Raw genomic sequence first — 223,649 nt, forward strand, 5'->3', positions numbered from 1 at the left:
AAGTACGGCTTGAACGGGACCATGCCCGCGTTGACCAGCAGCAGAGTCGGGTCGTCCGCGATGAGCGACGCCGAAGGGACAACGGCATGACCGCGCTCCTCGAAGAAGCTCAGCCAGCGGCGGCGGATTTCAGCCGACTCCATCAGTGGTCCTCATTCCGGTTGTACGAAAAATTCGGGTGGGTGGTCTTGTGGTTCTGGATGGCCCGCATCCGCCGCGGCCCGGGGAGGGCGGTGACGTTGTCGGGCCGATCGGGATCCTGGTGCAATCCCAGTGCGTCGTTCAGCTCGTCCTCGCGCTGCGACATTCCCGCCTTCACGTCGAGGGCGAAGTCCTTGAGGCGGTGACCGGCCTCCACGGCCTTGTCGGCGGCCTGGGCGGCGAGGCTCTCCGGTGTCAGCTTCTTGAGCTGGCGGTTGACCTTGGTGGTGGCCCACACGCCGGCGGCTGCGCCTGCGGTGAACCAGAAGGCTCGGCGGAACATCGGAGGTTTCAGCCCTTCTGCTTCCGGCGCCGGGCGGCCGGCACCGTACGGCCAACGATCACGCTGCGCCGGGACGCCTTCCGCGGCGCCTCTTCCGTGTTCTTGCCCAGCGCCTTGCGGACGCCGTAGCCGAAGGCGGCGACCTTGACCAGCGGCCCGCCGAAGGTGGAGGCCACGGTGGAGGACAGGGCGGAGGCGTTCGAGGTGACTTCCTGGACGTCGCTCGCGATGGCGTCGACCCGGTCGAGCTGGGTGCGTGCGGAGCGGACGGTGGTGGAGGCGTCCGCGAGCAGCGGGACGGCCTGGTCGGTCACGTCGGCCACCAGCTTGGTGGTCGCCTTGAGCACCTGGGCCAGCCTCACCAGTACCACGGCGAGGAAGGAGACCAGGATGGCCCAGAAGACGGCCACGAGGATCCCGGCCACCTCTCCACCGGACACGTTGCACCGCTCTCTGCCTGTTGATCACTACGTGGAAAAGTCGTTCTCCGACCCTATCGCGCCGGAGATCCACCGCAGTACCGCAATTCACGGCCCAGCGGATCCGCCTTGTACGCAGCGCATCCGGACCAGTACCCTCCGTGTCCCATGCGACAGAGGCCCGTTCGACAAAGGACCTGCGGCAATCTTCCCGCGGAGCTGAGCAGCTTCGTCGGGCGAGGTGCGGAACTCGCCGAGGTGGGGAGGCTGCTGGAGGCCTCGCGACTGGTCACCGTGACCGGCGTGGGCGGGGTGGGCAAGTCCCGGCTGGCCCTGGCGGCGGCCCGGGAGGCCGCCGAGGCAGCGTCCGGGGCGGTGTCCGGGGCGACCTCCGGGCCGGCTTCGGAGACGGGCGATACGGCGCAGGAACGCTACTGCGACGGCGTCTGGCTGGCCGAGCTGTCCTGCGTACGCGATCCGGCACTGCTCGAACTCACGCTGGCGGAGTCGCTCGGGCTCACCGACCACACCACGCGACCGCCGCGGACCGTCCTGACCGAGCACCTCGCCGAGCGGCGGCTGCTGCTGGTCCTCGACGGGTTCGAGCAGCTCGTCGAGGAGACCGCCGAGCTGGTGCGGGAGCTGCTGCGCCGCTCCCCCGGCCTGCGAGTGCTGGCTGCCGGGCGGCGGCCGCTGGACCTCCGGGGGGAACGGACCTTCCCGCTGGCCCCGCCGGTCCCCGAGGAGGCCCTGGAGCTGCTGGCCGAGCGGGCGGCGGCCGCCGATCCGGGCTTCGCCGTGACCGGCGCCAACCGGCCCGCACTGGTGGAGCTGTGCGCCCGGCTCGACGGGATCCCGCTGGCGCTGGAGCTGGCGGCGGGACGGCTGCGGGCGCTGTCGCCGGAGCAGGTGCTGACGCGGTTGGAGGACCGTTTCGCGCTGCTGACGGGCTCGGCGCGCGGGGTCCTGCCCCGGCACCGGGCGCTGCGTACGGCGATCGGCTGGAGCCACGAGCTGTGCACGGCGCGGGAGCGGTTGCTGTGGGCCCGGCTGTCGGTGTTCGCCGGGCACTTCGACCTCGATGCCGCCGAGTACGTGTGCGCGGGGCCGGACCTGCCGGTGGAGTCCGTGCTGGACGTGCTCGGGGAGCTCCTCGCCCAGTCGCTGCTGGCCCGGGAGGAGACGGCGGCCGGGGTGCGCTACCGGATGCTGGAGACCGTGCGGGTGTACGGGGCGGGGTGGCTGGAGTCCCTCGGCGACGCCACACGGCTGCGGCGGCGCCACCGGGACTGGTACACGGGGCTGGCCACCTGGTGCGAGCTGGACTGGTTCGGTCCGCGCCAGCAGGAGGTGGCGGCGCTGGTGGAGGCGGAGCTGCCGAATCTGCGGCTGGCGCTGGAGTGCTGCCTGGAGGAGCCGGACGAGCTCCACCTGGGGCAGTACCTGGCCGGGACGCTGTGGTTCTACTGGGCCGGGTGCGGCCGGCTCACCGAGGGCCGGTACTGGCTGGACCGGATGCTGGAGCCCGGCCCGGCCGCGTCGGAACACGTGGGGTCGCGGCTGAAGGCGCTGTGGGTGCTCGGCTACGTGGCGGCCCTCCAGGGCGATGCGGTGGCCTCGATGAGCGCCCTGTACGAGTGCCGGGACGGGGCGGCGCGGACCGGGAACGCGGTGGCGGCGGCGTACGCGGTGCACCGGCTGGGCTGCTTGGCGCTGGTCTCCGACGACATGCCGCGGGCCGGTGAGCTGCTGGGCTCGGCGCTGGAGCAGTACCGGGAGGCCGGGGAGCTGAACAGCAACGTGCTGATGTGCCAGGTGGAGCTGGCGATGGCGCTGGCCTTCCAGGGGGATCTGGCGGGTGCGCTGTCGCTGTGCCGGGAGGTCCGGGACATCTGCGAGGAGCGCGGGGAGCGCTGGACGAAGGCGTACGCCCTCTACGTCCTCGCGTACGCGGCCCTGGACGCGGCGGACACGGCCGGGGCGCGGCTCCTGCTGACCGAGTGCGTGACGATCAACCACGCCTTCCGCGACCTGGTCGGGCTGGCGCTCGCGGTGGAGCTGCTGGCCCTGGTCACGGCGGCCGAGGACCGTCCGGCCGAGGCGGCGGTGCTCCAGGGTGCGGCCGAGCCGATGTGGGACGGGGTGGGCCTGCAGCTGTTCGGCTCGGGGTACTTCAACGCCCCGCGGCTGATGTGCCGCGAGCGGGCGGGTGAGGTGCTGGGCGCGGACCGGTACGCAGCGTGCGCGCGGCACGGCCGGAGCCTGTCGCTCGACGAGCTGGTCGAGCGGGCACTGCGGATGCCCGAGCCGGTGCCGGCGGCGCCGGAACGGCTGCCGCGGCCGCGGTCCGGGGAGACGGGCAGGGCGGCGGGCGCGGTGGGCCGCCCGGACAACAGGAAGCCCGCCGGCTCCCCCAAGGGGGAACCGGCGGGCTGACCAGCCTGTGAGGCTACGTCCGCTGGATCAGCGGGCGTAGTACTCGACGACGAGCTGCTCGTCGCAGATGACCGGGATTTCCTTGCGGTTCGGGTCACGGTCCAGGCGGAAGGCCAGGGCCTTCAGGTTGACCTGCAGGTAGCGCGGGGTCTCGCCCTCGCCTGCGTAGCCACCCTCACGGGCAACCTGGAACGGAACCTTCTCGCGGCTGCGCTCGCGCACGGTGATGACGTCGTCCGGGCGGACACGGAACGACGGCTTGTCGACCTTGCCACCGTTGACCTCGATGTGGCCGTGAACGACCATCTGGCGGGCCTGGTAGATGGTGCGGGCGATGCCCGAACGCAGGACCAGGGCGTCGAGGCGACGCTCAAGCTCGACGACCAGCGCCTCGCCCGTCTTGCCCTCGGCCTTCTTGGCGCGGTCGTACGCGCGGGCCATCTGACGCTCAGAGATGTCGTACTGAGCGCGCAGACGCTGCTTCTCCAGCAGACGGACCTTGTAGTCCGAGTTCTGCTTGCGGCCACGGCCGTGCTCGCCCGGCGGGTAGGGGCGGGCCTCGAAGTACTTGACGGCCTTCGGGGTCAGTGCAATGCCGAGGGCACGCGACTTCTTGACCTTGGGTCGCTTCTGGTTCACGGGGAACCTACCTCCATGTAAGTTAGGTGAGGCTTACCTTATCGAGGAGGACGTAATGTCTCGACCACATGGGATCCCCCTGCCCAGTGCGCAACGCAGTTCGGATTCAGACGAAACAGAATCCGCTTGCGCCGACGATAAGCAAGGTCAGCCGCGTCCCAGGGAAGGCGTTCGGCAGCTCACCGGAGCCGAACGCGTACGAACCCTCGTAGAGTCCAACGCCTCAGTATCCCTTACGCTGCCGGGTGCTCTCGACCAGCTGAGGTCTCTTGAGCAGCCCGAGCTCGGGACAGGGATGCAGGTCGCACGGACCGTCACCCCGGACGGGGACGTGATTCTCCTGGTGTCAGGGGAATCTGCGGCTGCCAGAGCGGCCGCTCACGCCCAGGACGACGACCTCACGGCCGTGATCGAGATCACGGATGTGGCGCCGGTGTCCGTGCCCCATCGTATCCGAGGCCGAGCGTGGCTCGCCGGCTGGCTGACCCAGGTGCGCGGGGACGACCGCGCGGCCTGCGCGGCGCTGCTGGCCGAGCGCCGGCCGGTGGGCGAACTCCTCGGGCTGCACGGGCGCCCCTCCCACGTGATGCTGCGCCTGGAGGTCGGCGAGATCTCGGTGGACGACCTGTGGGGCGCCGAGCACGTGGACCCGGACGACCTGGCCGCGGTGGCGCCGGACCCGATCGTCGACCACGAGACGGAACTCCTCCAGCACCTGGCCGCCGCGCACCGCGACCGGATCGCCGACCTGTGCGCGCTGCTGGGCCCGCGGGAGAGCGCCGCCGTGACCGCGGTCCCACTGGCCCTGGACCGCCTGGGACTGCGGGTCCGCTTCACGCGCGACGGCTCCTCCTTCGACGCCCGCTTCGACTTCCCGACGCCGGTCCGCGACGTGTGCGACCTGCGCCGGGCGATGCAGACCCTGTTCGCGGCAGCCGGCAGCCGGGGCCCCCGCACGCCGTGACCGCCGGCCCGGTGCCTCATGCACCGGACGGGCCTGAACCGCCTCCTCGCAGGCGTTCGCGGACCTTTTCCACCACGTCCGCGTAGCGGGCCTCCGCGCCGTACCGCGTCGGCTCGTAGTACCGCTTGCCGTGCACCGCGTCCGGCGCGTACTGCTGTGCCGCGATCGCGCCCGGTACGTCGTGCGGGTACACGTACCCCACGGCGTGGCCCAGCTTCGCCGCCCCCTTGTAGTGCCCGTCCCGCAGGTGTGTCGGCACCTGGCCCGCCAGGCCCGCCCGGACGTCCGCGAGCGCCGCGCCGATCGCGGTCGTCGCGGTGTTCGACTTCGGGGCCAGGGCGAGGGCGATCGTGGCGTGCGACAGCGTCAGCGCGGCCTCGGGGAAGCCGATCATCGCCACCGCCTGCGCCGCGGCGACCGCGAGCGGCAGGGCCGTCGGGTCCGCCAGGCCGATGTCCTCGCTGGCCGAGATCATCAGGCGACGGGCGATGAACCGCGGATCCTCCCCCGCCTCGATCATGCGCGCCAGGTAGTGCAGCGCGGCGTCCACGTCCGAGCCGCGGATCGACTTGATCAGGGCGCTCGCCACGTCGTAGTGCTGGTCGCCGTCCCGGTCGTACTTCACCGCCGCCCGGTCGACCGCCTCCTCCACCGTCTGGAGGCTGATCTCGGACTCCCCCTTGGCGATCGCAGAACCGGCACCGGCCTCCAGCGCCGTCAGCGCCCGCCGGGCGTCGCCGCCCGCGATCCGCAGCAGGTGCGCCTCCGCGTCCGCCGGCAGGGAGACCGCCCCGCCCAGCCCGCGCTCCTCCGTCAGCGCCCGCCGCATCAACGCGCTCAGGTCCTCGTCGGTCAGCGGTTCCAGGGTGAGCAACAGCGACCGCGACAGCAGGGGGGAGATGATCGAGAAGTAGGGGTTCTCCGTGGTCGCGGCGATCAGCGTCACCCAGCGGTTCTCGACGGCCGGGAGCAGCGAGTCCTGCTGCGCCTTGCTGAAGCGGTGGATCTCGTCGAGGAAGAGGACCGTCTCCTTGCCGTACCCGCCGGCCGCCCGCTTGGCGCCCTCGATGACGGCCCGTACTTCCTTCACGCCCGCAGTGATCGCCGACAGCTCCACGAACCGCTTCTGCGTCGCCTGGCTCACCACGTACGCGAGGGTGGTCTTGCCGATGCCCGGGGGGCCCCACAGGATCACCGACGAGGCTCCGGCCGGCCCGCCCGCCCCGTCCCCGACCAGCCGCCGCAGCGGTGACCCGGGCTTCAGCAGGTGCTGCTGGCCGACGACCTCGTCCAGGGTGCGCGGGCGCATGCGGACGGCGAGCGGAGAACTTCGAGGGTCCTTCTCCCGGCGGTCTTCGGCAGCGGCGGTGAACAGGTCTGGTTCCACACGGGAAGCCTATGCGAGCCCACCGACAGCGGGCCGCGGACCCGGAAGGCCCACCGCACTCAGGAGGTCCAGAAGTCCCACCAGCGGGTCAGGATCAGCATGCCGATGATCCCGACGTGCAGCACGGGCAGCACCCAGGTGAACTCGTCCAGGAAGGAGCGCAGCCAGCCCGGTGCGGGCAGCAGGCCCTCACGCACGTTGTGGGCGGTGACGTACCAGAACATGAAGATCGTGGCGACCCATGCCAGGCAGCACCACAGGCACAGCGAGTTGATGTTGTACAGCGACTGGTACATGAGCCAGGTGCAGAAGCCGACGCCGAACAGCATGCCGGCGTTGAAGGTGAGCCAGTACCAGGGCCGGAACCGGGCCCCGGCCAGCACGCTCATGCCGACGCAGATCACTATGCCGTAGGCGACCAGGCCCAGCATCGGGTTCGGGAAACCGAACACGGACGCCTGCTCGCTCTTCATGATGTTGCCGCAGGAGACGATCGGGTTCAGGCTGCAGCCCGGCGTGAAGTTCGGGTCTTCCAGCAGCTTGAACTTGTCGATCGTGATCACCCAGGCCGCGAGGAGCCCCGCCGCGCCCGTGATCACCAACAGCAGCGCCAGTGCCCGGCTCGCACCGACCGTCCGCGGGGCGGTGTCTGCGTCCGTACCTCGTGTCGTCATACCGCCGCTCCAGATCTGCAAGGTCAACAAGCACCGGCCATTGTGCCGTACGGAGCTGTGTGTCCACCGTTCGGTGGACATAAGGACGTACGCACGGGGGGACCGGTGGCGCGGGTTCCGCCACACCATTTGAGACATGACACAGAACGCGGTGGAGGTACGGGGGCTTCGCAAGCAGTACGGCGAGGTCACCGCGGTGGACGGACTGGATCTGACGATCCGACAGGGCGAGGTCTTCGGACTCCTCGGGCCCAACGGAGCCGGCAAGAGCACGACGGTGGAGATCCTGCAGGGCCACCGGGAACGGGACGGAGGCGAAGTCAGCGTGCTCGGAGCGGACCCGGCCACCGGCGGCCGGGCCTGGCGCTCGCGCGTCGGGATCGTCTGGCAGGACGAGTCGGCGCCCGCCGAACTGACGGTGCGGGAGACGGTCGAGCACTTCGCCCGCTACTACTCGGCCCCGCGCGACCCGGCCGAGGTCATCGCCCTGGTCGGCCTGGAGCAGAAGCGGGACCAGCGCGTGAAGGGGCTCTCGGGCGGCCAGCGGCGCCGGCTCGACGTGGCGCTCGGCGTCATCGGCGACCCCGAGCTGCTGCTCCTCGACGAGCCGACCACGGGCTTCGACCCGGCGGCCCGCCGCCAGTTCTGGGACCTGATCCGGCTGCTCGCCGGCGAGGGCACCACCATCGTGCTCACCACGCACTACCTGGAGGAGGCAGAGGCCCTCGCCGACCGGCTCGCGGTCATCGCGAGCGGCAGGGTCGTCGCCGAGGGCGAACCGGCCGCACTCCGCTCCCGGTTCGGCACCGGCGCCACCGTCGAGTGGACCGGGGCCGACGGCACCCCGCAGAGCATCGCCACCGAGACGCCCACCCGTACCGTCGCCGAGCTCATGACCCGCTTCGAAGGCGAGATCCCGGGGCTGAAGATCGGCCGTCCCACCCTGGAGGACGTGTACCTGCGCCTCACGGGCCAGCTCGTACCCACGCCCGCACAGCAGTCGGAGGACGCACGATGAGCACGACCGCCACCACCGCCGCCACCGGCCGGGCCGCCTCGGCCGCCGAGGCCCTGCCCGGCGCCTGGACCCTGGGCTTGAGCCGCGGGGCCCTGGAGATCAAGCAGTTCGTCCGCCAGCGCGACGCGATGATCTTCACCTTCGCCTTCCCCATCGTCTTCCTCGCCCTGTTCGCCTCGATCTTCAGCGACAGCGTGGAGAACACCGGGGTCACCGCCTCCCAGCTGTACGCGGCGGGCATGGTCGCCGCGGGCATCATGTCCACCAGCTTCCAGTCGCTCGGGATCTCGATCGCCGTCGAACGCGACGAGAAGGTGCTGCGCCGGCTGCGCGGCACCCCGATGCCGCCGGCCGCGTACTTCCTCGGCAAGGTCTGGATGGTCCTGGCGACCGGACTCGCCGAGACCGCGATCCTGTTGCTCGTCGGCTCCACCCTGTTCGACCTCGACCTGCCGGCGTCCGCCACCAAGTGGCTCACCTTCGGCTGGATCTTCGCCCTCGGCCTGACCGGCTGCGCCCTGCTCGGCATCGCGATCAGCAGCCTGCCCAAGTCCGGCAAGAGCGCCAGCTCGGTGGTCGTCCTGCCGTTCCTGATCCTCCAGTTCATCTCCGGCGTCTTCATCCCGGTGAACGCGATCCCGGACTGGCTGCTGAACATCGGCGCGCTGTTCCCGCTCAAGTGGATGTGCCAGGGTCTGCGCGGAGTGTTCCTGCCACAGTCCGCCGCGGTCCTGGAGCAGGCCGGCAGCTGGGAGTACGGAAAGGTCGCCCTGGTCCTGGGTGCCTGGGTCGTCGGAGGATTGGTCCTGTGTCTGCTGACCTTCAAGTGGAAGAACCGCCGCGACGGCTGAACGGGTTCACCAGGGCGGCCGGAGCGCGCGAGTCCCACGTCTGGGACCGCGCGTTCGGGCCGTGGGACCTCTACTTCGGCCTCGTGTGGGTCGCGACCGTGGCCTTCGTCCTGGGCGCGGACTTCCCCTCGCTGTCGTACCGGGTCCCCGCCGCCGCGCTGCTCACGCTGCTGGTCCCGTGGTACGCGTGGACCGGCCGGCCCCTGCTCCTGAAGGATCCCGGGGCCGAACCGGGACTGTCCCTGCGCTACCTGGGCGTGATGCTGGCCCTGTTCCTGCCCGCCGCCTTCCTGGTGGGCGAGACCCGGCTGATCACCTTCGCGCTCGCCCCGCACTGCTTCATGCTGCTGCCGCTGCGCCGGGCGATCGGCACGATGGCGGTGGTGGCGCTGCTGCCGGTGGCCGGGTGGGCGCTGCTGTGGCGGCCGGCCGGACACGTCGTCTTCGTCAACGCGGTCGGCTCGTTCGTCACGTTCGCCTTCTCCTCCTTCTTCGGCGCCTGGATCATCCGGATCATCGAGCAGAGCCAGGAGCGGGCCTCGCTGATCGCCGAACTCGACGCCAGCCGGGAGGAGGTGGCCCGGCTCTCCGCCGCGCAGGGCGCCCATGCCGAAAGGGAACGCATGTCACGCGAGATCCACGACACCCTCGCCCAGGGGTTCACGAGTCTGCTGATGCTGGTCCAAGCCGTGCAGTCCGAGCTGGACACGGATCCCGCGCAGGCCCACCGGCACCTGGAGCTGATGGCCGCGACCGCCCGGCAGAACCTGGCCGAGGCCCGGGCCCTGGTCGCCGGCGGCGCCCCCGCCGACCTCGACGCGGGTTCGCTGCCGGACGCCGTACGCCGCCTCGCCGCCCGGCAGCATCCGCCGGCAGCGGTGTCGGTGACCGGGGAGGTCCGGCCGTTGGCCGCGGCGCTGGAGGTGGTGGCGCTGCGGTCCTGCCAGGAATCCCTGTCGAACGCGGCGAAGCACGCCGGGGCCGGGGCACAGTGCTCGGTCTCGCTGGCCTACGGTGACTGCGAACTGACCGTCACGGTCCGGGACACCGGGCAGGGCTTCGACCCGGCGTCCCCCGCGACCGGCTACGGCCTGCGGGGACTGCGCGCCCGCGCGGCGGAGGCCGGCGGCACGGCGGCCGTCGAAAGCACCGCGGGGTCGGGCACCTCCGCCGGCACCACCGTCACCGTGACACTCCCGATCCGCTGAGGAGCCGTACGACATGATCCGCATCCTGCTGGCCGACGACCACCCCGTGGTACGGGAAGGCCTGCGCGGCATGCTCAGTGCGGAGCCGGACCTGGAGGTCGTCGCGGAGGCCGCGAACGGCCCGCAGGCCGAGGCACTGGCCGCGGAGCTGCTCCCCGGCGGCCTGGACCTGATCCTGATGGACCTGCGGATGCCGGGCGGCGACGGCGTCGAGTCCATCGCCCGGATCAGCGCGGCCGGGCTGCCGGTGCGGGTCGTCGTCCTGACGACGTACGAGAACGACCGGGACATCCTGCGGGCGGTGGAAGCGGGGGCCGCCGGCTACTTGTTGAAGGACATGGCACGGGCCGAACTGGCCGAGGCCGTCCGTGCGGCGGTGCGTGGCGAGACGGTCCTGGCCCCGTCGGTGGCGGGCCGCCTGGTCGACCGCCTCCGCACCCGCCCCGAGCGTCCGCGCCTGTCCGACCGCGAGGTCGCGGTCCTGCGCCTCGTCGCGGAGGGCGCGACGAACGCGGAGATCGGCCGGCGCCTGTTCGTGGCGGAGTCCACGGTCAAGACGCACCTGCTGCGCATCTTCGGAAAACTGGAGGTCACGGACCGCACGGCGGCGGTGACCACGGCCATGCGCCACGACCTCCTCTGACGGACCCGCTGCGCGAAGCCTGCCGCTCCCCGCACCGCACCGTTTCCGGGCCCCGGTCAACGGGATTAGGGCGGGGCGGGGAGCAGCTCCGCACAGCGGAACAGCCCCGGCCCCGCCCCAGGTGCGGCTTCCGTCAGGCCAGCTTGGTCCGCAGGACCTCGACCACGTCCGCCAGGGCGACCGGGGACTGCTCCCCGGACTCCATGTCCTTCAGCTGGACCACGCCCTCGGCGAGATCGCGGTCGCCGGCGACGATCGCGAAGCGCGCACCGCTGCGGTTCGCGTCCTTCATGGAGCCCTTGAGGCCCTTGCCGCCGTACGACATGTCCGCCGCGACGCCCGCCTTGCGCAGCTGCGTCACCAGCCCGAACACGGTCGGCTTCGCCTCGCCCAGCGCCACCGCGAACACCGATGTCGTCGGCGGGATGTCCAGCTCGACGCCCTCGGCCTGGAGCGCGAGCACCGTACGGTCCACGCCCAGCGCCCAGCCCACCGACGGCAGTGCCGGTCCGCCGATCATCTCGGACAGGCCGTCGTAGCGGCCGCCGCCGCCGACCGCGGACTGCGAGCCCAGGCCGTCGTGCACGAACTCGAAGGTCGTGCGGGTGTAGTAGTCGAGCCCGCGCACCAGCTTCTCGTCGTCCTCGAAGGCGACGCCCGCCGCCGTGATCAGTGCGCGCACCTCCTCGTGGTACGCCTTGCACGCGTCGCACAGGTAGTCGCGCAGCACCGGAGCGCCGACGAGCTGCTTCTGCACCTCGGCCCGCTTGTCGTCGAGGACGCGCAGCGGGTTGATCTCGGCCCGGCGCACGGTTTCCTCGTCGAGGTCGAGACCGCTCAGGAAGGACTGCAGTGTCTCCCGGTACACCGGGCGGCATTCCTTGTCGCCCAGCGAGTTCAGCAGGATGCGGAAGTTGCGCAGGCCCAGCGAGCGGTACGCCTGGTCGGCCAGGATGATCAGCTCGGCGTCCAGCGCCGGGTCCTCCGCGCCGATGGCCTCGGCACCGACCTGCGAGAAGTGGCGGTAGCGGCCCGCCTGCGGCTTCTCGTAGCGGTAGTACGAGCCCGAATACCAGAGCTTGACCGGCAGGTTGCCCTTCTTGTGCAGGCTCGCCTCCAGCGCCGCGCGCAGGACCGAGGCGGTGCCCTCCGGGCGGAGTGCCAGCTGGTCGCCGCCCTTGGTCTCGAAGGCGTACATCTCCTTGGAGACGATGTCGGTGGACTCGCCCACGCCTCGGGCGAAGAGGCCCACGTCTTCGAAGCCGGGAGTTTCGATGTAGCCGTATCCGGAGTTGCGGAGCGGGGCCGCGATGGCCTCGCGCACCGCCAGGTACTTCACGGAGACCGGCGGGATCAGGTCGTACGTGCCCTTGGGGGCCTGGAAAGTAGCCACGAAACTCTCGTCACATTCCTCGTCGTGGGGCGGCGGTAGGGTCCGCCCCCAGGCCGGCGGCGACTTCCCGCAGGTACGGGTTGGTCGCGCGCTCGCGGCCGATGGTGGTCTGGGGACCGTGGCCGGACAGCACCACGGTCGAGTCGTCGAGCGGCAGGCACACGCGGGCCAGCGATTCGAGCATCTCGGCGTGGGAGCCGCCGGGCAGGTCGGTGCGTCCGATGGAGCCGGCGAAGAGCAGGTCGCCCGAGAAGAAGACCGGCGGTACGTCGGCCAGCTCGGGCATCCGGAAGGTCACCGACCCCTTGGTATGCCCGGGCGCGTGCGCCACCGAGAAGTCCATGCCGGCCAGCTTCAGCCCGGCACCGTCCACCAGCTCGCGGACGTCGTCGGGCTCACCCACGGTGAGCTCGCCCATGAGCGGCATCCCGATGGACCGGCCCAACGCCTTCTCCGGGTCGCTCATCATGTAGCGGTCCTCGGGGTGGATCCAGGCGGGAACGTCGTGCGCTCCGCACACCGGGACCACCGAGGCCACGTGGTCGATGTGGCCGTGGGTGAGGACGACCGCCACGGGCTTGAGCCGATGCTTCTTCAGCGTCTCCTCGACGCCCTGGGCCGCCTGGTGGCCCGGGTCGATGATGACGCACTCCTCACCGGCGGCGGGGGCGACCACGTAACAGTTGGTCCCCCAGGCCCCGGCGGGGAACCCGGCAATCAGCACGTTCGTCCTCAATCGTCGTCCAGCGGAAGCTTGGGCAGCGGCCGAGTGTCGGAATGCTGCTGCTCAGAGCCTACCGGCGCCGCTCGTCACACAGCGAACCCATATACGGTACGGCCTAACCGAGCCCGGACAGCGGTGCCAGACACGTACAAGGAGACGACCCGGTGGTCACGAGCGATCAGCGGCGGCGACAGCTCGCCAGGGAGAAGTACGAGCGCCAGCAGATGCGCCGGGCCGAGGCCCGGCGCAAGTCGCGACAGCGGGCGGCGGTGATCGGGGCCGCGGTGGCCGTGGTGGTCGCCACGCTGGTGGGCCTCGTCGTGGGCGGCGTGTTCGACAAGGACAAGAAGGACAAGGCGTCGGATCCGGCGGCGAACCCGTCGGCCGCGCCCTCGCCGAAGCAGTCGCCCTCGCCGGCGATGGCGATCGACAAGAACGCGAAGTACACGTTCGACCTGAAGACCAGCGCGGGTGAGATCAAGTTCGAGATGGACGCGGCGAAGACGCCGGAAACCGTCAACTCGTTCAAGTCACTGGCGGACAAGGGCTTCTTCGACAACACCAAGTGCCACCGCCTGACCACTTCGGGGATCTACGTGCTCCAGTGCGGTGACCCGGAGGGCTCGGGCACGGGTGGCCCCGGCTACACCATCGCGGACGAGAACCTCGATTCGCTGGGCAAGCCGAACGAGCAGGGTCAGGTGATCTACCCGGCGGGCACGGTCGCGATGGCCAATACCGGCCAGCCGCACAGCGGCGGCAGCCAGTTCTTCCTGGTCTACAAGGACAGCCCGCTGGCTCCGTCGTACACGCCGTTCGGCAAGATCGACGCGGCGGGCCTGAAGGCGCTTGAGGACGTGGCCAAGGCCGGTACGGCCGATGGCGGCCAGGACGGGGCCCCGAAGACCCCGGTGACCATCCAGAAGGGCGCCGTCACGCAGAACTGACGGGGTTCCGGCGGCCCCGGGCCGGGCCGGCGTCCTGCCCGTACGGCGATATTCCGTCGTGCGGGATGCGGACAGCCGGCCCGGCGGTCGCCTATGTTGGCGTTGTGCAGGGTGGGCGCTGCCCACCCCAGGAAACTGTGGACGATGCCCAGGGGGTGAACCCCTCGCAGGCATCAGGTGGAGGAGGCGCTGTGAGCAGCGACCCGTGGGGCCGTGTCGACGAGACGGGCACCGTGTACGTGCGTACTGCCGAGGGCGAGAAGGTCGTCGGCTCGTGGCAGGCGGGCACCCCTGAGGAGGCCCTGGCCTACTTCGAGCGCAAGTACGAGGGCCTGGTGGTCGAGATCGGCCTCCTCGAACGACGGGTGCGGACCACCGATCTGTCCGCCAAGGACGCGCAGACGGCCATCGACCACCTGCGCACGCAGGTGGAGGAGCACCACGCCGTCGGTGACCTCGGTGCGTTGCGCGTCCGGCTGGACAAGCTGGTCGCGACCGTGGACTCGCGGCGCGAGGAGCGCAAGGTCCAGAAGGCCAAGCAGACGGACGAGGCCCGTGCGGCCAAGGACGCGCTGGTGGCCGAGGCCGAGCAGCTGGCGCAGAGCGACCAGTGGCGCAGTGCGGGTGAACGGCTTCGTGCCCTGGTGGACACGTGGAAGGGTCTGCCGCGGCTGGACCGCAAGTCGGACGACGAGCTGTGGCACCGCTTCTCGCACGCCCGGTCCGCCTTCTCCAAGCGCCGCAAGGCGCACTTCGCCTCGCTCGACGCGCAGCGCGAGGACGCCCGCAAGGTCAAGGAGAGGCTGGTCGCGGAGGCCGAGTCGCTGTCGAAGTCGACGGACTGGGGTCCGACGGCCGCCCGCTACCGCGAGCTGATGGCGGACTGGAAGGCTGCGGGTCGGGCGCAGCGCGAGTCCGAGGACGACCTGTGGAACCGTTTCCGCGGTGCGCAGGACGTGTTCTTCGCGGCGCGTGGCGAGGTGTTCGCGGAGCGTGACGCCGAGCAGGTCGAGAACCTGAAGCTGAAGGAAGAGCTGGCCGACGAGGCCGAGAAGCTCGTCCCGATCACGGACCTGAAGGCGGCCCGGGCCGCGTTCCGCTCCCTCAACGAGCGCTGGGAGGGCGTCGGCCACGTGCCGCGCGACGCCCGGCCGAAGGTCGAGGGCCGGATGCACGCGGTGGAGCGGGCCATCCAGGAGGCCGAGGAGGGCGAGTGGCGTCGTACGAACCCGGAGGCGCGGGCCCGTGCGGCCGGCCTGACGGGTCAGCTCCAGGCGGCGGTGGACAAGCTGCGTGAGCAGATCGACGCGGCCCGTGCTGCGGGCAACAACGCGAAGGCCGACAAGCTGGCCCGTGAGCTGGAGGGCCGCCAGGCCCTGCTGGACCAGGCCCTGAAGGGCCTGGAGGAGTTCGGCGGCTAGTTCCCGCGGCTGGTCCGGCCGCGCGACCCGGGACGGCCCCCGGGCGCCGCCGAGGTACGTACGAGGGCCCCGGTACGGAAACTCCGTACCGGGGCCCTCGTACGTGTCAGGGCCGGTTCCGCGTGTCGTCCTGGATCAGGTCGAGCGCGTGGTCCAGTACCTCGCAGGCGTGGAGGTGGTTCCCGGATTCCTGCAACAGCCCCGCCAGCCGCCGGCACACCAGGACGGCCTCGGGACGGTAGAAGCGGTGCACGCGTACGAACGCCTCCTCCAGGACGGCGATGGCCTCGCCGAGCTGCCCGGTCTCGGCCAACATGTCGGCCAGTTCGAACTGGACGGCCAGGAGGTCGCCCTCGCCCGCCCCCGACCGCTCGCGCAGGGCCAGCCGCAGGACCGGCAGCGCGTCCCGGGTCCGCCCCGCCGAGCGCAGGGTGCGGGCCAGCGCCAGTCCCGTTCCCACCATGGCCGTCTGGAGATCGCCGCGGAGCACGGGCCCGGCCGGCACGCCGCGCGGCGCGCGGGCCCGGTTGCGGACGATCTTCAGTCGTCCGACGCCGTTCTCCTGGGCGTGCTGCGGCAGCGGGCGGTTCTTGCTGCGCAGCCGGAACTCCAGGGTGCGGAACAGGGTGTCGAGGTCGATCACCTCGGGCCCGTCCGGGATCCCCTCGCGCAGCACCTTGATCAGCTCCCCGGAGAAGGCGGTGTGCCGTTCCCCGTCCGGCGCCAGGGCCACCCGGTCCCCCGGTGAAGCGCTCAGGAGGTAGGCGCCTTCGACAGCGGTCTCCGCGGCGACCCCGTCCCCAGCGGTGAGGATGCGTGCTGCGCGCCCGCTGAAGCAGCAGTCGAGTACCACCACCTTGCGGGCGGCGCGGGAGGCGCGCACGGCCTCACGCAGGTGTTGGTAGGCGACGGCCGTGTAGCCGACGTTCTCCCGCGAGCCGTACAGGGCCAGGAACAGGTCGGCCGAGTCGGCGTCCCGCATGCCGTGGCCCGCGAAGTAGACGAGCAGGGTGTCGGTGGCTTCCTCGCCGGCCTGGTGGACGGGGTCCAGCAGGTCGGAGGGGTACGAGGGGTTGCGCACGAGCGTCAGGTGCCGCTCGGGCAGTCCCCAGACGGTGGCGTCCGCGAGCTCGGCGGCCAGGTCCTCGATGTTCGCTTCGACCGCCGGCAGCCCGGGCAGGTCGCGGTATCCGGCGCTGCCGATGAGCACGGCTCGGGAGCCCGCCGGGTCAGGAACTCCCGTCATCGTCCCCGTCCAGTGCGGCCACGATGCGACGCACCGACTCGGGGTCGGCGGCCTGCGGGCCGTCGATCCGCACCTCGTACGGGCCCCTGCGGAGGGTGAGGCCGGGCGGGCGGCGGCGGGCCAGCCGCCACTGCAGGACCGTGAAGACCAGGGAGACGGTGGACAGCCCGCTCTCGACGGCGAGTTGCAGCACGTCGAAGCCGCCGGCGTTCATATGGCCGTCCTGCGGTCGCACCAGGTCGGATCCGCCGCCGTCCGGGTCGCCGTTGCCGGCGGGCAGTTCGCCACGGATCCGGCCGCGCACGGCGCGGCCGACGGTCTCGTCCTCGCTCAGCCAGGCCAGCAGCGAGCGCAGCTCCGCCTCGGGGTCGCCGTCGCGTCCGACCCTTAACTCGAACTCATTCATCCGTGTCGTTCCTTCCTGCTCCGATGCGCGTACTGACCCGCGCGAAGAGTTCCAGGGCCGAGGCCGATGCCCCCAGCCGGACCAGGCAGACGGCCTTCCAGTACTGGCAGGCCAAGGTGGTGGGGTGGTCCGCGCCGAGCGTTTCCCGGCAGTACGGGAAGATCCCGTCGAGGATGTCGGCCGCCTCCTGAACGTCGCCGCGCAGGAGCAGCCCGACGGCTTCGCGCTGCCGGGCCACGGCTGAGGGCTCCGTCATGCGGCTGCGGACCAAGCGGCGGATGTCGATGCTCAGGGTGACCGGCTCGGGCTCGTGGGAGGAGGTGTTCCAGTGCCCCGGCGCCTCGGCGGGGCCGACGTGCCGTGGGACACGGGGTGCCTCCGGCACGGTGCCGGGCTCCGCGGCCCAGGGCGAGAGGAGCCGGATGGCCTCGGCGGTGTCCGCGGGCCGGTTCGCGGGGTGCTTGGCGCAGAGGCTGTCCACGACCTCCGCGAAGCCGTCCGGCACCTGGGCCACCACCTCGCGCAGGGGAGGCAGTCCTCGGAGGATCCGGTACACGACGGGGGCGTGACTGTCCTCCGCCGCCCCCGCCGGGGGCTTTCCGGTGAGCATGAAACGCAGGCAGACGCCGACTCCGTACAGGTCCGATGCCGGCGTGGCCCTGGTTCCGTCGAAGCGCTCCGGGGCGAGGTAGCCGACCGTACCCACCACGACGCCGCCCGCGGTGTCGTCGTCCTCCACCAGCTTCGCGATGCCGAAGTCGTACAGCACCACCCCGCGGCTGGTGAGCCGGACGTTCTGCGGCTTCACGTCCCGGTGGAGCACTCCGCTGGCGTGTGCCGCGGCCAGCCCGGAGAGCATGTCCACGGCCACCCGGCAGGCCCGGTCCACGGGCAGCGGCTGTCCGAGCCCGGCGACCAGCTCGGACAGGTCCTCACCGTCGAGCAGCTCCATCAGCAGGTACGGGACGCCCTCGTCCACGCCGGTGTCGTAGACGTGGACCACACCGGGGTGGCTGATCCGGGCGAGGGCGACCCCCTCGTCCCGGAACCGCTGGGCGTCGCCCTCACGAAAGCCGCCGTGGAGGCACTTGATGGCCACCCGCCGTTCGAGCCGGAGGTCCTCCGCCTCGAAGACCACGCCCATGCCGCCCCGGCCGATGACCCGGACGGGCTCGTAGCGTCGGCTGAGGCCGCGCGGAAACATGTCGTACGTGCCCACGCGCGCCCCCCGGTGCGGCTTCAGACGGTGCTCACGGCCTCCTTGCAGAAGTCACACGGTAGACGTCGTAGACGCCTTCCACACCCCGTACGGCCTTCAGGACGTGACCCAGGTGCTTCGGGTCGCCCATCTCGAAGGTGAAGCGGGAGGTGGCCACGCGGTCGCGGGAGGTCTGGACGGCGGCCGAGAGGATGTTCACGTGCTGGTCCGACAGGACCCGGGTGACGTCCGACAGCAGGCGGGACCGGTCCAGGGCCTCGACCTGGATGGCGACGAGGAAGACCGAGGACTGGGTCGGCGCCCATTCGACTTCCAGCATCCGCTCGGGCTGCTGGGAGAGGGAGTCGACGTTAACGCAGTCCGCACGGTGAACCGATACGCCGCTGCCACGGGTGACGAAGCCGATGATCGGGTCGCCGGGGACCGGGGTGCAGCAGCGGGCCAGCTTGACCCAGACGTCCTCGACGCCCTTGACGACGACACCGGGGTCGGCGTTGCCGCGCCGCTTGCCGCGGGCGCGGGACGGCGGGACGCTCTCCTCGATGTCCTCGTTGGCGGCTTCCTCGCCGCCGAGGGCCTGCACCAGCTTCTGGACGACGCCCTGCGCGGCCACGTGGCCCTCGCCGATCGCCGCGTACAGGGAGGAGATGTCGGGGTAGCGCATCTCGTGCGCGAGGGTGACGAGCGAGTCACCGGTGAGGATGCGCTGGATCGGCAGGTTCTGCTTGCGCATGGCCCGCGCGATGGCGTCCTTGCCGTGCTCGATGGCCTCCTCGCGGCGCTCCTTGGAGAACCAGGCGCGGATCTTGTTGCGGGCACGGGGGGACTTGACGAAGCCGAGCCAGTCGCGGGAGGGGCCCGCCCCTTCGGCCTTGGAGGTGAAGACCTCCACCAGGTCGCCGTTGTCGAGGGTCGATTCGAGCGGGACGAGGCGGCCGTTGACGCGAGCCCCTATGGTCCGGTGGCCGACCTCGGTGTGGACGGCGTACGCGAAGTCCACGGGGGTGGCGCCGGCGGGCAGCGCGATGACGTCGCCCTTGGGCGTGAAGACGAAGACCTCGTTGCGGGAGAGGTCGAAGCGCAGCGAGTCGAGGAACTCGCCCGGGTCCTCGGTCTCCTTCTGCCAGTCGAGCAGCTGGCGCAGCCAGGCCATGTCGTTGACGGTGTCCTGGCCGGCGCTGCCCTTGGCGGCCTGCGGGACGTCGGTGCGGACCTTGGAGGTGCCGGCGACGGTCTGCTGCTTGTACTTCCAGTGCGCGGCGATGCCGTACTCGGCGCGGCGGTGCATGTCGAAGGTGCGGATCTGGAGTTCGACGGGCTTGCCGCTGGGTCCGATGACCGTCGTGTGGAGCGACTGGTACATGTTGAACTTGGGCATCGCGATGTAGTCCTTGAACCGGCCGGGGACCGGGTTCCAGCGCGCGTGCACCGTGCCGAGGGCCGCGTAGCAGTCCCGTACGGTGTCGACGAGGACGCGGATGCCCACCAGGTCGTAGATCTCCGCGAAGTCACGGCCGCGGACGATCATCTTCTGGTAGACGCTGTAGTAGTGCTTGGGGCGGCCGGTGACGGTGGCCTTGATGCGGGCGGCCCGCAGGTCGGTCTGGACCTCGTCGGTGACGATCGTGAGGTACTCGTCGCGCTTGGGCGCCCGCTCGGCGACGAGGCGGACGATCTCGTCGTACATCTTCGGGTAGAGGATGGCGAAGGCGAGGTCTTCGAGCTCCCACTTGATCGTGTTCATGCCCAGCCGGTGGGCCAGCGGGGCGTAGATCTCCAGGGTCTCGCGGGCCTTCTTCTCCTGCTTCTCCCGCTTGAGGTAGCGCATGGTGCGCATGTTGTGCAGGCGGTCGGCGAGCTTGATCACCAGGACGCGCGGGTCCTTGGCCATGGCGACGACCATCTTGCGGACGGTCTCGGCCTGCGCGGCCTCGCCGAACTTGACGCGGTCGAGCTTGGTGACGCCGTCGACGAGCAGGGCCACGGCGTCGCCGAAGTCGCGGCGCAGGTCCTCCAGCCCGTACTCGGTGTCCTCGACGGTGTCGTGCAGCAGGCCCGCCATCAGGGTGGCCGGGTCCATGCCGAGCTCGGCGAGGATGGTGGTCACCGCGAGGGGGTGGGTGATGTACGGGTCGCCGCTCTTGCGCTTCTGGCCGCGGTGCCAGCGCTCGGCGACCTGGTACGCCTGCTCGATCTGGCGCAGCGTCGCCGTCTCGATCTTCGGGTCGTTGCTGCGGACTATACGGAGCAGGGGTTCCAGAACCGGGTTGTACGGGTTGGAACGCTGGACGCCGAGGCGGGCGAGCCGGGCGCGCACGCGGTTGGAGGAGCCGGCCGACTTCCCGGGCGCCGGCTTCGCGGGCGCGGGCTTCACGGGCGGAGCCGGCGGGGGCGTGGCGGGGGGCGTCGCGGCCCGCTCGGCCTGCGGGTCGGGCTGCGCGGCGGAGATTGGCTGGACCTCGTCTGGCAAGAGCGCTCCTCTGGGGGTCCCCCGGACGGAGTCCGGGGGAGGATCCGGTGCCCCGGTCAGGTCCGGACAACCAATGGTAGCGATGGTTCCGTCGCCCCGTTCCCCGCGCCCACCCCACGGACGGGGCCCCGGCCCCGCACATGCGCAAGCGGCGGCCACCCGGGAGTCCCGGGTGGCCGCCGCTCCGCGGAGGGCTTCGTCAGACGATGATCAGCGCGTCGAGCGGGGCCCCCGCAAGGGCGCCGGCCAGCCGCTCGCGGCCCGGCAGGAACGACAGCTCCATCAGGACCGCCACACCGGCGACCTCCGCGCCGGCCCGCCGGATCAGCGAGAGCGAGGCGTCGGCGGTACCGCCGGTGGCCAGCACGTCATCGATGACCATGACCCGGTCGCCGGGCGCCAGGTCCTCGGCGTGGACCTCGATCTCCGCGGTGCCGTACTCCAGCTCGTACGACTGCGCGAGCGTGGCGCCCGGCAGCTTTCCGGCCTTGCGCACGGGCACGAAGCCGATGCCCGCCTGGACGGCCACCGGCGCCGCGAGGATGAACCCGCGCGCCTCCAGCCCGACGATCTTCGTCGCACCGTACTGCCCGGCCAGCTCCACCAACGTGTCCGTCAGGGCCGCGAAGGCCTTCGGGTCGGCCAGCAGCGGGGTGATGTCCTTGAACATCACGCCCGGCTTCGGGTAGTCCGGTACGTCCTTGATCCGGCTGAGCAGCAGCTCACGCGCCACGGGGGACAGCGGGCTCACCGGCGCCGTCCCGCCCGGCCCTGGGACACGACCTGCGGGGTGGTCTCGTCCTCGTACCCCTCGTCCTCCGGGGACTCGCCCTTGGCCGCCGCGGCCGCCCGCTTGGCGAGCACCCGCTTCTTCAGCGCCTTCATCGCCGGCTCGCGCTCCTTGAGGTCCACGACCAGCGGGGTCGCGATGAAGATCGAGGAGTACGCACCGGCCGCGAGGCCGACGAACAGCGACAGCGAGATGTCGTTCAGCATGCCTGCGCCCAGGAAGCCGCCGCCGATGAAGAGCAGGGCCCCGACCGGGAGCAGCGCCACGACGGTGGTGTTGATCGAGCGGACCAGGGTGCCGTTGATGCTGCGGTTGGCGATCTCGCTGAACGTGTAGCGGGTCTGCTTGGTGATGTCCTTCGAGCCCTCCTTCAGACCGTCGAAGACGACGACGGTGTCGTAGAGGGAGTAACCGAGGATCGTCAGCAGACCGATCACGGTGCCCGGCGTGACCTCGAAGCCGACCAGCGCGTACACGCCGACGGTGATGGTGAGGTCGTGGATCAGCGCGATCAGCGCGGCGACCGCCATCCGCCACTCGAAGGCGATGGCGAGGTAGATCACCACGAGGACCATGAAGATGCCGAGGCCGGTCCATGCCTTGTTCGCGATCTGGTCGCCCCAGCTGGGGCCGACCAGGTCCGCGTTGATGTCGGCCTCGCCGACCTTGAGGTCGGTGGCGAGCTGCTTCTTGACGCCCGCCGCGTCGTTCGTGTCCAGACCCGAGATCTGGATGCGCAGGCCCCCGGTGCCGAGCTCCTGGACGATCGCGTCGTGGCCCGAGGCCTTCTGCGCGACCTCGGTCGCCTTGGCGACGGAGACGGCCGTCTTCGGGGTGGTGAAGACGGCACCGCCCTTGAACTCGATGCCCATGTTGAGGCCCTGAACGGCCAGGGCCACGATCGCCGTGATGGTGATCAGGATGGAAACGCCGTACCAGATGAAGCGCTTGCCGACGAAGTCGTAGCCGACCTCACCGCGGTACAGCTTGGCGCCGAGATCTCCCAGCTTCGACATCTCTCACGCCTCCTTTACGTCGACGGGAGCGGTGGCGGAACCGGAACCGGTGCCGCGGCGGGACCGGCGCAGCGGCGGCTTGACACCGAGCCGCTTCGGGTCCAGTCCGGACCAGGGGTGACCGCTGGAGAAGAACTTCGTGCGGGCCATCAGCGTCATGATCGGCTTGGTGAAGAGGAACACCACGACCACGTCGAGCACGGTCGTCAGACCCAGGGTGAAGGCGAAGCCCTGCACCTTGCCGACGGTGACGATGAACAGCACCGCAGCGGCCAGGAACGACACGAAGTCGGAGACCAGGATGGTGCGCCGGGCGCGCGGCCAGGCCCGCTCCACGGCGGGGCGCAGGGTGCGGCCCTCGCGGATCTCGTCGCGGATGCGCTCGAAGTACACGATGAACGAGTCCGCCGTGATGCCGATGGCGACGATCGCACCGCAGACGGCGGGCAGGTTCAGCGCGAAGCCGATGCCCTTTCCGAGCAGCGCCATGATCGTGTACGTGAGGATCGCGGACACCAGGAGGCTGACGATGGCGATGAAGGCCAGGCCCCGGTAGTACACGAGCAGGTAGATCACCACGAGGATGAGGCCGATGGCGCCGGCGATCAGGCCGGCCTTCAGCTGCTCGCCGCCGAGCGCGGCGGTGACGGTGGTGACGCTGTCCTCGCTGAAGGAGAGCGGCAGGGCGCCGTACGAGAGCATGTTGCCCAGGTCCTGCGCGGACTGCTGGGTGAAGCCGCCGGAGATCTCGGCGTTGCCGCCGGTCAGCGCCTGGCTGACGGACGGGTCGGAGACGACCTCGCCGTCGAGCACGATCGCGAACTGGTTCTGCGGCATCTGCTTGGTGGCGAGCTCACCGGTGATCTTGGCGAACTTGTCGGCGCCCTTGTCGGTGAACTGCATCGTGACGATCCACTGGCCGCGCTGGGAGTCGATGACGCCCTTGGCGTCCTTGACGTCCGTACCGGCGACACCGGCGGGGCCGAGGATCCACTTGCCCCAGGTGTCGCCGCGCTTGCCACAGGCCAGCGTCGCGTCCTCGGGCTTGACGCCCTTGCCCACGGCGGCGCGCTGCGCCTCGTTGGTGCAGTCCAGCGCGGCGAACTTCGCCTGCAGGTCGGCGGCGGCCGCCTCGATGCCCGACGGGGTCGGGGTGGGAGCCGGGGCCTTGTCGTCTGCCTTCTTCGACTCGCTCGCCGAGGGCGAGGGAGTGGGGGTGCCCGGGGCCTTGAGGGCCTCGCTGAGCACACGGCCCTGGGAAGTGGCGCTGGACGACGGGGTGGCCTGGGCACTGGGCTTGGTGCCACCCTCGGCCTTCGGGGCGCCGGAGCTGCTCGCGGAGGGGCTCGGCGTGGCCGCGGGGGCTGCCGGGGCGCCGTCGGCGAAGGCCAGGACCGGGCGGAAGTACAGCTGGGCGGTGGTACCGACCTGCTCGCGCGCCTGCTTCTCGTTCGTCCCCTTGGGGATGTTCACGATGATGTGGTCGCGGCCCTGCGTCTGGACCTCGGCCTCCGACACGCCGAGACCGTTGACGCGGCGCTCGATGATGCCGACCGCCGTGTTCATGTTGGTCTCGTTGATCGCGTCCGGCTTGCCGGGCTCGCTCTTGGCCTTGAGCGTGATGCTCGTGCCGCCCGCGAGGTCGATGCCGAGCCGGGGAGTCGTCTGCTTCGTGAGGAACATCCCCGCGGTGAGCGCCACCATCGCGATCAGGATGATCGCCAGGGCGCGCCCCGGCCTCCCCTGAGCCCCCGTGGGCCGCCGGCCCTTCTTCGGTGCTGCCACCTTGTCGTATCTCCCTGTCCAACCGCCCTGCGCCGGGTCAGCGCGCGGACGGCCACGAAATGTGTGGTGGGGACCCCTGCCCCCCGCAGAAGTGTCACTGACGGGGACCGCGGCGGCCGCCGGTCAGGCGCCTGCACGGTCCCCGGCCGCGCGCTACTTCGCGCCGGCCTCGCCGTCGCCCTTGCCGTCCTTGGGCTCGGAGTCGTCCGCGTCGTCGGCCTTGGCCTCGCCCGCCTTCGGCTCCTCGGCCTCGGGCTCGTCCTTCTTGCCCAGGTCGAGCTTCGGGGCGTCGGCCTCGTCCGCGCCCTTGTCCAGGGTCAGCGAAGACGCGTCGTCCGGAACGACCGGCGTGTCGATCGTCAGATCATCACTGGCGCCGTGGACGATGCGGTTGTACTCCGCGTCATCCAGGACGGCACCGATGGAGTTCTTCGCGTAGATCGCGTGGACACCGGGTGCCACCTCAAGGGTGACGGTGTCCTCGCCGATCTCCTTCACCGTGGCGTACATGCCGCCGATGGTGCGGACACCCGTGCCGGGCGTCATGTGGTCACGCATCTGCGCGGCCGCCTGCTGCTTCTTCTTCGCGGAACGGGTCATCAGGAACATCGCCCCGATGAGCACGATGAACGGGAGGAGTGTCACGAGATTCACGGGACGGAGATCCTTCGCACGACCGCACGGGATACGGCCTTTTCTACGGGGGTGGGCATGCCGACCTGAAGGGTCGGCATCGGCGGAGTCTAGGCGAGTCCGCACCGATGGAACAACGCCCAGCATGGCACCGCAGTTCCTGACCGGGCGAACCTCCGCGCCGTCAGGCCCCGAACAAGCCCTGTTGTCCGCTTGATCCACTCCCGGCGTGCTGCGGCGGGACGAGTCCCAGGTGAGCCCATGCGGCGGGGGTCGCGACCCGGCCCCTGGGCGTACGGGCCAGCAGCCCCTCCCGTACCAGGAACGGCTCGGCCACCTCCTCCACGGTCTCCCGCTCCTCGCCGACGGCGACGGCGAGGGTGGACAGCCCGACGGGACCGCCGCCGAACAGCTTGAGCAGGGCTTCGAGCACGGCCCGGTCCAGCCGGTCGAGCCCGCGCGCGTCCACTTCGTAGACCTGGAGGGCGGTTCCGGCCACCTCGCGGGTGATCACCCCGTCGACCTTGACCTGGGCGTAGTCGCGGACGCGGCGCAGCAACCGGTTGGCGATGCGCGGGGTGCCGCGGGAGCGGCCGGCGATCTCGGCGGCGCCGGCCGTGTCGATCTCCACGTCGAGGAGGCGGGCGGAGCGGTGGATGACGCGTTCCAGCTCTTCGGGGGCGTAGAACTCCATGTGCCCGGTGAAGCCGAAGCGGTCGCGCAGCGGCGGCGGCAGCAGTCCGGCCCGGGTCGTCGCCCCGACGAGGGTGAACGGCGGCAGTTCCAGCGGGATCGCGGTGGCCCCGGGCCCCTTGCCGACGATCACGTCGACCCGGAAGTCCTCCATGGCCATGTACAGCATCTCCTCGGCGGGCCGGGACATGCGGTGGATCTCGTCGAGGAAGAGGACTTCGCCCTCCTGGAGGGAGGAGAGGATCGCGGCCAGGTCACCGGCGTGCTGGATGGCGGGGCCGGAGGTGATCCGGATCGGCGCGCCCATCTCGGCGGCGATGATCATGGAGAGGGTGGTCTTGCCGAGGCCGGGCGCGCCGGAGAGCAGGACGTGGTCGGCGGTGGCCCCGCGCTGACGGGCCGCCTTGAGGACGAGGTCCAGCTGCTGGCGGACCTTCTCCTGGCCGACGAACTCGCCGAGGTCCTTGGGGCGTAGAGCCGCCTCGACGGCGGTGTCCTCGCCGTCCGCGGCCGCCGCCACGATCCGGTCGTCGCTCTCGTCATCCCAATTCACGCTGTCAGTCTGCCTTCTGCGTCGGTGCGGTGGTCGGTGCGGGTCCCCGGCGGGGAACGGCCGGGTCAGCGGGCCCGGTTCAGGGACTGGAGGGCGGCCCGGAGGAGCTGCGGGACGGGGGCGCTGCCGCCGGCGGCAATGGCGGCCTCGGCCTGCGGGGTCACCGCCGAGACGGCCTCGTCCGCCTCCCGGGGCGCGTAGCCGAGGCCGATCAGGGCCGCGGAGAGCTGCTCGGTCCAGGGGGCGGGCCCGGACGCGACGGCCCGCTGAGCGCCGACCAGGGCGCCGGTGCCCAGCGGGGCGCCGAGCTTGTCCTTCAGCTCCAGCAACAGCTTCTGGGCGCCCTTGGGCCCGATCCCCGGCACCGCCGTCAGGGCCTTCGCGTCCCCGGAGGCGAAGGCGACCCGCAGCGCGTCCGGGCTGTGCACGCCGAGCATCGCCTGCGCCACCCGCGGACCGACCCCGCTCGCGGTCTGGAGCAGTTCGAAGACCTGCCGCTCGTCGTCGTCGGCGAAGCCGTACAGCGTCAGCGAGTCCTCCCGTACCACCAGGGAGGTGGCCAGCCTCGCCGTCTCGCCCATCCGCAGGCCGGCGATGGTGGTGGGCGTGCACTGCACGGCCATGCCCACTCCCCCGACCTCGATCACGGCCAGGGTGGGGGCGAGCGCGGCGACCGGGCCGCTGACGAAGGCGATCATGAGGGGCGGCCTTTCGAGGCGTGCAGGGCGACCGCCTGCTGGAGACGGTTCTGGGCGGGGGCCCGCCAGATGTGGCAGATGGCGAGGGCGAGGGCGTCCGCGGCGTCGGCCGGCTTGGGCGGGGCGGAGAGCCGCAGCAGCCGGGTCACCATGGCGCCGACCTGAGCCTTGTCGGCCCGGCCCGAGCCGGTGACGGCGGCCTTGACCTCGCTGGGGGTGTGCAGGGCGACCGGTATCCCGCGCCGGGTGGCGCAGAGCATGGCAACTGCACTCGCCTGGGCGGTGCCCATCACCGTACTGACGTTGTGCTGGCTGAACACCCGCTCCACGGCGACGATTTCGGGCCGGTGTTCATCGAGCCACTGCTCGATGCCCGCCTCGATCGCGACGAGCCGGTGCCCCAACTCCGCGTCCGCGGGGGTGCGTACGACTCCCACGCCGATCATGGTGAGGGGCCGGCCGGCGACACCCTCGACCACGCCGACACCGCACCGGGTCAGCCCCGGGTCCACGCCGAGTACGCGCACCACGCCCCTCCCCTCTTCGCGGCCGAGCCGCCGCCGTTCTGACTACCGCAGAGGTGGTGGCTCGGCGTCGTGGCTGATCGATCGATGGTTGCGGTCGCCAGACTAACCGCTGCCTATGACAACGCGACGGGCCGACGGGGTGTGTCCCCGTCGGCCCGTCACCACACGATGAGCTGAGGCGAAGCCTTACGCGTCGACCTTCTCCATGACCTCGTCGGAGACGTCGAAGTTGGCGAAGACGTTCTGCACGTCGTCGCTGTCCTCCAGCGCGTCGATCAGCTTGAAGATCTTGCGCGCGCCCTCTTCGTCCAGCTCGACCTGCATGGTCGGGACGAAGTTGGAGTCGGCCGAGTCGTAGTCGATGCCGGCGTCCTGGAGCGCGGTGCGGACCGCGACCATGTCCGTGGCCTCGCTGATGATCTCGAAGGTGTCGCCGTTGTCGTTGACCTCTTCGGCACCGGCCTCCAGCACCGCTCCGAGGACGTCGTCCTCGGTCAGCTCGCCCTTCGGCAGGATGACGACGCCCTTGCGGTTGAACAGGTACGAGACGGAGCCCGGGTCGGCCATCGAGCCGCCGTTGCGGGTCATGGCGACGCGCACGTCGGACGCGGCACGGTTGCGGTTGTCGGTGAGGCACTCGATGAGCACCGCGACGCCGTTCGGGCCGTAGCCTTCGTACATGATCGTCTCGTAGTCCACGCCGCCGGCCTCAAGGCCGCCGCCGCGCTTGACCGCGGAGTCGATGTTCTTGTTCGGGACCGAGCTCTTCTTGGCCTTCTGGATGGCGTCGTAGAGGGTCGGGTTGCCGTCGATGTCGGCACCGCCCATACGGGCCGCGACCTCGATGTTCTTGATCAGCTTCGCGAAGAGCTTGCCGCGCTTGGCATCGATCACGGCCTTCTTGTGCTTCGTCGTAGCCCATTTAGAGTGGCCGGACATCCGCCTGTCTCCTTCGCGTAACCAACAGTGTTCATCTCAGATCCTACCGGGACCTGATTACAGCCCGGCGCGCACCATGTCGACGAAGTACGCGTGGACCCGGTCATCGCCGGTCAGCTCGGGGTGGAACGAGGTGGCGAGGACGTTGCCCTGGCGCACGGCCACGGTGTGGCCGTCGTACGAGGCGAGCACCTCGGCGGAGGCTCCGACCGACTCGACCCACGGGGCGCGGATGAAGACGCCCTCGACCGGGCCGCCGTCTATGCCGGCGAATTCGATCTTCGCTTCGAAGGACTCGTTCTGACGGCCGAAGGCGTTGCGGCGGACGATCATGTCGATGCCGCCCAGCGTCTCCTGGTCGTCACGGCCGTCGAGCAGCTTGTCGGCGAGCATGATCATGCCGGCGCAGGTGCCGTACACGGGCATGCCGGACTTCACGCGCTCGCGCAGCGGCTCCAGCATGCCGAACAGGACGGCGAGCTTCGACATGGTCGTGGACTCGCCGCCGGGGATCACCAGTGCGTCGACCTCGGCGAGCTCCTCGGGACGCCGGACCGGCCTGGCCACGGCGTCCGCCGCGGCCAGGGCGATCAGGTGCTCCCGTACATCGCCCTGGAGCGCCAGGACACCGATAACGGGGGTGGTCATGAGTGACTACCAGCCGCGGTTGGCGTAGCGCTCGGCCTCGGGCAGCGTGTCGCAGTTGATGCCGACCATGGCCTCGCCCAGGTTGCGGGAGGCGTCCGCGATGATCTTCGGGTCGTCGTAGAAGGTGGTGGCCTTCACGATGGCGGCAGCGCGCTTGGCCGGGTCGCCCGACTTGAAGATGCCGGAGCCGACGAAGACGCCCTCGGCACCGAGCTGGCGCATCAGCGCGGCGTCGGCCGGGGTGGCGACGCCACCGGCGGAGAACAGCACGACCGGGAGCTTGCCGAGCTCGGCGACCTCCTTGACGAGCTCGTACGGGGCGCGCAGCTCCTTGGCGGCGGCGAACAGCTCGTTGTTGTCGTAGCCGCGCAGGCGGGCGATCTCGTTCTTGATCTGGCGCAGGTGGCGGACGGCCTCGACGACGTTGCCGGTGCCGGCCTCGCCCTTGGAGCGGATCATGGCCGCGCCCTCGGCGATGCGGCGCAGGGCCTCGCCCAGGTTGGTGGCACCGCAGACGAAGGGGGTGGTGAACGCCCACTTGTCGGAGTGGTTGACCTCGTCGGCCGGGGTCAGGACCTCGGACTCGTCGATGTAGTCGACGCCGAGGGACTGCAGGACCTGGGCCTCGACGAAGTGGCCGATGCGGGACTTGGCCATGACCGGGATGGAGACGGCCTCGATGATCTCTTCGATCATGTTCGGGTCCGACATGCGCGCGACGCCGCCGTCCTTGCGGATGTCGGCGGGAACCCGCTCCAGGGCCATGACGGCCACGGCGCCGGCGTCCTCGGCGATCTTCGCCTGCTCGGCGTTGACCACGTCCATGATCACACCGCCCTTGAGCTGCTCGGCCATGCCGCGCTTGACGCGGGAGGTGCCGATCGCGGACTCGGCGGCCTGCGGGGTGGAGGGAAGCGTGCTCACGGATTGACCTCACTCGAAAGGAAGACGGGTGCTGCGGTGGTACTCCGCCGAGCAAACCGCCCCCGACCAGTCCACCGCAAGGGCCAATGAGGAGCCAGTGGCCCCTTTCGAATTGGCCTTTGGGTACAACTAGGGGCGGTCGGCAAGATCCACCGGAGGCTCATCGTCCATTTCGAAGGCGAGCGGGAACGGGGCGTGGCCGGCCAGCCGGAACCAACGGACCTTGCGGTGCCGGCGCAGCGCGCGGGCGGCCCGTACGGCGTCGTTGTGGAACCGGCGCGCCATGGGCACCCGGCGGACGGCCGCGGCCAGCTGCTCGGCGGCGGCCTCGCCGCCGGGCGCGGCCTTGAGCGCCTCGACCTGGTCGGCATCGGAGAACACGGCGCGCAGCGCCTGGCTGAGCTCGCTCTCGGCGACCTCGCGGTACTCCTCCTCGGCCTGGCGGGCGCCGTGGGCGGCCTCGTACAGGACGATCGAGGAGGCGGGGTCGAGCACTCCGGAGGTGGCCACTTCGAGCACCACCGAGGCACGCCGCACGAGCTGCGCGTCGAGGGCGGCGCGGGCGGCGTCCATCCGCGAGTGCAACCGGTCCAGCCGTCCGGCGGTCCAGCTGAGGTAGACCCCGATGACGCCGAGCGCCAGGGCGGTCCAGACAAGGGTTTCGATCACGGCCCGCGACAATACCCGCTGCCGCCCCACCCACCCCCTTCGGGCGACCGCAAGGCCTGCCGCCCCGGCGAACCCAACGAACCCGTCGGCCCTGCCGCGCGGGGACCCCGCCGGGCCCGGGGGGATGCCGGGCCCGGGGGCCTGCCGGGTCCGGGACGGGCAGGCTCTGCGGCCCCCGGGGGGACGCCAGGCCTGCGGCATCCCCCCGGGGGAACGCCAGGCCGGAGGAGGTCCCGGGGGCCAGGTCGACCGGGCCCCGGGGGCGGCAGGCCGACGGGTCGCGGGGGGGCGCAGGCCGACCCCGGGGGGCGTCAGGCCGACGGGGCGCGGGGGGGGTGCAGGCCGACCCCGGGGGGCATCACGCCGACGGGGCGCGGGGGCAGGCCGATGAGTCCCCCGGGGCGTCAGGCCGAGGGGTCGCGGGTGAGGCCCAGGCGGGTGCGCAGGCTGACGCGTTCGTCCGTGGCCACCGCCGCCGCGCCGTCCGTCACCGTTTCGTAGACCGCCAGGATGTCCGCCCCGACCGTCGACCAGTCGAAGCGGCGTACGTGGGCGGAGCCGCGGGCGCTGAGTTCCGCGCGCCGCTCCGGATCACCCAGCAGGGCCACCGCGCCGGCGGCCAGCGCGTCCGCGTCCTCGTTGGCGAACAGCTCGCCCGCCGCCCCCTGGTCCAGGACCTGCGCGAACGCGTCCAGGTCGGAGGCCAGCACCGCGGCCCCCGCCGACAGCGCCTCGACCAGGATGATGCCGAAGCTCTCGCCGCCCGTGTTCGGGGCCACGTACACGTCGACGCTGCGCAGCAGCCGCGCCTTGTCCTCGTCGGAGACCATGCCCAGGAACTCCACGCGGGCGCGCAGGTCGGCGGGCAGGGAGGCCACGGCCTCCTCCTCGTCGCCGCGGCCCGCCACGAGGAGCCGTACGTCCGGGCAGGCTTCCACGATCTTGGGGAACGCCGCCATCAGGACGGGCAGCCCCTTGCGGGGCTCGTCGATCCGGCCGATGAAGCCCAGGGTCTGGCCGGACCAGTCGGGGTTCGGGTCGGCCTTGGCGAAGAAGTCGACGTCGACGCCGTTGGGGATGACCACCGCGTCGCCGCCCAGGTGCTCGACGAGCGTGCGGCGCGCGTACTCGCTCACCGCGATCCGCGCGCTGATCTTTTCCAGCGCCGGCTGGAGGATCGGGTACGCGGCGATCATGGCCCGCGAGCGCGGGTTCGAGGTGTGGAAGGTGGCCACGATCGGCCCCTGGGCCGCCCAGCAGGAAAGCAGCCCCAGCGAGGGCGAGGCCGGCTCGTGGATGTGGATCACGTCGAAGACGCCGTCGTGCAGCCAGCGCCGCACCCGCGCCGCCGACAGGAAGCCGAAGTTCAGCCGGGCCACCGACCCGTTGTACGGCACCGGCACCGCCCGCCCCGCCGAGACCACGTACGGCGGCAGCGGCGTCTCGTCGTCCGCCGGGGCCAGCACCGACACCTCGTGGCCGAGGCGGATCAGGTGTTCCGCGAGGTCCCGGATGTGGAACTGGACGCCACCGGGCACGTCCCAGGAGTACGGGCAGACAATGCCGATCTTCACGCGGAGCGCTCCTCCAGGTCGTCCAGCCACAGCCGCTGCAGCATGTGCCAGTCCTCCGGGTGCTCGGCGATCCCCTGGGCGAAGGCGTCGGCCATCGCCTGGGTCATCGCGGCCGTCTTCTCGGTCCGGGAGCCGGTCCGCGGGACCGGGATCTCGGGGTGGATCCGCCCGCGCAGCTGCGGGCTTTCGCCGTAGTACAGCGTGACGGGCAGCAGCGCCGCGCCCGTCTGCTGCGCCAGCAGGGCCGGCCCGGCCGGCATGCGCGCCGCCGAGCCGAAGAAGTCCACGCCGACCCCGGAGGCCGACAGGTCCCGGTCGGCGACCAGGCAGATCAGCCCGCCGGAGCGGAGCCGGCGGGCGAGGGTCCCGAAGGAGGAGGGGCCGTTGTGCGGCAGCACCTCCATGCCGAGGCTCTCCCGGTAGACGACGAAGCGGTCGTACAGGGATTCGGGCTTGAGCCGCTCCGCGACCGTGGTGAACGGAAGGCCCAGGTGCCCGGTGACCCAGGCGCCGGCGAGGTCCCAGTTGGCCAGGTGCGGCAGCGCGGCGATCACACCGCGCCCGGAGGCCACGGCCTCGCGCAGGATGTGGTCGTCCTTGATCTCGACGTCCGTGCCGAAGCGCTTCGGGTCCATCGCCGGCAGCCGGAAGGACTCCATCCAGTAGCGCATGTACGAGCGCATGCCGGCCTGGGAGAGCTCCCGCAGCCGCTCCGGCCCGGCGTCGGGTACGACGCGGGCCAGGTTCGACTCCAGCCGCAGCACGCTCTTGCCGCGCTTCTTCCACACGAAGTCGGCTATCCGGCGGCCCAGGGCCACCGCGGCCGGCTCGGGGAGCTTCTTCACCCCGGCCCAGCCGAGCCCGTACAGGCCGTCGACCAGCTTGTCCTGCGCCGCGCCCATCAGGCCGCACCGCCCTCTGCCACGGCGGCGGCCGCGTCGGCCTCGGTCGCCTCACGGCGTACGGTGACCACCCGCTGGATCAGCGTGACCAGGGAGCCCACCGCGACGATCCACAGCGCGACCGGCAGCAGCACCTCGATCCACGAGGGCACCCCGAAGATCACCAGGCCGGACAGACCGGCCGCGACCAGCGAGATCACCAGCCGCTCGGCGCGCTCGATGAGCCCGTTGACGGCGACCGGCAGCCCGATCGACTCGCCGCGGGCCTTCGTGTACGAGACCACCTGGCCGCTGGCCAGGCAGAAGATGGCCACTGCGCACAGCACGTTGTCGTTGCCGGAGCCCGCGTACCAGAGCGCGAGGCCCCCGAAGATCGCCGCGTCAGCCACCCGGTCGAGCGTCGAGTCGAGGAAGGCGCCCCAGCGGCTGGAGACGCCCGCCTGGCGGGCCATGTTCCCGTCCACCAGGTCGGAGAACACGAACAGGGTGATCGTGATCGTGCCCCAGAAGAACTCACCGCGGGGGAAGAAGACCAGCGCTCCCGCCACCACTCCGGCCGTGCCGATCAGGGTGACCGCGTCCGGGCTCACCCCCCGCCGGAGGAGAAAAGCGGCGAATGGCGTGAGAACACGCGTGAAGAATGCACGCGCGTACTTGTTCAGCATGGCCTTCCCGGAGGGTCGGTGGGCCGCACGGCCCCATCGGCCACCGGCTGGCCCATCGTAGCCAGCGCCCCGGGCCCGTACTGCCGCGCACCCACCGGTTCGCGCCAGACAATGCGCGGTCCATGCCCGCGTCACGCTCCGGACGGCGCCGGGTACTACGTATGGACGCAGTGTGACGCCAGTGCAAAGCTCGAAGGACCCCGATCAACCTCCTCACCGTCACACCGGGAGGCACGAGCACCATGGGAGCCACATCACACCAAGCCGGAGCCGCCGGCAGGGCACCGACGGTCGACCGGCCGTCGTCCGTTCGGAACGTCGTGCTGGTCGGCCACACCGGAGCCGGCAAGACCACACTGGTCGAGGCCCTCGCCCTGACGGCCGGGGCCGTCAACCGCGCCGGCCGGGTCGAGGACGGAGGCACCGTCTCCGATTACGACGAGATCGAACACCGGCAGCAGCGGTCCGTACAGCTGTCCCTCGTCCCCGTCGAATGGGGCGGAATAAAGATCAACATCCTGGACACCCCCGGATACGCCGACTTCGTCGGCGAGCTCAGGGCCGGTCTGCGCGCCGCGGACGCGGCCCTTTTCGTCGTCTCCTCCTCCGACGGCATCGACGGCGCCACCCGCATGCTCTGGGACGAGTGCGCGGCCGTCGGCATGCCCCGCGCCATCGTCGTCACCCATCTGGAGGCCGCGCGCGCCGACTACGCACAGATGACCACCGTCTGCGGCGAGAGCTTCGGGGCCGAGGACCCCGACGCCGTCATCCCGCTCTACCTGCCCCTGTACGGGCCTCCCGGCCCGGACGGGCACAGCCCGGTCGCCGGCCTCCTCGGCCTGCTCTCCCGGCGCGTGTACGACTACACCTCCGGGGAGCGCGTGGAGCGCGACCCCGAGCCCGCCGAGCTCGCCCTCATCTCCGACGCCCGCTCCCGCCTCATCGAGGGGATCATCGCGGAGAGCGAGGACGAGAGCCTCATGGACCGCTACCTCGGCGGTGAAGACATCGACGTCAAGACGCTCGTCGACGACCTGGAGCGCGCCGTGGCCCGCGGCACCTTCCACCCCGTGCTGATGGCCGCCCCCGCCGCCGACGGCGCCCGCCAGGGCCTCGGCACCGTCGAGCTCCTGGAACTGGTCACCGGCGGCTTCCCCACCCCCCTGGAACGCGCCGCCGTCCCGGTCACCGCCCCGGACGGCGCCGATCGCCCGGCCGTCACCTGCGACCCCGACGGGCCCCTCGTCGCCGAGGTCGTCAAAACCTCCTCCGACCCCTACGTCGGGCGCGTCTCCCTCGTCCGCGTCTTCTCCGGCACCCTGCGCCCCGAGGAGACCGTGCACGTCAGCGGGCACGGCCTCGCCGACCGCGGACACGAGGACCACGACGTCGACGAACGGATCGGCGCCCTCACCTCCCCCTTCGGCAAACAGCAGCGCACCCTCACCCAGGTCATCGCCGGCGACCTCGCGTGCGTGGCCAAACTCACCCGCGCCGAGACGGGCGACACCCTCTCGGCCAAGGACCGGCCCCTGCTCATGGAGCCCTGGCCGATGCCCGACCCGCTGCTCCCCCTCGCCATCGAAGCCCACAGCAAGGCCGACGAGGACAAGTTGTCCCAGGGCCTGGCCCGGCTCGTCGCCGAGGACCCCACGATGCGGCTGGAGCAGAACCCGCACACCCACCAGGTCGTCCTGTGGTGCCTCGGCGAGGCCCACCAGGACGTCGCCCTCGAACGGCTGCGCACCCGCTACGGGGTCCAGGTCGACCCCGTCCCGCACAAGGTGAGCCTGCGCGAGACCTTCGGAGCCAAGGCCGCCGGCCGCGGCCGCCACGTCAAACAGTCCGGCGGCCACGGCCAGTTCGCCATCTGCGAGATCGAGGTCGAACCGCTCCCGCCCGGCAGCGGCATCGAGTTCGTCGACAAGGTGGTCGGCGGCGCGGTCCCCCGGCAGTTCATCCCGTCCGTCGAGAAGGGCGTGCGCACCCAGGCGGCCCGCGGGGTCGCCGCCGGCTATCCACTGGTCGACGTGCGCATCACCCTCCTCGACGGCAAGGCGCACTCGGTGGACTCCTCCGACGCCGCCTTCCAGACCGCCGGTGCGCTCGCCCTGCGCGAAGCCGCCGCCGAAGCCCGCATCCACCTCCTCGAACCGGTCGCCGAGCTCGCCGTCCTCGTCCCCGACGAGTACGTCGGCCCCGTCATGAGCGACCTGGCGGGCCGCCGCGGCCGCGTCGTCGGCACCGAACAGGCGGGCCCGGGCCGCACGCAGGTCCGCGCCGAGATCCCCGAAATCGAAATCGGCCGGTACGCCGTCGAACTGCGCTCGGTCTCGCACGGCACGGGCCGGTTCACCCGCGCCTACGCCCGACACGAGCCCATGCCGCCCCAGATCGCCGACAAGGTGCGGGAACAGGTCGAGAAGGGAACCTGATTGACATAGCGCCGGAAGCCGCCCACCCAACCTTCTTGCGGTGGGCGGCATTTCCCTGTCCCATGACCATGGGAAGAGATACGCCGATAGGCTCATCTGCGCGGCAAAAGAGCACGACGCACAGCGATGGGGGCAACGGTGGCGGACGACGGATTCGACTTCAGGCCCGGGGCACAGATCCCCCTCCAGGGGTCCGGCGGGCAGACCGCGGCGACCAACGCCCTCGCCTCGGCCGCGTACCGGGACGGCGGCAACGACACCAAGCTGTCCGAAATACTCAAGGCGGACAACGAGTACCACAAGTCCACAGTCAAGCCCCCGAAGATCTCGCTCTTCGAGCCCAACCTGGGCGAGGCGTTCTGCCGCGCCGTGGAGGCCCGCACCCTCGGCGCCGGCCGCAAACCGCTCATCCAGTCCTTCGGCGCCGACCCGCAGACCGTCGTCGAGCACTGTCTGGCCGCCTCCCGCATCCGCAAGGAACGCGACCGCAAGCTGCGCCTGATCATGCTGGTCGCCGGCGTGCTCTTCTTGCCCGGCCTGCTGCTGTGGCTGGGGCTCTTCCAGCTCCGCAAGACGCTTTCCAAGGGCGAGGGCAAGCGTTCCTGGATGGGCACCCTGCTCCTCGTCGGCGTCGCCGTCGTGGCGGCGGTCCTCATGTTTCGGCTGCCGTTCACCGGTTTCCTCGGCCTCTACCTGCGCGGCATGATCATCGCCCCGGCCGTGGGCTGGCTCCTCGCCCGCCGGATCTGCGAGTCCACCGCCGCCGACCTGCGCTCCCGCTGGGACGGTCTGCTGGCCGGCAGCGGCATCGGCGCCAAGATCCCCGAGGCGGTGCCCGGCAATCCCGACGAGAAGGCCCGTGAAGACCTACGGCACTCGCTGGCCAAACTCACGGCCGAGGACCGCAGCAACTCCGTCTTCTACGCCGGCCCCAAGGGCATCCTCGGCATGGGCACCCGCTGGGGCAGCTGGCAGATGGCCGAGGAGCTCGCGCCGAAGACGGAGGGCATGGAGATCCACCCGTTCCGCAGCTGGGACGTCATTCGGGCGGTCGACACCGAACTGCGCAAGCTGGAGCGCGGCCCGCTGCACACCGGCGGCCTGCCGCCCGCCTCGATCCAGCACTGGGTCGTCACCCCGATCGGCGAAGGCGCCGGCGAGGTGGCCCGCCCCACCGGCGCGGACGTCGACACCTTCCTCGTCAAGTCGCACGAGATCACCCGGATCTGCAACGAGCAGCAGTTCAGCGGCGGCAACCGGCACTACCTCGGCATCCAGTACCCGCTCTGGGACGGCCAGTTGGTGATCACCATGCTGGTGACGGTCACCGTCCTCTACAAGACCCTGCGCGTCGAGGTGACCGGGCACGCGCTCGGACCGGTCCACGGCCTGTTCACCAGCAAGTCGGCGGCCCCGAAGGTCGAGGTACCGAAGTCCGTCCGGTTCTGGGAGACCGTCGAGCGACCCCTGCCGCTGGTGGACGCCCAGGAAGTGGTCCGCCTCTCCGTCCGCGCCCCGCTGACCTGGTTCCCGCCGATCCTCGATTTCTTCGGCGGCAAGCTGGTCCTGCCCGAGCCCTTCGGTCTGCGGCACGTCTGGGCGGGCCAGCCCTGGCGCCACCGCTTCATGGCCGACGACGCCCTGCGCGCCGCGACCCCGGTCCTGCGGGCGGTGCACGCGGCGGCGCTGCGGGTCCTGGAGGAGAACGGCGCCGACGTCGACCGCTTCAGCAACCGCTCGGCGATCGTCAGCGGGCTCGTCCAGGACGCCGCCCCGCGCAAGGCGGACGCGTACGACGCCTAGGCAAGGAAGCCCCAGGGCCGACACACGGCCCCGGGGCATCCCTTCGGTCCAGCGGTCCGGGCTAGCCTTCGGGCCACGCCTCGGCGAGCATCTGGCGGGTGTCCGCGAGGAGTTGGGGCAGCACCTTCGTGTGGCCGACGACCGGCATGAAGTTCGTGTCCCCGCCCCAGCGGGGCACGATGTGCTGGTGCAGGTGCGCCGCGATACCGGCCCCCGCCGCCGCGCCCTGGTTCATGCCGATGTTGAAGCCGTGCGCCCCGGACGCCTTGCGCAACGCGACCATGGCCCGCTTGGTGAGGTCGGCCAGCTCGGCCGTCTCGGCGACGTCGAGGTCCGTGTAATCGGCGACGTGCCGGTACGGGACCACCATCAGGTGGCCGCCGTTGTACGGGTACAGGTTCAGCACGGCGTAGACGTGCCGGCCCCGGGCCACGACCAGGCCGTCCTGGTCGGACATCTCCGGAATCCCGCAGAAGGGACAGCCGTCTCCGGCCTCCGGACCGGTCGGCTTGTTCTCCCCCTGGATGTACGCCATCCGGTGGGGCGTCCACAGACGCTGGAACGCGTCCTGCGTGCCCACACCGATCTGCTGCTCCGGCTCACTCGTCATGGGATGCAGCATATGACCTTGCCCCCGCAGGGCGTGTCGCCGGGGCGAAGACCGGAGGTCCGGCCGGGATGCTGGGCCCATGCGCGCACAAGCCGAGACCCGCGACGCCGCCTGGGAGCGCCGTACGGAGCTGCCCCTGTTCTACGCCTCGCTGGTGTTCCTCGCCGGGTACGCGGTCCGTGTCCTGGCCAACGATGCGCACCACGTCCTGCGGGACGTCGCGAGCGTCGTGGTCCTGGTCACCTGGCTCTGCTTCATCGTGGACTTCCTGGCGCGGATGGTCCTCAGCCGCCAGCGGCCGCGGCGTTTCATCCGGATGCACTGGCTGGACGCCCTGGTCGTCCTGCTGCCGACGCTGCGGCCGCTGCGGATGGTCAAGGTCCACGACGCCATCCAGGCCAAGCACGACCGCCCGCGTCGCAGCCTCTACCCGCGCGTGATCACGTACGCCGGTCTCTCGTCGCTGCTGCTCGGCTTCTCCGGCTCGCTCGGCCTGTACCACTCCGAGCGGCATGACCCGGCGTCCCCGATCAAGACGTTCTGGGACGCGGTGTGGTGCGTGTGCCAGACGCTGACGACGGTCGGCTACGGCGACGTGGCCCCGGTGACCCCGGAGGGACGGCTGATCGCGGTCGGGCTGATGACCTGCGGCCTGGCCCTGCTGGGCGCCGTGACGGGTTCCTTCTCGTCCTGGCTGATCCAGACCTTCCGCCGGGAGGGCGAGGAAGAGGGGCCCTCGGGAGACGGAAGTTCTCCCGGGGCCCCTTGACGAGCCGCTACGCCGGTCAGACCTGGACGCGGTCCTCGACGACCTTGGCCAGCTTGGCCAGGGCCTCGTCCTTGGCGATGCCGTTCTCCTGCGAACCGTCGCGGTAGCGGAAGGAGACGGTGCCCGCGGCCATGTCCTCGTCACCGACGATGATCATGAAGGGGACCTTGAGCTTCTGGTGGTTGCGGATCTTCTTCTGCATCCGGTCGGAAGAGGCGTCCACCTCGACGCGCAGGCCCTTCTTCTTCGCCGCGGCGGCGAACTCCTGGAGGTACTCCACGTGCCCGTCGCCGATCGGGATGCCGACCGCCTGGACCGGGGCCAGCCACGGCGGCATGGCGCCCGCGTAGTGCTCCAGCAGTACGGCGAAGAACCGCTCGATCGAGCCGAACAGTGCGCGGTGGATCATGACCGGGCGCTGGCGGGTGCCGTCCGGCGCGGTGTACTCCAGGTTGAAGCGCTCCGGCAGGTTGAAGTCCAGCTGGACGGTCGACATCTGCCAGGTGCGGCCGATGGCGTCGCGCGCCTGCACGGAGATCTTCGGCCCGTAGAAGGCCGCGCCGCCCGGGTCGGGGGTCAGCGGGAGGCCCTGCTTCTCGGCGACCTGCTGGAGGACCGCGGTGGCCTCCTCCCAGACCTCGTCCGAGCCGACGAACTTCTCGGGGTCCTTGGTGGACAGCTCCAGGTAGAAGTCGGTCAGACCGTAGTCGCGCAGCAGGTTCAGCACGAAGGTGAGGGTGCGGTCGAGCTCCTCGGCCATCTGCTCACGGGTGCAGTAGATGTGCGCGTCGTCCTGGGTGAACCCGCGGGCGCGGGTCAGGCCGTGCACGACGCCCGACTTCTCGTACCGGTACACGGTGCCGAACTCGAACAGGCGCAGCGGCAGCTCGCGGTAGGAGCGCCCGCGCGCGTCGAAGATCAGGTTGTGCATCGGGCAGTTCATGGGCTTGAGGTAGTAGTCGGTACCACCGTCCAGCTGCATGGGGGGGTACATGCCCTCCGCGTACCAGTCCAGGTGGCCGCTCTTCTCGAAGAGGGCGCCCTTGGTGGCGTGCGGGGAGTAGACGAACTCGTAGCCCTCTTCCTCGTGCCGGCGGCGCGAGTAGTCCTCCATGGTCCGGCGGATGATGCCGCCGCGCGGGTGGAAGACGGCCAGGCCGGAGCCGATCTCGTCCGGGATGGAGAAGAGGTCCAGCTCGTTGCCGAGCTTGCGGTGGTCGCGCTTCTCGGCCTCGGCGAGGAAGTCGAGGTGGGCCTTCAGCTCTTCCTTCGACGGCCACGCGGTGCCGTAGATGCGCTGGAGCATGGGGTTCTTCTCGCTGCCGCGCCAGTAGGCGGCCGCGTTGCGCATCAGCTTGAACGCCGGGATGTTGCGGGTGGTGGGCAGGTGGGGACCGCGGCAGAGGTCCTTCCAGCACAGCTCGCCGGTCTTGGCGTCCAGGTTGTCGTAGATGGTCAGCTCGCCGCCGCCCACCTCGACGTTCGCGCCGTCGTCGGTCGACGCCGCCCCCTTGATGCCGATGAGCTCCAGCTTGTACGGCTCGTCGGCGAGCTCCTCGCGGGCGGCCTCGTCGGTGACGACGCGGCGGGCGAACTTCTGCCCGCGCTTCTGGATCTCCTGCATCTTCTTCTCGACGGCCTTCAGGTCCTCCGGGGTGAAGGGCCGGGCCACGTCGAAGTCGTAGTAGAAGCCGTCCCGGACCGGCGGGCCGATGCCGAGCTTGGCCTCGGGGAAGAGCTCCTGCACGGCCTGCGCCATGACGTGCGCGGTCGAGTGCCGCAGGATGTTCAGGCCGTCCTCGGAGGAGATCTCCACCGGCTCGACGGTCTCGCCGTCCTTCACCTCGTACGAGAGGTCCTTCAACTCACCCGCGACGCGCGCGGCGACGATGGTGCGCTCGCCGGCGAAGAGCTCGGCCGCCGTAGTGCCCGTGGCCACCACGCGCTCGTCCCGCTCGGAATCGCGTTGGATGATCACACGGACGTCTGACACCGGTCTCTCCTGACTGAAGGGATGCGCGAGCGAACGCTGCGCGACCTGAATCGTACCGAGCCGAGTGGCCCCGCCGCGAAACGGTTACGGCTCGCCCTCCCCGCCGGACCGGCCCGGCCCCGTCAATCGTCCGTCGGAAGGACGTCCGTCGGGTCGAGGGCCTCGTCCAGCGACTTCATCAGGCGGTCCCGCTCGACCTCGTCCAGCGGGACAGGGGTCACATCGGTGGCGTCGGTCAGCCGGCGGAAGCCGCCCCGGCGCTGGAGCCGCCCGCTCACCCGGATCGGCACCCCCACCAGATGCGCGTGCCCCGCAACCCGGTACGCCTCCTCGTCCAGGACCGCCCGTACGTACGGGATCTCCGCCCCGGCGAGGACCCGCAGCCGGATCGTGCCCCCGCCGCCCGGGGCCGAGCGCCGCATCCGCACCACCGCGCCGGCCAGCCGCACGGCCACGGCCGGTTCGTCCCGGGTGTAGCGCGCCGCCGCCTCGCGGAGCACGGGCAGGTCCCCCGGCGAGAACTCGACCGGTTCCGGCCGGGCCGCGCACCCCGCCGGAACCCCGGCCGTAGGGGCCCAGGCCAGGGCGATGCGCACTCCCTCGGAGCCGCGGACCAGTGCGATCAGGGCGTCCGCGAGCTCCCGGCTGACCCCGGCCTCGATCGCCGCGTCGAACGCTTCCATGCCGCCGGTGGCCCGCCGGTAGTCCACGGCCTCCCGCGCGGCGTGCAGGGCGTGGTGCAGCCGGGTCACGGTCCCCCGCCCGCCGTCCACCGGGACGTACGCGGTGAGCCTGCGCCCGCCGGGGGCCGGCCCGACCAGGACCCCGTCCAGGGCGCGCTCGGCCCGTCCTCGGTACCGGGCGCCGTAGTACCCGGCCCTGGCCCGGTCGGCGAGGGCCCCGGCCAGCATGAGCTGGCGGGCGGCCGAGCGGAGCTGCTCCTGTACGGTCCAGGCCGCCGCGCCGTGGGGTCCGTACGGGCCCTCGGGGCCTTCCGGGATCCGCCGGTCCCAGCGGATCTCGTCGCTGGGCACGCTCAGTCCGTACAGCACCTCCCGCGCGGACGGCAGCGCGCTGCGCGAGAGCGCGGTCAGCGCCTCCTCCAGCAGGTCGCAGCTGTCGGGGAAGGCCCGGCTCTCCGGGACGAGCAGGCTGGTGCCCGCGCCGGCCGCCGCGTGGGGGGTCGGCGGCGTCCAGCGCCCGTACCGCCCCGCGGCCCCGCCCCTGCGCTGCCAGCCGTGCCGGCGCAGCAGGGCGCCCAGCACGGCCGGGTCGACGTGTGCGGGATCGGGGGTCCCCGAGTCGGAGAAGTCCCCGTACTCGGACGGGGACGTCAGCGGTTCGAGGTTCGGTGAGTGCCATTGCATCAGGGTGTCCCTCCCGACCCGACCCGGGTCATGATCTCGCACAGCGCCCGGTCGTCGAAGATCCGCGTCGTCGGGATCCGTACGGTGGTCCGGCGCCGGCCGGTCACGGGGTGCCCGGCGAGGTTGGTCCAGTAGCAGCAGTGCCGTAGGTCGAGCCGGTCGTGGCCGGCGGCGAGCCACTGGTCACGGTCCCGCGGGACGAGCATCACGACGAGGATCTTGTGGACGGCGACAGGTGTGCGGGCCAGCTTCACCAGGTGCTCGTTGTCGAGGGTGAAGGCGAAGGTGGGCCCCGCCGGTCTGGGCGGTATCTGGTAGGTCGCCTTCAGCTGCACCTTGATGGTGACCTCGTCGTCGACGGCGTGCTCGGGCGCGCCGTGGTTGACCTGCCAGTCGATGCCGTTGTCCGGAAAGGGCTGGGAGAGCGAGCAGCCGGCCGCGGCGGCGACTGCGTGCAGGTATCCCACCTGGAGGGTCTCCATGCAGGCGGTGGTGGCGAGCGTGCCGCGCAGCGGTCCGGTCCGCGGCTCGATCCGCGGCTCGGTCCGCCCTTGCAGCATCCCGCCCGGTTCGGGCTGCGCGAGCGCCATGGCCGGCTCCCCATGCCTTCCGGGCTCTGCCGAATGAGGGTGGATTGGGTGACGACCGGTCATGTGTGCGGTCCCCCAGGGAAGTTGTCTCCGTACCAGGGGGGCCGCAAACGGCGTACGGCGCAAACAGGCCGGGTATCACCGATTCGGGCAGGGGGCACGTTCCGAGGCGGTGGCGCCCTGGGGCGCCCCATCTGCCGATCGGGGACGAGGAGTTCGCCATGACGCGCTGGTACGAGGGGCCACTGGCCGCATTCGACACGGAGACGACCGGGGTGGACGTGGAGCAGGACCGGATCGTGTCCGCCGCTCTCATCGTGCAGGAGTGTGCGGGCGGCCGCGTCCGCTCCACCCGCTGGCTGGTCAATCCCGGCATCCCGGTGCCCCCGGGCGCCACGGAAGTGCACGGGCTGACCGACGACCACCTCCAGCGCAACGGGCGCTGGCCGGCGCCGGTCGTGGAGGAGATAGCCCGTGCGCTCGGGGAGCAGCAGGTGGCGGGCCGGCCGGTGGTGGTGATGAACGCGCCGTTCGACCTGACGCTGCTGGACCGGGAGTTGCGCCGGCACCGGGCGTCCACGCTGGCGCGCTATCTGGACAACCGGCCGCTGACGGTGCTGGATCCGCGGGTGCTGGACAAGCACCTGGACCGGTACCGCAAGGGCCGCCGGACGCTGACGGACCTGTGCGCGCACTACGGGATAGAGCTGGAGGGCGCGCATGACGCCGCGGCGGACGCGCTGGCTTCGCTGGAGGTCGTACGGGCGGTGGGGCGCCGGTTCGCGGCGCGGCTGGAGCGGCTGACCCCGGCGGAGCTGCACACGCTCCAGACCGTGTGGCACGCGGCGCAGGCACGCGGTCTGCAGGCGTGGTTCGCGCGGCAGGGGACGCCGGAGGCGGTGGATCCGCACTGGCCGCTACGGCCGGAGCTGGGGGCGGCGGCGTAGCGCAACGGGCCCCGGACGTGCGGAAGGCCGGCCCGTCGTGAGACGGACCGGCCTGACCCGGTGGGCGATACTGGGATCGAACCAGTGACCCCTTCGGTGTGAACGAAGTGCTCTCCCGCTGAGCTAATCGCCCGGGAACGGGTTGAACAATACAAGAGGCACGGGGTCTGGTTCAAACCGCTTCCGGCCGGGCCGCCAGCCGGGCCGCGAGAGCGTGCCGGCCGGCACGCATCATGAGGGCGTGGTTGAGCCGGAACGCTGGCCGCGCGGGCACGGCGAGGCGCCGCAGCAGGGGGCTGCACACTTCGACCTCCTGCTCGTACAAGACCCGCGTCCCGCGCCCGCCGGCTCCCCGGCGGGCCCGTACGGTCCACCGCGCCCAACCCTCGACGTCGCCGTGCAGGGCTGCCTCCAGGAGGCCGCGACGGGGATCGCGGAGCAGTTCGGTGGCGGTCATGCGGAGCTCGTACGGGAGGACGGAGCGGATGTGCAGGGTGCCGCTGTGCCCGTCGATCTGCTCGACGGCGCGGACCTGGGGCCACCAGCGGGGGTAGTCGCCGGTCCGCTCCAGTGCGCAGTAGACGCGCGCGGGCGGGGCGTCGAGGTCCCACACGCTGCGGAAGCGGTAGCGGTTCCAGCGGTCCAGACGGCTGTGGTCCATGGCTCCAGTCTGGACCGGCGGCCCATCGTGCGGTGCCCGCTCCCCCACAACCACCCTCCCGTGGACGCCCGGGCACACCCGGGCGCATCCGTGCGTACTCAGGTCGGATCTGAGTACGCACGCCCATGTCCTGACGGCGTGACGGGCACCACACTCCGGAACATGGCACCTCCACCACCCGTCCCGCCCCTCCCGCCCGACCGCGAGCTGGCGCTCATCGACCGGGAACTGGCTCAACTCGACGCCCGACGCCTGTACTTGCTGGCGCGGCGGGACTGGCTGCTGCGGCTGCCGGCGGCGCACGCCTGGGGTCCCGTCACGTCGGCTCCCGGCGCTCCCGCCCGCGCGAAGGAGGCTTCGGCCCCGGGTGCGCAGAACGTGCTGCTGACGCTGGGCGCGGTGCTGCTCGCGGTGGCCGCGCTGGCGTTCACGCTGGTCAGCTGGGGGTCCCTGGGGATCGCCGGGCGCGGCGCGGTGCTGGCCGTGGTGACGGCGGCCGCTCTGGGCGCTCCGGCGGTACTGCTGCGCCGCGGGCTGCGGTCGACGGCCGAGTCGGTGGCGGCGGTGGCGCTGCTGCTGACGGTGCTGGACGCGTACGCGGTGTACGCGGTCACCGCGACGGGGGTCGACGCCACCGCGTACGCGGCGGGTGCGGCGGCCGTGCTGGCGGCACTGTGGGCGGGGTACGCCAGCGTGCTGCCGGGGCTGGTGGTCCCGCTGCCGGCGGCGGTGCTGACGGCGCAGCTTCCGCTGCCGCTGGCGGCGGTGGCCTCGGGGGCGGGTCCGGTGGGGGTCGGCTGGGCGGTGCTGGCGACGGCGGCGCTGGACGCGTCGCTCGTGCTGCTGGTGCCCGGGGTCCGCGCGCGGGTGTCGGCGTCCGCACCGGCGGCGGTGAGCGCGGCCGTCCTGGCGTCGGGGGCGCTCCTGACGGGTCTGGCGCAGATGGTGTCGGCCGGTTCGGCGGCCGCCGCGGCCGGTCCGGCACTGCTGGTGGCGGGCTGTGCGGCGCTGGGCGTCGCAGTGGCCTGGCGGGAGCCTTCGGCGACGGCTGCCGCTGTCGTCGGTGGCCTCGCCGGGGTGGCGGCCCTCGGCGGCCCGGCCCGGCCCGAGCTGTCGCGGGACTGGACCGTGGTGGCGGTCCTGCTGCTCGCGCTGCCGCTGCTGGCGGCGGTACGGGCGACCGCGCTCCCGGTGGCGGTCCGCCGCGGTCTGGCACGGGCCGGGGCGGGGGTGGCCGCACTGGCGTCGCTGTCGGCACTGGCGGCCGCGCTCGGCTCGCTGGGGCTGCGGGTCGGAGTGCTGGGTGAGGTGTGGGCGGCGACGCCCCCGCCCCGCGAGACGGACGGGGCGGGTCCGGCGGCGATGGTGACGCTGTTGGTCGCGGCGGGGGCCGCCGGGTGGCTGGCCCGGGTGCTGCCGCGGCCGGAGCCGGGGGTGATCGCGGTGGTGCTCGGCTGGGCGGGGCTGTTCTCGGCGCCGCTCGTGTGCGGGCTGCCGGTGGCGGCAGTGCTTGCGGCCCAGCTGGTGGCGACGGCGGCGGCCGGGGTGTGTGCGCTGGGCATCGGCCGCGGCCCGAGGTACGCGGCCGCGGTGTGCGCCGCGGTGGGGGCACTGAACGTGTCGGTGGCCGCGCTGGACGGTCGTACGGCCACGTTCGTGGTGTTCGCCCTGCTGGGTGCGGGCTGCGCGGCGGGTGCGGCGCACAAGGGCGGCGCGCTGCCCGTGCGGGCCGGCGCGGCAGCGCTGGCCGTCGTGTACGCGGCGGGCGTGGCGGCGGCCCTGGGGGCGCTGTGGGGGCTCGCGGTGTCCTGGTGGGCCCTGCCGCTCCTGGCGGTCCCGGCGGCGGTGGCGACGGCCGGGCCGCGCCTGGGACGGGTGCGGCTGTCGACGGAGGTCGCGGCGGCCGTGGTCGGCGCGGTGGCGCTGCTCCTCGCGGCCCGGGAGCCGGCACTGGCGGCGCTGGTGTGCGCGCTGGCCGGGGTGGTCTGCGCGGGCGCGGCGGTACGGGCGGAGCGGCGCGGGCTCGGCTGGGCGGCCGGCGTCCTGTTCGTGGCGGCGACGTGGATCCGGCTGTCGGCCTCGGGGGTGCAGGTGCCGGAGGCGTACACGCTGCCGGTGACGGCGGCGGCGCTCGCGGTGGGCTTCCTGCGCCGCCGCCGGGACGCGCGGGCCTCGTCCTGGGCCGCGTACGGGCCGGGGCTGGGCGCGACGCTGCTGCCGAGCCTGATCGCGGCCTGGGGCGACGCGCACTGGCTGCGGCCGCTGCTGCTGGGGCTGGCGGCGCTGGCGGTGACCCTGCTGGGCGCGCACCGCAGGCTCCAGGCGCCGCTGCTGCTCGGCGGCGCCGCCCTGGCGGCGGTGGCCGTGCACGAGCTGGCCCCGTACGTGGTCCAGGTCGTCGACGCGCTGCCGCGCTGGCTGCCGCCGGCACTGGCGGGACTGCTGCTCCTGGTGGTGGGGGCGACGTACGAGAAGCGGCTGCGGGACGCGCGGCGGCTGCGGGCGGCCCTCGGCCGGCTCGGCTGACGGCCGGGGAGGCACGAAATGCCAAGGGCCCGGAGACGGTGAAGTCTCCGGGCCCTTGGTCCGGGTGGGCGATACTGGGTTCGAACCAGTGACCCCTTCGGTGTGAACGAAGTGCTCTCCCACTGAGCTAATCGCCCGGACGCACCGCAAACATTACCCCATGTCAGCGGTGGTTCCGGACCATCACTGGTCCTTGAGGTCCCAGGGCATCGTCAGGCCGTACTTCCACAGGTAGAAGCCGATCAGCGCGCCGGCGATCACGAGCCCGACGCTGGTCAGGATGATGTTGCGGCGGCGGACCTTCGGGTCCAGCGCCTTCTGCGCCGCCTCCGTGACCTTCCGCTTGGTCCAGCGCAGCGCGAGCGACGCCCAGGCGAACTCCGTGGCCCAGATCGCCAGGCCCGCGAAGATCGCGACCCAGCCGGGGCCGGGCAGGACGAGCATGGCGACGCCGGCGCCGATGACGGCGAGGCCGACGACGAAGACGCCGACCTGCCAGCTCAGGTGCAGGGTGCGGCGCGACTTGATGAAGGCGGGAGCCTTCGATACGTGCGGCGCTGCTTCCGTGGTGTGCTCGGTCGTGCCGTCGGCTGCGGACTCTGCTGCGGACTCTTGGGTCCCGCGGTCACTCCCCGTATTCATGACCCCGAATCTACCGGAGCCGGAAGCACACGTGAATGGTGGTTTGGATCCGCCGTTGGAGGGACCCAGAGGTCCGCAAAACGGTCAGAGGGGTTTACAACGGCACCGTAGGTGGCATGTCGATTTCGCCGACGTGCGAATCCCCGAGCGCACACTGAGCGAAAGGCCCTGGCGCTTATGAACACCACGGTCAGCTGCGAGCTGCACCTGCGCCTCGTTGTGTCGAGCGAGTCCTCACTGCCTGTTCCGGCGGGCCTGCGGTATGACACGGCCGATCCCTACGCCGTGCACGCCACCTTCCACACCGGCGCCGAGGAGACGGTCGAGTGGGTTTTCGCCCGAGACCTCCTCGCTGAGGGCCTCCACCGGCCCACCGGAACCGGAGACGTCCGCGTCTGGCCGTCCCGCAGCCACGGTCAGGGCGTCGTCTGCATCGCCCTGAGCTCACCGGAGGGAGAAGCACTGCTCGAAGCACCCGCCCGCGCACTCGAATCGTTCCTCAAGCGGACGGACGCCGCGGTTCCACCCGGGACCGAACACCGGCACTTCGACCTCGACAAGGAGCTCTCCCACATCCTGGCCGAAAGCTGAACCAGGCTCGCAGGGAGCACCTCCCGGCATGCGCCGGGAGCCACTGTGCACCGTCCGACTCGGGGCGACGGTGCCGGCTGGACGAAAACCCACATAAGGCAGTGCCGGCGCTGTTCTCGCGGAAGCCGTCCGCGAGGGCGGCGCCGGTGTGCGTGACGCAGTCGCCGCCGGGGCACCTCCCGGTGCCGCCCGGGGGCGGCTAGAGTCGGCCCCCAGCGGCGGCACTGGCCCGTCGCCGCAGGCCCGGCCCCCAGGGAGCGACCCTCGTGCAGATTCCCCACGACACCCGTCGCGCGCTCGACGTCGTCGTCGCGCTGGTGAACACCACGGCGGAGGCGGAGCAGCCCGACGGACTGGCCGACATCGGCTCGCTGCGCGAATTCGTACGCGAGTACGAGATCAGCGACGTGGGCGACCTCGGCGCCCGCGACCTCGCCGGGGTGCGCACCGTCCGCGGCAAGTTCGCCCAGGTCTTCGGTGCGCCCAACCCGCGGACCGCGGCCGGGCTGATCAACGAGCTGGTGGCGACCGCCGGCACCACCCCGCAGCTGACCGACCACGACGGCTACGACTGGCACGTGCACTACTTCGCGCCGGGCGCCTCGCTGGGCGACCACCTCGCGGCCGACGGCGGCATGGCTCTGGCCTTCATCGTGGTCTCCGGCGAACAGGAGCGGCTGCGCCGCTGCGAGGCCCCCGACTGCCGGCGGGCCTTCGTGGACCTGTCCCGCAACCGCTCGCGCCGCTACTGCGACAGCCGGACCTGCGGGAACCGGCTGCACGTGGCGGCGTACCGGGCCCGGCGCAAGGAGGCCGACGCGGGATCGTCAGAGCAGGAACAGGTCGTGCACGGCGGCCAGCAGCAGCAGGGTGCCGATCACCCCTAGGAAGATCATCAAGGGCGGTTGCGAGAGCGCGAAGAGGCAGCCTCTCGGCTCCTCGGCAACGGGGGCGGGGTCCGGGGCCGGCGCGCGAACCGGCGGCTCACCCTGCGATGTGTCGAGCATGTCCGGGCGATGATGGCGCAGTGCGCCCGCATCGGGTCCTCAACACGCCAGGGTTCGCGCGGGAGTTCACCCCTTCTTGTCAGGCTCGCGGCGATAGTGCGCCCCGACCTCAGATGCCGTGCTTCTTCAAAATCGCTTCGATGTCGGAGAAGTCATCCGTAGGAGTGGCGGGGGCTGCGCCCGGGCGGGAGGCCGGCTGCGGACGCTCACCCTGGCCCAGCGAGGGGGCGGACGCGGCCGGGGCCACGGCCTCCTGTCGCCGGCTCCCCTTCGCCGCCTTCTCGCGCTCCTCCCCCGCACCCAGGCCGCGGCGCTCGACGGCCCGCGTGGTCATGAACAGCACCCAGGACAGCCCGAGCAGGCCGAAGCCCGCCCACACGGTCGGGTTGAACACGATCCCGGACACCCACTCCACGAGGCCCGTCATCACCAGGGCGACCGGCACCAGCGAGTACGCCGCGATGCGCGTGGCAGCGAGGAAACGCCTGCGGTACGCGGTCACCGCGGCGATCCCCAGGCCCGCCACGGACACCGCGGAACATATGGTCTCGGCAAGCATGCGGTCCTCCAGGGATGGGCACTGCGTCCCTTCCATCCTGCACCGGGCGGCGCCGTACGGGCCATGTCGGCAGCGGATCCGGCACCGATCTCCGGGAGATCTCGGGGTCGCCCCTCCTCCTCAGGGGGGTGGGTCGGGGGGTGCGTTTCGGTGGCGGCGCCCGGCGGCTGGGACACTGGCCACATGACCGATTCCGTGATCCTCGACGTCTGGTGCGAACTCCAGTGCCCGGACTGCCACCGCGCCCTGGACGACGTACGCGCCCTGCGGGCCCGCTACGGCGACCGCCTGGACATCCGGCTGCGCCACTTCCCCCTGGACAAGCACAAGCACGCCTTCGCGGCGGCGCAGGCGGCCGAGGAGGCCGCGGAGCAGGGCCGGGCGTGGCCGTACGTGGAGGCCGTCCTCGCCCGCACCGCGGAGCTCGGCGAGCGCGGGGAGGCCGTACTCCTGGACGTGGCACGTGAACTCGGCCTCGACGTCGAGGAGCTCGACACCGCCATGATCGACGGCCGGCACATCCTGATCGTCGACGCCGACCAGGCCGAGGGCAAGGCCATCGGCGTCACCGGCACCCCGACGTACGTGATCGACGGCGAACGTCTCGACGGCGGCAAGAGCCAGGAGGGCCTGCGCGCCCGCATCGAGGAGATCGCGGACCGCCTGCTCGCCGCCGACAACGGCTAGAGGAGGTCCTTGGCGTAGTTGACGTCGGTCGTCCGGTAGCCGAGGGATTCGTACAACCGCAGAGCCGGGGTGTTGCCTGCGAAGACGTGGAGCCCGAGGACGCGGTGTCCGCCGGCGAGGGCCGCCCGTTCGGCGAGCAGCATCAGGTCCCGTCCGTACCCCCGGCCGCGGTGCTCCTCGGCGACCGCGACGTCGAAGACGTACGCGCCCTCCCCGGAAGGCGCCACCCAGACGTGGCCGACGGGCGCGCCCCCCACCTCCAGGACGCACAGGGTGGCGCCCTCGGTGGCCAGGCCGTGCGGCAGCTGGCGCTCGTGGTCGGCCACCGACTTGGCCCGCGCCGCTTCCTCGGACAGGCCGCGGCTGGTCCAGTCCGCCGCGTAGCCGTCGATCGCCTCGACGATCCAGACCTCGTACTCGGCCTCCGTCATGGGCCGGCCGACGACCCCTTCGCGGAGCTCGGGCGGCTCCGCGGGGAGGTCCTTGGCCATGTTGCGGCTGTACTCGGTGTACCCGAGCGCCTGCGCCATCCGCAGTCCGCCCGCCGACGCGGCGGGTACGGAGGCCCGGACGCGGCGGCAGCCCCAACCGCGCAGCACCTCCTCGGCGGCGAGCGCCCCGACCGTGGCGCGGCCGCGCCGCCGGTCGGGCTCGTCGACGGCGAGGTCGCGGATCTCGCCGACGGTCGGCCCGAAGGGCGTGTCGCAGGCGACCAGCAGCGCACCGACGCGCCTGCTGTTGACCCGGATCTCGTACGGGCGCGACCGCGCGCCCCCGGTGCTCTGCTGAAGCGGCCCGCTCGGCCGCAGGGTGGTGGTCATCAAATCGAGTTCTACCCGCCCTGCGGCCACCTGCGACAGCCAATAAACGGGCGGTTCGGGCGCAGCCGGCGCCCCGGTCCCGCCCGTCCCACGCCTCACGCCCGGCGCCTCACGGGTCCAGGTCGTCGCCTGCGCGCGCGTCGAAGATCCGCATCGCCTCGGCCGTGACCGGCCCCGGCGCGGCCGCCGTCGTGCGCCCGTCGACCCGGTGGACGGCCTGCACGTCGCGGAGCGTGGAGGTCAGGAAGATCTCCTCGGCCTGCGCCAGCACCTCGAAGGGCAGGTCGGTCTCCTTGGCCCCGGCCCACTCCACGACGAGGGCCCGGGTGATTCCGGCGAGGCAGCCCGAGGCGACGGGCGGGGTGTGCAGCTCTCCGTCGAGGACGACGAAGACGTTGGAGCCGGTGCCCTCGCACAGCCGCCCGACGGTGTTGGCGAACAGGGCCTCGGAGGCCCCTTCCCGGGCCGCGGCGGCCAGCGCGACGACGTTCTCTGCGTACGAGGTGGTCTTCAGTCCGGCCACGGCGGAGCGCTCGTTGCGGACCCAGGGCACGGTGATCACGGCGGTCGTGTCCGGGCGGCGGGTGGTCTCGCCGACGGCCACGACCAGGGTGGGGCCGTTGTCCCCGCGGTCGGAGCCGAGCGGGGAGATGCCGCCCGTGTACGTGATGCGCAGCCGGCCGAGCGGCATCGGATGGGCCTCCAGGACGGCCGCGCAGGCCCGGCGCACCTCGTCCTGGTCGGGGTCGGGCAGTCCGAGGCCGCGGGCCGAGCGGGTCAGCCGGTCCAGGTGGCGGGTGAGCGCGAAGGCCGTACCGCGCTCCGCCTTCAGTGTCTCGAACACACCGTCGCCCACGGTCAGTCCGTGGTCGAACACGGACACCCGTGCGCCGTCGGCGTCCCGCAGCGCTCCGTCGAGCCAGATCCTCACCGTACGATCCCTCCGCTCACCCAGGGGTGCCGGTCACCTCGTGGGCTCCCGACGCTACCCGGAGCAGGCGGGCGGCCTTCAGTTCGGTCTCGGCCCATTCGCGTTCGGGGTCGGAGCCCCAGGTGATGCCGGCGCCGGTGCCGAAGAGCAGGCGCGGACCGCTCGGGAACTGGCGGTCGATCCAGAAGGTGCGGATGCCGACGGCGAGCTCGGCGGTGCCGCGGTCGGCGTCGACCCAGCCGATGCCCCCGCAGTAGGGGCCGCGGGGGGCGGTCTCCAGCGCCTCGATGATCCGCAGGGCGGAGGACTTGGGCGCGCCGGTGACGGAGCCCGGCGGGAACGTCGCGGCGAGCAGCTCGGGCCAACCCGCACCGTCGGCGAGTTCGCCGGTCACGGTGGAGACGAGGTGGACCAGGCCCGGGTGCTCCTCGACGGCGCACAGCTCGGGGACGGCGACCGAGCCGGTGGCGCAGACCCGGCCGAGGTCGTTGCGTACGAGGTCCACGATCATCACGTTCTCGGCGTGGTCCTTGGGCAGGAGGTCGGCGGCGGTGCGACCGGTGCCCTTGATGGGGCCGGACTCCACGTGGCGGCCGGCCCGGCGCAGGTACAGCTCGGGGGACGCGGTGGCGATCTCGACGCCGTGAGCCGGGAGGCGAATCGTTCCTGCAAACGGGGCCGGGTTGCCGCGCGCGAGCAGCGCCGTGAGGGCGTCCACGTCGGCGCGGTCCGGGTCGGGCAACGGCGCGGACATCACGCGGCACAGGTTGGCCTGGTAGACCTCGCCGGCCGCGATGTACTCGCGGATCCGGCGTACGCCGGACGTGTAGGCGGCGCGGTCCAGTGAGGAGGACCACTGGTCGGCGGCGGGCCCGCGCCAGGCTCCGGGGACGGGCGCCGGGACGGGGTCGGGGCGTACGTCACCGAAGCGGGCGCAGACCAGCTGCCCCTCGAAGTCTGCGGACACCGCCCAGAAGCCCGCCGAGTCGAGGGCGCAGGGGTCGCTGGTGACGTCCCGGAGGTCGGTCGCGAGGAGGCCGCCGAAGCGGGCCAGGGGGAGCAGGTCGTGCACGGCTGCGAGTCTAAGACCGGTGACGCCGCGGCGCCGGTGGGGTGACCGGTGGTGATCGAGCGGCAGCACGCTGCGGAAACGCGTTTTTGAGCTGGCCCGGGAATCCGCTAGAGTTCAACACGTCGCCAGGGAGCGAAGGGGAAAAACCCCGGAGCGAACACGGTGACCTGCGGACGTAGCTCAGTTGGTAGAGCACCACCTTGCCAAGGTGGATGTCGCGAGTTCGAGTCTCGTCGTCCGCTCGAAGTGGGGGATCTTCCCGAGAACCCCTGCAGCTCCATGGTGGAGTGGCCGAGAGGCGAGGCAACGGCCTGCAAAGCCGTCTACACGGGTTCAAATCCCGTCTCCACCTCCAAGGACGATTAGCTCAGCGGGAGAGCGCTTCCCTGACACGGAAGAGGTCACTGGTTCAATCCCAGTATCGTCCACTGGTCCGCAAGGACCCCCGCGCGATTAGCTCAGCGGGAGAGCGCTTCCCTGACACGGAAGAGGTCACTGGTTCAATCCCAGTATCGCGCACGCAGTACACGCACCACCTGCGGTTTCGTACCGCGGTCCCGCGCGATTAGCTCAGCGGGAGAGCGCTTCCCTGACACGGAAGAGGTCACTGGTTCAATCCCAGTATCGCGCACCACCCGGAAGCCCCGGCCGTTTCGACGGCCGGGGCTTCTGCGTTGGGGTTCCTGCGCTGCCGGGAGCGGGTGGGGCCCCGGCGAACGGGGCCCCGGGGCGCCTCAGGAGGAGAAGAGCATCCGGGCGAAGCCGCCCTTGTGGTGGCCGTGGTGGCCGTGGCCGTGGCTGCCGTGGTGCGGGGCGCCCCAGGCGGGCGCGGGGGCGGCGTGCTGGACCGGGTAGGGGGCTGGGGGCGCTGCCGGCGGCGGGACCTGGCCGTACTGGCCGGCGGTGTACTGGGACTCCATGCGGGTCAGCGCCTCTAGCTCGCCGTAGTCGAGGAAGATCCCGCGACAGCCGCTGCACTGCTCGATCTGGACACCGTTGCGGTTGTAGGTGTGCATCATCGCGTGACACTTCGGACACTGCATGACCGGATCAACTCCTCGCCGTCTGCTTCGACACCGGATGCATGCCCGGTGGCGTGAAGCTCACCCTACGACGGACCCTTCTCCTCCAAGTCGGGCGGGAGGGAGGCAATTCGGGCACAGGATTCCACCATCAGTCGTTCCACATCGTCGAGTCGGCGGTGGTTTTCTGCCGATTTGGCAAGGGCGAGGGCGGCGGTCTGCACGGTGAGTGCCCGGGCCACGAGGTCCAGTTCCGGCCAGGGGTCGGAGCCGGGCGGCCCGGCCGCGGGGCCGCCGGCGGCACGGTAGGAGTCGAGGAAGGTGACCCAGGCACTGGTGTCGAGCAGGCCCGCGGCGTACCAGGCGGCCGGCCGGGCCAGGTCCCAGGCAGGAGTGCCGATGCCGAGGTCGTCGACGTCGATGAGCCGCCAACCCCCGTCGGGGCCGGGCCCCCGGACCAACTGCCCGAGGTGCAGGTCCCCGTGGCACAGCGCCCCGCCCCGGGGCGCCGGAGCCTCCCCCCGCACCCAGGCGGGCAGGGTCCGCGCCGCGGCCCGGACGAGGTCACCGGCGGGGCGGCCCTCGGCGGGGCCGGGCACGAGGGCGGGCCCGCTGCGCGCCCCGGAGGTGCTCCGGACCCCGGCGGCCCCGGCGGTGACCGCTGCGACGCCGGTGGCCGAGGGACCCCCGGCAGGGGCCGCGGGAGCGGCCGTCCGGGCCGCCGGACCGCCCGCCCGGCCCCAAGCCGTCGCCCGGTCCAGGCGGCGCAGGGCCCGGGCCAGCTTGGCCGGGCCGCGCATCGGCGGGACCGGGCCGGGCAGCCGGTGCACGGGCACCTGGTGCAGGGCCGCCAGCAGCCGCCCCGCCGCCTCCCAGGGGGCGTCCCCCGGGCGCTCGGGGTCGACCGGGGCCCCGTACGGCCAGAGGGACACGGGGCGGCCCGCGAGGAAGCCGACCTCGGGGTGCAGCGGGGCCAGCAGCACGCCGGCCAGCGCCTGGTCCGCGGCGATCCTCATCCGTACGGCGAGGCCTTCGCGGTCGCTGTCCCCGGCGTGCGCCTTGGCGACCACGTCGCCGCAGCGCACGACGGTCCCGTCCTCCCGTTCGGCGAGCAGCTCGTACGGGGTGCCGTGCTCCCCCGCGCCGGCGTACGCCGCGAGGGCGGCGGGCAGTGGCTCCTGGTTCATCGCGGCTCCGCTGCTCCCGTCACTGGCGTCTCTGGAGCAGGTTACGCACCCGCGGGCATGAAAAAGGGTGCTGCCCGTCCGACTCCCCAGTCGTACGGGCAGCACCCTTCTCCTGCCGTCCGTCGCGCCCCCGTCCCCACGGGGTTCGACAGGCCGATGTCCCGGCCCGGGCCGCTCTCCCGGACCTGGGGCGCCGCTCAGCGCCCCAGCATCACGCCCACGGACGACGCCTGTGCCGCCACCTGGTCGAATCCTCCGAAGAGGAAGAGCAGGAGGGCGGCCAGGGGGAGCACCATGGCCGCGGCCACCAGTGGATGGCGGGTGCCGGACTCATGGCCGTTGAACGCGAATGCCTTGCGTCCGTGCCGCGTGATGTCCGCCATGACCCTCTCCCTGTCGGTTGGCAGCGGCGGGCTCGTGACCTCGGGGGACGAGTGCGCCACCCGCCGCTTGTCTTCAACACTAGGTGCGTGGAAGGCCCCTGGCGTCCTGCCCTCGTACCGCTTGGCAGGCCTCCGGGAGGATGACGGGGCCACCCCGCGCGTACTCCCCTGGGTGGAGACCGCTCCCCCGCCCTGGGGGTCTTCCCGGAGGGGATGACCGGAGGGTAGTGACTTCGCTCACTTCCGTCACTCCCCGCGCATGCGTGTCTGCCGACGGGGTACGCACAAGATCCACCCTGCGCGGCCGCCCGGCGCACGCACCCGCGGCCGGCGCGCGCCCGGCGCACCACCCTTACCGGTGCCCCAATCCCCTTGGGGCGAGGGCCGTTTGGGCGTACCGACAAGTGCCTTGCGGACAGGGGTCCGTGCGGGTGAGGAACCCTCAAGTGGGCCGTGCCGCACTGACGATCGAATCTTCCGGCGAGGGCGCGGCCTCTGAGCGCTCGTGGCGGATCGTCCGTAAGCTGTGGCACGTCAACAGGACGACCGGTCAGCGGGGTGGACATGGCGATGATGCGGCTCCGGCGCGAGGACCCGCGTGTCGTCGGCTCGTTCAGGCTGCACCGGCGGCTCGGCGCCGGCGGCATGGGCGTGGTCTACCTGGGATCGGACCGGCGCGGACAGCGTGTCGCGCTCAAGGTGATCCGGCCGGATCTGGCCGAGGACCAGGAGTTCCGCTCGCGCTTCGCGCGCGAGGTGTCCGCCGCCCGGCGGATCCGCGGCGGGTGCACCGCGCGCCTGGTGGCCGCGGACCTGGAGGCGGAGCGGCCGTGGTTCGCCACGCAGTACGTGCCCGGCCCGTCGCTGCACGACAAGGTGGCCGAGGAAGGCCCCCTCACGGCCGCGCAGATCGCCGCGATCGGGGCCGCGCTCTCCGAGGGACTGGTCGCCGTGCACGAGGCGGGGGTCGTCCATCGCGATCTCAAGCCCTCGAACATTCTTCTGTCCCCCAAGGGCCCCCGGATCATCGACTTCGGGATCGCCTGGGCCACCGGTGCGAGCACCCTCACCCATGTGGGCACGGCCGTCGGCTCCCCCGGCTTCCTCGCTCCCGAGCAGGTGCGCGGCGCCGCGGTCACCCCGGCCACCGACGTGTTCGCGCTGGGCGCCACCCTGGCCTACGCGGCGACCGCCGACTCGCCCTTCGGGCACGGCAGTTCCGAGGTCATGCTGTACCGGGTGGTGCACGAGGAACCGCATCTGGTCGGGGTTCCGGACGCGCTCGCGCCCCTCGTACAGGCCTGCCTGGCCAAGGATCCCGAGGAGCGGCCCAGCACGCTCCAGCTGTCGATGCGGCTCAAGGAGATCGCGGCCCGCGAGGCGCAGGGGCTGTCCGACGGCCGCCCGCCGGCCCAGCGGGCGCGGACCGAGCGGCCCACCGGGCGGCTGGCGGAGCGGGCCGATGCGTACGCCGACCAGCGCACGGAGCGCCGTACGGGCGGCACGCCCGCGCCCCAGGCACCGGACCAGGGTCACGGACAGGGCGGGCCCGGGCACGGCAGCCAGGGTGGTGCGGGCAAGGGCCCGCACAGCGGTCCGCACGCGCGGCCCTCGTCCTCGCGGAACCCGGGCGGCCCGTCCTCCCGGCCGACGGCGGGGCGTACGGGCGGCCGCCCGGCCCCCCGTACGACGGGAGCGGGGCGGCGCCCCGCACGGCCGGACCCCCGGCTGATGCGGCAGCGCCTGATCGTGTTCGTCGTGGTGACGCTGATCGTCGCGCTGGGCATCGCCGCCGCCCAGAAGCTCTAGATCTCCGGCGGGGCCGGGAGCGGGCTCTGGGGCGGGCGGGTGGCGTAGAAGGCCACCGCCGAGGCCGCGGCCACGTTCAGCGAGTCGATCCCCTCCGCCATCGGGATCCGCACCCACTCGTCGGCGGCCCTCAGCGCGTACGTGGACAGTCCGTGCCCCTCGGAGCCGAGCATGATCGCGGAGCGTTCGAAGCGCTCCGGCGGGACCTGGTCCAGCGGCGTGGCCTTCTCGCTCGGCGTCATCGCCAGGATCCGGTAGCCCGCCTCGCGGACCTTCTCCAGGTCGGCGGGCCACTGGTCCAGGCGTGCGTACGGGACCGAGAAGACGGACCCCATCGAGACCTTGATCGCACGCCGGTAGAGCGGGTCCGCGCAGTCCGGGGAGAGCAGTATCGCGCTGATGCCGAGGGCGGCGGCGCTGCGGAACGCGGCGCCGAGGTTGGCGTGGTCGACGAATCCCTCGAAGACGGCGATCCGGTGGCCCGTCCCCTCCGCCGCGAGTAGTTCATCGGCCGCCGGCAGCGGCTTGCGCTGCATGGAGGCGAGGGCGCCGCGGTGCACGTGGTAGCCGGTGACGCGTTCGGCGAGCTCCGGGGTGACGGCGTAGACCGGGGCCGGGAGCTCGTCGATGACGTCGCGCATGACGTCGACCCACTTGGCGGAGAGCAGCATCGAGCGCATCTCGTACCCGGTGTCCTTGGCGCGTCTGATGACCTTCTCGCCCTCGGCGATGAAGAGGCCTTCCTCGGGCTCGCGCCGGCGCCGGAGTTCGACGTCGGTCAGGCCCGTGTAGTCGCGCAGGCGCGGGTCGTCGGGGTCTTCGACGGTGATGAGATCAGCCACAGGGTGATACTGCCTTGTCCGGGGTGTGGTGCCAACGGCCGTGCCGGGCACGGGTGTTTCAGGCGGCAGGGGTGCCGACGTTGACGACCTCGCCGATGACGATGACCGCGGGCGGACGGATCTCCTGCGCCCGTACGGTCTCGCCGACGGTGGCGAGGGTGGCGTCCACGCGGCGCTGGGTGGCGGTGGTGCCCTCCTGGACCACCGCGACCGGGGTGTCCGCGGAGCGGCCGTGCCGGACCAGGGCCTCGGCGATCAGGCCGATCTTGTCGACGCCCATCAGGACCACCAGGGTGCCGGTGAGCTTGGCGAGGGAGGCCCAGTCCACCAGGGAACGCGGGTCGTCGGGACCGACGTGCCCGCTGACCACGGTGAACTCGTGCGCCACGCCGCGGTGGGTGACCGGGATGCCGGCGGCGCTCGGCACCGAGATGGAGCTGGAGATGCCGGGCACGACGGTGCAGGCGATGCCCGCCTCGGCGAGGGCCTGGAGCTCCTCCATGCCACGGCCGAAGACGTACGGGTCGCCGCCCTTGAGGCGGACGACGGCCTTGCCGGCCTTCGCGTGCTCGATCAGGGCGTTGTTGATGGCCTCCTGGGCCATGTAGCGGCCGTACGGGATCTTCGCGGCGTCGATGACCTCGACGTGCGGCGGGAGTTCGTCGAGCAGGTCGCGCGGGCCGAGCCGGTCCGCGATGACCACGTCGGCCTCGGCGAGGAGACGGCGCCCGCGGACGGTGATCAGGTCGGGGTCGCCGGGGCCGCCGCCGACGAGGGCCACGCCGGGCGTGTGCGGGCGGGCGCCGGTCAGGGAGCCGTCCCGCAGCCCCTCGATGACGGCGTCGCGCACGGCGGCGGAACGGCGCGGGTCGTTGCCGCTCAGGACGGCGACGGTCACGCCCTCGACGCGGCCGGTGGCCGGCGTCCACGCGGTGGCAGCCTCGGCGTCGTCGGCGCGCACGCACCAGACCCGGCGGGCCTCGGCCTCGGCGGACGCGGCGTCGTTGGCGGCCCGGTCCCGGGTCGCGATCAGCGCGTACCAGGCACCGTCCAGGTCGCCGTCCTGGTAGCGGCGGCGCTCCCAGCGGATCTCGCCCGTCTCGGCCATGGCGTCCACGGAGGGCGTCGCGGAGGGGGAGATCAACAGGACGTCGGCGCCGGCCGCGACGAGCGCGGGCAGCCGACGCTGGGCGACCTGACCGCCGCCGATGACGACGACGCGGCGGCCGGCGAGGCGGAGTCCTACGGGGTAGGCGGGGTGTGCCGGGTGTGCCATGGCGGTTGGGCTCCTGTGCGGCGGGTCCTTGCCGCTGCTGCGCTGGAGCGGCTTGTCTGCTACTGACGTGCGGTTTCGCTGTCCGGGTCAACGATACGACCCGGTGGGGGGCGGGGTCCCGCAGAGCGGCGGCTGCCTCCGTCCCCCCGTCTCCGGGTTACTTCTCCGTGACGCCGGCGGAGTCGAAGGTGGCCACCTCGTGCATAGCGCGGGCCGCGCTCTGGACCAGCGGGAGGGCCAGCAGGGCGCCCGTTCCCTCGCCGAGGCGCAGGTCCAGGTCCACCAGCGGGCGCAGGCCGAGCTTGTTCAGGGCGGCCACGTGCCCCGGCTCCGCACTGCGGTGGCCCGCGATGCACGCCGACAGCGATTCGGGGGCGATGGCCCGGGCGACCAGGGCCGCCGCGCCCGCGCTGACGCCGTCCAGGATGACCGGTGTGCGGAGCGAGGCCCCGCCCAGCAGGAGGCCGACGATCGCCGCGTGCTCCAGGCCGCCGATGGCCGCGAGGACGCCGATCGGGTCCGCCGGATCCGGCTGGTGCAGCTCCAGCGCGCGCCGTACGACATCGACCTTGCGGGCGTGCGTCTCGTCGTTGATGCCGGTGCCGCGGCCGGTGACCTCCGCCGGGTCGACTCCGGTGAAGACCGAGATGAGGGCCGCCGAGACGGTCGTGTTGGCGATGCCCATCTCGCCGGTGAGCAGCGCCTTGTTGCCGGCCGCGACCAGGTCGCGGGCCGTCTCGATGCCCACCTCGATGGCGGCGACGACCTCTTCGCGGGTCATCGCCGGGCCGGTGGAGAGGTCGGCCGTACCGGGGCGGACCTTGCGCGGGAGCAGGCCCGGCGTGGCCGGGAGCTCGCCCGCGACGCCGACGTCGATGACGCAGACCTCGGCGCCCACCTGGTTGGCGAACGCGTTGCAGACCGCGCCGCCGCCCAGGAAGTTGGCCACCATCTGCGTGGTGACCTCCTGGGGCCACGGGGTGACGCCCTGGGCGTGGACCCCGTGGTCGCCCGCGAAGATCGCGACCGCGGCCGGCTCCGGGATCGGCGGCGGGCAGACCCGGGAGAGGCCGGACAGCTGTGCGGAGATGATTTCGAGCATGCCCAGCGCCCCGGCGGGCTTGGTCATGCGCTTCTGGCGCTCCCACGCCTCGCCCAGCGCCTTCGCGTCGAGCGGGCGGATGCTGGCGACCGTCTCCGAGAGCAGGTCGTGCGGCGCCTCGCCGGGCAGCGCGCGGCGCCCGTACGTCTCCTCGTGGACGACCCAGGCCAGCGGGCGGCGCTGCGACCAGCCGGCCTGCGCCAGTTCGGGCTCCTCCGGGAACTCGTCGACGTAGCCGACGCACAGGTACGCGACGACTTCGAGGTGTTCCGGCAGGCCGAGCTCGCGGACCATCTCGCGCTCGTCGAAGAAGCTGACCCAGCCGACGCCGAGGCCCTCGGCGCGCGCGGCGAGCCAGAGGTTCTCGACGGCGAGGGCCGAGGAGTACGGGGCCATCTGCGGCTGGGTGTGCCGGCCGAGGGTGTGGCGGCCGCCGCGGGTGGGGTCGGCGGTGACGACGATGTTCACCGGGGTGTCGAGGATGGCCTCGATCTTGAGTTCCTTGAACTGCTTCGCCCGGCCCTTGGGCAGGGACTTCGCATAGGCCTCGCGCTGGCGCTGGGCGAGCTCGTGCATCGTCCGGCGGGTCTCGGCCGAGCGGATGACGACGAAGTCCCAGGGCTGGGAGTGGCCCACGCTGGGCGCGTGGTGCGCGGCCTCCAGGACGCGGAGCAGCACCTCGTGCGGGATCGGGTCGGTGCGGAAGCCGTTGCGGATGTCGCGGCGCTCGCGCATGACGCGCAGGACGGCCTCGCGCTCGGCGTCGGCGTACGCGGGGGCCGCCTCGCCCGCGGAGGGCTCCGGGGCGGGTTCGGGGGCGGCCTCGGGCTCGGGAGCGGCCTGCGGGGCGGTCTCGGGAGCCGCCTCGGGAGCCTGCTCGGCCACCGTTTCGGCCGCCTGTTCGGCTGCCGCTGCCGCGGCGGGTTCGGGCTCCGGCTCCGGCTCGGCCACCGGCAGGGCCGTGGGAGCGGGTTCGGCAGCGACCTCGGGCTGCACCGCCACGGCTTCGACGACGGGTTCCGCCACGGCTTCCGGGGCGACCGGGCCCTCGGCAGCGGCCGGCTCCGCGGCGACGGGCCCGGCGGCTGTGACGGCGGCTGCTTCGACGACCTCGGGGGTCGCGGGGGCCTGGGCCACCGTTTCCGCGGGCAGGGCCTCCGGCTGCGGCTGCGGCTCGGGGGCCGGAACCTCCGCTACCGGAGCCTGCACGACGGGCGCGGGGGCCGCCACGGGCGCTTCGGCCACCAGCGCCTCGACCGGCGCGGCCTCGGCCACGACGGGCTGCGGCTCGACGACGGCGACGGGCTCGGGCTCGGGCTCCGCCGCGGCGACCTGCTCGGGCTCCGCGACCGGTACCGCGACCGGCTCCGCGACCGGTACCGCGACCGGCTCTGGGGCGGGCTCCGGGGCGGGCTCCGGCTGCGGGGGCTCCGGGGCGGCGGGGGCTTCCACGGCCACGGGCACCCCGGGCGCCGCCACCGGCGCCCCGGCGGCTGCCACGGGCTCGGGGACCGCGGCCGGCACCGGCTCCGCCGGCCATGGCGCACCGGCCTGCGGCGGGATCTCGCCGGGCTGCGGGGCGGCCGGCACGGCGACGGCTTCGGGGCGCGGGACGTCCAGGTACTCGGGGCCGAGGGTCGGCGGTCCGGCCACCTGGACCGGGACCGGTGCCACGGCGACGGGCGCCACCGGGGCCGCCGGGGCCACGGGCGCGCTCACCGCGGCGGCGACGGGCACGGCGGGCGCGACCGGAGCGGCGGCCGGACCCCGGTCGGCGAGGGAACGTACGACGCCGCCGGTGGCCTCGGGCACCGGCGGGCCCATGTGCAGCGGCCGGCGGGCGGGCGCGGCCGGGGCGACGGGCGCGGCCGGCGCCGCCTGGGCGGCCGCCGGCGGGACCACGAGGCCGCCGAGGTCGAGCGCGCCGGAGTCGCGGCCGCCGGCCTCGTGCGCGCCGGCGCTGTACGAGGCGTCGGCGTAGGAGGGGTCGGGGAAGCCGGGGTAGGCGGGCTCCGCGTAGGCGGCGGGTGCCTCGGAGTACTCGACGTAGGGCGCGTCGCCGTAGGAGGTTTCGACGGGGAAGACCGGCGCCTGCGGGACGACCTGCGGGTCGCTCCACGCGCCCTGGCCGCTCGGCATCAGCAGCAGTTCCTCGTCGTCCTGCTCGGCCGGGTTGTCCACGAGGTCCTGGAAGGCGTAGCCGCCCTGGACGGGCGTGGGGACGGGGCCCGGGTGTTGGACCGGAGCGGGAATGCCCTGCTGATCCACCATGCCCGCGTCGTCCGGGAGACCCTCGCCCGGTACCTGGCCGGTGTCAGTCATGCGTACCCCTCGCCCATCGGTTTTGCCTCTTCGATCGCCCGGCCCCCCACGAGGCCGCCGGGCGGCTTTGCCGTGCGGGCTGCCGTGCGACGCGTCCGTCTCCCGCACGCCCTGCGCGACAACCAGTAAGCATTGTCGCGCCCGTTCGCCACCATGGCGGCCATTACCGCGACGGTCCGTTGTGGACTGCGCCACGTCGCGCGTCTCGCGGTGCCGTCACCCCAGGTCAAACCGGGGCAGTACGGCCAGGTCAGTACGACGATCGGCCAGCCTACCCCGGCCTCCGCGCTAGCGGTTCACGGGGCGTTCGGCTGCCAGGAGGAACACGACGGAACGGTCCTGTTCACCCCACGTACGGGTGTCCAGGCCCACGGACTGGAGGAGCGCGCACTCGACGGTGTAGCCGCCCTCGGCGAGCGCACGGCCGATGGCCTCCGCCTCGTCGCGGGTGGAGGCGTGGCTGACGATACGTTCGGGGCGGCGGTCGGCGACGGCCGCGACGACCTCGGCTCCCCCGCCGCCGACGCGGACGACGTCGGGTTCGGGGAGGTCCTCCAGTACGTGCGGTGCGCGGCCGGCGACGACCTGGAGCTGTACGCCCCGCTGGCGGGCGGCGGCGGTGGCGCGCTCGCAGGCGCGCGGGTCGGCGTCGACGGCGATGACGGCGGCGCCGAACGCGGCGGCTTCCACGGCGAGGGCGCCGGATCCGGTGCCGATGTCCCAGACGAGGTCGCCGGTGCGCGGGCCGAGCCGGGCCAGCTGGGCGGCACGCAGCTGCGCCGACTCCCCTTCCCCACCGTCGGGCAGGGTGCGGGCCCAGCCGCGGGGACCGCTCTGGGCGGGGCTCTGGCCGAGGAGCCATGCCGGTTCGGCGGCCGCGGAGGAGGTGGCGGAGGCGACGGACGCCTGTCCGCCGATGACGATGACGACGTTGGGGTCGCGCCAGCTGTGGTCGGCGGCCCGGTCGGAGGTGAGGACGGTCACCTGTTCCTTGGCGGTGCCGAGCGCCTCGCAGATGACGAAGGTGCGGTGGACCCCGCCGAGCAGCAGGGCGAGTTCGGCGGGGCCGGCGCCCGGCGAGGTGAGGACGGCGACCTTGGCGTGGGCGCGGCAGACGTTGACGGCGCGGCGCAGGGTGCGGGGGTGGGCGACGACGACCTGGGCGTCGTCCCAGGGCATGCCGGCGCGGGCGAAGGCGGCGGCCACGGAGGACACGGCGGGGACGACCTCGACCTCCAGGCCGTGCTCGGGAGCCCGCAGGGTGCGCACGGCGCCGAAGAAGCCGGGGTCGCCGTCGGCGAAGACGACGGCGGTGCCGCGGTGGCCGGCGATGCGGCGGGCGGCGAGGCCGAGGCTGCCCAGGCGGATGCGTTCGGCGGTGGGCGGGACCTCGGGGAGTGCGAGGTGGTGCGCGGCGCCGGCCACGAGGGTGGCGGCGGAGAGCGCGGACCGGGCTGCCGCGGTCAGGGGCGAGCCGTCCCAGCCGATCACCGTGACCCGGTCGGCCATCGTCGTCAGTCTCCTGGGGTGGGGGCGGGCGAAGCTTCGTCGGCAGGGGCGGCGGGCACGGTGAGACTACCTGGTCATCGGGTCAGCTCCAGTCGGCGCCGACGGCGTAGCCGCTCGCGTCCGCCTGTGCTCCGCGGCCGTATCCGAAGCCGTCGCGGCCGTACCCGTCCCGGCCGTACGCCTCGTGGCCGTTGTACCCGTCCCCGTCGTCGATGTCTTCGATGTCCTCGGGGACGAGGCTCCAGACGATGAGGTCGGTGCGGGTGTCCGCCCAGGAGCCGTCGGGGTTCTGGGTCCGCACTATCCACGCGTTGCGCAGGACGCCTTCGCTGATGCAGCCGATCTTCTGGGCCACCTGCTGGGAGGCGGTGTTGTCGGCGGCGGTGCGCAGTTCGAGGCGTTCGAAGCCCTGGTCGCGGAAGAGCCACTGGGCAACGGCGAGCACGGACTCGCTCGCATAGCCCTCACCGCGGGCCCAGGGTGCGGTGACGTAGCCGACCTCGGTGCTGCGGGTGCGCCAGTTGGTGTTCTGGAGGTGCACGATGCCGACGAGGCGCTGGGTGAGGAACTCGGCGACAGCAAAGACGATTCCGCTGCCCTCGGTGCGCTCCGCGTGGGAGTGCCGGGTGGCCCAGGCGTGGGCGTCGGCATGGGTGTAGGGGTGCGGTACCGAGGTCCAGGCGGTGATCTGCTCGTCGTTCATCATCTCGGCGAGCGCGCTGACGTCCTCCCCGTCGAAGGGGCGCAGCACCAGCCGGTCCGTGCTGATGGTGACGTCCGGGAAGGTGGTAGTCATGCGCAGCTCCATGCCGTTGCTGGACCTTTGTGCGGGCCGTAGGCACAGCATGCAGCATCGGCGGGGGGATGTGGCGGCCGGGTTGCCCGGAAGCGGGCAGCGCTCGGCCCCGCACGCCCGGCGGGCGGTACGGGGCCGAGCAGCAGTGGCGATCAGGCCTGCGGGGCGCCGAAGGCCGGGATGACCGAGCCCTGGTACTTGTCTTCGATGAACTTCTTGACCTCGTCGGAGTTGAGGAGCTTGGCGAGCTTCTCGATCCGCGGGTCCTTCTCGTTGCCGGCCTTCACCGCGAGGAAGTTGGCGTACGGGTTGCCCTCGGCCTTCTCCAGGACGAGCGCGTCCTTGGCGGGCGAGAGCTTGGACTCCAGGGCGTAGTTGCCGTTGATGACCGCGGCGTCCACGTCGTTCAGGGCGCGCGGGACCGTGGCGGCCTCCAGCTCCTTGAACTCCAGGCCCTTCTTGTCGGTGATGTCGGACAACTTGGCGCCGGTGCCGGCGCCTTCCTTGAGGGTGATCAGGTTGTTCGCGGCGAGCAGCTGGAGCGCGCGGCCCTCGTTGGTGGTGTCGTTGGGGACGGCGATGGTCTGGCCGGCCTTGATGTCGGTGAGGGCCTTGACCTTCTTGGAGTAGAGGCCGAGGGGCTCCAGGTGCACGTTCACGACGGGCACGATGTGGGTGCCGTTCTTCTTGTTGAAGTCGTCGAGGTACGGCTTGTGCTGGAAGTAGTTGCCGTCGACCTGGCCCTGCTCGGTGGCGGTGTTGGGGAGCACGTAGTCCGTGAACTCCTTCACCTCCAGCTTGAGGCCCTCCTTGGCCGCGAGCTTGTCCTTGACGAAGTTCAGGATGTCGGCGTGCGGGCTCGGGGAGGCCGCTATGACGAGCGGCTTGCTCGCGTCGGCCTTGCCGCCGTCGGCCTTGGTGGAGGACGGGTCCGAGGAGCTGCCGCAGGCGGTGAGGCCGAGGGCGAGCGCGGCGGAGGCGGCGGCGAAGGCGGTGGCCTTGATGTTCTTACGCACGAAGAGTGCCTTTCATTGCGGTGCAAGTGCGCAGGTCGTGCGCGGTTCTTGCGGGTGGTGGCCCAAGCACGACAAGTGCGGGCTCTCTGGGGTGGGGAAGTCTGGTGGGGCCCGCGGGCCTCAGGCCGTACGGCCGCGTCGGGCGAGGAGGCGTACCGCACCGTCGCCGATCAGCTGGATCACGGTGACGACCGCGATCAGGACCACGACGGTGGCGAGCATGAAGCCGGTCTCGAAACGCTGGAAGCCGTAGGTGATGGCCTTGGAGCCGAGGCCTTCGCCGCCGACCGCGCCGGCCATGGCGGAGTAGCCGATCAGGGTGATCAGGGTCGTGGTGACGGCGGCGACCAGGGAGGGCAGGGCCTGCGGGAGCAGGACCTTGCCGACCAGGGTGGGGACGCCGCCGCCCATGGACTCGACCGCCTCGATCAGGCCGTGGTCCACCTCGCGGACGGCCGTCTCGACGAGGCGGGCGAAGAAGGGGATGGCGCCGATGGCGAGCGGGACGATCATGGCGGTGGGGCCGATGAAGGTGCCGACGACGGCGGTGGTGACGGGGATCAGGGCGATCAGCAGGATGATGAACGGCAGCGAGCGGCCTATGTTCACGATCACGCCGAGGACCTTGTTGAGCGGCCGGTTCTGTAGGAGGCCGCCCTTGTCGGTGAGGACGAGGAGGATGCCGATGGGCAGCCCGCCGAGGACGGTCACCAGCGTGGACCACAGCACCATGTAGAGGGTGTCGTACGTGCCCTGGGTGAGCAGGGGCTGCATTTCGGACCAGGTCACCGGGCACCATCCTCGACCAGTTCGGCCAGTTCGTTGTCGATCGCGTCGACGGCTTCGACCTGGAGGCCCTGTTCGCGCAGGAAGCCCACCGGGACGACGTTGTCCTCGTAGCGGCCGGGCAGCTCGATGCGCATGCGGCCGATCTGGCGGCCCGCGACGGTGTCCATCGCGGCGCCGAGGATCGAGATGTCGATGTTGTACGTCCGCGACAGCTGGGAGATGACCGGCTGGGTGGCGGCGTCACCGTGGAAGGTGACGTCGATGACCGTGCGGTCGGGGCCGGTGGCGGCGCCGCTGACGGGGAAGAGTTCGCCGGCGAGCTCGGAGCCGGGTGTGGCGAGCAGTTCGGCGACGGTGCCGGACTCGATGATCCGGCCCTGCTTCATGAGGGCGGCCGAGTCGCAGACGGTCTTGACGACGTCCATCTCGTGGGTGATGAGCAGGACGGTCAGGCCGAGTTGCTGGTTGAGGTCGCGCAGCAACGTGAGGATCGAGCGGGTGGTCTCGGGGTCCAGGGCGCTGGTGGCCTCGTCGGAGAGGAGCACCTTGGGGTCGCCGGCCAAAGCGCGGGCGATGCCGACGCGCTGCTTCTGGCCGCCGGAGAGCTGGCCGGGGTAGGCCTTGGCCTTGTCGGCGAGGCCGACCAGGTCGAGGAGTTCGAGGGCCTTGCGGGAGCGCTCGCGGCCGGATGCGCCGAGGATCTCCAGCGGCAGTTCGACGTTGCCCTGGACGGTGCGCGAGGACAGCAGGTTGAAGTGCTGGAAGACCATGCCGATGCGGCTGCGAGCCTGACGGAGCTCCTTGCCGGCGCGGCGGCCGCGGCCGGCCAGCGCGGTGAGGTCGACGCCGTCGACGGTCACCGTGCCGGTGGTGGGGCGCTCCAGCAGGTTCACGCAGCGGATCAGGGAGGACTTGCCGGCGCCGCTCTGGCCGATGACTCCGTAGACCTCGCCCTCGCGGACGTGCAGGTCGACGCCGTCCAGGGCGGTGACCTCGCGGCCACGGGACTGGTAGACCTTCGTGAGGCCCGATGTGGTGATCACAGGATTTCCGTCGCTGTCGAGTGCACGGCGCAGCGGGGTGCCGGGCACGGGGCAAAGATCTGGGGACGCGATACGGGTCGAACCGGGATTTACCGGCGGTTTTCACGCATGCGCGGGGCAAGGAGCGATCCGGTCCGTACTGCTGTGCAGTGGCGGGGCGGACGAAGCTCGGCCGGTCTCGCTTCGGGGCGCGAGACGCAGGAGGGGGGCCCTCAGAAGGCGCACATTCGACACATACAACGAGCACCGGGCGTCGTGGTCGCCTCGGTCGCAAGGGTGCGGCTGCTCGTCGTGGTCATGGGCCCAAGTAAAGCAGACGTATCCCTTCACCGATCAAAGCCGTCCGGATAGCGGACGAAATCCGACCACATACCGGACGACCCAGGTCAGCCAGGGCCGGCCGCCGACACCGTGGCACCACCCCCGCCGACCTGCACCGTTACGGTCGGGAGGCCCGTACGACCCGGTCCGCGGCGGGCTCCGCGGGTGGCTCCGCGGGTGGCTCCGCGGCGGGGTGGGCTGTGGCCACGGCCACGGTCCGCGCCCAGGGGCGCGCGCAGCGCGTCTTTCGGCCCGTAATACCCTCGCTGCATGCTCGACGCCCTGACGGTCGCCCTCGGCGCGGCCGCACTCGCCCTCGCCGCCTGGTGCGGATTCGCCGCCCTGCGGGACCAGCCCACCAAGGACTGGCACTTCATCGGCATGGGCGTGGTGACCCTGCTGGCCCTGGCCCAGCTGATCGTCGGCGTGGTCGAGCTGGCGCGCGGCGGCAAGCCCGACGAGGGCTCGGTGATCTTCGTGGCTTACCTGGTGGGCGCCTTCGCGGCGGTCCCCGCCGCCGGGCTGCTCTCACTCACCGAGCGGACCAAGTGGGGTTCCGTGACGGTGGCCGCGGGCGCGCTCGTCCTCGCCGTCCTCGAAGTACGGCTCTACGACATCTGGGGGACCCCCGGTGCCTGACACCGACATGACCGCGGACCCGTCCGGCGCCGCCGGCCCTTCCGACGCACCCGCGGCTCCCGCCGGGCGCGAGCGGCTGGTTTCCGGGCCCGGACTGCTGCTGGTCTGGTTGTACGGGGTGATCACGGTCGGCGCCGTGTCGCGCTCGGTCTACCAGATCTCCACCGAGTTCGACCGGGCCCCGCTCCCCTACACACTGACCGGTGTGGCCGCCGTCGTGTACGCCTTCATCACGTACTCGCTCGTGCGCGGCGGGGAGACGGCCCGCAAGGCGGCGCGCATCTGCTGCGCCGCCGAGCTGACCGGCGTGCTGGCCGTGGGCACCTGGACGCTGGTGCGACCCGAGGCCTTCCCGGACTCGACCGTGTGGTCGGACTTCGGGATGGGCTACCTGTTCATCCCGGTGATCCTGCCGATCACCGGGATGCTCTGGCTGCGCGCCAAGCGCTGAGCTTCAGGCGCTGAGCTTCAGGCACTGAGCTTCAGGCACTGAGCTTCAGGCACTGAGCTTCAGGCACTGAGCTTCAGGCACTGAGCTTCAGGCACTGAGCTTCAGGCACTGACCGCGAAGTCGGCCGCGTCGGTGGCCTCCTTCTCCAGGATCACCAGGCGCACGCCGTCGGAAGCGGTGCGGCCGCCGACCTGTACGTAGCCGGCCTTGCGGTAGAGGCGCAGGTTGGACTCGCTCTTGTGGCCGGTGTGCAGGCGGAAGCGGGTGGTCTCGCGGTGCCCCGCGAGGGCCTCCTCGACGGCGCGCAGCAGCCGGGCGCCGAGCCCGTGGCCCTGCAGGCGCGGGTGGACGCAGAGCTTGGCGATCTTGCCGGTGCCATCCTCGTCGACGCTGCCGCGCACGGTCCCGACCACTTCGTCGCCGAGCCGGGCCACGAGCACGGTGTCCGACTCCAGCTCGGCCTTGAGGGAGTCCAGGGTCTGGGTGAGCGGCTGGATGAGGTAGTTGCCGTACAGCTCGGCCTCGCGCTGGAACGCCAGGTACTGCAGTTTGAGGATCTGTTCAGTGTCCTCGGCAGCTGCCGCCGAAATGGTCACGCTCATGCCCATGTGCGCATGCCTCCCGCTCACCTGGTAGCCCGTTGGTCTACCGCTCCCTTCCCCGAAGGCGAGGAGCCGCAACCTCTGACGCGAGCATTCTGCGCAGACATCCCAGGCATCGGGAACGCACGGGCCCTAAACTTCCTTGTGAGATACCCAACTCTCCTGCGATTTCACGGTAGGTGAGGTCTCTGGGCGAAAGAAGTGCCCTCATGAGCTCCGGACACCGTCCGGGCAATCGGGCGACGGCCGATCGGAGCGCCCGGTTCTCCTCCCCGTGCAGCAGGGCGTCTTCGGGTTCGGCGCCCGCGCTCCCGGGCCGGCTTCCGTACGGGATCTCGCGGCGGGCACGGCGGCGGGCGAGGCGGGCTTCCGCGCGCACGGCCCTGCGCAGCCAGCGGGCGGGCTCGGCGGGGGCGGGGCCGTGTTCCAGCAGCCTGACCCAGACGGCTTGTTCCAGGTCGGCCGCCTCCACTCCGGCGCCCGGTGCCTCCGCGGCCGCCTCGGCGGAGAGCAGCGGGCCCAGTTCGTTCAGGAGGTCGGAGTCCTTCAGCAGGTCCATGCCGGGCGGGACGCGCGGGCCGTGCCCGGCGGTTTCCCGGCCCGGCACAGCCCACCCGTACGTGATATTCCGCTTATCTGTTGACGGGTGGCGTGCGGAGCCCGCCCCCCAAGCCGCCCGCCCCCAAGCCGCCCGTGTCGAGCAGACGTCCCCGTCGGCCTGCGGTCCCCGTCGGCCGGACGCTGCTACCGGCCGCGGCCCGGGCGGAAGGCCTCGGCCGCGAGCAGTCCGGTGTCCGCGTTGTCCGTGAAGATGCCGTCGATGCCCTGTTCGAAGTACGTCTTGAACGCGCCGAACGCGTCCCCGTACGCGGTCGGGTCGGTGCCCCTGCGGTATTCGGCCGGCAGGAAGGTGTTCTCGTTGCGCGCGGTGTAGGGGTGCAGCACCAGCCCGTTGGCGTGGGCGTCCTTGACCAGCGTGGTCGCAGTGCCGAGCTTCCCGGCCGCGTCCCGCGGGAGGATGAGGTCCATGGTGGGGCCGATGCCCTGGGCGAATCCGGCGATCCACTTCAGTCCCTCGGGCTTGACCAGGTCCGTCACCGTCCGCGGGTCCTTGGCCTGTTCGAAGTCCCAGGGCCGGGTGCCCGCGGCGGACAACAGGACCACGCGCGGCGCGGAGACCAGCCTGGAGAGCCGCTGGATGCTGGAGGGCTCGAACGACTGGAGGAACAGCGGAGCGCCCCGCCCGTCCCGGCCGTAACGGCGCAGCAACTTGGCGAGGGGCTCCTCCAGGCCCAGGCCCAGGGAGCGGAAGTAGGTGGGGTGCTTGGTCTCGACGTGCAGCCAGACGCGCCTGCCGCGCCGCTTGCCCTCCCGGTCGGCCCAGCGCAGTACCTCTTCGAAGGTGGGCACGTCCCACCGGCCGTCGTAGAGCGTGTTGCGCTGACGGACCGCGGGGATGCGCTCCTTCGCCCGCAGGGTCTTCAGCTCGGCCAGGGTGAAGTCCTCGGTGAACCAGCCCGTGACCGCGACCCCGTCGATCGACTTGGTCGTACGGCGGGAGGCGAACCCGGGGTGGTCGGCGACATCGGTGGTGCCGCCGATCTCGTTCTCGTGGCGGCACACCAGGTGGCCGTCCTTGGTGGGCACCAGGTCCTGTTCGACGACGTCCGCGCCCAGGTCGAGGGCGAGCTGGTACGAGCCGAGGGTGTGCTCGGGCCGGTAGCCGCAGGCGCCGCGGTGGCCGATGACCAGCGGGACGGGGAGGTCCCGGTAGCCGCCGCCGTGGCGCACGTCGGCCGCGTACGCCGCCTCCGCCGGGTCCGCGGCCCCGGCCGCCGGTGCCGTCTGCGCGGCCGAGGCGGATCCCGCCGAGAGCCCGGCGATGCCGCCGCCGGCTGCCAGGACGGCCGCCCCCAGGACCGTGCGCCGTGCTGCCCCACCCTGCGTCATGAGTGCCACTCCTGTCGTCTGAGAGGGCCGGGCGGTCCCCGGGGTCTCCGGGTTCCCGCGGCCCGATTTCGGCGTGGCGATCGTAGACAGCGGCCAGTGGCGCGGGGGTGGGCCTACGGGGAACATGGCGGAAACGTGCGTCAACACTGCGTATCCACCTCGTGAACCCGATGTGCACTCGGAGCTGACCCACGAGTATCGTCCTCACCTGCACTACCGCCGTGTGGTGCGAAACCCGCGTTTCGATGCCGGAGGGCTCACGTTGTTCCGTACATCGCTCATCAAGGCCACTGTCGGACCGGTCATGCGCATGATGTTCCGCACCCGGGTGGAGGGCATCGAGAACATCCCGGGCACCGGGCCGGTGATCCTGGCGGGCAACCACCTCACCTTCATCGACTCCATGATCCTTCCGCTGGTGTGCGACCGTACGGTGCACTTCATCGGCAAGGACGAGTACGTCACGGGCAAGGGCATCAAGGGCCGCGCCATGGCCTGGTTCTTCACCGGGTCCGGCATGATCCCGGTCGACCGTGACGGCGCCAACGGCGGCGTCGCCGCCCTGATGACCGGCCGCCGCATCCTGGAGGAGGGCAAGATCTTCGGGATCTACCCGGAGGGCACCCGCTCGCCCGACGGCCGCCTCTACCGCGGCCGCACCGGCATCGCCCGCCTGACCCTGATGACCGGCGCCCCGGTGGTCCCCTTCGCGATGATCGGCACCGACAAGCTCCAGCCGGGCGGCGCGGGCATGCCGCGCCCGGGCCGGGTCACCGTCCGCTTCGGCGAGCCGATGGAGTTCTCGCGCTACGAGGGCATGGACCGCGACCGCTACGTGCTGCGCGCCGTCACCGACTCGGTGATGGCCGAGGTCATGCGGCTCTCGGGCCAGGAGTACGTGGACATGTACGCGACCAAGGCGAAGGCGGCTTAGCCCCTACTGTCGCTACTGTCGCTGGAGTGACCGGCTGACGCCCGCCGCGGTCGTCGTGGCGAGGACCCAGCCGGTCACGATCAGCACGTACGACAGCCACTGGTACCAGCCGCTCGGCGCGAAGGCGCCCTCCTGGCCGAAACCGATGATCGGCAACATCAGGTCGATCGTGTAGAACGCCGGATTGAACTCCGGCGCCTCCCCCGCCTTGAGTTCCCTCGGCGGGTGCAGACCGTATGCAATCGTGCCGGTCAGCAGCAGCGCCAACAGCCAGCCCGCCGCCCGCAGCGGCCGGAAGCCGTAGCCGACGGTGGCGTCCTGGAGCAGCCCCCAGAGCCTGGCGTGGCGGGGCAGGGTGCGTCGGTGGCGGCGCAGTTTGGCGAGCTGCACGGTCCGCGCGCCCGCCTCGTCCCCGGCCGTGCGGTAGGCCGCGGCGAGCTGCTCGTACGCGTACGGGAGGTACCCGGACTCCTCGCGCTCCAGCGCGGGCAGCCGCTGCTCGGGCGGCAGGTGCGGGGCGAGGGTGCGGTAGGTGAGGCCGTCGATGGCGATCCGCTCGGGCCAGGAGCCGGGCTCGACGTGGAGCAGGTCGAAGGTGGACCGGCGCAGGTTCACGTGGCCCTGGATGGGCGGGCAGTGGCGCAGCCACAGCTCGCCTATGGCGCAGCTGGAGGCGCGCAGCGCGGTTCCGCCGGGGTTGGCGAGGTCGGCACGGGTGAGATTGGCCTGGCCGGGGATGCGCGAGCCGGTGAGGTTGACCATGCCGCGGGCGTGCAGCCGGTGCGCGCGCAGGTCGGTTCCGACGGTCAGCGTCTCGGCGTGCAGGACTACGCCGCCGGGAGCGAGGAGACGGGCCCCGTCGAGCTGGAGCTGTCCGCCCACGGTGGCGCCGTTCAGCCGCAGCTGACCGTGGACCGTCAGGTCGTTCGCGATGATGTCGGTGCCGACTTCGATGTGGTTGAGCTGGAGCGGGGGCTCCTCCGCCTCGTCGCCCGACGTCGGCCCGATCACCGCCCCCTGGAGGAAGAGGCCGCCGTCTATCTTGGCACCCTGGAGCCGGACGGGGCCGGTGATCCGGCAGCAGGAGAGCCGCAGGACCACGTCGACTCGCATGGTGGCGGCGGTGAGCCCGGGGAGGGTGGAGTAGCCGAGGACGAGCGCCTTCAGCTGGGACCCGTACAGCAGGGGCTTGCGTTCGAACCAGCAGTCGCGCAGTCGGATGGGATGGGTGACGGCCGCGTACCTGAGGTCGAGCTCGCCGACGATCCGCGCGCCCTTGATCTTGAGCCCGGCGACCCGGCCCTCCTCGGCGGGACCCGCGCCCAGCAGCAGGGCGCGCAGCACCTCCCCCCGGACGGTGCGCTCCGGGCCCCATCCGGCCCCGTCCACGGAGCTGTCCTCGGGGTGTTCCCGGAAGTCGACGCCGTCGCCGCGCGGAAAGGCTTCCCATACGCGGCGTTCGGCCGGGGTCAGTTCGGTGATCTCCATCGCCGGGATGGTGTCCCGCACGCCGACGCGGTGTCAACTGCGTTCGGGACGACCGTCCCTGGCGGGACGTCAGTGCTCGGCGCCACCCTGGAGCTTCTGCCCCCTGAGCAGGAACCAGGCCGCGACCGCCGTGGCCAGCAGGACGGCCGCACCCACGCCGGAGGCGAACCGCAGGCCGTCCACGAAGGCGTCCTGGGCGGCGGCGACCATGGTGTGCGCGGTCGCCGGGTCCACGGCCTTCGCCGCTTCGACGGCGCCGCCCAGCGATTCGTGCGCGGCGTCGGCGACCGGGGCGGGGACCGAGGCCGGGGCGGTGAAGCCCTGGTAGACGCCGGTGACGATGGAGCCGAGCAGGGCGATGCCGAGGGCCGCGCCGAGCTCGTACGCCGTCTCGGAGACGGCCGAGGCCGAACCGGCCTGCTCCTTGGGGACACTGGAGAGGATCACGTCGGCGGTGACGGTGAAGGAGAAGCCGGCGCCGAGGCCGACGACCAGCAGGGCCGCGCCGAGCAGCGGGTAGCCGCTCTCCTTGTGGATCAGGGTGAGCGCGCCGAGCGCGAGCCCGATGGCCGCGAGGCCGCCGGTCACGATCGACCGCACCGAGTACCGGCGGGCGTACCGGCCGGCGACCAGGCCGGTGACCACCGCGCCGATGGCGGCGGGCAGTTCGGCCAGGCCGGCCTCCAGCGGGTCACGGCCCTGGACGAGCTGGAGGAACTGGGAGAGGAAGAAGACGAGGCCGGAGAGGCCGAAGACGGTCAGCAGGTCGGCGAGGACCGCGCCGGAGAAGCCGCGGTGCTTGAAGAGCCGCATGTCCAGCAGCGGCGACGGCAGGCTGAACTGGCGGCGGACGAAGGCGTACAGGCACGCGGCGCCGAGGGCTGCGGCGGCTGCGACGCCCCAAGTCACGCCGTGGGTGGCGACTTCCTTGACGGCGTAGACGACGCCGATGACGCCGACGAGCGAGAGGACGACGCTGACCAGGTCCCAGGGGCCGGCGACCGGGTTCTTGGACTCGGGCAGGAGCTTGATGCCGACGAGGACCAGGGCGACCATCACGGGCAGGTTGATGAGGAAGACCGAACCCCACCAGAAGTGCTGGAGCAGGGCTCCGCCGACGACGGGTCCGATGGCCGCGCCGGCCGAGGCGGTGGCGCCCCAGATGCCGATGGCGAGGCTGCGCTCCTTGGGGTCGTGGAATATGTTCCGGATCAGCGCGAGGGTCGACGGCATCAGCGTCGCGCCGGCCACACCGAGCAGGGCCCGGGCCACGATCATCATCTCGGGGCTGGTGGCGTAGGCGTTGAGGACGGAAACGGCGCCGAACGCGGTCGCGCCGACCAGGAGCAGCTTCTTGCGGCCGATGCGGTCGCCGAGGGAGCCCATGGAGACGAGCAGGCCGGCGATGACGAACGAGTAGATGTCGCCGATCCACAGCAGCTGGGTGCCGGACGGCTTGAGGTCCTCGCTGAGGGAGGGTGTGGCGAGACCGAGTACGGTGGCGTCCACCGCGACCAGCAGGACGGCCAGGACGAGTACGGAGAGCGCCAGCCAGCGCCCCCTGCTCCCCCTGCCCGTGATCGCCTCCGTCCCCTTCTCCCGGGTCAGCTGTGCGTTGCGGCTCATTTCTCCACGCTCCGTCGTGCGCCACCGAGCAGCAGCTCGATGATCATGTATTGGAAGTCTTTCGCGGCGACCCGGCCGTCCATGACGGCCCAGGCGCAGGTGCCGATGAGGCCGTAGAGGGCCTCGGTGAGCCAGGCGGGGCTCAGGTCGATCCGGATGTCACCCTCCTCCTGGCCGCGCCGGAAGAGCGCGCTGACGCGGGCGTCGAGCCGGGCCCATCCCTCGTTGACCTGGTCGCCCTCGAAGAGCTGGTTCTCGGTGACGAGGAAGGCCAGCAGCTGGGCGTCGCGCTCGGACTCGGCGACCAGCCGGCGCAGCGCCTCGACGGCCGTGCCCTCGTCGAGCCGGGCCTTGTCGAAGGCTGCTTCGAACTGGCGGATGCCGAGTTCTTCAAGGGCCCGTACGAGGGCGTCGCGCCCGGCGAAGTGCCGGTGGAGGGTCGCGCGGCCGATGCCTGCGGCGCGGGCGACCTCGTCCATCGTGGCGGTCGATTTGCGGGAGAGCAGGGCTGCGGCGTCGCGGAGCACCTGGTCACGATCCATGGCCATGAGACAAACATACCCCGAATGAGACGTTCATGTCTCATTTGAAATTGAGGTGCCCCCCAGCGCCCGGAACGGAAGGCTGACGAGATGACGCCCAAGCCCTTGCTGCTGATCGACGTGGACGGCCCACTGAACCCCTACGCGGCCCAGGCCCAGCGCCGCCCGCAGGGGTACTCCACCCACCGGATGCGCCCGACGGGCTGGACGGAAGCGGAGAGCCGCAAACCGCTTCGGGTCTGGCTGAACCACGCCCACGGCGCGGAGCTGCTCGCCCTGGCGCGCTCGTACGAGCTGGTCTGGGCGACCACCTGGAAGGACGAGGCGAACGACTGGATAGGCCCGCAGCTCGGCCTGCCGAGGCTCCCGTACATCGACTGGCCGCAGATGCACGGGCGCTCCCCGCGGGGCACCTTCTGGAAGACCCAGTACGTCCTGGAGTACGCGGGCGCACGGGAGTTCGCCTGGATCGACGACGACATCACGGCGCCGGACCGGGAGTTCGTGGACCAGCGGCATCCGGCGCGGGCGCTGCTGATGCGCATCGACGAACAGATCGGCCTGACCCGGACGGACTTCGACGCACTGGCGCGCTGGGCGGTGTAACGGGCACACTCCCAGGGGCATTTAGCATGGGCATGCCACCCCCACTTTCCGGCCGACCTGCCGTTCCGACGAAAGCGACCCATGCACATCCAGCGGATCCGGCGGATCCGGCGCGCCCTCGCCACGACCGCCGCCCTCGCCTGCCTCACCACACTGTCCGCCTGCAAGGAGGGCGGGGGCGCCGCCCGCCCGGCGGCGCCCGCCGCCTCCCCCGCCGCCGGCCCGCTCGCCGAGGCGCAGCGGTACGTACGGCAGTACACCTCCTGCGAGGAGCTGAGCGCGGCGGCCGACGACCCGCGGCTGCCGTCGGACGACCCGACCGAGGCCGGACAGTGGTCCGTGACCGAGCGCGGCGTCTGCAGCGACAAACCCGAGCACGGTGAGATCGTCCTCTCCGTCCCTTCGGACATGAAGGAGTTCCAGACCCGCTACAAGCAGTACGTCATGGACAAGATCGCCGGTGGCGACGGCGGCTACGGCCTCGAAAGCCGCGTCCTGGTCGGCAAGGGCTTCGTCGCCACGCCGACGCGGACGAAGACGGCCCTGGCCCTCGTCCGGTCCGAACTGCGCGTCCTGACCTGCAATCCCACGTTTCCGGTGCCCAAGGGCTACAAGCGGGAGAAAGCACTGGTCGAGGGCTGCGTGCTCAGCGACTTCGTGGGCAGCTCGGACGGCTCGGGCAGCCCGAACCTTGAGACCCCGCAGGACCCGGCGGGCAGCGGCGCCAGCGGGAAGCCGGGGCAGCCGGCCCAGGGCAGCCTCGGCTTGCCGCGCGCGGCAAGCATCGCCGAACTGAAGACGCTCGTGGGTTCCAGCGTGGACTGCACGCACTTCTCCACCGACCCCGCCACGGTGGCGATCGAGTCGATCGACTACGCGCCAGTGGTCACGGGCGATCCGCTCGGCTGGGGGGTCACGGGGCGCGCCCTGTGCGGGGAGCCGGCGGGCGCCCAGCGCGCGCACGACCTGAACTGGCTCGACACCGTCGGTGACATGAAGAAGATGCAGACCAAGGCGAAGGCCGCCCAGCTGGCCGACCTGAAGGACGACGGCAAGCTGCGGGCCACCGCGAGCCTGCTGCTGGTCGGCGAGAACATCGCGGTGGAAACCAACGATCCGGATGTCCGGTTCGGCCTGTACCAGCAGCAGTTCCTGTACCTGAACTGCCTGCCCGGCTTCTCCGCCCCGGCCGGGTACCGGCTGGAGAAGTCCAAGGTCGACGGCTGCGTGCTGACCAACTACGAGCCCGAGCACCCGGTGCGCTGAGCAGGCACGACGAAGGGGCGGCCGGAGCCTGGGCTCCGGCCGCCCCTTCGCGCTGCCGCTGCGTGCGGGGGTACAGAGGCCCGGGCCCCGGAGGGGTCGCGGGCGTGCGGGCCGCAAGGCCGCGGACGTTCGGGGCAGTGCCGTGCGGCTACTGCTTGTGGGTGGCCCAGGCGTGCTGGATGACCAGGTCGGCCTTGAGTTCGGCGAGCTGCTTGGCGACCGCCGAGGGGGCGGTGCCGCCGCGGCCGTTGCGCGAGGCCAGGGCGCCCGGCACGTTGAGCACGGTCCGCACCTCGGGCGTCAGGTGCGCGGAGATCTTCGCGAACTGCTCGTCCGTGAGCTCGTCCAGCTCGATGCCGAGGGCTTCGCACTCCTTGACGCACTCGCCGGCCACCTCGTGCGCGACGCGGAACGGCACGCCCTGCTTGACCAGCCACTCGGCGATGTCCGTGGCCAGCGAGAACCCGGCCGGGGCCAGCTCCTCCATCCGCTCCCGGTTGACCGTGAGCGTGGCCATCATCCCGGTGAAGGCCGGGAGCAGGACCTCCAGCGTGTCGCAGGAGTCGAAGACCGGCTCCTTGTCCTCCTGGAGGTCGCGGTTGTACGCGAGCGGGAGGGCCTTGAGGGTGGCCAGCAGGCCCGTGAGGTTGCCGATCAGCCGGCCCGACTTGCCGCGCGCCAGTTCCGCGATGTCCGGGTTCTTCTTCTGCGGCATGATCGACGACCCGGTCGAGAAGGCGTCGTGCAGGGTCACGAAGGAGAACTCCTTCGTGTTCCAGATGATGATCTCCTCCGCGATCCGCGACAGGTTGATCCCGATCATCGCGGTGATGAAGGCGAACTCGGCAACGAAGTCGCGGGAGGCCGTGCCGTCGATCGAGTTGCCGACCGAGCCGCGCTCGAAGCCCAGGTCGGCGGCGACCGCCTCCGGGTCCAGGCCCAGCGAGGAGCCGGCCAGCGCGCCCGAACCGTACGGGGAGACCGCGGTCCGGGTGTCCCACTGCCGCAGCCGCTCCGCGTCCCGGGACAGCGACTGCACGTGGGCCAGTACGTGGTGGGCGAAGAGCACCGGCTGCGCGTGCTGGAGGTGGGTCCGCCCGGGCATGGCCACGTCGTGGTGGGTCTCGGCGAGGCCGACCAGCGCGTCCTGGAGGTCCGCGATCAGGCCGCCGACGATCCGGGCGTGGTCGCGCAGGTACATCCGGAAGAGGGTGGCCACCTGGTCGTTGCGGGAGCGGCCGGCGCGCAGTTTGCCGCCGAGCTCGGCGCCGAGCCGTTCCAGCAGGCCCCGTTCCAGGGCGGTGTGCACGTCCTCGTCGGCGATGGTGCCGGTGAAGGAGCCGTCGGCGACGTCGGCTTCGAGCTGGTCCAGGCCCGCGATCATGCGGTCGAGTTCGTCCGCGGTGAGCAGGCCCGCCTTGGCGAGCACCCGGGCGTGGGCGCGGGATCCGGCGATGTCGTACGGCGCGAGCCGCCAGTCGAAGTGGACGGACGCGGACAGCAGGGCCAGCGCCTCCGAAGGGCCGTCGGCGAACCGGCCGCCCCAGAGCCGGACGTCACCACCGTTGTTGCTGCTCACAGCTACTGCTCCTCAAGACTGCATCTGCATGGCTTTGGATGTTTCACATGGCTTTGGATGTGCAACTGCCTCCCCGTCGCGGAGGAAACGGGGAGACGGTCGGGTGCCGCCGGCCGTCAGGCGAGGTCGCGGCGGGCCGCGATCTTGGACGAGAGGCCGAAGATCTCGATGAAGCCCTGCGCCTTGGACTGGTCGAAGGTGTCGCCCGAGTCATAGGTCGCCAGGTTGAAGTCGTACAGCGACTGCTCCGACCTGCGGCCGGTGACCACGGCGCGGCCGCCGTGCAGGGTCATTCGGATGTCGCCCGTGACGTGCTGGTTCGCCTCGTCGAGGAAGCCGTCCAGGGCCCGCTTGAGCGGGGAGAACCACAGGCCGTCGTAGACCAGTTCGCCCCAGCGCTGCTCGACCTGCCGCTTGTAACGGGCCAGCTCGCGCTCGACGGTGACGTTCTCCAGCTCCTGGTGCGCGGTGATCAGTGCGATCGCGCCGGGGGCCTCGTACACCTCGCGGGACTTGATGCCGACGAGACGGTCCTCGACCATGTCGATCCGGCCGACGCCCTGGGCGCCCGCCCGCTCGTTGAGCTGCTGGATCGCCTGGAGCACGGTGACGGGCCCGCCGTCGATCGCGACCGGGACGCCCTCCTTGAAGGAGATGACGACCTCGTCGGCGCCGCGGGGCTCCGCAGGATCGGCGGTGTACTCGTAGACGTCCTCGATCGGCGCGTTCCAGATGTCCTCCAGGAAGCCCGTCTCGACGGCGCGCCCGAAGACGTTCTGGTCGATGGAGTACGGGGACTTCCTGGTGGTCGCGATCGGGAGGCCCTTCTCCTCGCAGAAGGCGATCGCCTTGTCCCGGGTCATCGCGTAGTCGCGCACCGGGGCGATGCACGTCAGGTCGGGGCCGAGGGCGGCTATGCCGGCTTCGAAGCGGACCTGGTCGTTGCCCTTGCCGGTGCAGCCGTGGGCGACCGTCGTGGCGCCGTGCTTGCGGGCGGCGGCGACCAGGTGCTTGACGATGGCCGGTCGGGAGAGGGCGGAGACCAGCGGGTAGCGGTCCATGTAGAGGGCGTTCGCCTTGATCGCCGGGAGGCAGTACTCGTCGGCGAACTCGTCCCTGGCGTCCGCGACCTCGGCCTCGACGGCGCCGCAGGCGAGCGCGCGCTCGCGGATGACGTCCAGGTCCTCGCCGCCCTGGCCGACGTCCACGGCAACGGCGATGACCTCGGCGCCCGTCTCCTCGGCGATCCAGCCGATGGCGACGGAGGTGTCCAGTCCGCCCGAGTAGGCGAGTACGACGCGCTCGGTCACGGGCTCCTCCTTACCTACATCACCGCGGTACGTCCAACGATAGGCATAACTATGCACTGCTCTGTATGTTTCGTCAATCGTGGCTCGGTGAGCGTCGCTGACCAGCAGGAATATCCAGGGCGCGGTCCGTGTCGGCCGCATACGATCAGCCGGCAGGGTGATCCGGGGAGGAAACATGAGGGGCCCACGACAGGACGCGCACGCGGGCAGAGCCGCGGCGCAGGCCATGCTGGACGGGGACCACGTCCGCGCCGCGCGCCTGCTCGTCCCGCGCGGACCGGAGGCCTGGATCGCCTTCGACGAGGAAGTGCGGCGCCTCCACTCCAGGTCGTACGGGGCCCTGCGGAGCGACCGGATCGAAGGCCGGCTGTGCGACGTCGACGGGCGGATCCGCGCGTCCGCGCTGGCCGCCTGGCGGGTCCCGCCCCTGCAGCTCGTGCTGATCCGGTGCGCCGACTGGGCCGCGCCGGTACGCGAGCGCGCCCGGCGGGTGCTCGGCAGGATGGTGGCCAAGAACCCCGAAGCCATACTCGCCTTCCTCGTCCCGTTCGCCCTCCGGCTGGGCCGGCGCGAGCACGGCGGCTGGGCGGTGGAGCAGCTGGAGGCCGCGCTGAGCGGCCGGTACTCCCTCCTCGCCGCGTGGTGGCGCCCCGGGCGGCCCTCGACGACGTGGAGCTGGAGCTCGCTGACCGACGAGCAGAGCGCCCGCGTCCTGGAGGACCTGCGCACGGCGAAGGACCTGCCGACCCGGCGGTTCGCCGCCCGCCTCACCCTCGCCACGCAGCGGACGGACGTACGGGAACTCGCCCGGCGGGCCGCCGCGGAACACGACCCGCTGACGGCCCGGATGTGGAGCGACGCTGCGCTGGCGGCGATGGCCGCCGACGGGCCGGACGACGCGGCGGTCGACACCCTGCTCGCCAGCCGCGTTCCGATGGTCCGGGCCGCCGGGGTCACCGCCCTGCGCCGGGCCGGGCGGGCGGCGCAGGCCGCGGACCACCTCACCGACCGGTCCGGCACGGTCCGGGCCTGCGCCCGGTGGCTCCTGCGGCAGGACGGCGGCGACCCGTACGCGCACTACCGCGGGCTGCTCGCGGACCCGGAGCGCGTGAGCGGGCACGCGGTGACCGGGTTCTCCGAGTGCGCCCGGCGCTCCGACGCGCCGCTGCTGCACGCCCTGCTGGACCACCCCGCCGACGCGGTACGGGCCGCCGCCCTGGCCGGGCTGCGCCGGCTCGACGCCACCCCCGAGGACGCGGTGCTACTGCCTCTGCTGGAGGACCCGTCGGCGTCCGTGGCCCGCGAGGCCTCGCTGTGCCTGCGTCCCGTCGCCCGGCGGTTGGACCCGGTGTGGCTGGCCCTCCGTACCGCCCCGGAGCAGCCCCCGCACACACGGCGCGCCGCGTTCCACCTGATGCTCGCCCGGGGCGGGGCCGCAGCGTCGCTGGCCTCCGCGACCCTGTTGGCGGACCCGGACCCGGCCCTGCGTGCACTCGCGTCGCACTCGGCGCTCGCCGCAGCACGACGGCGCACGGAATCCTCCAGCATGAACCGGCCACCGCGCGGTCGATAATCGGATCATGGGAAAACTTCACGAACGTATCGACGGTCGGCTGCGCACGTTCATCGAGGAGCAGCCGGTCTTCTTCACGGCCACCGCGCCGCTCGCCGGTGACGGCCACGTCAACCTGTCTCCCAAGGGTCGCGCGGGAACCCTCGTCGTCATCGACGAGCAGACCCTGGCCTATCTGGACTTCGGCGGCAGCGGCGCCGAAACCATCGCCCACGTCCGCGAGAACGGCCGGATCACGCTGATGTGGTGCGCGTTCAGCGGCCCGCCGAACATCGTGCGCATCCACGGCGAGGGCGAGGCCGTCTTCCGCGACGACCCGCGCTGGGGCGAGCTGATCGCCCTGTTCGGGTCGGCCGACGGGCCCGCCGCGCGGGCGGTCATCGTGGTCCGGGCCCGCCGGATCGCCGATGTGTGCGGGTACGCCGTCCCCTTCATGGAGTACCAGGGGGAGCGCACCCTGCACGCCGAGTACTTCGGCCGCAAGACGGACGAGGAGTTCGGCGAGTACTGCGAGAAGAAGGTCGCAGTGAGCGTCGACGGCCTGCCTGCGCTGCCCGTGCCCCTTCCACCCCGTACGGTCTGACATGTGCTGCGTACCGCTCTCGTCACCGGCTCACTGATCGTCACCAGCCTGCTCGCGCAGGGCCCGTACGGGCCCGCGCCGCTGCCGGCCCGGCTGTCCGACACGGGCGGCGGCAGTCAGCTGATCACCGCCGTCGCGCCCGCGCCCGGCTCCACCACGGGGCGGGTGACCTGGTGGGACCGGTGGGCGGGGCATTGGTACGAAGCCGGTAGCGCCGAGGCGCGCTTCGGCGCGAACGGCCTGACCGAGGGCGCGACCCGCACCCAGGGCACGAACACGACGCCGACGGGCCTGTACGACCTCCCGTACGCCTTCGGGATCCACCGCGCACCCGCCGGGACGCGGTTGCGGTACCGGAAGGTGACGGACCGCTCGTGGTGGTGCCAGGACAACGCCTCGGGCAGCTACAACCGCTGGGTGGAGCCGCTGCCCGCGGACTGCGCACCGGGCGAGGCGGAGCACCTGGTGGCGTACGAGGAGCAGTACGCGCACGCGCTGGTCGTCGGCTTCAACTACGATCAGCCGGTGCACGGCCGGGGCGCGGGCATCTTCCTGCACGTCAACGGCAAGGGTGCGACGGCCGGTTGCGTGTCCGTGCCGGAGCGGGCGATGCGGGCGATCCTGCGCTGGGCCGAACCGGGCCGCCGCCCGCACATCGCGATCGGCACCCGGGAGGGGGCCCTCGCCGTGACCCGCTACTAGCGGGGGTGCGGGATCCCGGGCGGCGAAAGGGGCTCGTCGGCGGCCTCGGCCGTCTCGTCGGCGGCGGCCACGTACCGGTACGCGTCCGGACCCAGGTCCCAGTGTTCCTCCAGGTCGAGTCCGCCCCACTCGTCGGGTTCATCGTCCTCGTCCACGCCCCCGTCGAGGCCCCGCCAGCGGGTCCGGTCCCCCTTGCTCAGGAGCAACCGGCGCCGCTGCTCCCCGTCCAGCGCGGCCTGTGCGGGATGCGTCTGTTCGCGGAGGCGTTGGTCCAGTGGGTTCTTGCCGGCCGTACGGTCCCGGATCCCCTTCGCCACCGCCTCGGCCCGCCAGAGCGCCGCCAGGCACAGGGCGGTCACCACCGTCGCGCCCCATTCCAGAACGCCCTGGTGGTGGGCCGCCAGGACCACGATGCCCGCCCCGACCCAGACCATCAGCAGCAGCACGAGACCCGTGCAGCTGGTGCAGGACCGGACGCAGCCGTCCGCGGGCTGCGCAGTCCGGGGTGTCGCCGGCAGGCGGGCGTCCTGCTCGGCGCGGTGGGCGGCGGTCGCCTCCCGGTACGCCTCGTCGCCCCGTTCGATCCAGCCGAGCGAGACCGGTACCGGATCGTGTCGGCGCACGGCGGCCAGCAGGGCGGCGGGCACCGGGTGCGCCGGTGCCCGGTCGGGCTCGTGTCCGGCGCCGGCGAGCCACACCGCGCCCTCGGCGTCGACGTCGACGTACCGGTCGAGCAGCAGCTCGGCGGCCGCGGCCTCGGTCACCTCGTTCTTCAGCGAGGCGACGTGGTACGGGTCCAGGTCCAGCGCGTCGACGAGCGCGACGGCCTCCCGGTGGATCCGAGACCCGCGCCGGCCGCGCAGGCCGATGACCGCGTACACGGCGGCGGTGACGGCCGATACGACTGCGGCCAGGGCGAGTTCGTGCACGCCCCGACGCTACGTCCGCCGACGTCGGACCCGACATCGGATTTCCCGGGCCGCAGTGGACACCGGTGCGGCTCAGCCCTCCTTCTGCGCCAGGCGCAGCAGGTGGTCCGCGAGGGCCTGGCCGCCCGACGGGTCGCGGCTGATCAACATCAGCGTGTCGTCTCCGGCGATCGTGCCGAGGATCTCGCGGAGTTCGGCCTGGTCGATCGCCGAGGCGAGGAACTGGGCCGCGCCGGGCGGGGTGCGCAGGACCACGAGGTTCGCGGAGGCCTCCGCCGAGATCAGCAGTTCACCGGAGAGGCGCCGCATGCGCTCCTCCTTCGCCGACTCGCCGAGCGGGGCCTGCGGGGTGCGGAATCCGCCCTCGCTGGGCACCGCGTAGATCAGCTCGCCGCCGGTGTTGCGGATCTTCACCGCGCCGAGCTCGTCGAGGTCGCGGGAGAGCGTCGCCTGGGTGACGCTCAGCCCGTCGTCGGCGAGCAGCTTGGCCAGCTGGCTCTGCGAGCGGACCGGCTGCCGGTTGAGGATGTCCACGATCCGGCGGTGGCGGGCGGTGCGGGTCTGCGGAACCGAAGGCCCTCCCCCGGAGTCGTTCCGGGGGGAGCCCCACTGCTCGTGGTCCTGCGCCTGGCTCATCGTCGTCTCATTCCCCGGTATGTCCGTCCCCGTCGGCTGCTTCGAGAATGCCGGGCAGTGCCTGGACGAACGCGTCCGCCTCGGCCTCGGAGAGCACGTACGGGGGCATGAGCCGTACGACGTCGGGGGCGGGCGCGTTGACCAGGAATCCGGCATCTTGGGCCGCCCGCTGCACCTGTGGTGCGAGCGGCCCGGTCAGCACGATACCCAGGAGAAGGCCCTCACCACGGACATGGGAGACGAGCGGGTGCCCGGTAGCCTCGATTCCGGAGCGCAGCCGCTCCCCGCGCGCCTTGACCTGGTCGAGCAAGCCCTCGGCGGCGATGGTGTCGATGACGGCGAGTCCGGCGGCGCAGGCGACGGGGTTCCCACCGAAGGTGGTGCCGTGCTGGCCGGGCTGGAGCAGGTCCGCGGCCGACCCGAAGGCGACCACCGCGCCGATCGGCAGTCCGCCGCCCAGACCCTTCGCGAGCGTGACGAGATCGGGCTCGACGCCTTCGTGGGCCTGGTGTTCGAACCAGTGGCCGCACCGCCCGATCCCGGTCTGCACCTCGTCGAGGACGAGCAGGGTGCCGGTGGCCCGGGTGATCTCCCGCGCGGCCGTCAGATAGCCGGCCGGCGGCACGACGACGCCGTTCTCACCCTGGATCGGCTCGATGACCACGAGCGCGGTCTCTTCGGTGACCGCGGCCCGCAGGGCCTCGACGTCGCCGTACGGGACGTGGGTGACCTCGCCCGGAAGCGGCAGGAAGGGGCCCTGCTTCTTCGGTTGGCCGGTGAGCGCGAGGGCGCCCATGGTCCGGCCGTGGAAGCCGCCGTCGGTGGCGACCATGTGCGTACGCCCGGTCAGCCGGCCGATCTTGAAGGCGGCCTCGACGGCCTCGGCACCGGAGTTGCAGAAGAAAACCCGTCCGGGGCGGCCGAACAACTGGAGCAGCCGCTCGCCCAGCGCGAGGACCGGCTCGGAGGCGTACAGGTTGGAGACGTGGCCGAGGGTGGAGATCTGCCGGGTCACGGCCTCGACGATCGCCGGGTGGGCGTGGCCGAGGGCGTTGACCGCGATGCCGCCGACGAAGTCGGTGTACTGCTTGCCGTCCGCGTCCCAGACCTGGGCGCCTTCGCCGCGTACGAGGGCCAGCGCGGGCGTGCCGTAGTTGTTGGTCAGCGCGCCCTGCCAGCGGGCGGCGTACCGCTGGTTGCCGCTCTCCTCGTCGTGCGTCACTGCGCTCCCCCTTGCCGTGCGTCCGGCACGACCATCGTGCCGATTCCCTCATCGGTGAAGATCTCCAGCAGGATCGAGTGCGGGACCCGCCCGTCGATCACCCTGGCCGTGCTCACGCCGCCGCGGACGGCGTGCAGGCAGCCCTCCATCTTGGGGACCATGCCGCTGGACAGCTCGGGCAGCAGCTTCTCCAGCTCGCCGACCGTCAGCCGGCTGATGACCTCGTCGCTGTTGGGCCAGTCCGCGTAGAGGCCCTCGACGTCCGTGAGGACCATCAGCGTCTCGGCGCCCAGCGCGGCGGCGAGCGCCGCGGCCGCCGTGTCGGCGTTGACGTTGTACACGTGGTGGTCGTCGGCACTGCGCGCGATGGAGGAGATGACCGGGATCCGACCGTCCGCCAGCAGCGCCTCGATCGCGCCCGTGTCGATGGCGGTGATCTCGCCGACCCGGCCGATGTCGACGAGCTCGCCGTCGATCTCCGGAGTGTGCCGGGTGGCCGTGATGGTGTGGGCGTCCTCGCCGGTCATGCCGACGGCGAGCGGTCCGTGCTCGTTGAGCAGCCCGACCAGCTCGCGCTGGACCTGGCCCGCCAGCACCATCCGTACGACGTCCATGGCCTCCGGGGTCGTGACGCGCAGGCCCGCCTTGAACTCGCTGACCAGACCCTGCTTGTCGAGCTGGGCGTTGATCTGGGGGCCGCCGCCGTGGACCACGACCGGCTTGAGGCCGGCCTGGCGCAGGAAGACGACGTCCTGAGCGAAGGCGGCCTTCAGGTCCTCGTCGATCATGGCGTTGCCGCCGAACTTGATGACGACGACCTTGCCGTTGTGGCGGGTGAGCCAGGGCAGCGCCTCGATGAGGATCTGCGCCTTGGGCAGCGCGGTGTGCTTGCGCGCGGTACCGGCGCCGGGCTGGCCGGCCTTCTCGTTGCTGGTCTGATCGCTCATGAGGAGTAGGCGCTGTTCTCGTGGACGTACTCGGCGGTCAGGTCGTTGGCCCAGATCACGGCGGACTCGGAGCCTGTGGCCAGGTCCGCGGTGATGTGGACCTCGCGGTCCTTCATGGAGACCAGGTCGCGGTCCTCGCCGACCGAGCCGTTCTTGCAGACCCAGACGCCGTTGATGGCCACGTTCAGCCGGTCCGGGTCGAACGCGGCCCGGGTGGTGCCGATCGCCGAGAGCACCCGGCCCCAGTTGGGGTCCTCACCGTGGATGGCGCACTTGAGCAGGTTGTTGCGGGCGATGGACCGGCCGACCTCGACCGCGTCCCCCTCGGTGAGGGCGCCGACGACCTCGATGCGGATGTCCTTGCTGGCTCCCTCGGCGTCGCCGATCAGCTGGCGGGCGAGATCGTCGCAGACGGTCCGGACGGCCTCCGCGAAGGCCTCGTACGCCGGCACCTGGCCGGAGGCACCGGAAGCGAGCAGCAGCACCGTGTCGTTGGTGGACATGCAGCCGTCGGAGTCGACCCGGTCGAAGGTGGTGCGGGTGGCGGCGCGCAGCGCCTTGTCGAGGGTGCCGCCGTCCACGTCGGCGTCGGTGGTGAGGACGACGAGCATCGTGGCCAGGCCCGGGGCGAGCATGCCCGCGCCCTTGGCCATGCCGCCGACGGTCCAGCCCCCCTGCGTCACCACGGCGGTCTTGTGCACGGTGTCGGTGGTCTTGATGGCGATGGCGGCGGCCTCGCCACCGTCCTCGGACAGGGCCTGCGTCGCGGTGTCGATGCCCGGCAGCAGTTTGTCCATGGGGAGCAGGACGCCGATCAGGCCGGTGGACGCGACGGCGACCTCACCGGCGTTGTGGTCACCGCCGAGGGCCTGCGCGACCTTCTCGGCGGTGGCGTGGGTGTCCTGGAAGCCCTTGGGGCCCGTGCAGGCGTTGGCGCCGCCGGAGTTGAGGACGACGGCGCTGACGACGGCGCCGCGCAGGACCTGCTCCGACCACAGGACGGGCGCGGCCTTGACGCGGTTGGAGGTGAAGACGCCCGCCGCGGCCAGCCGCGGCCCGTGGTTCACCACGAGGGCCAGGTCCGGGTTGCCGTTCGCCTTGATCCCCGCAGCGACACCCGCTGCGGTGAACCCCTGTGCTGCCGTGACGCTCACGGTGCGACTCCGATCGTGGAAAGACCCGTGGCCTCGGGAAGGCCGAGGGCGATGTTCATGCTCTGCACTGCGCCACCTGCGGTGCCCTTGGTGAGGTTGTCGATGGCGCTGATCGCGATGATGCGCTGTGCGGCCTCGTCGTACGCGACCTGGATCTGAACGGCGTTGGAACCGTAGACGGACGAGGTCGCCGGCCACTGGCCCGCGGGCAGCAGGTGGACGAAGGGCTCGTCCGCGTACGCCTTCTCGTACGCGGCGCGCACCGAGTCGGCGGTGGTGCCGGGGAGCGCCTTGGCCGAGCAGGTGGCCAGGATGCCGCGCGGCATCGGCACGAGGGTCGGCGTGAAGGAGACAGAGACCTTCTGCCCGGCGATCGGGCTCAGGTTCTGCACCATCTCGGGGATGTGCCGGTGCCCGCCGCCCACCCCGTACGGGCTGACGGAGCCCATGACCTCGGAGCCGAGCAGGTGCGGCTTCAGCGCCTTGCCGGCGCCGGAGGTGCCGGTGGCGGCGACGATCACGGCCTCCGGCTCGGCCAGCTGCGCGGCGTAGGCCGGGAACAGGGCGAGGGATACGGCGGTCGGGAAGCACCCGGGAACCGCGATGCGCTTGGACCCCTCCAGCGCGGCGCGGCCACCGGGCAGCTCGGGGAGCCCGTACGGCCAGGTGCCGGCGTGCGGGGCTCCGTAGAACGCGTCCCAGTCGGCGGCGTCCTTGAGTCGGTGGTCGGCGCCCATGTCGACGACGAGGACGTCCTCGCCGAGCTGGGCGGCGACGGCGGCGGACTGCCCGTGGGGCAGCGCCAAGAAGACGACGTCGTGCCGACGGCCCTGGCCTGCGAGGACCTCGGGCGTGGTCGCCTCCAGGGTCCGGCCGGCGAGCGGCACCAGGTGCGGCTGGAGGGTGCCGAAGAGCTGTCCGGCGTTGGAGTTGCCGGTCAGCGCGCCGATCTCCACCTCGGGGTGGGAGAGCAGCAGACGCAGGACCTCTCCGCCCGCGTACCCGCTCGCTCCGGCCACCGCTACACGTACCACCATCGGACCCTCCTCCTCGATGGCATGACTATACGTACCGCCGCAGTTTTATGCAAAGCGCTCGCGGTGATCTGAATGGAGCAGGCTCAGTGGTGCCCGGGGCCGCGGCGGCCGAGGGTGGGTGGGGGCTCCGCCGACGCCGGTACCCGCCGGCCCGCCCGGCTCGCTGAGAGGTAGGACTGCGCCGTGCACGCTTCTTCCGGGGATGCCGAGGCCGTCGTCGCCGAGGCCAACGAGGCCGCGCTGCGGCGCACGGCGTTCGACGACACCCGCGACCTGGAGAACGAGCGCCGCGGGTTCCTCGGAACGGTCGCGGAGGCCGCCATCCGGGACGCGGACGGCCGCGTGGTGTGGGACCTGGGCGCCTACCGCTTCCTGGACGAGGACTGTCCGCCCACCGCCCATCCCAGCCTGTGGCGCCAGAGCAGGCTGGTCGCGGGGCACGGGCTGTTCGAGGTCGTCCCGGGGATCTACCAGGTGCGCGGGTTCGACCTGTCGAACATGACCCTGGTGGAGGGCGAGCGCGGCATCCTGGTCATCGATCCGCTGGTCTCGACGGAAACCGCCGCCGCCGCACTCGCGCTGTACCGCCGCCACCGCGGGGAGCGCCCCGTCACCGGCGTGCTCTACACGCACAGCCACGTCGACCACTTCGGCGGCGTCAAGGGCGTGGTCGGCCCCGAGGAGGTCGCGGCCGGGGTGCCGGTGATCGCGCCGGCGGGGTTCCTGGAGCACGCCGTCAGCGAGAACGTCTACGCCGGCACCGCCATGAGCCGCCGCGCCGCGTACATGTACGGCGCGGCCCTGCCCAAAGGTCCGCGCGGGCAGATCGGCTCGGGGCTGGGCACCACCACGTCGGCGGGCACCGTCACCCTCGTCCCGCCGTCGCTCGACATCACGCGCACCGGACAGAGCGAGACCGTGGACGGCATCCGGATGGTCTTCCAGATGACCCCGGGGACCGAGGCGCCGGCCGAGCTCAACGTCCACTTCCCGGACCACGCGGCCCTGTGCACCGCGGAGAACGCCACCCACACCCTGCACAACCTGCTCACCCTGCGTGGAGCCCAGGTCCGCGACCCCCACGACTGGGCCCACTACCTGACCGAGGCCGTCCAGCTCTTCGGCGCCGCCACCGACGTCGTGTTCGCCTCGCACCACTGGCCGGTCTGGGGCCGCGAGAACGCCCTCGCCTTCCTTTCCGAGCAGCGCGACCTGTACGCCTACCTGCACGACCAGACGCTTCGGATGCTCAACCAGGGACTCACCGGTCTGGAGATCGCCGAGCAGATGCGGCTGCCGCCGACGCTGGAGCGCGCCTGGCACACCCACGGCTACTACGGCTCCGTCAGCCACAACGCCAAGGCCGTCTACCAGCGGTACATGGGCTGGTTCGACGGCAACCCGGCCCACCTGTGGGCCCACCCGCCCGTCGAGGCAGCCACCCGGTACGTCGATTTCATGGGCGGCGCCGAGGAGGTGCTGCGGCGCGCCCACCAGTCCTACGCGCAGGGCGACTTCCGCTGGGTCGCCGAGGTCGTCCACCACGTCCTGTTCGCCGACCCCGCCAACGCCGAGGCCCGAGCCCTCCAGGCGGACGCCCTGGAGCAGCTCGGCTACGGCAGCGAGAACGGCACCTGGCGCAACTTCTACCTCACCGGCGCCCTCGAACTGCGCGAAGGCTCCGTCGGAACCCCCGCCAGCAGCGTCTCCGAGGACATCCTGGGCGCCCTGACGCTGGAGCAGCTCTTCGACTCCCTGGCCATCCGTGTCGACGGCCCGCGCAGCTGGGACGCCGACGTCACCGTCCGATGGCGCCTCGTCGACGGCGGTGACCCCCTCACCCTGCGCCTGAGGAACGGCGTGCTCACGCACGTGCGGGGCCTCGGGCCGGCCGCCGCGGAACCCGATGTCGAGATCACCCTGGACGAGCCCGCGCTGCGCAGCCTCCTGCTGGGCCGGGCCGGCCTCGGGGAACTGGTCGCCGAGGGCCGCGCCCGGGTCAGCGGCGACCCGGCCCGGCTCGCGGAGCTGACCGGCCACCTCGACGAACCCGACCCCGGCTTCGCGATCGTCACGCCCTGACCGGTGCCGGGACTACGCCGGGTCCGTGGACGGGCGGTCCAGCGCGTGGCGGACCCAGACGTTCGGCTCCACGTACACCGCGTAGCCCTGTTCGAGCTCGCAGCGGACCGGGGCCAGGGCCCCCGGCACCCGGACCGGGCCGGTCGCGTCGAAGGGCAGCCCGGTCCACTCCCGCCACTGCGCGAGCGAGCCGGTGATCGTCATCGACAGCGGGGCCACCGAGTCGATCACCGCCCCGGCGCGGGCGTGGACCCGTAGCCACGGGTCGTACGGGAGGCCGTCCTCGCGCGTGCGGTACGCGTACTCCTCGATCGGGGTGTCCGGTTCGGCCGGCTTGCCGCTCGGCCGGACGGGGGCCACCACCTCGGCGAACCCGCGGGCGCGTGCGTTGTCCCGCATCGCGGCCAGCATCAGCGCGGACAGGCCCTCGCCCAGCCGGTCGGTGGCGATGGTGATCTCGATGGCGCTCACCGTGTCGGGGGCCACGCCGAGCCTCAGGTCGGAGAAGGCCCACATGAGGACCTGGTCCCAGCCCCGGGCGGGCAGCTGCCCGCCGCGCCCCCGGGCGTGCAGCGCGAACGGCACGCTGTACCCGCGGCCGACCACCGCGTCGCCGTCCGTCGCGATCAGGACGTAGTCGGCCAGCTCCTTGGTCATCCGCGGGTAGAGGAGCCAGGCGATCGAGTCGTGCTGGGCGAACTCGGGCCAGGAGTCCTTCATGTCCCAGAGCCGGTCGGCCAGTTCGGGGCGCTGCGCGAGGGTGGTGATCGTTATGCCGTTCATGCCCGCAGGCTAGGCGGGTGCGCGGGTACGGCTCCACCCGATTTAGGCGGGTGCCTGGAGGGAGAGGTGCCAGTCGCCGGAACGGCCCGTCAGGGTGATCGTGGACAGCGGGCGGACGTCGACGTTCCAGTACGTCAGCGGAGCCGCTCTCAGCGCGTACACCAGGGCCGCCCGGACCACCGACGGCTCCGCCACCGCCACGATCGCGGCCCCGTCGTCGGCGGGCCGGGTGTCCAGCCAGCCGCCGATGCGGGAGATGAAGGCCAGTAGGGATTCCCCGCCGTGCGGCGCGGAGAGGGGGTCGGTGAGCCAGAGGTCCACCGACCCCGGCTCGCGCTGCGCCACCTCGGCCAGGGTCAGCCCCCGCCAGCGGCCCATGTCGCAGTCACGCAGCGCCGGCTGGGCGAGCGGCGCGTACCCGAGGGCCTGGCCGGTGGCCCGGCTGCGCGGGCTGGGCGAGCAGTAGCGGAGCTCGGCGGCGCCCAGGGGCACGAGTCCGTGCGCGGCGGATTCGACCGCGCGCCAGCCCGCCCCGTCGAGCGGGCGGTCGTCGTCGAAGCGCTCGGCGAGCAGCGCGGAACCACGGGCTGCGGCGACGAGCGAAACCCGAACATTCATGCGGCGATGGTGGGCCGCTTACCGCACGGGGTCAAGCGTCCGGACCGGCGGCGTCGGCGGCGCCCCCGCCGGTCCCGCTGCGCAGTCGCCGGACGGCCTCGTTCAGCTCGCCCGCGCCGGATACCCCGGCGAAGCTGACCCGTACGTACGGACCCGGTGGTTCCGCGCAGAAGTACGGGCGGCCCGGGGCGACCGCGACACCGGCGCGCAGGGCCGCCGCCGCGAAGGCGGCGTCGTCGCCGCCCTCGGCCATCCGCGCCCACAACTGGTATCCGCCCGAGGGCAGATGGGGCAGGGTCAGCCCGGGCAGCTCCCGGCGCAGCGCTCCCGCGAGCACGTCCCGGCGGTGGCGCAGCTCGGCGGCGACGGTCCGCAGGTGGCGGGGCCAGGCGGGCGCGCCGACCAGCTCCAGGGCGGCTTCCTGGAGCGGCCGGGACACGAAGAAGCTGTCCACGACCTGGATGGCCCGCAGCCGGTCCAGTACCGGGCCGCGGGCGGCGAGCGCGCCCACCCGCAGGCTGGGCGAGGTGGCCTTGGTCAGGGACCGTACGTGGACGACCACCCCGTCGTGGTCCTCGGCGGCCAGCGTCGGCGGCAGCGGCCCGGCGTCGTCGTGGCCCAGCGCCCGGGCGTAGTCGTCCTCCACCACGAAGGCCCCGGCGGCCCGCGCGATCCGCAGCACCTCGGCCCGCCGTGCCGGCGCCAGCACCGCGCCGGTCGGGTTCTGGAACAGCGGCTGGCACACGAACACCCGTGCCCCGGTCGCTTCGAAGGCGGCGGCCAGCAGCTCCGGCCGCACCCCCTCGGCATCGACGGGGACGGGCACCGGACGGCATCCGGAGGCGCGGGCGATGGCCAGCAGCCCGGGGTAGGTCGGGGACTCGACCAGGACCGGCGCCCCGGGCGGGGCCAGCGCGCGCAGGGCGGTGGTGAGCGCGCTCTGCCCGCCCGCGGTGACCAGTACGTCGGCGGCCGCGACGGCTCCGCCGATCTCCCGGGCGAACCAGTCGCGCAGCTCGGGCAGCCCCTCCGTCGGCGGGCGTTCCCAGGCCCCGGGGCGCCGCCCGGCCCGGGCCAGCGCGGCGGCCATGGCCCGCTCGGGCTGGATGGAGGGGTGCAGGTAGCCGCTGTTGAGCCCGATCACCCCGGAGGGCGGTGCGGCCAGACAGGCCAGCACCCCGGAGGCGTCCACGGAACGCGGCACCACGTCCCCGGCTCCCTCCGCGCTGAGGGCGACCTCCTGCCAGGAGGTGTCCCCGGGCGCGGGGTCCGCCGTACGCGGCCGGGCCCGGAACGCCCCGGCGCCCGGCCGGGTGACGACCAGCCCCTCGGCGGCGAGCTGCGCGAGGGCGCGGGAGACGGTGACGGGGCTGACGCGGTAGCGCTCCACCAGGGCCCGGCTCGACGGGAGCTTTCCACCCACCGAGTAGCGGTTGAGTTCCGACCGCAGGGACTGTGCCAGTTCTGCCACACTGCTACGCTCATACATGACAGCACAGAATAGCGCTACTCTCCACCCCACGATAGCGGTCGAGGGTACGGCCCGCCGGGTCGGCGGCGGTACCGCGCTCGCCTCGCTCGGCGTGATCGCCTTCTCCCTGACGTTCCCCGCCACCGCCTGGGGTCTGGAGAGCTTCGGCCCCTGGTCCTTCGTCGCGGCGCGCAGCGTCCTGGCTGCGCTGATCGCGGGCGGCTTCCTGCTGGCCGGGCGGGCGCCGCTGCCCGCCCGCGCACACTGGGCGGGCATCGCCGTCGTCGCCGCCGGGGTGGTCGTCGGCTTCCCCCTGCTCACCACCCTGGCGCTGACCACCTCCACCACCTCGCACGCCGCCGTCGTCGTCGGCCTGCTCCCGCTCACCACGGCCGCCGTCTCCGCGCTGCGCACCGGCGCCCGCCCCTCGCGCCGCTTCTGGGTCGCGGCCGTCGCCGGGGCCGCCGTCGTGCTCGGTTTCACCCTGGCCCAGAGCGGGGGCGCCCTCTCGGTCGGCGACGGCTACCTGTTCGGGGCCCTGCTGGTCTGTGCGGCCGGCTACACCGAGGGCGGGCGCCTGGCCCGCGTCATGCCCGGCTGGCACGTCATCGGCTGGGCTCTGGTGCTGTGCCTGCCGCTCAGCGCGGCCGGCTCCGCGCTCGGGCTCGCGTACGAGCCGGTGCACCTGACCGGCCACGGGCTGACCGGTCTGCTCTGGACGGCCGCCGGCTCCACCTTCCTCGGTCTCTACGTCTGGTACCGGGGCATGGCGGAGATCGGCGCACCGCGGGCCAGCCAGCTCCAGCTCGCCCAGCCGCTGCTGACCCTGGTCTGGTCGGTGGCACTGCTGGGCGAGCACCTCTCCCCCGCCGCCCCGGCCGCGGCCTGCGCGGTACTGCTCTGCATCGCCGTCACTCAGCGGGTCTAATCACCATGAACCGCCGTAAACTGCTGTCACCGGATCCAGACCGCCTCCGAGGAGGTCAGCATGCGCGCGACCGAGGGCGACCAGCTGGTGCAGCACGGCAGGATCGTGGGCCAGCACGACAAGGTCGGTGAAATCACTCAGGTACTCGGCGAGAACGGCACCCCTCCCTACCGGGTCCGCTTCTCCGACGGTCACGAGGCAGTCATGTCCCCGGGCCCCGACTGCGTCGTGAAGCACCCGACGGAGCCCACGCACTGACGCGACGCGGCCTCAGCGCGGCGGCACCGCCGTCGGATAATGGTCGGCAACGACCCTGGCCATCGCCCCATTGGGGTCCGCGACCACCTGCATCGCCGAGAAGTAGACGTGGCCGCGGACCTCGGGGTATCCACGGGCGAAGGTCAGGTGCTTGGACAGCTCCGCCGGATCGCGCCACGCCGCGGTGGAGCTCTTCGCGTCGCAGCGGTACAGCGCCTCACCCACGTAGAGGTCCACACCGGTACCGGCGACGGTCTTCGCCCACCAGGGCACGATCTTCGCGTAATCGGCGGTCGGGTGGCCGATCTGCCAGTACGCCTGCGGCACGATGTAGTCGATCCAGCCCTCCCGGACCCACTTGCGGGTGTCCGCGTACAGGTCGTCGTACGTTTCCACCCCCGCCTGCGTGGGCGAACCCAGCGGGTCCCGGTCACTGTTGCGCCACACCGCGAAGGGACTGATGCCGAACCGCGCCGCCGGGCGGACCGACCGGATCCGTTCGGACATCTCACGGACCAGGGTGTCGGTGTTGTCGCGCCGCCAGTCCGCGCGGGACGAGAAGGCGCCGCCGTGGCGCTCGAACGCGTCGTCGTCGTCGAAGTACTGCCCCTCGGCGGGGTACGGGTAGAAGTAGTCGTCCCAGTGCACCCCGTCCACCTCGTAGCGGGAGACGGCGTCGAGCATCGCCTCCTGCACGAACGCGCGCACCTCCGGCAGACCGGGGTTGTAGTACAGCTTCCCGTTGTACGGGACCGTCCAGTCGGGATTGCGCCGCGCCGGGTGGTCCTCGGCCAGGCGGTCGGGGTCGGTGTGGTTGGCCACCCGGTACGGGTTGAACCAGGCGTGCAGTTCCAACCCCCGGGCATGGGCTTCGTCGACCGCAGTGCCGAGCGGGTCCCAGCCGGGGTCCTCGCCCTGCTCCCCGGTCAGCCACTGCGACCAGGGCTCCCGGGCACCGGGCCACATCGAGTCGGCGGCCGGCCGGACCTGAAGGACCACCGCGTTCAGACGGCGGGCTACGGCGGTGTCGAGGAGGCTGGTGAGCTCGTCCCGCTGGTCCTCGGCGCCCAGCCCGCTCTCGGAGGGCCAGTCGACGTTCTCCACGGAGGCGATCCACATCGCACGGAACTCGGCGGCCGCCGCCCGCGTCGCCCCGCGCCCACGCGCCGTCCGCGCCGCCCGGGCCGGGCCCGCGGCACCCGCCGCGGCCAGCAGCCCGGCGGCCCCCGCCAGCAGTTTCCGCCGTCCGATGTACGTCATGTGACGACTCCGTTCCGTTGCGTGACATTCCCCTGCGTTTGACAGCATGCCCGCCCCGACCCCCCGGCAAGGTCAAGGTCGGGGGTAACGTCGTGGGGCGTGGCGGGCGCCGAAATGCAGTTACCACTGCGAAGCACGGGGGACCCGCCGACGGATGAGCAGCGAAAGGCACGAAGTGACTGACCTCCCTTCCGACATCACACGGGTCGGCGTAGTGGGCTGTGGCCAGATGGGTGCGGGCATCGCCGAGGTGTGCGCGCGCAGCGGCCTTGAGGTGAAGGTCGCCGAGACCACCGGCGAGGCCCTGGAGATCGGGCGCACCCGGCTGCACAACTCCCTGACCAAGGCCGCGGAACGCGGCAAGATCAGCGAGGAGGAGCGGGACGCCACCCTGGCCCGCCTCAGCTTCACCACCGATCTCGGCGAGTTCGCCGACCGCGACCTCGTCATCGAGGCCGTCGTCGAGAACGAGCAGGTCAAGACGGAGATCTTCCAGGTCCTCGACCAGGTGATCACCCGCCCGGACGCGATCCTCGCCTCCAACACCTCCTCCATCCCGCTGGTCAAGCTGGCCGTCACGACCTCGCGGCCCGACCAGGTCATCGGCATCCACTTCTTCAACCCGGCCCCCGTGCAGCAGCTCGTCGAGCTGATCCCGGCGCTGACCACCGGCGAAGAGACGATCAAGCGGGCGGAAGCCCTGGTGGCCAAGGTCCTGGGCAAGCACGCGATCCGCGCCCAGGACCGGTCCGGCTTCGTCGTCAACGCGCTCCTGGTCCCGTACCTGCTGTCCGCGATCCGGATGTTCGAGTCGGGCATCGCCAGCCGCGAGGACATCGACAACGGCATGGAGCTGGGCTGCGCCCACCCGATGGGCCCGCTCAAGCTGTCCGACCTGATCGGCCTCGACACCATCGCCTCGATCGCCGATTCGATGTACGCCGAGTACAAGGAGCCCCTGTACGCCGCTCCCCCGCTGCTCCAGCGGATGGTCGACGCGGGCCGCCTCGGCCGCAAGACCGGCTCGGGCTTCTACCCGTACGGCTGACCCGCGACCCCGCGGCCCACGCTCCGCGGCTCGCGCCCCGTGGTCAGCCGAGCCGCAGATGGTGCAGGAGCAACAGCCCGGCCGCCATGTTGGCGGCCGGGACCTCGCCGCGCGCGATCATGTCCGGCACCAGTTTGAGCGGCACCCACTCGCGGCGCGAGGACTCGAAGTCGTCCTCCGGGTGCCCGGTGTACGTCGCCCCGTCCGCCCAGTAGAGGTGGTGGCGGGCGTCGGTCAGCCCGTTCGCCGGCTCGACGGTCATCAGGTGGTGGAGGGGACCGGGCCGCCAGCCCGATTCCTCCTCCATCTCCCGGGCCGCGGCGTCCGCGATGTCCTCGCCGTCCTCGACCACGCCCGCGGGCAGCTCCCAACCCCAGCTGTCGGTGATGAACCGGTGCCGCCACAGCAGCAGCACCTCGTTGGCCTCGTTGACGGCCGTGGCGACGGCGACCGGCCGCAGCCGGATCACGAAGTGGTCCAGGTGCCGCCCGTCGGGGAGTTCCACATCGGCGAGGTTCACTTCGAACCAGCGGTTCTTGTAAACGGTCTGCTCACTCAGATTCGTCCACTGCACGGTTGTGCCACCTTCCGTTCGAGTAGGTGGCAACATGGCAGCAGTTCGCGCGCTCACAGGGGAACGCGCAGCGCCCCGTCGATGAGCTGTGCGGTCTCCTCCGCGCCGGAGCATCCGCTGGTCAGCAGCTGTTCGCGGACCGCCCGCAGCCGGTCCCGCAGCCTCAGCGACTCCATCCCCTTGGCCCGCTCGGCCATCTCGGCGGCTGCCGCCACCGCCCGGTCCGCCTCGCCCTGGCGCAGCTGGATCTCGCACAACATCGCCAGCCGGTGGACCCGCCCGCGGTCGTGCGCCGGCGTCCCGACCGCCGCGATCGCCTGCTCGTGGGCCGCGTGAAGATCACCCAGGCTGAGCAGCGCCTCGGCCACCTGTACGTTGACCAGCCCGGGTTGTACGTACCCCGTCTCGTCCGGCTCCGTGCCGGGCCGGATCCGCTCGGCGGCCGCCTCCGCGTGCCGGATGCAGGCCAAGGCGGCGGCGGTGTCGCCGAGTTGGGCGTACGCCTTGGCCTGCATGGCGTACAGGTCGGCGGCCAGGGCCGGGGTGGTGTGCCGGCCGGCGGCGCGCAGCGCGGCCTCGGCGAAGGCGACGGCCTGACGGTACTCCCGCAGGTGCAGGGACTGGTTGACGATCAGCGCTATGACGTAGGCGCCGAGTCCCCGGTCCCCGCTCGCCTTCGCGAGCCGCAGCGCCTGGTGGAAGTACCGCTGGGCGAGCCCGTGGGCGTCCGAGTCGTACGCGCAGATCCCCGCCACCGCCACCAGGGACCCGGTGGCCCGGTGCAACTGCCGGCCGAGGCCGTCGGGGTAGCTCCCGCGCAGCATGGGCGCGGTCTCGCTACCGAGGAAGCGGACGATCCGGGCCCGGGTGGCCACCCCGCCGGCGCGGCGGTACATCAGCTCGTAGTGCGCCCGGGCGGCCCGGAGGATCTCGATGTGCTCGGGGCCGATCCGGTTCGGCCCGTCACGGGAGACGTCGGCGTCCTCGGGCGGGTTCTCCCACTCCCAGACCGGTATCACGGCGGGCGTTCCGGTGACGGCCTCGGCGGTCAGCAGCTGGTAGCGGCCCTGCTCGTCGGAACGCCACAGGGCGGCGGCCCGGTCGACGAAGCCGCTGAGCGGGGAGCCGTCCGGGGACACGGGCTGGCCCGGCACGCCGAGGCCGACGTCGTCCAGTGACACCGGGCGCCGGAGCCGGCCGCCGAGCACCTCACAGATCAGGTCGGGGACCTGGCCGCGCGGTCGCTGACCCTTCAACCACCGGGTGACGGCGGTGTGTTCGTAGCGCAGTGCCAGTCCCCTGGACCGGCCCGCCTGGTTGACGTGCGCGGCGAGTCCAGCGTGGGACATGCCCGCCTCGGCGAGGAGGGCGTCGAGCAGGGCGTTGGGCTGCATGGGCCCCTCCAAGGGCTCTTCGGTCTCAGGCTATCGGGTGCGCGGTTCACACGGGGTGTGAACCGCGTACGCGCATAAATGCGATACGCACCCTGCCGCAACGAGCCCTGGGAGCGGTTCACTTAAGAGCCTCGCCAAAGAGGCAGCTCGGGTCGTCGGCTCCCCCTCGTACAGTGCGACGACCCGCCCCGCGCCGCCCGCCTTGCTGTCTGCCCGACACTCCATGGCAGGCGGGCGGCGCGCTCCGGCTCCGCCGGCGCCCGGTTGGTCGCCGGGCCCCGGCAGGGGCCGGGAAGGACGCGCGCCGGGCCCTCCCACCGGGCCCGGTGTGCGGTCCCGGCTCAGCGGCCGGGCCCGCCGCGGTCGCTGCGCAGCACCAGCAGGGCGACGTCGTCGGCGAGTCGGCCTCCGGTGTGCCGGAGCAGGGCGGCATGCACGTCCGCGACCAGCCGCGCGGGCGTGTCCGCCGGCGGATGCTGCGCGAGCACGCTGCGCAGGGGGAAGAAGCGGCCGTCACGGTCACGTGCGTCCTCGGCGCCGTCGGTGTGCAGGAACAGGGCGTCGCCGGCCTGCAGTTGCCCGCAGTCCTCCCCGGCCAGCCCGTCGGGGACGGGCGCGACCCCCAGCGGCGGCCACGTCTCACCCCCGTCGAGGGTCTGCACGTGCGTGACCCGCTGCGCGGAGCCTTCCCCCGCCCCGCCGCTTCTGCGTTTCCCGGGCTCCGCCCGGACCCGCGCCTCGCACGCCGGCGAGGCCGGCTGGTGGCGCGCAGTGGCCCCGCAGGGCCGGGGTGGCTGCGGCTCGCGCAGGAGGTACGGCCAAGGGTGGCCGCAGTTCAGGGCCGTCACGGAGCCGTCCGTACCGATCTGGAGCAGCAGCACGGTCACGAACTCCTCCGCCGGTTCCTCCGCGCGGGCACGGACGTGCCGGGCCAGCGCCCGTTCCATCCGCACCAGCACCCCGCCCAGCGCGGGCTCGTCGTACGCCGCCTCCCGGAACGCTCCGAGCACCGCCGCCGCCGCGCCCAGCGCGGGCAGTCCGTGCCCCCGTGCGTCCCCGATGACCACCCGCACCCCGTACGCCGTCGGCACGGCCTCGTACAGGTCGCCTCCCACCGCCGCGCCCCGGCTCGCCGACAGCTGCGCCGCCGACAGGGTCAGCCCGTCGATCCGCCCCGGCAGCGGCCGTAGGACGGCCCGTTGCGCCGCGCCCGCGATCTCCTGCGCGCGCCGCAGCTCCGTGATCAGGCCGCGCCGGACGTGCAGCGCGCATCCGGTCGCCAGTAACAGGACCGCCGCGCAGCCGGCCAGGCCGGGCCCGAGCACCCGGGGAGTGGACAGCCCCGAGGACACCGCGGCGCCGCCCCGTGCAAGGACGCTCACCCGGCGCACCTGGGGCATCTCCCCGCGCGTGATCATCGTTCCGGCCTCCCCTCGGCCGCAACGATTGTGTCGACCGCCCGGAACGGCGGACGCGGCTCGAAGGCCTTCTCACCCGAATGAGTGAGGGGCGCGTCCGGTGGTCCGGACACGCCCCTCAACCCCTCAAGCCGCGGCGGCGGTTACGCGCCGCGCAGCACCGCACCCGTGCGCTCGCCGGCCAGTGCCACCGCCGCGTCGCGCGCGGCCGTGGACTCCTCGGCCGTCAGCGTGCGGTCGGCCGCGCGGAAGCGCAGCGCGTACGCCAGGGACTTCTTGCCCTCGCCGACCTGCTCGCCGGTGAACACGTCGAACAGCCGCAGGGACTCCAGCAGTTCGCCGGCTCCCTTGCGCAGCGCGGCCTCGACCGCGGCCGCCGGAACCGAAGCGTCCACGATCAGCGCGACGTCCTGGGTCGCCACCGGGAAGGTGGAGATCCGGGGCGCCTGCACGGCGCCGCCGCCGGCCGCCGCGAGGCGGTCCAGGTCGAGCTCCATGGCGCTGGTGCGGGCCGGCAGGCCCATCGCCTTGACGACGCGCGGGTGCAGCTCGCCGGCGTGGCCGATGACCGTCTCCACCCCGTTCAGGGTGACGATCAGCTCGGCGCACCGGCCCGGGTGCCACGGACCGTACTGGCCCTGGCGCACCACGAGCTCCGCGCCGGCCTCGACGGCCAGCGAGCGCGCGGCCTGCACGGCGTCCGCCCAGTCGGCGGGGCGGCCCTTGCCCCACCAGCCGGCCTGCTCGCGCGCACCGGCCAGCACGACCGCGGCGTACCGCGGCTGGGCCGGCAGGGCGGCGTTCAGCGTGCCGATCTCCTCGGCCGTCGGACGCCGGTCGACGGGCAGTCGTACGGCGACACCCGGCTGCTTGCCGGCCCGGAAGACCGAACCGGTCTCGAAGAGGGCCAGGTCGTGGCTGCCCCGGCTGTCGTTGCGGCGCAGCGCGCCCAGCAGGCCCGGCAGCAGCGTGGTGCGCAGCGCCGGCTCCTCGTCGGAGATCGGGTTGACCAGCTTGACGACCTGGCGGGCGGCATCGTGCGCGGGCAGCTGGAGCTGGTCGAAGACGCCCTCGCCCACGAACGGGTAGCTGAGCGCCTCGACGTAGCCCGCGCCGGCCAGCGCGCGGCCGGCCCGACGGTGCAGCTGCTGCCGGGCGGTCAGGCCGCGGCCGGAGGGCAGCTGCGGCAGGGTCGACGGGAGGTTGCCGTAGCCCTCCAGTCGGATGACCTCTTCGGCGAGGTCGTTGGGCTCGGCGAGGTCGGGCCGCCACGAGGGGACGGTCACGACGAGCTCGTCCTGGCCGTAGACGTCGCAGCCGACCTCCTGGAGGCGGCGGACGACGGTCTCGCGGCCGTAGTCCATGCCCGCGACCCGGTCGGGGTGGTCCGCGCGCATCGCGATGGTGCGCGGGGCGCCCGGGGCGGTGAGCTCGGTGACGCCGGCCTCCGCGGTGCCGCCCGCGAGCAGCACCAGCAGGTCGACGGTCCGCTGGGCGGCCGCGGAGGCCGCCTGCGGGTCGACGCCGCGCTCGAAGCGCTTGGACGCCTCGGAGGCGAGCTTGTGACGGCGGGCGCTGCGCGAGATCGTCAGGGCGTCGAAGTGCGCGGCCTCGATGACGACGTCCGTGGTGCCCGAGACGACGCCCGTCTCGGGGTCGGTCACGGAGTCGGCGATCTCGGTGTTGGCACCGCCCATGACGCCGGCGAGGCCGATCGGCCCGCTGTTGTCGGTGATCACCAGGTCCTCGGCGTCGAGCGTGCGCTTGACCCCGTCGAGCGTGGTGAACTTCTCGCCCTGCTCGGCGCGGCGCACGCCGATGGCGCCGTCCAGGCGGGAGCGGTCGTAGGCGTGCAGCGGCTGGCCCAGTTCGAGCATCACGTAGTTGGTGACGTCGACGGCGAGCGAGATCGGGCGCATGCCGGCCTTCTGCAGGCGCCGCGTGAGCCAGATCGGGGACTTCGCCTCGGGGTCGAGGCCGGTCACCGTACGGGCGGTGAAGCGGTCGCAGCCGGCCGGGTCGTCGATCTTGACCAGGTAGCCGTACGAGTTCGGCGCGGGCACGTCGAGCAGCGCCGGGTCGCGCAGCGGCAGGCCGTACGCGGTGGCCGTCTCGCGGGCCACGCCGCGCATCGACAGGCAGTAGCCGCGGTCCGGGGTGACGGCGATGTCGAGGACCTCGTCGACCAGCTGGAGCAGCTCGATCGCGTCGGTTCCGACCTCGTGCTCCGGGGGGAGCACGATGATGCCGTGGGTACCGTCGTCGCCCATGCCCAGCTCGTCGCCCGAGCAGATCATGCCGTGCGAGGTGCGGCCGTACGTCTTGCGCGAGGCGATCGCGAAGTCGCCGGGCAGCACGGCGCCGGGGAGGACCACGACGACCTTGTCGCCGACGGAGAAGTTCCGCGCACCGCAGACGATCTCCTGCGGCTCGCCGGTGCCGTTGGCCCGGCCGACGTCCACCGTGCAGAAACGGATCGGCTTGCGGAAGCCCTCAAGCTCCTCGATGGTCAGCACCTGGCCGACGACCAGGGGGCCCTTGAGGCCCGCGCCGAGCTGTTCGACGGTCTCGACCTCAAGACCGGCGTCGATGAGCTTGGCCTGTACGTCACGACCGGTTTCGCCCGCAGGCAGGTCGACGTACTCCCGCAGCCAAGAAAGCGGGACCCGCATCAGATCTCCATCCCGAACGGCCGGGTGAACCGGACGTCACCCTCGACCATGTCTCGCATGTCTTCGACGTTGTGGCGGAACATCAGCATCCGCTCGATGCCGAACCCGAAGGCGAACCCGCTGTACTTCTCGGGGTCCACACCACAGGCGATGAGCACCTTGGGGTTGACCATTCCGCAGCCGCCGAGCTCGATCCAGCCCTCGCTGGAGCAGGTGCGGCACGGACGGTCGGGGTTGCCCACCGACTCGCCGCGGCACACGTAGCACTGCATGTCCATCTCGGCGGACGGCTCGGTGAACGGGAAGAAGTTCGGGCGCAGCCGGGTGGTCATGTCCTTGCCGAAGAGCGCCTGGACCATGTGGTCCAGGGTGCCCTTGAGGTCGGCCATGGTCAGGCCCTCGTCGACGGCGAGCAGCTCGACCTGGTGGAAGACCGGGGTGTGCGTCGCGTCGAGCTCGTCGGTGCGGAACACCCGGCCCGGGCACACCACGTACACGGGCGGCTCCCGGTCGAGCAGCGAGCGCGCCTGCACCGGGGAGGTGTGGGTGCGCAGCACGACGCCGGACTCGTCGCCCTCGGTGCCTTCCGGCCCCTGGACGAAGAAGGTGTCCTGCATCTGGCGCGCCGGGTGGTCGGGCGTGAAGTTGAGGGCGTCGAAGTTGAACCACTCCGCCTCGACCTCGGGCCCCTCGGCCACCTCGTAGCCCATGGCCGTGAAGATGTCCGCGATGCGGTCCATCAGCGTGGTCAGGGGGTGCCGGGCACCGGCGGGGACGCGGTCGTACGGCAGCGTGACGTCCACTGCCTCCTCGACCAGCACCCGCTCGTCGCGCTCGGCTTCGAGCTCGACCGTGCGGGCCCCGAAGGCCTTGTTCACGGCGCCGCGGGCCTGGCCCACGCGCTTGCCCGCCTCGGCCTTGGCCTGCGGCGGCAGGGCGCCGATCTCGCGGTTGGCGAGCGCCAGGGGCGAGCGGTCGCCCATGTGCGCGGTCTTCGCCTCACGCAGCGCGTCGAGGTCGCCGGCGGTCGCGAAGGCGGCGAGCGCCTCGTCCCGCATGCGCTCGATCTCTTCCGGTTTCAGTGCCTCGACCTCGACAGGGTCGTACGACTTGTTCGGTGCCGACATCTCTTCCCGTACTTCCGATGGCTGGCTGGTGGAACCCCGCACGATGCGCTCGACCGTCTCGATCGACAGATTCGGACGAGTCCCAAAGGTGCCAAAGGACGAGTCTAAAGGTCGCCGGGGGTGAAGGAGCCCGTGGGCCGCCTGGCGAGACGCTCCGCAGGGTCACTGCGTGAGGTAGGCAGGCGCACCCACGGGCAGGATAAATCGGAACTCGGCGCCGCCTCCGGGGCCGCGGCCGACCGTGATGGTGCCGCCGTGGGCCTCCACGATGCCCTTGACGATGTACAGGCCCAGGCCGGTGCCGCCGCGCTTGCTCCCCCGCCAGAAGCGGGTGAAGACGCGGCCCATCGACTCCTCCGGGATCCCGGGGCCCTCATCGGTCACGGTGACGGCGGTTCCCTTCTCGGTCTTGGCTGCGTCGGTCATGCCTGCGGAGACCGCCGGACCTGCGGCCGGCGACACGTCGATGGTGACCGTTCCCTCGCCGTGGCGCACCGCATTTTCGAGGAGGTTGCCGAGGATCTGGTCGATCTTGTCCGGATCGGCCCACAGCGCGGGGAGCGAGCAGCTGACCCGTACGAGGAACCGGTCGGGCGACTGGCCGTTCGCAGTGAGCGCCTGGACGTGGCGGCCGACGGCGGTGGCGATGTCCACCGGCTGGCGGCGCACCTCCAGGCGGCCCGAGTCGATGCGGGAGATGTCGAGGAGCTCCGTGATCAGCCGGGTGACGCGGTTGGCGTCGGCATCGACGGTCTCCAGCATCAGCCGCTTCTGGTCATCGGTGAACCGCTCCCACTTGGCGAGCAGGGTCGCGGTGAACCCCTTGACGGAGGTCAGCGGCGAGCGCAGCTCGTGCGCGACGGTGGCGATCAGCTCGGCGTGGCTGCGCTCGGTGCGGCGGCGTGCCTCGGTGCCGCGCAGGGTGACGACCAGGCGGCGCAGCGGGCCGGTGGGGTGCGTGCGCACGTACCGGGCGGAGACGAGCACCTCGCGGCCGCCGGGCAGCAGGAGGTTGCGCTCGGGCTGGCCGCGCCGGGTCGCGAGGCCCCCGTACGGGTCGGTCAGCGCCCACCAGCGGCGGCCGTCGAGGTCCTCCAGCGGCAGTGCCCGGTCGATGCGCCGGCCGAGCGCCTCGCCGGGGGCCAGTGCGGTGATCCGGCCGGCGGCGGAGTTGAAGCAGATCACCCGGCCGGTGTGGTCGGCGACGACGAGCCCGTCGGGCAGGTCGTCGGGGTCGATGCCGATCGCATCGAATTCGGGGACGCCGCACGGCTCCGGTGCGGCCCCTGCGGCGCGGCCCGCGCCCTGCGGGGGCACGGCCGCCAGGGACGGCGTCGTCCCGGGCGCCTTCACGGCCCCCGGCGAGCTGTTCGTACCCACGGTCATGTCCTCGTACCCCACATCTCCGAGTAGCGCAGTGGGCCCCCCGGGCCGCCACATTACTAGCTGGGGGTCACGGAGCGGCACCCTCCGGGAGCCCGCTGTGCACGCGCGGACGCGTAGAGGCACACGGCGGCGGCCGTGGCGAGGTTCAGGCTCTCGGCCTTGCCGTGGATCGGAACGCGTACGACGGCGTCCGCGAGGGCCCGGGTCTCCTCGGGCAGGCCCCACGCCTCGTTGCCGAAGACCCAGGCCGAGGGGCCGCCCATGGTGCCCGCGTCGAGCTCGGCGTCCAGGTCGTCCTCGCCGGCCCCGTCGGCCGCGAGGATGCGCACACCGGCCGCGCGGAGCCCCTCGACGGCCTCTTCCACGGGGACGCCGACCGCCACCGGCAGGTGGAAGAGGGAGCCCACGGAGGCCCGTACGGACTTGGGGTTGTAGAGGTCCACGGAGGCATCGGTCAGGACGACCGCGTCCGCTCCGGCGGCGTCCGCACAGCGCAGCACCGTGCCGGCGTTCCCGGGGTCGCGGACGTGGGCGAGGACTGCGACGAGCTTGGGCCCGGCCTTGAGGATGTCCTCGAACGGCGAGTCGAGGAAGTGGCAGACGCCGACGAGGCCCTGCGGGGTGACGGTCTGCGAGACCTCGGCGAGCACTTCGTCGGAGGCGTAGTGGACGCGCGCCCCGGCTGCCAGCGCGGCCTCGATGATCCCGGCGTAGCGCTCGGCGGCCTCGACGGTCGCGAACAGTTCGATCAGGGTCGACGTGCCCTCGGCGCCGCGGTGCTCGACGGCCTCGCGGACGGCCTGGGGGCCCTCGGCGATGAACCGGCGCTCCTTGGTGCGGAAGTTGCGCCGCGCCAGTCGCCTGGCGGCGGCCACCCGCGGGGATCGGGGGGAGATCAGCTCGGCGGGGGCGGGGGTACCCATGGCGGTCGGCTCGCTTCCGTACGTACTGCGGGTCTAAACAGGTGGATCGGTCACAACGCACCGGACCCGCAGGCGCAGGGCCTGCGGGTCCGGGCTGAAGCCTGTGAAGGGCTTGCTGCTTAGGCGGCAGCGGGGGCCTTCGGGGCGTTCACGTCGGCCGGAAGCGCCTTCTGCGCAACCTCGACGAGCGCGGCGAAAGCGTTGGCGTCGTTGACGGCCAGCTCCGCGAGGATCTTGCGGTCCACCTCGATGTTGGCGGCCTTCAGACCCTGGATGAGGCGGTTGTACGTCATGCCGTTCTGGCGGGCAGCGGCGTTGATGCGCTGGATCCACAGCTGACGGAAGTCGCCCTTGCGCTTCTTGCGGTCGTTGAAGTTGTAGACCAGCGAGTGGGTGACCTGCTCCTTGGCCTTGCGGTACAGGCGCGAACGCTGACCGCGGTAGCCGGAGGCCGCTTCGAGGATCGCCCGGCGCTTCTTGTGGGCGTTTACTGCCCGCTTGACGCGTGCCACTTTTTAACTCCTTGTAGCGGGGCCGTGGGTGTCGTCACACGGCCCGAATTCGATGGGGTCCCGGTCTTGACGTCCGCTCCCGGCACGGGAGCGGAGGACGTCACTTGCCGAGAAGCTTCTTGATCTTCGCGGCGTCGCCGGGGGCCATCTCCGCGTTGCCGGTGAGGCGGCGGGTCAGACGGGACGACTTGTGCTCAAGCAGGTGGCGCTTGCCGGCGCGCTCACGGAGCACCTTGCCGGAGCCGGTGATCTTGAAGCGCTTCTTGGTACCGCTGTGCGTCTTGTTCTTCGGCATAGCGCCGTTATCTCCTCGTCGGTGGCGCCCCCGCCGGTCCGGTGAAGGACCGGCGCCCAGGAGCGTCATGTTTGTCGGTGATCCGAGGCGGGCTGCCCCGGAATCAGGCCTCGGCCGGAGCCTCGGGAGAGGCGTCCTCGGTGGCCTCGGGAGAGGCTTCCTCGGTGGCCTCGGCAGAGACGACCTCGGTGCCCTCCTCGACGGGGGCTTCCTCGGAAGGAGCCTCGTCGGTGGCGACACCCTGGCGCTCGGCCTTACGGGCGGCCTGCGCCTCGCGGGCTTCGGCCATCGCCTCGGTCTTCTTCTTGTGCGGACCGAGGACCATGATCATGTTGCGGCCGTCCTGCTTCGGGTTCGACTCGATGAACCCGAGGTCCTCGACGTCCGAAGCGAGACGCTGCAGCAGTCGGTAGCCGAGTTCCGGCCGGGACTGCTCGCGACCACGGAACATGATCGTGATCTTGACCTTGTCGCCCTGCTTGAGGAACCGAACGACGTGACCCTTCTTGGTGTCATAGTCGTGCGGGTCGATCTTCGGCCGGAGCTTCATTTCCTTGATGACCGTGTGCGCCTGGTTCTTGCGCGCCTCACGGGCCTTCATGGCCGACTCGTACTTGAACTTGCCGTAGTCCATGAGCTTGCAGACCGGCGGGCGTGCGGACGCCGCGACCTCGACCAGGTCGAGGTCGTACTCCTGCGCCAGCTCAAGGGCCTTGGCAAGCGGCACGATGCCGACCTGCTCACCGCTGGGACCGACGAGTCGTACCTCGGGAACGCGAATCCGGTCGTTGATGCGGGGCTCGGTGCTGATGGATCCTCCTCGGTAGCACCACACGGCTGCCTGGCAGACAGCCGCTGACGTCTGATGTCGTCAGACCAACCGCGGCGGAACATGAAAAATGCCCCGCCGAGGCACAGGCAGGGGCTCCAATACAACCGGAGCACCGCCGCATGCGATCGCGGGGCGCAGACTCGGGCAGCTTTCCATCGTCCGTACGGAACGATGGATGCCACCTGACCGGTGACCCGCCGCCCCGGAGGGTGGTCGGGTGGGAGAGCGGAGCCTCCACTTGTGGGCCGGGGACATGCGTCTCCGGCCGGTCGTCAGCCCAATATAGCATTCCGAGCCGGGTCCGCTCACCCGGTGCCGCCCCGCGCGACGGTGGCCCGGCGCCGGGCGGGCGCCCGGCCGGGGGCCGGTCGGCGGCCCGGGCGGCCCGGCTTATCGTGTGAGGCATGACTGACGCGACCCCCACCCCCGCCCCCGAGGCCGGCAGCACGCCGGACGCTCCCGACTACGACGCCATGACCCGCGACATCGCGGACGTGCCCGCCGTCGAGGTGATCACCACGGTGGCCGTGCACCTGCTGAGCGCCGCGGCGGTCAACCTGGGCCTGGACAAGCCGGACTCCGAGCACAAGGACCTCGACGAGGCCCGCAAGCTGATCACGGCCCTGGCCGGCCTGGTCACGGCGAGCGCCACCGAGATCAGCTCCTTCCACGCGGCCCCGCTGCGCGACGGCCTGAAGTCGCTCCAGCTCGCCTTCCGCGAGGCCTCGATCGTGCCGGACGAACCGGGTCAGGGTCCGGGCGAGAAGTTCACGGGTCCGGTCTTCGGCTGAGCCGGCCGGCGCACGCAGCGCGAGGAACACGGGAAGGGCCCGGGGCGTCGCCCCGGGCCCTTTCGCGCACCCCCCGCAGACGTCAGCGGGTGAACAGCGGCTCTCCGGCCGGTGCCGGGGCCTCCTCCGGGAGCAGGGCCAGGTCCAGTCCGCGCACCAGGCGGGCCCGCAGGGTCTCGTCGGCGGCCAGCGCCTCGGCGACGCGGCGGGCCGCGGTGTGGGCCTGCGCGCCGGCGGCGAGGACGATCGCGAGCGTGCCGTCGGCGTCCGCCCCGCCCGGTCCCAGGTGGGCGCGGAGCACGGCCGGCTCGGCCGCCACCGCGGCCCGTACGGCGTCCCGCACCGCGGGGTCGGCCAGCGGGCCGGCGTCGGTGCGGCCCTCGGCCAGCGCGAGCAGCGCGGGTCCGGTGAGCTGGTAGGTGACCGGACCGGCCAGGTCCAGGACCACGGTGTCGGCCTTTTCGTGCGCGGCGGCCGCCAGGGCCTGGTGCAGTGGGACGGCGACCGGGCGGGCGGCCGGGTCCCACAGCGCCAGCGAGGCGGTGGAGGTGAACGCGGGCAGTGCCCGCCGGTCCCCCGCCCGCAGGGTGGGGACGGCCATGTCGCTGGTCTTCTCCCGCTTGAGGCCGGTCTCCGGGTCGGTCTCGACCTCCCCGAGGACGGCGACGACCGGGACCAGCAGGCGGGCGCCCTTGAGGGCGGCCAGCACCTGCGGCTCCTTCGCCCGGTCTTCGGCCCAGGCGGCCAGGGCCGCGCTCAGCCGGGGGTCGGCGGAGCCGTCGTCGTCGGAGTAGCCGGGGTCGGGAATGTTTTTGTTCGCCACAGTTACCCGACCCTATCCCGCTCCCGCCGGGCCCCTCGCGGGCGCCGGGCCAGAACGGCGGCCAGGACGAGCAGCGCCAGCCCGGCGCCCGCGGCCGTCGGGGCACCGAGGCGGGCACCCCGCCCGGCGGCGCGGACCGCCTCGGGGCCGGCGCCGAAGTACGGCTGCCCGGCCGCGACGGGCGTGGGCAGTAGCGGCTCGGCCCGCAGCGTGTCGGCGACCTGGAGGGCGGCGACGGGGTCCACCAGTCCGTGGCCGCGGGCGTCGTCGCGGCCGCCCGGCGGGGCGTCGGAGGCGGTGTCCTCCAGCAGTTTCCTGATCTGGGCCGGGGACAGGTCCGGGTGCGCGGCCCTGACGAGGGCCACGGCGCCGGAGACGAAGGCCGAGGCGGCGCTGGTGCCCCAGCCCTCGTAGTAGGAGCGGTCCGGATCGGCGATGACGACGTCGACGCCGGGGGCGCTGACGGTGGCGTACCAGCTGCGGGTGGAGAAGGCGGCCTTGCGGCCGTCGCGGTCGACGGCCGTGACGGCGATGACCCCCGGGTAGGCGGCGGGGTAGGAGGCGTGGTCGCCCAGCCGGCCGCCGTTGCCCGCGGAGGCGACGACGACCACGCCCTTGGCGAGGGCGTACTGGACGGCCTCGTCCTCGGCGGCCTCGTGGTGGGCGGAGTCGCTGTCGTCGCCGAGGGAGAGGTTGATCACGTTCGCGCCGTGGTCGGCGGCCCAGCGGATGCCGTCGGCGAGGGCCCCGCCCTTGCTCTCGCGCGCCTTGGCCCGGCCGGGGTCGCCCTCTTCCAGGATCACGCGGACGGGGAGGATCCTCGCCTTCGGGGCGACGCCGAGGACGCCCTGGCGGCGGCCCGGGCCGTGGCCGTGCCCGGCGATGATCCCGGCCATGGCCGTGCCGTGCCGGGCCCAGGCGCGGTCGCCGCGGCCGGCGCCCATGCCGATCAGGTCGGTGCCGTCGAGGACCTGGCCGGCCAGGTCGGGGTGGGTGGCGTCGACCCCGGTGTCGAGTACGGCGACGGTGACGCCGTCGCCCTGGGTGATGCCCCAGGCCTCCTCGGCGCGCAGGGCCGTCAGGCCCCACTGGCGGTCGCGGATGGCGTCGGCGGCGGCCGGGGGCGCGGTGGCGCCGACGAGTAGGGCGCCGAGTACCAGGGCCGTGGCGGCCCGGGGCCGGCTCACCGGGTCCTGGACGCGGAGGACGGCGCGGCGAGGGTGCTCACGGTGCGCTCCGTCCGGTCGGCGACGGCCTTGGCCTCGTGGCCGAGGCCCGCCTGGGCGACGGCTCCGGTGGCGTCCCGCCGCATCGCGTCCTCGGCGGGACGCGGGGCGTCCAGGGTGCGGCCGTCGGTGAAGGCGGAGACGGCGTAGACCACGACGGGCGCCGCGGCCGGCACGGACGCGGTCCACGCGGCGCGCTGGCTGTCGGCGAAGCCGTAGCCGGGCGGGGCGGGGAGGTGTCCGCGCAGGGCCGCCATCGCCGGGGCGTCGGCGGAGGTGAAGACCAGGCCGACGGTGACGAGGGAACTGCGGGTGGCGTCGGTGTAGGTGGCGCGCAGGACCCTGGTGCAGCCGGTGGCGGTGAGGGCCGCCCGCCAGTCGGGGGCGAGCGCGGGCCCGCAGTCGGCGTCGGGGGCGAGCGCCACCCGGGTCCAGGTGCGGTCGGCGCCGCCGGGGCCGGCATCGGCGCCGTCCAGGACGGGCGGGAACAGGGTGTCCACGGGGGTCGCGCGCCAGAGCGAGCCGGCCTTGCGGTAGGCGGCATCGGCGGCCAAGGGGTGGTGGGCGGCGCGCTGTTCGGCCCAGCCGCTGATGCCGGCTCCGCCGACCAGACCCACTCCGAGCAGGGCGCACAGCGCGGCGGCGAGGGCCCTGCGGGCCGGTACGGATTCGGGCGCGGGCCCGGGCTCGCCCAGGACCGCGGTCTGCGGTGTAGACGTGGTCATCCGGCGGCTCCGCCCCCCGTTCCGTACGGCTGCCTGCCCGTACTCTACGCGCCCCCGCACCACCCCTCCGGCCGCCGACGACCCCCGCGCGCCCGGCCCGGCAGCACCACCCCGCCCCGCGCCACCCCGACCCCGCCCCGCCCCGCCCCGCCCGCACCGTCCGGCCCCGCCGCCCCGCCGCCGCGACCGCCGGGGCCGGCCCCGCCCCGCCGGTGTTCGAGGCGCGGGGTCCGGGGCGGCGGCGCGCACCGGGGGCCCGGGGGCCGCCCCGGTGTAGACCCCTACCCCCCGGTACGACCTTCTGGCAGGCTGCCGCCCATGAATCTTCCCGCCGGTGGAGACAGGGCCCGCTACGACCGGGCCACCGCGCATCTCGACGCGCCCCTGGCCATCGTCGATCTCGCCGCGTTCGACGCCAACGCCGACGATCTCGTCCGCCGGGCCGGCGGCAAGCCGATCCGCGTGGCCAGCAAGTCCGTCCGCTGCCGCGCGCTCCTCGAACGGGTCCTCGCCCGGCCCGGGTTCGCCGGGATCATGTCGTACACCCTCGCGGAGTCCATCTGGCTGGCCCGCTCCGGGTTCGAGGACGTGCTCCTCGCCTACCCCTCCGCCGACCGCGCCGGTTTCGCCGAGCTCGCCGGGGACCCCAAGCTGGCAGCGGCCGTCACCGTCATGGTCGACGACCCGGCCCAGCTGGAGCTGATCGACCGCTCCCGCGACTCGGGGACCCACGAGGTCCGCGTCTGCCTCGAACTCGACACCGCGCTGCACCTGTTCGGCGGCCGGGTCCGCGTCGGCGCCCGGCGTTCGCCGCTGCGCGATCCGGCCGGGCTCGCGGATCTCGCCCGTGCGGTGTGCGCCCGGCCCGGCTTCCGCGTCGTCGGGATCATGGGCTACGAGGGCCACGTAGCCGGCGTCGGCGACGCGCTAGCCGGGCGCCCGCTGCGCTCCCGCGCCATCCGGCTGATGCAGGCGACGGCCCGCAAGGAACTCGCGGCCCGCCGTGCCGAGGCGGTACGGGCCGTCCGTGCGGTCGTCCCGGACCTGGAGTTCGTCAACGGCGGCGGCACCGGCAGCGTGCAGCAGACCGCCACCGAGGACGCCGTCACGGAGATCGCCGCCGGCTCGGGTCTCTACGTACCGCGGCTGTTCGACAACTACACGTCGTTCCGCGGCCGTCCGGCGGCGCTGTTCGCGCAGCCGGTGGTCCGCCGGCCCGGCGTCGGCGTCGTCACCGTGCTCGGCGGCGGATATCCCGCTTCCGGCGCGGCCGGCGCGGACCGGCTTCCCGAGCCGTACCTGCCGCAGGGTCTGCGCTACGACCCCCAGGAGGGGGCCGGCGAGGTGCAGACTCCGCTCCTCGGCAGTCCGGCCGACGATCTGCTGATCGGCGACCGGGTCTGGTTCCGGCACGCGAAGGCGGGGGAACTGTGCGAGCGCTTCGACGCGTTGCACCTGGTCGAGGGCGACCGGGTGACGGCCACCGTCCCGACGTACCGGGGCGAGGGCCGCACGTTCCTCTAGTGGACGGTGTCCGTCTGGTCGGGGATGACGCTGGTGTCACCCCGGCGGACGGGGCCCGCGGTGCCGTCGTGGTCCGTGTAGCCCGTGGTCGAGCACGGGTACGGGCTGCTCTTCTGCTTCTTCGGCTCGATGAACATCGGGTTCACGATCCACTTGCCGTCACTGTTGTCGTACGCGCGGCACATCAGCTCGTTCTTGTTCCGGTTCACCACGAGCCGCAGCGCGGTCGCGTCCCGCAGGAACGAGACGTCGGTGTCGGAGTCGCCCGCGGCGAACACCTGGCGGCGCGCGGCCGGCTGGACCTTCTCGGCGGCCGGACCGCGGACGCCGAAGACCTCCTTGTTGATCCAGCAGCGCTTGCCGTCGATGTACGTGATCATCGTGTCGGCGCCGTCCTCCACCGAGCCGCAGCCCTGCAGGTGCGCGGTGAACTTCCCGCCGGACGTGGTGGTGTTGCGGATGCCGATGACGTGGTCGGCGTCGACGCCGACGCCCTTGGCCCACACCTCGACGACCGGCTGCGGCGAGGCCGAGCTGATCCAGACGTCGAACCCGGCCTTCTGGAGCCCGCCGATGAGGTCCTTCTGCTGGTCGTAGTAGCGGACCCAGCCGGTGACGGTGCCGGTGCCGACCCGCTGCGTGGCGCCGACGGGCGCGGCCAGGTTCTCAGCCCGCGCGGCGGCGGCGAAGCCGCGGACCTCTCGGGCGGTCCAGCCCTGCATCAGCTGGGGCAGCCAGGCGTACGCGGGCTCGATGGTGCGGTGGTCCCAGCCTGTGAAGGCGGCGGCGCCGGTGCGGGTGGCGGCGGTGCCGTAGACGGCGGCGAGTTCGTCGGCGCAGCCCGCGCCCTCGGTGGCGGCGGTGGGCAGCGGGGTGCCGGGAGCGGCGAGGGAACCGCAGGCCGCGGCGAGGGCCTTGGCGGCGGTCGGGGTGAGGTAGCGGCTGGTGGCCGTCCAGTCCCCGGCGGCGGGCTGGCGGATCTTGCCGTTGCGCAGCAGCCAGTACATGGTGGCGTCGCCGACGTCGTTCTTGACGACGGTGTTGTCCCAGTCGAAGACGGCGACGGGCTTGGTGCGGCTGGGCCGGTACGGATTGCACGTGCCGTACGCGTCGATCAGCTGCTGGAGCCGGGCCTGGTTGTCCCCGTACCAGCCGGCGGCGAGCCGCGGGGTGGTGCAGTGGGCGCCGGCCCGGGCCTCGGCGGCGGGTGCGGTGACGACGAGGGCGCCTGCGGCCATCGCGACGGCGGCGCCGACGGCCTGGAACCGTCGGACGGTGTCGGGTCGGGTCACTGAGGTGGACTCCCTGTTTCCTACGAAGATCATCTCGGACGGTAGAACACGACAGCCGGGCGTCGTGCGACGCCCGGCTGTCGGAGGGATGGAGTGCGGGTGAACGCTCGGGGCGCCCGCCCGTCGGCGGAGGCGGCCTACAGGGGCGTCACGTACGCGCCGGAGATGCCGCCGTCCACCAGGAAGTCGGTGGCGTTGATGAAGGAGGAGTCGTCACTGGCGAGGAAGGCGACGGCTGCCGCGATCTCGGTGGGCTCGGCGAACCGGCCCAGCGGGATGTGCACGAGGCGGCGGGCCGCCCGCTCCGGGTCCTTGGCGAACAGCTCCTGGAGCAGCGGGGTGTTGACGGGGCCCGGGCACAGGGCGTTGACGCGGATGCCCTCGCGGGCGAACTGGACGCCCAGCTCTCGGGACATGGCGAGCACGCCGCCCTTGGAGGCGGTGTAGGAGATCTGGGAGGTGGCGGCGCCCATGATGGCCACGAAGGAGGCGGTGTTGATGATGGAGCCCCGGCCCTGGCGCTGCATGTACGGGAGGGCGGCCTTGCAGCACAGGTAGACGGAGGTGAGGTTGACGTCCTGGACCCGCTTCCAGGCCTCCAGGCCGGTGGTGAGGATCGAGTCGTCGTCCGGAGGAGAGATGCCCGCGTTGTTGAAGGCGATGTCGACGGAGCCGTAGGTGTCGAAGGCGGTCTTGAAGAGGGCTTCGACCTCCTCCGGGCTGGTGACGTCGACCTTGACGAAGGTCCCGCCGACCTCCTCGGCGGCGGCCTTGCCGGCCGTCTCGTCGATGTCGGCGCAGACCACGTTGGCGCCCTCGGAGGCCAGGCGGCGGGCGGTGGCGAGGCCGATGCCGCTGCCGGCTCCGGTGATGACGGCGGTGCGGCCGACCAGGCGGCGGCAGACGATCTCGGTGTCAGAAGTGGACATGCGGTTCAGGCCTCCGTGCTGATGAAGACGTTCTTGGTCTCGGTGAATGCGGTGAGGGCGTCGGGTCCGAGCTCGCGGCCGAGGCCGGACTGCTTGTAGCCGCCGAAGGGGGTCCAGTAGCGGACGCTGCTGTGGGAGTTGACGGACAGGTTGCCCGCGGCGACGGCGCGCGAGACGCGCAGCGCGCGGCCGATGTCGCGGGTCCAGAGCGAGCCGGAGAGGCCGTATTCGGTCGTGTTGGCCAGGCGTACGGCGTCCTCCTCGTCCTCGAAGGGGAGGACGACGGCGACGGGGCCGAAGACCTCCTCGGCCGCCACGGGCGCGGTGGGGGCGACGTCCGTGACGAGGGTCGGCGGGTACCAGAAGCCGGGGCCTTCGGGGGCGGTGCCGCGGATCGCGGTGAGGTCGTCGGTGACGTACGACCGTACGCGGTCCAGTTGTACTCGGGAGATCAGCGGCCCCATCTGGGTCTTCTCGTCGGCGGGGTCGCCGACGCGCACGCCCTCGATCCCGGGGGCGAGCAGCTCCAGGAAGCGGTCGTAGGCGGAGCGCTGGACGAGGATCCTCGTACGGGCGCAGCAGTCCTGCCCGGTGTTGTCGAGGAAGGACATCGGCGCGGCCGCGGCGGCGGCTTCGAGGTCCGCGTCGGCGAAGACGATGTTGGGGCTCTTGCCGCCGAGTTCGAGGGTGACCCGCTTCACCCGGTCGGCGCACTTGGCCATGATCTGCTTGCCGACCGGGGTGGATCCCGTGAAGACGATCTTCGCGACGCCGGGGTGTTCGACGAGCGCGTCGCCGGCGACCGTCCCGTGGCCGGGGAGCACCTGGAAGAGGTGCTCGGGGATCCCGGCTTCGAGGGCGAGTTCGGCGAGGCGCAGCGCGGTGAGCGGGGTGGTTTCGGCGGGCTTGAGGAGGACGGCGTTCCCGGCGGCCAGGGCCGGCGCGAGGCCCCAGGCGGCGATCGGCATGGGGAAGTTCCACGGGGCGATCACGCCGATGACGCCGAGGGGTTCGAGGAAGGTGACGTCGATGCCGCCGGCGACGGGGATCTGCCGTCCGGAGAGCCGTTCCACTCCCCCGGCCGCGAATTCGAGCAGGTCACGGACGTTGCCCGCTTCCCAGCGGGCGTTGCCGATGGTGTGCCCGGCCTCGCGGACCTCCAGTCGGGCCAGTTCCTCGACGTGCCCGTCGACCACGGCGGCGAACCGGCGCAGGAGCCGGGCCCGGTCGGCGGGGGCTGCCGCCGCCCAGCCGCGCTGGGCCGCGGCGGCCCGGGCGACTGCGGCGTCGACGTCGTCCCGTGTGGCGGCCGGGACGGTGGCGACGATTTCCTCGGTGGCCGGATTCAGCACGGTCAAATGGGCCGGGGCCAGCGCGTCGGACACGTGGTGCCTCTCAGGTGTGCGGTTCAGGGTTTCCGGTGGCGTGACTACAGGCGTTCGAAGGAGCGGCGCAGCTCCCAGTCGGTGACGGCGGAGTCGTACGCGTCCAGTTCCACGCGGGCCATGTTGCGGTAGTGGGCGACGACCTCGGGGCCGAAGGCGGCCTTGGCGATCTCGCTGTTCTCCCAGAGCTCGGCGGCCTCCCGCAGGGTGGTGGGAACGTGGGCGAAATCGGCCGTGTACGCGTTGCCCGCGCAGGCCTCGGGCAGTTCGAGGCGGTTCTCGACGCCGTAGAGCCCGGCCGCGACCAGGCCGGCGACGGCGAGGTACGGGTTGACGTCGCCGCCGGGGAGGCGGTTCTCGAAGCGCATGGAGCGGCCGTGGCCGACGACTCGGAGCGCACAGGTCCGGTTGTCCACGCCCCAGGCGACGGCGGTCGGCGCGAAGGATCCCGGCCGGAAACGCTTGTACGAGTTGATGTTCGGGGCGTAGAGAAGGGAGAAGTCGCGCAGCGCGGCCAGCTGACCGGCCAGGAAGTGCCGCATCACCGGTGACATTCCGCCCGGGCCGTCACCGGCCATCGCGTTGTGCCCGTCGGCGTCGCCCAGCGAGAGGTGGATATGGCAGGAGTTGCCCTCGCGCTCGTCGAACTTGGCCATGAAGGTGAGCGAGACGCCCTCCTGGGAGGCGATCTCCTTCGCGCCGGTCTTGTAGACGGAGTGCTGGTCGCAGGTGGTCAGCGCCTCGTCGTAGCGGAAGGCGATCTCGTGCTGGCCGAGGTTGCACTCGCCCTTCGCCGATTCCACGGTCAGGCCCGCGGCCTGCATCTCGTTGCGGATCCGGCGCAGCAGGGGCTCGATGCGGCCGGTCCCGAGGACGGAGTAGTCGATGTTGTACTGGTTGGCGGGGGTCAGGCCGCGGTAGTTGGCGTTCCAGGCCTGCTCGTAGGTGTCCTGGAAGACCATGAACTCCAGCTCGGTGCCGACCATGGCCGTGTACCCGTGCCCGGCGAGGCGTTCGAGCTGGCGGCGCAGGATCTGCCGGGGCGCGGCGACCACGGGGGTGCCGTCGTTCCAGGCGAGGTCGGCGAGGAGGAACGCGCTGCCCGGGTTCCAGGGGATCCGGCGCAGGGTCGCGAGGTCGGGGTGCATGGCGAAGTCGCCGTAGCCCCGGTCCCAGGAGGACATCTCGAATCCGTCGACGGTGTTCATCTCGGTGTCGACGGCGAGGAGGTAGTTGCATCCCTCGGTGCCGTGCGCGAGGACTTCGTCGAGGAAGAACTGTGCGGCGAACCGCTTGCCCTGGAGCCGCCCCTGCATGTCGGGGAAGGCCAGGACCACGGTGTCGATCTCGCCGCTCGCCACGAGGGCACGGAGCTCTTCGGGCGCGAGCGGCGGCTTGCGGTCTACCACTGGAATCTCTCCTTCGGTGAGCCGAGGAGGCCTAAGGTATTGAATAGAACCATTGCTTGGGAAGGGGAGGAGCCGAGATGACCGACACGACGGGCGAAGGCGGCGCGATCGCGCGGCTGAATCCGGTGCTGCGGCAGGTGCGGGCGGGCAACGGTTTCGAGGAGGCGCTGGAGCAGATCCTCCAGGTGGTCCGGCTGGGTCTGGTGCCGGGCGGGGAACGGCTGCCGCCCGAACGCGAGCTGGCGGAGCGAATGGGGATCAGCCGGGTCACCCTGCGCGACGTGCTGAAGGTGCTCCAGGACCAGGGCCTGGTGGAGGCCCGGCGCGGGCGGTACGGCGGGACGTTCGTGCTCCCGCGCCCCGACACCCCGGCCGCGGGCACCGAGGACGAGCTGCGCCGGCGCGTGGTGGGCGTGGACATCGAGGACGTACTGCGCTTCCGCGAGGTCCTTGAGGTGGGCGCGGCCGGACTGTGCGCCTCCCAGGGGCTCACCGAGGAGGGCTCCGAGCGTCTGCTCGCCGCGCTGAACGCCACCCACGACGCGCCGCTGCCCGACTACCGCCGCCAGGACACCCTCTTCCACCTCGCCCTGTGCGAGCTCGCCGGCTCCGCCACCCTCACGGCCCAGTACGCCGCCGTCCGGGCCAGCGTGAACGACCTGCTGGACTGCATCCCGCTGCTGGTGCGGAACCTGGAGCACTCGCAGCAGCAGCACAGCACGCTCGTGGAGGCGGTGCTGGAGCGCAACGCGGACGCGGCGCGCGAGGTGATGCGCGAGCACTGCTGCGGGACCGCGGCGCTGCTCCGGGGATTCCTGACCTAGAACGGCCGACACGGGGCGGCCCGAGAGGTTTTCGTAACCCCTGTTTAACGCAGGGGTCTTGCGCACTCCACTCCCGTACGGCAAAGGTACGCCCCACAACCATTGCCCTAGGCAGGAGCGCACATGGCCGACGACACCGAGGCACGGCTCGTAGCCGTACCTGAACCCACCACGTCACCCGAGGGCGGCGACTACCTGGAACGGCGTACGCTGCGCCGCGGCAGCGCCGGCTGGCTGCTGCTCACCGGTCTGGGCGTCGCGTACGTCGTCTCCGGCGACTTCTCCGGCTGGAACATCGGCCTCGCCCAGGGCGGCTTCGGCGGGCTCGCCATCGCCACCGCCCTCATGGGCGCGATGTACGCCTGCCTCGTCTTCTCCCTCGCGGAGCTGTCCGCGATCCTGCCCACGGCGGGCGGCGGCTACGGCTTCGCCCGCCGGGCGCTCGGCACCTGGGGCGGCTTCCTCACCGGCACCGCGATCCTCATCGAGTACATCCTGGCCCCGGCCGCGATCTCCATCTTCATCGGCGACTACGTCGAATCCCTGCACCTGTTCGGCCTGACCTCCGGCTGGCCCGTGTACCTCGCCTGCTTCGCGATCTTCATCGGCATCCACCTGTGGGGCGTGGGCGAGGCGCTGCGCTTCTCCCTCGTCGTCACCGCGGTCGCCGTACTCGCGCTGATCGTCTTCGCGCTGGGCGCCTTCACCGAGTTCGACCCCTCGCACCTCGACGACATCGCCGTGGACACCACCGCCGCCGGATCGAGCTCCTGGCTGCCGCTGGGCCTCCTCGGCATCTGGGCGGCCTTCCCCTTCGGCATGTGGTTCTTCCTCGGCGTCGAGGGCGTACCGCTGGCCGCCGAAGAGGCCAAGGACCCGGTGCGGTCCATGCCGCGGGCCCTGTCGATCTCCATGGGCATCCTCGTCCTGCTCGCCCTGCTGACCTTCCTCGCCTCGACCGGTGCGCGCGGCGCGGACGCCATCAAGGACGCCGGCAACCCGCTCGTCGTAGCCCTCGACGGAAACCCGGGCCTGTCCTGGCTGAAGACCTTCGTCAACTACGCGGGCCTGGCCGGGCTCGTGGCCTCGTTCTTCTCGCTCATCTACGCGGGTTCGCGCCAGCTGTTCGCCCTGTCACGTGCCGGCTACCTGCCGCGCTTCCTCTCCCTCACCTCGAAGCGCAAGGCCCCGTACCTGGGCCTGCTCATCCCCGGCGCGATCGGCTTCGCGCTCGCCGCGGCCACCGGGAACGGCCCGCGCATGCTCAACATCGCGGTGTTCGGCGCGACGATCTCGTACGCGCTGATGGCCCTGTCCCACATCGTGCTCCGCAAGCGGGAGCCGGGCCTGGAGCGCCCGTACCGCACCCCCGGCGGCATCGCCACCTCCTCGGTGGCCTTCGCCCTGGCCCTGTCGGCACTGGTGGCCACCTTCCTGGTCGACAAGGACGCGGCGTTCATCGCACTGGGTGTGTACGCGGTCGCCCTCGCCTACTTCGCGTTCTACAGTCGGCACCACTTGGTGGCCTCCGCGCCGGAGGAGGAGTTCGCGGCGCTCGCGGAGGCCGAGGCGGAACTGACCCGCGACTGACCCACGACTGATCAGGAACGGATCCGGGAGCGATCCGGGACCGATCGCTCCCCGTCCCCGATCCCCCTGCCCCCTGCCCCCTGCCCCCTGCCCCCTGGAGGTAGCAACCGTGCCCAGGCCGCTCATCGGCATCACGACCTACGTGGAGGAATCCACCCGCTACGGGGTGTGGGACGTTGCGACGTCCCTCGTACCCACCGGGTACCACGAACTCGTCCGGGCGGCGGGCGGCGCGGCCGTGCTGCTCCCGCCGGACGAACCCGGATCGGCGGCGGAGGTACTGGGCCGGCTGGACGGACTGGTCGTCGCGGGCGGCCCCGATGTGGACCCGGCCCGCTACGGAGCCGAACGGCACCCGCGTACGGGCGCTCCCGCGACGGTCCGGGACGAGTGGGAACTCGCCCTGATCGAGGCGGCCTTGGCGGCGGGCATGCCGGTGCTGGGCATCTGCCGGGGCATGCAGGCGCTGAACGTGGCCCTGGGCGGCACGCTGATCCAGCACATCGACGGCCATGCGGCGGCCCCGGGTGTCATGTCCTGGCACCCGGTCCGCCCGGTCGCGGGCACGCGGTACGCGGCGCTGGTTCCCGAGGAGGCGGAGGTCCCGACCTACCACCACCAGGCGGTCGACCGGCTGGGCCGCGGCCTGGTCGCCTCGGCCCACGCGTTCGACGGGACCGTGGAGGCCATCGAACTCCCCGACCCCGCCCACTGGGTCCTCGGCGTCCAATGGCACCCGGAACGCGACAAGGACACTCGTGTCATGTCCTCCCTGGTCGAAGCGGCCTCGCTCGCCCCGGCGGCCGTCACGGCCTGACGCCGCTGCCGGTGCCTGACGCCGCTGCCGGTGCCGACGTGCGGGCCGTCGGGCAGGTCGGAAGACTGGAGGTACGACCGACAAGGCCGTCCAGGAGTGACGAGGCGCGCCATGACACACAACGCGGAATGGAAGGTCGGCGTCTCGCTGACCGAGGAGGGCGGCACCACCCGGGCCCGGGCCGTACTGGACACCGGCACGGGGCAGCTGGTCGGCCGCGGCTCGGCCCGCTGCAACCCCGGGGACGCAGAGGTCGCCTCCATCGGGGACGAGCTCGCGGCGAGCCGGGCCATGCGCGACCTCGCCGGTCAGCTGTCCCGCGCCGCCGACCGGGACCTGGCCGCGATGGGCGTGGCCCCGGACCCCCCGCGCACGGCCTACGGCTGGCCCCAGGACGCCCAAACCCGACCCGACATGGGTCACTAGGTCCTGCGCGTCAGGGGTGGACCCGGGTCAGGGACAGGAGGTCGCGGGCCGGGCCCGCCGGGCGGGCTCCCGAGGGCCACACTGCCCGCAGGGCCCGTCCCAGTGCCGCCCCGGACACCGGGACCTCGACCAGTCGGCGCGCCGCCAGTTCCTCGCCCAGCGCCAGCTCCGACAGCACGCACGGGCCGGCGCCGCTCACCGCCGCCGCCTTCACCGCCGTCGTCGACGCCAACTCCAGCAGCGGCGCCGCCAGCCCTCCGCTCCCCGCCAGGGCCGCGTCCAGCACCTGCCGGGTCCCCGACCCCCGTTCCCGCAGGATCAGCGGCGTCGCCGCCAGCTCCGCCGCCGCGATCCCGCGCGACCGGCGCGCCCACGCGTGCCGCGGCGCCACGGCCACCACGAGCCGGTCCTGCGCGATCACCGCCGAGTCCAGCCCCTCCGGCACCGAGAGGCCCTCCACGAACCCCAGGTCCGCCTCGTGGGCCAGCACCCGCTGCGCGACCAACGCCGAGTTCCCGGCGTGCAGCGACACCGCGGTGCCCGGCCGCTGCCCCCGCAGTGCGATCAGCCACCCGGGCAGCAGGTACTCCGCGATGGTCATGCTGGCCGCCACCCGCAGCCGCGAGTCGCGGCGCCCGCGCAGCGCCTGCGCCCCGGCGTCGAACGCCTCCGCCGCCTCCACCACGCGCCGCGCCCAGTCCGTGACCAGCGCCCCCTCCGCCGTCAGGGTCGATCCGCGCGGCGAGCGGTCCACCAGCGCCACGCCCAGCCGTGTCTCCATCGCCCGGATGCGGCTGCTCGCGGCGGGCTGGGTGATGCCCATCCGCTTGGCCGCGCCGCTGAGGCTGCCTATCCGCGCGACCGCGAGCAGTAGCTCCAGCGCCCCCAGGTCCGGTACCCGGTGTGCCAGCGGAACCCACTCCTCGTTACCCATAAAGTCAGTTTATGGCCTTATAGAAAGACGACCTCTGCCGTGCACCCGCCAGCGCCGCGACGCTGGATCCATGGCCACCACCCTCGTGCGACCCCGCACCGTCATCCCCGCCGCGCCCCGGACCCACAAGGCTCCCGCGCTGCGCCACCTCGGCCCCAACTGGTACGCCTCCGTCATGGGCACGGCCATCGTCGCCAACGCCGGCGCGACCCTCCCGTACCAGGTCCCCGGCCAGCGCGTGGCCTGCCAGATCGTCTGGGCGCTGTCCGCCGTGGTCCTCGCGGTCCTGCTCGCCGCCCGCGCCGGGCACTGGCTCCACCACCGCGACCAGGCCCGCGCCCACCTGCTCGACCCCGCCGTGGCCCCGTTCTACGGGTGTCTGTCGATGGCCCTGCTGGCCGTCGGCGGCGGCACCCTCATCGTGGGCAAGGACCTCATCGGGGAGCCCGCCGCGATCGCCGTCGACGCCGTGCTGTTCACCGCCGGTACCGCGATCGGCCTGCTCATGGCCGTGGTGGTGCCGTACCTGATGGTGGTCCGGCACAAGGTCGAGCCCTCACAGGCCACCCCCGTGTGGCTGCTGCCGCTGGTGGCCCCCATGGTGTCCGCCGCGGTCGGCCCCCTGCTGATACCCCACCTGCCCGCCGGCCAGCCCCGCGAGGCGCTGCTGCTGGCCTGCTACGCCATGTTCGGGATCAGCCTGCTGGCGACGCTGCTGATGCTGCCCCTGGTCTTCGGCCGGCTGATCGTGCGCGGCCCCCTGCCCCTGGCCCTGACCCCGGCCCTGTTCCTCGTGCTCGGCCCCCTCGGGCAGTCCACCACTGCCGTGAACCAGCTCGCGGACGTGGCGCCCGGCGCCATCGAGGCCCCCTACGCCCACGCCCTCGGCGCCTTCGCGGTCGTCTACGGGGTGCCCGTGATGGGGTTCGCCCTGCTGTGGCTGGCCCTGGCCGCCGCGATGCTGGTCCGGGCGGCCCGGGCCGGCATGGGCTTCGCCATGACCTGGTGGGCACTGACCTTCCCCGTGGGCACCTGTGTCACCGGCGCCGCCGGCCTGGCCCGCCACACCGGCCTGGACGCCTTCGCCTGGCTCGCCGCCGCCCTCTTCCTCGGGCTGGTCATCGCCTGGCTGCTGGCCGCCGCCCACACCCTGCGCGGCCTGTTCACCGGCCGGCTGCTGCCCAGGACCGTTTGATCGCCGCCCCCAGGACCGCCGGCGCCTCGGCCAACGAGGGCCCGTACCAGGTCAGGTGGCGTCCGCTCACCAGGGCGGCCGGGAGGCCCGGGAAGGCCTCCGGGCCGTCCCCGGCGCTGAACGCGTAGGGCTCGTCCGGGAGCACCACCAGATCGCAGCCGCTCGCCGCCAGTTCGGCGAGCGGCACCTTGGGGTACCGCTCGGAGTGCTCCGCGTAGGCATTGCGGATCCCCAGCCTGGCGAGCAGGTCCCCGGCGAAGGTGTCCCGGCCCAGGACCATCCAGGGCCGCCGCCAGATCGGCACGAAGGCCGTCAGGGAGCCGAGGGGCTCCACGGCCGCCCAGGCGGCCTCGGCATCGTCCAGCCACTTCGGCCGCTTCAGCCCCAGGGCCCCCATCAGCACCCGGTCCAGCTCCGTCAGCGCCTGCGGCAGGTCGCGGACCTCGGTGACCAGCACCTCCGCCCCGGCCGCGCGTAGCGCCTCCAGGTCCGGGACCCGGTTCTCCTCCTCGTTGGCGATCACCAGGTCCGGGCGCAGCGCCGTGATCCGCTCGACGTCGGGGTTCTTCGTGCCCCCGATCCGCACCGCGCCGCGCTCCCCGAGGTCCGCGGGACGGGTGCACCAGTCGGTCACTCCGACGAGCAGCCCGGGAGCACTCACCGCCACCGCCTCGGTCAGCGAGGGCACGAGCGAGACGACCCGCATCCCGCTCAGCGCCCGGGCGAGGGCGGCTCGGACGTGGCGTGGATGTGGTCCCCGACGGCCACGACCAGCAGCCGGGTGTCCTCGGAGACGGCCCGCCAGCGGTGCCGCACACCGCCGGACAGGAACAGCGCGTCCCCGCTCTCCAGCCGGTACGCCCGCCCCTCGGCCTCCACCTGGCAGGCGCCCGAGACCACGTACATCAGCTCGTCGTTGCGGTGCTGGTACTCGCGGCCGGCGTCCTGGTCCCCGCTGAACTCCAGTGCGTGCAGTTGGTGGTGTCCGCGTACGAGGGGGCGCACGCCCGGGACCGGGGTGAGCCCGGAGTCGTCGCCGGCCCGTACGAGGTCGACCGTGCGGGCGGTGTCGGAGGCGGCCAACAGCTCGACGGCCGTGGTCTCCAGTGCGTCCGCGACCCGCTCCAGGGACCGCATGCTGGGCCGGGCCCGCTCGTTCTCTATCTGGCTGAGGAAGGGCACCGACAGGCCGCTGCGCGCCGATACGGCGGCGAGGGTGAGGTGGAGCGCCCGGCGCCGCTTGCGCACGGCCACGCCCACCCGGAGCGGTTCCTTGGCGTCCTTGTCCCGTTCCTTGTCGTCCGAGCCGTCCCTGTCGTCCATTGCGGGGCTGCCCTCCCCTTGTCAGGTATGTCGGCGTACATCGGCGTCCGTCACACGGAGATGTGCTGTAAGCACCTTACGCAGCAACCGCCCCCGGTTTCGCGTGCAAGAGCCCACCAAGGTACGCCCCCGGTGAAACTCCCGTGCCGTTTCCGAGCGCACTTGCGGCCACTTTCCGTGCCCCCGGCCGTAACCGTCCGCCGCGGGGCACGCACGGGGGTTGCGGCATCATCGTCTGCGTGACGACGACTCGACGCCTGATGCTGCTGGACACCGCCTCCCTCTACTACCGCGCCTACTTCGGCGTGCCGGACTCCGTGAAGGCCCCGGACGGCACTCCGGTCAACGCGGTGCGCGGGCTGCTCGACTTCATCGGCCGGCTGGTCCAGGACCACCGCCCCGACGACCTGGTGGCGTGCATGGACGCCGATTGGCGGCCGCACTGGCGGGTGGAACTGATCCCCTCGTACAAGGCGCACCGGGTCGCCCAGGAGACCGAGACCGGTCCGGACGTGGAGGAGACCCCGGACACGCTGGCCCCGCAGGTGCCGATCATCGAGGCGGCGCTGGACGCCTTCGGGATCGCCCGGGTGGGGGTCGCCGGGTACGAGGCCGACGACGTGATCGGCACCCTCACGGCGCGCGCCACGGGCCCGGTGGACATCGTCACCGGCGACCGGGACCTGTACCAGCTGGTCGACGACGCCCGGCAGCGGCGCGTGCTGTACCCGTTGAAGGGGGTCGGCACGCTCCAGGTGACGGACGAGGCGTGGCTGCGCGAGAAGTACGGCGTGGACGGCCGCGGGTACGCGGACCTGGCCCTGCTGCGCGGGGACCCGAGCGACGGACTGCCCGGGGTGCCGGGGATCGGCGAGAAGACGGCCGCGAAGCTGCTGGACGCCTACGGCTCCCTGGCCGGGATCATCGCGGCGGTCGACGACCCGAAGTCGAAGCTGACGCCCACGCAGCGCAAGCGGCTGGACGAGTCCCGGCCCTATCTGGCGGTGGCTCCGAAGGTCGTCCAAGTGGCTTCGGACGTCCCGCTCCCGGCGTTCGACCCGGCCCTGCCGGCAGCGCCCGAGCAGCCGGAACTCGTCGATGCGCTGGCGCGCCGGTGGGGTCTTGGCGGAGCAGTGTCGCGCCTGGGCAGCGCACTGCGCCCTTGAGGTGCTAACTTAGGTAATCCTAAGTTTCAGGGGAGCAAGGGGATACAGCCGTGGCAGAAGGACGCGCCCGCAAGGTCGGCACCGCAGTCGTCGTGCGCACCGAGCGGCTGACGCCGCACATGGTGCGAGTGGTGCTGGGCGGTGCCGGACTGGTCCGATTCAGTGCGGGCGAGTTCACCGACCATTACATCAAGCTGCTCTTCGCGCCCGAGGGCGTCACCTACCCCTCTCCGTGGGACCTGGACCGGATCCGCGCCGAGTACGCGCGTGAGGCGTGGCCGCGCCAGCGGGCGTACACCGTCCGCTCGTGGGACCCGGTGCACCTGGAGCTGACGCTCGACTTCGTCGTCCACGGCGACGAGGGGCTGGCCGGCCCGTGGGCGGCCCGCGCCCAGCCGGGCGAACTCGTCCGCTTCCTCGGCCCGGGCGGCGCCTACGCCCCGGACCCGGCCGCCGGCTGGCACCTGCTGGTGGGCGACGAGAGCGCCCTGCCGGCGATCGCGGCCGCGATGGAGCGGATGCCGGCCGGGGCGCGGGTGCACGCCTTCGTGGAGGTCGAAGGGCCGAGCGACGAGCAGGAGGTCGCCACCCCGGACGGCGTCGTCCCGGTCTGGCTCCACCGCGGCACCCGCCCGGTCGGCGAGATGCTCGTCGAGGCGGTCAGGGCGCTCGAATTCCCCTCCCGTGAGGTCCACGCCTTCGTACACGGCGAGGCCGGCTTCGTGAAGGACCTGCGCCGCCACCTCCGCCTGGAGCGCGGGATCCCCAAGGAGCACCTGTCGATCTCCGGTTACTGGCGCCGGGGCGAGACGGACGAGGGCTGGCGGGCCATCAAGGGCGACTGGAACGCCCGGGTCCTGGCCGAGCAGGAGTCCGCGGCCTGATGCGCGCGCCCGGGGCCCCGCCCCGGGCGGCCGCCCCGGCCCGACCGCCCCGCAGCGCGGGGTCACCCGTTCGGCATGACAATGACGGCATGCGTACGCTCCGCACGCTCACCGCAGCCGGGGCCGCCGTCGTGTTCGCCGCGACGGCCGCGACCGGCGCAGCGGCCGCGCCCAGCCCGCCGCCCGCTCCGAAGCCCCGGATCACGGACGCGGAAGTCGACGCGGCACTCGCACGCCTCCCCGGGTACGTCACCGGCACCATGCGCAGCACCGGCGTCCCCGGGATCTCCGTAGCCGTCGTCCACCGCGACAAGGTCGTCTACCTCAAGGGCTTCGGCGTCCGCCGCACCGGCGAGAGCGCCAAGGTCGACCCCGACACCGTCTTCCAGATCGCGTCGCTCTCCAAGCCGATCTCCTCCACCGTCGTGGCCGGCACCCTGAAGGACCCCGCCGATTGGGACCGCCGCGCCGAGCTCCCCGGGTTCGCGCTCAAGGACCCCTGGGTCACCGACCACGTCACCACCGCCGACCTGTTCTCCCACCGCAGCGGCCTCCCCGACCACGCGGGGGACCTGCTCGAAGACCTCGGCTACGACCAGGCGTACATCCTCGACCACCTGCGTCTGGAGCCCCTCTCCCCCTTCCGCGTGAGCTACGCCTACACCAACTTCGGTTTCACCGCGGCCGCCGAGGCCGTGGCCCGGCAACACGGTACGAGCTGGCAGAAGCTCGCCGCGGACACCCTCTTCAAGCCCGCCGGCATGACGCACACCAGCACCGAGTTCTCCGCCTTCGCGAACGCCCCCGACCACGCCGCCACCCACGTCAAGAATCCTGACGGCACCTGGTCCCCGCGCTACGTGCGCGACCCGGACGCCCAGGCCCCGGCCGGCGGGGTCAGTTCCACCGCCACCGACATGGCCCGCTGGCTGCGGCTCCAGCTGGCCGGCGGCACCCTCGACGGAAAGCGGATCGTCCCCGCGGACACCCTCGCCGTCACGCACCTGCCCCAGGTCCTGTCGCAGGCGCCGACCCCTCCCCTGAACCACACCGGCTTCTACGGCCTCGGCTGGAACGTCTCGTACGACGACGCGGGACGGCTGCGCCTGAGTCACTCCGGCGCCTTCGACCTCGGCGCCAACACGAACGTCACCATGCTCCCGCTGGAGCAGCTCGGCATCATCGTCCTCACCAACGGCGCCCCCGTCGGCGTCGCGGACGCCATCGCGGAGGACTTCTTCGACACCGCCGAGCACGGCGGGCCCACCACCGACTGGCTGCCCCTGTTCGCCGAGCTGTACGCCCAGGTCGACGACACCGGCCGCTCCACCACCGACTACGCCCACCCGCCCGCGGGCGCGGAGCCGGCCCGCGCCGACAGCGCGTACACCGGGACGTACGACAACCCGTACTACGGCAAGCTGACCGTCACGGCGAACGCCAGCGGCACGGGCCTCACCGTCGCCCTCGGCCCGAAGCCGATGCGCTTCCCGCTCACCCACTACGACGGCGACACCTTCAGCTACGTGACCGCCGGCGAGAACGCGGTGGGCCGCACGGGGGTCTTCTTCAAGGACGGCACGGTCCGCATCGAGTACCTGGACGGCGAGCACCTGGGCACCTTCACCAAGCAGTAGGCGCATAGCCTGGACCCGATGAGACGCAGAGCCCAGGCACCCCCCTCGCCCCTGCCCCAGGTCGCCGGCATCGACCCGGTCCGGCTCCGGCTGCCCGCCGACCCGGACGGGCGGTGGCCCGACCTGGGCGGCTACCTCACCGCGCGCTACGCCGGCACCCGCGGCGCCGAATCCATCGTCCACCTGCTGCACGCCGGGCGGGTGTTCGGCCCCGACGGGCAGGTCTTGGGTCCGCAGGACCCGTACGAGCCGGGCGCCTACCTCTGGTTCCACCGGGACATGGAGCCGGAGCCCGTGGTGCCGTTCCCGATCCGTGTCGTCCACCGGGACGCGCACCTGCTGGTCGTGGACAAGCCGCATTTCCTGGCGACCACCCCGCGCGGCAGCCACATCACGCAGACCGCCCTGGCCCGGCTCCGCACGGAGCTCGACCTGCCCGAGCTCAGCCCGGCGCACCGGCTGGACCGGCTGACCGCCGGACTGGTGATGTTCAGCATCCGCCCCGAGGACCGCGGCGCGTACCAACTGCTCTTCCAGGAACGGCGGGTGACCAAGAGGTACGAGGCCCTCGCCCGCCACGACCCGGCGATCGAACTCCCCCGGACGGTCCGCAGCCACATCGAGAAGACCCGCGGGGTGATCGCCGCGACCGAAGTCCCGGGCGCCGAACCGAACGCCGAGAGCTTGGTCGAACTCCTCGACACCAAGGGGGAACTGGGCCGCTACCGGTTGACCCCGCACACCGGGCGCACCCACCAGCTGCGGGTGCACATGAACGCCCTGGGCCTGCCGATCCTCGGCGATCCGGTGTACCCGCGGGTCACCGACCCGGCCCCGGACGACTACCGTCGCCCGCTCCAACTCCTCGCCCGTACCGTGTCGTTCACGGACCCGGTCACCGGCACCCCGCACCGCTTCGAGAGCGGCCTGACCCTCCGGGCCTGGGAAGACCCGCAGGCCTGGGAAACCGGGGACTGAGCCGCGGCCCGGCCGGTGGCGCGCTCCTGGGAGACCGGCCACCGGCCGGGCCGTTCCGGGTCGTGCCTAGCCGACCGAGCTGTAGGCCACGACGCCCCGCAGCAGCGCGTCGACGGCCTTGCGGGCGTTGCGCGCCACCGTGCTGCCACCCTGCGAGGACGGCGGGGCGGAGGACGCCGGGGCCGCAGCCGCGATCTGCCCCAGCACGTCGATGACCTGCTTGCACCAGCGCACGAAGTCACCGGCCGGCATCTGCGCCTCGCGCAGCACCTCGTCCAGGCTCTTGTCGGAGGCCCACTGGTACGCCGCCCACGCGAAGCCGAGGTCCGGCTCACGCTGGCCCACGCCCTCCGCCTGGTTGATGCGGTGCTCCTCCTCCAGCGCGTCGAGCCGGCCCCAGATCCGGACCATCTCACCCAGCGCCGCCTTCGCCGCGCCGCCCGGCACCTTCGGTGCCACCGCATCGTCGGACTGCCGCGCCTCGAACACCAACGCCGAGACGCACGCGGCCAGTTCGGCAGGGGTCAGGCCTTCCCAGACCCCTGCGCGCAGGCATTCGGACGCCAGCAGGTCCAGCTCCCCGTACAGCCGGGCGAGCCGCTTGCCGTGCACGGTGACCTCGTCCTCGCGCAGGTAGTCCAGCTCGGTGAGCAGCGCGTGGATCCGGTCGAAGGTGCGGGCGATGGTGTTCGTCCGGCCCTCGATGCGCCGCTCCAGCTGCTGAGTGTCCCGCTTGAGCCGGTGATAGCGCTCCGCCCAGCGGGCGTGGTCCTCGCGCTCGTCGCAGCCGTGGCAGGGGTGTGCCCGCAGCGCGGCGCGCAGCCGGGCGATCTCGCGGTCGTCGGCGGCAGCGGCCCGGCCGCGGCCCCGGCGTTCCGGCGCGATGTGCCCGGCCTTGGCGCGCAGTTGGGACGCCAGGTCGCGACGGGACTGGGGCGAGCGCGCGTTGAAGGTCTTGGGGATCCGCATCCGCTCGATGGCCTCGACCGGGACCGGGAAGTCGATGGCGGCGAGCCGCTTGACCTGCCGCTCCGCGGTCAGCACCAGCGGGCGCGGGCCCTCGGCGTACTCCTGGCCCCGGTGCCCGTGGACCCGCCCGGCCGGCACGCCCGGGTCCAGGACCAGCGCGAGCCCGGCGAACTTGCCGGTCGGCACGTGGATGATGTCGCCCGGCTTGAGCTTCTCCAACGAACCGGCGGCCTGGGCCCGGCGCTGGGCCGCGCCCTGCTTGGCCAGGTCCGTCTCACGGTCCTTGAGGTCGCGGCGCAGCTGTGCGTACTCCTCGAAGTCTCCGAGGTGGCAGGTCATGCCCTCCCGATAGCCTTCCAGGCCCTCCTCGTTGCGCTGCACCTGTCGGGAGATCCCGACGACCGAGCGGTCGGCCTGGAACTGCGCGAAGGAGGTCTCCAGCAGTTCGCGCGAGCGGTGCCGGCCGAACTGCTGGACCAGGTTCACGGCCATGTTGTACGAGGGCTTGAAGCTGGAGCGCAGCGGATACGTGCGGGTGCCGGCGAGCCCGGCGAGTGCCGCGGGGTCCATGCCGCGCTGCCAGAGCACCACGGAGTGGCCCTCCACGTCGATGCCGCGGCGCCCGGCCCGGCCGGTGAGCTGCGTGTACTCGCCGGGGGTGATGTCGGCGTGCTGCTCGCCGTTCCACTTGACCAGCTTCTCCAAGATCACCGTGCGCGCGGGCATGTTGATGCCCAGCGCCAGGGTCTCGGTGGCGAAGACGGCCTTGACGAGGCCGCGGACGAACAGCTCCTCCACGACCTCCTTGAAGGTGGGCAGCATCCCAGCGTGGTGCGCGGCGATGCCCCGCTCCAGGCCTTCCAGCCACTCGTAATACCCCAGGACGTGCAGGTCCTCGGCGGGGATGGAGGCGGTCCGCTCCTCGACGATCTCGCGCACCCTGAGGCGGGCGGAATCGTCGTTGAGCCGCAGGCCCGCGAACAGGCACTGTTGGACGGCGGCCTCGCAGCCGGCGCGGCTGAAGATGAAGTTGATCGCGGGCAGCAGCCCGTCGCCGTCGAGCCGGGCGATGACCTCGGGGCGGCTGGGCGTCCAGATCCGCCCGCGGGAGCGCCGCTCGCGCTCGCGGTCGGCCTCGCGGACCATCTTGCCGCGGCGCCGGTCCTTCGGGCTGTACGTGCGGGTGTTCTCCTCGCGCGCCATCCGCAGCAGGTCGGGGTTGACCTCGCGGCGCGCGGAGCCGCGGCCTCCGTGGTCGGACTCCTCCTCGAAGAGGTCGTAGATCCGGCGGCCGGCCATGACGTGCTGCCACAGCGGGACGGGCCGCTCCTCGGAGACGATCACTTCGGTGTCGCCGCGCACGGTGTCGAGCCAGTCGCCGAACTCCTCGGCGTTGGACACGGTGGCCGACAGGGACACCAGCGTGACCGACTCGGGGAGGTGGATGATCACTTCCTCCCAGACGGCTCCGCGGAACCGGTCGGAGAGGTAGTGCACCTCGTCCATCACGACGTACCCGAGGCCGAGCAGCGACTGCGAGCCCGCGTACAGCATGTTGCGGAGCACCTCGGTGGTCATCACGACCACGGGCGCCTCGGAGTTGACGCTGTTGTCGCCGGTGAGCAGGCCCACCTTGTCGGCGCCGTAGCGCTTGACGAGGTCGGCGTACTTCTGGTTCGACAGGGCCTTGATGGGCGTCGTGTAGAAACACTTGCGGCCCTGGCGTAGGGCCAGGTGCACGGCGAACTCGCCGACGATGGTCTTGCCCGAGCCGGTCGGGGCGGCGACCAGCACGCCTTTGCCGGCCTCCAGTGCCTTGCAGGCGTCGACCTGGTAGGAGTCCAGGTCGAATTCGTACATCTCCCGGAAGGGGGCCAGCGCGGAGGCCTCTTCGGCGGCGCGGATCCGGGCAGCGGCGTACCGCTCGGCGGGTGAGAGTTCTTCGGTCATCTTGCTGTCGAGCCTACCCGCCGCCCCTGACAACAGTCGCGATCTTTATCTACACCAGGAGGCGCAGGGCCGCCGGTATGCATTCGGCGGTCACGGGCAGCGGCCCCAGCGGTTCGCCGTCCGCGTAGGCGGTGATCCCGGCGGCCTCCAGCGTGATCTTCGCGGCCCGGTGGACGGTCACCTTCGGGTGGCTCAGGTGCGTCCCCTTGTACACCTGCGGGAAGACCTTGAGCAGGGTGGCGCGGCTGCAGTCGCCCACGACGACGACGTCGAAGAGCCCGTCGTCGGGGACGGCGTCGGCGCAGATGCGCATGCCGCCGCCGTACGAGGACCCGTTGCCGACGGCCACCAGCGTGGCCTCGGTCTCGATCACCGGGCCGTCGTCGAGGGTGATCCGGTACGGGAAGGGCCGGAAGGCGGCCAGCTCCGCGAGCATCGCCAGGTCGTACTTGAACCGGCCCGCCGGGAGCCTCATCCGGTTGCCGCGGTCGTTGACCCGCGAATCGAAGCCGGAGCACAGCACGGTCCCGTACCAGGCCCCGCCGCCGGCCCCGGCCCCTGCCGCGCCCACGGCTCCGGCTCCGGCTCCGGCTCCGGCTCCGGCTCCGGCCACCCGCCCGAGGTCGATCTCGCGGATCCGGCCCTCCTTGAGCGCCCCGGCGGCCAGCCGGCCCGCCCGCGCGGGATCCCGTACGGGCAGCCCCATGGCCCGCGCGAAGTCGTTCCCGGTCCCCACGGCGACCACCCCGAGCGGCACCGGCGTCCCCGCCAGCGCCTGGAGCGCCAGGGAGACCATGCCGTCGCCGCCGACGGCGATCACCGCCCCGGTGCCCCCGCGGACGGCGGTGCGCAGCCGGGCCAGTGCGTCCGCGGCATCGGCTCCCAGGACCGTCCGTACGCAGAACCCGGCGGCCCGGAGCGCGGAAGCGGCCGGCTGCGCGTCGTGCGCGCCCCGGCCGCGTCCCGCGGTGGGATTGACGAACAAGGTGATCTCAGCGCTCACCCGCCGGAATCTACCGGAGGGTGATCTCCGCGATCACCGCTCGGGGGCAGGCTTGCTTGCGGCGGTGGGGCCGGGGCGTGCCCGTCAGGTCGCGTCGTCGTAGCCGTTGATCTGGCGGCGGCCGCCGTCGGCCTGCTCGGGCAGGGCGGTCGGGGCCTGGACGGGCTCCATGTCGCCGATCGGCGCGGGCGTCAGGTCCAGCTCGGACGCCTCGTCGTCGTCGAGCAGCGCGTCGGGGTTGGCGCGGCTGCGCCTGCGGTCGTTGACCAGGCAGATCCCGAGCGCGATGAAGTAGAGGGCGACGATCGGCGCGGCCAGCGACATCATGGTCAGCGGGTCGCCGGTGGGCGTGGCGAACGCGGCGAAGATCGTGATGCCCAGCACCATGGCCCGCCACCAGCTCGCCAGCCGCTTCGCGGTGAGGACGCCGGTGAAGTTCAGCAGGATCAGCAGCAGCGGCAGCTCGAAGGCGAGGCCGAAGACGACGACCATGCGCGTCACCAGGTCGAGGTAGTCGTCGACCGGGAGCAGGTTGCGTGCGTTCTCGGGGGTGAATTCGAGGAGGATCGTCGCGGTCTGCGGCAGGAGCTTGTACGCGAGCACCCCACCGGCGGCGAACAGCGGTGCGCCGACGGCGACGAAGCCCATCGCGTAGCGCTTCTCGTGGTTGTGCAGGCCCGGGGCGACGAAGGCCCAGAGCTGGTAGAGCCACACCGGCGCCGAGAGCACCACACCGGCGGTGAGCGAGACCTTGAGGGCGATCGAGAACGGGGCGATGAGGCCGTTCACGGTCATGTCGGCGCAGGGCCTGCCGTTGCGCTGCGAGACCACCCCGTCGGTGCAGCCGACGGAGTCCAGCATCGGCTTCAGCATGAAGTCGATGAGGTTCTTGTAGTAGAAGGCCGCCACGATGGTGATCACGAGGATCGCCAGGACCGACTTCAGCAGGCGGTTTCTCAGCTCACGCAGGTGCTCGACAAGAGGCATCCGCCCTTCGGCGTCCTTGGCCTGCTTGCTTTGCTTCTCCTGCTTGCGGGCAGACTTGAGCAACCCACGTCCCTTGTCTCGTTGCAGATGACCGGCGTGATCGTGACCGCGGACCGGCGGCCGGGAGATCAGCCCTGGGTGGTGTGGTTCGGCTCGCTGACCGGACGGGAGCTGGTCACGTCACCGGGAGCGGCCTTGATGGTGCGCGGGGCGGCGGCCTGCTGCGGGGCCTGGTCGGCGACCGTGGCGGCGGTGGCGTTGTCCTCCGCCGCGCTCTCGGCCTTCATGGCCTTGGCCTCGCTCTTGAGGATGCGGGCCGACTTGCCGAGGGAGCGCGCCATGTCGGGGAGCTTCTTGGCACCGAACAGCAGGAAGATCACGGCGATGATCAGGAGGATCTCAAGAGGCTTCAGATTGCCGATCATGTCTGACTTCCTTCTCACCGGAACGGCTGGTTGTGTGACGGGCGGATCGGGCCGGGGACCCGAACCGCTCAGGAAAGGATCGTAACCCCCGGGGGTTAACGCCCGGCAATCCCCCGGGGTACCACGCCTTGCGCGCGGCTGCGACCGACGGTACGGGTCCCGGCCCGCACTTTCCATACGCGTGCGGGCCACGGGCCCGCCTCGCGCAAGCCCGCACACCCGCGGGTCACTGCCGGGCGCTCCCGCCCGCCCGCGCCAGGTCCGACGCCGCGCGCTCCAGGTCCACCGAGGCGTCCGTGATCCGCCGACCGGCCAGCTCGACCTGGCCGGCGAGCCGCCGCACCTGCACGGCGACCCGTACGGCGAGGACGGCGAGGACGGCGAGCCCGAGGAAACCCAGGGCGATTGCGAGCATCGGCCACAGCATGGGTCGAGCCTAGGCCACCTGGCGCCTCAGATGCTGCGCAGGGTGCTCACGCCGCCGCCCGTCAGCAGTTCCACGATGCGCTCGCCGGCCGGTTTGCGTACGGAGGCCCCGCACTCGGGGCAGGTGAACGAGTAGAACGTGGTCCGCCGGCTCCCGCCGATCACCAGCCGAAGGGCTGCGGCGTCCAGCTCGAAGCCGGCCCGACAGTCGGAACAGGCCGCCTTGAAGGAGACCGGCCCCACCACGGACGACCGTCCCGGCGACCCTGCGCCAGCATGCACACCCCGCGGCCCAGACATTGGCGACATCGCTCGGCGCTCCCCTCAGCCCATTCATTACAGACGGCACAGCTCCCGTAACGGCAAGGCCCGTACCCCACGGCCCCGCCGCGGCCCCTGGTCCAGCCGGTCCGGCCCCGTGCGCCGTCCCCGTCAGCCTTCTTCGCCGTACCCGGCGAGCGCCTCACGGGCCGCCTGCCGCGCACTGTCGGCCAGTGCCGCGGGCGCCACGATCCGGCCCTCGCGGCCCAGCCGCAGCGCGAGGCGGCGCAGCGAGGCCGGGTCCGGGCTGCGCAGCGTGATCCGCAGGCCGCCGTCCGACAGTTCCTCGGCGCTGTCGTGCGGGTAGTACTCGGCGACCCAGCGGCCGCCCGGCCCGACCTCGACCACGACCTCCGGGTCCTCGGCGGCCGGCTGGACGAGCCCCTCGGACAGGTCGCGCGGCTCGATGGCGGGCGGCTCGGCCCGCTCGTCCAGCAGCCGGATCTCGGCGACCCGGTCGAGACGGAAGGTGCGCCGGGCCTCGGAGAGGTGGCACCAGCCCTCCATGTACGTGTGGCCGACCGCGAAGAGCCGGATCGGGTCGACCTTGCGCTCGGTCAGCTCGTCCCGCGCCGGCGAGTAGTAGCGCAGCCACAGCCGGCGGCGCTCCGCGATGGCCCGGTCGACGTCGGCGAAGACACCGCCCTCGGCCTCGAAGGTGACCGACAGCCGGGAACTGGCCCCGGCCGCCTCGCCCGCGGCCGCCTCCAGCTTCGCGGTGGCCCGCAGCAGCGCGTCCCGGTCGCTCTCGCGCAGTCCCGGCAGGGTGGCCACGGCGCGGGCGGCGACCAGCAGCGCGGTCGCCTCGTCGGCGGCGAGGCGCAGGGGCTCGGCGGTGGACTCCCCCGACGCGTCGGGATTGCGCCACCAGATCCGCTCCCCGTCGGTGTCGATGTCGAGCAGGTCGCCGCCGCGGAAGCTGGTCCCGCACATGGGCAGCACGTCGAGGTCCGAGATCAGCTCGTCCTCGGTGATCCCGAAAGCGCGGGCGACGTCCGCGACGTGCGCCCCGGGGCGCTCGCGCAGGTAGGTCACCAGGGACAGCATCCGGCGGGTCTGGTCGATGGCGTTGGCAGCCATGCTGGTACGTCTCCCCCTCAGGGCACGTCTTGCGGACGGTGCGGTTGTGCGGTGGTTGCGGATCGTGCGGCGGTCCCGGGCTGTCGGTACCGGCGGCCCGCCCGACCCGGTCTGCCCGGTCTGCCCGGCCCGGTGCGCCGGGCCGCCCTCAGCCCTTGGCCACGGCGCGCAGCCGGTCCACGACGTCCGCCCGCAGGTCGGCGGGTTCCACGACCACTACGTCCGGCCCGAACTCGACCAGCCAGGCGTCCAGCCCGTGCCCGTAGGGGATTTCCAGCTCGTCCCAGCCGTCCCCGCCCTCGCGCACGGCGGTGGCCTTGGCCCGCAGCGGGTACCCGGCGCCGGCCCGCAGCCGGATCAGGGCGGAGCGGTCCGCGCTCTCCCCGGCCCAACTCGCCACGGTCTCCCGCACGGTGACCACGTCCGGGACCTCGGCGGTGTACTTGGCCGCCCGGGAGCGGACCTTGCCGGTGATCCGGGAGAGCCGGAACACGCGCTCCGCCCCGCGGTCGCGGTCGTAGCCGGCCAGGTACCAGTGGCCGCGCCAGCACTCCAGCGCCCACGGCTCCACCTGGCGGGTCTCGGGGCGCGCGGCGGTGGACTTGCGGTAGTCGAAGACCACCGGCCGGCGGTCGCGGCAGGCCAGCATCAGCGGTTCGAAGGCAGCCTCGTGGACCGGGATGCGCGGCTCGATGGCGCTGTGCTGGCCCTCGTACGGGTCCCCCGCCTCCGGCATCCCGCCCGCGCGCAGCTTCTGCAGGGCGCCGCTGGCGGCTCCCGCGAGGCGGGCCTGTTGCCAGACCTTGGCCGCGAGCCCCAGGGCGGCGGCCTCCTCGGCGTCGAGGGACACGGGCGGCAGCCGGTTGCTGTCACGGCGGGCGAGGTAGCCGGTTTCGCCCTCCAGGTTCTCCACCGTCTCAATGACCAGGCCGAGTTCACGCAGATCGTCCTTGTCCCGCTCGAACATGCGGTTGAACGATTCGTCGTTGCCGGCTTCCATGTACGCCTCGATGGAGCCGCGCAGCTCACGCTTGCTCAGTGGCCGACGGGTCCCCAGCAGACACAGCGCCAGATTCATCAGCCGCTCGGCCTTGGCAATCGCCATCGACGCCCTTCCGCCCTTCTCCGCTTACACGTTGCACGCAACGCACGACACACGACACGCCCGGGCGCACGAGGCGCACGTCCGTGACCGTTGACCGTACCGCCCCGGCGGGCCCCGGCAAAAGCGAGGGCCCCCGCCTGACGGCGGGGGCCCCATTACCTGTCACGAGTCGTCGGATCAGACGCCCATCAGGTCGCAGACGAAGATCAGCGTCTCGCCCGGCTTGATGGCGCCGCCGGCGCCGCGGTCGCCGTACGCGAGGTGCGCCGGGATGACCAGCTTGCGGCGGCCGCCGACCTTCATCCCCTGGATGCCCTGGTCCCAGCCCGGGATGACCTGGCCGATGCCCAGGATGAACTGCAGCGGGGTGCCGCGGTTCCAGGAGGCGTCGAACTCCTCGCCGGTGGAATAGGCCACGCCCACGTAGTGGACGGAGACCTTCTTGCCGGCCTCGGCCTCGGCGCCGTCACCCTCCCAGACTTCCTCGATGACGAGGTCGGCCGGAACCGGGAAGTCGGGGAAGTCGATCTCGGGCTTGCTGAGCTGGTCGCTCACGGAACTGCTCCTCATAACTGAATCAGGTCAACTGGGACAGTCTTACATCACGGCGAGGATGTCGAGGCTGAAGACCAGCGTCGAGTTCGCCGGGATGGTGCCCGTCTCCTTGTCGCCGAAGCCCTGGTCCGGCGGGATGACGAGCAGGATGCGGCTGTTGACCTTCTTGCCGATCAGGCCGTCCTTGAGGCCCTTGACCGAGAGCTGGTCCATCGGCCAGGTCACCGTCTGGTCCGTGGCGTACGTGCTTTCGAAGGTCTTGTCGTCCTTCCACGTCTTGCCGTTGAACTTGACGATGACGCTGTCGGTGTCCTTGACGGCCGGGCCGTCACCCTCCAGCACGTAGTTCGAGACCAGCTTGGCCGGCGGCGCGGTGTCCTTCGGAACGGTCACGGAGACTTCCTTGCCGTCCGTGTTCGTACCGATCTTCGGCAGGTCCTTGTTGTCCTGCGCGACCTCCTTGCCCGTGGCCGAGGCCGGGACCGAGGTGCCCTTGACGATGTCCACGACGAAGACCAGCGTGGCGTTCGGCTTGATCTTGTCGCCGGAGCCCTTGTCGCCGTAACCGAGGTCCGGCGGGATCACCAGCTCAAGGCGGCTTCCGACCTTCTTGCCCTCAAGGCCCTGGTCCCAGCCCTTGATGACCATTCCGGCACCGATGGTCACGTCGAACGGCTTGCCCTTGCCGAAGCTCTGGTCGAACGGCTCCTTGCCGTCCCACACCTGGCCGTAGTAGTTGACCTGGGCGACATCGCCCTTCTTCAGCACCGGGCCGTTGCCCTCGCTGACGGTCACCACCTTCAGCTGCTTCGGCGGGTCGCCCTTGCCCGTGGACAGGGTCGGGGTCTCACCGAACTTGGCACCCTTGGTGATCGCGGGCGCCCCGTTCGTCATCTGGGCGGAGTCGGAGCCGCTGTCGCCACAGGCTGCTGTCGACAGCAGCAGAAGGGGTACGACAAGCAGGCCGGCAAGTCGGCGCACGTGTTCCTCAGATCTCAGACGGCACGGTCGTCGCCACTCTAAGGCGTGCGCCGGGCCCCGTACGAGATCCGTACGGGGCCCGGCCAAGATCAGCACGATGTCACATCCCGGCGATCAGCTTCTCCACCCGGTCGTCCACCGACCGGAACGGGTCCTTGCACAGCACGGTCCGCTGCGCCTGGTCGTTCAGCTTCAGGTGCACCCAGTCGACCGTGAAGTCCCGCCGCTGCTCCTGCGCCCGGCGGATGAAGTCGCCGCGCAGCCGCGCCCTCGTGGTCTGCGGAGGAACCGACTTGCCCTCGAAGATCTTGAGGTCGTTGCAGATCCGCGCCGCCTGCCCCTTGCGCTCCAGCAGGTAGTACAGCCCGCGCCGGCGGTGGATGTCGTGGTAGGCGAGGTCTATCTGAGCCACCCGCGGATTCGACATGGTCATGCCGTGCTTGGCCCGGTACCGCTCGATCAGCTGGTACTTCATGACCCAGTCGATCTCGGTCCCGATCCGGTCCAGGTCCTCCGCCTCGATCGCGTCGAGGGTGCGGCCCCACAACTCCAGCACCTGGTCCACCGTGCCGGTACGGATGCCCCGGCGCTCGGCGAAGTCCACCGCCTTGTCGTAGTACTCGCGCTGGATCTCCAGCGCCGAGGCCTCGCGGCCGCTCGCCAGACGCACCTTGCGCTGGCCGGTGATGTCGTGGCTGACCTCGCGGATCGCCCGGATCGGGTTCTCCAGGGTCAGGTCCCGCATCACCGTCCCCGCCTCGATCATGCGCAGCACCAGATCGGTGGCCCCGACCTTGAGCAGCATGGTCGTCTCGGACATGTTCGAGTCCCCGACGATCACGTGCAGGCGGCGGTAGCGCTCGGCGTCCGCGTGCGGTTCGTCCCGGGTGTTGATGATCGGCCGGGACCGGGTCGTCGCGGAGCTGACGCCCTCCCAGATGTGCTCGGCCCGCTGGCTCACGCAGTAGACCGCACCCCGGGGGGTCTGCAGCACCTTGCCCGCGCCGCAGATCAGCTGCCGCGTGACGAGGAACGGAATGAGGATGTCCGCCAGGCGGGAGAATTCTCCGTGCCGGGCCACGAGATAGTTCTCGTGGCATCCGTACGAGTTGCCGGCCGAGTCGGTGTTGTTCTTGAAGAGATAGACGTCGCCCGCGATTCCCTCCTCGTGCAGGCGGCGTTCGGCATCGACGAGCAGGCCTTCGAGAATGCGCTCGCCCGCCTTGTCGTGCGTGACGAGTTCCGTCACGTTGTCGCATTCGGGAGTTGCATATTCCGGATGCGAACCCACGTCGAGGTACAGACGGGCGCCGTTCCGCAGGAAGACATTGCTGCTGCGGCCCCATGACACAACACGGCGGAAGAGGTAGCGCGCCACTTCGTCAGGAGACAGTCGGCGCTGTCCCCTGAACGTGCACGTGACGCCGTACTCGTTCTCCAGCCCGAAAATGCGGCGGTCCATGACTGAACATTACGCCTTCTGCACTGTTCTGAAACCGGGTTCGTGAACGCCGTTTCGATCAGTTGCCGACGAGCCGCTCCGCCGCGCCCCCCGCAGGGCCCTCCAGCGCACCGCCGACCACGCCTTCCGGCGCAGCCGACGCAGAGCCCGTCACCGTACGGGTCCGGCCCGGAGCAGCCAGGACGCGCTGAGTGAGCGTCAGCACCACCAGGGCCGCGGCCCCGGCCGCACACGCCACCCCGAACCCGGCCGCCGTACTGCCCAGTTCCACCGCCGGACCCGCCACCGCCGTACCGACGGCCGCACCCACCCCGAAGAAGGTCACCAGCCAGGAGAACGCCTCCGTCACCGTGCCCGCCGGAGCGTGCCGGTCCACCACGATGAACGCACAGGCGATCGTCGGCGCCAGGAACACCCCGGCCAGGGCCGTCAGCGCCGTCATCGCCACCGGACCGGGCGTCAGCAACAGCGGCAGGTAACCCAGCGCCAGCATCGCCACCAACCCCCGCAGCCGACGCTCCGGCGCCCCGCCCCACTGCCGCGCCCCGTAGACCACTCCGCCGACCAGGGCGCCCAGCCCGAGGGCCGCCATCATCCAGCCGTAGACCGCCTGACCGCCGTGACCGTCCGAATAGGCGATGCCCGCCACCGTGATCGAGCCCAGGGCGCAGCCCACGAAGAAGAACGCACCCAGCAGCGCCATCAGCCCCCGCGAGCGCAGCGCGCCCAGCCAGTGGGCCTCGCGCGGCTCCGAGCGCCAAGTGCGCGACGGCTCGCTCAGCACGACCGACAGGGCACCCAGGACGCCCAGCGCATTGATCACCAGGAGGGCGCCGGACGGGCTCCACAGCGCGACGCACACCGTCACGATCAGCGGGCCGACGGTGTACATGATCTCCTGAGCCACCGCGTCCAGCGCGTACGCGGCGTGGACCCGCTCCTCGCGGCCGCCCAGCACACCGGGCCACAGCGCCCGCAGGCCGCCCTCCAGCGGCGGCGAGAAGAACCCGGAGACGACGACCGCGCCGTAAGCGGCAGCGGCCGACCCCGTACCCGCCAGCGCCAGCCACGCCATGCCGAGCGCGGAAGCCACCGCGGCGGGCAACTGGACCCGGGGCTGCCCGTACAGGTCCACCGCGCGGCCGAGCAGCGGCTGCCCCACCGCGTTGGCGAAGCCGTACACGGCGGCCAGCGCGCCCGCGAGGCTGTAGCTGCCGCCCCCGGCCCGCACGAACAGCACGATCGCGATCGCCGCGGTGGCGTTCGGCAGCCGGCCGACCAGCGTGCCCGCCAGCAGCCGTGCGGCGTGCCGGGTCCTGAGCAGCTCCGCGTAACCCGCGGCCATGTCCGCCCCTTTCTGCCCGGACCCTGCCGGAGTAATACGTATAACGAAGACAGTTATACGTACCATGGCCGAAGCCTGCCGGTCCAACCCGCGGACCACCCGCACCCTCGCCGACCTCGCATTCCAGGAGAACCGTGTGACGAGACCCACCAGCCGGGACGTGGCCACCGCCGCCGGGGTCTCCCAGGCCACCGTCTCCCTCGTCCTCGGCGACAAATGGCGCGGCCGCGTCTCCGAACGCACCGCCGACCTCGTCCGCGAAGCCGCCACCACCCTCGGCTACCGCCCCAACCTCGCCGCCCGCAACCTCCGCCTCGGCAGCACCCGCACCGCCCTCCTCGTCGTCCCCGCCCTCACCAACGAGTTCTTCGCCCGCGTCTACACCGGCGCCGCCCGCATCGCCGCCGAACACGGCTTCGGCGTCGTCCTCTACCCCTCCCCCGACGGCACCGGCCCCGCCCGAAACCCCTTCGCCTCCGCCCGCGCGGCCCTCGACGGAGTCATCGCCTCCTCCATGGCCGCCCGAGCCCTCGACGCCATCGGCGACGCCGGACTCCCCCTCGTCATGCTCGACAGCGACCCCACCGCCGGACACGCCGCCGCCCACGTCAACCTCGCCATGGCCGACGGCATGCGCCAAACCACCGAACACCTCCTGGCACTGGGCCACCGCCGCTTCCTCCACCTCGCCTCGGCCGTCGACTCCTGGACGTTCGACATCCGCGCCGAAGCCCTGGCCGCCCTCCTGAGGCCCCACGCCGAGCTGCGCACCGTACGGGCCCCCCTCACCGTCGCCGACGCCCGTACGGCCGTGGAGGCCGCCCTGACCGCCCCCGAGGGCCGACCCACCGCCATCGTGTGCGACGACGACATCCTCGCCGCCGGCGCCTGCAAGGCCGCCCGCCGCCTCGGCCTGCGCGTCCCCGACGACCTCTCCGTCACCGGCATCGACGACCTCGCCCTCGCCACCGCCGTCGAACCCGAGCTCACCACCGTCCGCCTGCCCGCCGAACGCGTCGGCGAACAGGGCATGACCGCCCTCCTCGCCGTCCTCGACGGCACCCCCTGGACCGCCCCCGACATCCCGGTCGAACTGATCGTCCGCGCCTCCTCCGGACCGGCACCCACCGGCCCCTGAAAAACGAACGGCGCCCCCGGCCCGAAGGCCGGGGGCGCCACCGCGCCCGGATCCCTACTCGGAATCGTCCTCGGGAGCCTCGTCGTTCGAGACCGCGTCAGCCTGCGCCGCCGCCGGAACGTCCGCCTCCAGCAGCCGCGACAGCTGCCGGCCCCGGATCCGCTTGAACTTCCGCTGCTGCGACCGCGTCCGGTCCAGCACCGCAACCTCCAGCCGCTCCGCCGGAATCGTCTTGTCCGCACCGCTCGCCTGGCTGGACAGCGCCTGCACCGCCAGCTTCAGCGCCTCGGACAGGGTCATCCCGTCCTGGTGCCGCTGGTCCAGATAGGTGCTGATCTGCTCGGCGTTGCCGCCGACCGCGACCGAGCCGTGCTCGTCCACGATCGAACCGTCGTGCGGCAGCCGGTAGATCTGGTCACCCGCCGCGGTCGCACCGACCTCGGCCACGACCAGCTCCACCTCGTACGGCTTCTCACCGGCACTGGAGAAGATCGTGCCGAGCGTCTGCGCGTAGACGTTCGCCAGCCCACGGGCCGTCACATCGTCACGGTCGTAGGTGTATCCGCGCAGATCGGCATAGCGCACGCCGCCGATCCGCAGGTTCTCGTACTCGTTGTACTTGCCGGCGGCCGCGAAGCCGATCCGGTCGTAGATCTCGCTGAACTTGTGCAGCGCGCGGGACGGGTTCTCGCCGACGAACACGATGCCGTCGGCGTACTGCAGCACGACAAGGCTGCGACCGCGGGCGATGCCCTTCCGGGCGTATTCCGCCCGGTCGGCCATGGCCTGCTGGGGTGACACATAGAACGGAGTCGACACCGGTTGTCCGTCCCTTTCTTCTGGGCGACGAGAGGAGTGGTCAGAGCAGGGCGGCGCGCGGACCGTCGGGCTGCTCCAGGCGACGGTTGGTGACCGTACGGGCGAGCTCCTGCGACTCGTCGTCGCTGAGCCTGCGGAATCCCTCGTCCGTGATGACGGTGACGATCGGATAGATGTGGCGGTACAGGTCCGGACCACCGGTCGCCGAGTCGTCGTCGGCGGCGTCGTACAGGGCCTGTACGACGAGGGTGGTGGCCTGCTCCTCCGTCAGATCGGGGCGGTACAGCTTCTTCATGGAGCCCCGGGCGAAGATGGAACCGGACCCGGTGGCGGCGTACCCGTGCTCCTCGGAGCGGCCGCCGGTCACGTCGTAGGAGAAGATCCGGCCCTTCTCCTTGGCCTCGTCGTACCCCGCGAACAGCGGTACGACCGCCAGCCCCTGCATCGCCATCCCCAGATTGCTCCGGATCATGGTCGACAGCCGGTTGGCCTTGCCCTCCAGGGAGAGCGTCGCGCCCTCCACCTTCTCGAAGTGCTCCAGCTCCAGCTGGAACAGCTTCACCATCTCCACGGCCAGGCCGGCCGTACCGGCGATGCCGACCGCGGAGTACTCGTCGGCCGGGAACACCTTCTCGATGTCCCGCTGCGCGATCATGTTCCCCATGGTCGCCCGCCGGTCACCGGCGAGCACGACCCCGCCGGGGAAGGTGGCGGCGACGATCGTCGTCCCGTGCGGCGCCTCGACGACCCCCTCGGGCAGCTTCCGGTTCCCCGGCAGCATCTCGGGCGAGTGCGCCCCGAGGAAGTCCATGAAGGACGAAGACCCCGGCGTCAGGAAGGCTGCCGGTAGACGCCCTGTGCTACGAGTGTTGGGTTCCACAGGTTTCCTTCCACGTAAGCGGCTGCACGCCTTATGACGTCCGGCCGATCCTTGAACTGCCCCAGTGCTGCGTGACAGCTGAAGCACAGTACGCCTCGGACCTTACCCGTCTGATGATCGTGATCCACGTGCTCTGCCGGACCCTGTTGGCAGATGACGCGGACACCGCCCTGGGCCACGATCATCTCGTCGCGCTCCGCCTCGGTGATGCCGTAAGCCCGCTTGAGGTGGCCCGCCCGCCCTTGGACGGCCCGGCAGGCCTTGCAGCGGGTGGATACCCCGTCAGATGCCGGGCGTTCTTGTGCCATTCACCGTGCGGCTCGACCTCGCCGCACTGCCGACAGAGCTTCCACCCTGCCGGCACCTCGACATGCTCCTTGACGACCTTGCCTTTGGCGGCCTGGCGGCGCCGGTAGTGCCGAGCACTGTATGCAGCCACACATGCGCGACAACTGGGCTGGAGCCCGTCACTGCGATTGAGATCCGAGGCGAATCCGCTCAGTGGCAGGTCACGAGCACACCCTCGACACCACTTCGTTCCATTGGACATGGAGCACACACCGGCGGATTCGCCTTAGATTCGAAGGTTATTCGCCGCCTTTTTGGACGAAACTCCGAACGAAGTCCTCGGCATTCTCCTCAAGTACATCGTCGATCTCGTCAAGAACCGAGTCGACGTCGTCGGAGAGCTTTTCCTGTCGTTCCTTGAGGTCCGACTGTGCCTCCGCGGCCTGCTCCTCGACCTCCTCGGTCGAGCGAGTCGCCTTCTGCTGTCCGCCGCCGGTGTCCTTGGTCGCCATGTCTACCTCACCCCGCTCGGTTCGCGCGCTCATGTCGAGAGACCCCGGGATCGGGATCTCTCAAGATCAGACCCTACGTCGGACCCTACAAGGAGGGTCCGGCATTCGTCCCCGCACTTTCATAAAGTGCGGCTTCTTTCATGATTCCCGGAACGGTGACTTTTCAGCCCTCAGTTTCCGCTCAGTACGCGCACCAGGTCCTCCGCCGTGCGGCAGCGGTCCAAGAGCTCCTTCACGTGCTTGCGGGTACCCCGCAGGGGTTCCAGCGTCGGGACCCGCTGGAGGGAGTCGCGGCCCGGGAGGTCGAAGATCACCGAGTCCCACGAGGCCGCGGCCACGTCGTCCGCGTACTGCTCCAGGCACCGGCCCCGGAAGTACGCCCGGGTGTCCTCCGGCGGCTTGCCCTGGGCGCGCTCGACCGCCGTCTCCTCCACCAGCCGCTTCATCTTGCCGCGGGCCACCAGGCGGTTGTAGAGGCCCTTCTCGGGCCGTACGTCCGCGTACTGGAGGTCCACCAGGTGGAGCCGGGCGGCGTCCCAGCCGAGCCCGTCCCGCCTCCGGTAGCCCTCCAGGATCTCGCGCTTCGCGATCCAGTCCAGCTCTCCCGACAGGCTCATCGGATCGCTCTCCAGCCGGCCCAGCACGTCCTCCCAGCGGGCCAGCACGTCCTTGGTCTGCTCGTCCGCGTCGGAGCCGAAACGCTCGTCCACGTACTTCCTGGCCAGCTCGAAGTACTCCATCTGGAGTTGTACGGCGGTCAGGGTGCGGCCGCTGCGCAGCGTGATCAGGTGCCGGAGGTCGGGGTCGTGGGAGACCTGGTGCAGGGTGCGCACGGGCTGGTCCACGGCCAGGTCGACGTTGATGAAGGAGTCCTCGATCATCGAGAGGACGAGGGCGGTGGTGCCGAGCTTGAGGTAGGTGGAGATCTCGGAGAGGTTGGCATCGCCGATGATCACGTGGAGGCGGCGGTACTTCTCCGCGTCGGAGTGCGGCTCGTCGCGCGTGTTGATGATGGGGCGCTTGAGCGTGGTCTCCAGGCCGACCTCGACCTCGAAGTAGTCCGCGCGCTGACTGATCTGGAAGCCGTGCTCGCGGCCGTCCTGGCCGATGCCGACGCGGCCGGCGCCGGTGACGACCTGGCGGGAGACGAAGAAGGGGGTCAGGTGGCGCACGATCTCCGAGAAGGGGGTCTCCCGCTTCATCAGGTAGTTCTCGTGCGTGCCGTAGGAGGCGCCCTTGTTGTCGGTGTTGTTCTTGTAGAGGTGGATGGGCTGGGCTCCGGGGAGCTGGGCCGCCCGTACGGCCGCCTCGGCCATGATCCGCTCGCCGGCCTTGTCCCAGAGGACGGCGTCGAGCGGGTTGGTGATCTCCGGGGAGCTGTATTCGGGGTGCGCGTGGTCGACGTAGAGCCGTGCGCCGTTGGTGAGGATGACGTTGGCGAGGCCGATGTCCTCGTCGGTGAGCTGGCTGTTGTCCGCGGCCTCGCGGGCGAGGTCGAAGCCCCGGGCGTCCCGCAGCGGATTCTCCTCCTCGAAGTCCCAGCGGGCGCGTCGCGCCCGGTGCATCGCCGCCGCGTAGGCGTTGACGATCTGGGACGAGGTGAGCATGGCATTGGCGTTCGGGTGCCCCGGGACGGAGATCCCGTACTCCGTCTCGATTCCCATTACTCGCCGTACGGTCATGCGGCCCTCCTTGCCCGGCGGCGCTCCCGTTCGGGAGCGGCGCTCAAGTACCGCTGGTGCTCCGGTGCGTGTGCGGTGCCCGTCCCCGCACTGCGCGACCGGCGGTACGGAAGAGCCTAGAACCACTCCGCGCTGGTGGGGAGATCATTTCAGTCATTGACTTCACCCCGTCACCGGCTGAAAAGAACGGTCGGTAAAGCAGTCGGCTGCGGGTGCCCGGTGAGGGCATCCGCAGCCGCCCTGTTCGATCAGAGGTACTGACCGGTGTTTGCCACCGTGTCGATGGAGCGTCCGGTGTCCGCGCCCTGCTTTCCGGTGACGAGGGTGCGGATGAATACGATCCGCTCGCCCTTCTTGCCGGAGATCCGGGCCCAGTCGTCCGGGTTGGTGGTGTTGGGCAGGTCCTCGTTCTCCTTGAACTCGTCCACGCAAGCCTGGAGGAGGTGGGAGACGCGCAGGCCCTTCTGGTTGTGCTCCAGGAAGGCCTTGATGGCCATCTTCTTCGCCCGGTCCACGATGTTCTGGATCATGGCGCCGGAGTTGAAGTCCTTGAAGTACAGGACTTCCTTGTCGCCGTTGGCGTACGTGACCTCAAGGAAGCGGTTTTCCTCGGTTTCGGCGTACATCTGCTCGACGACGGTCTGGATCATGCTGTGGACGGCGACCTCGGGCGAGCCGGAGTGCTCGGAGAGGTCGTCGCTGTGGAGCGGCAGCGAGGCCTTGAGGTACTTCGCGAAGATGTCCCTCGCCGCTTCGGCGTCGGGGCGCTCGATCTTGATCTTCACGTCGAGTCGGCCGGGGCGCAGGATGGCCGGGTCGATCATGTCCTCGCGGTTGGAGGCGCCGATGACGATGACGTTCTCCAGGCCTTCCACGCCGTCGATCTCGGCGAGCAGCTGGGGGACGATCGTGTTCTCGACGTCCGAGCTGACTCCGGATCCGCGGGTGCGGAAGAGGGATTCCATCTCGTCGAAGAAGACGATGACGGGGGTGCCCTCGCTCGCCTTCTCCCGGGCACGTTGGAAGACGAGGCGGATGTGCCGCTCGGTCTCGCCGACGTACTTGTTGAGGAGTTCGGGGCCCTTGATGTTCAGGAAGTAGGACTTCCCGGCGGGCTGGCCGGTCACCTCGGCGACCTTCTTGGCAAGGGAGTTGGCCACGGCCTTGGCGATGAGCGTCTTGCCGCAGCCGGGGGGGCCGTACAGCAGGATGCCCTTCGGGGGCCGCAGTTCGTGCTCCTTGAAGAGGTCCGGGTAGAGGTACGGGAGCTCGACGGCGTCGCGGATCAGCTCGATCTGGTCGCCCAGGCCGCCGATCTTGTCGTAGTCGATGTCCGGGACCTCTTCGAGGACGAGTTCCTCGACCTCGCTCTTGGGGACGACCTCGTAGACGTAGCCGGAGCGGGGTTCGAGCAGCAGGGCGTCGCCGGGGCGGATGGTGATGTCCAGGAGCGGCTCGGCGAGCCTCACCACCCTTTCCTCGTCGGTGTGCCCGACCACCAGGGCGCGCTCGCCGTCCTCAAGGATCTCCTTGAGGGTGACGATGTCCCCGGCCCGTTCGAACTCCATGGCCTCGACCACGTTGAGGGCCTCGTTGAGCATGACCTCCTGGCCGCGCCGGAGGTCTTCCGGTTCGACGCTGGGGCTAACGTTCACGCGGAGCTTGCGGCCCCCCGTGAAGATGTCGACGGTGCCGTCTTCGTTCGCCTGAAGGAAGACACCGAAGCCGGCCGGGGGCTGCGCGAGCCGGTCGACTTCCTCCTTGAGGGCGATGATCTGGTCGCGGGCCTCACGGAGCGTATTTGCCAGTCGCTCGTTTTGCGCGGAGACGCCGGCCAGGTTTGTCTGGAGCTCGACGATCCGCTCTTCGAGAATCCTCGTGTGTCGCGGAGAGTCGGCGAGCTTACGTCGCAGGACGGCGATTTCCTGCTCTAGATAGGCAACCTGACCGGCGGGGTCCTCAGACCCTCGCCCCGGCCGGATGCCGCGGTTGATGTCGTCGTCGTGGGCTGCCACGGTCCTCACCTCCTCCAAGGGGAGCTGGACGCTTCCTGACCCTACCTGGGCTGGTGGTGATTGAAACCCCTAGATCACAAAGACGGTAGAGGCGTGTCCGATCTTCACCCTTGCGTACTCCCTCACGCCAAGGAAATACCCACCCATCAACATCGGAAAGCGGCCGGTTGTAAGGTCGAACTGTTCAACACCCGTCAGGGCTCGCGCGACTTGCCGCGACTTGTGGCGGAAACGGATCACTGAGCGCAGGGAACGGCAGGAGATATGACCGTGCAGCAGGAGGCTCCCACGGGTGGTGCCGGGCAGGCCGGAGAGCCGCTTGAGGTCTGGATCGACCAGGACCTCTGCACCGGCGACGGGATCTGCGTGCAGTACGCGCCGGAGGTGTTCGAGCTGGACATCGATGGTCTGGCGTACGTGAAGAGCCCGCAGGACGAGCTCCTGGTGGACGCGGGGGCGACGACTCCGGTTCCTCTGACGCTGCTGCAGGACGTGGTGGACTCGGCGAAGGAATGCCCGGGTGACTGCATCCACGTAAGGCGCGTTTCGGACAGGGTCGAGGTCTACGGCCCCGACGCGGAGTGATGGTTCAAACACTCCTGGCGTCTGAGTTCGTCAGCTCCTGGCGGAATTTTCCGCCGCTCCAGCGCCACTTGGCGAGCTGTTTCACGTCGGGGCTGTAGCGGGGCACCTGGGGCGAGGAGTAACCGAGGAGACTGGCGGTGACGACTCCGTCGCGGACGGCGAGGTCGGTGGCGGTCTGCTTCTTCCCGGCCTCAAGCAGGGTGGCCACGATCCTGGGTGCGGCGCCGGGGGTCTTGTCCTGGGCGAGTACGTAGATCGTGTGGGGCGGGGTGCCGGAGCCTGCGTCGCAGCGGACGGCGGCCACGGTCTCGGGCCGGCCGTCGCCGTCGAGGTCGCCCTGGGCGGTGGCCGTGACGGCCACGGGGAAGCCCTTGCAGTCCAGTGGGTACGTGACCCCGGCGGGGTCGGGTGCGGGCACTGCGGGGGCTTCGGGGGCTGTGGCGGGCCGGGGGCCGCTCGCGGGGGCCGCGGAGGGGCCGGTGGCGGACGCTTCCGGCTGGATGAGTCCCGCGGCGGCGATGACGGCGGCCATGGCGGTGGCCGTGGCGAGCCAGTGGAGGGGCCCGGCGCTGCTGTGGGCCAGGGTTTCCAGTGTCGGCGTCAGCTCGGCGGGGCGGTGCGGCACGCGGGGTGTCTCCTGTGCGAACGGTGACGGGGAGCCAGCATCGTGCCACACCTCACACCGGGGTGGAACGGCCGGGTCCGTGTCGGCCGGGCCCGGTACGGGTGACAACGAAAAGGCGCTGTGGCGCAGTTCCCGGGTCGTTCGGGGAACTGCGCCACAGCGCCTTGGTGTTGGGTCGGCCGGGCGGCCTCTCCGGTGTCTAGGCGGAGCGGTCGCTGCCGGGGCCGTCGTAGTCCTCGCCGTAGGCGCCCTTGGCGGGGCGGCGGCGGCGCATGGGGGGCTCGACGCCGTCGGCGAGGCGGCGGGCGGTGACGAGGAAGCCGGTGTGGCCGATCATCCGGTGGTCCGGTCGGACGGCGAGGCCCTCGACGTGCCAGTTGCGGATCATCGATTCCCAGGGCTGCGGTTCGGCGAAGCAGCCGATCTCGCGGATGGACTCGACCGTCTTGGAGAGCTGGGTGGTGGTGGCCACGTAGCAGCACAGGATGCCGCCGGGGACCAGGGCCTTGGAGACGGCATCCAGGCATTCCCAGGGGGCGAGCATGTCGAGGATCACGCGGTCGACGTCGGTGTCGGACAGGTTGTCCTGGAGGTCGCCGACGGTCAGCTGCCACGCGGGGTGGGGGCCGCCGAAGTAGCGCTCGACGTTGGCGGTCGCGATCTCGGCGAAGTCCGCGCGGCGCTCGTAGCTGTGGAGCATGCCCTGGTCGCCGATGGCGCGCAGCAGGAAGCTGCTCAGGGAGCCGGAGCCCACGCCCGCCTCCACGACGCGGGCGCCGGGGAAGATGTCGGCGAAGGCCAGGATCTGGCCGGCGTCCTTGGGGTAGACCACGGCGGCACCGCGGGGCATGGACAGGACATAGTCGGGGAGCAGGGGGCGCAGCGCGAGGTACGCGACGTTCCCCGTGGTACGGACAACACTGCCCTCGGGGGAGCCGATCAGCTCGTCGTGGGGGAAGGAACCCTTGTGGGTGTGGAAATTCTTCCCTGCTTCGAGCGTGAACGTGTAGTGGCGGCCCTTGGGGTCGGTGAGCTGAACCTGGTCCCCGACCTCGAAGGGCCCGCGTCGGCGGGCGGCACCGGTCGGTTCGGACATGTGACCAGTGTATTGGCTTCAGGACTGGGGCCGCGCCATGGCTTTCACGAAGGCCTTCTCGACGTCGAGGGTGGACAGGACGCCGTAGATCTCACCGCCTGGTTCGAGGACGAGGTATTCGGTGGCGGGGGTGGCGCGGAGGTGGTCGAGGAGTTCTTCGCCGGAGAGTTCGGCGGAGACCTTCATCCCGTCGGTGAGCTCCTGGGCGAGGGTGCTGACGGCGACCCAGGGGCGGCGGTGTTCGGGGACGGAGGCGATGGCGGTCTCGCGGACGATGGAGAGCGGGTCGCCGTGGCCGTCGACGACGACGATGGCGCGGGCGCCGTGGGCGTTGGCGCGGCGCAGGGCCTCGGAGAGGGGGGTGGCGTTCTCGACGGGGACGGCGCGTCGGGTGAGGGTGCGGGCGCGCAGTTCGGGGAGGTGTTCGCGCAGGCGGGCCATGCGCAGGCTGTTGCCGGCGCCGGTCCAGATGATGGCGGCGAGGATCGCGGCGAGCAGGGCGTCCATGACGGTGTTCATGCCGGTGGATTCGATGGCGACGCCGTCCGTGCCGAGGAGGCCGGTGTGGGTGATCATCGGCAGGCCGATGAGGACGGCGACGGCGAGGCCGCGGCCGACCCAGGCGGCGGCGACGGTGCCGGCCATGGGCTTTCCGGTGATGCCCCAGATGACGGCGCGGAGCATGCGGCCGCCGTCGAGGGGGAGGCCGGGGAGCAGGTTGAACGCGGCGACGAGCAGGTTGGAGATCATCAGGCCGGCGAGGAGGACGCCGGGGACGGTGGCGGGGTCGACGAGTTCCATGCCGAGGTAGAAGGCGCCGGCGAGGAGGAGGGACAGGAGGGGGCCGACGAAGGCGAGGACGAATTCGCGGCCGGGCGTCTCGGATTCCTTCTCGATCTCGGAGACGCCGCCGAAGAACTGGAGCTGGATGCGGCGCACGGGGAGTTTGAAGCGGAGGGCCGCGACGGTGTGTGCGAGTTCGTGGACCAGGACGGAGGCGTAGAAGGCGACCGCGAAGAAGAGGGAGACCAGGTAGCGGGCGGGGCCGAGGTCGGGCAGGACGCGGTCGAGCTGGTCGCCGAAGACCCAGGTGATGAGGGCGGCGACGAGGAACCAGCTGGGCGAGACGTAGACGGGCACTCCGAAGGGGCGGCCCATGAGGATGCCGCCGCCCGGTCCGGAGCGCTTGTCTGCGCGCTCGCCGGTTTCGTCGGTGTCTGCCACGGCTGTCCTTCGTTCGGTGCTTTCCGGCGGGTTGCGGCCGGCGGTGCTTTCAGTGTGGTCCAGGTGCACGGTCGGTGCGGGGCGGGGTGGCTGGTGGCGCGGTGTGATGCTCCGATCATGCAGTGCGATGGGGGTCGGCGTCGATGGTATGCGCGCGCTGTCGGCGGCGGGTCGTAGGGTTTTGTCCATGACGACGAGCCCCGGTCCGGTTCCTGGCGCAGCCGATGCGGATGCTGCCCCGCGCGCTGCGGCGCCTTCCTCGCTCTCCCCTTCGCGGGCGAGCGATTTCATGCAGTGCCCGCTGCTGTACCGGTTCCGGGTGATCGACAAGCTGCCGGAGAAGCCGAGTGCGGCGGCGACGCGGGGGACGCTGGTGCATGCGGTGCTGGAGCGGTTGTTCGATCATCCGGCGCAGGAGCGGACGGCTCCGCGGGCGAAGGCGCTTGTTCCGGGGCAGTGGGACCGGCTGCTGGAGTCGAAGCCGGAGCTGGTGGAGCTGTTCCCGGAGGGGGACGAGGGGGCGGCTCTGGCGCGGTGGCTGACGGAGGCCGAGGGGCTGGTGGAGCGGTGGTTCACGCTGGAGGACCCGACGCGGCTGGAGCCCGTGGAGCGGGAGTTCTTCGTGGAGACGGAGCTGGAGTCGGGGCTGCGGCTGCGCGGGATCATCGACCGGGTGGACGTGGCGCCGTCGGGCGAGGTGCGGATCGTCGACTACAAGACGGGCAAGGCGCCGCGGCCGGAGTACGCCGAGGGCGCGCTGTTCCAGATGAAGTTCTACGCGCTGGTGGTGTGGCGGCTGAAGCAGGTGGTGCCGCGGCGGCTGCAGCTGGTGTATCTGGGCAGTGGGGACGTGCTGACGTACGACCCGGTGATCGCGGACCTGGAGCGGGTGGAGCGCAAGCTGCTGGCGCTGTGGGATGCGATCAAGGAGGCGACGGAGACGGGTGACTGGCGGCCGCGGCCGACGAAGCTGTGCGGCTGGTGCGATCACCGGGCGGTGTGTCCGGAGTTCGGCGGGACTCCCCCGGTCTATCCGTTGACGGTCGTCCCGAGGCCCGCGGCGGACCCCCAGGGCGGGGCGGCCCTCCCCGAGGGATCCTGATACGCCGATCAGGGCAGAATGGGCGGCGTCCGTCGATGCCGCCGTACGAATTCGAGGTACCCCCCGTGGCGATCCGCGTCCTACTGGTCGACGACCAGCCGCTGCTGCGCACCGGCTTCCGGATGATCCTGGAGGCCGAACAGGACCTGGCGGTCGTCGGCGAGGCCGGGGACGGTCTGCAGGCGCTGGACCAGGTACGGGCGCTGCAGCCCGATGTGGTGCTGATGGACATCCGGATGCCGCGGATGGACGGGGTGGAGGCGACCCGGCAGATCACGGGTCCGGGCCGGGACGGCCCGGCGAAGGTGCTCGTGCTGACCACGTTCGATCTGGACGAGTACGTGGTGGAGGCGCTGCGGGCGGGGGCGAGCGGGTTCCTCCTGAAGGACGCGCCCGCCGTTGAGTTGGTGCAGGCGATCCGGGTGGTGGCGGGGGGCGAGGCGATGCTCGCGCCGAGCATCACGCGGCGGCTGCTGGACAAGTACGCGGAGCACCTGCCGTCGGGCGAGGAGCGCGTGCCGGACACCTTGGGCACGTTGACCGAGCGGGAGGTCGAGGTGCTGAAGCTGGTGGCGCGCGGCCTGTCGAACGCGGAGATCGCGGCGGACCTGTTCGTGAGCGAGACGACCGTGAAGACGCATGTGGGGCACGTGCTGACGAAGCTGGGCCTGCGCGACCGGGTCCAGGCGGCGGTGTGGGCGTACGAGAGCGGTCTGGTGCGGCCGGGAGCGGGGCAGTAGCGCCGCGGGCCGGTTGCGCGCGGGGCGCGCCCGGAGCAGGCCGAAGGGGCCGGCAGCCGCACGGTGCGGTTGCCGGCCCCTTCGGTGTACGGGTCGGGTCAGCCCTTGCTGATCTCCCAGAAGCGGAAGACGGTGGAGGCGTCCAGCGACCACTGCAGGCCGGTCACGTTCTGGCGGGTGACGGCGTACTGCTTGCCCTGCCAGAGCGGGAGGATCGGGACCTCGTCGGCGACGATGTCCTGGAGGCGGTTGTAGTCGGTGGTGGCCGCGGTGCGGTCCGACTTCGCGGAGGTCGACGGGATGATGGTCCCGCTGATCTCCTTGTTGTCGTAGTTGTTGTGCAGGACGTTGTCCGGGCCGAAGAAGGGCTGGGTGAAGTTGTCGGCGTCCGGGTAGTCGGGGACCCAGCCCTTCACGTACACGCCGTACTTGCCGTCCTGGATGTCCTTCTCGTACTGCCCGAACTCGATGGACTTGACGTCGGCCTCGAAGAGCCCGCTGTCGTTGAGCTGCTTGGCGATGAGGTGGAATTCCTGGTCGGTGGACGGGCCGTAGCGGGAGGGCGTCGAGTACAGGGTGATCTTCACCTTGTCCTTGATGCCGGCGGCGCGCAGGACGGCCTCGGCCTTCTTGGGCTGGGGGCTGCCGCCGTAGCGGTCGAAGAAGGCGGTGTTGTGCGAGCCGATGCCGGCCGGGACGATCGAGTACAGCGAGGTCGCGGTGCCGTCGTAGACGTCCTTGACGAGCGCTTCGCGGTCGACGAGGTAGGCGATGGCCTTGCGGACGGGGAGCTTTCCGGCGACCGGGTCGTTCATGTTGAAGACGAGGTGCTCGACTTCGGCGCCGGTGCCCTGGACGACCTCGACCTTGTGGTCGCCGGTCTTGGTGGAGGACAGGCTGGCGATGTCCTTGGCGGCGAGCCCGCGGAAGGCGAAGTCGACCTCGCCGCTTTCGAGGACCTTCTTGAGGGCGGCCTGGTCCTCGTTGAAGAACTTGAGGGTGACGCCGGTGTTCTTCGCCTTGGCCTTGCCGCTGTAGGCGTCGTTGACGGAGAAGCTGGCGCTCTTCTCGTTGATCGAGTCCAGCTTGTAGACGCCGGAGCCGACGGCCTTGCCGTCGGTGCGGAGCTTGTCGGCCGGGTACTGGCTGTGGTCGACGATGGAGCCCGCGCCCGATGCGATCTTGCTGGGGAAGGTCGCGTCGGACGTCTTGAGGCGGAAGACGATGGACTTGTCGTCGGGGGTGTCGATGCCGGCGATCGACGACAGCATCACGGCGGGGCCGTTGGCGTCATTGATCTTCAGCGTGCGCTCGAAGGAGAACTTGACGTCCTTGGAGGTGAGGGCGTTGCCGTTGCTGAACTTCAGGCCTTCGCGCAGGGTGCACTTGTAGACCTTGCTGTCGGCGCCTTCGAAGTTGCAGGCCTGGGCGGCGTCGGGCTCCGGCGTGGTGCCGCCCTTGGGGAAGCTCAGCAGGGACTGGAAGACGTTGTTGAAGAGCAGCCAGGAGCCCGGGTCGTAACCCGAAGCGGGGTCGGTCGACTTCACCTTGTCGGATATCCCCATGACCACACCCTTGCCGCCGCCGGCGGTCGGGCTGTCGGTCGAACCGCAACCGCTGAGCAGCGCGGCGGCGGTGGCTGCGCCGAGCGGGGCCGCCAACCACTGGTTACGTCTCATCACGCGAACGTCCTTCACAGTCTCACTGAATCGTTGCGCCGGCCTGCGACACCCGCCGCCGGTTGCTGCCGGTTGCTGCCGGTATCAGCCGCTTACACCGCGGCCGAGTTCCCACAGCTGGAGGTCGGAGATGGCGTTGACGGACCACTCCACTCCGGTGATCCCGTCGCGTGCGGCGACGTACTGCTTGCCCTGCCACAGCGGCAGGACGGGCACGTCCTCGGCGACGATGTCCTGCATCTCCGTGATCGCGGGGACGGCGACGTTGCGGTCGACGGCGCGCCGGGATTCGGGGATGAGCCTGGTGCGCACCGCGGTGTTGGCGTACGGCGTGCCCAGGAAGTTGTCCTGCTCCAGGAAGGGAGCGAGGAAGTTGTCGGCGTCCGGGTAGTCGGGGAACCAGCCGAGCCCGTAGGCGGCGTAGTCGCCCTTCTTCTGCGCGGGCCGGAAGTCGGACCAGTCGGAGCCCTGGACGGTGACGTCGAACAGCTGGGTGGAGTTCAGCTGGTTCTTGAGGGTCTCGAACTCGGTGGCCGTGCCGTCGCCGTAGTGGTCCTTGGTGTAGTTCAGCGTCAGCTTGACCGGGGTCTTGATCCCGGCGGCCTTCAGCAGGTCGGCGGCCTTCGCGGTGTTGGCCTCGCCGTACTTGTTGAAGAAGGAGTTGACGTGTCCGGTCACGGTGGTGGGGACCAGGGAGTACAGCGGCTGCGCGGACTTGCCGTAGACCTTGTCGATGATCGCGTTGCGGTCGACGGCGGCGGCGAGGGCCTGGCGCACTGCCTTGTCCTTGACGACCGGGGCCTCGGTGTTGAAGCCGATGTAGCGGATCTCCAGGCCGGGCATCGGGACCAGCTTGACGCCCTTGGGCGGCTTGGCCGCGAACTCGGCGATCTGGGCGGGCGACAGGGTGCGGGAGACCATGGACACGGATCCGGCGGTGAGTGCCTTGCCCATGGCCGCGGAGTCGGTGAAGGTGCGCAGTTCGACCTTGTCGTTCTGCAGCTTGAGGTCGCCCTTGTAGTTCGGGTTCTTGCTGAAGATCGCCCGGACGAGGTGGTCGTCCTTGACCTCGGCCTTCATCGTGTACGGGCCGGAGCCGTCGACGGCGAAGCCCTCGCGGAGCTTCTTCGCGTCGTAGTTCTTCTCGCTCACGATGCCGGTGGCGGGGGTGGAGAGCTTGTACGGGAAGGTCGCGTCCGGGGTCTTCAGGTGGAAGACGACGGTGTCGGCGGTCTTCGCCTCGATGGTGTCGATGGTGGACAGCAGCGAGGAGGGGCCGTTCTCGTCCTTGATGGCGAGGACGCGCTCGATGGAGAACTTGACGTCCTTGGCGGTCAGCGGCTCGCCACTGGCGAACTTGAGGCCGGGGCGCAGGGTGCAGCGGTAGCTTTCGTTGCCGGTGTCGGTGAAGCGGCAGTCGGAGGCTGCTTCGGGGACGGGCTGGCCGCCGCCGCGGGGGGTGTGCATCAGCGTCTGGACGGTCTGCCGCAGGACGTTCCAGGCGCCGGCGTCGTAGGCGTAAGCCGGGTCGAACGGTGCGGGAGCGTAGTCGGCTGCCTCGAACCGGTCGGTGGTTCCGACGACGATCGCTCCGGATCCTGCTCCGCCTCCGCTCGTGCTGCCGCATGCGGCGAGCGCGGGGGTGAGCAGTCCGGCCGCAGCCGTCAGCACCAGGGTCTTGCGGTTCATGCTGGAAGTACTCCCTTGACCGGCACTTGCTCAAAGCGGCGTAAAGGGCACTTCGCGGCGGTCGCCCGTTCAGGGCGGAACGATCGGGCCGGTGTTGTGACGATCGGTCCACGCCGTGCCGGTACGAGGGTGTGCGTCCGGTACGGCAGAGGTGCGGCGTAGTGCCCGCGTCGACATTAGTGGCCTGGGACGGGATGGCTTGAACTGGCAGGACTTGGGGCGTAATCGCACGGTGATGGGTGCGGACTGCCTGTCCATGTAGGAGTCACCGCAGATTCGGTCAGGAGCTGATCAATCCGGACACAAGGGAAGGTTTCCAAGCCCCCCGACAGGTTCGTCGGGGGCTTGGCGGGTGACAAAGGTCACCCGAGAGAACTGCCACGGAAAGGATGGAATTTCAGCCTCCGGGCCATGGAACGGAAGATCCTTCCGCGGGACCGGGTGCAGGCCGCTGTTCCGTTCGGCACTGAGCGTATGCGATCAGTTCATCGGAGTGATGAGGGAGCGCAGGAACGGAAGGTCGACGTCCTCCAGCGAGCGGACGATGGTGCGGCCCGGGGCGGGCGGGATGACGCCGACGGAGGGCACGGCCACGACCCGGCACCCGGCGGCCTCGGCGGAGGCGACGCCGGTCGCGGTGTCCTCGATGACCGCGCAGCGCGAGGGGTGCGCTCCGAGGGTGCGGGCGGCGAACAGGTACGGGTCGGGGTGCGGCTTGGTGCGGGTCACCTCGTCGCCGGCCACGCTCAGCGCGAACCGCTCGGGGCCCAGGGTGCGCAGCACCCGGTCGATGACCCGGCGGTGCGAGGCGGAGACCAGGGCGGTGGGCACGTTGTGCCGGGCCAGCTCGGCCAGCAGCCGCTCGGCTCCCGGCATCAGCGGGACCTGCGCGGCGATCCGCTCCTCGAAGCGCTCGTTGAGCAGGACGGTCAGCTCCGCCAGGGTGATGGCGGCGCCGGTGGACTCGATGAGGAAGGCCGCGCTGCGGGTCATGGGCCCGCCGACGACGATGTCGCGCCAGGCCTCGTCGAGCTGGTGTCCGAGTGCGCCGAAGACGTCCGCCTCGATCTCCCACCAGAAGCCCTCGGTGTCGACGAGGGTGCCGTCCATGTCCAGCAACACCGCCTGGAGGGCATGCCCGTCGGCCGTACGGGCGACGGGGGCGGGAACGGTGCTGGTCATCCGGCACACCTCTCTCAGAGGACGAGAAGGCCGGCCGCCTGTCTCCCCGCGGGGCATTCCCCCGAAGATCAGGCGACCGGCCTGTGGGACCGTCAAGTGTACGTCGCTCCGCCTCAGCGCGCGTTGAAATACTTCGCTTCGGGGTGGTGGATGACGATCGCGTCGGTGGACTGCTCCGGATGGAGCTGGAACTCCTCGGAGAGGTGGACGCCGATCCGCTCCGGCTGGAGGAGGTCGGCGATCTTCGCGCGGTCTTCCAGGTCGGGGCAGGCACCGTAGCCCAGCGAGAAGCGGGCGCCGCGGTACTTCAGGTCGAACATGTCCTCCACCGCCGCCGGGTCCTCGCCGCCGAAGCCGAGCTCGGCGCGGACGCGGGCGTGCCAGTACTCGGCCATGGCCTCGGCGAGCTGGACCGACAGGCCGTGCAGCTCCAGGTACTCGCGGTACGAGTCGGACTCGAACAGCTTGGCCGTGGCCTCGCCGATCTTCGAGCCGACGGTGACCACCTGGAGGCCGACCACGTCGGTCTCGCCGGACTCCTCCGGGCGGAAGAAGTCGGCGAGGCACAGGCGGCGGCCCCGGCGCTGGCGCGGAAACGTGAAGCGGGTCCGCTCGTTGCCCTGCTCGTCCAGGATGATCAGGTCGTCGCCCTTGGACACGCAGGGGAAGTAGCCGTAGACGACGGCGGCTTCGAGCAGGTTCTCGGTGTGCAGCTTGTCGAGGAGGCCGCGCAGCCGCGGCCGGCCCTCGCTCTCGACGAGCTCTTCGTACGAGGCGCCACCGGCGCGGGCCTGCTTGAGGCCCCACTGGCCCTTGAACAGCGCGCCCTCGTCCAGCCAGGAGGCGTAGTCCTTGAGCGGGATGCCCTTGACCACGCGGGTACCCCAGAACGGCGGGGTGGGGACCGGGTTGTCGACGGCCACGTCGGAACGGCCGCCCGGCTCCTGCGGTTCGTCCACCTGGAGGACGGGAGCGTCCCGCTTGGCGACCCGGCGCTGCTTGAGCTCGGGCAGGGCCGCGCCGGGGACGCCGCGCTTGACGGCGATCAGGGCGTCCATCAGGCGCAGGCCCTCGAACGCGTCGCGGGCGTAGCGGACCTCGCCCTCGTAGATCTCGTGGAGGTCCTGCTCGACGTAGGCACGGGTGAGGGCCGCGCCGCCGAGGATCACCGGGTAGTCGGCCGCCAACTTGCGCTGGTTGAGCTCCTCCAGGTTCTCCTTCATGATCACGGTCGACTTGACGAGCAGGCCGGACATGCCGATGACGTCGGCCTTGTGCTCCTGCGCGGCTTCGAGGATCGCGGAGACCGGCTGCTTGATGCCGATGTTGACGACGTTGTAGCCGTTGTTGGTCAGGATGATGTCGACGAGGTTCTTGCCGATGTCGTGGACGTCGCCGCGGACGGTGGCGAGCACGATGGTGCCCTTGCCCTCGTCGTCGGTCTTCTCCATGTGCGGTTCGAGGTAGGCGACCGCGGTCTTCATGACCTCGGCGGACTGGAGGACGAACGGCAGCTGCATCTGGCCGGAGCCGAAGAGCTCGCCGACGACCTTCATGCCCTCCAGGAGGGTGTCGTTGACGATGTCCAGGGCCGGGCGGGTCTGGAGCGCCTCGTCGAGGTCGGCCTCCAGGCCGTTCTTCTCGCCGTCGATGATGCGGCGCTGGAGCCGCTCGTCGAGCGGGAGCGCCAGGAGCTCCTCGGCGCGGCCGGCCTTGAGGGACTTGGTGTTGACGCCCTCGAAGAGCGCCATCAGCTTCTGGAGGGGGTCGTAGCCCTCGGTGCGGCGGTCGTGGATCAGGTCGAGGGCGGTGTTGACCTGCTCCTCGTCGAAGCGCGCGATGGGCAGGATCTTCGAGGCGTGGACGATCGCCGAGTCCAGGCCGGCCTTGACGCACTCGTCGAGGAAGACGGAGTTCAGCAGTACGCGGGCGGCCGGGTTCAGACCGAAGGAGATGTTGGACAGGCCCAGCGTGGTCTGGACGTCCGGGTGGCGGCGCTTGAGCTCGCGGATCGACTCGATCGTCGCGATGCCGTCCTTGCGGGACTCCTCCTGGCCGGTGCAGATGGTGAAGGTCAGCGTGTCGATGAGGATGTCCGACTCGTTGATGCCCCAGTTGCCGGTCAGGTCGGCGATCAGGCGCTCGGCGATGGCGACCTTGTGCTCGACCGTGCGGGCCTGGCCCTCCTCGTCGATGGTCAGCGCGATCAGCGCGGCGCCGTGCTCCCGGGCCAGCCGGGTCACCTTCGCGAAGCGGGACTCCGGGCCGTCGCCGTCCTCGTAGTTCACCGAGTTGATGACGGCGCGGCCGCCCAGCTTCTCCAGACCCGCCTGGATCACGGGAACCTCGGTGGAGTCCAGGACGATCGGCAGCGTCGAGGCGGTGGCGAAGCGCCCGGCGAGCTCCTTCATGTCGGCGACGCCGTCGCGGCCGACGTAGTCCACGCACAGGTCGAGCATGTGCGCGCCCTCGCGGATCTGGTCGCGGGCCATCTCGACGCAGTCGTCCCAGCGGGCGTCGAGCATGGCCTCGCGGAACTTCTTCGAGCCGTTCGCGTTCGTCCGCTCGCCGATCGCCATGTACGCGGTGTCCTGGCGGAACGGGACGGTCTGGTACAGCGAGGACGCACCGGGCTCCGGCTGGGGCTCGCGGCCGGCCGGGCTCAGGCCGCGGACCCGCTCGACGACCTGGCGCAGGTGCTCCGGCGTGGTGCCGCAGCAGCCGCCGACGAGGGAGAGCCCGTACTCGCGGACGAAGGTCTCCTGGGCGTCGGCGAGCTCGGGGGCGGACAGCGGGTAGTGCGCGCCGTTCTTGCCGAGGACGGGCAGGCCGGCGTTGGGCATGCAGGAGAGCGGGATGCGCGCGTTGCGGGCGAGGTAGCGCAGGTGCTCGCTCATCTCGGCGGGGCCGGTGGCGCAGTTCAGGCCGATCATGTCGATGCCGAGCGGCTCCAGCGCGGTGAGCGCGGCGCCGATCTCGGAGCCGAGCAGCATGGTGCCGGTGGTCTCGACGGTCACGGAGCAGATCAGCGGGACGGAGACGCCGAGGGCCTCCATCGCGCGCCGGGCACCGATGATGGAGGACTTGGTCTGCAGGAGGTCCTGCGTGGTCTCGACGAGCAGGGCGTCGGCCCCGCCGGAGATCAGGCCCTCGGCGTTGACCTGGTAGGCGTCGCGGATGGTCGCGTAGTCGATGTGGCCGAGGGTGGGCAGCTTGGTGCCGGGGCCCATGGAGCCGAGGACCCAGCGCTGCTGACCCGTCGAGGCGGTGTACTCGTCGGCGACCTCGCGGGCGATGCGGGCGCCGGACTCCGACAGCTCGAAGTTGCGTTCGGGGATGTCGTACTCGGCGAGCGCCGCGAAGTTCGCACCGAAGGTGTTGGTCTCGACGCAGTCCACGCCGACCGCGAAGTACGCGTCGTGTACGGAGCGCACGATGTCGGGGCGGGTGGTGTTCAGGACTTCGTTGCAGCCTTCGAGCTGCTGGAAGTCGTCGAGGCTGGGGTCCTGCGCTTGGAGCATCGTTCCCATGGCTCCGTCGGCGACGACCACGCGGGTGGCCAGTGCCTCTCGGAGGGCATCGGCCCGGGTCTGGGTGTCTGCAGGCGGGTTCGGCAACGAGGCCATGGGTGAGCTCCCTGGGATGCGACGGCTGTCGGCTTTGCACCCTCGCTGTCAAGGGTGCACGCGCTCAGGGTAACCGGGTGGCATCAACCCCGGTGCGGGCGTCCCACGTGGCGGACTGCATTCTGTGCGCGGGGGTCTGCCAGGGGTGTCCTGGTCGACGGAGGCCTGAACAGTTGCCCAACCATGCACAAGGTCGACATCGACCGATACTGTTCAGCATTGTCGAACTACGTCAGCAGGAGGCTGCACGATGGCACGGAACATCCAGTCGCTCGAACGAGCCGCTGCGATGCTGCGGCTCCTGGCAGGCGGCGAGCGCCGGCTGGGTCTCTCGGACGTGGCCGGGGCCCTGGGCCTGGCCAAGGGCACGGCGCACGGAATCTTGCGCACGCTCCAGGCCGAGGGCTTCGTGGAGCAGGACCCCGCCTCGGGCCGCTACCAACTGGGCGCGGAGCTGCTGCGTCTGGGCAACAGCTACCTGGACGTGCACGAGCTGCGGGCCCGCGCGCTGGTGTGGACGGACGACCTGGCCCGGGCGAGCGGCGAGAGCGTGTACGTGGGCGTGCTCCACCAGAGCGGGGTGCTGATCATGCACCACGTGTTCCGCCCGGACGACAGCCGTCAGGTGCTGGAGGTGGGGGCCATGCAGCCGCTGCACTCCACGGCCCTGGGCAAGGTGCTCTCCGCGTTCGACCCGGTCGCCCACACCGAGGCGCTGGAGGCGGAGCGCGAGGCGTTCACGCCCCGTACGGTCACCGACGGCACGGGGTTCGAGGAGATCCTCGACCTGACCCGGGCGCGCGGTTGGGCCGCGGACGTCGAGGAGACCTGGGAGGGCATCGCCTCGGTGGCGGCGCCGATCCACGACCGGCGCCGGATGCCGGTGGGCGCGGTGGCGGTCGCCGGCGCGGTGGAGCGGGTGTGCGGGGAGTCCGGGGAGCCCCGGGCGAGCCTCGTGGCGTCCGTACGGGACTGTGCGCGCGCTGTTTCACGCGACCTCGGCGCGGGCCGGTTCTAGGCCCCCTCCAGCCCCTTCTCGGCCACTCCCTGGCCGCTTTCTGCCTTCTTTTCGCCATATCCCGGCCATCGGATGGCCGGATTTGGGTGATCGTACCTAGTGGTAACGATCCGACACTTTGGCCAGGCCAACCCTTGACGCGTTCTTCACCTGGGCGGAAAACTGCCGTTCATCGGTCGGCATTGTCGAACACCTACCGGCAATACGCGTTAGGGTGTGGCAAGGCCAAAGGACCGGTGAAGCACTCACCGAGTGCGCGGAACACCGGACGGGACCCGGTGTCCGCCCACCCCCTGGACGCAAGGCAAAGGAGTCGCGGGTGTCTACCTCCGACATCTTCATCGGCGAGACCATCGGTACCGCCCTGCTCACACTGCTCGGCGGTGGCGTCTGCGCCGCCGTGACGCTCAAGAGCTCCAAGGCCCGGAACGCAGGCTGGCTCGCGATCACGTTCGGCTGGGGTTTCGCCGTTCTGATCGCCGCCTACGTGTCCGCCCCGCTCTCCGGTGCGCAACTCAACCCGGCGGTCACCGTCGGCCTGGCCATCAAGAACGGCGACTGGAGCGACGTTCCGGTCTACTTCGCCGGACAGCTCCTCGGCGCCATGCTCGGCGCGGTCCTGATGTGGGTCACCTACTACGGACAGTTCGCGGTGCACCTCGCGGACCCGGAGCACATCCGTGACGCCAAGCTCGGCCCGGAGGACCCGCACCCGCACGACCAGGCCGGCCCGGTCCTCGGTGTCTTCTCCACCGGCCCGGAGATCCGCAACATCGTCCAGAACCTCACGACCGAGATCATCGGCACCTTCGTCCTGGTCCTGGCGATCCTGACCCAGGGCCTCCAGGCCGACGGCAAGGGCCTCGGCGTCATCGGCGTCCTGATCACTTCCTTCGTCGTCGTCGGCATCGGCCTCTCTCTCGGCGGTCCGACCGGTTACGCCATCAACCCGGTCCGCGACCTCGGCCCCCGCATCGTCCACGCCCTGCTGCCGCTCCCCAACAAGGGCGGCTCGGACTGGGGATACTCCTGGATCCCGGTGGTCGGCCCGCTCGTCGGTGCCGCGCTCGCCGGCGGTCTGTACAACATCGCGTTCGCCTGATCAGCATCGGCACGTATCGCAAGATCCGCACCGCCCCCTGATACGCCAACTCAGAGACCTGCCAGGAGCAGCCACATGACCACCAGCACCGGCCCCTTCATCGCCGCGATCGACCAGGGCACCACCTCCTCCCGCTGCATCGTCTTCGACCGCGACGGCCGCATCGTCGCCGTCGACCAGAAGGAGCACGAGCAGATCTTCCCGAAGCCGGGCTGGGTCGAGCACGACGCCGCCGAGATCTGGACCAACGTCCAGGAGGTCGTCGCCGGGGCCATCGCCAAGGCCGAGATCACCGCCGCCGACGTCAAGGCCGTCGGCATCACCAACCAGCGCGAGACCACCCTCCTGTGGGACCGGCACACCGGCGAGCCGGTGCACAACGCGCTGGTCTGGCAGGACACCCGCACCGACTCCCTGTGCCGGGAGCTCGGCCGCAACGTCGGCCAGGACCGCTTCCGCCGCGAGACGGGCCTGCCCCTCGCCTCGTACTTCGCCGGCCCGAAGGTCCGCTGGCTGCTCGACAACGTCGAGGGCCTGCGCGAGCGCGCCGAGGCCGGGGACATCCTCTTCGGCACCATGGACTCGTGGGTCATCTGGAACCTCACCGGCGGCACCCAGGGCGGCGTGCACGTCACCGACGTCACCAACGCCTCGCGCACCATGCTGATGAACCTGCACACGCTGGCCTGGGACGAGAAGATCGCGGAGTCCATGGGCGTCCCGCTCAACGTCCTCCCCGAGATCAAGTCCTCCGCCGAGGTCTACGGCCACGTCAAGGACGGCGTCCTCGCCGGCGTCCCGGTCGCCTCGGCGCTCGGTGACCAGCAGGCCGCGCTGTTCGGCCAGACCTGCTTCGCCGAGGGCGAGGCCAAGTCCACGTACGGCACCGGCACGTTCATGCTGATGAACACCGGCGACAAGGTCATCAACTCCTACAGCGGCCTGCTGACCACGGTCGGCTACCAGATCGGCGACCAGAAGCCGGTCTACGCGCTGGAGGGCTCCATCGCCGTCACCGGCTCGCTCGTCCAGTGGATGCGCGACCAGATGGGCATGATCAAGACCGCGGCCGAGATCGAGACCCTCGCGCTCTCGGTCGACGACAACGGCGGTGCCTACTTCGTACCGGCCTTCTCCGGCCTGTTCGCCCCGTACTGGCGCTCCGACGCCCGCGGTGTGATCGCCGGCCTCACCCGGTACGTCACCAAGGCGCACATCGCCCGTGCCGTCCTGGAGGCCACCGCCTGGCAGACCCGCGAGATCACCGACGCCATGACGAAGGACTCGGGCGTCGAGCTCACGGCCCTCAAGGTCGACGGCGGCATGACCTCCAACAACCTGCTGATGCAGACCCTCTCCGACTTCGTGGACGCCCCCGTGGTCCGTCCGATGGTCGCGGAGACCACCTGCCTCGGCGCCGCCTACGCCGCCGGCCTGGCCGTCGGCTTCTGGCCCGACACCGACGCCCTGCGCGCCAACTGGCGCCGCGCGGCGGAGTGGACCCCGCGGATGCCCGCCGAGCAGCGGGACCGCGAGTACAAGAACTGGCTCAAGGCCGTCGAGCGGTCCATGGGCTGGATCGACGACGAAGACGCCAGCTGACGCACCAGCTGAGTCAATCGACGAGGAGCTAAGAAATATGAGCACCCTGCAGAGCGTTCCCGCGCTGGGCACGCACCCGACAGCCGGTTCGAACGCGAGCCGCGCCGAGACCCGTGAGCAGCTGGCGAAGGCCACGTACGACCTGCTGGTCATCGGCGGTGGAATCCTGGGCACCTCGGTGGCCTGGCACGCCGCGCAGTCGGGTCTGCGGGTTGCCATGGTGGACGCCGGCGACTTCGCCGGCGCCACCTCCTCCGCCTCCTCCAAGCTCGTCCACGGCGGTCTGCGCTACCTGCAGACCGGCGCGGTCAAGCTGGTGGCCGAGAACCACCACGAGCGGCGGGTACTGGCCAAGGACGTGGCCCCGCACCTGGTCAACCCGCTCACGTTCTACCTGCCGGTCTACAAGGGCGGTCCGGTGGGTGCGGCCAAGCTGGGCGCGGGCGTCTTCGCCTACTCCGCCCTCTCGGCCTTCGGCGACGGCATGGGCAAGGTCATATCCCCGGCCCGTGCCGCCGCCGACAACCCCGGTCTGAAGACGGACAACCTGAAGGCCGTCGCGGTCTACTACGACCACCAGATGAACGACTCCCGCGTCGCCGTGATGACGGTCCGCGCGGCCGTCGAATCGGGTGCCGTCGTCCTCAACCACGCCGAGGTCACCGGCCTGCGCATGACGCGCGGCCGGGTCACCGGTGCCGAGCTCAAGGACCGCCTCGACGGCACCGAGTTCGGCGTCGACGCGCGGGTCGTGCTCAACGCCACCGGCCCGTGGGTGGACCACCTGCGGCGCATGGAAGACAAGCACTCCCTGCCGTCGATCCGCCTCTCCAAGGGCGCGCACATCGTCATGAAGCGCAAGTCGCCGTGGAAGGCCGCCATGGCCACCCCGATCGACAAGTACCGCATCACGTTCGCCCTCCCGTGGGAGGACCAGCTGCTGCTCGGCACCACCGACGAGGTCTACGAGGGCGACCCGGCGGACGTGCGCGCCACCGAGGCCGACATCCAGCAGATCCTGGACGAGGCGGCGTTCTCGGTGAAGGACGCCGACCTGGACCGCTCGCTGATGACGTACGCCTTCGCCGGCCTGCGTGTGCTGCCCGGCGGCCCCGGCGGCGTCGAGAAGGCCAAGCGCGAGACCGTCGTTTCCGAGGGCGCCGGCGGCATGCTGTCGGTGGCCGGCGGCAAGTGGACCACGTACCGCCACATCGGCCGCGTGGTCATGGACAAGCTGGCCAAGCTGCCCGGCAGCCCCCTCACCGACGACATGGAGCCGGTGAAGTCGCTCGTACGCCGGGTGCCGCTGCCCGGTGTCGCCAACCCGAACGCGGTCGCGCACCGGCTGCTGGTGGACCGCGATCCCGGCTCCCGCATGGACCCGCTGACCGCCCGCCACCTGGCTTCGCACTACGGCTCGCTGGCCTTCGACATCGCGCGGCTCGCGAACGAGGACCCGGCGCTGGCCGAGCGGATCCACCCGGACGGGCCGGAGATCTGGGCGCAGGTCGCCTACGCCCGGGACAACGAGTGGGCCGAGACCGTCGACGACGTGCTGCGCCGGCGCACCACGGTGACGGTCCGCGGCCTGGACGACGACTCCGTGCGCGCACGGGTCGAGGAGATGCTGAGCCGCAAGGCATAGCTGATACGCAGGTGGGGAAGAGGGGCGGTTCCGAGGGGAACCGCCCCTCTGTCGTGGGCTGTGGCTGGTGTCGTCTCAAGGCTTAGGCTGACCCACGTACGCAAGGGAACTTCGGAAGGAGACCTGGGTGATCGAGCTTGAGGGCGTGCCCGAGCTGATCGACCCGGTCATGGTGGCCGCGTTCGAGGGCTGGAACGACGCGGGTGACGCGGCCTCCGGTGCGGTCGCGCACCTGGACCGGGAGTGGAAGGGCGAGGTCTTCGCGGCGCTGGACGCCGAGGACTACTACGACTTCCAGGTCAACCGGCCGACGGTGTGGCTGGACAACGGGGTACGGAAGATCACGTGGCCGACGACGAGACTGTCGGTGGTGCGGATCGGCGGCGCGAAGCCGCGTGACCTCGTACTCGTACGGGGCATCGAACCGTCCATGCGGTGGCGGTCGTTCTGCAACGAGATCCTGGGCTTCGCGCACGAACTGGGCGTGGAGATGGTCGTGATCCTGGGCGCGCTGCTCGGGGACACCCCGCACACGCGACCGGTGCCGGTCAGCGGGGTCACCTCGGACCCGGACCTGGCGCGGACGATGGACCTGGAGGAGACCAAGTACGAGGGCCCCACCGGGATCGTGGGCATCCTCCAGGAGGCCTGCACCCACGCGGGGGTGCCGGCGGTGTCCCTGTGGGCGGCGGTTCCGCACTACGTCTCGCAGCCGCCGAACCCGAAGGCGACGCTGGCGCTGCTGAACCGGCTGGAGGATCTGATCGACATCCGGATCCCGCTGGGCGAACTCCCGGAGGACGCACGGGCGTGGCAGCTCGGTGTGGACCAACTGGCCGCGGAGGACAGCGAGGTGGCGGAGTACGTCCAGACGCTGGAGGAGGCGCGGGACACGGCCGATCTGCCGGAGGCTTCGGGCGACGCCATCGCCCGGGAGTTCGAGCGGTACCTGCGGCGGCGCGACCCCTCCGCCGGCACGGAGCCGGGTGACGGTTCGTACCTGCGGGACACCTCCAGCGGGTTGACCCGCCCGCCGAAACGCAAACCGGACCCTACGGCCGAGGACCCGTCTCCCCCGGACGAAGACGACACGCCCCCGGAGTCCTGACCGGGGCCCCGCGGTACGACGGTGCCCCCGACCCCGGATGGGGCGGGGGCACCGGCAAGTGGCCCGGGGCCGTTACAGGGCGACGCCCAGGAGGGCGTCCACCGTGCGGGACACCAGGCCCGGCGCGGACTCGTCGTCCCCGTCGGAGGCGTTCTGCGCGTCCACCCAGCGGTCCACGGCCGCGAGCGCGGCCGGCGCGTCCAGGTCGTTCGCCAGGGCCTCGCGGACCTCCTCGACGAGCGCGTCGGCCGGCAGGCCGTCCGGGCGCGACACCGCCGCGCGCCACCGCTCCAGCCGGGCCACGGCTTCGGCGAGGACCTCGTCCGTCCACTCCCAGTCGGCGCGGTAGTGGTGCGAGAGCAGAGCGAGGCGGATCGCCGCCGGGTCCACCCCGGCGCGCCGCAGCGCGGAGACGAAGACCAGGTTGCCCTTCGACTTCGACATCTTCTCGCCGTGCAGCGCGACCATGCCCGCGTGCACGTAGGCCTTGGCCATCGGGAACTCGCCCGTCAGGACCTGCGCGTGCGAGGCGCCCATCTCGTGGTGCGGGAACGCCAGGTCGGAACCGCCGCCCTGGATGTCGAAGCCCATGCCCAGGTGGTCCAGGGCGATGGCGACGCACTCGATGTGCCAGCCGGGCCGGCCGCGGCCCAGCGAGCCGCCGTCCCAGCTCGGCTCGCCCGGACGGGCGGCCATCCACAACATCGGGTCGAGCGGGTTCTTCTTCCCCGGGCGTTCCGGGTCGCCGCCACGCTCCGCGGACAGCAGCCGCATCGCCTCGGCGTCGAGGTTGGAGACCTTGCCGAAGTTCGCGTCGGACTCCACCGAGAAGTAGACGTCGCCGTCGAGCTCGTACGCGGCGCCGGCGTCGCGCAGCCGCTCCACCAGCGGCACGATGCCCGGTATGGCCTCGACGGCGCCGATGTAGTGCTGCGGGGGCAGCATCCGAAGGGCGGTCATGTCCTCGCGGAAGAGGGCCGTCTCGCGCTCTGCGAGCTCGGTCCAGTCGTGGCCGTCGCGCTGGGCCCGCTCCAACAGCGGATCGTCGACGTCGGTCACGTTCTGGACGTAGTGGACCTGCCGCTTGGTGTCGAGCCACACGCGCTGTACGAGGTCGAACGCGTTGTAGGTCGCCGCGTGACCGATGTGGGTCGCGTCGTACGGAGTGATGCCGCAGACGTAGATACGGGCGACGGGACCGGGGGCGAGGGTGATCGTCCCCTGGGTCGCGGTGTCGTGGATCTGGAGGTCGCGGCCCTTGCCAGGCAGGGCGGGGACCTCAGAAGCGGGCCAGGCATGCATGTGTCGAGCCTAACCGGACGTGTGTTCCGGAAACGAACCGGACCTGCACTGTTGGCTTGATCGCTGTTCTTGCGGTCCGGTCGATTCTGTGCGTGCCCGGCCGCCGGGCGGCCGGGCCTGGTCAGACGGGAGGCCAGGGGATCGCCGGCCACTGCCCTGACGGCTGCGGATGGACTCCGCTGCGCAGCAGGTCGGCCACCCGGGCCCGTACGGCGGCCAGCTCGGCTGGGGTGATCAGTTCGGCCAGCCGGGTGGCGAGCGGCTCGCCCTCGGCCAGCCGGGCGGCCAGGGAGGCCAGCACCTCGCGGGCCTCGCCGGTCAGCGGTTCGCCCGCCCAGCCCCACAGCAGGGTCCGCAGCTTGTCCTCGCGGTGGAAGGTCACGCCGTGGTCGATGCCGTAGAGCCGTCCGTCGGGCGCGGGCAGCAGGTGTCCGCCCTTGCGGTCACCGTTGTTGATCACGGCGTCGAGGACGGCGAGCCGGCGCAGTCGGGGGTCGTCGGCGTGTACGAGCAGCGCGGTGCGGCCCTGCCCGACCTCGGCGAGGGCGACCGGCTTCCAGCCCTCCCCCGCCTCCTCGCCCTCGACGAGGGCCAGCAGGCCGCTCGCGTCCCCGGTCCCGTCGTCCGCGGTCCCGTCGTCCGCGCCGGCCTCGTCCGCGGCGGCCTCGTCCCCGGCGGCCTCGTCCCCGGCGGCGCCGGATTCGATCCACAGCTGGACCATGCCCTCGCCGTACGGCCCCTCGCGCAGCACGGTGGGCGGCACCAGGCCCCATCCCGTGGCTTCGGACACCAGATAGGCGGCGACCTCGCGCCGGGCCAGGTTCCCGTCCGGGAAGTCCCACAGCGGGCGCTCGCCCTTGACCGGCTTGTACACGCAGTCGGCGCTCGCGCCCCCGTACCGCACCGTGCACAGCAGGACGGCGTTGGACGCCTCGCGGATCCGGCCGACGACCGTCAGCTCGCCCTTGGCGAGCAGTTCCTCGTGTTCCCCCGTACCCGTCACGCCTGGCGCCGGTAGCCGTTCTGGCGCGGGCACACGTGCCCCTCCGGATCCAGCGGCAGGCTGCACAGAGGGCACGGCGGCCGGCCCGCGTTGACGACGTCCAGGGCCCGCTTGGCGAAGGCGCGGGCCTGGGCGCCGGTGAGGCGGACCCGCAGCATCGGCGGGCCGTTCTCCTCGTCCTGGAGGAGCCGTTCCTCCGCCTCGGCGAGGTCCTCTTCCGAGTCGGCGTCGAGTTCCACCAGGGCCTGCGCCTCGACGATCATCCGCTGTTCCTCGCCGTCCCAGGCCAGGGCCATGGTGCCGACGCGGAACTCCTCGTCGACCGGGACGTCGAGCGGCGCGGTGTCGGCGGCCTCGGCGGGGGCCATGGCCGGGACCGGGGCGTTGCCCCCGGTGCGCCGTACGACCTCGTCCAGCAGCTCGTCCATCCGCTCGGCCAGCGCCGCGACCTGGGTCTTCTCCAGGGAGACGCTGGTGACACGGGGGCCGGACGAGGCCTGCAGGAAGAACGTACGGCGTCCCGGTAGACCGACCGTGCCGGCCACGAAACGGTCCGGCGGGTCGTAGAGGAACACCTGACGGGGCACGTCCAGTCTCCAAGTCTCGGCGGCAGGCGGGGCTGCACGCGTGCGGCTGCGCTCTTCAGCTCTTCGGCCGTGGGGCGTTCAATCGGGCCAGTCCACCCTACTGCGCCGTTCGATCACGCCGCGCCCGCGCCGCCCCCCACGACCGCGTTCCCACCGTCTTCGGTCGCGCTTTCGAAGGTCTCCGTGTCCACCGCGTCCGCGTCCGGCGCACGGGCCGGACGCGGGGCGAGCGAGCCGAAGTCCCCGGTGTCGCCGAGCCGGAGCAGGAACGGGCGCGTCGGCGTGTAGCGGACGGCCGTGACGGAGCAGGGGTCCACGTGGATGCGCTGGAAGAGGTCCAGGTGCATGCCCAGGGCGTCCGCGACAAGGGACTTGATGATGTCCCCGTGCGAGCACATGAGGAACACGGCGTCGCTCCCGTGCTCCTCCTCGATCCGGTCGTTCCACTCCCGTACGGCGTCCACGGCGCGCGCCTGCATGGCGCGCATGGACTCGCCGCCGGGGAACGACGCGGCCGAGGGGTGCTGCTGGACGATCTTCATCAGGGGTTCGTCGGAGAGCTCCGAGAGCTTGCGGTTCGACCAGTCGCCGTAGTGGCATTCGCCGATCCGGTCGTCGGTGTGCAGCGCCAGCTCCGGGCGGGCGGCCAGCAGCGGAGCCAGGGTCTCCCGGCAGCGTTGGAGCGGGCTGCTGACGGCGGCGGCGAGCGGCACCGAGGCGAGCCGCGCGGGCAGCGCCGCCGCCTGCTCGGCGCCGCGCTCGTCGAGGGCCACTCCCGGGGTCCATCCGGCGAGCAGCCCTGCGGTGTTGGCGGTGGACCGCCCGTGTCGTACGAGGATCAGCGTGGCCATGGCGCAAGCCTAGGGGGTGGTCGGCGCGTGCGGGGTGGGGGCGGGCAGGGGAGAATGCCGTGCGTGATAGTCGACTGCGCCATGTACCGGGACGGCCGCCGCTCTCCTGCGCCCGAAGACCTCTCGGACGCCCTCGACGAGGCGAGGGCGAGTGGTGACGCCTTCCTCTGGGTCGGCATGTACGAGCCCACGGAGGAAGAGTTCGAGCACGTCAGTCGGGAGTTCCGGCTGCACAAGCTCGCGGTGGAGGACGCGCTGACCGCGCACCAGCGCCCCAAGCTGGAGGTGTACGACGACTCGCTCTTCGTCGTGCTCAAGCCGGTGGAGTACGACGAAGACGCGGACACCGTGACCGCGGGCGAGCTGATGCTCTTCATCGGCGACTCCTTCGTGGTCACGGTCCGGCACGGCGAGGGGGCGGCGCTGGCCGCCGTACGCCATCGGCTGGAGCAGGAGCCCGAGGTGCTGCGGCACGGCCCCACGGCGGTGCTGTACGCGGTGTCCGACGCGGTGGTCGACCACTACATCGAGGTCGCGGCCGAGCTCCAGGCCGACCTGGAGGAGGTGGAGGCCGAGGTCTTCGCGCCGAACGTCACGGACACCAAGAACACCGCCGCCCGGATCTACGGCTTCAAGCGGCAGGTGCTGGAGTTCCGCCGGGCGACCAGCCCGCTGCTCCAGCCGATGGACCGGCTGGCGTTCGGGAACGTGCCCTTCGTGCACGAGCACGCGCAGCCGTTCTTCCGCGACGTCGCCGACCACCTGACCAAGGCGAGCGAGTACATCGAGGGCCTGGACCGGCTGCTGTCGGACGCGCTGGCCGCTCACCTGGCGCAGATGGGCGTCCGGCAGAACGACGACATGCGCAAGATCTCGGCCTGGGCGGCGATGGCGGCCGTCCCGACGATGGTGGCGGGGATCTACGGGATGAACTTCGAGCACATGCCGGAGCTCAGGCACGCCTGGGGCTATCCGGCGGTGCTGCTGGTGATGGTGGGCGCCTGTCTGGGCCTGCACCGGCTGTTCAAGACCCGCGGCTGGCTGTAGCGGCGGCCGACCGGCCGCCGCTACGCGTACTCGGGGGCGTTCACCGGTAGGCCACCCAGCGCGTCGCGCCGCTCCGGCGGGCGCAGGCTGATCATCCGGTGCCAGCCGGCGAAGCGCTCGTACGCGTACGTCCCGTGGATCCCGGCGGCCAGTACGCCCCTCTTGGGCGCGGGCCAGCGCAGCAGCCGGCCCATGTGGTCCGCCACGGCGAGGCTCACGTCCCGGTAGACGGAGATCTCGGCGAGGGCGCTGTCGCGCAGCACCCGCTGGATGGTCCGGCCGTGCCCTTCGCGGACGAGGCGGAGCAGCTCCTCGTGGCAGTAGGCGAGGTGGTTGTCCTCGTCGTGGCTGATCATGCGGACGGCCTTGCCGACCACGGGGTGGTCCCCGAAGTACCGCACGAGCATGTCCATCTGGTCGGCGGCGCGCTGCTCGGTGACCCGGCTGTGCGCGAGGTAGACGACGATGTCCTCCTCGGTCAGCGGCTCCTCGCGGCGCAGCTTCTCGTGCGCGAGACCGATGCCGCGCCGTTCCAGCAGCATCGTGTAGTCGGTCTCGGGCGGCACGGGGACCGGCGGCAGGCCGCGCTTGCGCAGAAGGGCCCTGAAGATCCGGCCGTGCTTGTCCTCGTCGGCCCCGTGCCGGGTGATCTTGGGCGCCAGCTCGCACATGCCGTCGGGCACCAGGGCGGCGATCCGGGCGTTCTCCCAGCCGCCCTGGGACTCCCCGCTGGCGGCGATCGAGCAGAACAGCTGGAACGAGTCGTCGTTGTCGACGATCTCCTGGAACAGGCTGCGGGCAGAGAGCATGCATCGAGTCAACGGCCGATGCGGAGGCCCGGCAACCGAGGCATCGCACGACTCGGCCGAACGAAGGACTCGCACCCGTGAAGGGGTGACGCCGGAGGCGTAACCCGGAGGGTGCCGCACGCGTTGGTGACTGTGTCGGCCGTGGCGGGGAAGACCCCCGAGCCCCCACCACGGCCGCAGGGCCTTGCCGGACGACGCGCCTATGCCAGGCCGGCGCGCTCCATGGCCTCGGTGCCGGCCCGCAGGGCGGTGATCCGCTCGTCGAGGGTGAACCCGGCAGGGGCGAGCGTGAGGGTGGTGACCCCGGCCTCGGCGTAGGCCCGCATCCCGTCCGCGATCCGCTCGACGGAGCCGAGCAGGGTGGTCGAGTCGATCAGCGAGTGCGGGACCGCCGCGGCCGCGCCCGCCTTGTCGCCCGCCAGGTACTTGTCCTGGATCTCGGCGGCTTCCTTCTCGTAGCCCATGCGCTGGGCGAGCTGGTTGTAGAAGTTCTGCTTCCGGCTTCCCATGCCGCCGACGTACAGGGCCGTGTAGGGGCGGAACGTGTCGGCGAGGGCGCTCACGTCGTCGCCGACGGCCAGCGGGACGGTCGGGCAGACGTCGAAGCCCTCCATGGTCAGGCCGACCTTCTCGCGGCCCGCCCTGATGTGAGTGAGCGCGGTGGCCTCCAGGTGCTCTGCGGCTGGGAAGATCAGCAGGGCGCCGTCGGCGATCTCGCCGGTCTGCTCCAGGTTCTTGGGCCCGATGGCGGCGATGTAGAGCGGGATGTGCTCGCGCTCCGGGTGCACGGTGAGCTTGATCGGCTTGCCGGGGCCGCCGGGCAGCGGGAGGGTCCAGTGCTCGCCCTCGTAGCTGAGGCGCTCGCGGCTCATCGCCTTGCGGACGATCTCCACGTACTCGCGGGTGCGGGCGAGCGGCTTGTCGAACTTGACGCCGTACCAGCCCTCGGAGACCTGGGGGCCGGAGACGCCGAGGCCGAGCCGGAAGCGGCCCTTGGTCAGGGAATCGAGGGTGGCGGCCGTCATGGCCGTCATCGCGGGCTGGCGGGCCGGGATCTGCAGGATCGCGGAGCCGACGTCGATGCGCTCGGTCTGGGCGGCGACCCAGGCGAGCACGGTCGGGGCGTCGGAGCCGTAGGCCTCCGCGGCCCAGCAGACGTCGTAGCCGAGGCGGTCCGCCTCCTGGGCCACGGCGAGGTTGTCGGCGTCCATGCCAGCGCCCCAGTAGCCGAGATTGATGCCGAGCCGCATGTGTCGTCCCCTTACCGGTTTACCGATCAGTAACGTAGGTCTGCGGGGGACTGTAGCGCGCCCGGGCCCGCCGCGGCAGTGCCCCAGTAGTCTCAGCGCTCATGGAGCAGAGGCATCTCGGCCGCACGGGGCTGCGCGTGTCCCGGATCGGCCTCGGCACCCTGACCTGGGGCCGTTCCGCGGAAGGACCGGACGAGTCGGGCGCCGCCGAGCAGTTGAAGACGTTCTGGGACGCGGGCGGCACGCTCGTCGACACCGCCGACGTGTACGGGGGCGGCGAGGCGGAGTACCTGCTGGGACAGCTGATGGGCGGGCTGGTCCCGCGCCGGGACCTGGTGATCGCCACCAAGTCGGGCTCCGTACGGGACCCGGACCGCCGGTTCGACGCCTCGCGCGGCCACCTCCTGTCCGCGCTCGACGACTCGCTGGCCCGGCTGGGCACCGACCACGTGGACCTCTGGCAGGTCCACGCCTTCGACCCCGGAACCCCGCTGGAGGAGACCCTCCAGGCGGTGGACCTGGCGGTGAGCAGCGGCCGGGCCCGGTACGCGGGGGTGTCGAACTTCAGCGGCTGGCAGCTGGCGAAGGCGGCGACCTGGCAGCTCGCCGCCCCGGGGGTACGGACCCGGCTGGCGTCGACGCAGATGGAGTACTCCCTCCTCCAGCGGGGCGTGGAGCGCGAGGTCCTCCCGGCGGCGCTGGACCTGGGCGTCGGGCTGCTCCCCTCCTCCCCGCTGGGCCGCGGGGTCCTGACCGGCAAGTACCGGGACGGCACTCCGGCGGACTCGCGGGGCGCCTCGCCGACCATGGCCGGCTTCGTGGAGCCGTACCTGGACGACGCGGCCGGCCGCATCGTCGACGCGGTGGCAACGGCGGCCCAGGGCCTGGCGGTGACCCCGCTCCAGGTGGCCCTGGCCTGGATCCGGGACCGGCCGGGGGTGGTCGCACCGATCGTGGGCGCGCGGACGTCCGTGCAGCTCGCGGCGGCTTTGTCGGTGGAGGCCCTTACTCTTCCGGAGGAGATCTGCCGGGCGCTGGACGATGTTTCGGCGCCGGTGCATCGCTACCCCGATCAGGACTGGAGCACGCTGTGAGTACGGAGCGCCACCCCGCTTCCGCGGACCACCCGGCCACCCCGGGCCCCCAGGCGGAGGCGGCCACCGACCCCGACCCGGCAGAGCCGGGCCGCTCTGACGAAGCGTCGGCCGCGGGCGCACGGCCGGCGGGCCCGCAGGACGCCCGGCCGGGAAGGGACGCGGGAGCCGCCGAACCGCAGGCAGGCGACTCCGGCGAAGCCGCGAGCGGGGGCCCGGCGGCGGAGCCCCCGGTGTCGGGAAGGGGCGGGGCGGGGGAAAGCCCCGCGCGGACAAGCACGGGCGACGGGCCCGCCGCCCCCGATACGGCCGCACCCGGCACGCCGGAGGCCGAGGGGGACAGGCACGGGGCAACGGCGAATGCCGCAGACGCACCCGGCGGCTCGGAGGCCGAGGACGGCACGGCACCGGGCACCGCGGGGGCCGAGGACGGCACGGCACCTGGCGGCTCGGAGGCCGCAGACGGCACACCCGGCGGCTCGGAGACCGAGAACGGCACGGCACCGGGCACCGCGGGGGCCGAGGACGGCACGGCACCTGGCGGCTCGGAGGCCGCAGACGGCACACCCGGCGGCTCGGAGACCGAGAACGGCACGACACCCGGCGGCTCGGAGGCCGCAGACGGCGCACCCGGGGGCTCGGAGGCCGCAGACGGCGCACCCGGGGGCTCGGAGGCCGCAGACGGCACACCCGGGGGCTCGGAGGCCGCAGACGGCACGGCACCGGGCACCGCGGGGGCCGAGGGCGCGACCGGCTCCGACGAGGCGGCGCAGCCCGCGCTCAGCGAGGCCGAGGCCGAGCTGGCCGCGCAGAAGATCGAGCGGGAGCGCATCGCCCGCCGCAAGGCGGAGCGCCAGGGGCCCGTCGATGCCGGGGCCAAGCTCAGCGGGAAGGCCGCCGACCTGCTGGCCGCCGTACGGGCCGTGGAGAGCGGGGAGAAGCCCTCCCCGGTGTACTTCGACGAGGCCCCGACCTCCCCCCGCAAGCCCGCGACGGCCCCCGCCGCACCCCCGGCCCCCGCCCGTCCCGCGCCCGCCGCCCCCTCCGCGGCCGGCATCGAAGACGTGCGCGCCGTACTCGCCCGCGGCGGCGCCCCCGAGGCGCTGGCCGGCCCGGCCGCCACCGCCCTCGGCGAAGGCGCCGCGGAGCAGCTCGCGCACGACCCCTGGCGGCTCCTCGCCGTCGCCGGCGTCCGCCCCACCCAGGCCGACGGCTTCGCCCGGGCCCTGCTCGGCGCCGAGGCCGGCCCCGGTGACGAGCGGCGCGCCACCGCTCTCGTGGGCTGGCTGCTGGAGCAGGCCGCGCTCAAGGGGCACACCGCCCTGGACGCGCCCACGCTGGAATCTGCCCTCACCCAGTACGGCGTCCCGGACCCCGCCGAGTCCCTGGAGCAGGCCATCGGCGAAGGCGCCGTCCTGGTGTTCCACGAACCGCTCGGCCCGCCGGTCGCCGAAGGCGAGGAGCAACCCGTACGCGTCCTCGTGGGCCTGGAGGGGTACGCGCTGGCCGAGGAGAGCCTGGCCGACGGCCTGGCCCGACTGGCCAACACCTTCAACGATCCGGCGGACTGGGAGAAGGCCGCCTCCGGCGCCGGCCCGGGCGCCGACCTGGTCCGCGCCGTCTCGGGACACGGCCTGGTCACCCACACCGGCGGCGAGGCTGCCCGCGCCGAACCGCTGGCCCTGCTGACGGCCGCCCGCGACCTGGGCCTGCGCGTCTGCCTGGCCGCGCACGCGCCCGCGCCCGGCGCCGTCACCGTGGCCGGACTGCTCTCCGGGACGCAGGGGCCCGGCCGGGATGCGGACGGGCAGTTCGCGGTGGACCTGCTCGTGGTCCTCGACGCCCCGCAGCTGGACGTGGAGACCGCCGCCGCGCTCGTCGAGTCCGTCCCCGACGGGGCCCGTCTGGTGCTCTCCGGAGACCCGGGCGTGCTCGGATCCGCCGGGCCGGGCCGGGTCTTCGGCGATGTGCTGGCGGCCCGCGCCTGCCCGCAGCTGGTCTCCCGCACCCCCGACCCGGGCCCGATCGGCGAACTCGTCTCGGGGATCGGCATCGGGGAGCTGAACCAGGTCGACGCCCCCGGCAAGGAGGTCGTCATCGTCCCGGTGCGCGACGCCGGGGAGGCCGTGCACCGCACGGTGCAGCTGGTGGCCGAGTCCGTGCCGCGCGCCTTCGGGATCCCGGCGGACTCGGTCCAGGTGATCACCCCGGGCCACGGCGGCTCGGCGGGCACCCGGGCGCTGAACGCCGCCCTCAAGGAGCGGCTGAACCCCGGCCCCGGCCGGTTCGGCGGCTTCGACCCCGGTGACCGCGTCGTCCACGTGCCCTCGCCCGGGCGGGCCGAACCGGGCCGGGTGGTGTCGGCCGACGCACAGGGGCTCCACCTGGACGCCGCGGGCGCGCGGATCGTCGTACCGAAGGAGCAGGTCGATTCACAGGTGCGGCACGGCTGGGCGGTGACCGCACACCAGGCCGTCGGTGCCCGCTGGCCGGCCGTGGTCGTCGTACTGCCCGGTGACGCGGCGCAGGCCCTCTCCCGGGACTGGGTGTACTCGGCGTTCGGCCGGGCGGAGCGCCACCTGTCGGTGGTGCACGGCGTCGACCAGGCGCTGCCGCGCGCGGTCGCGGAGGTGCTGCCGAAGCCGCGTACGACCAGGCTGACGGGCCTGCTGCGGGCCCTCGTGGCGGCAGCGCAGGACCAGCCGGAGTGACCCGCACGCACCGCGGCCCCCGCCCCTTCCCGGGTCGGGGGCCGCGGTGTCGTGTGCGCGGGCCGATCAGGCGGGGGTCAGGCCGGGCGCGGTCGTCTGACCGCCGACACCGCCCGTGCCGTCCGTGCCGTCCGTGCCGTCCGCGTCCTGTGCGTCCTCGTCGTCGAAGTCGTCGGCTTCCTCGTCGAAGACGGAGCTGACGTCGAAGCGGTGCAGTACGTGCTGCGGGTCGGTGTGCCCGAAGGGCGAGCCGAGCCACTCCCCCGGTTCCGCGACCTCCTCCGAGGCCGCGATCCAGAGGGTGGAGTCGCCCTCCTCCAGGCCGAACTCCTTGTAGCGGGAGGCGATCTCGTCGGGCTCGTACTCCCCGAAGAGCACGCCCAGCGCACTGGCGGTGCCTCCGTCGTGGACGAGGTCGGCCTCCCGGTCGTGCGCGGCGACCCGCTCGGCCTGGGCGATCAGCCGGGGCGGTTCGACGACGGCGTAGTCGCGGCGGATGAGCACGCTGAACGCGGCGGGCTCGGCGGGCCCGGTGTACGGGACTCCGTCCTCGGGCGTGGGGATCTCGAACGGGGTGACCTCGTCGTACCGGTCGTAGAGGAGTTCGTCGTACTCCTCGGCGGCGGCGGCGAGTTCGTTGAACGCGGCGTAGACGGCCGGATCCTCGTCCCCGATCCTGCTCTCGACCGCGGCGAGGTGACGGTCGAGTGCGGCCTTGACCGCCTCGGCGGCGGCGCGTACCTCGGCAACACTGGGCAGAGCGGCATCAGACATAGTGCAGACGCTATCCGTAGCAGGCCTCTGCCCGCACAATAGATTCGATGCCGGAATACGAATTTGTCGACGTGTACGTGCCCCGCGGTGTACCCCGCAAGGAGGCGACCCGCCTGCTCACCGATCATGCCGAGTACGGGAACTGGGAACTCGACCGGCTCTCCTTGCATCGGGACGGCAGCCGTCGGGTACGACTGCGCCGGAGAATCATCCGTCAGGTCCGCGCCACCTGGTGACGCGGGCCCCGGGGTCGGGGCCCGCGCCATGAGCGTCGCCCGTCAGGCCGCGTTGCGGGCCCGCCGGTAGAGCACGGCACCGGCCAGCAGCGTGCCGGCGGCGAGCGGGAGGCCCACACCGAGGACGTCTCCCGCCCCGGTGGCGGCGAGCCCCGCCTGCTGGACGGGCCCGATTCCCTGCCCGGGGTGCGCGACGGGCGTGACGCCGCCCGCGCCGGGCTGACCGGGCGTGCCGGGGGTACCCGGGTTGCCGCGGTGACCCGGAGTTCCGGGGTGACCGGGCACGCCCGGAGTGCCCTGGTTGCCGGGCTGACCGGGAGTGCCGGGCTGCCCCGGGTTGCCGGGCGTTCCCGGGTTGCCGGGATGGCCGGGCGTACCCGGGTTTCCGGGCTGACCGGGAACGCCCGGGTGTCCGGGGTTCCCCGGGTGGCCGGGCTGACCGGGCGTTCCGGGGTGGCCCGGCTGGCCGGGATGGGTCGGCTCGTCCTCGTCGCACGGCTCGTCCGGCTCCTCGGGCTCGCCCGGGTGTCCGGGTTGGCCCGGGTGCCCCGGGTGTCCGGGTTGGTTCGGTGTGGCCGAGTGCTGGGAACAGCCGTTCCCGAAGGCCGGGTTCAGCAGCCCCACGATCGAGATGCTGTTGCCGCAGGCGTTCACCGGAGCGTCCACGGGTGCCTGGACGGAGTTCCCGGACAGCACGCCCGGAGAGTTCACGGCATGGCCGGACGCGCCGGAGTCCGCATGTGCGTAACCCCCACCCAGCGCGAGAACACCCCCCGCGGCGGCCATGATGCTCAGAGTCTTGCGCATGTGTAATCCCCCTGCTGTGTACGAACACCGGGCCCCAAAGCCCGGCGGCCCCGGAGCGCTGGAATGCGCTCCGGGGCCCAAGACTTCAGAAGCGTCAGGCGTTGACGCAGGGGTTGCCGAAAGTCGGGTTCAGCAGGCCGACCACGTTGATCGTGTTGCCGCAGACGTTCACGGGAACGTGGACCGGGACCTGGACGACGTTGCCGGACAGGAAACCGGGGGAGCCGATGGCCGCACCCTGGGCACCCGCGTCGGCGACAGCCAGACCCGCACCCGCGAGCACCAGACCACCGGTGGCAGCCGCAGCGGCGACAACCTTCTTGAACATTGTTCCTCCTAGTTGGCAATGCGGTCCCAGCCGCGGACCGCACCACCTGTAACGAGGAGGGATCACCAGGGCTACGAGCGTATGAGCGCATTCACTCTTCTCAGTGCAATGCGCACACCTTCTCGATTCTCAGCAGTTGTCAATGAATCGGTCGAGCACGCGCACGCCGAACTTCAGCCCGTCCACCGGCACCCGCTCGTCCACTCCGTGGAACATCCCGGCGAAGTCCAGCTCGGGCGGCAGCTGGAGCGGGGCGAAGCCGAAGCAGCGGATGCCGAGGTCGTCGAAGGACTTGGCGTCCGTGCCGCCGGAGAGCATGTACGGGACCGCGCGCGCGATCGGGTCGTGCGCCCTGAGCGCGGTCTGCATCGCGTCCACGAGCTTGCCGTCGAAGTCCGTCTCCAGCGCCTTGTCCGCATGGACGTCCTCGCGCTTCACGCGTGGGCCGAGGATCCGGTCGAGGTCGGCGAAGAACTCGTCCTCGTAGCCGGGCAGGAAGCGGCCGTCGACGTGCGCGGTGGCCTGGCCGGGGATGACGTTGACCTTGTAGCCGGCGCCGAGCATGGTCGGGGCGGCCGAGTTCCGCAGCGTCGCGCCGACCATCTTGGCGATGCCGCCGAGCTTGGCCAGGGTGGCGTCCATGTCGTCCGGGTCGAGCGGGGTGCCGAGCGCGTCCGAGAGCTCGTCCAGGAACGACCGTACGGTCTTGGTGACCCTGACCGGCCACTGGTGGCGGCCGAGCCGGCCCACGGCCTCGCACAGCTCCGTGATGGCGTTGTCGTTGTTCGTCATCGAGCCGTGGCCCGCGGTGCCCTCCACGGTGAGCCGCATCCAGTGCATGCCCTTCTGGGCGGTCTCCACCAGGTACAGCCGCAGGTTCTCGTTGACGGTGAACGAGAAGCCACCGACCTCGCCGATCGCCTCGGTGACCCCCTCGAAGAGCCCGGGGTGATGGTCCACGAGGTACCGGGCGCCGTACACGCCGCCGGCCTCCTCATCGGCGAGGAAGGCCAACACGATGTCCCGCGGGGGCTTGCGGCCGCTGCGCAGCCGGTCGCGCACGACGGCGAGCGTCATCGCGTCCATGTCCTTCATGTCGACGGCGCCGCGGCCCCACACGCAGCCGTCGGCGATCTCGCCGGCGAACGGGTCGTACGTCCAGTCGGCGGCGTTCGCCGGGACCACGTCGGTGTGCCCGTGGATCAGCAGCGCCGGGCGCGACGGGTCCTCCCCCTCGATGCGCGCGACGGTCGAGGCACGACCCCGGTGGGACTCGAAGATCTGCGGCTCCAGCCCGACCTCGGCGAGCTTCTCCGCGACCCACTCGGCGGCCTTGCGCTCGCCGGGGCCGGAGTGGTCCCCGTAGTTGCTGGTGTCGATCCGGATGAGGTCCCGGCAGAGGTCGACGACCTCGTCCTCGCCAGAGACGTTCCTGCCCGCGCTCGACTCGCTCACGCTGCTTCCTCCCACTGGTCGGTACCGACTGCCTCCCCATCCTCCCGCTTTGGGCGGCTCTCCCCAAGGGCGATCCCCGGCCGCAGGGGGGTGTGATCGGGGCCCCGGAATGTTTGGTAATGTTTTCCACGTCGGAACGGCCCGCGAGGGACGCGAGACAGACACCTTGTCCGGGTGGCGGAATGGCAGACGCGCTAGCTTGAGGTGCTAGTGCCCTTTATCGGGCGTGGGGGTTCAAGTCCCCCCTCGGACACAGAGCGAGAACCCCACTTCGGTGGGGTTCTCGGCGTTTTCGGCCCTTTCCGCGTGGGGCTACCCTGAAGGCGTGATCGAGAACCTGCCGCCCTGCCCGAAATGCTCCTGTGAGTACACCTACGAAATGAACGCCCTCGTGGTGTGCCCCGAGTGCGGCCACGAGTGGGTTCCCGCCGAGGGCGGTGCGCAGGACGCGGCCGGTCCCGGGGAGCGCGTCGTGAAGGACGCCGTCGGCAATGTGCTGAGCGACGGCGACAGCGTGACCGTGGTCAAGGCCCTCAAGGTGAAGGGCAGCCCGTCCGGGATCAAGGCGGGCACGAAGGTGCGCAACATCCGGCTGATCGACGGTGTGGACGGCCACGACATCGATTGCAGGATCGACGGTTTCGGTGCCATGCAGCTGAAGTCCAGCGTGGTCAAGAAGGCCTGATCCGCCGCCCCGCGGCAACGAAAAGAAGGACCCCGCCCGACGCGGGGTCCTTCTTTTCGTTGTCTACCCGTAAGGCCGTCAGCGGCTCGCGGCGATCTCCGCGACGCGGCGGCGGACAAGGAACCAGCCGCCGACGAGGGCGGCCCCGATGACGGGCACGCACAGGACGGTGGTGCGGCCGACGCCGCCGTCGCACCACATCAGGACCAGCACGGCGAACAGGAACACCAGCGTGACGATCTGCGTGTACGGGGCCCAGGGCAGGCGGTAGGACGGCCGCTGCAGGGTGCCCTCCTGCGCGCGGCGCCAGAAGAACAGCGAGCAGATCATGACCATGCCCCAGGTGCCGAGGATGCCCAGCGAGGCGAAGTTCAGGACGAGCTCGAAGGCGTCCTTCGGCATCAGGTAGTTCAGGCCGACGCCGGCGAGGCCGAATGCGGCGGTGAAGAGCACGCCGCCGTAGGGGACCTTGCCCTTGTTCATGCGGGCGGTGAACTTCGGCGCGGAGCCGGACATGGCCATCGAGCGCAGGATGCGGCCGGTGGAGTAGAGCCCGGAGTTCAGGCTGGAGAGCGCCGCGGTCAGGACGACCAGGTTCATGACGCCGGCGGCGCCGGGGATGCCCAGCTTGTCGAAGACGGTGACGAAGGGGCTCTGGTCCGAGGAGTACGAGGTGTACGGGAGCAGCAGCGCGAGCAGGATCACCGAGCCGACGTAGAACAGGCCGACGCGCCACATGATCGAGTTGATCGCCTTCGGCATGATCTTCTCGGGGTTCTCGGTCTCGCCGGCGGCGACTCCGCACAGCTCGACGGAGGCGTACGCGAAGACCACGCCTTGGAGCAGCAGGAGCATCGGGAGCATGCCGGACGGGAAGATGCCGCCGTTGTCGGTGATCGAGGACAGGCCCGGGGTGTGGCCGCCGATGTCGTGGCTGGTGGCGACCAGGTAGATGCCGACGAGCAGGAAGATGCCCAGGGCGGCGACCTTGACCAGGGAGAACCAGAACTCCATCTCGCCGAAGTACTTCACCGAGATCAGGTTCGCGGTGAGGACCACGGCGAGGGCGATCAGGGCGAGGACCCACTGCGGGACGCTGGTGAACATCGACCAGAAGTGCGCGTAGGTCGCGGCGGCGGTGATGTCGGCCACGGTGGTCGTGGACCAGTTCAGGAAGTACAGCCAGCCGGCCGTGTAGGCGCCCTTCTCCCCCATGAACTCGCGCGCGTAGGAGACGAACGCGCCGGAGGAGGGCCGGTAGAGCACGAGCTCGCCGAGGGCCCGGACGACGAAGAAGGCGAAGATGCCGCACACCGCGTAGGCGATCGCGAGGGAGGGGCCCGCGTTGGCGAGCCGGCCGCCGGCACCGAGGAACAGGCCGGTGCCTATCGCCCCGCCGATCGCGATCATGTTGATGTGGCGGGACTTGAGGTCCTTGCTGTAGCCCTCGTCACCGGCGTCGACGTGGCGGGCGGACGCCGGGGCCGGGGCCTCGGTCAAGGTGCGGTCACTCATGTAGGACTTCGCCTTCGTGGGTGGGACAGGCAGTTCCGACCGCCGTGCAGGTGAGCTGGGTGGGGTCACCTGTGCGGGGGTCCGGTGGTTTTTGTCGCCCCAGGAGACCATGAGCCCCGGCCCCGGCCAAAACCCGCCCTCCTCGCACAGAAGCCCCCGACGACCTTGGAAACGGGCGCGGGGGGCTTCGTACGGGCAGGAAAGCGAGGCAGTGGGGGTCAGTCGCGGGGGTCGGCCTCCGCGGCCTGGTCGAGGCGGAAGGCCTCGTTCCCAAGGCCGATGCGGGCGTGCACCTCGGGGCGGCGGCTGCGCAGGATCGCCCCGTAGAGCAGTCCGCCCACGACGGCGGCGCCGATGATCCCGGGCAGGACCCAGCTGAGCGCGGAGCCCTTTTCGGCGCCGACGAGGACGCCGAAGTCCTTCACCGTGTACACGGCGATGCCGAGCAGGGCGATCCCGGCTGCGCCGGCCGCGACGAGCCGCCAGACCTGGGCGCCGGCGGTGCCGCGGCGGACGAAGAAGGCGATGACGGCGAAGGAGGCGGCGGCCATGAGAAGGGTCACGCCGAGGGCTCCGACGCTGCCCATCCAGGTGAACAGGTGCAGGACCGGCGTGGTGGGGTCGCCGGCCGGCGTGTCGTCGGTGAAGGCGAAGGCGAGGACGACGAGCGTGGCGATGACGGTCTGGAGGAGGGAGCCGGTCGCGGGGGCGCCGGTGCCCGCGCTGGTCCGGCCGAAGGCGGCGGGGAGCAGGCCCTCGCGGCCCATGGCGAAGGCGTAGCGGGCGACCACGTTGTGGAAGCTGAGCATGGCCGCGAACATGCCGGTCACGAAGAGGACGTGGAGTACGTCGGTGAAGGTGGTCCCGAGACGGCTCTGGGTGAGCTCGAAGAGCAGGCCGGGGCCGGCTTCGCCGGAAGCCTTGACGATCTGGGAGGGCCCGGTGGCGACGGTCAGGGCCCAGGCACTGAGCGCGAAGAAGAGGGCGACGAAGCCGACGGCGAGGAACATCACCCGGGAGACGACGATGTGGGGCTTGCTGGTCTCCTCGGCGTAGACCGGGGACTGCTCGAAGCCGACGAAGGCGGCGATGCAGAAGCACAGGGCGGTGCCGAGTCCGGTGCCGCCGAGGGTCGCGGGGTCGAAGGCGTGCAGGGAGAGGCCTTCGGGGCCGGGGTCGGCGAGGGCGGCGACGTCGAAGATGACGACGAGGGCGCACTCGATGAGGAGGAGGACGCCGAGGACGCGGGCATTGAGGTCGATCTTGAGCCAGCCGAGCGCTCCGGTCACTGCGACGGCTGCCAGGGCCGGTATCCACCAGGCGACGTCGATCTTCAGGTAGGTGCTGAAGAGGCCGGAGATCTCGAAGCCGAGGATGCCGTAGACGCCGACCTGCATGGCGCTGTACGCGACCAGGGCGACGAGCGAGGCGCCGGCGCCCGCGGTGGGGCCGAGGCCGCGGGCGATGTACGCGTAGAAGGCGCCGGCGTTGTGGACGTGCCGGCTCATCTCGGCGTAGCCGATGCTGAACAGCGCGAGCACGATGCCGAGGATCACGAACAGCAGCGGCTGGCCGACGACGCCCATGACGCCGAAGGTGGTGGGCATCACGCCGGCGACGACCATGAGGGGCGCGCTGGCGGCGAGTACGGAGAGCAGCAGGCCCGCGGTGCCGAGGCGGTCGGCGCGCAGGGCGCGGTCCTGGCCCTTGTAGGTGCGGATCTCGGGCGCGGTGCTGAGCGTGGTGGATCTGCCCGTCGCCATGGCGGGGTGTCCTTTCGGGGGAAGGTCGGGGTCGAACTGGGCTGGTGCGGTCGAGCGGAGTGCGGTCGAGCGGAGTGCGGGCCGAGCGGAGTGCGGGCCGAGCGGGGTGCGGTCGAGCGCGGGCGCCAGCCGCCTCAGGCGGTGCCGAGCGCGGCGCTGCGGGCCGCGAGGAAGGCCTTGTGCGGGTCGAGGTCCGGGTAGGACCAGGGAGCGGGTGTGGCGTGGCTGCCGATGCGGTGGAACAGGGCGGCGGCCTCGGCCGGGCGGCCCTCGCAGAGCTTGGCGTGGGCCAGGAAGTTGAGGTCGACCCGGTTGCGGGGGTGGTCCTCGCGCTCCCACTCCAGCCACCAGTCGAAGGCCGAGCGCAGTACCTGGCGGGCGCGGCGGCTCGACCAGTGGGCCACGGCTCCGGCGCTGCTGTCGGAGCCGTACTTGCCGGCCAGCACCCGGTAGCGCTCGGCGTGGGCGATGACGGGCAGGACGGCGAGCGGGGAGTCGGCCGGGGACTCCTCGGCGGCCCAGGCGGCGAAGTCGTAGACCTCGTGGAGCGGGTCGTGGCCGGAGCCGGGTGTGTGCTCGGCGAGCTGGGCGACCATGAGGTGGTGGGCGTGGTGGTGCTCGCGGTGGCGTGCCCGGACCTGGTCGAAGTGGCGGCTGAACTCCTCCTCGGTACCGAAGGCCCGGGAGAGCATGAGCAGCCCCAGCCAGGGGGTGGGGTCGGCGGGGAGCAGCACGGCGGCCCGGCGGCAGGCCTCTTCGGCCGCCTCGGGCGTGCCCTTGCGGCGCAGGGCGTTGATGACGGCGGCGCAGGCGAGGAGGGTGGCGGCGTCGGCGCTCTCGGGTTCGGCGAGCAGCCATTCGCGGGCCCAGGCGGTGGCGGCCGGGGTCTCGGCGAGTACGACGACGCGGTGGCCGCGGCGGTCCCAGTCGTCGCCGGTGCCGACGAGGAGGGACCGGGCCTTGGCCCAGCGGCCCTGGGTGAACTGGGCGCGCACGTCGACCAGCTCGGCATCGCAGAGGGCCGGGTCGAAGAGCTGGGCGTCCCGCTTGCGGGCGCGGCCGAGGGGCGGCGGAGGCGGGGACATCCGCGAAATTCCCTCCAGAGCACGGGCGCGGGCGGACGGTTTGGCTGGATGATCACGCACAGCAAAGCGGTACGCACAGCTCCGAGTCAAGGTCCAGTCCACTGCGTGGCGCGTTTCAACTGGTATGTACATGACGTGAGTTGGGGCGTCCAGATCCGTTCGCAGGCGCTGCTGGAGCGACCGTGGGGTGGGCCCATGACGACCTACGACGATCTTCCTCCCGCTTTGTTCGCGTTCCCGGGGCCGGTGCGCGACATGCTGGTGGCGGCGGTGCTGAGCGGCGCGAAGACCTCAACCACGGGATTGCTGACCGAATACGAGGTAATGGGCGACCCCCTGCCGGTCGTGGGCGAGCGGATGGCGGTCATGGACTCCGCGCAGCGTCCGGTGGCCGTCCTGGAGGTGACGGGCGTACGGGCTCTACCGCTCGCGGAGGAGGACCTCGGGCACGCCCCGGACGAGGGCGAGGGATACGCGTCCGTAGCCGAATGGCGTGTTTCCCACGAGCGGTACTGGCACGGGCCGCAGATCCGGGAAGTGCTCGGCGACCCGGAGTTCACGGTGACCGACGACACGCTGGTCGTCGCGGAACGCTTCCGGGTCGTCGAACGCCCCTAGGGGCCGCCACGGGAGCCCGGAGGGGGCCTGCCTCAGGCCACCGCCCCGGCTGCGGCGCGGCCCGCCGCACGGCCCGAGAAGATGCAGCCGCCGAGGAAGGTGCCCTCCAGGGCCCGGTAGCCGTGCACCCCGCCGCCGCCGAAGCCGGCCGCCTCGCCGGCCGCGTACAGGCCGGGCAGCGGGTCACCGGACCCGGTGAGGACCCGGGAGGACAGGTCGGTCTCCAACCCGCCCAGGGACTTGCGGGTCAGGACGGAGAGGCGGACGGCGATCAGCGGGCCCGCCTTCGGGTCCAGGATCCGGTGCGGCGCGGCGGTGCGGATCAGCCGGTCCCCGAGGTACTTGCGGGCGCCGTGGATGGCCGTCACCTGGAGGTCCTTGGTGAACGGGTTGGCGATCTCCCGGTCCCGAGCCACGATCTCCCGGCGCACCGTCTCCTCGTCGAGCAGGTCCTCCTTGGTGACCGCGTTCATGCCGCGCACCAGCGAGGCGAGGTCCCGTTCGACGACGAAGTCGACTCCGTTGTCCATGAACGCCTTCACCGGTCCCGGAACGGCCTGCCGCGCCCGGTCGATGACGTCGCGGACGGACCTGCCCGTCAGGTCCGGGTTCTGCTCGGATCCCGAGAGGCCGAACTCCTTGCCGATGATGCGCTGGTTGAGCACGAACCAGGTGTGGTCGTGGCCGGTCCTCATGATGTGGTCGAGGGTGCCGAGGGTGTCGAACCCGGGGAAGAGCGGGACGGGCAGCCGCTTGCCGGTGGCGTCCAACCAGAGCGAGGACGGGCCGGGCAGGATGCGGATGCCGTGCCGCGACCAGATCGGGTCCCAGTTCTCGATGCCCTCGGTGTAGTGCCACATCCGGTCCTTGTTGATGTGGCTGGCGCCGGCCTCCTCGGCGATGCCCAGCATCAGGCCGTCCACGTGCGCCGGGACCCCGGACAGCATCCGCTGCGGCGGCGTGCCCAGCCGGGCCGGCCACTGCGCGCGCACGAGGTCGTGGTTGCCGCCGATGCCACCGCTGGTCACGATCACCGCCTGGGCCCTGAGGGAGAAGTCGCCGGTGCTCCCACGGCCGCTCGCGGTGCCGCGTACGGCGTCGGAGGGCTCCAGGATCTCGCCCGTCACGGTGTCCAGGGCGCCGCCCGTCCGGGCGAGGCCGGTGACCCGGTGGCGGAACTTCAGCCGGACCAGGCCACGGGCCACCCCGGCACGGACCCGCCGCTCGAAGGGTTCGACCAGGCCGGGCCCGGTGCCCCAGGTGATGTGGAAGCGGGGGACGGAGTTCCCGTGGCCGTTGGCGTCGTAGCCGCCGCGTTCGGCCCAGCCGACCACCGGGAAGAAGCGGACGCCCAGGGCGTGCAGCCAGGGCCGCTTCTCACCGGCCGCGAAGTCGACGTAGGCCTCCGCCCAGCGGCGCGGCCAGGCGTCCTCCTCACGGTCGAAGCCGGCGGTGCCCTGCCAGTCCTGGAGGGCGAGCTCGCGGCTGTCCTTGATCCGCATCCGCCGCTGTTCGGGCGAGTCGACGAAGAACAGCCCGCCGAAGGACCAGTGCGCCTGGCCCCCGATCGACTGCTCGGGCTCCTGGTCGAGCAGGATGACCTTGCGGCCCGCGTCGACGAGCTCGGCGGTGGCCACGAGACCGGCGAGTCCGGCCCCGATCACGATCACGTCTGCGTCGTACGTCATGGCGAACCCGTCCTCCGGTCGGTGGTGGGGCAGATCCTTGGCTACGGAGCGGTAACCAGTCAACAGCGGTGGTTGGATGAGCCGTGTGAGTGCTGCTGACGAAGTACTGGACGTGGTGGACCGGGACGACCGGGTGACGGGGCGGGCGCCGCGCGGCGAGGTGTACGCGGGCGGGCTGCTGCACCGGTGCGTGTTCGTACAGGCCAGGGACGCGCAGGGGCGGATCTTCGTCCACCGGCGGACGGCGTCGAAGCTGGTCTTCCCCTCGGCTTACGACATGTTCGTGGGCGGAGTGGTGGGCGCCGGCGAGAGCTACGCGCAGGCCGCCCTGCGGGAGGCCGAGGAGGAGCTGGGCGTGGCGGGTCTGGCGCAGCCGGCGCCGCTGTTCAAGTTCCTGTACGAAGGGCCGGGCGGGGCCTGGTGGTCGTACGTGCACGAGGTGCGCTGCGAGCTGCCAGTGCGGCCGCAGGAGTCGGAGGTGTCCTGGCACGCGTGGCTCTCCGAGGGGGAACTGGCGGGGCGGGTCGCGGACGGGGCGTGGGAGTGGGTGCCGGACGGGCTGGAGGCGTACCGGCGGCTGCGCGCGCACCGGGAGTCGCACCAGTAGATTGATCAGGTGATCGACTTCGTCAAGGACGTACGCCTCTGGTTCGCCCCGCAGCGGCTGAGGGACGAGGGCGAAACCCCCGACTACCGGTTTTCGCTGGCCAACGAGCGGACCTTCCTGGCCTGGATCCGGACCGCCCTGGCCCTGGTGGGCGGCGGTTTCGCGGTGGACCAGTTCCTGCCGGACCTGCGCTGGGGCGTGCGGGTCGGGATGGCCCTCGCGCTGCTCGTGGTGGGTGCCGCCTGTGCGCTGCGGGCGGTGAACCACTGGGTGCGGTGCGAGCGGGCGATGCGGCGGGGCGAGGACCTCCCGCTGTCCCGGTTCCCGGTCGTGCTGAGCCTGGGAGTGGGGCTGGTCGCGGTGTCGATGGTCCTGGTGGTGCTGATGGGCTGGACGAGCGGTCGATGACGACCCCCGGTTCGGCGGCCCGCGACGCGGGACTGCAGCCCGAGCGGACCCGGCTCGCATGGCGGCGCACGACGCTGGCGTGCTCGGTCACGGCGGTGCTGGCGCTGCGGGCGGCGCTCCGCGGGTCGGGCTCGCCGCTGGAGGTGATCGGGGCGGCGGTGATCGCTCTGATCTGGCTGGCGTTCCTGGCGGTCGCCCACCACCGCATGCGCCAACTGACGGCCCGCCGCCCACCCGCCCTCGCCCCCCGCGCGGCCCTGGCGGCGGTGGCCTGCACGGTGGCCCTATCCCTCTTCGCGGCGGCAGTGGTCCTCTGACCCACGGAGGCAGCCCGGTCGGAACCACGGAGCCGGGAGCCAGACGCTCCACCGGGAGGGGCGGGCAACAGCCGCGCAGCCGGCAGCCAGACACTCTGCCGGGAGGGGGCGGGCCGAAGCCACGGAGCCGGGAGCCAGACACTCCGACGGGAGGTGCCGGCGGCAGCCACCCAGCCGGGAGCAAGCCGCTCCACCGGGAGGGGCGGACGGAACCTACGGCGCCGGGAGCAAGTCACCCCACCAGAAGGGGTGGGCGGCAGCCGCGGAGCCGGGAGCACGAAATCCGCACCCAGGGTGCAGTCACACAAGGCCCAGCGGCCCGCCCTCCCCGCCTTCCGACCACCCGTCACGGGCCCTCCCGCTGACTGGGGCACCGGTCACCACGGGCAGGAGCGCATCATCACGCCGACATCGCCCACGGTCACCACAGATGGACACACCCACCGGCCGGACCAGCACCTCACCCCGACATCGCCCACGATCACGACCGGTGGAAGCACCCACACGCCGGACCTGCACCTCACCCCGACACCGGCCACGGTCACAAGCGGCCGGACGGGCGGGCAACCGGCCGGCCAGCCGGCCAAAGAACGACCGGTCCGCGCACAGAGCTGCGCACAACGGTCAGACAGTGCGGGCACACAGGACGGGACAACGACGGGAGCGTCCTGACCTACAGGAAAGACCAGCCGCAGGCCGCACACGACACCAACACCCACCACCAGGGGCGGCTGCAGGCCTCCCTACAGGACATCCCCCCACACCCACCCACACCGCCCCACCAAAACCATCAACACCACCACCGAACAACACCACCCACCACCGCCCCGCAACGCCACCCCAACCCACCACCACCACCACCCGCACCCGCACCCGCACCCGCACCCGCACCACCCCGCCAACACCAACCCCAACACCAACACACCACCCGCCCCGCCCTCCCCCCGCGCCCCCGCAGCTGGCAGGATGCCGAATGCCCGTCAAAGCCGTCCCGGGAGAGCGCACATGACCGCCGAAGAGCCGTACCTCGTCCAGCCCGCACCCGGGGTGTACGCCTACGTCCAGCCGGACGGTGGCTGGTGCCTCAACAACGCCGGCTTCGTGAGCGACGGCGGTCGGACCCTGCTCATCGACACCGCGGCCACCGAGCGGCGGGCCCTGGCCCTGCGCGAGGCGGTCGTGGCGACCGGGGTGCCGCTGCCACGCACGGTGGTGAACACCCACCACCACGGAGACCACACGTACGGCAACGCCGTCTTCGCCCCCGAAGCCCTGATCCTCGGGCACGACAACGCGCGCAGCGAACAGCTCGCCGCCGGGCACCAGCTGGAGCTCATCTGGCCCGCCACCGACTTCGGCGCGATCGAGATCACCGCGCCGGACCTCACGTACAGCGACCGGATGACCTTCCACCTCGGCGAGACGGAGGTGCGGGTGGTCCACCCGGGCGTCGCGCACACCACCGGGGACTCGATCGTGTTCCTGCCGCGGCAGCGGATCGTGTTCACCGGCGACCTGGTCTTCGCCGGGGGCACGCCGTTCCTGGCGATGGGCTCGCTGGCCGGTTCGCTGCGGGCGCTTGAGCTGCTGCGCTCGCTGGACGCGGAGACCGTCGTACCGGGCCACGGGCCGCTGACGGACCCGTCCGCGTACGAGGCGACCGAGCGCTACCTCCGCTACGTGGCCGAGCTCGCCCGGGAGGGCAGGGCGAAGGGGCAGACCCCCCTGGAGGTGGCGCGCCAGGCCGATCTCGGCGAGTTCGCGGCCTGGCGGGAGAGCGAGCGACTGGTGGCGAACCTGCACCGGGCGTACGCGGAACTGGCCGGTGAGCCGGAAGGGGCGCCGCTGGACATACTGGCGGTGCTCCAGGACATGACCGTGATGAACGGCGGGACGCCGATCCTGTGCCACGCCTGACGCTGGCGTCCTGACCCGCCGACGGGCCGGGGGATTTCCCTCCGGCCCGTACTCGTGGGCCCTGCACACTGGACGACATACCGACTGGTCGGCATGATGGGGCGGCATGACGGCTCGCGTTCGTTTCGTCCTCGTCCACTCCGCACGGAGGTGCGCACCATGACCTCAGCGTCAGCGTCCGCTTCAGCCGCCCCCCGGGGCCTCGATCTGGAGGGGCTGCGCGGTCATCTCGACCGGGCACGGCCGGGTCTCGTGGCCGGGGAGCTGCGCGGCCGGCTGATCGAAGGCGGCCGGTCGAACCTCACGTACGAGATCACCGACGGGACCGCCCGCTGGGTGGTGCGCCGCCCGCCGCTCGGCCACGTCCTGGCGACGGCGCACGACATGCGGCGCGAGCACCGGGTCATCCAGGCGCTGCACGGCACGGCCGTGCCGGTGCCCGAGCCGGTGCTGTTGTGCGAGGACGAGTCGGTCCTCGGGGCGCCGTTCTACGTCATGGAGTACGTGGACGGGGTGCCGTACCGGACGGCCGGCCAGCTCTCCGGAATCGGCCCCGAGCGCACCCGACGGGCGGTGCTGGGCCTCGTGGACACCCTGGTCGACCTGCACGCGGTGGATCCGGAAGCGGTGGGTCTGGGCGACTTCGGCCGGCCCGAGGGGTTCCTCGACCGGCAGCTGCGCCGCTGGGGCAAGCAGCTCGCGGCCTCCCGCGGGCGCGAGCTCGCGGGCATCGACGAGCTGCACGGCGCGCTCGGCCGGGCCCTGCCGGACTCCCCCGCCCCGACCGTCGTGCACGGTGACTTCCGGCTGGACAACGTGCTGATCGGCGGGCCGGACGACACGATCCGGGCGGTGCTGGACTGGGAGATGTCCACGCTCGGAGACCCGCTGACCGACCTCGGGCTGCTGGTGATGTACAGCTCGGACCTGGGGCTGACGGACTCCCCGGTCAGCACGACGAGCGGTGCGCCCGGTCACCCGGCGCCGGCCGAGCTGATCGAGCGGTACGCCGCCCGGTCCGGCCGGGACACCGGCGCGATCGCCTGGTACACCGCCTTCGCTTGGTTCAAGCTCGCGGTGATCCTCGAAGGCATCCACTACCGCTACACGCTCGGGCAGACGGTGGGCGCGGGCTTCGACCGGATCGGCGAGCTGGTCCCGGTCTTCATCGAGCACGGTCTGACCACCCTCCAAGAACTGCAGGAAGGCTGAGGCACACCCATGGACTTCGCATTCGACTCCCGGACCGAGGAACTCCGCGAGCGGCTCCTCACGTTCATGGAGGAGTACGTGTACCCGGCGGAGCCCGTCGCCGCCGAGCAGCGCGCGCGGCTGGCCTCACCCTGGGACACTCCGGCCGTCTTCGGTGAGCTGAAGGCCGAGGCGCGCCGTCAGGGACTGTGGAACCTCTTCCTGCCGGACGCGGTGCACGGCGCCGGGCTGACCAACCTCCAGTACGCCCCGCTCGCCGAGATCACCGGCCGCAGCCCGCACCTGGCGCCGATGGCGACCAACTGCGCGGCCCCGGACACCGGGAACATGGAGCTGCTCGCGCAGTTCGGCAACGAGGCGCAGCAGAAGCAGTGGCTCCAGCCGCTGCTGGCCGGGGAGATCCGGTCCGCGTTCGCGATGACCGAGCCGGAGGTCGCCTCCTCGGACGCGACGAACATCGAGACGCGGATCGAGCGTTCGGCGGACGGTGACGAGTACGTCGTGACCGGACGCAAGTGGTTCATCTCCGGGGCCATGAACCCGGACTGCAAGATCTTCATCGTCATGGGCAAGACCGACCCGGACGGCGCCGATCCGCGGCGCCAGCAGTCGATGATCCTGGTCCCGCGCGATACGCCGGGCGTCGAGGTGCGGCGTGCGATGACGGTGTACGGGTACGAGGACCACGACCACGGCGGCCACGCCGAGGTGGTTTTCGACGGGGCCCGGGTGCCGGCCGCGAACCTGATCGGCGAGGAGGGCACCGGCTTCGCCATCGCCCAGGCCCGGCTCGGCCCGGGCCGGATCCACCACTGCATGCGGCTGATCGGCATGGCGGAGCGGGCCATCGAGTTGATGTGCCGGCGCGCGGTGGGCCGTACGGCCTTCGGCAAGGAGCTGGCCGCGCAGGGAGTCGTACAGAACTGGATCGCGGACGCGCGGGTCACGGTGGAGCAACTGCGGCTGCTGGTGCTGAAGACGGCCTGGCTGATGGACACGGTCGGCAACCGGGGTGCGCACACCGAGATCCAGGCCATCAAGATCGCGACTCCGCGGGCGGTGGTGCGGATCCTCGACGATGCGGTGCAGCTGCACGGTGCGGGCGGGGTGAGCCAGGACTTCCCGCTGGCCGAACTGTGGGCGGCAGCACGGACGTTGCGGCTGGCGGACGGTCCGGACGAGGTGCACCAGCGCTCGCTGGCGCTCCGGGAGCTGAAGAAGTACCGCGCGTGAACGTGTGGGAACCGTGCGGAAGTTCGGACGAACTCATGTACGAGGTGAAGGCGATGCGGGGGGTCTTTTAAGAAAGCTTGTTGAATAACCCTTTACCCCCGGGGCGTTCTTGATTTGCGCCTGTCAATCGGAAGAGGGTTCTCCAGAAGGTTTGACGCCCCACACGTCAACATGAGGAGAACCCTCCAGATGGCAACTCACAAGCGCTCGCGCGGTTTCCGGTACGCGGCAGTCGCCACGGGAGCCGCCACCGCGGCCGCCGTGACCCTGCTCGCCACCCCCTTCGCGGGGGCCGCAGCACCGGCCGAAGGCACGGTGTTCGGACTGGGCGCGCCCGGCGCGATCAGCGGTAGCTACGTCGTCATACTCGACGCATCCGCGAACAAGGAACAGCTGGCCAAGAAGTACGGAGGCGAGCTGAAGCGCACCTACAGCTCCGGGGTCAACGGCTTCTCGGTCGCCGGCCTGAGCGAGACCAAGGCCAAGCGGCTCGCCGCGGACCCGGCCGTCGGCAAGGTCGTGCAGAACAAGAAGTTCACCATCAACGCCACCCAGGACAACCCGCCTTCATGGGGTCTGGACCGGATCGACCAGACGGCCAAGGCGGGCGACAAGAAGTACAGCTACCCCGACAGCGCCGGCGAGGGGGTGACGGCGTACGTCATCGACACCGGCATACGCACGACGCACAAGGACTTCGGCGGCCGAGCCACCTCCGGCTTCGACGCCGTCGACAACGACGACAGCGCAGATGACGGCAACGGCCACGGCACGCACGTCGCGGGCACCATCGCGGGGACCGCGCACGGCGTCGCCAAGAAGGCGAAGCTGGTCGCGGTGCGGGTGCTCGACGACAACGGCTCCGGCAGCACCGAGCAGGTCGTCGCCGGCATCGACTGGGTCACCCAGCACCACTCGGGGCCCTCGGTGGCCAACATGAGCCTGGGCGGCGGCGCGGACGAGGCGCTGGACGAGGCCGTGCGACGGGCCATCGCCTCGGGCGTCACCTTCGCGGTGGCGGCGGGCAACGAGTCGGCCGACGCCGGGCAGGGCTCCCCCGCCCGGGTTCCGGAGGCGATCACGGTGGCGTCGAGCACCATCGACGACCAGCAGTCCTCGTTCTCCAACTTCGGCTCCGTGGTGGACCTGTACGCGCCGGGCTCGGACATCACCTCGGACTGGAAGGACAGCGACAGCGCCACCAAGACCATCTCGGGCACGTCCATGGCCACCCCGCACGTCACCGGCGCCGCGGCGGTCTACCTGGCCGGACACCCGTCCGCGACCCCGGCGCAGACGGCGTCGGCGCTGACGGCCGCGGCCACCGCCGGCGCGGTGACCAACCCGTCGGCCGGCACGGCGAACAAGCTGCTGAAGGTCGCCCCGTAGCGGTGACCGGACGCTCTGGCCGGCCGCGCTGACCGGATGCACCGAGATGCACCGACCGGACGTACCGAAGGGCCCGCCCCCGTCCGCCCCTGCCAGGGGCGGACGGGGGCGGGCCGTCGTACGGGCGCGGTCCGCGGCTACGGGCGCAGGGCGCGCAGCAGCAGGTCGGCGAGGTGGTCGGCGACCTGGCGGGGCGTGAGCGGGCCGTCCGCGCGGTACCAGGTGGACAGGTGGTGGACCGAGCCGAAGTGGTAGTCCACCACCAGGTCCGCGGGGGTGGCGGTGGAGAACACCCCGGTGCGCTGGCCTTCCTCGACCAGTGCCCGGAAGCGCTCGTGGTAGCGCCGGCGCTCCGCCCGCACCTGCTTGAACTTCTCCGGGCTGAGTTGGTGCATCGACCGGAAGAAGATCGCCGCGTCGTCGAGGTTCTCGATGGTGGTGACCACCACGTCGGCCGCCGCGGCGCGCAGCCGCTCCTCGACGGGGGCGTCGGAATCGGCCACCACGTCCAGGCGCTGCTGCTGGAGGCGCAGCATCCGCGCGTACACCTCGTGCAGGAGGTCGTCCTTCGATCCGAAGTAGTGGTAGAGCGCTCCCTTGGTGACCCCGGCCGCCTCGACGATCTCCTGTACGGAGGTGCGGTCGTAGCCGCGCTCGGCGAACAGCCGGGTGGCGACGGCCAGCAGCCGCTGCGGCACCGGGGCTTCGTGCGTGCCTTCGGGCTCCGTGCTCCTGGCAGCCATGGCGCTGACCTTCCCTTCCCTGTTCTCTGGCCCGTTCGACCAGCGGTACGAGCAGCTGTACGACCGTACGGCTGTTTTCAGCCGCGATCGCGCAGTTCCCGTCGCAGGATCTTGCCACTCGTCGTCTTCGGCAGGACAGGCAGGATCTCCACTTGGCGCGGGTATTTGTACGCGGCGATGCGGGCGGCGCAGTAAACGGACAGTTCTTCCGGTTCGACCGAGGTGCCGGGGCGGAGGCTGACGTACGCCTTCACGCTCTCGCCGCGGTACGGGTCGGGCACGCCGACCACGGCCGCCTCGCGCACGGCGGGGTGGCCGTAGAGAACGTCCTCGACCTCGCGCGGCCAGACCTTGAACCCGGAGGCGTTGATCATGTCCTTCTTGCGGTCGACGACGTACAGCCAGCCGTCCTCGTCCATGAAACCGACGTCTCCGGTGCGCAGTTCGCCGTCCGGGAAGGCCTTGGCGGTGTCGGCGGGCAGCCCCCAGTAGCCGGGAACGACCTGGGGTCCGCGGACGGCTATCTCGCCGGTCTCGCCGAAGGGCACCTCGGCGCCGTGCTCGTCCAGGACCCGTACGACGGTGTCGGCGCCGGGCAGGCCCACGGAGAGGGTGCCGGAGGCGGGGTCCACCGGGGCTTCGAGGTGCGCGGGCACGGAGGCGCAGGGCGCGGTGCACTCGGTGAGCCCGTAGCCGTTGCGCAAGTAGAAGCCGAAGGCGGCGCGGAGGCGTTCGACGAGGGCGGGCGGGAGCGGGGCGCCGCCGGAGGAGATCACCTGGAACGAGGCGAAGTGGTCCCGGGTGACGTCGGGGTGGGCGGCCAGCGCCATGAAGGCGGTGGCCGGGCCGACGGCGTAGGCGGGGCGGTGCTCCAGGAAGGCGTCGAGGACGACGCCCGCGTCGAAGCGGTGCGCGAGGACGAGGGTGCCGGCGTTGACGAAGCAGGCACCGAGCTCGCAGACCATGCCGGTGATGTGGAAGAGGGGTGCGAGGGCGAAGTACGCGGCGCCCTCGGGGAGCGGGTGCCCGGTGACCTGCCGGACGGCGTTGTGGGTGAGCGCGCCGTGCGGGTTCATGGCGCCCTTGGGGGTGCCGCTGGTGCCGGAGGTGTAGCTGATGAGCGCGGTGTCGGCGGCGGTGAATCCGGGGTCCGGCGGGGCGGGGCGGCCCTGGCGGGCCACCGCACCCAGGTCGGCCCTGGCCGGGACGCCGGGGGCACCGGCGCCGGGACCGGCGGGCCCGGACTTCTGGGTTCCGTCCTGCCGCGTTCCGTCCAACGGGGTTCCGTCCAACGGCGTTCCGTCCCACAGCGTTCCGTCCAGCGGGGCGCGTGGCCGCGGGACCGCTCCGGCTGCGCCCGCCGGGACCGGGGACGTCGGGGGGAGGACGCGGGGGTCGTTGCGGGTCTGGAAGTCGTGGTCCGAGGTGGTCAGGACGGCCCGTACGGCCGTGTCGCGAACGGCGCCGGCCAGGTACGCCGACCACGCGCTGCCTTCGCACAGCAGCGCGACGGCCCCGGAGTCGCGCAGGATGTGCCCGACCTCTCCCGTTTTGTACATGGGGTTGAGCGGTACGACCACCGCCCCGGCCTTCCATGCGGCCAGGACCGCGAGCACGAAGTGCGGGGTGTTCTGGAGCATGACGGCGACCCGGTCCCCGCGGCCGATGCCCTGCGCGGCGAGGTGGCCGGCGACGGAGTCCGAGAGGGCGTCCGTCTCCGCGTAGCCGATGCGGCCGTCGAAGTAGGCCAGCGCGGTGCGCTCGGGGGCCCGGGCGACGGCGTCGCGGAAGGCGTGCAGCAGGCTGGGCGGCGGGGAGACGGGGGCGCGCTGGGCTGGGCTGAGCAGTGCGAGCCACGGCTTGGCGGCGTAGTGGGAGGACCGGGTCACCTGGCCTCCCACTTCTGCTGGAGGTGGTTCATGCCGGCGAGCCAGCGGTCCGGTTCGGTGGCGCGCGCGGCGTAGTAGTCCGCGACCTCGGGGTGCGGGAGGATCAAGAACCGGCCCTTCTCCATGCCGTCGAACAGTGCGTCCGCAACCGCTGCCGGCTCGATCGCGGTCGGCGCGAGGACGAGTTCGCCCGCCGAGCCCGCGGCCGTCAGCATGTCGGTGCGGACCCCCTGCGGACAGATGGCGTGGACCTGCACGCCGCGGTGGCGGTAGGTCAGCGAGAGCCACTCCGCGAAGGCGAGCGCACCGTGCTTGGTGACACTGTACGGCGCCGCCCCGATCATGGTCAGCAGCCCTGCGGCCGAGACGGTGGACACGAAGCACCCGCTCCCGCGCTCCAGCCAGTCGGGCAGCAGCAGCCGGGCTGCGCGGACGTGCGCCATGACGTTGGTGTCCCAGGCCGCCTCCCACACGGCCTCGTCGGCGAACGCGTCTCCGCCCGAGGCGAGTCCGGCATTCGCGCAGTAGACGTCCACCCTGCCGCCGAGGGCCTCGCGGGCCTCGGCCACGACGGCCGACGCGTCGCCCGGCACCGGGATCGCCCGGGCGCCGATCTCGGCCGCCACTGCGGCGGCCTTCGCGGGGTCGAGGTCGTTGACGACGACCATGGCCCCCTCGGCGGCGAAGCGGTGGGCGAGGGCGGCGCCGATGCCGCCGCCCGCGCCGGTGACGACGACTCGCTGGTCCTGGTACGCGCTCACGGGATCACCTTTCATGGCCGGATGCCCGGCAGACTAACCGGTCGGTATGTCGGGGTGGAAGAGGGGCGGCGCCTAGCGTGGGCGAATGACGCTGTCGCGACGGGGGTTGCTGGGACTGGCGGGAACGGCGGGGGCCTTGGGGACCCTCGGAGCGACGGGCGCGGCTCCCGGCAGGGCACCGGACCGGGCAGCCGACCCGGCGATGGCCGACCCGGCGGTGGCCGACCGGGTGCGCACCGGCTTCGAACAGCTCGCCGCCGACGGCTACGGGGCGCTCGCCGGCCAGCGGGTCGCTGTGGTCACCAACCCCACCGGAATCACCGCCGACGCCCGCCACCTGGTCGACGTGCTGCATGCGGACGCGCGGGTCGACCTGTTGGCGGTGTTCGGGCCGGAACACGGGTTCCGCGGGACGGCGCAGGCCGGCGAATCCGAGGCCGCCGGGCGCGATCCGGCGACCGGGCTGCCGGTGTACGACACGTACGGCAAGAGCGGACAGAAGCTCGCGGACGTCTTCACGGCGGCCGGCATCGACACCGTCGTCTTCGACATCCAGGACGTCGGGGCGCGCTTCTACACCTACGTCTGGACCCTGTACGACTGCATGCGCGCGGCCGCGCTCGCTGGCAAGGCGGTGGTCGTACTGGACCGGCCGAACCCGGTGGGCGGCGTGCGGGCCACCGGTCCCGTCCTGGAGCGCGCGTACGCGAGCGGCGTGGGCCGCGAGCCGATCGCGCTGGCGCACGGGATGACGGTGGCCGAGCTGGCCCTGCTGTTCAACGGGAAGTTCCTGGCCGCGCAGCCGGTCGAGCTGCGCACGGTGCGGATGACCGGGTGGCGGCGGGACTCCTTCTTCGGGGCGACCGGGCTGCCCTGGGTGCCGCCGAGCCCGAACGTGCCGACGCCGGACACGGCCCTCGTGTACGCCGGCACCTGCCTGTTCGAGGGCACCAACCTGTCCGAGGGGCGCGGGACGACCACGCCGTTCGAGGTGGTCGGTGCCGAGGGCGTGGACCGGCGGTGGGCGGAGGCGGCCGAGGCGCTGGGGCTGCCCGGGGTGTGGTTCCGCGAGGCCTGGTTCACGCCGACGTTCTCCAAGTTCGCCGGGAAGGTGTGCGGCGGGGTCCGGCTGATCGTGCACGACCGGGCGGCCTTCGATCCGGTGCGGGCCGGGATCGGGCTGCTGGTGACCGCGAAGCGGTCGTGGAGCGGTTTCGCGTGGCGCACCGACCATTGGATCGACCAGCTGACCGGCTCGGACCGGGTGCGGAAGATGGTGGACGCGGGGGCCGGGGTCGAGGAGATCGCGGCCGACTGGGCGGCGGGACTGGAGCGGTTCGCGGCGGTGCGGGGGCGGTACCTGCTCTACCCGTGAATCCGCGGGCGCCGGGGTCTGGCCGGGCGGGGGCCGCAGCAGGATGCTGGACGGCACCGGAGAGACGGCGCGGAGGGGGACCCCATGTCGGACGGAACGGGCAGAAGCGTCGGTATCGGAGTCGGTCCGTACGCGGAGCTGACCTTCGACGCCGACGGGGACGTGGACCGGAGCACTCAGGACGCGGTGGCCGGGCTGGAGGCCACCGACCTACTGGTCTTCGCGCACGGCTGGAACAGCGACCGGTCGACGTCGACCAGGCTCTTCGACCGCTTCTACGCACCCTTCCCGGGGCTGGTGGGGTCCGGCGTACGGCTGGGGTACGTGGGTGTCGTATGGCCCTCGATCCGGTTCTCGGACGAGCCGATACCGGACTTCGACCCCCGTGGCGCGCTCGCCGAGCCGGGCCACGGGACGGCTCTGGACCCCGCCACGCTGCGGGCGCTCGGGGAGTTCTGGCCGGGGCGGGTGGCGGAGCTGGACCGGGTCGCGGAACTGTTGGAGGACCGGCCGGAGTCGGTGGCGGCCTTCACCGAGTTCGGCGCGCTGGTACGGGAGCTGGCGGGCGTGGATGCGGTGGACGCGGTCGATCCGGCGGCGGCTGCCGGGGCGGACGCGGCTGCGGACGCCGCCGGCGCGGGCCCGACCGTAGCGGCACCGGCCGAGCGCGACGTGCCCGCGATCTTCACGCTGGACGTGCTGGAGGTGTGCCGGGCCTTCACCGAGGGCCTGATCGAGGCGGGCGCGCTGCCCGGGGGCGGCGCCGAGCCCGGCCTCACCCTCGGCGGCAGCCTGCACGCGCTGTGGAGCGGCGCCAAGGAACTGCTGCGGCAAGCCACGTACTACCAGATGAAGAGGCGTGCCGGGACCGTCGGCGAGCGCGGCCTCGGCCCGGTGCTGGCCGAACTGGCGGGACACCGCCCGGCCCTGCGGATCCATCTGATCGGCCACAGTTTCGGGGCCCGGGTGGTGTCCTTCGCGCTGCGCGCGGTGCCGGACGGGGCGCGGTACGTGAAGTCCGTGACCCTGCTCCAGGGAGCCTTCTCCCACTACGCCTTCGCCGACCGGCTCCCCCACGACAAGGGCAGCGGCGGCGCCCTGCGCGGTATGCAGCGCAAGACCGACGGCCCGGTCGTCGCCTGCCACTCCCCGTACGACTCGGCCCTCAAGGTCTTCTATCCGCTGGCCTCCCGGATGGCAGGGGATTCGGCCGGTCTCCTCGGTTTCGACGAGCGGTGGGGCGCGATCGGTCACGACGGGGTACAGGCGGTGCCGGGCGCGCCGCGGCTCACCCTCGACGCGGCCCTGCGCGCGGGGGTCCCGCAGGCCGGTTGCGTCAGCGTGGACACCGGGTCCGTGGTCCGGCGCGGGGGTCCCCCTTCGGGGGCGCACAGCGACATCTGCCACGAGGAGCTGGCCCGGCTCGTGGTTGCCGCGGGGCGCATGGGGCGCTGAGTTCTGGCCATGTGCCACCCGCACGCCTCGACCGCCCCCGCATGCGCCCGCAGCTGACCGGGCATGTTGGGCACATCTCACGGTGCGTCGTCGTTCGACGTTGTACGACGCCCCCCGGTGCGGGCGTGGGCGCGTTCGGAGGTGAAGGTGTGATGGCGGGATTCCGAAGTCTGGCGTACCAGGTGCGCGACGCGCGCAATGACCGTGCCCTGCGGCGCCATTCGCTGCGCCGCTGCCTGGAGCGGTTCGCTCCGTACGGGCACCGGGCGACGTGGTGGCATCTGTGCGACCGGCACGGCATCGCCCCCGAGGACCGGGCTGCCGATCCGCAGCGGCTGGTGGCGGCGCTGGAGGAACTGGAGGAGGCGCGGGCGGTCTGGCTGGAGTACGAGCGCCAGTTCGCGGAGCGGCGCCGCCGCGAGAAGTACCACGGGCTGCGCCGACCGGAGTGGGCGTGGGGCGGCAGCGGGGACGCGGTGGTGCGGTGCGCCGACCCGGGGGTGCGGCCGGACGGGACGCTGGGCGAGGTGCTGCGGCGGCTGGTCGTGGCGCTGGAGTCGGAGCCGGGGACGGGGTGCCCGGTCTGCGGGGAGCAGGAGCTGCGCTGGCCCGCGCAGCTGCCGGGGCAGAGACGGGGGCCCCGCGCGGGGCACGGCCATTGGGAGGGGGCGTGGGCCTGGGACGGGCCGGTGTGCGCGGGCTGCGGGATCGTCGTGCCCAGGCCGGCGCTGGCGGGCTCGTCTGCGATGGCGGACCCGGCTTCGGCGGGGGCGGCATGAGCCTGCGGGGACCGGGGGTCTCGGTGTCGGTGTCGGTGTCGGTGTCGGTGTCGGTGTCGGTGTCGGTGAACGGTGCGCGCACTGCCGCCGACGGCACCGCCGTTCCCCTGTCCCCGCAGGAGCTGGTGGAGTCGGCCCTGGGGGCGGTCGCCGCCGGGGCCGGGGAGGTTCTGGTCCATCCTCGGACCCCGTGCGGCCGGGAGAGCCTGTCCCCCCGGGTCGTAGGGCCGGTGCTGGAGGCGTTGCGGGGCACGGGGGTCTCCGTACCGCTTTCGGTGTCCGTGGGGATCGCGGCCGAGCCCGATCCGGCGGGGCGGCTGGAGCGGGTCCGGTCGTGGACGGTGCTGCCGGACCGGGCGGTGGTGCACTTCGCGGAGCCGGGGGCCGAGGAGCTGGCGGAGGCCCTGCTGGCGCGGGGCGTTGGTGTGGACGCGGTGGTTCCGCTGGGTGGGGGCGCCGGTACGGGGACGGGGCCGGAGCCCTGGACGGAGTGGGGACCGGGCCTGGCATCGGAACGGGAACCAGAAGCACGGCCGGACCGGCAACCGGAGCCGCTGGCGCGCTTCCTGGCCTGGCCGGTACGGGACCCGGCGCGCCTCCGGCTGGCGCTGGAGCTGGCCGCGGCCGATCCGGCTCTGGTGGCGGGGCTGCGGTGGCTGCCGCCGGTGCCGCTGCTGCTGTTCGGGCGGGACGCCGCCGCCTGGCCGGTACTGCGGCTGGCCGCGCGGTGCGGCGCGGCCGCCCGGACCGGCGTCGGCGACGTACTGCACCTGCCGGACGGGCGGGCGGCGCGGTCGAACGCGGAGCTGGTGGCGGCGGCCCGGGAGGTGGTCGCCGCGCAGGGCGCCGCTACAGCCTGGAGCCGGTGAGCTGGTCGCCGAAGACGTCGTCCGGGTTGGACAGGGCGCAGTTCTTCAGCGAGAGGCAGCCGCAGCCGATGCAGTCGGTCAAGTGGTCGCGCAAGCGCATCAGCTGGGTGATCCGCTGGTCGAGCTCCGCGCGCCAGTCCTCCGAAAGCCGGGCCCAGTCCTCGCGGTTGGGGGTGCGTTCCTCGGGGAGCTGGGCGAGTGCGTCGCGGATGGCCGCCAGCGGGATGCCGACGCGCTGCGCGGCGCGCACGAAAGCCACCCTGCGCAGCGCGTCACGGCTGTAGCGGCGTTGGTTGCCGGAGGTCCGGCGGCTGCTGATCAGGCCCTTGGTCTCGTAGAAGTGCAGCGCGGAGACGGCCGCGCCGCTGCGGGCGGACAGTTGGCCGACGGTGAGCTCGTGGATTTTCTCGGGAATCTGCGGCACGACGCCGAGGGTAGTCGGCCGGTCCGACATTCGTTGACAGACGTGTCGTTGACAGATACAGGCAGCCCCAGCATGCTGAGCAAGCGCTTATTCGCCCAGGAGAGGGAGAGGCATGGCCGAGCCGAGGATCTTCACGTCCGCCGAGGAGCTGCGCGCAGGGATCGGGGAGCCGCTCGGTCCGAGCGGGTGGCTGGAGGTGGACCAGAAGCGGATCGACCTGTTCGCCGATGCCACCGGTGACCACCAGTGGATCCACGTGGACCCGGCGCGGGCCGCGGACGGGCCCTTCGGCTCCACCATCGCCCACGGCTACCTGACACTGTCGCTGCTGCCGAGCCTGGTCCCGCAGATCATGCGGGTCGAGGGCATGAAGATGGGCATCAACTACGGCACGAACAAGGTGCGTTTCCCGGCGCCGGTGCCGGTCGATTCGCGGCTGCGCGCCACCGCCGTGATCACCGAGGTCACGGAGGCGGGCGGCGGCGTCCAGGTCACGGCGACGGTCACGGTCGAGCGCGAGGACGGCGACAAGCCGGTGTGCGTTGCGGAGTCGGTGTCCCGCTACTACTTCTGAAGCGCGCCGGGGGTGGCGGACGCGCCGGGACCGTCCGGGACCGCGCCCACCATGCGCAGCACGAGGTCGGCGTAGAGCGCGCCGACCTCGTCGGGCGTACGACGGCCGGCCGTGTTGAACCAGCGGGCCACGTCGATGCACAGGGACAGGACGGCGAGGGTGGTGCCGGGGACGTCGGGCACGTCGAACTCCCCCGCCGTGACGCCGTCGGCGAGGATGCGGCGCACGGCGGCATCGCTCTGCCGGCGCAGTGCCACGATCTCGGAGCGGTGCTCCGGAGCGAGGGCGTCGAGCTCGTACTGGACCACGCGCGCGGTGGTGTGGTGTGCGGCGTGCCAGAGCACGAAGGACCGCACGGCGGCGTCGAGCCGCTCGGCGGCCGTGCCCGGGCCGGAAGCGGCGGTCTCCAGGATCTCCAGGGCCTTGTCGTGGCCGATCCGGCTGATCCGGTGGAGCAGTTCTTCCTTGGTCTTGTAGTGGATGTAGAGCGCGGCCGGACTCATTCCGGCCCGTCCCGCGATGTCACGCGTGGTGGTGGCGTGGTACCCGCGCTCCGCGAACGCTTCGACGGCGGCAACGAGCAGCCGCCGCGCGGCGTCGGGGGTGACCTCCGACCACGGCCGGTAGCCGCCGGTCGTCTCCTCCGCGCTGTCCATCGCTCGCTCACCCTCTTCGTTCCTGTGGAAGGAACACCTTACCGGAGGGTGAGCAAGCGCTTAGCCGAGATGGGCGACATGGCGGCTCCCTCTCAGACCTTCGGCTGGAAGGGGTCGTAGTCGGCCATGATCTTCTCCATCCGGGCCTGGTCGACCCGGGTGACGATCTGCGTCAGCTCCTGGCGGTCGCGGATCACCTTGGCGAGGGTGAAGGCCGAGGTGGTGAGGTAGAGGACCGCGATGCCGAGGAAGGCGCGGACCCAGCCGTCGACCTGGAGGTGATAGATCCCCAAGGCCACGGCACAGATGGCGACCGCGAAGGACGCGACGGCCTGGCCGTAGTACGCCGCCGAGTTGCGCTGCTTGACCGGTGTCTCGTTCATGGACCCAGCATCGGGCGGCGTGACCGGGGCCACATCCGCGCACGTACTCAGACCCGTACTCAGAAGGGTGCGGGCCCGAAAAGGTGCGTACTCAGAAGGCGGAGACGCCGGTGCGGGCCCGGCCGATCAGCAGCTTCTGGATCTGACTGGTGCCCTCGTACAGGGTCATCACGCGGGCGTCGCGCAGCAGTTTGCCCGCCGGGTACTCGTCGATGTAGCCGTAGCCGCCGTGCACCTGGAGGGCGTTGCTGGCGGCCCGCACGGCGGCCTCGGAGGCGAAGAGCTTGGCGGTGGAGGACTCGGTGGCGAAGGGCTGCCCGCGGTCGACGAGGTCGGCCACCCGCCAGGTCAGCAGCCGGGCCGCGTCCACGTCGACCGAGATGTCGGCGATCAGCTCCTGGACCAGCTGGTGGTGGGCGATGGGCTTGCCGAACTGCTCGCGCTGGGCTGCGTACGAGAGCGCCGCGTCCAGCGCCGCCTGCGCGATGCCGACGCACCCGGCGGCGACCGACATCCGACCCTTGGCCAGCGCGGACATGGCCACGGAGAAGCCCTTGCCCTCGGGGCCGAGCATCGCCGAGGCGGGGACGCGGACCCCGTCGAGGGCCAGTTCGGCGGTGGCCTGGCCGCGCAGACCGAGCTTGCCGTGGACCTCGCGGCGGGTGAGCCCGGGGGTGTCGGCGGGGACGAGGAAGGCGGAGATCCCGCGGTGGCCGGGCTCGTCGTTGGTACGGGCGAAGAGGAGGACCACGTCGGCCCAGGTGCCGTTCGTGATGAACATCTTGCTTCCGCTGATGACGTACGCGTCCCCCTCGCGCACGGCGCGGGTGGTGAGGCTGCCGGCGTCGGAGCCGGTGCCGGGCTCGGTCAGGCCGAAGCAGCCGAGCGCGTCACCGGAGCAGAGGCGGGGCAGCCAGGCGCGCTTCTGGCCCTCGGTCCCCCACGCGGCGATGGTCTTGGCGACCAGACCGAGGGAGACGGACACGATCCCGCGCACCGCGGAGTCGCCGCGGCCGAGCTCCTCGGTGACGAGGACGTAGGCGAGGTGGTCGCCTCCGGAGCCGCCGTACTCCTCGGGGACGGTCAGGCCGAGGAAGCCGAGGTCGCCGAGCTTCTTGACGATGGCCCGGTCGACGCTCTCGGCGCGGTCCCATTCGGCGGCGTACGGGGCGATCTCGCGCTCGGTGAACTCGCGGGCGAGCCGGCGTACGGCTTCCTGCTCCTCGCTCAGCTCCAGGTTCACCGGGCACCTCCGGGCGGTCCGGCGCGAGATTAACTAGCACCGGTAGTTTTTGGCGGGCAGGCCCTACTATGTGGCGCATGGCCAGACCGCGCAAGCCCCTCCTCAGCAGAGACCGCATCGTCGAGGCGGCGGGCGCGCTGGTCGACGCGGAGGGGCTGGAGGCGGTGTCGACCCGGCGGCTGGCCGCCGCCCTGGGGGTCAGCGGGCCCTCCCTCTACAACCACTTCCGCACGAAGGACGAGATCCTGGACGCGGTCGCGGACGCGGTGAGCGCGAGGGTCGACTTGTCGATGTTCGACCCGGGGGCGGGTCGGGACTGGCGGGGCGCCCTGCACGATTGGGCGCACTCGTACCGGGACGCACTGTCCGACCATCCGAACATCGTGCCGGTGTTGGCGCGCGGCCCGGGCCGGCGCCCGGCCGGACTGCGGGTGGCGGACGCGGTGTTCGGCGCGATGACGGCGGCGGGCTGGCCACCGGCCCACGCGACCCGGATCGGCGCCCTGATGCGGTACTTCATCCTGGGCTCGGCGGTCGGCTCCTTCGCCGGGGGTTTCGTGGACGACGAAGCCGCGTACGACCCGTCGGACTACCCCCACCTGGGCCAGGCCCACCTACTGGCCGAACGCAGGCGCGAGGTGGACGACGGCGCCTTCGAAACGGGCCTCGCGGCCCTGCTGGACGGTCTGGCCCTCCAGCACGAGGCACTGACCGCGCGGGAGACGGAACCGAAGCACCCGGCCTGACGAACCACGCCGGGCCGGGCGCCGGGCGAGCCGGCACCCGGCGGGTCGGCGCCGGGCGCGGCTACGGGGGGGCGTCCGCCCCCTAGAACACGATCAGCGAGCGGCCACCCTTGCCCGTGAGCATCGCGTCGAAGGCGGCCGGAATGCCGTCGAGCGTGATGCGGTCGGTGACCAGGGAGGCCAGGTCGAGGCGGCCCTCACGGACATGCTCGGCGATCACCGGGAGATCGCGCGCGGGGTCGCTGTTCCCGTACACGCAGCCGGTGAGGGTGCGGGCGAAGTGGAAGATCTCCAGGGCGTGGAAGGCGACCCGCTGGTCCTTGCCGCCGATGCCGACGACCGTGGTGCGGCCGCCGCGACGGGTGCAGTCCCAGGCTCCGCGGATGGACTCCGCCCGGCCGACGCACTCGACGGCGACATCGGCGCCCTGCCCGCCGGTGAGTGCGCGGACCTGCTTGGCGGTCGTGTCGGAGGCGAGTACGAACTCGGTGGCCCCGGCCGCCCGGGCCAGCTCCTCCTTGGCCGGGGAGACGTCGACGGCGACGATCGGGCCCGCCCCGGCGATCCGCGCGGCCTGGAGGGCGGCCAGGCCGACCCCGCCGACACCGAAGACGGCGACGGACTCACCGGGACGCACCCGGGCGCTGTTGCGGACGGCGCCGTAGCCGGTGAGGACCGCACAGCCGAGCAGGGCGGCCTCGGCGAGCGGGATCCCGGCGGGCGCGGGCAGCACGCAGTTGGCCGCGACGACCGTCTCCTCGGCGAACGCGGCCACGTTCAGCCCCGGGTGCAGCGGCGTGCCCTCGGCGTCGTGGGCGTAGACCGCGCCGACCCCGCTGAGCGCCTTCGCGCAGAGCCAGACCTCGCCGATCGAGCAGTGGTGGCACTGCCCACAGGACGGGGACCAGTTGAGCACCACCCCGTCGCCCGGAGCGACATGGGTGACCCCCTCGCCGACCGCGAGGACCGTCCCCGAGCCCTCGTGGCCGAGCACGGCGGGGACGGGAACCGTCATGGTGCCGTCGGCGAGGGAGAGGTCGGAGTGGCAGACACCGGCTGCGGCGAGCCGCACCCGGACCTGACCGGGGCCGGGATCGGGCAGGACGATCTCCCGTATCTCCAGCGGGGCTCCGACTGCGGGCAGGATGGCGGCGCGGACCATGGTCGATTCCATCTCTCGGGGCTCGGGGCTCGGGGCTGCGGGACGCGGGCTGCGGTGCGGTTTGCGAGCGAGGGGCTAGAACTGCAGGGACTTGGTCTGGAGGTACTCGGCCAGGCCGTGCGGGCCGAGCTCGCGGCCGACGCCCGACTGCTTGTAGCCGCCGAAGGGCGCGAGCGGGTTGAAGCGCCCGCCGTTGATGTCCACCTGCCCGGTGTCCATGCGCCGCGCGAACGCGACGGCGGTCTCCTCGTCAGCCGCCCAGACCGCGCCGCCCAGCCCGTACACCGTGCCGTTGGCGATGCGCAGGGCCTCGTCCTGGTCCTCGTACGGGAGGATCGACAGCACGGGGCCGAAGATCTCCTCCTGCGCGATGGTCATTTCGGGCGTGACGTCGGCGAACACGGTCGGGGCGATGAAGTACCCCTGTTCGTGCGGCGCGTCGGGGCCGCCGGCCACGAGGCGCGCGCCCTCCTCGATGCCCTTCGCGATGTATCCGCGCACGCGGTCGCGCTGCTTGGCGTTGATGACCGGGCCGAGGCGGGTACCCGGGTCGAGGGGGTCGCCGGAGGGGTAGTTGGCGACGGCGGCGGCCGCGAGGGAGACGGCCTCCTCGTACTGGTCGCGGTGGACGAGCATCCGCGTGAGCGCGTTGCAGCTCTGGCCGGAGTTGTTCATGACGTGGCCCACGCCCACCGCGACGGCCTTGGCCAGGTCGGCCCCGGGCAGGATGACATTGGCCGATTTTCCGCCGAGTTCGAGGGCGACGCGCTTGACGGCGGCGCCGGCCGTGGCGCCGATCTGCTTGCCGACCGCGGTGGAGCCGGTGAAGGAGACGAGGTCGACTCCTTCGTGCGCGGCCAGCGCCTGGCCGGCGACCGGGCCGGTCCCGGTCACCAGGTTGAACACGCCGGCCGGGATGCCCGCCTCGTGCACGGCTTCGGCGAAGAGCTGTGCGGTCAGCGGGGTGTCCTCGGCCGGCTTGAGGACGAGGGTGCAGCCGGCGGCGAGAGCGGGCGCCACCTTGGCAACGATCTGGTGCAGCGGGTAGTTCCAGGGCGTGATGGCCCCGACCACACCGACCGGCTCCAGCAGCACCGTGGAGTTGCCGATGCGCTCTTCGAAGGCGTACGAGGCCCCCAGCTCGGCGAACGAAGAGGACACCGCGATCGGCGCGCCCACGTGGACCATCTCCGAGAAGCCCCGCGGGGAGCCGAGTTCGGCCGTGATGATCTCGGTGAACTCGCCCTTGCGGGCGACCAGCACGTCGCGGAGCGCCGCGATCAGGGCGGCCCGCTCGGCCGGAGCCGTGGCCGCCCAGCCGGGGAAGGCGGCGCGTGCCGCGCGTACGGCCGCGTCCACGTCGTCGGCGTTTCCGGCCGGGACCCCGCCGATGACCTGCTCGTCGGCCGGGTTGACCACCTCGATCCGCTCGCGCCCGGCGGCCGGCCGCCATGCGCCGTCGATGTACATCCCGTCCTGGGCCTTCATGGCTTTCCTCCCGAACACGCACCAGCGCGTAGCGACCTGACCTCGTTCGACCACCCTACAAACTAGCGTCGGTAGTTTTCGGTGTGCCAGGGGTGTCCGGGGTCAGATGATTCCGAAAAGCATCCCTGCCCCCAGGACGACCAGGGAGGTGAGGGCCGCCCATTTCACGGTGAAGCGGGTGTGGTCGCCGAACTCGACCTTGGCCATGCCGACCAGGACGTAGACGGCGGGAACCAGCGGGCTGGACATGTGCAGGGCCTGGCCGACCAGCGAGGCGCGGGCGATTTCGAGCGGGGAGACCCCGTGGGCGGCGCCCGCCTCGGCCAGCACCGGCAGGACGCCGAAGTAGAAGCCGTCGTTGGACATGAAGTAGGTCAGCGGCAGGCTGAGCAGGCCGGTGACCAGGGCCATGTGCGGGCCCATGCCCTCGGGGATGGCGTCGACGAGCCAGTCGGCCATGTGCTTGACCATGCCGGTGCCGCTGAGGACTCCGGTGAAGACGGCAGCGGCGAAGACCATGCCGGCGACGTTCAGGACGTTGTCGGCGTGCGCGGCGATCCGGGCCTTCTGGTCGGGCATGTGCGGGAAGTTGACGGTGAGGGCGAGGGCGGCGCCGAGGAGGAAGAGCACCGGGATGGGGAGCAGCTCGGTGATCATCGCGGTGAGGAGGGCGACGGTGAGGCCGGCGTTGAACCAGTAGAGGCGCGGGCGAAGGGTCGGGCGGCGGGGGTCGAGTCCCTGGAAGCCGTCCTCCTGCGCGGCGGAGCCGGAGGTCACGGCGCCGGAGGCGGGAACGGAAACGGAGGTGGAGTCCGAGGCGGACCCCGCGGACCCGGTGGTGGCCGTTCCTGCGTCGGCGGATCCGGTGGTGGCGACCAGCAGGCGCTCCTCAGCGGGCTCCGGAGCCTGCCCGGACGCCGGCTCCTCGGCGCCGGGGAGGACCAGCTTCCCGATCCGACGGCGTTCCTTGAGGCCGAGGACGTACGCCAGGCCGAACACGAACAGCAGACCGACCGCGAGGGCGGGGATCATCGGCACGAAGATGTCGGAGGCGTCGAGCTTGAGTGCGGTGGCGGCGCGGGCCGTGGGGCCGCCCCAGGGCAGGGTGTTCATGACGCCGTTGGCGGTGGCGGCGACGCCCGTCATGACCACCAGGCTGAGGCCGAGCCGCTTGTAGAGCGGGTACATGGCCGAGACGGTGATCATGAAGGTGGTCGATCCGTCGCCGTCGAGCGAGACGATCGCGGCGAGGACCGCGGTGCCGACCACGACCCGTACCGGATCCGCCTTGCAGAAGCGCAGGATGCCGCGCACGATCGGATCGAACAGGCCGACGTCGATCATCACGCCGAAGTAGACGATGGCGAACATCAGCATGGCGGCGGTCGGCGCGAGTTTGCCGACGCCGTCGATGACGTAGTCGCCGAGGTGGGCGCCCTTGCCTGCGAACACGCAGAACAGCGCGGGGATGAGGACGAGCGCCGCGATGGGCGACATTTTCTTCATCATGATCAGGACCAGGAAGGTGGCGATCATGGCGAAGCCGAGGAAGGTCAGCATGCAGGGAACGTAGGTGTCTCCTCCTTGTGTCAACAAGACGTCCGAGCGTGAGCAATACGAGCAAAACCCCAGCTCAGGGCAGGGGTGTCAGCTCGACGGGGAAACCGTTGAGCACCGCCGTGCCGGACAGCGGGTCGAGCCGGGAGCCGTCGAGGAGCTGGTTGACGTTGGCGCCCGGCGCGGCGGAGGCGACGGAGAGGCGGGCCCCGTCGCGGTCATGGCCCCAGCCGTGCGGAAGGCTCACCACGCCGGTCCGTACGGTGTCGGTGACCTCGACGGGAACCTCCAGGCTGCCGCCGTCGGCGGTGATCCGGGCCATTCCGCCCTCGGTGAGGCCGAGCCGCCCGGCGTCCTGCGGATGCACCTGGAGCGTGCATCGGTTGGAACCTCCGGTGAGGGCCGGAACGTTGTGCAGCCAGCTGTTGTTGGACCGCAGATGGCGGCGGCCCACGAGCACCAGGGCGGCGGGGCGGTCGGCGAGCGCCGCGCGCAGCCTGGGGAGATCGGCCGCGATCGGGTCCGGGAACAGCTCGATCCTGCCGCTGCGCGTCTTCAGCACGCCCGGGAGCCGGGGCCGCAGCGGGCCCAGGTCGATCCCGTGCGGGTGCGCGAGCAGCCGCTCCAGGCTGAGCCCCGCGCCCTCGTCCGTTCCCGCCCCCGTCCCCGCCTGCGGGGCGGAGCCGGCGCCGAACCGGTCTCCGTACGGCCCGAGTCGGAGCATCAGGTCCAGCCGCCGTTCGGGGCCGCTCTCCCCGGTGAGCAGACCGGCCAGGCGCGCCGGGTCCTGCCCGTGCAGCGGGGAGTGCGGGTCGGCGGTCTCCTTGGCGAGGGTGCCTCGGATGACCATGTCGTCGACGGCGGCCGGGGTGGCGGAACCGTACGTGCCGGAGACGGCGAGGACGAGGCGGGCATGGATCTCGCACTCGTCGAGCCGGCCCGCTTCGAGCGGGACGGCGGCGCGGGTGTAGCGCGCCTGGTTGCGGATGGCGAACCCGTTGAAGGCGAAGTCGTGGTGCGCGCTCTGCGAGGGCGGCGGCGGAGGCAGCACGACGTGGGCGTGGCGGGAGGTCTCGTTGAGGTACGGGTCGATGCTGACCATGAAGTCGAGCCCGGCCAGGGCCTCGTCGAGGCGCCGCCCGTCGGGTGCGGACAGCACCGGGTTGGCGGCGATGGCGACCAGGGCGCGGATCCGCCCCTCCCCCGGCGTCTCGATCTCCTCGGCCAGGGCGGCCATGGGCAGTTCGGCCTTGGCCTCGGGGTGGCCGCTGACCCGGCTGCGCCAGCGGCCCAGGGTGAACCCCTTGCCGGGTCCGCCGGGGCGCGGCCGCGGCCCGGCGGCCGACAGCGGGAAGAGGACTCCCCCGGGCCGGTCGAGGTTGCCGGTGAGGATGTTCAGCACGTCGACCAGCCAGCTGGCGAGCGTGCCGTACTCGACGGTGCAGCTGCCGATCCGCCCGTAGACGGCAGCGGTGGGCGCGGCCGCGAGGTCGCGGGCGAGGTCGCGGATCTCGGCGGCCGTGAGGTCGCAGGCGGGGGCAACGGCCTCAGGAGTGAAACTCGCGAGGGCTTCCGCGAGTTCCCCGATCCCTTCGGTCCGTTCCGCCACCGCGCCCGGGGCGGCGAGCTTCTCCGCGAGGAGGGTGTGCGCGAGGGCGGCCAGCAGCAGGGCGTCGCTGCCGGGGCGCGGCGCCAAGTGGCGGTCGGCGAGCTTGGCCGTCCGGGTGCGGCGCGGATCGACGACGACCAGGGTGCCGCCCCGGGCGCGCAGCGCCTTGAGCCGGCCGGGGAAGTCGGGGGCGGTGCACAGGGAGCCGTTGGACTCGACCGGGTTGGCGCCGAGGAGCAGCAGGAAGTCGGTGCGGTCGAGGTCGGGGACCGGGATGGCGAATGGGTCCCCGAAGAGGAGCCCGCTGGAGACGTGCTTGGGCATCTGATCGAGGGTGCTGGCGGTGAAGAGGTTGCGGGTGCCGAGGGCCTTGAGCAGGATCGGCGGATAGAGGGCGCCCGCCATGGTGTGCACGTTCGGGTTGCCGAGGACCACGCCGACGGACTGGGCGCCGTGCTCCTGCACGAGGGCCGGGATCGCGGCGGCGACGGCCTCGTACGCCTCGTCCCAGGTGGCCTCCCGGAGCCGGCCGTCGCGGCGGACGAGGGGCGTCCGCAGCCGGTCGGGGTCGGCGTCGAGCGCACCGAACGCCGCGCCCTTGGGGCAGATGAACCCACGACTGAAAACGTCTTCGCGGTCCCCGCGCGCGCCGGTGACGGCGGTGCCTTCGATGGTGAGGGTGAGGCCGCAGGTGGCTTCGCAGAGGGGGCAGATGCGCAGGGCGGTGCGGGGCATGGGCCCTCCAGGGACGGCAGGCTGCGACGTGAACACGCCGGCGAGCCGAGCATACCGACCGGTAGGCACGGCGGGGAGGCCCTGGAGGCGGGCCCGGCAGCGCGGGCTGGGCCGGGGATGGGCGCGGGGACGGGGCGGGTCAGTCGAGCACGCGGGCGAGGTAGGCGTGCATCATGGCCCGGGTTTCGGCCACGATGCCGGGGTCCCCGGCCGGGTCGGCGCGGAAGGCCAGCTTCGTCAGCGCGTCCGTGGCCTCGACGGCGACCAGGACCGCCCGTTCCAGGGTCGCGTCCGGGGTCAGGCCGAGGTGCGCGCCGAGCAGTTCGGTGAGGCGTACGGCGACCAGCCGGTTGGGGTCCGCGGCCGGGCCCTCGGCGGGCGGGGCGGGCACCCCGAAGTCGACGAGCGCGAAACCGGGGACCGTGCGCTTCATGGCCAGGTATTCGTCCAGCACGGCGTCCACGACGGGGCGCCAGCCGCCGGCCGGGAGGGCGGCGAGGCGTTCCGCGATGCCGTCGGTGTACTGGTCGAGGTTGCGGTGGGCGAGGGCGATGACCATGGCCCGTTTGTTGCCGAAGAAGCGGTAGACCGAGCCGATGGGCACTCCGGCGCGCAGGGCGACGGTGCGGGTGCTGAGGTTCTCGTACCCGGTCTCGTCCAGGAGTTCGGCGCAGGCGTCGAGGATCCGGGCGAGCCGGTCGGCGCTGCGCTGCTGGATCGGCGTCCGGCGCAAGGGGTGGGCGGGGGGCACGGAGTCCATCATGCCGTTCCCGACCCCTCCGTTCGGCAGGAGTGTCAGTTCAGGAGCAGACCGATCCCGCCGATCGTGTAAGTGATCATGAGCGCGAGCAGCGGCAGCTGCCCGGCGACGGCCCTGGCGGGCGGGAAGAGGCGTACGGAGCGGTCGTGGGCCGCGATCACGCCGAGTACGTGGCCGGTGACGACGGCGATGACCTGGAGGGCTGCGAGGCCGCCGGGGCCCAGTGGTGGCAAGGGTTCTGGGGCGTTGTCAGTGCCGAGTGCCATGCTTACCGTGCGTGGTCCTTCGGTTACCAGGAGGGAGAAGTAGTGGGCGACGAGATAGCCGATTGCGATCGGTACGAGTGAGTGCGCGAAGGCGGTCAACGGGCCCGGGTGCGGGCCGCAGACGAGGCGGGTGACCGCTGCGCACAGGCAGTACAGGGTGGCGACGAGGGCGATGGACGCGAGGAGTCCGAGCGTGGCCGTGGGGGTGCGGCCGAGGGGGGAGGTCTGGAGGGTGTTGATCCACGAGGGGTTGTCGGAGTAGCCGTCGTAGGCGGTGGAGCCGAGTAGGACGCAGACGGTGGCGACGAGTCCGGGCCGCTCGGGTGTCGCGTCGAGTCCGTGGAAGGGGTTGCGGAGTACGAGGCGGCCGTCGCTACGGCGGCCGAGGGGGGAGAGCCGGGCCAGGAGGGCGGAGTACGCCTCGAAGGCGTCGGCGTCGGCGAACCAGCGCTCGCCGAAGCGGGCGGCGAGCGCGAGTTGGACGGCGGCGTAGCCGGTGAGGGCGGTCAGGAGGGTGGTGGTGGATGCGGGATCCGGAGCGGCGAGTTCGAGCCAGGTGAAGGCGAACAGTCCGGCGGCGGCGGGCCATTGGCCGAGCCGGGCGGGCAGGGGGGCGGGCGCGTGACGCCGGGCGCGGGGCAACCGGCGGTACAGGCAGTACAGGGTGCGGAGCGGGTTGATCAGGCGCCAGACGGGGCCGAGGAGGAGGGAGGCGGGGACGAGACCGACCCAGAGGAGGACGTAGACGGCGCCGGGGGCGGGGTTGCGCGCGGGATCGTCAGGACCGAGGAGGAGCAGGAGGAGGACGGCGAGCGCGGCGGCGAGACCGAGCCCGCGCAGGGCGGTGCGGGTGGCCGGCGCGTCGGCGATCCGCTCCAGGGCGGCGGGCAGTGCGCTGCCTGACCGGTCGCCGCGGAAGCGGGAGGAGGACCACAGCAGACCGAGCGCGAGGAAGGAGACGAACAGCGCGGCGAAGGCACCGGCGAACGCGTAGAAGGGAGAGATCGGCAGATCGTGCTGGGACCCGATCCCGTGCGCGAGCAGGGTGGGCGGATCGGCCGGGCGAAGGACCACGCCCCGGCCCCCGCCACCGCTGCCCGCGGCGGGTACGAGACCCGGCCCGACCGGGATCATCGCGGGCCGCCTGCACGGCCCCGTTCCCCACCGCGGAAGGGGAACGGTGCCGCGTGGGTACAGACCGGATGGGGCTGGGGCCGGGTGGGCGCGGGCGGTGTGGGCCGGGTGGGCGCGGGCCGGGTCACCGGACGAGGAGCTGGGTCAGGACGAGGTCGGACTCGTGGGTCTCGACCTCGAAGAGGCCCGTACGGTCGACCGTCAGGACCAGGGTGGCTTCCTGGCCTGCCGGCAGGGCGAGTTCCTTGTCGTAGCCGTGGACGTGGAGGGTGTCGGCGCGGTCGCTGGTGACGCGCAGGGCGACGCGCTCGCCGCGCCGCAGCTCGGTGCGGCCGGGGGCGGGGGTCACCTTGCCGTCCCGGACGGTGAGGGTGACGGTGCGGTCGGCTTGCACATCGGACGGCGTCGGCGAGGGTGGGGTGTGGCTGTGGCCGCCGGGCTGGCCCGGGGCGGCGGCGGTGAGCTGCAGCGTGCCCTCGATCGTCTTGCCGGCGACGGCCCAGGCGGTGTGGTCGTCCGCGTAGAGGCGGACGGTCAGGGTGTGCGCGCCCTCGGGGACCTGCGAGGCGGGCAGGTGGAACCAGGGGCCGTACAGCCGGGCCAGTTTGCGGCCGTCGAGCTCCAGGTGCGCGTGGCCCGCGCCCGGGAGGGCGGCGCCGCCGGTGCTGTCAGGGGTGAAGCGGAAGTTCTTCACCGTCAGCTGGAGGTTCCAGCCGTCCTCGGAGTCGGGGCGGGCGGTGAGCTGGACTTGCGGCGCGCCCTCGGCCGGGATCTCGCGGAGCCGGTGCCCGCCGGGGTCCTGGGCGTCGAGCAGGGTGCCGACGCTTCCGGTGGCCTGCTCGTGGCTGGTGCCGGGCTTGTGGTGGGTGGTCGCCCGTCCGCCGCAGCCCGTCGCCGCGCCGCCGACGAGCAGCAGGACGAGTGCGAGCAGGGCCGCGGTGCGGGCCGCCCTCCGGGACCGCACCCCGAGGGGTGGCACTGCGCAGCCGTCGCACCGGACGGGGTCCGCGGTCCGGTCGCCGGTCACTGCGCTCCTCCTTCGGTCACCACGGTCCCGGCGCCCCGTCCACCGCCTGCGGGATCGGTATCGGGGTCGGCCGCGGGCGGGGACGCCGGGCGGGTCGGGCGGGCGGCTGCGACGGTGGCCCAGAGGATCCAGGGGACGGCGAGGAGGGCACGGATCCAGGCGGGGCCGACGGGGATCCAGGGGATCATCAGGACGGCCTTGTCGAAGGCGTCCAGGAGGGTGAGCGCCGCCAGCAGCAGGGTCAGCCGCGCCAGCCAGGGGCGGGTGGGCCGCAGGGCGATGCCCGCGCCCGTCCACCACAGGCCCAGCAGGAGCAGCGCCAGGGCCGGGACGAAGGTGCCGACGAGGGGCGTGGTGGAGCCGGCCACGTCCAGGGCCAGCCCGGCCAGGCCCAGCAGCGAGGCAGCCGTGCCCAGCCGGGAGCCGCGCAGGCGGCGCCGCCACAGCACCCCGCCCACCAGCGCCAGCACCGCCGCCGCCGCCAGCGCGATCTGGGTTTCCACCCGCTCCAGGCCGCGTGCGCCGTACCAGTCGCAGCCGGCCGGGAGCTTGCGCGCCTGGACGCTGTAGTCGGCGCAGACCAGCAGCTGGGCGAGTTTGACGGGCTCGCCCACCAGCCGGGCCGAACCGCCCGACACCGCGCCTCGGCGCTCGCCGCACTCGGGGAGCGTGCCCGGGGTGGAGCCGGCGGGTCCGGACTGCCAGCAGTTTCCGCGGCCCTGGCCGTCCCACCAGACGTCCATGCCGTTGGGACGGTCGGCGCCGGACTTGTCCTTGCCGAGCACGTTCCCGGCGTAGCGGTTGTGGTGGGAGGTGTCGGCCTGCTTCGACCACTTCTCCTCACCGCGGATGAACGCGGGGACCGCCGAGAGGAAGAAGCCCGCGCGCCGGTGCCCGTACACCCAGTTGTTCTCGTAGACGTTCCAGTTGCCGCCCGCGGTGATGATGCCGGTGCCCGGCGGCATGGAGATCTGCGGGCAGACCACCCCCTGCTCGTAGCCGCGCTCGATCGGCGGTTTGGCGCAGGTGCCGTCGGCGACGTACCCGTAGTAGTCGGCATTGTTGTCGTGGATCAGGTTCCGTTCGAACCTGGCGTGGTTCTGCGGGAGCCCGGGGTGCCCGGGGA

General features: G+C 72.0%; 208 protein-coding genes and 8 tRNA genes (2 of these 216 only partly in view). 74 read left to right on the forward strand and 142 right to left on the reverse strand.

Annotated features, from left to right (window positions below):
- The 3 genes in view from alaS to OHA65_RS08450 are tightly spaced (at most 8 nt apart) and all read right to left on the reverse strand, a layout consistent with a single transcriptional unit that may run on beyond the window.
- A protein-coding gene (gene alaS, locus OHA65_RS08440; protein WP_327282512.1) for an alanine--tRNA ligase crosses the window boundary here: on the reverse strand, window positions 1-143 show its 5' portion. The gene continues 2,527 nt to the left of window position 1, outside the view; the window shows 143 of its 2,670 coding nt (coding positions 1-143); it begins with the start codon at window positions 141-143; its stop codon lies off the left edge, out of view.
- Window positions 143-484: a DUF6167 family protein gene (locus OHA65_RS08445; protein ID WP_327282513.1), complete on the reverse strand. Its 342-nt coding sequence runs from the start codon at window positions 482-484 to the stop codon at window positions 143-145. The genes alaS and OHA65_RS08445 overlap by 1 nt, the downstream gene beginning before the upstream one ends.
- Before the next feature lie 8 nt (window positions 485-492).
- Complete coding sequence (locus tag OHA65_RS08450) at window positions 493-924, reverse strand: DUF948 domain-containing protein (RefSeq protein ID WP_327282514.1); 432 nt, start codon at window positions 922-924, stop codon at window positions 493-495.
- Between the two features lie 147 nt (window positions 925-1,071).
- Here OHA65_RS08450 and OHA65_RS08455 point away from each other — a divergent pair, with 147 nt between their 5' ends.
- Complete coding sequence (locus OHA65_RS08455) at window positions 1,072-3,339, forward strand: AAA family ATPase (protein ID WP_327282515.1); 2,268 nt, start codon at window positions 1,072-1,074, stop codon at window positions 3,337-3,339.
- Between the two features lie 27 nt (window positions 3,340-3,366).
- On the opposite strand, the gene rpsD is transcribed toward OHA65_RS08455, so the two are convergent.
- Complete coding sequence (gene rpsD, locus OHA65_RS08460; protein WP_030294564.1) at window positions 3,367-3,978, reverse strand: 30S ribosomal protein S4; 612 nt, start codon at window positions 3,976-3,978, stop codon at window positions 3,367-3,369.
- Between the two features lie 55 nt (window positions 3,979-4,033).
- Here rpsD and OHA65_RS08465 point away from each other — a divergent pair, with 55 nt between their 5' ends.
- Window positions 4,034-4,942: a DUF2470 domain-containing protein gene (locus tag OHA65_RS08465; protein ID WP_405755219.1), complete on the forward strand. Its 909-nt coding sequence runs from the start codon at window positions 4,034-4,036 to the stop codon at window positions 4,940-4,942.
- 16 nt (window positions 4,943-4,958) lie between these two features.
- On the opposite strand, the gene OHA65_RS08470 is transcribed toward OHA65_RS08465, so the two are convergent.
- Both OHA65_RS08470 and OHA65_RS08475 read right to left on the reverse strand, forming a co-directional pair.
- Window positions 4,959-6,329, reverse strand: coding sequence for a replication-associated recombination protein A (locus OHA65_RS08470; protein ID WP_327282517.1), 1,371 nt, complete (start codon window positions 6,327-6,329; stop codon window positions 4,959-4,961).
- Window positions 6,330-6,388: 59 nt separating this feature from the next.
- The gene (locus OHA65_RS08475) at window positions 6,389-7,003 is read right to left on the reverse strand and encodes a vitamin K epoxide reductase family protein (protein WP_327282518.1); all 615 of its coding nucleotides are present in this window, start codon (window positions 7,001-7,003) and stop codon (window positions 6,389-6,391) included.
- A 136-nt stretch (window positions 7,004-7,139) separates the two neighbouring features.
- Here OHA65_RS08475 and OHA65_RS08480 point away from each other — a divergent pair, with 136 nt between their 5' ends.
- Genes OHA65_RS08480 through OHA65_RS08495 form a run of 4 tightly spaced genes read left to right on the forward strand, consistent with a single transcriptional unit; the run spans window position 7,140 to window position 10,723 of the window.
- Window positions 7,140-8,021, forward strand: a complete 882-nt coding sequence (locus OHA65_RS08480) for an ABC transporter ATP-binding protein (RefSeq protein WP_327282519.1) — start codon at window positions 7,140-7,142, stop codon at window positions 8,019-8,021.
- Window positions 8,018-8,872, forward strand: coding sequence for an ABC transporter permease (locus OHA65_RS08485; RefSeq protein WP_327282520.1), 855 nt, complete (start codon window positions 8,018-8,020; stop codon window positions 8,870-8,872). Before OHA65_RS08480 ends, OHA65_RS08485 begins: the two co-directional genes overlap by 4 nt.
- Window positions 8,830-10,080, forward strand: a complete 1,251-nt coding sequence (locus OHA65_RS08490) for a sensor histidine kinase (RefSeq protein ID WP_328762175.1) — start codon at window positions 8,830-8,832, stop codon at window positions 10,078-10,080. Before OHA65_RS08485 ends, OHA65_RS08490 begins: the two co-directional genes overlap by 43 nt.
- Before the next feature lie 13 nt (window positions 10,081-10,093).
- Window positions 10,094-10,723 carry a response regulator transcription factor gene (locus tag OHA65_RS08495; RefSeq protein WP_327282522.1) on the forward strand — a complete coding sequence of 210 codons (630 nt, stop codon included), beginning with the start codon at window positions 10,094-10,096 and terminating at the stop codon, window positions 10,721-10,723.
- 133 nt (window positions 10,724-10,856) lie between these two features.
- Here the strand turns inward: OHA65_RS08495 and hisS are convergent, their stop codons facing one another.
- Window positions 10,857-12,116, reverse strand: a complete 1,260-nt coding sequence (gene hisS / locus OHA65_RS08500; protein WP_327282523.1) for a histidine--tRNA ligase — start codon at window positions 12,114-12,116, stop codon at window positions 10,857-10,859.
- Window positions 12,117-12,126: 10 nt separating this feature from the next.
- Window positions 12,127-12,840 (reverse strand): MBL fold metallo-hydrolase, encoded by a 714-nt coding sequence (locus OHA65_RS08505; protein ID WP_327282524.1) that lies wholly within the window; start codon window positions 12,838-12,840, stop codon window positions 12,127-12,129.
- A 164-nt stretch (window positions 12,841-13,004) separates the two neighbouring features.
- On the opposite strand from OHA65_RS08505, the gene OHA65_RS08510 reads away from it, so the two are divergent.
- Window positions 13,005-13,787 (forward strand): peptidylprolyl isomerase, encoded by a 783-nt coding sequence (locus OHA65_RS08510; RefSeq protein ID WP_327282525.1) that lies wholly within the window; start codon window positions 13,005-13,007, stop codon window positions 13,785-13,787.
- A 191-nt stretch (window positions 13,788-13,978) separates the two neighbouring features.
- Entirely contained in the window at window positions 13,979-15,208 is a 1,230-nt protein-coding gene (locus OHA65_RS08515; RefSeq protein WP_327282526.1) for a DUF349 domain-containing protein, read from the forward strand.
- Between the two features lie 106 nt (window positions 15,209-15,314).
- On the opposite strand, the gene OHA65_RS08520 is transcribed toward OHA65_RS08515, so the two are convergent.
- The 18 genes from OHA65_RS08520 to pgsA all read right to left on the reverse strand — a co-directional run bounded on the left by OHA65_RS08520 (window position 15,315) and on the right by pgsA (window position 33,565).
- Window positions 15,315-16,454: a caspase, EACC1-associated type gene (locus OHA65_RS08520; RefSeq protein ID WP_327282527.1), complete on the reverse strand. Its 1,140-nt coding sequence runs from the start codon at window positions 16,452-16,454 to the stop codon at window positions 15,315-15,317.
- A complete protein-coding gene (locus OHA65_RS08525) occupies window positions 16,438-16,860 on the reverse strand; it encodes an effector-associated constant component EACC1 (protein ID WP_328762180.1) in 423 nt (140 codons plus the stop codon). Before OHA65_RS08525 ends, OHA65_RS08520 begins: the two co-directional genes overlap by 17 nt.
- A complete protein-coding gene (locus OHA65_RS08530; RefSeq protein WP_328762181.1) occupies window positions 16,853-18,079 on the reverse strand; it encodes a serine/threonine-protein kinase in 1,227 nt (408 codons plus the stop codon). Before OHA65_RS08530 ends, OHA65_RS08525 begins: the two co-directional genes overlap by 8 nt.
- A 31-nt stretch (window positions 18,080-18,110) precedes the next feature.
- Window positions 18,111-20,549, reverse strand: a complete 2,439-nt coding sequence (locus OHA65_RS08535) for a bifunctional (p)ppGpp synthetase/guanosine-3',5'-bis(diphosphate) 3'-pyrophosphohydrolase (RefSeq protein ID WP_327282530.1) — start codon at window positions 20,547-20,549, stop codon at window positions 18,111-18,113.
- Between the two features lie 199 nt (window positions 20,550-20,748).
- Window positions 20,749-21,291: an adenine phosphoribosyltransferase gene (locus OHA65_RS08540; RefSeq protein WP_327285576.1), complete on the reverse strand. Its 543-nt coding sequence runs from the start codon at window positions 21,289-21,291 to the stop codon at window positions 20,749-20,751.
- Window positions 21,292-21,296: 5 nt separating this feature from the next.
- On the reverse strand, window positions 21,297-22,355 hold the full coding sequence (gene secF / locus OHA65_RS08545; RefSeq protein ID WP_327282531.1) for a protein translocase subunit SecF: 1,059 nt from the start codon (window positions 22,353-22,355) through the stop codon (window positions 21,297-21,299).
- Window positions 22,356-22,358: 3 nt separating this feature from the next.
- On the reverse strand, window positions 22,359-24,140 hold the full coding sequence (gene secD, locus OHA65_RS08550; protein WP_327282532.1) for a protein translocase subunit SecD: 1,782 nt from the start codon (window positions 24,138-24,140) through the stop codon (window positions 22,359-22,361).
- A 153-nt stretch (window positions 24,141-24,293) separates the two neighbouring features.
- A complete protein-coding gene (yajC, locus tag OHA65_RS08555; protein WP_327282533.1) occupies window positions 24,294-24,794 on the reverse strand; it encodes a preprotein translocase subunit YajC in 501 nt (166 codons plus the stop codon).
- A gap of 163 nt (window positions 24,795-24,957) precedes the next feature.
- On the reverse strand, window positions 24,958-26,019 hold the full coding sequence (gene ruvB / locus OHA65_RS08560) for a Holliday junction branch migration DNA helicase RuvB (RefSeq protein ID WP_327282534.1): 1,062 nt from the start codon (window positions 26,017-26,019) through the stop codon (window positions 24,958-24,960).
- A gap of 65 nt (window positions 26,020-26,084) precedes the next feature.
- Window positions 26,085-26,717, reverse strand: coding sequence for a Holliday junction branch migration protein RuvA (gene ruvA, locus OHA65_RS08565; protein ID WP_327282535.1), 633 nt, complete (start codon window positions 26,715-26,717; stop codon window positions 26,085-26,087).
- Window positions 26,714-27,244, reverse strand: a complete 531-nt coding sequence (gene ruvC / locus OHA65_RS08570) for a crossover junction endodeoxyribonuclease RuvC (RefSeq protein WP_328765154.1) — start codon at window positions 27,242-27,244, stop codon at window positions 26,714-26,716. The genes ruvA and ruvC overlap by 4 nt, the downstream gene beginning before the upstream one ends.
- A 186-nt stretch (window positions 27,245-27,430) precedes the next feature.
- On the reverse strand, window positions 27,431-28,183 hold the full coding sequence (locus OHA65_RS08575) for a YebC/PmpR family DNA-binding transcriptional regulator (RefSeq protein WP_327282536.1): 753 nt from the start codon (window positions 28,181-28,183) through the stop codon (window positions 27,431-27,433).
- A 57-nt stretch (window positions 28,184-28,240) separates the two neighbouring features.
- Window positions 28,241-28,831 carry a pyridoxal 5'-phosphate synthase glutaminase subunit PdxT gene (gene pdxT, locus OHA65_RS08580; RefSeq protein ID WP_327282537.1) on the reverse strand — a complete coding sequence of 197 codons (591 nt, stop codon included), beginning with the start codon at window positions 28,829-28,831 and terminating at the stop codon, window positions 28,241-28,243.
- 6 nt (window positions 28,832-28,837) lie between these two features.
- The gene (gene pdxS, locus OHA65_RS08585; RefSeq protein WP_327282538.1) at window positions 28,838-29,755 is read right to left on the reverse strand and encodes a pyridoxal 5'-phosphate synthase lyase subunit PdxS; all 918 of its coding nucleotides are present in this window, start codon (window positions 29,753-29,755) and stop codon (window positions 28,838-28,840) included.
- A 129-nt stretch (window positions 29,756-29,884) separates the two neighbouring features.
- Entirely contained in the window at window positions 29,885-30,424 is a 540-nt protein-coding gene (locus OHA65_RS08590) for a hypothetical protein (protein ID WP_327282539.1), read from the reverse strand.
- A gap of 404 nt (window positions 30,425-30,828) precedes the next feature.
- A complete protein-coding gene (locus OHA65_RS08595; protein ID WP_327282540.1) occupies window positions 30,829-31,998 on the reverse strand; it encodes a glycosyltransferase family 4 protein in 1,170 nt (389 codons plus the stop codon).
- The gene (locus OHA65_RS08600; RefSeq protein WP_327282541.1) at window positions 31,995-32,900 is read right to left on the reverse strand and encodes a phosphatidylinositol mannoside acyltransferase; all 906 of its coding nucleotides are present in this window, start codon (window positions 32,898-32,900) and stop codon (window positions 31,995-31,997) included. Before OHA65_RS08600 ends, OHA65_RS08595 begins: the two co-directional genes overlap by 4 nt.
- Entirely contained in the window at window positions 32,900-33,565 is a 666-nt protein-coding gene (pgsA, locus tag OHA65_RS08605; RefSeq protein WP_327282542.1) for a phosphatidylinositol phosphate synthase, read from the reverse strand. The genes OHA65_RS08600 and pgsA overlap by 1 nt, the downstream gene beginning before the upstream one ends.
- A gap of 242 nt (window positions 33,566-33,807) precedes the next feature.
- On the opposite strand from pgsA, the gene OHA65_RS08610 reads away from it, so the two are divergent.
- On the forward strand, window positions 33,808-36,003 hold the full coding sequence (locus OHA65_RS08610; RefSeq protein ID WP_327282543.1) for an elongation factor G-like protein EF-G2: 2,196 nt from the start codon (window positions 33,808-33,810) through the stop codon (window positions 36,001-36,003).
- A 138-nt stretch (window positions 36,004-36,141) separates the two neighbouring features.
- Entirely contained in the window at window positions 36,142-37,806 is a 1,665-nt protein-coding gene (locus OHA65_RS08615) for a hypothetical protein (protein WP_327282544.1), read from the forward strand.
- A 61-nt stretch (window positions 37,807-37,867) separates the two neighbouring features.
- On the opposite strand, the gene OHA65_RS08620 is transcribed toward OHA65_RS08615, so the two are convergent.
- Window positions 37,868-38,428: an HIT domain-containing protein gene (locus OHA65_RS08620; protein WP_327282545.1), complete on the reverse strand. Its 561-nt coding sequence runs from the start codon at window positions 38,426-38,428 to the stop codon at window positions 37,868-37,870.
- A gap of 67 nt (window positions 38,429-38,495) precedes the next feature.
- Between OHA65_RS08620 and OHA65_RS08625 the strand changes: the two genes are divergently transcribed.
- On the forward strand, window positions 38,496-39,185 hold the full coding sequence (locus tag OHA65_RS08625; protein WP_328762189.1) for an ion channel: 690 nt from the start codon (window positions 38,496-38,498) through the stop codon (window positions 39,183-39,185).
- Between the two features lie 16 nt (window positions 39,186-39,201).
- Here OHA65_RS08625 and thrS read toward each other — a convergent pair whose 3' ends face one another.
- The 3 genes from thrS to OHA65_RS08640 all read right to left on the reverse strand — a co-directional run bounded on the left by thrS (window position 39,202) and on the right by OHA65_RS08640 (window position 43,135).
- A complete protein-coding gene (gene thrS / locus OHA65_RS08630) occupies window positions 39,202-41,178 on the reverse strand; it encodes a threonine--tRNA ligase (RefSeq protein ID WP_327282548.1) in 1,977 nt (658 codons plus the stop codon).
- A gap of 122 nt (window positions 41,179-41,300) precedes the next feature.
- Window positions 41,301-42,545 carry a hypothetical protein gene (locus tag OHA65_RS08635; protein ID WP_327282549.1) on the reverse strand — a complete coding sequence of 415 codons (1,245 nt, stop codon included), beginning with the start codon at window positions 42,543-42,545 and terminating at the stop codon, window positions 41,301-41,303.
- Window positions 42,545-43,135, reverse strand: coding sequence for a DUF4365 domain-containing protein (locus OHA65_RS08640; RefSeq protein WP_327282550.1), 591 nt, complete (start codon window positions 43,133-43,135; stop codon window positions 42,545-42,547). Before OHA65_RS08640 ends, OHA65_RS08635 begins: the two co-directional genes overlap by 1 nt.
- Window positions 43,136-43,356: 221 nt before the next feature.
- Here OHA65_RS08640 and OHA65_RS08645 point away from each other — a divergent pair, with 221 nt between their 5' ends.
- Window positions 43,357-44,082: a 3'-5' exonuclease gene (locus tag OHA65_RS08645; protein WP_327282551.1), complete on the forward strand. Its 726-nt coding sequence runs from the start codon at window positions 43,357-43,359 to the stop codon at window positions 44,080-44,082.
- A 61-nt stretch (window positions 44,083-44,143) separates the two neighbouring features.
- Here the strand turns inward: OHA65_RS08645 and OHA65_RS08650 are convergent.
- A tRNA-Val gene (locus tag OHA65_RS08650) sits at window positions 44,144-44,215 on the reverse strand.
- Window positions 44,216-44,254: 39 nt separating this feature from the next.
- The gene (locus OHA65_RS08655; RefSeq protein WP_329313035.1) at window positions 44,255-44,743 is read right to left on the reverse strand and encodes an SRPBCC family protein; all 489 of its coding nucleotides are present in this window, start codon (window positions 44,741-44,743) and stop codon (window positions 44,255-44,257) included.
- A gap of 162 nt (window positions 44,744-44,905) precedes the next feature.
- Here OHA65_RS08655 and OHA65_RS08660 point away from each other — a divergent pair, with 162 nt between their 5' ends.
- Window positions 44,906-47,269: an SCO7613 C-terminal domain-containing membrane protein gene (locus OHA65_RS08660; protein WP_405761699.1), complete on the forward strand. Its 2,364-nt coding sequence runs from the start codon at window positions 44,906-44,908 to the stop codon at window positions 47,267-47,269.
- 65 nt (window positions 47,270-47,334) lie between these two features.
- Here OHA65_RS08660 and OHA65_RS08665 read toward each other — a convergent pair.
- Window positions 47,335-47,406: transfer RNA gene (locus tag OHA65_RS08665), tRNA-Val, on the reverse strand.
- A gap of 46 nt (window positions 47,407-47,452) precedes the next feature.
- The gene (locus tag OHA65_RS08670; protein ID WP_327282553.1) at window positions 47,453-47,911 is read right to left on the reverse strand and encodes a TIGR02611 family protein; all 459 of its coding nucleotides are present in this window, start codon (window positions 47,909-47,911) and stop codon (window positions 47,453-47,455) included.
- Window positions 47,912-48,088: 177 nt separating this feature from the next.
- Here OHA65_RS08670 and OHA65_RS08675 point away from each other — a divergent pair, with 177 nt between their 5' ends.
- Together OHA65_RS08675 and OHA65_RS08680 are read left to right on the forward strand one after the other, a co-directional pair.
- On the forward strand, window positions 48,089-48,502 hold the full coding sequence (locus OHA65_RS08675) for an SsgA family sporulation/cell division regulator (RefSeq protein WP_030011909.1): 414 nt from the start codon (window positions 48,089-48,091) through the stop codon (window positions 48,500-48,502).
- 266 nt (window positions 48,503-48,768) lie between these two features.
- On the forward strand, window positions 48,769-49,389 hold the full coding sequence (locus OHA65_RS08680) for a CGNR zinc finger domain-containing protein (protein WP_327282554.1): 621 nt from the start codon (window positions 48,769-48,771) through the stop codon (window positions 49,387-49,389).
- On the opposite strand, the gene OHA65_RS08685 is transcribed toward OHA65_RS08680, so the two are convergent.
- A complete protein-coding gene (locus OHA65_RS08685) occupies window positions 49,330-49,509 on the reverse strand; it encodes a hypothetical protein (protein ID WP_082410120.1) in 180 nt (59 codons plus the stop codon). The genes OHA65_RS08680 and OHA65_RS08685 overlap by 60 nt on opposite strands.
- Window positions 49,510-49,618: 109 nt before the next feature.
- Window positions 49,619-50,068, reverse strand: a complete 450-nt coding sequence (locus OHA65_RS08690; RefSeq protein ID WP_405755249.1) for a hypothetical protein — start codon at window positions 50,066-50,068, stop codon at window positions 49,619-49,621.
- Between the two features lie 183 nt (window positions 50,069-50,251).
- On the opposite strand from OHA65_RS08690, the gene OHA65_RS08695 reads away from it, so the two are divergent.
- Window positions 50,252-50,755, forward strand: coding sequence for a DsbA family protein (locus OHA65_RS08695; RefSeq protein ID WP_327282556.1), 504 nt, complete (start codon window positions 50,252-50,254; stop codon window positions 50,753-50,755).
- On the opposite strand, the gene OHA65_RS08700 is transcribed toward OHA65_RS08695, so the two are convergent.
- The 3 genes from OHA65_RS08700 to OHA65_RS08710 form a co-directional block, all read right to left on the reverse strand.
- Entirely contained in the window at window positions 50,752-51,576 is an 825-nt protein-coding gene (locus OHA65_RS08700) for a GNAT family N-acetyltransferase (protein ID WP_327282557.1), read from the reverse strand. The two genes, OHA65_RS08695 and OHA65_RS08700, sit on opposite strands and share 4 nt — an antisense overlap.
- Before the next feature lie 109 nt (window positions 51,577-51,685).
- On the reverse strand, window positions 51,686-52,507 hold the full coding sequence (locus OHA65_RS08705; RefSeq protein WP_327282559.1) for an aminodeoxychorismate lyase: 822 nt from the start codon (window positions 52,505-52,507) through the stop codon (window positions 51,686-51,688).
- Window positions 52,508-52,523: 16 nt separating this feature from the next.
- A complete protein-coding gene (locus OHA65_RS08710; protein ID WP_327282560.1) occupies window positions 52,524-53,579 on the reverse strand; it encodes a chorismate-binding protein in 1,056 nt (351 codons plus the stop codon).
- Window positions 53,580-53,748: 169 nt separating this feature from the next.
- Between OHA65_RS08710 and OHA65_RS08715 the strand changes: the two genes are divergently transcribed.
- The 5 genes from OHA65_RS08715 to OHA65_RS08735 all read left to right on the forward strand — a co-directional run bounded on the left by OHA65_RS08715 (window position 53,749) and on the right by OHA65_RS08735 (window position 54,213).
- Window positions 53,749-53,821, forward strand: a tRNA-Gly gene (locus tag OHA65_RS08715).
- Between the two features lie 39 nt (window positions 53,822-53,860).
- A tRNA-Cys gene (locus tag OHA65_RS08720) sits at window positions 53,861-53,934 on the forward strand.
- Window position 53,935: 1 nt separating this feature from the next.
- Window positions 53,936-54,007, forward strand: a tRNA-Val gene (locus OHA65_RS08725).
- A gap of 19 nt (window positions 54,008-54,026) precedes the next feature.
- Window positions 54,027-54,098 (forward strand) — tRNA-Val (locus tag OHA65_RS08730).
- Window positions 54,099-54,138: 40 nt separating this feature from the next.
- Window positions 54,139-54,213 (forward strand) — tRNA-Val (locus tag OHA65_RS08735).
- Window positions 54,214-54,313: 100 nt separating this feature from the next.
- Here OHA65_RS08735 and OHA65_RS08740 read toward each other — a convergent pair.
- The 3 genes from OHA65_RS08740 to OHA65_RS08750 form a co-directional block, all read right to left on the reverse strand.
- Entirely contained in the window at window positions 54,314-54,622 is a 309-nt protein-coding gene (locus tag OHA65_RS08740) for a zf-TFIIB domain-containing protein (protein WP_328762194.1), read from the reverse strand.
- A 65-nt stretch (window positions 54,623-54,687) separates the two neighbouring features.
- A complete protein-coding gene (locus OHA65_RS08745) occupies window positions 54,688-55,788 on the reverse strand; it encodes a phosphotransferase (RefSeq protein WP_327282562.1) in 1,101 nt (366 codons plus the stop codon).
- A 197-nt stretch (window positions 55,789-55,985) separates the two neighbouring features.
- Complete coding sequence (locus OHA65_RS08750; RefSeq protein ID WP_030157329.1) at window positions 55,986-56,171, reverse strand: hypothetical protein; 186 nt, start codon at window positions 56,169-56,171, stop codon at window positions 55,986-55,988.
- Between the two features lie 558 nt (window positions 56,172-56,729).
- Between OHA65_RS08750 and OHA65_RS08755 the strand changes: the two genes are divergently transcribed.
- Window positions 56,730-57,980, forward strand: coding sequence for a serine/threonine-protein kinase (locus tag OHA65_RS08755; protein ID WP_327282563.1), 1,251 nt, complete (start codon window positions 56,730-56,732; stop codon window positions 57,978-57,980).
- On the opposite strand, the gene OHA65_RS08760 is transcribed toward OHA65_RS08755, so the two are convergent.
- The 8 genes from OHA65_RS08760 to OHA65_RS08795 all read right to left on the reverse strand — a co-directional run bounded on the left by OHA65_RS08760 (window position 57,977) and on the right by OHA65_RS08795 (window position 68,675).
- Window positions 57,977-58,822: an RNA methyltransferase gene (locus OHA65_RS08760; RefSeq protein WP_327282564.1), complete on the reverse strand. Its 846-nt coding sequence runs from the start codon at window positions 58,820-58,822 to the stop codon at window positions 57,977-57,979. The two genes, OHA65_RS08755 and OHA65_RS08760, sit on opposite strands and share 4 nt — an antisense overlap.
- Window positions 58,823-58,880: 58 nt before the next feature.
- Window positions 58,881-60,098 (reverse strand): uroporphyrinogen-III C-methyltransferase, encoded by a 1,218-nt coding sequence (gene cobA / locus OHA65_RS08765; RefSeq protein WP_327282565.1) that lies wholly within the window; start codon window positions 60,096-60,098, stop codon window positions 58,881-58,883.
- 157 nt (window positions 60,099-60,255) lie between these two features.
- Window positions 60,256-63,522, reverse strand: coding sequence for a nicotinate-nucleotide--dimethylbenzimidazole phosphoribosyltransferase (cobT, locus tag OHA65_RS08770; protein ID WP_405761703.1), 3,267 nt, complete (start codon window positions 63,520-63,522; stop codon window positions 60,256-60,258).
- Window positions 63,523-63,810: 288 nt separating this feature from the next.
- A complete protein-coding gene (gene cbiE, locus OHA65_RS08775; protein ID WP_327282567.1) occupies window positions 63,811-65,031 on the reverse strand; it encodes a precorrin-6y C5,15-methyltransferase (decarboxylating) subunit CbiE in 1,221 nt (406 codons plus the stop codon).
- 82 nt (window positions 65,032-65,113) lie between these two features.
- On the reverse strand, window positions 65,114-65,827 hold the full coding sequence (locus OHA65_RS08780) for a GNAT family N-acetyltransferase (RefSeq protein WP_329313045.1): 714 nt from the start codon (window positions 65,825-65,827) through the stop codon (window positions 65,114-65,116).
- A gap of 152 nt (window positions 65,828-65,979) precedes the next feature.
- Window positions 65,980-66,843, reverse strand: coding sequence for a MetQ/NlpA family ABC transporter substrate-binding protein (locus OHA65_RS08785; protein WP_327282569.1), 864 nt, complete (start codon window positions 66,841-66,843; stop codon window positions 65,980-65,982).
- 120 nt (window positions 66,844-66,963) lie between these two features.
- A complete protein-coding gene (locus tag OHA65_RS08790; protein ID WP_327282570.1) occupies window positions 66,964-67,632 on the reverse strand; it encodes a methionine ABC transporter permease in 669 nt (222 codons plus the stop codon).
- A complete protein-coding gene (locus tag OHA65_RS08795; protein ID WP_329313047.1) occupies window positions 67,629-68,675 on the reverse strand; it encodes an ATP-binding cassette domain-containing protein in 1,047 nt (348 codons plus the stop codon). Before OHA65_RS08795 ends, OHA65_RS08790 begins: the two co-directional genes overlap by 4 nt.
- Window positions 68,676-69,266: 591 nt before the next feature.
- Here OHA65_RS08795 and OHA65_RS08800 point away from each other — a divergent pair.
- Window positions 69,267-69,635, forward strand: a complete 369-nt coding sequence (locus tag OHA65_RS08800) for a hypothetical protein (protein WP_327282572.1) — start codon at window positions 69,267-69,269, stop codon at window positions 69,633-69,635.
- 7 nt (window positions 69,636-69,642) lie between these two features.
- Window positions 69,643-70,086, forward strand: coding sequence for a hypothetical protein (locus tag OHA65_RS08805; RefSeq protein WP_327285579.1), 444 nt, complete (start codon window positions 69,643-69,645; stop codon window positions 70,084-70,086).
- A 101-nt stretch (window positions 70,087-70,187) separates the two neighbouring features.
- Here OHA65_RS08805 and OHA65_RS08810 read toward each other — a convergent pair whose 3' ends face one another.
- The 3 genes from OHA65_RS08810 to OHA65_RS08820 all read right to left on the reverse strand — a co-directional run bounded on the left by OHA65_RS08810 (window position 70,188) and on the right by OHA65_RS08820 (window position 72,638).
- A complete protein-coding gene (locus tag OHA65_RS08810; protein ID WP_327282573.1) occupies window positions 70,188-70,694 on the reverse strand; it encodes a GNAT family N-acetyltransferase in 507 nt (168 codons plus the stop codon).
- A 37-nt stretch (window positions 70,695-70,731) separates the two neighbouring features.
- On the reverse strand, window positions 70,732-71,247 hold the full coding sequence (locus tag OHA65_RS08815; protein ID WP_327282574.1) for a sigma-70 family RNA polymerase sigma factor: 516 nt from the start codon (window positions 71,245-71,247) through the stop codon (window positions 70,732-70,734).
- A gap of 185 nt (window positions 71,248-71,432) precedes the next feature.
- A complete protein-coding gene (locus tag OHA65_RS08820; RefSeq protein WP_327282575.1) occupies window positions 71,433-72,638 on the reverse strand; it encodes a glycerophosphodiester phosphodiesterase in 1,206 nt (401 codons plus the stop codon).
- Between the two features lie 304 nt (window positions 72,639-72,942).
- Here OHA65_RS08820 and OHA65_RS08825 point away from each other — a divergent pair, with 304 nt between their 5' ends.
- A complete protein-coding gene (locus tag OHA65_RS08825; protein WP_327285580.1) occupies window positions 72,943-73,572 on the forward strand; it encodes a lysophospholipid acyltransferase family protein in 630 nt (209 codons plus the stop codon).
- Between the two features lie 12 nt (window positions 73,573-73,584).
- On the opposite strand, the gene OHA65_RS08830 is transcribed toward OHA65_RS08825, so the two are convergent.
- The 3 genes from OHA65_RS08830 to OHA65_RS08840 form a co-directional block, all read right to left on the reverse strand.
- Entirely contained in the window at window positions 73,585-75,060 is a 1,476-nt protein-coding gene (locus tag OHA65_RS08830) for a membrane-associated oxidoreductase (protein ID WP_405755265.1), read from the reverse strand.
- Between the two features lie 69 nt (window positions 75,061-75,129).
- Window positions 75,130-76,686 carry an MFS transporter gene (locus OHA65_RS08835; RefSeq protein WP_327282577.1) on the reverse strand — a complete coding sequence of 519 codons (1,557 nt, stop codon included), beginning with the start codon at window positions 76,684-76,686 and terminating at the stop codon, window positions 75,130-75,132.
- Window positions 76,683-77,234, reverse strand: coding sequence for a helix-turn-helix domain-containing protein (locus OHA65_RS08840; RefSeq protein ID WP_327282578.1), 552 nt, complete (start codon window positions 77,232-77,234; stop codon window positions 76,683-76,685). Before OHA65_RS08840 ends, OHA65_RS08835 begins: the two co-directional genes overlap by 4 nt.
- Window positions 77,235-77,318: 84 nt before the next feature.
- On the opposite strand from OHA65_RS08840, the gene OHA65_RS08845 reads away from it, so the two are divergent.
- Both OHA65_RS08845 and OHA65_RS08850 read left to right on the forward strand, forming a co-directional pair.
- Window positions 77,319-77,834, forward strand: a complete 516-nt coding sequence (locus tag OHA65_RS08845) for an HAD domain-containing protein (protein ID WP_327282579.1) — start codon at window positions 77,319-77,321, stop codon at window positions 77,832-77,834.
- Between the two features lie 81 nt (window positions 77,835-77,915).
- Entirely contained in the window at window positions 77,916-79,100 is a 1,185-nt protein-coding gene (locus OHA65_RS08850) for a hypothetical protein (RefSeq protein ID WP_327282580.1), read from the forward strand.
- 148 nt (window positions 79,101-79,248) lie between these two features.
- On the opposite strand, the gene argH is transcribed toward OHA65_RS08850, so the two are convergent.
- Window positions 79,249-80,679: an argininosuccinate lyase gene (gene argH, locus OHA65_RS08855; RefSeq protein WP_327282581.1), complete on the reverse strand. Its 1,431-nt coding sequence runs from the start codon at window positions 80,677-80,679 to the stop codon at window positions 79,249-79,251.
- A 116-nt stretch (window positions 80,680-80,795) separates the two neighbouring features.
- The gene (locus OHA65_RS08860) at window positions 80,796-81,989 is read right to left on the reverse strand and encodes an argininosuccinate synthase (protein ID WP_327282582.1); all 1,194 of its coding nucleotides are present in this window, start codon (window positions 81,987-81,989) and stop codon (window positions 80,796-80,798) included.
- Between the two features lie 175 nt (window positions 81,990-82,164).
- Between OHA65_RS08860 and OHA65_RS08865 the strand changes: the two genes are divergently transcribed.
- Genes OHA65_RS08865 through OHA65_RS08875 form a run of 3 tightly spaced genes read left to right on the forward strand, consistent with a single transcriptional unit; the run spans window position 82,165 to window position 84,847 of the window.
- Entirely contained in the window at window positions 82,165-83,562 is a 1,398-nt protein-coding gene (locus OHA65_RS08865; RefSeq protein WP_371646348.1) for a hypothetical protein, read from the forward strand.
- A 7-nt stretch (window positions 83,563-83,569) separates the two neighbouring features.
- Window positions 83,570-84,145: a pyridoxamine 5'-phosphate oxidase family protein gene (locus OHA65_RS08870; RefSeq protein ID WP_327282584.1), complete on the forward strand. Its 576-nt coding sequence runs from the start codon at window positions 83,570-83,572 to the stop codon at window positions 84,143-84,145.
- A gap of 6 nt (window positions 84,146-84,151) precedes the next feature.
- The gene (locus tag OHA65_RS08875) at window positions 84,152-84,847 is read left to right on the forward strand and encodes a L,D-transpeptidase (protein WP_371646794.1); all 696 of its coding nucleotides are present in this window, start codon (window positions 84,152-84,154) and stop codon (window positions 84,845-84,847) included.
- On the opposite strand, the gene OHA65_RS08880 is transcribed toward OHA65_RS08875, so the two are convergent.
- The 6 genes from OHA65_RS08880 to argC form a co-directional block, all read right to left on the reverse strand.
- On the reverse strand, window positions 84,844-85,776 hold the full coding sequence (locus tag OHA65_RS08880; protein ID WP_328762207.1) for a hypothetical protein: 933 nt from the start codon (window positions 85,774-85,776) through the stop codon (window positions 84,844-84,846). The two genes, OHA65_RS08875 and OHA65_RS08880, sit on opposite strands and share 4 nt — an antisense overlap.
- Before the next feature lie 72 nt (window positions 85,777-85,848).
- Window positions 85,849-86,412, reverse strand: coding sequence for an arginine repressor (locus OHA65_RS08885; protein ID WP_327282586.1), 564 nt, complete (start codon window positions 86,410-86,412; stop codon window positions 85,849-85,851).
- 7 nt (window positions 86,413-86,419) lie between these two features.
- Window positions 86,420-87,634, reverse strand: coding sequence for an acetylornithine transaminase (locus OHA65_RS08890; protein ID WP_327282587.1), 1,215 nt, complete (start codon window positions 87,632-87,634; stop codon window positions 86,420-86,422).
- A complete protein-coding gene (gene argB, locus OHA65_RS08895) occupies window positions 87,631-88,581 on the reverse strand; it encodes an acetylglutamate kinase (RefSeq protein WP_327282588.1) in 951 nt (316 codons plus the stop codon). The genes OHA65_RS08890 and argB overlap by 4 nt, the downstream gene beginning before the upstream one ends.
- The gene (argJ, locus tag OHA65_RS08900; RefSeq protein WP_327282589.1) at window positions 88,578-89,735 is read right to left on the reverse strand and encodes a bifunctional glutamate N-acetyltransferase/amino-acid acetyltransferase ArgJ; all 1,158 of its coding nucleotides are present in this window, start codon (window positions 89,733-89,735) and stop codon (window positions 88,578-88,580) included. Before argJ ends, argB begins: the two co-directional genes overlap by 4 nt.
- Window positions 89,732-90,772, reverse strand: coding sequence for an N-acetyl-gamma-glutamyl-phosphate reductase (gene argC, locus OHA65_RS08905; protein WP_327282590.1), 1,041 nt, complete (start codon window positions 90,770-90,772; stop codon window positions 89,732-89,734). Before argC ends, argJ begins: the two co-directional genes overlap by 4 nt.
- A 183-nt stretch (window positions 90,773-90,955) precedes the next feature.
- Between argC and OHA65_RS08910 the strand changes: the two genes are divergently transcribed.
- Window positions 90,956-92,854: an alkyl/aryl-sulfatase gene (locus tag OHA65_RS08910; protein ID WP_371646353.1), complete on the forward strand. Its 1,899-nt coding sequence runs from the start codon at window positions 90,956-90,958 to the stop codon at window positions 92,852-92,854.
- 12 nt (window positions 92,855-92,866) lie between these two features.
- On the opposite strand, the gene OHA65_RS08915 is transcribed toward OHA65_RS08910, so the two are convergent.
- The 3 genes from OHA65_RS08915 to OHA65_RS08925 are packed head-to-tail and all read right to left on the reverse strand — an operon-like array spanning window position 92,867 to window position 95,744.
- A complete protein-coding gene (locus OHA65_RS08915; protein WP_327282591.1) occupies window positions 92,867-93,637 on the reverse strand; it encodes an N-acetyltransferase in 771 nt (256 codons plus the stop codon).
- Between the two features lie 42 nt (window positions 93,638-93,679).
- The gene (locus tag OHA65_RS08920) at window positions 93,680-94,255 is read right to left on the reverse strand and encodes a histidine phosphatase family protein (RefSeq protein ID WP_327282592.1); all 576 of its coding nucleotides are present in this window, start codon (window positions 94,253-94,255) and stop codon (window positions 93,680-93,682) included.
- A 31-nt stretch (window positions 94,256-94,286) separates the two neighbouring features.
- Window positions 94,287-95,744, reverse strand: coding sequence for a PLP-dependent aminotransferase family protein (locus OHA65_RS08925; protein WP_329313054.1), 1,458 nt, complete (start codon window positions 95,742-95,744; stop codon window positions 94,287-94,289).
- Here OHA65_RS08925 and OHA65_RS08930 point away from each other — a divergent pair.
- Together OHA65_RS08930 and OHA65_RS08935 are read left to right on the forward strand one after the other, a co-directional pair.
- The gene (locus tag OHA65_RS08930) at window positions 95,743-96,654 is read left to right on the forward strand and encodes a DMT family transporter (RefSeq protein ID WP_327282594.1); all 912 of its coding nucleotides are present in this window, start codon (window positions 95,743-95,745) and stop codon (window positions 96,652-96,654) included. The genes OHA65_RS08925 and OHA65_RS08930 overlap by 2 nt on opposite strands.
- A 60-nt stretch (window positions 96,655-96,714) precedes the next feature.
- Window positions 96,715-96,912 (forward strand): DUF1918 domain-containing protein, encoded by a 198-nt coding sequence (locus OHA65_RS08935; RefSeq protein ID WP_030294415.1) that lies wholly within the window; start codon window positions 96,715-96,717, stop codon window positions 96,910-96,912.
- Window positions 96,913-96,924: 12 nt separating this feature from the next.
- Here OHA65_RS08935 and OHA65_RS08940 read toward each other — a convergent pair whose 3' ends face one another.
- A complete protein-coding gene (locus OHA65_RS08940; RefSeq protein WP_327282595.1) occupies window positions 96,925-98,172 on the reverse strand; it encodes a family 10 glycosylhydrolase in 1,248 nt (415 codons plus the stop codon).
- A gap of 154 nt (window positions 98,173-98,326) precedes the next feature.
- On the opposite strand from OHA65_RS08940, the gene OHA65_RS08945 reads away from it, so the two are divergent.
- On the forward strand, window positions 98,327-99,220 hold the full coding sequence (locus OHA65_RS08945; protein ID WP_327282596.1) for a 3-hydroxybutyryl-CoA dehydrogenase: 894 nt from the start codon (window positions 98,327-98,329) through the stop codon (window positions 99,218-99,220).
- Window positions 99,221-99,263: 43 nt separating this feature from the next.
- Here OHA65_RS08945 and OHA65_RS08950 read toward each other — a convergent pair whose 3' ends face one another.
- The 10 genes from OHA65_RS08950 to infC form a co-directional block, all read right to left on the reverse strand.
- Window positions 99,264-99,794, reverse strand: a complete 531-nt coding sequence (locus tag OHA65_RS08950; RefSeq protein WP_328762215.1) for an NUDIX hydrolase — start codon at window positions 99,792-99,794, stop codon at window positions 99,264-99,266.
- 53 nt (window positions 99,795-99,847) lie between these two features.
- Window positions 99,848-101,188, reverse strand: coding sequence for a transcriptional regulator (locus OHA65_RS08955; protein WP_327282598.1), 1,341 nt, complete (start codon window positions 101,186-101,188; stop codon window positions 99,848-99,850).
- Between the two features lie 341 nt (window positions 101,189-101,529).
- Window positions 101,530-102,570, reverse strand: coding sequence for a PP2C family protein-serine/threonine phosphatase (locus tag OHA65_RS08960; protein WP_405755287.1), 1,041 nt, complete (start codon window positions 102,568-102,570; stop codon window positions 101,530-101,532).
- A gap of 179 nt (window positions 102,571-102,749) precedes the next feature.
- Entirely contained in the window at window positions 102,750-105,278 is a 2,529-nt protein-coding gene (gene pheT, locus OHA65_RS08965) for a phenylalanine--tRNA ligase subunit beta (protein ID WP_327282599.1), read from the reverse strand.
- Window positions 105,278-106,405 carry a phenylalanine--tRNA ligase subunit alpha gene (pheS, locus tag OHA65_RS08970; protein ID WP_327282600.1) on the reverse strand — a complete coding sequence of 376 codons (1,128 nt, stop codon included), beginning with the start codon at window positions 106,403-106,405 and terminating at the stop codon, window positions 105,278-105,280. Before pheS ends, pheT begins: the two co-directional genes overlap by 1 nt.
- Before the next feature lie 162 nt (window positions 106,406-106,567).
- Window positions 106,568-107,791: an ATP-binding protein gene (locus OHA65_RS08975; protein ID WP_327282601.1), complete on the reverse strand. Its 1,224-nt coding sequence runs from the start codon at window positions 107,789-107,791 to the stop codon at window positions 106,568-106,570.
- A 56-nt stretch (window positions 107,792-107,847) separates the two neighbouring features.
- Window positions 107,848-108,714, reverse strand: coding sequence for an RNA methyltransferase (locus OHA65_RS08980; RefSeq protein ID WP_327282602.1), 867 nt, complete (start codon window positions 108,712-108,714; stop codon window positions 107,848-107,850).
- A 119-nt stretch (window positions 108,715-108,833) separates the two neighbouring features.
- Window positions 108,834-109,226, reverse strand: coding sequence for a 50S ribosomal protein L20 (gene rplT / locus OHA65_RS08985; protein WP_008741875.1), 393 nt, complete (start codon window positions 109,224-109,226; stop codon window positions 108,834-108,836).
- A 100-nt stretch (window positions 109,227-109,326) separates the two neighbouring features.
- On the reverse strand, window positions 109,327-109,521 hold the full coding sequence (rpmI, locus tag OHA65_RS08990; protein WP_327282603.1) for a 50S ribosomal protein L35: 195 nt from the start codon (window positions 109,519-109,521) through the stop codon (window positions 109,327-109,329).
- A 103-nt stretch (window positions 109,522-109,624) separates the two neighbouring features.
- The gene (gene infC, locus OHA65_RS08995) at window positions 109,625-110,356 is read right to left on the reverse strand and encodes a translation initiation factor IF-3 (protein WP_327282604.1); all 732 of its coding nucleotides are present in this window, start codon (window positions 110,354-110,356) and stop codon (window positions 109,625-109,627) included.
- Window positions 110,357-110,757: 401 nt separating this feature from the next.
- On the opposite strand from infC, the gene OHA65_RS09000 reads away from it, so the two are divergent.
- Window positions 110,758-111,144, forward strand: a complete 387-nt coding sequence (locus tag OHA65_RS09000) for a DUF1844 domain-containing protein (protein WP_327282605.1) — start codon at window positions 110,758-110,760, stop codon at window positions 111,142-111,144.
- Window positions 111,145-111,226: 82 nt separating this feature from the next.
- On the opposite strand, the gene OHA65_RS09005 is transcribed toward OHA65_RS09000, so the two are convergent.
- From OHA65_RS09005 to OHA65_RS09015, 3 genes are read right to left on the reverse strand one after another with little or no spacing between them, the layout of a single operon-like run.
- Window positions 111,227-111,967, reverse strand: coding sequence for an SseB family protein (locus OHA65_RS09005; protein ID WP_327282606.1), 741 nt, complete (start codon window positions 111,965-111,967; stop codon window positions 111,227-111,229).
- Window positions 111,968-111,969: 2 nt separating this feature from the next.
- On the reverse strand, window positions 111,970-113,154 hold the full coding sequence (gene mycP, locus OHA65_RS09010; protein ID WP_327282607.1) for a type VII secretion-associated serine protease mycosin: 1,185 nt from the start codon (window positions 113,152-113,154) through the stop codon (window positions 111,970-111,972).
- On the reverse strand, window positions 113,151-113,918 hold the full coding sequence (locus tag OHA65_RS09015) for a hypothetical protein (RefSeq protein WP_327282608.1): 768 nt from the start codon (window positions 113,916-113,918) through the stop codon (window positions 113,151-113,153). The genes mycP and OHA65_RS09015 overlap by 4 nt, the downstream gene beginning before the upstream one ends.
- A 318-nt stretch (window positions 113,919-114,236) precedes the next feature.
- Between OHA65_RS09015 and OHA65_RS09020 the strand changes: the two genes are divergently transcribed.
- Entirely contained in the window at window positions 114,237-115,442 is a 1,206-nt protein-coding gene (locus tag OHA65_RS09020; RefSeq protein ID WP_327282609.1) for an amino acid deaminase/aldolase, read from the forward strand.
- Here OHA65_RS09020 and OHA65_RS09025 read toward each other — a convergent pair.
- The 4 genes from OHA65_RS09025 to OHA65_RS09040 form a co-directional block, all read right to left on the reverse strand.
- Window positions 115,439-116,734 (reverse strand): haloacid dehalogenase-like hydrolase, encoded by a 1,296-nt coding sequence (locus OHA65_RS09025; protein WP_327282610.1) that lies wholly within the window; start codon window positions 116,732-116,734, stop codon window positions 115,439-115,441. The genes OHA65_RS09020 and OHA65_RS09025 overlap by 4 nt on opposite strands.
- A 137-nt stretch (window positions 116,735-116,871) precedes the next feature.
- Window positions 116,872-117,663, reverse strand: a complete 792-nt coding sequence (locus OHA65_RS09030; RefSeq protein ID WP_327282611.1) for a 3-oxoacyl-ACP reductase — start codon at window positions 117,661-117,663, stop codon at window positions 116,872-116,874.
- Between the two features lie 5 nt (window positions 117,664-117,668).
- A complete protein-coding gene (locus OHA65_RS09035) occupies window positions 117,669-119,048 on the reverse strand; it encodes an aldehyde dehydrogenase family protein (RefSeq protein WP_327282612.1) in 1,380 nt (459 codons plus the stop codon).
- A 44-nt stretch (window positions 119,049-119,092) separates the two neighbouring features.
- Window positions 119,093-120,457: a glutamine synthetase family protein gene (locus OHA65_RS09040; protein WP_327282613.1), complete on the reverse strand. Its 1,365-nt coding sequence runs from the start codon at window positions 120,455-120,457 to the stop codon at window positions 119,093-119,095.
- 77 nt (window positions 120,458-120,534) lie between these two features.
- Here OHA65_RS09040 and OHA65_RS09045 point away from each other — a divergent pair, with 77 nt between their 5' ends.
- From OHA65_RS09045 to OHA65_RS09060, 4 genes are all read left to right on the forward strand, one after another.
- Window positions 120,535-121,281, forward strand: coding sequence for a FadR/GntR family transcriptional regulator (locus OHA65_RS09045; RefSeq protein WP_371646370.1), 747 nt, complete (start codon window positions 120,535-120,537; stop codon window positions 121,279-121,281).
- Between the two features lie 123 nt (window positions 121,282-121,404).
- The gene (gene eat, locus OHA65_RS09050) at window positions 121,405-122,871 is read left to right on the forward strand and encodes an ethanolamine permease (RefSeq protein WP_327282615.1); all 1,467 of its coding nucleotides are present in this window, start codon (window positions 121,405-121,407) and stop codon (window positions 122,869-122,871) included.
- Window positions 122,872-122,980: 109 nt separating this feature from the next.
- Window positions 122,981-123,688, forward strand: coding sequence for a gamma-glutamyl-gamma-aminobutyrate hydrolase family protein (locus OHA65_RS09055; protein ID WP_327282616.1), 708 nt, complete (start codon window positions 122,981-122,983; stop codon window positions 123,686-123,688).
- Between the two features lie 111 nt (window positions 123,689-123,799).
- Complete coding sequence (locus OHA65_RS09060; RefSeq protein WP_329313063.1) at window positions 123,800-124,114, forward strand: DUF1876 domain-containing protein; 315 nt, start codon at window positions 123,800-123,802, stop codon at window positions 124,112-124,114.
- 10 nt (window positions 124,115-124,124) lie between these two features.
- Here OHA65_RS09060 and OHA65_RS09065 read toward each other — a convergent pair whose 3' ends face one another.
- Window positions 124,125-125,048, reverse strand: coding sequence for a LysR family transcriptional regulator (locus tag OHA65_RS09065; protein ID WP_327282618.1), 924 nt, complete (start codon window positions 125,046-125,048; stop codon window positions 124,125-124,127).
- A gap of 70 nt (window positions 125,049-125,118) precedes the next feature.
- On the opposite strand from OHA65_RS09065, the gene OHA65_RS09070 reads away from it, so the two are divergent.
- The gene (locus tag OHA65_RS09070) at window positions 125,119-126,243 is read left to right on the forward strand and encodes a TDT family transporter (RefSeq protein ID WP_327282619.1); all 1,125 of its coding nucleotides are present in this window, start codon (window positions 125,119-125,121) and stop codon (window positions 126,241-126,243) included.
- Here the strand turns inward: OHA65_RS09070 and OHA65_RS09075 are convergent.
- Together OHA65_RS09075 and OHA65_RS09080 are read right to left on the reverse strand one after the other, a co-directional pair.
- Window positions 126,212-126,949 carry a helical backbone metal receptor gene (locus OHA65_RS09075; protein ID WP_405761712.1) on the reverse strand — a complete coding sequence of 246 codons (738 nt, stop codon included), beginning with the start codon at window positions 126,947-126,949 and terminating at the stop codon, window positions 126,212-126,214. The genes OHA65_RS09070 and OHA65_RS09075 overlap by 32 nt on opposite strands.
- A 5-nt stretch (window positions 126,950-126,954) precedes the next feature.
- The gene (locus OHA65_RS09080; protein WP_327282621.1) at window positions 126,955-127,566 is read right to left on the reverse strand and encodes an XRE family transcriptional regulator; all 612 of its coding nucleotides are present in this window, start codon (window positions 127,564-127,566) and stop codon (window positions 126,955-126,957) included.
- Window positions 127,567-127,826: 260 nt separating this feature from the next.
- Here OHA65_RS09080 and OHA65_RS09085 point away from each other — a divergent pair, with 260 nt between their 5' ends.
- From OHA65_RS09085 to OHA65_RS09100, 4 genes are all read left to right on the forward strand, one after another.
- Entirely contained in the window at window positions 127,827-128,732 is a 906-nt protein-coding gene (locus OHA65_RS09085) for a 5'-3' exonuclease (protein ID WP_328765156.1), read from the forward strand.
- A 50-nt stretch (window positions 128,733-128,782) separates the two neighbouring features.
- Window positions 128,783-129,616 carry a siderophore-interacting protein gene (locus OHA65_RS09090; protein WP_327282622.1) on the forward strand — a complete coding sequence of 278 codons (834 nt, stop codon included), beginning with the start codon at window positions 128,783-128,785 and terminating at the stop codon, window positions 129,614-129,616.
- Between the two features lie 89 nt (window positions 129,617-129,705).
- A complete protein-coding gene (locus OHA65_RS09095; RefSeq protein WP_328762226.1) occupies window positions 129,706-131,253 on the forward strand; it encodes a serine hydrolase in 1,548 nt (515 codons plus the stop codon).
- An 18-nt stretch (window positions 131,254-131,271) separates the two neighbouring features.
- Window positions 131,272-132,231 (forward strand): RluA family pseudouridine synthase, encoded by a 960-nt coding sequence (locus tag OHA65_RS09100; protein WP_327282624.1) that lies wholly within the window; start codon window positions 131,272-131,274, stop codon window positions 132,229-132,231.
- A gap of 66 nt (window positions 132,232-132,297) precedes the next feature.
- Here the strand turns inward: OHA65_RS09100 and OHA65_RS09105 are convergent, their stop codons facing one another.
- From OHA65_RS09105 to OHA65_RS09160, 12 genes are all read right to left on the reverse strand, one after another.
- Window positions 132,298-135,150, reverse strand: a complete 2,853-nt coding sequence (locus OHA65_RS09105; protein WP_327282625.1) for a DEAD/DEAH box helicase — start codon at window positions 135,148-135,150, stop codon at window positions 132,298-132,300.
- A gap of 49 nt (window positions 135,151-135,199) precedes the next feature.
- The gene (locus OHA65_RS09110; RefSeq protein ID WP_405761714.1) at window positions 135,200-136,153 is read right to left on the reverse strand and encodes a diacylglycerol kinase; all 954 of its coding nucleotides are present in this window, start codon (window positions 136,151-136,153) and stop codon (window positions 135,200-135,202) included.
- Between the two features lie 84 nt (window positions 136,154-136,237).
- Window positions 136,238-137,203, reverse strand: coding sequence for a twin-arginine translocase subunit TatC (gene tatC / locus OHA65_RS09115; protein WP_327282627.1), 966 nt, complete (start codon window positions 137,201-137,203; stop codon window positions 136,238-136,240).
- A gap of 65 nt (window positions 137,204-137,268) precedes the next feature.
- A complete protein-coding gene (gene tatA / locus OHA65_RS09120) occupies window positions 137,269-137,565 on the reverse strand; it encodes a Sec-independent protein translocase subunit TatA (protein WP_099893653.1) in 297 nt (98 codons plus the stop codon).
- A gap of 226 nt (window positions 137,566-137,791) precedes the next feature.
- Complete coding sequence (locus OHA65_RS09125; protein WP_327282628.1) at window positions 137,792-137,992, reverse strand: hypothetical protein; 201 nt, start codon at window positions 137,990-137,992, stop codon at window positions 137,792-137,794.
- 26 nt (window positions 137,993-138,018) lie between these two features.
- Window positions 138,019-138,291, reverse strand: coding sequence for a hypothetical protein (locus tag OHA65_RS09130; protein ID WP_327285585.1), 273 nt, complete (start codon window positions 138,289-138,291; stop codon window positions 138,019-138,021).
- 132 nt (window positions 138,292-138,423) lie between these two features.
- Entirely contained in the window at window positions 138,424-139,392 is a 969-nt protein-coding gene (locus OHA65_RS09135; RefSeq protein WP_327282629.1) for a WYL domain-containing protein, read from the reverse strand.
- A 148-nt stretch (window positions 139,393-139,540) separates the two neighbouring features.
- Window positions 139,541-140,497: a WYL domain-containing protein gene (locus OHA65_RS09140; RefSeq protein WP_327282630.1), complete on the reverse strand. Its 957-nt coding sequence runs from the start codon at window positions 140,495-140,497 to the stop codon at window positions 139,541-139,543.
- 177 nt (window positions 140,498-140,674) lie between these two features.
- Window positions 140,675-141,067 (reverse strand): FKBP-type peptidyl-prolyl cis-trans isomerase, encoded by a 393-nt coding sequence (locus tag OHA65_RS09145; RefSeq protein ID WP_327282631.1) that lies wholly within the window; start codon window positions 141,065-141,067, stop codon window positions 140,675-140,677.
- A 27-nt stretch (window positions 141,068-141,094) separates the two neighbouring features.
- Complete coding sequence (locus tag OHA65_RS09150) at window positions 141,095-142,033, reverse strand: FKBP-type peptidyl-prolyl cis-trans isomerase (RefSeq protein WP_328762233.1); 939 nt, start codon at window positions 142,031-142,033, stop codon at window positions 141,095-141,097.
- Between the two features lie 100 nt (window positions 142,034-142,133).
- The gene (pafA, locus tag OHA65_RS09155; RefSeq protein ID WP_030294339.1) at window positions 142,134-143,495 is read right to left on the reverse strand and encodes a Pup--protein ligase; all 1,362 of its coding nucleotides are present in this window, start codon (window positions 143,493-143,495) and stop codon (window positions 142,134-142,136) included.
- Between the two features lie 58 nt (window positions 143,496-143,553).
- Window positions 143,554-144,840 carry an MFS transporter gene (locus tag OHA65_RS09160; protein WP_327282633.1) on the reverse strand — a complete coding sequence of 429 codons (1,287 nt, stop codon included), beginning with the start codon at window positions 144,838-144,840 and terminating at the stop codon, window positions 143,554-143,556.
- A gap of 136 nt (window positions 144,841-144,976) precedes the next feature.
- Here OHA65_RS09160 and OHA65_RS09165 point away from each other — a divergent pair, with 136 nt between their 5' ends.
- On the forward strand, window positions 144,977-145,978 hold the full coding sequence (locus tag OHA65_RS09165; protein WP_327282634.1) for a LacI family DNA-binding transcriptional regulator: 1,002 nt from the start codon (window positions 144,977-144,979) through the stop codon (window positions 145,976-145,978).
- 54 nt (window positions 145,979-146,032) lie between these two features.
- On the opposite strand, the gene prcA is transcribed toward OHA65_RS09165, so the two are convergent.
- The 6 genes from prcA to arc all read right to left on the reverse strand — a co-directional run bounded on the left by prcA (window position 146,033) and on the right by arc (window position 152,174).
- A complete protein-coding gene (gene prcA / locus OHA65_RS09170) occupies window positions 146,033-146,797 on the reverse strand; it encodes a proteasome subunit alpha (RefSeq protein WP_327282635.1) in 765 nt (254 codons plus the stop codon).
- Window positions 146,798-146,837: 40 nt separating this feature from the next.
- Window positions 146,838-147,677 carry a proteasome subunit beta gene (gene prcB / locus OHA65_RS09175; protein WP_327282636.1) on the reverse strand — a complete coding sequence of 280 codons (840 nt, stop codon included), beginning with the start codon at window positions 147,675-147,677 and terminating at the stop codon, window positions 146,838-146,840.
- A complete protein-coding gene (locus OHA65_RS09180) occupies window positions 147,629-147,985 on the reverse strand; it encodes an endonuclease VII domain-containing protein (protein ID WP_327282637.1) in 357 nt (118 codons plus the stop codon). Before OHA65_RS09180 ends, prcB begins: the two co-directional genes overlap by 49 nt.
- A 279-nt stretch (window positions 147,986-148,264) precedes the next feature.
- Window positions 148,265-148,477 (reverse strand): ubiquitin-like protein Pup, encoded by a 213-nt coding sequence (locus OHA65_RS09185; RefSeq protein ID WP_045947082.1) that lies wholly within the window; start codon window positions 148,475-148,477, stop codon window positions 148,265-148,267.
- A gap of 170 nt (window positions 148,478-148,647) precedes the next feature.
- On the reverse strand, window positions 148,648-150,159 hold the full coding sequence (dop, locus tag OHA65_RS09190; RefSeq protein WP_327282638.1) for a depupylase/deamidase Dop: 1,512 nt from the start codon (window positions 150,157-150,159) through the stop codon (window positions 148,648-148,650).
- A gap of 248 nt (window positions 150,160-150,407) precedes the next feature.
- Window positions 150,408-152,174, reverse strand: coding sequence for a proteasome ATPase (arc, locus tag OHA65_RS09195; RefSeq protein ID WP_327282639.1), 1,767 nt, complete (start codon window positions 152,172-152,174; stop codon window positions 150,408-150,410).
- Window positions 152,175-152,438: 264 nt separating this feature from the next.
- Here arc and OHA65_RS09200 point away from each other — a divergent pair, with 264 nt between their 5' ends.
- Window positions 152,439-152,759 (forward strand): ferredoxin, encoded by a 321-nt coding sequence (locus OHA65_RS09200; RefSeq protein WP_327282640.1) that lies wholly within the window; start codon window positions 152,439-152,441, stop codon window positions 152,757-152,759.
- 4 nt (window positions 152,760-152,763) lie between these two features.
- Here OHA65_RS09200 and OHA65_RS09205 read toward each other — a convergent pair whose 3' ends face one another.
- The 3 genes from OHA65_RS09205 to OHA65_RS09215 all read right to left on the reverse strand — a co-directional run bounded on the left by OHA65_RS09205 (window position 152,764) and on the right by OHA65_RS09215 (window position 155,995).
- Window positions 152,764-153,384, reverse strand: a complete 621-nt coding sequence (locus OHA65_RS09205) for a hypothetical protein (RefSeq protein WP_371646385.1) — start codon at window positions 153,382-153,384, stop codon at window positions 152,764-152,766.
- Window positions 153,385-153,583: 199 nt separating this feature from the next.
- On the reverse strand, window positions 153,584-154,480 hold the full coding sequence (locus tag OHA65_RS09210) for a tRNA (adenine-N1)-methyltransferase (RefSeq protein ID WP_327282641.1): 897 nt from the start codon (window positions 154,478-154,480) through the stop codon (window positions 153,584-153,586).
- A gap of 18 nt (window positions 154,481-154,498) precedes the next feature.
- A complete protein-coding gene (locus OHA65_RS09215; protein ID WP_327282642.1) occupies window positions 154,499-155,995 on the reverse strand; it encodes a site-2 protease family protein in 1,497 nt (498 codons plus the stop codon).
- On the opposite strand from OHA65_RS09215, the gene OHA65_RS09220 reads away from it, so the two are divergent.
- Both OHA65_RS09220 and OHA65_RS09225 read left to right on the forward strand, forming a co-directional pair.
- Window positions 155,892-156,806: a RecB family exonuclease gene (locus tag OHA65_RS09220; protein WP_327282643.1), complete on the forward strand. Its 915-nt coding sequence runs from the start codon at window positions 155,892-155,894 to the stop codon at window positions 156,804-156,806. The genes OHA65_RS09215 and OHA65_RS09220 overlap by 104 nt on opposite strands.
- A gap of 65 nt (window positions 156,807-156,871) precedes the next feature.
- A complete protein-coding gene (locus OHA65_RS09225; RefSeq protein WP_327282644.1) occupies window positions 156,872-157,546 on the forward strand; it encodes a response regulator transcription factor in 675 nt (224 codons plus the stop codon).
- Between the two features lie 98 nt (window positions 157,547-157,644).
- Here OHA65_RS09225 and OHA65_RS09230 read toward each other — a convergent pair whose 3' ends face one another.
- The 4 genes from OHA65_RS09230 to metH form a co-directional block, all read right to left on the reverse strand.
- Entirely contained in the window at window positions 157,645-159,225 is a 1,581-nt protein-coding gene (locus OHA65_RS09230; RefSeq protein WP_327282645.1) for an ABC transporter substrate-binding protein, read from the reverse strand.
- Window positions 159,226-159,309: 84 nt separating this feature from the next.
- Window positions 159,310-160,914: an ABC transporter substrate-binding protein gene (locus OHA65_RS09235; protein WP_328762238.1), complete on the reverse strand. Its 1,605-nt coding sequence runs from the start codon at window positions 160,912-160,914 to the stop codon at window positions 159,310-159,312.
- 480 nt (window positions 160,915-161,394) lie between these two features.
- Window positions 161,395-162,096 carry an HAD family phosphatase gene (locus tag OHA65_RS09240; RefSeq protein ID WP_327282647.1) on the reverse strand — a complete coding sequence of 234 codons (702 nt, stop codon included), beginning with the start codon at window positions 162,094-162,096 and terminating at the stop codon, window positions 161,395-161,397.
- 113 nt (window positions 162,097-162,209) lie between these two features.
- Window positions 162,210-165,722, reverse strand: a complete 3,513-nt coding sequence (gene metH, locus OHA65_RS09245; RefSeq protein WP_327282648.1) for a methionine synthase — start codon at window positions 165,720-165,722, stop codon at window positions 162,210-162,212.
- A gap of 250 nt (window positions 165,723-165,972) precedes the next feature.
- On the opposite strand from metH, the gene OHA65_RS09250 reads away from it, so the two are divergent.
- From OHA65_RS09250 to OHA65_RS09270, 5 genes are all read left to right on the forward strand, one after another.
- The gene (locus OHA65_RS09250; RefSeq protein WP_327282649.1) at window positions 165,973-166,740 is read left to right on the forward strand and encodes an IclR family transcriptional regulator; all 768 of its coding nucleotides are present in this window, start codon (window positions 165,973-165,975) and stop codon (window positions 166,738-166,740) included.
- A gap of 319 nt (window positions 166,741-167,059) precedes the next feature.
- Window positions 167,060-167,842 (forward strand): MIP/aquaporin family protein, encoded by a 783-nt coding sequence (locus OHA65_RS09255; protein ID WP_327282650.1) that lies wholly within the window; start codon window positions 167,060-167,062, stop codon window positions 167,840-167,842.
- 75 nt (window positions 167,843-167,917) lie between these two features.
- On the forward strand, window positions 167,918-169,444 hold the full coding sequence (glpK, locus tag OHA65_RS09260; protein WP_327282651.1) for a glycerol kinase GlpK: 1,527 nt from the start codon (window positions 167,918-167,920) through the stop codon (window positions 169,442-169,444).
- Between the two features lie 37 nt (window positions 169,445-169,481).
- The gene (locus OHA65_RS09265) at window positions 169,482-171,089 is read left to right on the forward strand and encodes a glycerol-3-phosphate dehydrogenase/oxidase (RefSeq protein ID WP_327282652.1); all 1,608 of its coding nucleotides are present in this window, start codon (window positions 169,482-169,484) and stop codon (window positions 171,087-171,089) included.
- Window positions 171,090-171,216: 127 nt separating this feature from the next.
- A complete protein-coding gene (locus tag OHA65_RS09270) occupies window positions 171,217-172,197 on the forward strand; it encodes a PAC2 family protein (RefSeq protein WP_371646391.1) in 981 nt (326 codons plus the stop codon).
- Between the two features lie 72 nt (window positions 172,198-172,269).
- Here OHA65_RS09270 and mshC read toward each other — a convergent pair whose 3' ends face one another.
- The 4 genes from mshC to OHA65_RS09290 form a co-directional block, all read right to left on the reverse strand.
- Entirely contained in the window at window positions 172,270-173,499 is a 1,230-nt protein-coding gene (gene mshC / locus OHA65_RS09275; protein WP_327282654.1) for a cysteine--1-D-myo-inosityl 2-amino-2-deoxy-alpha-D-glucopyranoside ligase, read from the reverse strand.
- Between the two features lie 121 nt (window positions 173,500-173,620).
- Window positions 173,621-174,535, reverse strand: coding sequence for an SCO1664 family protein (locus tag OHA65_RS09280; protein ID WP_328762242.1), 915 nt, complete (start codon window positions 174,533-174,535; stop codon window positions 173,621-173,623).
- Window positions 174,499-175,089, reverse strand: coding sequence for a DUF3090 domain-containing protein (locus OHA65_RS09285; protein ID WP_048476940.1), 591 nt, complete (start codon window positions 175,087-175,089; stop codon window positions 174,499-174,501). Before OHA65_RS09285 ends, OHA65_RS09280 begins: the two co-directional genes overlap by 37 nt.
- A 113-nt stretch (window positions 175,090-175,202) precedes the next feature.
- Window positions 175,203-175,940 (reverse strand): histidine phosphatase family protein, encoded by a 738-nt coding sequence (locus OHA65_RS09290; protein WP_327282656.1) that lies wholly within the window; start codon window positions 175,938-175,940, stop codon window positions 175,203-175,205.
- A 54-nt stretch (window positions 175,941-175,994) separates the two neighbouring features.
- On the opposite strand from OHA65_RS09290, the gene corA reads away from it, so the two are divergent.
- Complete coding sequence (gene corA, locus OHA65_RS09295; RefSeq protein WP_328762243.1) at window positions 175,995-176,987, forward strand: magnesium/cobalt transporter CorA; 993 nt, start codon at window positions 175,995-175,997, stop codon at window positions 176,985-176,987.
- Between the two features lie 20 nt (window positions 176,988-177,007).
- On the opposite strand, the gene OHA65_RS09300 is transcribed toward corA, so the two are convergent.
- Both OHA65_RS09300 and OHA65_RS09305 read right to left on the reverse strand, forming a co-directional pair.
- On the reverse strand, window positions 177,008-177,796 hold the full coding sequence (locus OHA65_RS09300; RefSeq protein WP_405761719.1) for a ferritin-like domain-containing protein: 789 nt from the start codon (window positions 177,794-177,796) through the stop codon (window positions 177,008-177,010).
- 200 nt (window positions 177,797-177,996) lie between these two features.
- Entirely contained in the window at window positions 177,997-179,046 is a 1,050-nt protein-coding gene (locus OHA65_RS09305) for an LLM class F420-dependent oxidoreductase (RefSeq protein WP_327282659.1), read from the reverse strand.
- A gap of 101 nt (window positions 179,047-179,147) precedes the next feature.
- On the opposite strand from OHA65_RS09305, the gene OHA65_RS09310 reads away from it, so the two are divergent.
- Window positions 179,148-180,140 (forward strand): aldo/keto reductase, encoded by a 993-nt coding sequence (locus OHA65_RS09310; protein ID WP_327282660.1) that lies wholly within the window; start codon window positions 179,148-179,150, stop codon window positions 180,138-180,140.
- A 233-nt stretch (window positions 180,141-180,373) separates the two neighbouring features.
- Window positions 180,374-182,851: a helix-hairpin-helix domain-containing protein gene (locus OHA65_RS09315; RefSeq protein ID WP_405763387.1), complete on the forward strand. Its 2,478-nt coding sequence runs from the start codon at window positions 180,374-180,376 to the stop codon at window positions 182,849-182,851.
- 66 nt (window positions 182,852-182,917) lie between these two features.
- Here OHA65_RS09315 and OHA65_RS09320 read toward each other — a convergent pair whose 3' ends face one another.
- Window positions 182,918-183,625: a hypothetical protein gene (locus OHA65_RS09320; RefSeq protein ID WP_329313080.1), complete on the reverse strand. Its 708-nt coding sequence runs from the start codon at window positions 183,623-183,625 to the stop codon at window positions 182,918-182,920.
- A gap of 47 nt (window positions 183,626-183,672) precedes the next feature.
- Here OHA65_RS09320 and OHA65_RS09325 point away from each other — a divergent pair, with 47 nt between their 5' ends.
- A complete protein-coding gene (locus OHA65_RS09325) occupies window positions 183,673-183,861 on the forward strand; it encodes a DUF5703 family protein (RefSeq protein WP_073774709.1) in 189 nt (62 codons plus the stop codon).
- A gap of 42 nt (window positions 183,862-183,903) precedes the next feature.
- Here OHA65_RS09325 and OHA65_RS09330 read toward each other — a convergent pair whose 3' ends face one another.
- The 3 genes from OHA65_RS09330 to OHA65_RS09340 all read right to left on the reverse strand — a co-directional run bounded on the left by OHA65_RS09330 (window position 183,904) and on the right by OHA65_RS09340 (window position 186,451).
- Window positions 183,904-184,668 carry a chaplin family protein gene (locus OHA65_RS09330; protein WP_405761723.1) on the reverse strand — a complete coding sequence of 255 codons (765 nt, stop codon included), beginning with the start codon at window positions 184,666-184,668 and terminating at the stop codon, window positions 183,904-183,906.
- A 94-nt stretch (window positions 184,669-184,762) separates the two neighbouring features.
- Complete coding sequence (chpH, locus tag OHA65_RS09335) at window positions 184,763-184,996, reverse strand: chaplin ChpH (protein ID WP_327282664.1); 234 nt, start codon at window positions 184,994-184,996, stop codon at window positions 184,763-184,765.
- A 129-nt stretch (window positions 184,997-185,125) separates the two neighbouring features.
- On the reverse strand, window positions 185,126-186,451 hold the full coding sequence (locus OHA65_RS09340; RefSeq protein ID WP_328762250.1) for a M20/M25/M40 family metallo-hydrolase: 1,326 nt from the start codon (window positions 186,449-186,451) through the stop codon (window positions 185,126-185,128).
- Between the two features lie 168 nt (window positions 186,452-186,619).
- On the opposite strand from OHA65_RS09340, the gene OHA65_RS09345 reads away from it, so the two are divergent.
- Together OHA65_RS09345 and OHA65_RS09350 are read left to right on the forward strand one after the other, a co-directional pair.
- Window positions 186,620-186,704: transfer RNA gene (locus OHA65_RS09345), tRNA-Leu, on the forward strand.
- Between the two features lie 72 nt (window positions 186,705-186,776).
- Window positions 186,777-187,136 (forward strand): zinc ribbon domain-containing protein YjdM, encoded by a 360-nt coding sequence (locus tag OHA65_RS09350; protein WP_327282666.1) that lies wholly within the window; start codon window positions 186,777-186,779, stop codon window positions 187,134-187,136.
- Window positions 187,137-187,214: 78 nt separating this feature from the next.
- On the opposite strand, the gene OHA65_RS09355 is transcribed toward OHA65_RS09350, so the two are convergent.
- The 3 genes from OHA65_RS09355 to OHA65_RS09365 all read right to left on the reverse strand — a co-directional run bounded on the left by OHA65_RS09355 (window position 187,215) and on the right by OHA65_RS09365 (window position 191,499).
- Window positions 187,215-188,651, reverse strand: a complete 1,437-nt coding sequence (locus OHA65_RS09355) for an amino acid permease (protein WP_327282667.1) — start codon at window positions 188,649-188,651, stop codon at window positions 187,215-187,217.
- A gap of 218 nt (window positions 188,652-188,869) precedes the next feature.
- Window positions 188,870-190,414 carry an APC family permease gene (locus OHA65_RS09360; RefSeq protein WP_327282668.1) on the reverse strand — a complete coding sequence of 515 codons (1,545 nt, stop codon included), beginning with the start codon at window positions 190,412-190,414 and terminating at the stop codon, window positions 188,870-188,872.
- A gap of 134 nt (window positions 190,415-190,548) precedes the next feature.
- On the reverse strand, window positions 190,549-191,499 hold the full coding sequence (locus tag OHA65_RS09365) for a hypothetical protein (protein WP_327282669.1): 951 nt from the start codon (window positions 191,497-191,499) through the stop codon (window positions 190,549-190,551).
- A 195-nt stretch (window positions 191,500-191,694) separates the two neighbouring features.
- Between OHA65_RS09365 and OHA65_RS09370 the strand changes: the two genes are divergently transcribed.
- Window positions 191,695-192,117 (forward strand): ASCH domain-containing protein, encoded by a 423-nt coding sequence (locus OHA65_RS09370; protein WP_327282670.1) that lies wholly within the window; start codon window positions 191,695-191,697, stop codon window positions 192,115-192,117.
- Window positions 192,118-192,149: 32 nt separating this feature from the next.
- Here the strand turns inward: OHA65_RS09370 and OHA65_RS09375 are convergent, their stop codons facing one another.
- Window positions 192,150-193,805 carry an FAD-binding dehydrogenase gene (locus OHA65_RS09375; protein WP_327282671.1) on the reverse strand — a complete coding sequence of 552 codons (1,656 nt, stop codon included), beginning with the start codon at window positions 193,803-193,805 and terminating at the stop codon, window positions 192,150-192,152.
- 85 nt (window positions 193,806-193,890) lie between these two features.
- Between OHA65_RS09375 and OHA65_RS09380 the strand changes: the two genes are divergently transcribed.
- From OHA65_RS09380 to OHA65_RS09410, 7 genes are all read left to right on the forward strand, one after another.
- Window positions 193,891-194,412, forward strand: coding sequence for an NUDIX hydrolase (locus OHA65_RS09380; RefSeq protein ID WP_405761728.1), 522 nt, complete (start codon window positions 193,891-193,893; stop codon window positions 194,410-194,412).
- Window positions 194,413-194,421: 9 nt separating this feature from the next.
- The gene (locus OHA65_RS09385) at window positions 194,422-194,820 is read left to right on the forward strand and encodes a DUF202 domain-containing protein (protein ID WP_327282673.1); all 399 of its coding nucleotides are present in this window, start codon (window positions 194,422-194,424) and stop codon (window positions 194,818-194,820) included.
- Window positions 194,817-195,137 (forward strand): DUF202 domain-containing protein, encoded by a 321-nt coding sequence (locus tag OHA65_RS09390; RefSeq protein WP_327282674.1) that lies wholly within the window; start codon window positions 194,817-194,819, stop codon window positions 195,135-195,137. Before OHA65_RS09385 ends, OHA65_RS09390 begins: the two co-directional genes overlap by 4 nt.
- A 1,005-nt stretch (window positions 195,138-196,142) precedes the next feature.
- Window positions 196,143-197,054 (forward strand): MBL fold metallo-hydrolase, encoded by a 912-nt coding sequence (locus OHA65_RS09395; protein WP_327282675.1) that lies wholly within the window; start codon window positions 196,143-196,145, stop codon window positions 197,052-197,054.
- A 159-nt stretch (window positions 197,055-197,213) separates the two neighbouring features.
- Entirely contained in the window at window positions 197,214-198,266 is a 1,053-nt protein-coding gene (locus OHA65_RS09400) for a phosphotransferase family protein (protein ID WP_327282676.1), read from the forward strand.
- A 9-nt stretch (window positions 198,267-198,275) separates the two neighbouring features.
- On the forward strand, window positions 198,276-199,499 hold the full coding sequence (locus OHA65_RS09405; RefSeq protein WP_405761730.1) for an acyl-CoA dehydrogenase family protein: 1,224 nt from the start codon (window positions 198,276-198,278) through the stop codon (window positions 199,497-199,499).
- A 189-nt stretch (window positions 199,500-199,688) separates the two neighbouring features.
- A complete protein-coding gene (locus OHA65_RS09410; RefSeq protein ID WP_327282678.1) occupies window positions 199,689-200,888 on the forward strand; it encodes a S8 family serine peptidase in 1,200 nt (399 codons plus the stop codon).
- 137 nt (window positions 200,889-201,025) lie between these two features.
- Here OHA65_RS09410 and OHA65_RS09415 read toward each other — a convergent pair whose 3' ends face one another.
- The 3 genes from OHA65_RS09415 to OHA65_RS09425 all read right to left on the reverse strand — a co-directional run bounded on the left by OHA65_RS09415 (window position 201,026) and on the right by OHA65_RS09425 (window position 204,296).
- Window positions 201,026-201,631 carry a TetR/AcrR family transcriptional regulator gene (locus OHA65_RS09415; protein ID WP_327282679.1) on the reverse strand — a complete coding sequence of 202 codons (606 nt, stop codon included), beginning with the start codon at window positions 201,629-201,631 and terminating at the stop codon, window positions 201,026-201,028.
- Window positions 201,632-201,708: 77 nt separating this feature from the next.
- Window positions 201,709-203,520, reverse strand: a complete 1,812-nt coding sequence (locus OHA65_RS09420; protein WP_371646410.1) for a class I adenylate-forming enzyme family protein — start codon at window positions 203,518-203,520, stop codon at window positions 201,709-201,711.
- Complete coding sequence (locus tag OHA65_RS09425) at window positions 203,517-204,296, reverse strand: SDR family oxidoreductase (protein ID WP_371646412.1); 780 nt, start codon at window positions 204,294-204,296, stop codon at window positions 203,517-203,519. Before OHA65_RS09425 ends, OHA65_RS09420 begins: the two co-directional genes overlap by 4 nt.
- 70 nt (window positions 204,297-204,366) lie before the next feature.
- Here OHA65_RS09425 and OHA65_RS09430 point away from each other — a divergent pair, with 70 nt between their 5' ends.
- The 4 genes from OHA65_RS09430 (at window position 204,367) to OHA65_RS09445 (ending at window position 208,759) form a co-directional block, all read left to right on the forward strand.
- Window positions 204,367-205,656, forward strand: coding sequence for an exo-beta-N-acetylmuramidase NamZ domain-containing protein (locus OHA65_RS09430; RefSeq protein ID WP_405761733.1), 1,290 nt, complete (start codon window positions 204,367-204,369; stop codon window positions 205,654-205,656).
- An 84-nt stretch (window positions 205,657-205,740) separates the two neighbouring features.
- Window positions 205,741-207,111, forward strand: a complete 1,371-nt coding sequence (locus OHA65_RS09435; protein WP_371646414.1) for a serine-threonine protein kinase — start codon at window positions 205,741-205,743, stop codon at window positions 207,109-207,111.
- Window positions 207,112-207,263: 152 nt separating this feature from the next.
- Window positions 207,264-207,890 carry a hypothetical protein gene (locus OHA65_RS09440; protein WP_327282684.1) on the forward strand — a complete coding sequence of 209 codons (627 nt, stop codon included), beginning with the start codon at window positions 207,264-207,266 and terminating at the stop codon, window positions 207,888-207,890.
- Window positions 207,887-208,759, forward strand: a complete 873-nt coding sequence (locus OHA65_RS09445; RefSeq protein ID WP_405761735.1) for a 3-keto-5-aminohexanoate cleavage protein — start codon at window positions 207,887-207,889, stop codon at window positions 208,757-208,759. The genes OHA65_RS09440 and OHA65_RS09445 overlap by 4 nt, the downstream gene beginning before the upstream one ends.
- On the opposite strand, the gene soxR is transcribed toward OHA65_RS09445, so the two are convergent.
- A complete protein-coding gene (soxR, locus tag OHA65_RS09450; RefSeq protein ID WP_327282686.1) occupies window positions 208,740-209,183 on the reverse strand; it encodes a redox-sensitive transcriptional activator SoxR in 444 nt (147 codons plus the stop codon). The two genes, OHA65_RS09445 and soxR, sit on opposite strands and share 20 nt — an antisense overlap.
- A gap of 112 nt (window positions 209,184-209,295) precedes the next feature.
- On the opposite strand from soxR, the gene OHA65_RS09455 reads away from it, so the two are divergent.
- Window positions 209,296-209,757: a MaoC family dehydratase gene (locus OHA65_RS09455; RefSeq protein WP_327282687.1), complete on the forward strand. Its 462-nt coding sequence runs from the start codon at window positions 209,296-209,298 to the stop codon at window positions 209,755-209,757.
- Here OHA65_RS09455 and OHA65_RS09460 read toward each other — a convergent pair.
- From OHA65_RS09460 to OHA65_RS09470, 3 genes are all read right to left on the reverse strand, one after another.
- The gene (locus tag OHA65_RS09460) at window positions 209,748-210,413 is read right to left on the reverse strand and encodes a TetR/AcrR family transcriptional regulator (RefSeq protein ID WP_327282688.1); all 666 of its coding nucleotides are present in this window, start codon (window positions 210,411-210,413) and stop codon (window positions 209,748-209,750) included. The two genes, OHA65_RS09455 and OHA65_RS09460, sit on opposite strands and share 10 nt — an antisense overlap.
- A 92-nt stretch (window positions 210,414-210,505) precedes the next feature.
- Window positions 210,506-210,796, reverse strand: a complete 291-nt coding sequence (locus tag OHA65_RS09465; RefSeq protein ID WP_327282689.1) for a YiaA/YiaB family inner membrane protein — start codon at window positions 210,794-210,796, stop codon at window positions 210,506-210,508.
- A 91-nt stretch (window positions 210,797-210,887) separates the two neighbouring features.
- A complete protein-coding gene (locus OHA65_RS09470) occupies window positions 210,888-212,039 on the reverse strand; it encodes an acyl-CoA dehydrogenase family protein (RefSeq protein WP_405761737.1) in 1,152 nt (383 codons plus the stop codon).
- A 77-nt stretch (window positions 212,040-212,116) separates the two neighbouring features.
- On the opposite strand from OHA65_RS09470, the gene OHA65_RS09475 reads away from it, so the two are divergent.
- Window positions 212,117-212,785, forward strand: coding sequence for a TetR/AcrR family transcriptional regulator C-terminal domain-containing protein (locus tag OHA65_RS09475; protein WP_328762266.1), 669 nt, complete (start codon window positions 212,117-212,119; stop codon window positions 212,783-212,785).
- 82 nt (window positions 212,786-212,867) lie between these two features.
- Here the strand turns inward: OHA65_RS09475 and OHA65_RS09480 are convergent, their stop codons facing one another.
- The 8 genes from OHA65_RS09480 to OHA65_RS09515 all read right to left on the reverse strand — a co-directional run.
- Complete coding sequence (locus tag OHA65_RS09480) at window positions 212,868-213,947, reverse strand: Zn-dependent alcohol dehydrogenase (protein WP_328765158.1); 1,080 nt, start codon at window positions 213,945-213,947, stop codon at window positions 212,868-212,870.
- A gap of 75 nt (window positions 213,948-214,022) precedes the next feature.
- Window positions 214,023-215,435 (reverse strand): aldehyde dehydrogenase family protein, encoded by a 1,413-nt coding sequence (locus tag OHA65_RS09485; RefSeq protein WP_328762267.1) that lies wholly within the window; start codon window positions 215,433-215,435, stop codon window positions 214,023-214,025.
- A 102-nt stretch (window positions 215,436-215,537) separates the two neighbouring features.
- Window positions 215,538-216,995, reverse strand: coding sequence for a CitMHS family transporter (locus OHA65_RS09490; RefSeq protein ID WP_405761738.1), 1,458 nt, complete (start codon window positions 216,993-216,995; stop codon window positions 215,538-215,540).
- Window positions 216,996-217,068: 73 nt separating this feature from the next.
- Window positions 217,069-219,336: a molybdopterin-dependent oxidoreductase gene (locus tag OHA65_RS09495; protein ID WP_405761740.1), complete on the reverse strand. Its 2,268-nt coding sequence runs from the start codon at window positions 219,334-219,336 to the stop codon at window positions 217,069-217,071.
- 139 nt (window positions 219,337-219,475) lie between these two features.
- Window positions 219,476-220,096, reverse strand: coding sequence for a TetR/AcrR family transcriptional regulator (locus OHA65_RS09500; protein WP_327285588.1), 621 nt, complete (start codon window positions 220,094-220,096; stop codon window positions 219,476-219,478).
- Between the two features lie 35 nt (window positions 220,097-220,131).
- Window positions 220,132-221,496: a hypothetical protein gene (locus tag OHA65_RS09505; protein WP_327282695.1), complete on the reverse strand. Its 1,365-nt coding sequence runs from the start codon at window positions 221,494-221,496 to the stop codon at window positions 220,132-220,134.
- A gap of 124 nt (window positions 221,497-221,620) precedes the next feature.
- Window positions 221,621-222,460, reverse strand: a complete 840-nt coding sequence (locus OHA65_RS09510) for a hypothetical protein (protein ID WP_329316338.1) — start codon at window positions 222,458-222,460, stop codon at window positions 221,621-221,623.
- Window positions 222,461-222,519: 59 nt separating this feature from the next.
- Window positions 222,520-223,649 carry the 3' portion of a right-handed parallel beta-helix repeat-containing protein gene (locus OHA65_RS09515; protein WP_328762274.1) on the reverse strand. Its footprint extends 976 nt past the window's final position, so only the last 1,130 of its 2,106 coding nucleotides appear in the window; its start codon lies beyond the right edge, outside the window — the gene reads right to left on this strand; the stop codon is at window positions 222,520-222,522.

Origin of the sequence: Streptomyces sp. NBC_00045 (genome assembly GCF_045041095.1) — a bacterium.
Lineage (GTDB): Bacteria > Actinomycetota > Actinomycetes > Streptomycetales > Streptomycetaceae > Streptomyces.

What these genes read in the sequence shown, in the direction of transcription:
- OHA65_RS09000 (WP_327282605.1), top strand. Translation starts at nt 110,758, where the DNA reads ATGACTGACGCGACCCCCACCCCCGCCCCCGAGGCCGGCAGCACGCCG.
- OHA65_RS08600 (WP_327282541.1), bottom strand. Translation starts at nt 32,900, where the DNA reads ATGGGCGCGGCGCAGGACAAGCTGGTCGACGGCCTGTACGGGCTCGGC.
- pafA (WP_030294339.1), bottom strand. Translation starts at nt 143,495, where the DNA reads ATGGACCGCCGCATTTTCGGGCTGGAGAACGAGTACGGCGTCACGTGC.
- OHA65_RS08465 (WP_405755219.1), top strand. Translation starts at nt 4,034, where the DNA reads ATGTCTCGACCACATGGGATCCCCCTGCCCAGTGCGCAACGCAGTTCG.
- rpmI (WP_327282603.1), bottom strand. Translation starts at nt 109,521, where the DNA reads ATGCCGAAGAACAAGACGCACAGCGGTACCAAGAAGCGCTTCAAGATC.
- OHA65_RS09410 (WP_327282678.1), top strand. Translation starts at nt 199,689, where the DNA reads ATGGCAACTCACAAGCGCTCGCGCGGTTTCCGGTACGCGGCAGTCGCC.
- OHA65_RS09095 (WP_328762226.1), top strand. Translation starts at nt 129,706, where the DNA reads ATGCGTACGCTCCGCACGCTCACCGCAGCCGGGGCCGCCGTCGTGTTC.
- OHA65_RS09075 (WP_405761712.1), bottom strand. Translation starts at nt 126,949, where the DNA reads ATGCGGGTCGTCTCGCTCGTGCCCTCGCTGACCGAGGCGGTGGCGGTG.
- glpK (WP_327282651.1), top strand. Translation starts at nt 167,918, where the DNA reads ATGACCACCAGCACCGGCCCCTTCATCGCCGCGATCGACCAGGGCACC.
- OHA65_RS08835 (WP_327282577.1), bottom strand. Translation starts at nt 76,686, where the DNA reads ATGAGCCGCAACGCACAGCTGACCCGGGAGAAGGGGACGGAGGCGATC.
- chpH (WP_327282664.1), bottom strand. Translation starts at nt 184,996, where the DNA reads ATGTTCAAGAAGGTTGTCGCCGCTGCGGCTGCCACCGGTGGTCTGGTG.
- OHA65_RS09415 (WP_327282679.1), bottom strand. Translation starts at nt 201,631, where the DNA reads ATGGCTGCCAGGAGCACGGAGCCCGAAGGCACGCACGAAGCCCCGGTG.
- OHA65_RS08695 (WP_327282556.1), top strand. Translation starts at nt 50,252, where the DNA reads ATGACCGATTCCGTGATCCTCGACGTCTGGTGCGAACTCCAGTGCCCG.
- OHA65_RS08940 (WP_327282595.1), bottom strand. Translation starts at nt 98,172, where the DNA reads ATGACGTACATCGGACGGCGGAAACTGCTGGCGGGGGCCGCCGGGCTG.
- cobA (WP_327282565.1), bottom strand. Translation starts at nt 60,098, where the DNA reads ATGGCACACCCGGCACACCCCGCCTACCCCGTAGGACTCCGCCTCGCC.
- OHA65_RS09505 (WP_327282695.1), bottom strand. Translation starts at nt 221,496, where the DNA reads ATGATCCCGGTCGGGCCGGGTCTCGTACCCGCCGCGGGCAGCGGTGGC.
- OHA65_RS08620 (WP_327282545.1), bottom strand. Translation starts at nt 38,428, where the DNA reads ATGCTGCATCCCATGACGAGTGAGCCGGAGCAGCAGATCGGTGTGGGC.
- OHA65_RS09425 (WP_371646412.1), bottom strand. Translation starts at nt 204,296, where the DNA reads ATGAAAGGTGATCCCGTGAGCGCGTACCAGGACCAGCGAGTCGTCGTC.
- OHA65_RS08575 (WP_327282536.1), bottom strand. Translation starts at nt 28,183, where the DNA reads ATGTCCGGCCACTCTAAATGGGCTACGACGAAGCACAAGAAGGCCGTG.
- OHA65_RS08930 (WP_327282594.1), top strand. Translation starts at nt 95,743, where the DNA reads ATGACAGCACAGAATAGCGCTACTCTCCACCCCACGATAGCGGTCGAG.
- OHA65_RS09240 (WP_327282647.1), bottom strand. Translation starts at nt 162,096, where the DNA reads ATGACCAGCACCGTTCCCGCCCCCGTCGCCCGTACGGCCGACGGGCAT.
- argC (WP_327282590.1), bottom strand. Translation starts at nt 90,772, where the DNA reads ATGGTGGTACGTGTAGCGGTGGCCGGAGCGAGCGGGTACGCGGGCGGA.
- OHA65_RS08975 (WP_327282601.1), bottom strand. Translation starts at nt 107,791, where the DNA reads ATGACCGTGGGTACGAACAGCTCGCCGGGGGCCGTGAAGGCGCCCGGG.
- OHA65_RS08800 (WP_327282572.1), top strand. Translation starts at nt 69,267, where the DNA reads ATGCTCGACGCCCTGACGGTCGCCCTCGGCGCGGCCGCACTCGCCCTC.
- OHA65_RS08645 (WP_327282551.1), top strand. Translation starts at nt 43,357, where the DNA reads ATGACGCGCTGGTACGAGGGGCCACTGGCCGCATTCGACACGGAGACG.
- corA (WP_328762243.1), top strand. Translation starts at nt 175,995, where the DNA reads ATGCCGTGCGTGATAGTCGACTGCGCCATGTACCGGGACGGCCGCCGC.
- OHA65_RS09060 (WP_329313063.1), top strand. Translation starts at nt 123,800, where the DNA reads ATGACACACAACGCGGAATGGAAGGTCGGCGTCTCGCTGACCGAGGAG.
- OHA65_RS08475 (WP_327282518.1), bottom strand. Translation starts at nt 7,003, where the DNA reads ATGACGACACGAGGTACGGACGCAGACACCGCCCCGCGGACGGTCGGT.
- OHA65_RS08980 (WP_327282602.1), bottom strand. Translation starts at nt 108,714, where the DNA reads ATGGGTACCCCCGCCCCCGCCGAGCTGATCTCCCCCCGATCCCCGCGG.
- OHA65_RS08850 (WP_327282580.1), top strand. Translation starts at nt 77,916, where the DNA reads ATGCACATCCAGCGGATCCGGCGGATCCGGCGCGCCCTCGCCACGACC.
- OHA65_RS09310 (WP_327282660.1), top strand. Translation starts at nt 179,148, where the DNA reads ATGGAGCAGAGGCATCTCGGCCGCACGGGGCTGCGCGTGTCCCGGATC.
- OHA65_RS08830 (WP_405755265.1), bottom strand. Translation starts at nt 75,060, where the DNA reads ATGGAGATCACCGAACTGACCCCGGCCGAACGCCGCGTATGGGAAGCC.
- OHA65_RS09490 (WP_405761738.1), bottom strand. Translation starts at nt 216,995, where the DNA reads ATGCTGACCTTCCTCGGCTTCGCCATGATCGCCACCTTCCTGGTCCTG.
- OHA65_RS08635 (WP_327282549.1), bottom strand. Translation starts at nt 42,545, where the DNA reads ATGCAATGGCACTCACCGAACCTCGAACCGCTGACGTCCCCGTCCGAG.
- OHA65_RS09460 (WP_327282688.1), bottom strand. Translation starts at nt 210,413, where the DNA reads ATGGACAGCGCGGAGGAGACGACCGGCGGCTACCGGCCGTGGTCGGAG.
- mshC (WP_327282654.1), bottom strand. Translation starts at nt 173,499, where the DNA reads ATGCATGCCTGGCCCGCTTCTGAGGTCCCCGCCCTGCCTGGCAAGGGC.
- cobT (WP_405761703.1), bottom strand. Translation starts at nt 63,522, where the DNA reads ATGACTGACACCGGCCAGGTACCGGGCGAGGGTCTCCCGGACGACGCG.
- OHA65_RS09200 (WP_327282640.1), top strand. Translation starts at nt 152,439, where the DNA reads ATGACCGTGCAGCAGGAGGCTCCCACGGGTGGTGCCGGGCAGGCCGGA.
- OHA65_RS08810 (WP_327282573.1), bottom strand. Translation starts at nt 70,694, where the DNA reads ATGGGCATGAGCGTGACCATTTCGGCGGCAGCTGCCGAGGACACTGAA.
- OHA65_RS09330 (WP_405761723.1), bottom strand. Translation starts at nt 184,668, where the DNA reads ATGCGCAAGACTCTGAGCATCATGGCCGCCGCGGGGGGTGTTCTCGCG.
- OHA65_RS09440 (WP_327282684.1), top strand. Translation starts at nt 207,264, where the DNA reads ATGGCGGGATTCCGAAGTCTGGCGTACCAGGTGCGCGACGCGCGCAAT.
- ruvA (WP_327282535.1), bottom strand. Translation starts at nt 26,717, where the DNA reads ATGATCGCCTTCGTCAGCGGCCCGGTCGCCGCGCTCGCCCCCACCCTG.
- OHA65_RS09185 (WP_045947082.1), bottom strand. Translation starts at nt 148,477, where the DNA reads ATGGCGACCAAGGACACCGGCGGCGGACAGCAGAAGGCGACTCGCTCG.
- OHA65_RS08445 (WP_327282513.1), bottom strand. Translation starts at nt 484, where the DNA reads ATGTTCCGCCGAGCCTTCTGGTTCACCGCAGGCGCAGCCGCCGGCGTG.
- OHA65_RS09250 (WP_327282649.1), top strand. Translation starts at nt 165,973, where the DNA reads ATGGCACGGAACATCCAGTCGCTCGAACGAGCCGCTGCGATGCTGCGG.
- OHA65_RS08670 (WP_327282553.1), bottom strand. Translation starts at nt 47,911, where the DNA reads ATGAATACGGGGAGTGACCGCGGGACCCAAGAGTCCGCAGCAGAGTCC.
- OHA65_RS08520 (WP_327282527.1), bottom strand. Translation starts at nt 16,454, where the DNA reads ATGACGGGAGTTCCTGACCCGGCGGGCTCCCGAGCCGTGCTCATCGGC.
- secF (WP_327282531.1), bottom strand. Translation starts at nt 22,355, where the DNA reads ATGTCGAAGCTGGGAGATCTCGGCGCCAAGCTGTACCGCGGTGAGGTC.
- OHA65_RS08780 (WP_329313045.1), bottom strand. Translation starts at nt 65,827, where the DNA reads ATGACTACCACCTTCCCGGACGTCACCATCAGCACGGACCGGCTGGTG.
- OHA65_RS08625 (WP_328762189.1), top strand. Translation starts at nt 38,496, where the DNA reads ATGCGCGCACAAGCCGAGACCCGCGACGCCGCCTGGGAGCGCCGTACG.
- OHA65_RS09045 (WP_371646370.1), top strand. Translation starts at nt 120,535, where the DNA reads ATGACCGACACGACGGGCGAAGGCGGCGCGATCGCGCGGCTGAATCCG.
- OHA65_RS08610 (WP_327282543.1), top strand. Translation starts at nt 33,808, where the DNA reads ATGGGAGCCACATCACACCAAGCCGGAGCCGCCGGCAGGGCACCGACG.
- OHA65_RS09485 (WP_328762267.1), bottom strand. Translation starts at nt 215,435, where the DNA reads ATGAAGGCCCAGGACGGGATGTACATCGACGGCGCATGGCGGCCGGCC.
- OHA65_RS08655 (WP_329313035.1), bottom strand. Translation starts at nt 44,743, where the DNA reads ATGGACCACAGCCGTCTGGACCGCTGGAACCGCTACCGCTTCCGCAGC.
- tatA (WP_099893653.1), bottom strand. Translation starts at nt 137,565, where the DNA reads ATGATCGGCAATCTGAAGCCTCTTGAGATCCTCCTGATCATCGCCGTG.
- OHA65_RS09405 (WP_405761730.1), top strand. Translation starts at nt 198,276, where the DNA reads ATGGACTTCGCATTCGACTCCCGGACCGAGGAACTCCGCGAGCGGCTC.
- OHA65_RS09100 (WP_327282624.1), top strand. Translation starts at nt 131,272, where the DNA reads ATGAGACGCAGAGCCCAGGCACCCCCCTCGCCCCTGCCCCAGGTCGCC.
- OHA65_RS08480 (WP_327282519.1), top strand. Translation starts at nt 7,140, where the DNA reads ATGACACAGAACGCGGTGGAGGTACGGGGGCTTCGCAAGCAGTACGGC.
- OHA65_RS09305 (WP_327282659.1), bottom strand. Translation starts at nt 179,046, where the DNA reads ATGCGGCTCGGCATCAATCTCGGCTACTGGGGCGCTGGCATGGACGCC.
- OHA65_RS09480 (WP_328765158.1), bottom strand. Translation starts at nt 213,947, where the DNA reads ATGGTCCGCGCCGCCATCCTGCCCGCAGTCGGAGCCCCGCTGGAGATA.
- OHA65_RS09230 (WP_327282645.1), bottom strand. Translation starts at nt 159,225, where the DNA reads ATGAGACGTAACCAGTGGTTGGCGGCCCCGCTCGGCGCAGCCACCGCC.
- OHA65_RS08750 (WP_030157329.1), bottom strand. Translation starts at nt 56,171, where the DNA reads ATGGCGGACATCACGCGGCACGGACGCAAGGCATTCGCGTTCAACGGC.
- OHA65_RS09390 (WP_327282674.1), top strand. Translation starts at nt 194,817, where the DNA reads ATGACGACCCCCGGTTCGGCGGCCCGCGACGCGGGACTGCAGCCCGAG.
- OHA65_RS08660 (WP_405761699.1), top strand. Translation starts at nt 44,906, where the DNA reads ATGGCACCTCCACCACCCGTCCCGCCCCTCCCGCCCGACCGCGAGCTG.
- OHA65_RS09355 (WP_327282667.1), bottom strand. Translation starts at nt 188,651, where the DNA reads ATGAGTGACCGCACCTTGACCGAGGCCCCGGCCCCGGCGTCCGCCCGC.
- OHA65_RS09445 (WP_405761735.1), top strand. Translation starts at nt 207,887, where the DNA reads ATGAGCCTGCGGGGACCGGGGGTCTCGGTGTCGGTGTCGGTGTCGGTG.
- OHA65_RS08955 (WP_327282598.1), bottom strand. Translation starts at nt 101,188, where the DNA reads ATGCAGCCCAACGCCCTGCTCGACGCCCTCCTCGCCGAGGCGGGCATG.
- OHA65_RS08865 (WP_371646348.1), top strand. Translation starts at nt 82,165, where the DNA reads ATGAGGGGCCCACGACAGGACGCGCACGCGGGCAGAGCCGCGGCGCAG.
- OHA65_RS08805 (WP_327285579.1), top strand. Translation starts at nt 69,643, where the DNA reads ATGACCGCGGACCCGTCCGGCGCCGCCGGCCCTTCCGACGCACCCGCG.
- cbiE (WP_327282567.1), bottom strand. Translation starts at nt 65,031, where the DNA reads ATGGCCGACCGGGTCACGGTGATCGGCTGGGACGGCTCGCCCCTGACC.
- metH (WP_327282648.1), bottom strand. Translation starts at nt 165,722, where the DNA reads ATGGCCTCGTTGCCGAACCCGCCTGCAGACACCCAGACCCGGGCCGAT.
- OHA65_RS09395 (WP_327282675.1), top strand. Translation starts at nt 196,143, where the DNA reads ATGACCGCCGAAGAGCCGTACCTCGTCCAGCCCGCACCCGGGGTGTAC.
- OHA65_RS08685 (WP_082410120.1), bottom strand. Translation starts at nt 49,509, where the DNA reads ATGCTCGACACATCGCAGGGTGAGCCGCCGGTTCGCGCGCCGGCCCCG.
- OHA65_RS09135 (WP_327282629.1), bottom strand. Translation starts at nt 139,392, where the DNA reads ATGGCTGCCAACGCCATCGACCAGACCCGCCGGATGCTGTCCCTGGTG.
- OHA65_RS08935 (WP_030294415.1), top strand. Translation starts at nt 96,715, where the DNA reads ATGCGCGCGACCGAGGGCGACCAGCTGGTGCAGCACGGCAGGATCGTG.
- OHA65_RS08495 (WP_327282522.1), top strand. Translation starts at nt 10,094, where the DNA reads ATGATCCGCATCCTGCTGGCCGACGACCACCCCGTGGTACGGGAAGGC.
- OHA65_RS09435 (WP_371646414.1), top strand. Translation starts at nt 205,741, where the DNA reads ATGTCGGACGGAACGGGCAGAAGCGTCGGTATCGGAGTCGGTCCGTAC.
- pdxT (WP_327282537.1), bottom strand. Translation starts at nt 28,831, where the DNA reads ATGACCACCCCCGTTATCGGTGTCCTGGCGCTCCAGGGCGATGTACGG.
- OHA65_RS09365 (WP_327282669.1), bottom strand. Translation starts at nt 191,499, where the DNA reads ATGTCCCCGCCTCCGCCGCCCCTCGGCCGCGCCCGCAAGCGGGACGCC.
- OHA65_RS08845 (WP_327282579.1), top strand. Translation starts at nt 77,319, where the DNA reads ATGACGCCCAAGCCCTTGCTGCTGATCGACGTGGACGGCCCACTGAAC.
- OHA65_RS09290 (WP_327282656.1), bottom strand. Translation starts at nt 175,940, where the DNA reads ATGGCCACGCTGATCCTCGTACGACACGGGCGGTCCACCGCCAACACC.
- OHA65_RS08915 (WP_327282591.1), bottom strand. Translation starts at nt 93,637, where the DNA reads ATGAACGGCATAACGATCACCACCCTCGCGCAGCGCCCCGAACTGGCC.
- OHA65_RS09265 (WP_327282652.1), top strand. Translation starts at nt 169,482, where the DNA reads ATGAGCACCCTGCAGAGCGTTCCCGCGCTGGGCACGCACCCGACAGCC.
- OHA65_RS08745 (WP_327282562.1), bottom strand. Translation starts at nt 55,788, where the DNA reads ATGAACCAGGAGCCACTGCCCGCCGCCCTCGCGGCGTACGCCGGCGCG.
- OHA65_RS08925 (WP_329313054.1), bottom strand. Translation starts at nt 95,744, where the DNA reads ATGTATGAGCGTAGCAGTGTGGCAGAACTGGCACAGTCCCTGCGGTCG.
- OHA65_RS09065 (WP_327282618.1), bottom strand. Translation starts at nt 125,048, where the DNA reads ATGGGTAACGAGGAGTGGGTTCCGCTGGCACACCGGGTACCGGACCTG.
- OHA65_RS09375 (WP_327282671.1), bottom strand. Translation starts at nt 193,805, where the DNA reads ATGACGTACGACGCAGACGTGATCGTGATCGGGGCCGGACTCGCCGGT.
- OHA65_RS09015 (WP_327282608.1), bottom strand. Translation starts at nt 113,918, where the DNA reads ATGACCACGTCTACACCGCAGACCGCGGTCCTGGGCGAGCCCGGGCCC.
- OHA65_RS09220 (WP_327282643.1), top strand. Translation starts at nt 155,892, where the DNA reads ATGACGACGAGCCCCGGTCCGGTTCCTGGCGCAGCCGATGCGGATGCT.
- OHA65_RS09030 (WP_327282611.1), bottom strand. Translation starts at nt 117,663, where the DNA reads ATGTCCACTTCTGACACCGAGATCGTCTGCCGCCGCCTGGTCGGCCGC.
- pheT (WP_327282599.1), bottom strand. Translation starts at nt 105,278, where the DNA reads ATGCGGGTCCCGCTTTCTTGGCTGCGGGAGTACGTCGACCTGCCTGCG.
- OHA65_RS09180 (WP_327282637.1), bottom strand. Translation starts at nt 147,985, where the DNA reads ATGGCACAAGAACGCCCGGCATCTGACGGGGTATCCACCCGCTGCAAG.
- OHA65_RS09475 (WP_328762266.1), top strand. Translation starts at nt 212,117, where the DNA reads ATGGCCAGACCGCGCAAGCCCCTCCTCAGCAGAGACCGCATCGTCGAG.
- OHA65_RS09455 (WP_327282687.1), top strand. Translation starts at nt 209,296, where the DNA reads ATGGCCGAGCCGAGGATCTTCACGTCCGCCGAGGAGCTGCGCGCAGGG.
- OHA65_RS09140 (WP_327282630.1), bottom strand. Translation starts at nt 140,497, where the DNA reads ATGGCGATTGCCAAGGCCGAGCGGCTGATGAATCTGGCGCTGTGTCTG.
- OHA65_RS09235 (WP_328762238.1), bottom strand. Translation starts at nt 160,914, where the DNA reads ATGAACCGCAAGACCCTGGTGCTGACGGCTGCGGCCGGACTGCTCACC.
- OHA65_RS08455 (WP_327282515.1), top strand. Translation starts at nt 1,072, where the DNA reads ATGCGACAGAGGCCCGTTCGACAAAGGACCTGCGGCAATCTTCCCGCG.
- OHA65_RS09320 (WP_329313080.1), bottom strand. Translation starts at nt 183,625, where the DNA reads ATGTCTGATGCCGCTCTGCCCAGTGTTGCCGAGGTACGCGCCGCCGCC.
- OHA65_RS08870 (WP_327282584.1), top strand. Translation starts at nt 83,570, where the DNA reads ATGGGAAAACTTCACGAACGTATCGACGGTCGGCTGCGCACGTTCATC.
- OHA65_RS09130 (WP_327285585.1), bottom strand. Translation starts at nt 138,291, where the DNA reads ATGTCTGGGCCGCGGGGTGTGCATGCTGGCGCAGGGTCGCCGGGACGG.
- OHA65_RS09215 (WP_327282642.1), bottom strand. Translation starts at nt 155,995, where the DNA reads ATGAAATCGCTCGCCCGCGAAGGGGAGAGCGAGGAAGGCGCCGCAGCG.
- OHA65_RS09300 (WP_405761719.1), bottom strand. Translation starts at nt 177,796, where the DNA reads ATGCTCTCTGCCCGCAGCCTGTTCCAGGAGATCGTCGACAACGACGAC.
- OHA65_RS09360 (WP_327282668.1), bottom strand. Translation starts at nt 190,414, where the DNA reads ATGGCGACGGGCAGATCCACCACGCTCAGCACCGCGCCCGAGATCCGC.
- OHA65_RS09400 (WP_327282676.1), top strand. Translation starts at nt 197,214, where the DNA reads ATGACCTCAGCGTCAGCGTCCGCTTCAGCCGCCCCCCGGGGCCTCGAT.
- OHA65_RS08840 (WP_327282578.1), bottom strand. Translation starts at nt 77,234, where the DNA reads ATGGCCATGGATCGTGACCAGGTGCTCCGCGACGCCGCAGCCCTGCTC.
- OHA65_RS09080 (WP_327282621.1), bottom strand. Translation starts at nt 127,566, where the DNA reads ATGGACGACAGGGACGGCTCGGACGACAAGGAACGGGACAAGGACGCC.
- dop (WP_327282638.1), bottom strand. Translation starts at nt 150,159, where the DNA reads ATGACCGTACGGCGAGTAATGGGAATCGAGACGGAGTACGGGATCTCC.
- OHA65_RS08885 (WP_327282586.1), bottom strand. Translation starts at nt 86,412, where the DNA reads ATGAGCCAGGCGCAGGACCACGAGCAGTGGGGCTCCCCCCGGAACGAC.
- OHA65_RS08825 (WP_327285580.1), top strand. Translation starts at nt 72,943, where the DNA reads ATGCGCATGATGTTCCGCACCCGGGTGGAGGGCATCGAGAACATCCCG.
- eat (WP_327282615.1), top strand. Translation starts at nt 121,405, where the DNA reads ATGGCCGACGACACCGAGGCACGGCTCGTAGCCGTACCTGAACCCACC.
- OHA65_RS09145 (WP_327282631.1), bottom strand. Translation starts at nt 141,067, where the DNA reads ATGAGGAGCAGTTCCGTGAGCGACCAGCTCAGCAAGCCCGAGATCGAC.
- OHA65_RS09070 (WP_327282619.1), top strand. Translation starts at nt 125,119, where the DNA reads ATGGCCACCACCCTCGTGCGACCCCGCACCGTCATCCCCGCCGCGCCC.
- OHA65_RS08640 (WP_327282550.1), bottom strand. Translation starts at nt 43,135, where the DNA reads ATGGCGCTCGCGCAGCCCGAACCGGGCGGGATGCTGCAAGGGCGGACC.
- OHA65_RS09020 (WP_327282609.1), top strand. Translation starts at nt 114,237, where the DNA reads ATGAATCTTCCCGCCGGTGGAGACAGGGCCCGCTACGACCGGGCCACC.
- argB (WP_327282588.1), bottom strand. Translation starts at nt 88,581, where the DNA reads ATGAGCGATCAGACCAGCAACGAGAAGGCCGGCCAGCCCGGCGCCGGT.
- OHA65_RS09495 (WP_405761740.1), bottom strand. Translation starts at nt 219,336, where the DNA reads ATGCCCCGCACCGCCCTGCGCATCTGCCCCCTCTGCGAAGCCACCTGC.
- OHA65_RS08675 (WP_030011909.1), top strand. Translation starts at nt 48,089, where the DNA reads ATGAACACCACGGTCAGCTGCGAGCTGCACCTGCGCCTCGTTGTGTCG.
- OHA65_RS08820 (WP_327282575.1), bottom strand. Translation starts at nt 72,638, where the DNA reads ATGACGCAGGGTGGGGCAGCACGGCGCACGGTCCTGGGGGCGGCCGTC.
- OHA65_RS08815 (WP_327282574.1), bottom strand. Translation starts at nt 71,247, where the DNA reads ATGGACCTGCTGAAGGACTCCGACCTCCTGAACGAACTGGGCCCGCTG.
- OHA65_RS08700 (WP_327282557.1), bottom strand. Translation starts at nt 51,576, where the DNA reads ATGACCACCACCCTGCGGCCGAGCGGGCCGCTTCAGCAGAGCACCGGG.
- OHA65_RS08945 (WP_327282596.1), top strand. Translation starts at nt 98,327, where the DNA reads ATGAGCAGCGAAAGGCACGAAGTGACTGACCTCCCTTCCGACATCACA.
- OHA65_RS09105 (WP_327282625.1), bottom strand. Translation starts at nt 135,150, where the DNA reads ATGACCGAAGAACTCTCACCCGCCGAGCGGTACGCCGCTGCCCGGATC.
- OHA65_RS08690 (WP_405755249.1), bottom strand. Translation starts at nt 50,068, where the DNA reads ATGCTTGCCGAGACCATATGTTCCGCGGTGTCCGTGGCGGGCCTGGGG.
- OHA65_RS08740 (WP_328762194.1), bottom strand. Translation starts at nt 54,622, where the DNA reads ATGCAGTGTCCGAAGTGTCACGCGATGATGCACACCTACAACCGCAAC.
- OHA65_RS09160 (WP_327282633.1), bottom strand. Translation starts at nt 144,840, where the DNA reads ATGGCCGCGGGTTACGCGGAGCTGCTCAGGACCCGGCACGCCGCACGG.
- OHA65_RS09500 (WP_327285588.1), bottom strand. Translation starts at nt 220,096, where the DNA reads ATGGACTCCGTGCCCCCCGCCCACCCCTTGCGCCGGACGCCGATCCAG.
- OHA65_RS09210 (WP_327282641.1), bottom strand. Translation starts at nt 154,480, where the DNA reads ATGTCCGAACCGACCGGTGCCGCCCGCCGACGCGGGCCCTTCGAGGTC.
- OHA65_RS09125 (WP_327282628.1), bottom strand. Translation starts at nt 137,992, where the DNA reads ATGCTGTGGCCGATGCTCGCAATCGCCCTGGGTTTCCTCGGGCTCGCC.
- OHA65_RS09370 (WP_327282670.1), top strand. Translation starts at nt 191,695, where the DNA reads ATGACGACCTACGACGATCTTCCTCCCGCTTTGTTCGCGTTCCCGGGG.
- OHA65_RS08485 (WP_327282520.1), top strand. Translation starts at nt 8,018, where the DNA reads ATGAGCACGACCGCCACCACCGCCGCCACCGGCCGGGCCGCCTCGGCC.
- OHA65_RS09430 (WP_405761733.1), top strand. Translation starts at nt 204,367, where the DNA reads ATGACGCTGTCGCGACGGGGGTTGCTGGGACTGGCGGGAACGGCGGGG.
- OHA65_RS08920 (WP_327282592.1), bottom strand. Translation starts at nt 94,255, where the DNA reads ATGAATGTTCGGGTTTCGCTCGTCGCCGCAGCCCGTGGTTCCGCGCTG.
- OHA65_RS09325 (WP_073774709.1), top strand. Translation starts at nt 183,673, where the DNA reads ATGCCGGAATACGAATTTGTCGACGTGTACGTGCCCCGCGGTGTACCC.
- OHA65_RS09465 (WP_327282689.1), bottom strand. Translation starts at nt 210,796, where the DNA reads ATGAACGAGACACCGGTCAAGCAGCGCAACTCGGCGGCGTACTACGGC.
- pgsA (WP_327282542.1), bottom strand. Translation starts at nt 33,565, where the DNA reads ATGCTGAACAAGTACGCGCGTGCATTCTTCACGCGTGTTCTCACGCCA.
- OHA65_RS08525 (WP_328762180.1), bottom strand. Translation starts at nt 16,860, where the DNA reads ATGAATGAGTTCGAGTTAAGGGTCGGACGCGACGGCGACCCCGAGGCG.
- pheS (WP_327282600.1), bottom strand. Translation starts at nt 106,405, where the DNA reads ATGTCGGCACCGAACAAGTCGTACGACCCTGTCGAGGTCGAGGCACTG.
- OHA65_RS09085 (WP_328765156.1), top strand. Translation starts at nt 127,827, where the DNA reads ATGCTGCTGGACACCGCCTCCCTCTACTACCGCGCCTACTTCGGCGTG.